General features: G+C 32.7%; 128 protein-coding genes and 1 tRNA gene (1 of these 129 only partly in view). 79 read left to right on the top strand and 50 right to left on the bottom strand.

The features are described from left to right. From FUA26_RS05390 to FUA26_RS05380, 3 genes are all read left to right on the top strand, one after another. Window positions 1–663, top strand: a 663-nt coding sequence (locus tag FUA26_RS05390) for a gliding motility-associated C-terminal domain-containing protein (protein WP_147132597.1), incomplete at its 5' end; no start/stop codon positions are given. A gap of 3 nt (window positions 664–666) precedes the next feature. Next, window positions 667–1,590 carry a PorP/SprF family type IX secretion system membrane protein gene (locus tag FUA26_RS05385; protein ID WP_147132594.1) on the top strand — a complete coding sequence of 308 codons (924 nt, stop codon included), beginning with the start codon at window positions 667–669 and terminating at the stop codon, window positions 1,588–1,590. 82 nt (window positions 1,591–1,672) lie between these two features. Then, the gene (locus FUA26_RS05380) at window positions 1,673–3,928 is read left to right on the top strand and encodes a response regulator (RefSeq protein ID WP_147132591.1); all 2,256 of its coding nucleotides are present in this window, start codon (window positions 1,673–1,675) and stop codon (window positions 3,926–3,928) included. A gap of 48 nt (window positions 3,929–3,976) precedes the next feature. On the opposite strand, the gene FUA26_RS05375 is transcribed toward FUA26_RS05380, so the two are convergent. The 3 genes from FUA26_RS05375 to FUA26_RS05365 all read right to left on the bottom strand — a co-directional run bounded on the left by FUA26_RS05375 (window position 3,977) and on the right by FUA26_RS05365 (window position 6,970). Further along, on the bottom strand, window positions 3,977–5,014 hold the full coding sequence (locus FUA26_RS05375) for an aldo/keto reductase (protein WP_147132588.1): 1,038 nt from the start codon (window positions 5,012–5,014) through the stop codon (window positions 3,977–3,979). Between the two features lie 198 nt (window positions 5,015–5,212). After that, window positions 5,213–6,172 (bottom strand): OmpA family protein, encoded by a 960-nt coding sequence (locus FUA26_RS05370; RefSeq protein ID WP_147132586.1) that lies wholly within the window; start codon window positions 6,170–6,172, stop codon window positions 5,213–5,215. Window positions 6,173–6,205: 33 nt separating this feature from the next. Next, window positions 6,206–6,970: an exodeoxyribonuclease III gene (locus tag FUA26_RS05365; RefSeq protein WP_147132583.1), complete on the bottom strand. Its 765-nt coding sequence runs from the start codon at window positions 6,968–6,970 to the stop codon at window positions 6,206–6,208. A gap of 193 nt (window positions 6,971–7,163) precedes the next feature. Between FUA26_RS05365 and FUA26_RS05360 the strand changes: the two genes are divergently transcribed. The 4 genes from FUA26_RS05360 (at window position 7,164) to FUA26_RS05345 (ending at window position 16,570) form a co-directional block, all read left to right on the top strand. Then, window positions 7,164–10,577 (top strand): hypothetical protein, encoded by a 3,414-nt coding sequence (locus FUA26_RS05360; RefSeq protein WP_147132580.1) that lies wholly within the window; start codon window positions 7,164–7,166, stop codon window positions 10,575–10,577. 49 nt (window positions 10,578–10,626) lie between these two features. Continuing rightward, window positions 10,627–11,019, top strand: coding sequence for a hypothetical protein (locus FUA26_RS05355; RefSeq protein WP_147132578.1), 393 nt, complete (start codon window positions 10,627–10,629; stop codon window positions 11,017–11,019). A gap of 83 nt (window positions 11,020–11,102) precedes the next feature. After that, window positions 11,103–15,419, top strand: coding sequence for a CusA/CzcA family heavy metal efflux RND transporter (locus tag FUA26_RS05350; protein WP_147132575.1), 4,317 nt, complete (start codon window positions 11,103–11,105; stop codon window positions 15,417–15,419). Then, window positions 15,419–16,570, top strand: coding sequence for an efflux RND transporter periplasmic adaptor subunit (locus FUA26_RS05345; protein WP_147132572.1), 1,152 nt, complete (start codon window positions 15,419–15,421; stop codon window positions 16,568–16,570). Before FUA26_RS05350 ends, FUA26_RS05345 begins: the two co-directional genes overlap by 1 nt. Before the next feature lie 2 nt (window positions 16,571–16,572). Here FUA26_RS05345 and FUA26_RS05340 read toward each other — a convergent pair whose 3' ends face one another. The 6 genes from FUA26_RS05340 to FUA26_RS05315 all read right to left on the bottom strand — a co-directional run bounded on the left by FUA26_RS05340 (window position 16,573) and on the right by FUA26_RS05315 (window position 24,153). Continuing rightward, the gene (locus FUA26_RS05340; RefSeq protein ID WP_147132569.1) at window positions 16,573–17,475 is read right to left on the bottom strand and encodes a M28 family peptidase; all 903 of its coding nucleotides are present in this window, start codon (window positions 17,473–17,475) and stop codon (window positions 16,573–16,575) included. A gap of 27 nt (window positions 17,476–17,502) precedes the next feature. Beyond that, window positions 17,503–18,678, bottom strand: coding sequence for a carboxypeptidase-like regulatory domain-containing protein (locus FUA26_RS05335; RefSeq protein ID WP_147132567.1), 1,176 nt, complete (start codon window positions 18,676–18,678; stop codon window positions 17,503–17,505). Between the two features lie 93 nt (window positions 18,679–18,771). After that, window positions 18,772–19,512: a succinate dehydrogenase/fumarate reductase iron-sulfur subunit gene (locus FUA26_RS05330; RefSeq protein WP_147132672.1), complete on the bottom strand. Its 741-nt coding sequence runs from the start codon at window positions 19,510–19,512 to the stop codon at window positions 18,772–18,774. A gap of 22 nt (window positions 19,513–19,534) precedes the next feature. After that, window positions 19,535–21,550, bottom strand: a complete 2,016-nt coding sequence (locus FUA26_RS05325; RefSeq protein ID WP_147132563.1) for a fumarate reductase/succinate dehydrogenase flavoprotein subunit — start codon at window positions 21,548–21,550, stop codon at window positions 19,535–19,537. 12 nt (window positions 21,551–21,562) lie between these two features. Beyond that, window positions 21,563–22,222, bottom strand: coding sequence for a succinate dehydrogenase cytochrome b subunit (locus FUA26_RS05320; RefSeq protein ID WP_147132560.1), 660 nt, complete (start codon window positions 22,220–22,222; stop codon window positions 21,563–21,565). Window positions 22,223–22,416: 194 nt separating this feature from the next. Then, window positions 22,417–24,153 carry a T9SS type A sorting domain-containing protein gene (locus tag FUA26_RS05315; RefSeq protein ID WP_186826860.1) on the bottom strand — a complete coding sequence of 579 codons (1,737 nt, stop codon included), beginning with the start codon at window positions 24,151–24,153 and terminating at the stop codon, window positions 22,417–22,419. 197 nt (window positions 24,154–24,350) lie between these two features. Here FUA26_RS05315 and FUA26_RS05310 point away from each other — a divergent pair, with 197 nt between their 5' ends. Next, a complete protein-coding gene (locus FUA26_RS05310) occupies window positions 24,351–25,640 on the top strand; it encodes an aminopeptidase P family protein (protein WP_147132554.1) in 1,290 nt (429 codons plus the stop codon). A gap of 78 nt (window positions 25,641–25,718) precedes the next feature. Here the strand turns inward: FUA26_RS05310 and FUA26_RS05305 are convergent, their stop codons facing one another. Then, the gene (locus tag FUA26_RS05305; RefSeq protein WP_147132551.1) at window positions 25,719–27,041 is read right to left on the bottom strand and encodes an aspartate kinase; all 1,323 of its coding nucleotides are present in this window, start codon (window positions 27,039–27,041) and stop codon (window positions 25,719–25,721) included. Between the two features lie 143 nt (window positions 27,042–27,184). Between FUA26_RS05305 and FUA26_RS05300 the strand changes: the two genes are divergently transcribed. From FUA26_RS05300 to FUA26_RS05285, 4 genes are all read left to right on the top strand, one after another. Then, on the top strand, window positions 27,185–27,841 hold the full coding sequence (locus FUA26_RS05300) for a hypothetical protein (RefSeq protein ID WP_147132548.1): 657 nt from the start codon (window positions 27,185–27,187) through the stop codon (window positions 27,839–27,841). Window positions 27,842–27,888: 47 nt separating this feature from the next. After that, window positions 27,889–28,668, top strand: a complete 780-nt coding sequence (locus tag FUA26_RS05295) for an alpha/beta hydrolase (RefSeq protein ID WP_147132545.1) — start codon at window positions 27,889–27,891, stop codon at window positions 28,666–28,668. Window positions 28,669–28,725: 57 nt separating this feature from the next. Beyond that, entirely contained in the window at window positions 28,726–28,992 is a 267-nt protein-coding gene (locus FUA26_RS05290; RefSeq protein WP_147132542.1) for a hypothetical protein, read from the top strand. Between the two features lie 82 nt (window positions 28,993–29,074). After that, a complete protein-coding gene (locus FUA26_RS05285; RefSeq protein WP_147132539.1) occupies window positions 29,075–29,317 on the top strand; it encodes a hypothetical protein in 243 nt (80 codons plus the stop codon). Here FUA26_RS05285 and thiL read toward each other — a convergent pair. After that, on the bottom strand, window positions 29,307–30,353 hold the full coding sequence (gene thiL, locus FUA26_RS05280) for a thiamine-phosphate kinase (RefSeq protein ID WP_147132536.1): 1,047 nt from the start codon (window positions 30,351–30,353) through the stop codon (window positions 29,307–29,309). The two genes, FUA26_RS05285 and thiL, sit on opposite strands and share 11 nt — an antisense overlap. 111 nt (window positions 30,354–30,464) lie before the next feature. Between thiL and FUA26_RS05275 the strand changes: the two genes are divergently transcribed. The 15 genes from FUA26_RS05275 to FUA26_RS05205 all read left to right on the top strand — a co-directional run bounded on the left by FUA26_RS05275 (window position 30,465) and on the right by FUA26_RS05205 (window position 44,815). Then, complete coding sequence (locus tag FUA26_RS05275; protein ID WP_147132533.1) at window positions 30,465–31,730, top strand: choice-of-anchor B family protein; 1,266 nt, start codon at window positions 30,465–30,467, stop codon at window positions 31,728–31,730. A 5-nt stretch (window positions 31,731–31,735) separates the two neighbouring features. After that, entirely contained in the window at window positions 31,736–33,073 is a 1,338-nt protein-coding gene (locus FUA26_RS05270; RefSeq protein ID WP_147132530.1) for a hypothetical protein, read from the top strand. An 11-nt stretch (window positions 33,074–33,084) separates the two neighbouring features. After that, window positions 33,085–33,849 carry an MbnP family protein gene (locus FUA26_RS05265; protein WP_147132527.1) on the top strand — a complete coding sequence of 255 codons (765 nt, stop codon included), beginning with the start codon at window positions 33,085–33,087 and terminating at the stop codon, window positions 33,847–33,849. Between the two features lie 7 nt (window positions 33,850–33,856). Then, entirely contained in the window at window positions 33,857–34,906 is a 1,050-nt protein-coding gene (locus tag FUA26_RS05260; protein WP_246109077.1) for a cytochrome-c peroxidase, read from the top strand. Window positions 34,907–35,298: 392 nt separating this feature from the next. Continuing rightward, complete coding sequence (locus FUA26_RS05255) at window positions 35,299–35,628, top strand: HesB/IscA family protein (RefSeq protein WP_147132524.1); 330 nt, start codon at window positions 35,299–35,301, stop codon at window positions 35,626–35,628. 52 nt (window positions 35,629–35,680) lie between these two features. Further along, entirely contained in the window at window positions 35,681–37,129 is a 1,449-nt protein-coding gene (gene sufB / locus FUA26_RS05250) for a Fe-S cluster assembly protein SufB (RefSeq protein ID WP_147132521.1), read from the top strand. A gap of 48 nt (window positions 37,130–37,177) precedes the next feature. Beyond that, window positions 37,178–37,927, top strand: coding sequence for a Fe-S cluster assembly ATPase SufC (sufC, locus tag FUA26_RS05245; protein WP_147132518.1), 750 nt, complete (start codon window positions 37,178–37,180; stop codon window positions 37,925–37,927). Window positions 37,928–38,018: 91 nt separating this feature from the next. Next, the gene (gene sufD, locus FUA26_RS05240) at window positions 38,019–39,332 is read left to right on the top strand and encodes a Fe-S cluster assembly protein SufD (protein WP_147132515.1); all 1,314 of its coding nucleotides are present in this window, start codon (window positions 38,019–38,021) and stop codon (window positions 39,330–39,332) included. Between the two features lie 151 nt (window positions 39,333–39,483). Beyond that, the gene (locus FUA26_RS05235; RefSeq protein WP_147132512.1) at window positions 39,484–40,698 is read left to right on the top strand and encodes an aminotransferase class V-fold PLP-dependent enzyme; all 1,215 of its coding nucleotides are present in this window, start codon (window positions 39,484–39,486) and stop codon (window positions 40,696–40,698) included. Window positions 40,699–40,816: 118 nt separating this feature from the next. Further along, complete coding sequence (locus FUA26_RS05230; protein WP_147132509.1) at window positions 40,817–41,608, top strand: META domain-containing protein; 792 nt, start codon at window positions 40,817–40,819, stop codon at window positions 41,606–41,608. A gap of 39 nt (window positions 41,609–41,647) precedes the next feature. Then, on the top strand, window positions 41,648–42,070 hold the full coding sequence (locus FUA26_RS05225) for a SufE family protein (RefSeq protein ID WP_147132506.1): 423 nt from the start codon (window positions 41,648–41,650) through the stop codon (window positions 42,068–42,070). 86 nt (window positions 42,071–42,156) lie between these two features. Beyond that, window positions 42,157–42,483: an SUF system Fe-S cluster assembly protein gene (locus FUA26_RS05220; RefSeq protein WP_147132503.1), complete on the top strand. Its 327-nt coding sequence runs from the start codon at window positions 42,157–42,159 to the stop codon at window positions 42,481–42,483. 35 nt (window positions 42,484–42,518) lie between these two features. Further along, the gene (locus FUA26_RS05215) at window positions 42,519–43,025 is read left to right on the top strand and encodes a DUF2480 family protein (RefSeq protein ID WP_147132500.1); all 507 of its coding nucleotides are present in this window, start codon (window positions 42,519–42,521) and stop codon (window positions 43,023–43,025) included. 73 nt (window positions 43,026–43,098) lie between these two features. After that, on the top strand, window positions 43,099–44,028 hold the full coding sequence (locus FUA26_RS05210) for a DUF3078 domain-containing protein (protein ID WP_147132497.1): 930 nt from the start codon (window positions 43,099–43,101) through the stop codon (window positions 44,026–44,028). Window positions 44,029–44,116: 88 nt separating this feature from the next. Next, window positions 44,117–44,815, top strand: coding sequence for a hypothetical protein (locus FUA26_RS05205; RefSeq protein ID WP_147132494.1), 699 nt, complete (start codon window positions 44,117–44,119; stop codon window positions 44,813–44,815). Between the two features lie 14 nt (window positions 44,816–44,829). Here the strand turns inward: FUA26_RS05205 and FUA26_RS05200 are convergent, their stop codons facing one another. After that, window positions 44,830–47,109 carry a penicillin-binding protein 1A gene (locus tag FUA26_RS05200; RefSeq protein WP_246109076.1) on the bottom strand — a complete coding sequence of 760 codons (2,280 nt, stop codon included), beginning with the start codon at window positions 47,107–47,109 and terminating at the stop codon, window positions 44,830–44,832. Then, the gene (gene hflX / locus FUA26_RS05195; RefSeq protein WP_147132492.1) at window positions 47,099–48,322 is read right to left on the bottom strand and encodes a GTPase HflX; all 1,224 of its coding nucleotides are present in this window, start codon (window positions 48,320–48,322) and stop codon (window positions 47,099–47,101) included. Before hflX ends, FUA26_RS05200 begins: the two co-directional genes overlap by 11 nt. A gap of 75 nt (window positions 48,323–48,397) precedes the next feature. Between hflX and FUA26_RS05190 the strand changes: the two genes are divergently transcribed. Next, the gene (locus FUA26_RS05190; RefSeq protein ID WP_147132489.1) at window positions 48,398–49,366 is read left to right on the top strand and encodes an endonuclease/exonuclease/phosphatase family protein; all 969 of its coding nucleotides are present in this window, start codon (window positions 48,398–48,400) and stop codon (window positions 49,364–49,366) included. 9 nt (window positions 49,367–49,375) lie between these two features. Here the strand turns inward: FUA26_RS05190 and FUA26_RS05185 are convergent, their stop codons facing one another. Beyond that, window positions 49,376–50,794: a DUF5689 domain-containing protein gene (locus FUA26_RS05185; RefSeq protein WP_147132486.1), complete on the bottom strand. Its 1,419-nt coding sequence runs from the start codon at window positions 50,792–50,794 to the stop codon at window positions 49,376–49,378. A gap of 3 nt (window positions 50,795–50,797) precedes the next feature. Further along, entirely contained in the window at window positions 50,798–53,596 is a 2,799-nt protein-coding gene (locus FUA26_RS05180; RefSeq protein ID WP_147132483.1) for a TonB-dependent receptor, read from the bottom strand. Window positions 53,597–53,726: 130 nt separating this feature from the next. Between FUA26_RS05180 and FUA26_RS05175 the strand changes: the two genes are divergently transcribed. After that, window positions 53,727–54,779, top strand: coding sequence for an endonuclease/exonuclease/phosphatase family protein (locus tag FUA26_RS05175; protein ID WP_147132480.1), 1,053 nt, complete (start codon window positions 53,727–53,729; stop codon window positions 54,777–54,779). 2 nt (window positions 54,780–54,781) lie between these two features. Here FUA26_RS05175 and FUA26_RS05170 read toward each other — a convergent pair whose 3' ends face one another. The 12 genes from FUA26_RS05170 to uvrC all read right to left on the bottom strand — a co-directional run bounded on the left by FUA26_RS05170 (window position 54,782) and on the right by uvrC (window position 72,106). After that, window positions 54,782–55,216 (bottom strand): hypothetical protein, encoded by a 435-nt coding sequence (locus FUA26_RS05170; protein WP_147132477.1) that lies wholly within the window; start codon window positions 55,214–55,216, stop codon window positions 54,782–54,784. Window positions 55,217–55,312: 96 nt separating this feature from the next. Further along, window positions 55,313–56,665: an endonuclease gene (locus FUA26_RS05165; RefSeq protein WP_147132474.1), complete on the bottom strand. Its 1,353-nt coding sequence runs from the start codon at window positions 56,663–56,665 to the stop codon at window positions 55,313–55,315. Window positions 56,666–56,732: 67 nt separating this feature from the next. Next, the gene (locus FUA26_RS05160) at window positions 56,733–57,848 is read right to left on the bottom strand and encodes a hypothetical protein (RefSeq protein ID WP_147132472.1); all 1,116 of its coding nucleotides are present in this window, start codon (window positions 57,846–57,848) and stop codon (window positions 56,733–56,735) included. A 12-nt stretch (window positions 57,849–57,860) separates the two neighbouring features. Continuing rightward, window positions 57,861–60,395: a TonB-dependent receptor gene (locus FUA26_RS05155; protein WP_147132469.1), complete on the bottom strand. Its 2,535-nt coding sequence runs from the start codon at window positions 60,393–60,395 to the stop codon at window positions 57,861–57,863. Window positions 60,396–60,566: 171 nt separating this feature from the next. Beyond that, window positions 60,567–62,186 carry a glucose-6-phosphate isomerase gene (pgi, locus tag FUA26_RS05150; RefSeq protein ID WP_147132466.1) on the bottom strand — a complete coding sequence of 540 codons (1,620 nt, stop codon included), beginning with the start codon at window positions 62,184–62,186 and terminating at the stop codon, window positions 60,567–60,569. Between the two features lie 3 nt (window positions 62,187–62,189). Then, window positions 62,190–63,509, bottom strand: coding sequence for a peptidoglycan DD-metalloendopeptidase family protein (locus FUA26_RS05145; protein ID WP_147132464.1), 1,320 nt, complete (start codon window positions 63,507–63,509; stop codon window positions 62,190–62,192). After that, window positions 63,467–64,390: a tryptophan 2,3-dioxygenase family protein gene (locus FUA26_RS05140; protein ID WP_147132461.1), complete on the bottom strand. Its 924-nt coding sequence runs from the start codon at window positions 64,388–64,390 to the stop codon at window positions 63,467–63,469. The genes FUA26_RS05145 and FUA26_RS05140 overlap by 43 nt, the downstream gene beginning before the upstream one ends. Next, window positions 64,390–65,169 carry a DUF3108 domain-containing protein gene (locus FUA26_RS05135; RefSeq protein WP_147132458.1) on the bottom strand — a complete coding sequence of 260 codons (780 nt, stop codon included), beginning with the start codon at window positions 65,167–65,169 and terminating at the stop codon, window positions 64,390–64,392. Before FUA26_RS05135 ends, FUA26_RS05140 begins: the two co-directional genes overlap by 1 nt. Before the next feature lie 203 nt (window positions 65,170–65,372). Next, window positions 65,373–66,533, bottom strand: coding sequence for a 4-hydroxyphenylpyruvate dioxygenase (gene hppD / locus FUA26_RS05130; RefSeq protein ID WP_147132455.1), 1,161 nt, complete (start codon window positions 66,531–66,533; stop codon window positions 65,373–65,375). 113 nt (window positions 66,534–66,646) lie between these two features. After that, a complete protein-coding gene (locus FUA26_RS15915; RefSeq protein ID WP_147132453.1) occupies window positions 66,647–67,804 on the bottom strand; it encodes a homogentisate 1,2-dioxygenase in 1,158 nt (385 codons plus the stop codon). A 212-nt stretch (window positions 67,805–68,016) separates the two neighbouring features. Then, window positions 68,017–70,260, bottom strand: coding sequence for a patatin-like phospholipase family protein (locus FUA26_RS05120; protein WP_246109075.1), 2,244 nt, complete (start codon window positions 70,258–70,260; stop codon window positions 68,017–68,019). A gap of 46 nt (window positions 70,261–70,306) precedes the next feature. Continuing rightward, window positions 70,307–72,106 (bottom strand): excinuclease ABC subunit UvrC, encoded by a 1,800-nt coding sequence (gene uvrC, locus FUA26_RS05115; RefSeq protein ID WP_147132660.1) that lies wholly within the window; start codon window positions 72,104–72,106, stop codon window positions 70,307–70,309. A gap of 101 nt (window positions 72,107–72,207) precedes the next feature. Here uvrC and FUA26_RS05110 point away from each other — a divergent pair, with 101 nt between their 5' ends. The 5 genes from FUA26_RS05110 (at window position 72,208) to FUA26_RS05090 (ending at window position 76,148) form a co-directional block, all read left to right on the top strand. After that, window positions 72,208–72,633 (top strand): ATP-dependent zinc protease family protein, encoded by a 426-nt coding sequence (locus FUA26_RS05110; protein WP_147132450.1) that lies wholly within the window; start codon window positions 72,208–72,210, stop codon window positions 72,631–72,633. After that, entirely contained in the window at window positions 72,630–73,505 is an 876-nt protein-coding gene (gene rimK, locus FUA26_RS05105) for a 30S ribosomal protein S6--L-glutamate ligase (RefSeq protein WP_147132448.1), read from the top strand. The genes FUA26_RS05110 and rimK overlap by 4 nt, the downstream gene beginning before the upstream one ends. A 24-nt stretch (window positions 73,506–73,529) precedes the next feature. Further along, complete coding sequence (locus FUA26_RS05100) at window positions 73,530–74,507, top strand: succinylglutamate desuccinylase/aspartoacylase family protein (RefSeq protein WP_147132445.1); 978 nt, start codon at window positions 73,530–73,532, stop codon at window positions 74,505–74,507. Then, complete coding sequence (locus FUA26_RS05095) at window positions 74,494–75,060, top strand: 5-formyltetrahydrofolate cyclo-ligase (protein WP_147132442.1); 567 nt, start codon at window positions 74,494–74,496, stop codon at window positions 75,058–75,060. The genes FUA26_RS05100 and FUA26_RS05095 overlap by 14 nt, the downstream gene beginning before the upstream one ends. Window positions 75,061–75,161: 101 nt before the next feature. Then, window positions 75,162–76,148: a phytochrome family protein gene (locus FUA26_RS05090; protein WP_147132439.1), complete on the top strand. Its 987-nt coding sequence runs from the start codon at window positions 75,162–75,164 to the stop codon at window positions 76,146–76,148. Here the strand turns inward: FUA26_RS05090 and FUA26_RS05085 are convergent, their stop codons facing one another. From FUA26_RS05085 to panC, 10 genes are all read right to left on the bottom strand, one after another. Next, a complete protein-coding gene (locus FUA26_RS05085) occupies window positions 76,149–76,769 on the bottom strand; it encodes a lipoprotein signal peptidase (protein ID WP_147132437.1) in 621 nt (206 codons plus the stop codon). A 103-nt stretch (window positions 76,770–76,872) separates the two neighbouring features. Beyond that, the gene (locus FUA26_RS05080; protein ID WP_147132434.1) at window positions 76,873–77,253 is read right to left on the bottom strand and encodes a TraR/DksA family transcriptional regulator; all 381 of its coding nucleotides are present in this window, start codon (window positions 77,251–77,253) and stop codon (window positions 76,873–76,875) included. A 4-nt stretch (window positions 77,254–77,257) separates the two neighbouring features. Continuing rightward, window positions 77,258–80,662, bottom strand: coding sequence for an isoleucine--tRNA ligase (gene ileS, locus FUA26_RS05075; protein WP_147132431.1), 3,405 nt, complete (start codon window positions 80,660–80,662; stop codon window positions 77,258–77,260). A gap of 132 nt (window positions 80,663–80,794) precedes the next feature. Then, the gene (locus tag FUA26_RS05070; protein WP_147132429.1) at window positions 80,795–84,583 is read right to left on the bottom strand and encodes a LamG domain-containing protein; all 3,789 of its coding nucleotides are present in this window, start codon (window positions 84,581–84,583) and stop codon (window positions 80,795–80,797) included. Window positions 84,584–85,001: 418 nt separating this feature from the next. Further along, a complete protein-coding gene (locus FUA26_RS05065) occupies window positions 85,002–89,384 on the bottom strand; it encodes a lectin-like domain-containing protein (protein ID WP_147132426.1) in 4,383 nt (1,460 codons plus the stop codon). A 233-nt stretch (window positions 89,385–89,617) separates the two neighbouring features. Beyond that, entirely contained in the window at window positions 89,618–90,979 is a 1,362-nt protein-coding gene (gene radA, locus FUA26_RS05060) for a DNA repair protein RadA (RefSeq protein ID WP_147132423.1), read from the bottom strand. A gap of 44 nt (window positions 90,980–91,023) precedes the next feature. After that, the gene (locus FUA26_RS05055; RefSeq protein ID WP_147132420.1) at window positions 91,024–92,172 is read right to left on the bottom strand and encodes an alpha/beta hydrolase; all 1,149 of its coding nucleotides are present in this window, start codon (window positions 92,170–92,172) and stop codon (window positions 91,024–91,026) included. A gap of 52 nt (window positions 92,173–92,224) precedes the next feature. Then, the gene (locus FUA26_RS05050; protein WP_147132417.1) at window positions 92,225–93,202 is read right to left on the bottom strand and encodes a lysylphosphatidylglycerol synthase transmembrane domain-containing protein; all 978 of its coding nucleotides are present in this window, start codon (window positions 93,200–93,202) and stop codon (window positions 92,225–92,227) included. A 4-nt stretch (window positions 93,203–93,206) separates the two neighbouring features. Then, window positions 93,207–93,557, bottom strand: coding sequence for an aspartate 1-decarboxylase (gene panD / locus FUA26_RS05045; protein WP_147132414.1), 351 nt, complete (start codon window positions 93,555–93,557; stop codon window positions 93,207–93,209). A gap of 13 nt (window positions 93,558–93,570) precedes the next feature. Beyond that, a complete protein-coding gene (panC, locus tag FUA26_RS05040; RefSeq protein ID WP_147132411.1) occupies window positions 93,571–94,422 on the bottom strand; it encodes a pantoate--beta-alanine ligase in 852 nt (283 codons plus the stop codon). 189 nt (window positions 94,423–94,611) lie between these two features. On the opposite strand from panC, the gene FUA26_RS05035 reads away from it, so the two are divergent. From FUA26_RS05035 to FUA26_RS05005, 7 genes are all read left to right on the top strand, one after another. Beyond that, a complete protein-coding gene (locus FUA26_RS05035) occupies window positions 94,612–95,421 on the top strand; it encodes a glycogen/starch synthase (RefSeq protein ID WP_147132408.1) in 810 nt (269 codons plus the stop codon). A gap of 23 nt (window positions 95,422–95,444) precedes the next feature. Further along, on the top strand, window positions 95,445–97,115 hold the full coding sequence (locus tag FUA26_RS05030; protein ID WP_147132405.1) for a DUF4270 domain-containing protein: 1,671 nt from the start codon (window positions 95,445–95,447) through the stop codon (window positions 97,113–97,115). A gap of 131 nt (window positions 97,116–97,246) precedes the next feature. Continuing rightward, window positions 97,247–99,094: a glutamine--fructose-6-phosphate transaminase (isomerizing) gene (gene glmS / locus FUA26_RS05025; RefSeq protein ID WP_147132403.1), complete on the top strand. Its 1,848-nt coding sequence runs from the start codon at window positions 97,247–97,249 to the stop codon at window positions 99,092–99,094. A gap of 200 nt (window positions 99,095–99,294) precedes the next feature. After that, window positions 99,295–102,138: a TonB-dependent receptor gene (locus FUA26_RS05020; protein WP_147132400.1), complete on the top strand. Its 2,844-nt coding sequence runs from the start codon at window positions 99,295–99,297 to the stop codon at window positions 102,136–102,138. 10 nt (window positions 102,139–102,148) lie between these two features. Further along, the gene (locus FUA26_RS05015; protein ID WP_147132399.1) at window positions 102,149–103,624 is read left to right on the top strand and encodes an SGNH/GDSL hydrolase family protein; all 1,476 of its coding nucleotides are present in this window, start codon (window positions 102,149–102,151) and stop codon (window positions 103,622–103,624) included. A 169-nt stretch (window positions 103,625–103,793) separates the two neighbouring features. Beyond that, complete coding sequence (atpD, locus tag FUA26_RS05010) at window positions 103,794–105,302, top strand: F0F1 ATP synthase subunit beta (RefSeq protein WP_147132396.1); 1,509 nt, start codon at window positions 103,794–103,796, stop codon at window positions 105,300–105,302. Between the two features lie 77 nt (window positions 105,303–105,379). Continuing rightward, a complete protein-coding gene (locus FUA26_RS05005) occupies window positions 105,380–105,673 on the top strand; it encodes a F0F1 ATP synthase subunit epsilon (protein ID WP_147132393.1) in 294 nt (97 codons plus the stop codon). A gap of 69 nt (window positions 105,674–105,742) precedes the next feature. Here the strand turns inward: FUA26_RS05005 and FUA26_RS05000 are convergent, their stop codons facing one another. After that, window positions 105,743–107,380, bottom strand: coding sequence for a hypothetical protein (locus FUA26_RS05000; protein WP_147132390.1), 1,638 nt, complete (start codon window positions 107,378–107,380; stop codon window positions 105,743–105,745). A 599-nt stretch (window positions 107,381–107,979) separates the two neighbouring features. Here FUA26_RS05000 and FUA26_RS04995 point away from each other — a divergent pair. The 3 genes from FUA26_RS04995 to FUA26_RS04985 are packed head-to-tail and all read left to right on the top strand — an operon-like array spanning window position 107,980 to window position 114,419. Beyond that, entirely contained in the window at window positions 107,980–111,072 is a 3,093-nt protein-coding gene (locus tag FUA26_RS04995; protein ID WP_246109073.1) for a SusC/RagA family TonB-linked outer membrane protein, read from the top strand. 17 nt (window positions 111,073–111,089) lie between these two features. Further along, window positions 111,090–112,820 (top strand): RagB/SusD family nutrient uptake outer membrane protein, encoded by a 1,731-nt coding sequence (locus FUA26_RS04990; protein ID WP_147132387.1) that lies wholly within the window; start codon window positions 111,090–111,092, stop codon window positions 112,818–112,820. Between the two features lie 15 nt (window positions 112,821–112,835). After that, window positions 112,836–114,419 carry a hypothetical protein gene (locus FUA26_RS04985; protein ID WP_186826859.1) on the top strand — a complete coding sequence of 528 codons (1,584 nt, stop codon included), beginning with the start codon at window positions 112,836–112,838 and terminating at the stop codon, window positions 114,417–114,419. Window positions 114,420–114,494: 75 nt separating this feature from the next. On the opposite strand, the gene FUA26_RS04980 is transcribed toward FUA26_RS04985, so the two are convergent. Further along, complete coding sequence (locus FUA26_RS04980; protein WP_147132382.1) at window positions 114,495–115,331, bottom strand: AraC family transcriptional regulator; 837 nt, start codon at window positions 115,329–115,331, stop codon at window positions 114,495–114,497. A 249-nt stretch (window positions 115,332–115,580) separates the two neighbouring features. Here FUA26_RS04980 and FUA26_RS04975 point away from each other — a divergent pair, with 249 nt between their 5' ends. The 6 genes from FUA26_RS04975 to FUA26_RS04950 are packed head-to-tail and all read left to right on the top strand — an operon-like array spanning window position 115,581 to window position 122,783. Continuing rightward, on the top strand, window positions 115,581–116,741 hold the full coding sequence (locus tag FUA26_RS04975) for a cytochrome P450 (RefSeq protein WP_147132379.1): 1,161 nt from the start codon (window positions 115,581–115,583) through the stop codon (window positions 116,739–116,741). A gap of 17 nt (window positions 116,742–116,758) precedes the next feature. Next, complete coding sequence (locus FUA26_RS04970) at window positions 116,759–117,067, top strand: 2Fe-2S iron-sulfur cluster-binding protein (RefSeq protein WP_147132376.1); 309 nt, start codon at window positions 116,759–116,761, stop codon at window positions 117,065–117,067. A gap of 5 nt (window positions 117,068–117,072) precedes the next feature. Continuing rightward, entirely contained in the window at window positions 117,073–118,317 is a 1,245-nt protein-coding gene (locus FUA26_RS04965; protein ID WP_147132374.1) for an NAD(P)/FAD-dependent oxidoreductase, read from the top strand. A gap of 7 nt (window positions 118,318–118,324) precedes the next feature. Continuing rightward, complete coding sequence (locus FUA26_RS04960) at window positions 118,325–119,446, top strand: zinc-binding dehydrogenase (protein WP_147132371.1); 1,122 nt, start codon at window positions 118,325–118,327, stop codon at window positions 119,444–119,446. Window positions 119,447–119,469: 23 nt separating this feature from the next. Then, window positions 119,470–121,980, top strand: coding sequence for a glycoside hydrolase family 2 TIM barrel-domain containing protein (locus FUA26_RS04955; RefSeq protein WP_147132368.1), 2,511 nt, complete (start codon window positions 119,470–119,472; stop codon window positions 121,978–121,980). 2 nt (window positions 121,981–121,982) lie between these two features. Further along, window positions 121,983–122,783: an alpha/beta hydrolase gene (locus FUA26_RS04950; protein ID WP_147132366.1), complete on the top strand. Its 801-nt coding sequence runs from the start codon at window positions 121,983–121,985 to the stop codon at window positions 122,781–122,783. Here FUA26_RS04950 and FUA26_RS04945 read toward each other — a convergent pair whose 3' ends face one another. Next, window positions 122,784–123,134 carry an arsenate reductase family protein gene (locus FUA26_RS04945; RefSeq protein ID WP_147132363.1) on the bottom strand — a complete coding sequence of 117 codons (351 nt, stop codon included), beginning with the start codon at window positions 123,132–123,134 and terminating at the stop codon, window positions 122,784–122,786. A 72-nt stretch (window positions 123,135–123,206) separates the two neighbouring features. Here FUA26_RS04945 and FUA26_RS04940 point away from each other — a divergent pair, with 72 nt between their 5' ends. Continuing rightward, a complete protein-coding gene (locus FUA26_RS04940) occupies window positions 123,207–123,668 on the top strand; it encodes a DinB family protein (RefSeq protein ID WP_147132360.1) in 462 nt (153 codons plus the stop codon). Between the two features lie 6 nt (window positions 123,669–123,674). Here the strand turns inward: FUA26_RS04940 and FUA26_RS04935 are convergent, their stop codons facing one another. Continuing rightward, window positions 123,675–124,478 (bottom strand): THC0290_0291 family protein, encoded by an 804-nt coding sequence (locus FUA26_RS04935; protein ID WP_147132358.1) that lies wholly within the window; start codon window positions 124,476–124,478, stop codon window positions 123,675–123,677. Between the two features lie 198 nt (window positions 124,479–124,676). On the opposite strand from FUA26_RS04935, the gene gdhA reads away from it, so the two are divergent. The 5 genes from gdhA (at window position 124,677) to FUA26_RS04910 (ending at window position 132,743) form a co-directional block, all read left to right on the top strand. Continuing rightward, on the top strand, window positions 124,677–126,020 hold the full coding sequence (gdhA, locus tag FUA26_RS04930) for an NADP-specific glutamate dehydrogenase (RefSeq protein WP_147132355.1): 1,344 nt from the start codon (window positions 124,677–124,679) through the stop codon (window positions 126,018–126,020). A 135-nt stretch (window positions 126,021–126,155) separates the two neighbouring features. Then, window positions 126,156–127,196 (top strand): acyltransferase family protein, encoded by a 1,041-nt coding sequence (locus tag FUA26_RS04925; RefSeq protein ID WP_186826858.1) that lies wholly within the window; start codon window positions 126,156–126,158, stop codon window positions 127,194–127,196. Window positions 127,197–127,275: 79 nt separating this feature from the next. Then, window positions 127,276–129,609 carry a type IX secretion system anionic LPS delivery protein PorZ gene (porZ, locus tag FUA26_RS04920; protein WP_147132350.1) on the top strand — a complete coding sequence of 778 codons (2,334 nt, stop codon included), beginning with the start codon at window positions 127,276–127,278 and terminating at the stop codon, window positions 129,607–129,609. Beyond that, window positions 129,609–130,328: a DNA repair protein RecO gene (recO, locus tag FUA26_RS04915; protein WP_147132347.1), complete on the top strand. Its 720-nt coding sequence runs from the start codon at window positions 129,609–129,611 to the stop codon at window positions 130,326–130,328. Before porZ ends, recO begins: the two co-directional genes overlap by 1 nt. Before the next feature lie 3 nt (window positions 130,329–130,331). Beyond that, a complete protein-coding gene (locus tag FUA26_RS04910; RefSeq protein ID WP_147132344.1) occupies window positions 130,332–132,743 on the top strand; it encodes a TonB-dependent receptor plug domain-containing protein in 2,412 nt (803 codons plus the stop codon). 31 nt (window positions 132,744–132,774) lie between these two features. Here the strand turns inward: FUA26_RS04910 and FUA26_RS04905 are convergent, their stop codons facing one another. Continuing rightward, window positions 132,775–135,138, bottom strand: a complete 2,364-nt coding sequence (locus tag FUA26_RS04905; protein ID WP_147132341.1) for a T9SS type A sorting domain-containing protein — start codon at window positions 135,136–135,138, stop codon at window positions 132,775–132,777. 82 nt (window positions 135,139–135,220) lie between these two features. Here FUA26_RS04905 and FUA26_RS04900 point away from each other — a divergent pair, with 82 nt between their 5' ends. Next, complete coding sequence (locus tag FUA26_RS04900) at window positions 135,221–135,697, top strand: regulatory protein RecX (RefSeq protein ID WP_147132339.1); 477 nt, start codon at window positions 135,221–135,223, stop codon at window positions 135,695–135,697. A 160-nt stretch (window positions 135,698–135,857) separates the two neighbouring features. On the opposite strand, the gene FUA26_RS04895 is transcribed toward FUA26_RS04900, so the two are convergent. From FUA26_RS04895 to FUA26_RS04885, 3 genes are all read right to left on the bottom strand, one after another. Further along, entirely contained in the window at window positions 135,858–136,352 is a 495-nt protein-coding gene (locus FUA26_RS04895; protein ID WP_147132337.1) for a DUF6646 family protein, read from the bottom strand. A gap of 57 nt (window positions 136,353–136,409) precedes the next feature. Then, a complete protein-coding gene (locus FUA26_RS04890) occupies window positions 136,410–137,276 on the bottom strand; it encodes a cupin-like domain-containing protein (RefSeq protein ID WP_147132335.1) in 867 nt (288 codons plus the stop codon). A 166-nt stretch (window positions 137,277–137,442) separates the two neighbouring features. Further along, a complete protein-coding gene (locus tag FUA26_RS04885; protein ID WP_147132332.1) occupies window positions 137,443–139,263 on the bottom strand; it encodes a TonB-dependent receptor plug domain-containing protein in 1,821 nt (606 codons plus the stop codon). Between the two features lie 78 nt (window positions 139,264–139,341). Between FUA26_RS04885 and FUA26_RS04880 the strand changes: the two genes are divergently transcribed. The 3 genes from FUA26_RS04880 to FUA26_RS04870 all read left to right on the top strand — a co-directional run bounded on the left by FUA26_RS04880 (window position 139,342) and on the right by FUA26_RS04870 (window position 142,383). Continuing rightward, the gene (locus FUA26_RS04880; protein ID WP_147132329.1) at window positions 139,342–140,835 is read left to right on the top strand and encodes an aminotransferase-like domain-containing protein; all 1,494 of its coding nucleotides are present in this window, start codon (window positions 139,342–139,344) and stop codon (window positions 140,833–140,835) included. 65 nt (window positions 140,836–140,900) lie between these two features. Further along, window positions 140,901–141,341, top strand: a complete 441-nt coding sequence (locus FUA26_RS04875; protein ID WP_147132326.1) for a DUF3157 family protein — start codon at window positions 140,901–140,903, stop codon at window positions 141,339–141,341. Between the two features lie 10 nt (window positions 141,342–141,351). Next, window positions 141,352–142,383, top strand: a complete 1,032-nt coding sequence (locus FUA26_RS04870; protein ID WP_147132324.1) for a sugar-transfer associated ATP-grasp domain-containing protein — start codon at window positions 141,352–141,354, stop codon at window positions 142,381–142,383. Between the two features lie 9 nt (window positions 142,384–142,392). Here FUA26_RS04870 and FUA26_RS04865 read toward each other — a convergent pair whose 3' ends face one another. Further along, complete coding sequence (locus tag FUA26_RS04865) at window positions 142,393–142,938, bottom strand: hypothetical protein (protein ID WP_147132321.1); 546 nt, start codon at window positions 142,936–142,938, stop codon at window positions 142,393–142,395. Window positions 142,939–142,992: 54 nt separating this feature from the next. Between FUA26_RS04865 and FUA26_RS04860 the strand changes: the two genes are divergently transcribed. The 3 genes from FUA26_RS04860 to FUA26_RS04850 all read left to right on the top strand — a co-directional run bounded on the left by FUA26_RS04860 (window position 142,993) and on the right by FUA26_RS04850 (window position 145,357). Then, entirely contained in the window at window positions 142,993–143,535 is a 543-nt protein-coding gene (locus FUA26_RS04860; protein WP_246109072.1) for a GNAT family N-acetyltransferase, read from the top strand. A gap of 42 nt (window positions 143,536–143,577) precedes the next feature. Then, entirely contained in the window at window positions 143,578–144,834 is a 1,257-nt protein-coding gene (locus FUA26_RS04855) for a Y-family DNA polymerase (RefSeq protein WP_147132318.1), read from the top strand. Between the two features lie 76 nt (window positions 144,835–144,910). Beyond that, window positions 144,911–145,357, top strand: a complete 447-nt coding sequence (locus FUA26_RS04850; RefSeq protein ID WP_147132315.1) for a LexA family protein — start codon at window positions 144,911–144,913, stop codon at window positions 145,355–145,357. A gap of 3 nt (window positions 145,358–145,360) precedes the next feature. Here FUA26_RS04850 and FUA26_RS04845 read toward each other — a convergent pair whose 3' ends face one another. Then, window positions 145,361–145,867 carry an RNA polymerase sigma factor gene (locus FUA26_RS04845; protein WP_147132312.1) on the bottom strand — a complete coding sequence of 169 codons (507 nt, stop codon included), beginning with the start codon at window positions 145,865–145,867 and terminating at the stop codon, window positions 145,361–145,363. Between the two features lie 137 nt (window positions 145,868–146,004). On the opposite strand from FUA26_RS04845, the gene FUA26_RS04840 reads away from it, so the two are divergent. The 8 genes from FUA26_RS04840 to FUA26_RS04805 all read left to right on the top strand — a co-directional run bounded on the left by FUA26_RS04840 (window position 146,005) and on the right by FUA26_RS04805 (window position 160,796). Beyond that, complete coding sequence (locus FUA26_RS04840) at window positions 146,005–147,141, top strand: FecR family protein (RefSeq protein ID WP_147132309.1); 1,137 nt, start codon at window positions 146,005–146,007, stop codon at window positions 147,139–147,141. A 170-nt stretch (window positions 147,142–147,311) separates the two neighbouring features. Beyond that, window positions 147,312–150,761, top strand: coding sequence for a SusC/RagA family TonB-linked outer membrane protein (locus FUA26_RS04835; RefSeq protein WP_186826857.1), 3,450 nt, complete (start codon window positions 147,312–147,314; stop codon window positions 150,759–150,761). A gap of 11 nt (window positions 150,762–150,772) precedes the next feature. Beyond that, window positions 150,773–152,185, top strand: coding sequence for a RagB/SusD family nutrient uptake outer membrane protein (locus FUA26_RS04830; RefSeq protein WP_147132303.1), 1,413 nt, complete (start codon window positions 150,773–150,775; stop codon window positions 152,183–152,185). A gap of 132 nt (window positions 152,186–152,317) precedes the next feature. Next, window positions 152,318–153,391 (top strand): TlpA family protein disulfide reductase, encoded by a 1,074-nt coding sequence (locus tag FUA26_RS04825; RefSeq protein WP_147132300.1) that lies wholly within the window; start codon window positions 152,318–152,320, stop codon window positions 153,389–153,391. A 7-nt stretch (window positions 153,392–153,398) separates the two neighbouring features. Continuing rightward, a complete protein-coding gene (locus FUA26_RS04820) occupies window positions 153,399–154,802 on the top strand; it encodes a TlpA family protein disulfide reductase (protein ID WP_147132298.1) in 1,404 nt (467 codons plus the stop codon). A 106-nt stretch (window positions 154,803–154,908) separates the two neighbouring features. Then, on the top strand, window positions 154,909–156,117 hold the full coding sequence (locus FUA26_RS04815; protein ID WP_147132295.1) for a thioredoxin family protein: 1,209 nt from the start codon (window positions 154,909–154,911) through the stop codon (window positions 156,115–156,117). 399 nt (window positions 156,118–156,516) lie between these two features. After that, window positions 156,517–159,651, top strand: coding sequence for a TonB-dependent receptor (locus FUA26_RS04810; RefSeq protein WP_246109070.1), 3,135 nt, complete (start codon window positions 156,517–156,519; stop codon window positions 159,649–159,651). A 122-nt stretch (window positions 159,652–159,773) separates the two neighbouring features. Further along, complete coding sequence (locus tag FUA26_RS04805; RefSeq protein WP_147132289.1) at window positions 159,774–160,796, top strand: alkaline phosphatase D family protein; 1,023 nt, start codon at window positions 159,774–159,776, stop codon at window positions 160,794–160,796. A 90-nt stretch (window positions 160,797–160,886) separates the two neighbouring features. Here FUA26_RS04805 and FUA26_RS04800 read toward each other — a convergent pair whose 3' ends face one another. The 3 genes from FUA26_RS04800 to rseP all read right to left on the bottom strand — a co-directional run bounded on the left by FUA26_RS04800 (window position 160,887) and on the right by rseP (window position 163,264). Beyond that, window positions 160,887–161,501 (bottom strand): Crp/Fnr family transcriptional regulator, encoded by a 615-nt coding sequence (locus FUA26_RS04800; protein ID WP_147132287.1) that lies wholly within the window; start codon window positions 161,499–161,501, stop codon window positions 160,887–160,889. A 269-nt stretch (window positions 161,502–161,770) separates the two neighbouring features. Beyond that, window positions 161,771–161,844 (bottom strand) — tRNA-Asn (locus tag FUA26_RS04795). A gap of 73 nt (window positions 161,845–161,917) precedes the next feature. Continuing rightward, the gene (gene rseP / locus FUA26_RS04790) at window positions 161,918–163,264 is read right to left on the bottom strand and encodes an RIP metalloprotease RseP (protein ID WP_147132284.1); all 1,347 of its coding nucleotides are present in this window, start codon (window positions 163,262–163,264) and stop codon (window positions 161,918–161,920) included. Window positions 163,265–163,434: 170 nt separating this feature from the next. Between rseP and FUA26_RS04785 the strand changes: the two genes are divergently transcribed. The 8 genes from FUA26_RS04785 to FUA26_RS04745 form a co-directional block, all read left to right on the top strand. Continuing rightward, a complete protein-coding gene (locus tag FUA26_RS04785) occupies window positions 163,435–164,109 on the top strand; it encodes an SCO family protein (protein ID WP_147132282.1) in 675 nt (224 codons plus the stop codon). 96 nt (window positions 164,110–164,205) lie between these two features. Beyond that, window positions 164,206–164,439 carry a FeoA family protein gene (locus FUA26_RS04780; protein ID WP_147132279.1) on the top strand — a complete coding sequence of 78 codons (234 nt, stop codon included), beginning with the start codon at window positions 164,206–164,208 and terminating at the stop codon, window positions 164,437–164,439. Then, window positions 164,436–166,538 carry a ferrous iron transport protein B gene (feoB, locus tag FUA26_RS04775; protein ID WP_147132276.1) on the top strand — a complete coding sequence of 701 codons (2,103 nt, stop codon included), beginning with the start codon at window positions 164,436–164,438 and terminating at the stop codon, window positions 166,536–166,538. Before FUA26_RS04780 ends, feoB begins: the two co-directional genes overlap by 4 nt. A gap of 250 nt (window positions 166,539–166,788) precedes the next feature. Further along, window positions 166,789–167,661 carry a 3-keto-disaccharide hydrolase gene (locus tag FUA26_RS04765; RefSeq protein ID WP_147132271.1) on the top strand — a complete coding sequence of 291 codons (873 nt, stop codon included), beginning with the start codon at window positions 166,789–166,791 and terminating at the stop codon, window positions 167,659–167,661. 135 nt (window positions 167,662–167,796) lie between these two features. After that, window positions 167,797–168,456 (top strand): metal-dependent transcriptional regulator, encoded by a 660-nt coding sequence (locus FUA26_RS04760; protein ID WP_147132268.1) that lies wholly within the window; start codon window positions 167,797–167,799, stop codon window positions 168,454–168,456. Next, window positions 168,443–170,698 (top strand): TonB-dependent receptor, encoded by a 2,256-nt coding sequence (locus FUA26_RS04755; RefSeq protein ID WP_147132266.1) that lies wholly within the window; start codon window positions 168,443–168,445, stop codon window positions 170,696–170,698. Before FUA26_RS04760 ends, FUA26_RS04755 begins: the two co-directional genes overlap by 14 nt. Before the next feature lie 19 nt (window positions 170,699–170,717). Continuing rightward, the gene (locus tag FUA26_RS04750; RefSeq protein WP_147132263.1) at window positions 170,718–171,635 is read left to right on the top strand and encodes a metal ABC transporter solute-binding protein, Zn/Mn family; all 918 of its coding nucleotides are present in this window, start codon (window positions 170,718–170,720) and stop codon (window positions 171,633–171,635) included. Window positions 171,636–171,919: 284 nt separating this feature from the next. After that, a protein-coding gene (locus FUA26_RS04745) for a metal ABC transporter ATP-binding protein (RefSeq protein WP_147132260.1) crosses the window boundary here: on the top strand, window positions 171,920–172,477 show its 5' portion. Its footprint extends 198 nt past the window's final position; the window shows 558 of its 756 coding nt (coding positions 1–558); its start codon is at window positions 171,920–171,922; its stop codon lies beyond the right edge, outside the window.

Raw genomic sequence — 172,477 nt, 5'->3', positions numbered from 1 at the left:
TATAACGCGGTGGGTGATGCTACGGGGTGTACCGAAGAAGCTTTCACTACCGAAACACTTCCAACAGTACCAACCTGCACAAGTTTAACAAGTCCGCTTAACGGGGCTACCAATGTTTCAATTGCCACAGATTTAACATGGAATGCCATTACTGATGCCACAGGCTACAGACTAACAGTAGGCACAACTTCTGGAGGAACTGATATTATAAACAACCAAGATGTTGGTAATGTATCTACGTTTGATGTACCTGCTGATTTACCTGAGAATACTCAAATTTTCGTCACTATTGTTCCGTATAACGCGGTGGGTGATGCTACGGGGTGTTCTGAAGAATCTTTTACAACTGAAACCATCACTATTCCTTTAGTGGAGTCTAAATACGGGTTTTCACCAAACGATGATGGCATAAATGATTTTTGGGAAATTGTTGGTATTGAAAATAGCCCAAATAATACGGTTAACATTTACAACCGTTGGGGCGATTTAGTGTTTAGTATTGCTAATTACAATAACACCTCAAACGTTTTTAGAGGTATAGCCAACCGTATGAGTAAATCTGGCGCTGGCAAGTTGCCCGATGGCACGTACTTTTTTGATATAAAAATATCAGGAACACATAATTTAAAAAAGCTAAAAGGATTTGTAGTTATAAAACGCTAAAAAATGATGAAATTAAATACTTTAAAACCCCTTTTTACAGCAGTAATTCTTTTAGTTATTATGCACGTAAACGCCCAACAAAGTCCGTTGTTTGCAGAGTATAATTACAATCCGTTTATTATAAATAGCGCATATGCTGGACTTAGTGGAAATACCGAATTTACACTAAGTAACAATGGCTATTTTAACGATTTTGATGGTAGCCCGCGTACACTTTCGTTTAGTGGTCATGGAAATTTAAACAATGAAAAAATAGCATTAGGTGGTGGTATTATTAGAGACGAAATTGGCGTAACTAATTCTACCAGTGTGTTTGCTGCATTTTCATATAAAATATTTTTTGATTTTAATGGAAATCGTCCATATTGGCAACACTATTCACCAAACGTTTTATCATTTGGTTTAACAGCTGGTTTGCAGCAATTTCAAGATAATTTAACCAAATTAAACATACCTAACGACCCCACGTTTGCACAAGATGTTAATGCAAGTATACCATCTATAGGTTTGAGTTTTTTGTATAACCATGCCTTGTTTTATGTGGGGGTTTCGGCACCAAATATTGCTGGCGACAAACTAGCTACCGAGCAAAATATTAAACTTTCTAGTCCTGTATACGCCTATTTAGGCTATCGTTTTTTTAGTAATAAGTTTGATAATATTATGATTAAACCTAATATGCTAATTAAACATGAAAAAGGCGCACCAATGCAAGCCGATTTTAATATTGCTGTTAGTTTTAAAAATAAATTTGAAGTAGGTACTGGGTACAGAACAACCTCTAGTTTTAACTTATTAGCAGGAATATATCTAATAAAAAATCTTAGAGTTATTTACAACTACAATATGGCCACCAATAATTCGCCTTTAGGTAACAGCCACGGTTTAGCGTTAAGTATTAAATTTAATGAAGGGTACGCACTGTAATAAGCTTCACAATATTTAACATACGCGTAACTTAATAGCGTTAAATATTAAATATTTTTGTTGCCTATTTCCTAAGTCCCTAATGAAACTTAATTTTTACAATTCTTACAGATTCAGGATTGTCCTGTCTTTTTTATTCATAATAGCGCCAACTATTTTAATATTTATTGGCTATAATTATTTTAAATCTAAAAGTCAGAACCTTCAAAATATAATTACTAGAATTTATAATTTAGAATCTAATTTTTCTAACAACGAAAAACATTTACAATCATTTTTATTGTATGGTTATAAATCAGATAGTTTTTATCTAAATAAAAAAGAAGAAACTATAGATAATTTTATAAGTAACACAACACTACTTAAAAATGAATTTAATGCTATTGTTAATGAACTTCAGGCAAATAACATTAGTACACATAGCCTTTTTTATAATGATATAATTACACGCTTTAATGCTTTAGATTCTATTTCAAAAACCTTAAAAGAACAGCGCTATTTATTGGGTTATAAAGATTTTGGCGGCATTGGAGACATGCGAAATATTGCCCATAAAATTGAAGACAATAATATTATTAAAAACGAAAGCATACTACAATTAAGGCGCCACGAAAAAGATTTTTTTATACGTACCGAAGCTCATTATATTAACGCTTTTAATACGCTTGCCAATAAAATTATTGAAGACAAACAAAACAGTGGCACTACAAAAAATGCACTAAAAAATTACCAAAAAACTTTTAATAATGTAGCCCGTTTAACTTTAAATATTGGCAACAGTACCAACAGTGGTTTATATGGTGAAATTTTTGAATTAAATAGCAATATTAAAACACAAATTAAAGCGCTTGAGGCGATTGCCCAAAATGGTATTTTAATAAAAAATAGAGGTATAGATCAGTACGTAAAAATATCATTTACATTAATGGTACTATTTATAATTTTGGTAATTCTATACCTATCAAGAATTTTAACTAGAGATATTTTGAAGTTGCAACTATCAATGCATCAGTTTATAAAATCTGGTTTTAAAGAAAATATAGATCCTAACGCCGAAAAGTCTAAAATTCTTGAAATTAATTTTTTGTACAAAGCTTATGATTTACTTAAAAAAAATCTGCTAAAAAATATTGATGGTTTAAAATTAACTATTGGAGAACTAGAACGTACAACCGCCTACAAGTCTAGTTTTTTAGCCAATATGAGCCATGAAATTAGAACGCCGTTAAATGGTATTATTGGCGTATTAAACCTTTTAAACCAATCTAACTTAAACAAAGAACAAGTAAAACTTTTAGAAATAGCCAACTACTCCTCTAGCCATTTATTAGGATTAATAAACTTAATATTAGACTATTCTAAAATTACCGCAGGTAAAATGGAGCTTGAAATTAGACCTGTAAATCTTAAAAAAGATTTAAGCAACCTTATTAAAATATTTCAGTTTCAAGCCAATGAAAAAGGTATTGATTTATTGTACACATTTAATAAAACGCCTGAGGCTTCAGAACTTGTTTATGGAGATTCAATAAGAATAAATCAAATAATTATAAACCTACTAAACAACGCTATTAAATTTACAGATTCTGGTTGGGTGAAGCTTAGCATTAATCAAAAAAAACATAACCAAACAGAAGATGAGTTTACTTTTACAGTTGAAGACACTGGAGTTGGTATTGAAAAAAGCAAAGCATCTAAAATATTTGTAGCTTTTGAACAAGAAGATATCTCTACTACCAGAAAATATGGTGGTACTGGTTTAGGCTTAACCATATCAAATGATTTGGCTAAACTAATGAATACCGAATTAAAATATAAACCATCAGACACTGATGGCTCTTGCTTCTATTTCACAGTAAAACTTAAAAGAGCTAATACTGAAATTTATAATGATAATACTGCTAGTTTATTTACCAACCTTCCTAAAATTGGAAACGAAATACGCGTATTAATTGTTGATGATAATGTAATGAACCAAAAAGTTTTAGGCTTAATGCTTAAAAAATTCAATTTAAACATAGACTATGCTAACAATGGTTTAGAAGCCGTTGAAAGGGCAAAAAACGAAGCATATGATATTATTTTTATGGATATTCAAATGCCCATAATGGATGGTTTAGAAGCTACTAAAAAAATAAAGGCTTCAAATAAGTTTAAAGAAAACCCGTATCCAATAATTGCCGTATCTGCTAGTGCTTACACAGACGATAGAAAAAAAGCGAGCCAATGTGGTATAGATGATTTTATATCAAAACCTATTGAAGTAAAAAAACTACACGATTTACTTATTAAGTATTCATTAAATCCTGAAACACGAGAAAAGCCAGCAATGGCCTAAAAAAAATTCCTGCTAAAAAACAGGAATTTATTCTAATTATTACATATGCTAAGGTGCCGGATTTGGCATAGCATTATGCACACTGTTTATAGCCTCTATAACATCACTGCTAAGGGTAACGTTTATACTTTCTATGTTTTCTTTTAACTGTTGCATAGTTGTTGCACCAATTATAGTGCTTGTAACAAACGGTTGTTGGTTTATAAACGCTAAACTCATTTGCGCTAAAGTTAATCCGTTATCTTCGGCTATTTTTAAATAACGCTTTGTAGCTTCGGTACTTTGCTCGCTACTGTAACGTGCAAAACGCGGGTGCAATGTTAAGCGTGAATTTTTGGCTGCTGTACCTTTAATATATTTTCCAGAAAGTACGCCAAATGCCATAGGCGAATACGCCAACAAACCAACCTTTTCGCGCATAGCAACCTCAACCAACTCATATTCAAACAATCTATTAAGTAATGAATACGCATTTTGAATTGTTACTGGCCCTTGCAAACCTTTATTTTTAGCCTCCTGTAAATAACGCATGGTGCCCCAAGAGTTTTCATTTGATAAACCAAACTGCCTAATTTTACCTGCTTTTACCTGATTGTTAAGTGCTTCAATAACTTCAGCAAAATTTTCTTGCCATTGTAAACTAGTTTCATGCGGAAAATTTCTTAATCCAAATTTATTAGTATCGCGTTCTGGCCAATGTAATTGGTATAAATCAATATAATCTGTTTGTAGTCTTTTAAGTTCTAAATCTATAGCTTCTTGAATAGATTTTGGACTAAAACCTGTTGTTCTAATATGCGCCGTATAATCGCCCGGACCAGCTATTTTTGATGCTATTATTACATCATTTCTTTTTCCTGATTTTTTAACCCAAGATCCTATAATTTCACTGGTTCTGCCACTGGTTTCAGCTGTTGCTGGTACTGGGTATAATTCGGCTGTATCAATAAAATTAACACCTTGTTCTAGGGCGTAATCTATTTGTTCATGTCCTTCAGCTTCAGTGTTTTGGTTTCCCCAAGTCATTGAACCTAAACATATTTTACTAACTTTTATATTGGTATTGGGTAGTGTTATGTATTTCATTATTTCTTTTTTTATTCCATTTAAGACAGAAATATTTTTTTAAAGTAGTTTTATTATAAATTTCTGCTTTAGCATACATTGCATGCTTATTCGTTTGTGTAAAAATAAAAACCTTTCAGAATTTTTAAGTTTCTAAAAGGTTTTTATTGTGCTAACGTTTCTTGTTAAATTACAACTTACAGAAACGTTAATTGTTTTTTAGTTATCATTTAAAAGCTTTGAAAGCTCATCTAGCTTAGGTGTTAAAATAACTTCAATACGTCTGTTTTTTGCTTTTCCTTCTGCAGTATCGTTAGTTGCAACTGGTGCATACTCACCTCTACCAGCAGCGGTTAAGTTTTCAGGATTTATTTTTGCATTTTCTCTTAAAATATTAACTATTGAAGTGGCGCGTTTTGTAGATAAATCCCAGTTGTTTGTTAATACGCTGTTTCCGCCATATGGCACATTATCAGTATGGCCTTCAATTAAAACGGCAATATCAGGATTTTCGGCTAATACGCTACCTAATTGTTGAACTGCTCTACGACCTTCAGACCCTACAGCCCAACTACCCGAACTGAAAAGCAGTTTGTTTTCCATAGAAACGTAAACCTTTCCGTCTCTTTGTTCAACAGTTAAACCTTTGCCTTCAAAATCTGTTAGCGCTCTAGAAATAGCATCTTTTAAAGCACCCATAGCAGCATCTTTATCTGCAATAACTTTTTCTAATTCAGCCACCCTGTTTGAGCGGTCTTCAAGTTCTTTTTTAAGTTTTTCTAAACGTGCATTTTCAGCAGCTAAGGCTTGTTCTTTAGCTTCTAATTCAGCTAACAATTCTCGGTTTTTTTGTGAATTTTTTGCAATAGCAGCCGAACTATTTTTCTCTAAGGCATCATATGAAGCTTTTAACGCATCATAATTTGCTTTGGTTGCTGTATAATCTGCTTGAAGTTTATCGCGTTCAGCAACAGCTTCATCATAAGCTGTTTTAAGTTGTTTTAACTCGTTTTTTGCTTGATTTTTTTCATATAAAAGCTCTTCATTTTCATCGTAAAGCTTTCTGTTTTCTTTTTTCAAGTTATTGTATTTAGCCTCTAACTCCTTGTAAACTTTAGGAGACACGCACGATGCTAAAACGGATACTGTTACAACTGATAATACGACTTTTTTAATCATTAGGCTAGGTTTTGTTTTTGATTTGTTTATAGGTTATTTATCTATTTCTACTAATATTGGGCAGTGATCGCTGTGTACTGCTTCACTGAGTATAACGGCTCTTTTTATGTTTTCTTGTAATGGTTTTGCTACCATGGCATAATCTAAACGCCAACCTTTATTATTGGCTCGCGCATTGGCCCTGTAACTCCACCAACTGTATTGTTGTGTTTCAGGGTTTATATACCTAAAGGAATCAATAAAACCACTGTTTATAAAACCACCTATCCACGCTCGTTCAACAGGTAAGAATCCTGAAACGTTTTTTAATCCTTTTGGATTGTGAATATCAATTTCCTCATGGCAAATATTATAATCGCCACAAATAATTAAATTTGGCAGGTATTTTTTTAAGTTATCAATATAGTTTTGAAACATATCCATGTATTCTAACTTATGCTCCAACCTATCAATATTTGTGCCAGAAGGCAAATATAAACTCATAATTGACACACCATCAAAATCTGCTCTAATATTTCTACCTTCAAAATCCATAGATTCAATACCTGTGCCGTATTCAACATGGTTAGGCTCTGTTTTACTTAAAATAGCAACACCGCTATAGCCTTTTTTTTGTGCACTAAACCAGTATTGATATTTGTATCCGGCTTGTTCAAAAACACTTAGGTCTAATTGTTCTTTTAATGCTTTTATTTCTTGTAAACAAATAACATCAGGATTTGCAGCTTTTAACCAATCTATAAACCCTTTATTTAATGCTGCCCTTATGCCGTTTACATTGTATGATATAATTTTCATGTTTGTCTTTTGTTGATATAAGTTTGAGTAGCCAATACCTTTTGATATTTCAAAATTAGGTAATACTACTAAAATAGCTTTATCATTTTCAGCTAAAATAAATAATACATTACTTTTACGCTATTGCTTTGGTAAGCATTTTACATAAATCTATTAACAAAATATTTTAAGCGTATTGTAGTTTAAGTATCAAATGAAATATTTTTTACTAACACTTTTATTATTCATGACTTTGTTTGGGGTTGCACAACAACCCAAATCAAACTATAAGCGTATAAAAGTAGCGGTATCAAATAGCATTAAAATAGATAGTGTTAGTATTAATTCTAATTGGTTTAAACTACAAACCAAACAAGGCGTTTTAATTGATAGTTCATTTTACAATATAAATTTTTCTAAAGCTTTAATTACATTTAAAAAGCCTATTGAAACTGATACTTTAATTATAAACTACTTGAAATTCCCAGAGTTTTTAACTAAAACCTATCAGCAACTCAATGAATCTGTTATTGTGAATAATAGCAATACCCAAACACTTTACAAACTTACCCAACCCAATACACAAAATACATTTACGCCTTTTGATGGTTTAACAACATCGGGCAGTATTTCTAGAGGTGTAACCATTGGAAACAACCAAAATGCTGTAGTTAATAGTGAATTAGATTTACAAATTACAGGGAAATTAAACGAAAAAGTGTCACTTAGAGCCTCAATACAAGATGCTAACATACCTTTACAAGAAAGTGGCTATAGCCAACGTTTAGATGAGTTTGACCAAGTTTTTATTGAGTTATTTAGTGATACTTGGAATATACGAGCGGGCGATATTGATTTACAAAATAGCAATTCTACTTTTGCAAATTTTTCAAAACGCGTACAAGGCCTATCAATTAATGCCAATATAGAAGGCCAAAACACCAAAACTAACCTATTTGCTGCTGGTGCTATAGTACGTGGTCAATTTACCCGTAGCCAGTTTACAGCACAAGAGGGCAACCAAGGCCCCTACAAGTTACAAGGGCCAAACGGTGAGCTTTTTGTACTTATTGTTTCGGGTAGTGAAACCGTTTACGTTAATGGCGTAGCTGTAAAACGTGGTGAAGACCAAGATTATATTATTGATTATAATGCTGGCGAAATTATTTTTAATGCTACATTTCCTATTACTTCTGAAATGCGTATTACTGTTGATTATCAGTTTAGCGAACGTAATTACTCGCGCTTTGTTGGCTTTGGTGGTGGCCGTATTGAAAATGAAAAATTGAAAATTGGCGTTTCAGTATATTCTGAAAACGATGCAAAAAACCAACCATTACAACAAAATCTATCAGAAGAACAAGTACAAATTTTATCAGCAGCAGGTGATGATAGAACGCAAATGGTTGCACCTTCAGAAATTGAAGAATCGGCTAACGAAAACCGTATTCTATATAAAAAAGAACTTATTAACGGTATTGAGGCTTTTGTTTTTTCAAATAACCCCAATGATGTACTTTACCGCGTTACATTTACCCAAGTTGGCACCAACTTAGGCAGCTATGTTATTAGTAACAGCAACGCTATTAATAATATTTATGAGTATGTGGGCATTGGCCAAGGTAATTATGAACCTATTGTGCAACTTGTAGCACCAACTAAACTACAATTGGCTGTTATAAACGGAAGCTATAAACCAAGCAACAACACACAAATGGCATTTGAATTAGCGGGAAGCAAAAACGATTTAAATCTGTTTTCAAATATTGATGATGACAATAATAACGGGTTTGCCGGTAAATTTAACATAAACCATAAATTAACAAAAAATGATAGTGTTTGGAATGTGCATGTTTTTGCAAATACTGATTACATTCAAGAAAACTTTAAAACCATTGAACGCTTGTATAACCCAGAGTTTTCGCGCGATTGGAATTTATCATCTACCAATAACACAACAGTAAATGTTACAGGCAACCAAAGTCTTTTATTTTCGGGTGTGCAATTTAACCATCATAAAAAAGGCATTATAAACTACCAATTTGAGCATTTAAATTTTTCTGATGGTTTTAAAGGCAATAGGCATGTTGCCAATGCTAATGTTATTTTAAATAACTTTACAATTGCTTCAAACAGCAGCTACTTAAATGCCGCTTCAAACATAAATACATCTACTTTTTTTCGCTCATACAATACTATAACCTACAGCTTAAAAAAAGCTTGGATTGGTACTAAATTAGCTATTGAAAACAATAAACAACAAGACAGTACCAACACATTAACACCTTTAAGCCAAAAATTTACATCATACCAAACGTATGTTGGCGTTGGAGATAGCAGTAAGGTTTTTGTTGAAGTTGGCTATAAAAACAGAGTTAATGATAGTATTAGAAACAACCAATTGCAAAAGGTAAACACATCGCATACGTATTATTTAAATTCTAAACTTATTCAAAACAAAAACACCAACTTATTATTATATGCTAATTACCGCCATTTAAAAAGTGAAGAAGCAGGTGTTGATAATGAGCAATCTGTAAATTCAAGACTACAATTCAATCAAAAATTATTTAAAAATATTGTGCAATGGCATACTGTTTTTGAAACCAACTCGGGCACCTTACCACAACAAGATTTTACATATGTTGAAGTTGAAGCTGGCCAAGGCAACTACACATGGATAGACTATAATGAAAACGGAATACAAGAATTAGAAGAGTTTGAAACAGCGCAGTTTCAAGATCAAGGCAAGTATATAAGAGTGCTTTTACCAAACCGTATATTTATAAAAACTCACCAAAACCGTTTAAGCCAAACTTTAACCATTAACCCGCAACAATGGCGTGTTAGTAAAAATAAATCACAGCAATTTTGGTCGCATTTTTACAATCAAACCAGTTATTTAATTGATAGAAAAATGAAACGCGAAGGCAATGCTTTTAATGTAAATCCGTTTGAAAATAATACTGATGATCAACTAGGTTTACAATTAAACTTTAGAAATGTACTATTTTTTAACCGTGGGCAACAACACTACACAACATCATACACCTATTTAAATAACCAAACACGAAACATACTATCGGTTGGTTTTATTAAAAATAATTTAAAAAGCCATCAAATAAACTTCAACCATAAAATAACTAACAATTGGTTATTTAACACACTAACCACATTAGCAAATAATGAAAGTGTTAGCGAAAACTTTTCAAGCAAAAATTATAATTTTAAAGAAGAAAGCCTAAACCCCAAATTATCATATTTATTTAATGATAATTCTAGTTTTGATGTGTTTTATGAATACGCAAAAAAAGAAAACACCATTGGTAGTTTTGAAACACTTAAGCAACACAAATACGGTGTTTCTTTTATGTTTTCTAAAAACGTTAAAAGCGCTATAAATGGTGAGTTTAATTATTTTTCAAACACATACAATGGCAATGCAAATACACCCGTAGCTTACCAAATGTTAGAAGGTTTACAACCTGGTAAAAATTTTACATGGACACTGCTTGCACAAAAAAAAATAACTAAGTTTTTAGATTTAAATTTAAGCTATTTTGGCCGAAAAACCCCCACAAGCAGTACCATACACACAGGTGCAGTGCAGCTTAAAGCTTATTTTTAAGTTTTCTTTAAATATTTTCAGTATTTATTTTTTGTAATTTTGCAAAAGTATGAGCAAAACGGCAGCCATAGTATATTCTATTTTAATGCTTTTTCAAAGTTTAAATATAAACATTGAAGAGCTATCTAAACTAGGTGTTTTAATAGAGCATGCCCAGTATCATCAAGAAATGTATGGCGATACGTTTTTAGAGTTTTTGTATGAACATTACGGTGAGCAAGCCGTTTCTACACAAAATGATCATGAAGAGCATGACGACTTACCCTTTAAAAGTCATCAACATATTTTTTGCCAAGTTAATTTTGCATGTATTTTAGTTACAAGTTTAGAGTTTCCGCTTCAAAACCAAATGCATCAAAACACGCAATTAAACTTTTTTTACAAAGAGCCTATTTCTTCTTTTGAGAAACCCACAGTTTTTCAACCACCTAAATTAGCATAATTCACCGTCTAAATACATTTACAAACAATTCAAATTTAACAATTTGAACATGTTACTTTTTTAATTATTCAGCAAAATGAATTATGCTAGAAAACATTATAAAATTTAGCTTAAAAAATAAGCTATTCATATTCCTTTTTATAGGTTCAGTTATAGGTTTTGGTTTATACTCACTAACCCAAATTTCAATTGGCGCCGTACCAGATATAACCAATAATCAAGTACAAATAATTACAACATCAAAAAATTTATCTACCCAAGATGTTGAACAATTTATAACATATCCGGTAGAGTTAGAAATGGCCAACTTACCGGGTGTAAAAGAAATACGTTCTGTTTCAAAATTTGGGCTATCAGTAGTTACTATTGTTTTTGAAGACAACCTTGGCACCTATTTACCAAGACAGTTAATTTCAGAAAAAATAAAATCGGCTAGCGAAAAAATACCCGAAGGTTTTGGCACACCTGAAATGGGCCCAATTACAACAGGCTTAGGCGAAATTTACCAATACATTTTAGATGTAAAACCAGCATATAAAAACCAATATTCTGCTACCCAAATACGCACTATTCAAGACTGGATTGTAAAACGCCAACTTTCTGGCATTCCGGGTGTAGTAGAAGTAAACACGTGGGGCGGTTATTTAAAACAATATGAAGTTTCCTTAAATCCGCAAAAATTAAACGCCATGAATATTAGTTACATTGATATTTTTAATGCTTTAGAAAAAAATAATAGTGTTGCAGGTGGTGGTTATATTGAAAAAAATAACAAAGCTTTTTTTATTCGTGGTGAAGGTTTAGTAAACTCAAAAGCCGATATTGAAAATATTGTTGTTAAAAATAATGGCATTCCTATTTTTATAAAAGACGTAGCCAAAGTACACTTTGGAAGCGCCACACGCTTTGGCGCTATTACAGGCAATGGCGAAGGCGAAAAAGTACTTGGGCAAGTAATGATGTTAAAAGATGGCAACTCTAAAAAAGTAATTAATGCTGTAAAAAAACGCGTAGCATCTGTGCAAAAATCATTACCCCAAGGCATCTACATTAACGGTTTTTTAGAGCGTAGTGAGTTAATAAATAAAACAACCTTTACCGTTGCCGAAAACCTAATTTTAGGCTCACTTATTGTTATTTTTGTTGTTGTACTACTATTAGGAAACATAAGGTCTGGGCTTGTTGTAGCATCTGTAATTCCGTTAAGTTTATTATTTGCCATTTCGTTAATGAATATTTTTGGTATTGATGCTAACCTTATGAGCATGGGTGCTATTGATTTTGGAATTATTATAGATGGCGCAGTAATTATTGTAGAATTCATTGCTTTTAAAATAACAACACAAAGCACCACTGCAAATGCGCTTTCTAAAAACGAACAGCAACAAGCCATTGACTCTATTACTTTAAAAAGTGCTTCAAAAATGATGAATTCGGCAATTTTTGGTCAAATCATTATTCTTATAGTGTTTATACCCATTCTCTCATTAAGTGGTGTTGAAGGTAAAATGTTTAAGCCTATGGCACTAACCTTTAGTTTTGCGCTTATGGGTGCCATAATTTTCTGTTTAACATATGTTCCGGTAGTTTCTTCAATATTTTTAAAACCTAGCAAACAAACTAAAAAGAACATAGCTAATAGGCTCATGAATTTTTTAAATAAACTTTATAAGCCTACCATCAATTGGTCTTTAAAAAACAAAAAAATAGTACTATCATTTGCAGGCACATTATTAGCAATAAGCATATGGGTTTTTACAACTATGGGCGGTGAGTTTGTACCAACTTTAGATGAAGGTGACTTTGTAATTCAGCCAGTACTAAAAACAGGCACTTCATTAGGAAAAACTATTGAAATTACAACAAAAATAGAACAGGTATTATTAGAAAACTTCCCTGAAGTTGTACAGGTAGTAAGCCGTATTGGTGCAGCCGAAGTACCAACAGACCCAATGAGTATGGAAGAAAGTGATGTAATTATAAAACTAAAACCTAAAAACGAATGGGTTTCTGCTGATAGTAAAGATGAACTAGCCGATAAATTTAAAGAAGCACTTACCATAATTCCTGGAATGGAAGTAGAATTTACACAACCTATTGAAATGCGCTTTAATGAACTAATTACTGGTGTACGTGCCGATGTGGCCGTTAAAATTTTTGGAGAAGATTTATCAATTTTAGCTAGTAAAGCCGATGAAATTAAAACACGCATTCAGCATATTGAAGGTGCTTCAGATATTATAATTGAAAAGGTTGAAGGCTTACCTCAAATGAGTGTAAATTATAACAGAAATAAAATTGCTCGTTATGGTTTAAACATTGCAGATGTAAACCAACTTATTTCAATGGGGTTTGCAGGTAAAATAGTAGGTAATGTATTTGAAGGCGAAAAACGTTTTGATATGGTGGTTAGATTAGATGCCAACCACAGAACAACTATTGAAAACCTTCAAAATTTATATGTAGACACGCCTAGTGGTACAAAAATTCCATTAAGTGAGTTAGCCGAAATAAAATACACCACAGGTCCTGCTAAAATTTCTAGAGATGATACACGCAGACGGATTGTAGTTGGAATTAATGTACGAAACAGAGATTTACAATCGGTTGTTAATGATGTTAAAGCAATTGTTGATGAACAGGTAAAACTACCTGCAGGTTATAATATTACCTATGGCGGCCAATTTGAAAATCTTGAAAGCGCTAAAAACAGATTAATGGTAGCTGTACCTATTGTACTTGTACTCATATTCATTTTACTATATTTTGCTTTTGGCTCTGTAAAAGAAGCCGCCATGGTATACACCGCTATTCCACTTTCGGCTGTTGGAGGTGTGCTCCTTTTATGGTTTAGAGGTATGCCCTTTAGTATTTCGGCAGGTGTTGGTTTTATAGCGCTTTTTGGTATAGCTGTACTTAATGGCATTGTACTTATTGAGCATTTTAAAGAACTTAAAAAAATAGGCATTTCAAATATTGATGAACGCATAAAACGTGGAACAACTGAACGCCTACGCCCTGTTTTATTAACAGCATCGGCAGCTACACTTGGGTTTCTTCCTATGGCAATTTCAACCAACGCCGGTGCCGAAGTTCAGCGGCCATTAGCAACCGTAGTTATTGGCGGATTGGTTACAGCAACTATTTTAACATTAATAGTTTTACCCGTTTTATACGCATGGTTTGAGAAAAAAATCGAATTAAAAATGAACAAAAAAATAAGTACCTTAGTAATTGTAACATTACTTTCTTTACAAATACACGCACAACAAAAAAATTTAACTGTTGATGAAGCCATACATTTAGCTATTAAAAACAACGCTGCATTAAAAGCTTCTGCATTAAAAAGTAAAGAATCAAAATCATTAATTGGTAGCGCTTTTAACTTTGACAAGACATCAATTTATTACAGTTATGATGAAAATAATTTAGCCATAAATAATGAACCTTTAAATGTTTTTGGCATTTCACAAACGTTTAAGTTTCCAACAATTTATTTTGCTGATAAAAAAGTAAAACAAGCCGAATTTAATCTTCAACAAACAGAATATAACATAGCTTTAAAAAACCTTAAACGTAATGTTCTCACTGCATATTCCAATCTTGTTTATGCTAAAAACAAAGCTAAAACCTACAAGTTTTTAGATAGCCTTTACAATCAGTTTGAAAAAGCTTCACACAGACGTTTTGAATTAGGAGAAACTAACTATTTAGAAATGATTAGCGCTAAATCAAAACAAAAACAACTAGAAATGCTTTACAAACAAGCACAACAAGACATTGTGCTGGCTAACGAAGATTTAAAAAAACTAGTTCAATTAGATTCTATTACAATTATTGACAATACACTACAAAAAGTAGAGTTACAATCTATTTCAATTGAAAACAATATCGGCCTATCCTTGTATAATACCACTACTTCTTATTACAAAGCTTTAAATAATAAAGAAAAACAAAATTTACTACCAGATATAACTGCCGAATATTTTCAGGGTACCAACAATACTTTAAACACAAATATTAAAGGCTATCAATTGGGATTAAAAATTCCTATTTTCTTTAGCGGAAATGCTTCAAAAATTAAAGCAAGCAAACTAGCTATAGAAGCTGCAGAGGCTGAAAAAAAAGAGTATAAAATAAAGTTAAACGCAGCATATAAATCATTATCAGCAAAACTAAAACAACATGAAGCTGCTGTAAATTATTATAATGCCCAAGGAAAAAAGCTTTCTAAAGAAATTATAAAAACAGCACAACGCTCATTTAAAGAAGGTGAAATTGACTTTTTTCAATACATACAAAGCCTTGAAACCGCTACGGAAATTGAACTCACTTACCTTGAAAACCTAAATAAATACAACCTAACAATAATAGCTATAAACCACTTAATTTTACAATAATGAAACCTATATACACCTTTTTATTCGCGCTTATTATAATGGCTTGCGAAAACACTGAAAAAAACAATAGCAATGCTTCAAATGAAGACACCCAAAATAACAATTTAGTTATAACACAACATCAATTTAACAGTAACAATATGCAATTGGGTAAATTAACTAATTATACATTTACCAAAGGCATTAAAGTAAATGGTACTATTGATGTACCTCCAAAAAACAAAGCTGTTATAAGCACTTATATGGGTGGTTATATAACAAAAACACCACTTTTAGTAGGCGATAAAGTAAAAAAAGGACAAGTTTTAGCTACCATTGAAAATCCTGATTTTATAGAATTACAGCAAGATTATTTAGAAATTTCAGAACAACTCAATTATTTAAAAGCTGAATTTAATAGACAAAAAACACTTTTTGATGAAAATATTACATCGCAAAAAAATTACTTAAAAGCTGAAAGCACATATAAAAGTAACTTAGCCCATTATAACGGTTTACGTAAAAAACTATTAATGCTTCATATAAATCCTTTACGTGTTGAAAAAGGACATATATCTTCAAAAATCAATATATATTCTCCTATTGAAGGCTATATAACAAAAGTTAATATTAGTAACGGTATGCATGTAGCAGCTGATGATGTAATAATGGAAATTATTGATACAGATCATATTCATTTAGAACTTTCAGTGTTTGAAAAAGATATTTTACGCATTAAAAAAGGGCAAAATATACGCTTTAAAATTCCTGAGGCTTCTAATGAAACTTTTAATGCCAATGTACACCTTGTAGGTACAACTATTAATGACAAAACTAGGGTTGTAAAGGTTCATGCACACATTTTAAATGAAGCCAATACCAATTTTATTGTAGGTATGTTTGTAGAAGCTTTAATTTTAACCACTACCACTACAAATTTAGCTTTAGCAAATAACGCTGTTAATGAAGATGAAGAAGGTGCTTTTGCTTTAGTTTTAAAAGAAAAGAAAAACAACCAATATTATTTTGAAAAAATAGCTTTAAAACTTGGCTCACAAACCGAAACTCACACAGAAATAATTAACGCAAATGAATTTGCTGATAAAGATATTTTAATAGCTGGTGGCTTTATGCTTGGTGATAATTTTGAAGGCAGTGGTCATGCACACTAATACTAACTTTTATCAATTTTATTAAACACTGAAATGATTGTTTTTACAGCTTCAATGTAAAACGTTGGGTGAATGTTTTCAAAATCATCAGTAGGTTCATGGTAATCATCATGATCATCTACTCCAAAATATAAAAACGGAATATCTTTTTTATGAAAATTAGCATGATCTGAGGCATATACCCAACTATCATTTTCATCAAAACCATCGTGCCCGCTTTTTAAAGTAAAGTTTTCATGCGCCACGCAACAAACTGCTTGTATAAATTGCTTATAAATATTTGAACCGGCCACGTGCAAAGTATTGGTATTACTTCTACTAATCATATCCATATTAATATTTAGTAGAATTTTATGGTATGGAACATTTAAATTATTTACAAAGTAACTAGACCCTTTAAGTCCTAATTCCTCAGCATCAAAAGCCGCTAAAATAACGGAGTGTTTTGGCGGATGCGTTTTAAAATATTCGGCAAAACTGAATAATGCACTCAAACCAGAAGCGTTATCATCTGCACCATTGTAAATTTTTCCGTTCTTAATACCTTCATGATCATAGTGTGCACTAATTACAATATACTTATTAGGTACGCATGTTCCTTTAATATAGCCAATAACATTTACGCCTTTGTACTGTTTTTTTCCTTTGTTAAATAAAAATGTTTGCTGATATCCTTGCTTAAAAGGCTTAACTTGTAATGTATGATACTGATTAATTATATACTTTTTAGCTTTATTGGCACCTTGTGTTCCTGTACGCCTTCCTTCAAAAGCATCAGAAGATAATGTTTTTATATGCCTTAATAAATTTTCGTGACTAAAACATATATTCTTTTCATTTTGAGAGTAACCAAACGCTGTTTTAAACAGCACGAAAAATACTAATAAAAGCTTAATTTTAAACATTTAGGTAGCTTGGGTTTATACTCTTTATTAGTTTACGGCTTTGAATTGCTGCTCAAGAGGCACACCATAAATAGACTCTAACTGCTTGACGCTTTTTTTATAAAAGGCTGTTTCTGGAGGTAAGCTAAAGTTGTTCCAAAAATTAGGATTATATTTTACATCAATATCACCCATATCTTTTTTATAACCTTCATAATTTCCAACTTTAATTTTCTTTTTGTTGGTTTCAACTCCTAACACAAAAACCTCATGCCTGTAAGACACTGGAACCTTATTACTAGTTGTTTGTAAGAGCTTTTTTTGCATAGCATTAATAGACATATCTTTTGCCCAAACTCTATTATGGTAGCTTAAAATTAATTTTCCATTAGGGCCTTTTTTATATATCCATATAGAATTTAAATTTGATGATTCTATTTTATAAATACCTTTAGTATCAACACCAATATATAGTTTTAACCATTGCCATTTATTTTTTTTGCCTTTACCCTCAATAATTACAATATCTTCACCGTCATAAGAAGTATCTCCTATTTTAGTCCAATTATAATTATTTTTGTTTATACCTTTTCTAACAGGATTTGTATTAGCTACATTAAGTACTTGATGCCCAGGATATTTATCTTTAACAAACCTGTAGTCTGCAGATTTTCTCCCTTCAATAACTTCAACTCTTGTGTATTGTGGTGAATTTAAACCTCTATCTAGCACTTTTATATAATGCTCAACTAGAAAGCATGCTTTTTCAGCTTCTGTTGAAAATCTTCTGTATAGCATATTGAGCTGATGATTGCTACTTAAAGATGTATTTTTTATGTTTTTAAAAGCTGTTTTAACATAATCTGATGCTGCTAAAATGTTTACCTCATCTAACGATACAATATCCTCTTTTAAAACAATAACTTTTTCACTTAAGTTTAAAAAATCTTCAACTTTGATTTTATAAGTTAAATATCCAATACTAGATACTTCTAGACTATCAGCTAGATTACTTTTACTAAGTTGTAAATAAAAACTACCGTCTTCGGTAGTGGCTGTACCTAAATATTTTTTTGGAATACCTACGGCAGCATAAGGCACTTCATAGTTATTTTCATCTTTTACCAAACCTTCTAAAACTACTTTTTCCTGCTGTGAGAAACCGGATAAAAAGCACATAAAAAAGAAAGCAAACACATATTTAACTATTGTAGTTTTTTTCATATTCAGCAATTTTCAGTTAACGTTTTGTATTAAAAACAAAAACCATACCTAATACAAGGTATGGTTTTTTTCGAAATAATTTATATTTTTTGCTTAAATAGACGCCTTAATTAGCTCTCTATTCATTCTTGCAATATTATCTAATGAAATTCCTTTAGGGCATTCAACCTCACAAGCACCTGTATTTGTACAGTTACCAAAACCTTCTAAATCCATTTGCGCTACCATATTTTTAACACGGTCTGCAGCTTCAACTTGTCCTTGCGGCAATAAAGCATATTGTGAAACTTTAGCACCAACAAATAACATGGCAGATGAGTTTTTACATGTTGCCACACATGCCCCACAACCAATACATGTTGCTGCATCCATAGCCTCGTCTGCTGCATGTTTTGAAATTGGAATAGCGTTGGCATCTTGTGTATTACCAGATGTATTTACTGAAATGTAACCACCAGCTTGTTGTATACGCTCAAATGAAGTTCTATCTACTACCAAATCTTTAATTACAGGGAAAGCTGCAGCTCTAAAAGGCTCTATGGTTATAGTGTCACCATCTTTAAACATACGCATATGTAATTGGCAAGTTGTTACGCCCCTATCTGGCCCATGAGCTTCACCATTTATATACATTGAGCACATACCGCAAATGCCTTCACGACAATCATGATCAAAGGCAACAGGCTCTTGGCCTTCAGCAATTAATTGTTCATTCAAAACATCCATCATTTCAAGGAAAGACATATGTTCTGAAATATCATTTACCTTGTAAGTTTCCATCTTACCTTTTGATTTAGCATCTTTTTGACGCCAAATCTTTAATGTTAAATTCATTCCTTTTCCTGACATATCTTTCTTATTTATATGAACGTTGTTTTAATTCAATATCCTTAAATTCTAATTCTTCTTTATGAAGTACCGCATCAGCTGGTTCTCCTTTATATTCCCAAGCAGATACAAATGCAAAATCTTTATCATTACGCTTTGCCTCGCCTTTTTGAGGTCCTGATTCTTCAGCAGATTCTTCTCTAAAATGTCCACCACAAGATTCTTCTCTTGTTAAAGCATCTTTAGCAAATAATTCACCTAACTCTAAAAAGTCTGCAACGCGTCCTGCTTTTTCTAATTCAGGATTCATTTCATTTGCGCCACCAGGCACTGATACTTCTTTCCAAAATTCTTCACGGATGGCTTTAATTTCAACCATAGCTTCTTTTAAGCCTTGTTCATTTCTAGACATACCGCATTTATCCCACATTACTTTTCCTAGTTTCTTGTGGAAATAGTCAACAGATTTTGTTCCTTTATTATTTATAAAGAAATCAATTCTATCTTTAACTTCTTTTTCAGCAGCATCAAATTCTGGTGTATCTGTTGGTATTTTACCTGTTCTAATATCATCAGATAAATAATCTCCAATGGTGTAAGGCAATACAAAATACCCATCGGCTAAACCTTGCATTAGTGCTGAAGCCCCTAGCCTGTTAGCTCCATGATCAGAGAAGTTTGCCTCACCAATACAATATAAACCAGGTACAGTTGTCATTAGGTTATAATCTACCCAAACACCTCCCATGGTGTAGTGAACTGCTGGATAAATCATCATTGGTGTTTCGTATGGATTTTCATCTACGATTTTCTCATACATTTGGAACAAGTTTCCGTACTTAGCTTCAACAATTTTTTGCCCAAGCTCATATATTTTAGCTTCTGAAGGATTTGCAATACCATGTATTTTGGCTTGCTCTTTACCATAGCGTTGTATTGCCGAAGCAAAATCTAAATACACAGCTTCTCCAGTAGCATTTACACCGTAACCAGCATCGCAACGTTCTTTAGCTGCACGCGAAGCAACATCACGTGGTACTAAATTACCAAAGGCTGGGTAACGACGCTCTAAATAATAATCTCTTTCTTCTTCAGATAAATCTGTAGGTTTTTTTCGTCCTTCTCTAATGGCAATAACGTCTTCCATGTTTTTGGGCACCCAAATACGACCATCATTACGTAAAGACTCAGACATTAATGTTAATTTAGACTGATAATCTCCTGAACGCGGAATACATGTTGGGTGAATTTGTGTGTAACATGGGTTTGCGAAAAACGCACCTTTTTTATGAATTTTCCAACCTGCAGACACATTTGACCCCATAGCATTTGTTGACAAGAAAAATACGTTACCATAACCACCTGATGCAACCACAACAGCATGAGCTGAATGGCGTTCAATTTCACCAGTTATTAAGTTTCTTGCAATAATACCTCTTGCTTTACCATCAACAATTACAACATCTAACATTTCATGACGGTTGTACATTTGAATTTTACCACGTGCTATTTGGCGGTTCATTGCCGAATATGCACCTAGTAATAATTGCTGGCCCGTTTGTCCTTTGGCATAAAATGTTCTTGATACTAATACACCACCAAATGAACGGTTATCTAATAATCCGCCATAATCACGAGCAAAAGGCACGCCTTGGGCCACACATTGGTCTATAATATTTGCAGAAACCTCAGCTAAACGGTATACGTTAGCCTCACGTGAGCGGTAATCGCCACCTTTTACGGTATCATAAAATAATCTGTATGTTGAATCGCCATCACCTTGATAGTTTTTAGCGGCGTTTATACCTCCTTGCGCAGCAATTGAATGCGCACGACGCGGAGAATCTTGATAAGCAAATGCTTTTACGTTGTAGCCCAACTCTGCAAGTGTAGCAGCTGCTGAACCACCAGCTAATCCTGTACCAACAACAATAACATCAATTAATCGTTTATTAGCAGGATTTACTAAGTTAATTTTATCTTTATAAGACGTCCATTTATCTTTAAGAGGACCTTCTGGTACTTTTGAATCTAAAACACTCATATTTGTATGTTATTAGTGATTAAAATGGTGATATATAGCTATAATTACAAACCCTAAAGGAATAATTATAGAATATGCTTTACCAATGTTTTGTAATGTTTTTTTACGACCTGCAGTTCCGCCAACAGACTGAAATGCCGATGTAAACCCATGCATTAAATGCAACGCTAAAAAAACAAAAGCTAAAACATACACACCAACGCGTATTGGATTTTCAAACATGTGTACTACATGCGCATGAAAATCTTTTCCAACTTGACTTTTTCCTTCTACATATTTTTCAACAATTTCAGGAACCCAAAAATCATTAAAATGAAAAATCATAAACAATAGAATTGCCACACCAGTGTAAATCATGTTTCTACTTACCCATGATGAGTTAGCTGCGCCATTATTTTTTGCATAGGCAACACCTTGGGCTTTTTTGTTTTTCAATTCTAAAATAAATCCCATAACAAAATGAAAAACAACACCAAAAAGTAAAACTGGCTGTAAACCATATTGAACTAAAGGATTATTTCCCATAAAATAAGATACTTCATTGAACGTTTCTGGGCTAAAAACCGATAACATATTTATTGCAAAATGTTGAAGTAAAAAAAACATTAAGAAGAATGCAGATAGCGCCATGGCTACTTTCCTCCCAATCGAAGATTTTAAAAATCCGCTCATTATTTATATAATTTAGTAGTATGTTACAAAGGTAAATTACTAATAGTTGATAGACAATAAGTAACTTGCTTATTTTCTAATTTAGAATTATTTTAAGTAATAATACTTAGTTTTTAAACTATGATATTTATCATAAACTCAAAAAGAGACACATAACGCATCTCTTTTAGTATTTTTATTAATGAAAATGCTCGTTATTCTACTATTAACTTTTTAGTTATTGTTGCAAAATCAGAATGTATATTAACAAAATAAACACCCGAAGATGTGTTTAACATATTAATTTCAATTATGTGATTATTGTTTAATTTATGAGTAGATATTTTACGTCCACTTAAATCATAAATTACGGCCTTAGTTAAGCCTACATGAGATGCATTGTGTATTTGAAACTTACCTGTTGATGGGTTAGGATACAGTGTTATTGCTTCTTGCAACCGGTTTTCTTCAGTACTTAAAGGACATGAAGCATTATTAACCAAAGCAACTCTGCCGCAAACACTAGACAAACTCCTATCTTGTATAACATTAGCTGCAGTACTATTGGTTGGCCCTATAACACGTTGATCTTCTGAAATAGATATTGCATAATTCATTAAATCATTAGTATCATTAACGTGGCCTAATTGGTGTCCATGGCCTAATTCATGCAATGCTACACTTTGAAAATCAAACTCTCCTAAATCTGGCAAATCTAAACCTGTGTGCCAAGGCTCATCTGCATCAAACTCAATGTCATGACCCCTCACATACCAATTTAAAACACCACCATTAACACAACCTGAATAATATGTGTAACAAATACCCAATGTAGGATCATCTAACTCACCATTATCAAAACGTATAATATTTATACCATCATCGGCAATAACATCAGTGTTTGTTGGTGTACCTATAGACCAGTTTAACTGTGTATCACAAATCCAGGTATCAAAAGCCCTTTGAAAAGCAGCTTTAGCACCAGCAACTTGTGCATCATTATTAAAACCGGTTTCCATATGCCAAGTTACATTATCATCTGTTCCAGAAAAAGAAGAATGTTGTACCTGATAAGCTATTAATGGTTGAGGCCCATTTGAACCAGGTGGATTATTTTGGGTTTGGTCATCAATATCATATTCTACATTATACTCTGCATAACTTACAGTAATTGGTGTTTGGGGCGAAGGATCTCCAACAGCATCTTCAACATACATATTTCCTGTTCCAGCAAATGATGGCACTTCAACAGTAATTTGCGTATCATTCCAACTTAAAACCTGAGAATCTAAAGCCCTGATAAAAGTAGCGCCTCCATCATTAGCATTACTAAACCACACTATACCCTGGGTATTTCCAAAATCTGACCCCGAGATTGTTAAAACATCTTTATTACCAGCACTCACTACTGTTTTATTTAAAACTAAGCTGCTTGGTGCTAACAAACTAGCTTTAGCAGTCTTGTTCTTAGCTATTATGGTTTCAACATTAAAATACGTAACCTCTTTATAGGGCTTTTTGGTATATTTGGTAATTTCACTGTATAAACTTTTTGTTATACCCTTTTTTTTAGTTAATGCATTTGCCGCCACATTATCTATTAAATTGTATTTATAAAAACCTTGATTTAATGCATATGGCTTAAACCTTGAGTTATTGGCTTTTTTTGAAAACTTAATAGTGTTTGAATTTAAAGTAAACACCCCAACATCGCCTGTTTGCAAATTTAAACTGGGGTTAACTACTACAGCATTTAGGCCAACTACCCCGCCAACTGTTACAACATCAATATACTTGGCAATATTGCCTTTAAATACTTTAAATACTTCAATTGTATTTATGGTGTATATTAAACTGTAGTTTGCATCCCAAGTAGCGTATTTATTAACTACTTTACCTTCAATTACCATATCACTTTTTTGTACTTGATTTTCTAAAGAGACTTTTTTCATATGAATTTGCGCCTCTGATTTCTTACCTATAACGAGTGTAAAAAACAAAATCCCCAAAAGAAGTTTCTTACCTATTTCTTTCATAACAACTTAATTAATTAAAAATCAAACACTTAAAATAGCCACAAATATAACCAATAATTAATCTACTTTTTCTTTTTATTTTTACATAATTAAAAACTTAATATGTACTTAACATGAAATATTCACCTATAGATAGTAGCCTTTTTATAAAAAACCGTAAAAACTTTGGTTCAAAAATGAAACCCAATAGTTTAGCTGTTTTTAATTCTAATGATATATACCCGATAAGTGCAGACAGTACGCTGCCATTTCAGCAACACAGAGATATTTTTTATTTAAGTGGTGTTGATCAAGAAGAAAGCATTTTAGTAATTTTTCCTGATTGCCCTAAAGAAAAACACAGAGAAATTTTATTTCTAAAAGAAACTAATGAGCATATTGCTGTTTGGGAAGGCGAAAAACTAACCAAAGAAAAGGCCTTTGAAGTTAGCGGTATTAAAACAGTTTATTGGTTACAAGACATGGAACGCATTATGTTTGAATTAATGACGCAATGTGACACTGTATACATTAACACAAATGAACATTACCGTGCCAATGTTGAAGTTGAAACCCGCGAAGACCGATACACTAAATGGCTAAAGCAAAAATACCCAGCACATAATGTTGCTAAAAGCGCACCAATATTACAACATTTACGCTCTGTTAAAGACACCATTGAAATAGACTTAATTCAAAAAGCATGTAATATTACCGAAAAAGGTTTTAAACGTATTTTAAACTTTGTAAAACCTGGTGTTTGGGAATATGAAATTGAAGCAGAATACATACACGAATTTATTAAAAACAAATCAAAAGGGTTTGCTTACACACCAATAGTTGCCAGTGGCAACAATGCCAATGTACTGCACTACATTGAAAACAACAAACAATGTAAAGCAGGCGATTTACTTTTAATGGATGTTGGTGCTGAGTACGCTAATTACTCTAGTGATATGACCAGAACTATTCCAGTTTCTGGTAAGTTTTCTGAAAGACAAAAAGCAGTATACAATGCCGTTTTAAGAGTTAAAAATGAAGCTACAAAAATGTTAGTTCCAGGAACGCTTTGGGAAGCCTACCATATTGAAGTTGGTAAAATTATGACTTCTGAATTATTAGGCCTAGGGCTGCTAGACAAAGCCGATGTACAGAACGAAAATCCTGACTGGCCTGCCTACAAAAAATATTTAATGCACGGTACTAGCCACCACATGGGATTAGACACACACGACTATGGTATTTTAACCGAGCCCATGCAAGAAAACATGGTATTTACCGTGGAGCCTGCAATTTATATTCCTGCAGAAGGTTTTGGTATTAGAATTGAAGATGACGTTGTAATTCAAAAAAGTGGCGCCCCAATAAACCTTATGAAAAATATACCCATTGAAGTTGATGAAATTGAAGACTTAATGAATTAACGGAAAAAAACAAAAGAGGGATTTTTTAAAAATCCCTCTTTCTATGTTGCAAAAACCGTGTTTAAAATTTTACGTTGTTTAAATGGCGACTAACTCAAATAAATATGCATTTAGTTTTTGCAAAGTTTCTACTTTATTTTTAGTATCAATTAACAACGAAATATTATTTCGGCTACCACCATAAGAAATCATCCTTATTTTTACATCTTGTAAAATTTGAAATAACTTAAAAGTATCTTGGTGGTCTGCAATTGAATGCCCTACTAAACACACAATACTTTGGTTTTTATCAATTTCAATAGATGAAAACGTTTCTAACTCAGCTACAATTTTATCAAGGTTTCTATCATCATCAATAGTTAAAGACACCGCAACTTCCGATGTTGTAATCATATCAATTGATGTTTCATAAGTTTCAAATATTTCAAATACTTTTCTTAAAAAACCGTGTGCTAAAAGCATTCTTCCAGATTTAATTCTTATGGCAGTAATATTATCTTTTGCCGCCACAGCTTTAATACCGTTTTCAACATGGTTTCCACTAATTAAAGTACCAAAAGCAGCAGGATCCATAGTATTTTTTAATCGCACCGGAATACCATCTTCTCTAACAGGCAATACCGTTTGTGGGTGTAATATTTTAGCACCAAAATAAGCCAACTCCGCAGCTTCATCAAAAGACAAATTAGATATTGGTTTTGTGCCTTCAACAAACCTAGGATCATTGTTATGCATGCCATCAATATCTGTCCAAATTTGCACTTCTTCAGCATTTATAACTGCTCCAATTATAGTGGCTGTATAATCACTACCTCCACGTTGTAGGTTAGATACATTTCCTTCAGCATTTAAACAAATAAAGCCTTGGGTAATATAAATATCAGCGGCAGGTGTGTTATCTATAACATGCTGTAAATCTTTTTTAATAGCAGCAATAGCTGGTTCTTTAACAGCGTTAGTTTTCATAAAACTTAAAGCCGGTAACAATTGCGCGTTAATACCTTCTTGTTGTAAAAATTTAGTAAACATAAAGGTAGAAAGTAATTCACCTTGTGCTAAAATTTCGTTTTCAACAGTTTTTGTAAATGAATTTTCAGCACATGATTTTAAGAAATCAAAACGCTCAACTACATAAGCTTCAACATTTGCTTTAATTGTATTATCTGTAATTAATTCATTTACAACATCAATATATTTGGCGTGTAAATTATTAATTTCTGTAATAGCATCCACCTTATTTAAGGTAGCTATTTTATTAGCTATACTTACTAACGCATTGGTAGTACCAGACATAGCAGATAATACCACTATTTTTTTATCACCATCAGTAATTATAGATTTTACGTTATTCATGTTTTTAACTGAACCTACCGATGTACCACCAAATTTTAAAACCTTCATATTTATAGTATTATATGTAATAGATGCAACATCTATTTATTTCATTTTCATTATTTTGAAGTACAAAACTAAAATACAAAGTGACTAAAAACTTATTTTTATAAAAAAATGTTTACTTTTACACAAATTGTTAAATAGTTAACATGAAGACCGTATCAAACTGTGTTGAAGATATTTTAATTACACAACCTTACTTAGAAGAAGCTTTATCTAGAAACATAATTAACTATAGCGCCCTAGCTGTAGAATTAACAGAACCTATAAGCAAAATGCTTAAAAAAGATGTAAAACCAGGGGCTATTATGATGGCTTTAAGGCGTTACAGTCCGCCACCAGCATTAAGTAATTCGGTTAAAATGAAACGTGTTATTAAAAACTTAGGAGATATAACGGTGCGCTCAAACTTAACAGATTTTACAGTAAAAAACTCTGATACTCTAATTGATAATCACTCAAAAATTTTAGAACGTATAAACGAAGAAAACAAGCTTTTTTATACGTTTACAAGAGGTATTCATGAAAGCAACATTATAATTTCAAGTAGTTTAAAAGATTTTGTTGAAACCAATCTTAACAATGAAACATTTTTAGCCGTACAAAGCGGCTTGTCTGCTATTAGCATTAACCTGCCGCAAGACAACTCTAAAATTGCCGGACTATATTATCATTTCTTCAAACGATTAGCCTGGGAAGGCATTGTACTTTACGAAGTACTTTCAACAACAAACGAGTTTACAATTTTGGTAGAAGATGAATATGTAGACAAAGCCTTTGCTGCCATAAAAAGGGTAAAAACTTAAGGCATTTAAAACAATGTATTTTACCTTTGCCGCTAATTTATTGAGAGATGATTTTAAAGCACAAAGGCATAAACATTTTTTATACCGAAACAGGCAAAGGTAGCGCCATTGTTTTACTTCATGGGTTTTTAGAAAGTTCAAAAATTTGGGACACATTTGTACCAAAACTAGCTAAAAAAAACAGAGTTGTTTGTATAGATTTATTAGGCCATGGCAACACCGAATGTTTAGGCTATATTCACACCATGGAACTCATGGCTGAAGCTGTTGAAGCCGTACTAAAACATTTAAGAATTAGAAAATCTACATTTATTGGCCATTCAATGGGTGGTTATGTGGCTTTGGCTTTTGCCGAAAAAAACCCAGATAATGTAAAAGGTTTATGTTTACTTAACTCTACAGCAAGTGCAGATACTCCCGAAAAAAAACAAAACAGAGCGCGCGGTATTATTGCCGTTAAACAAAATCACAAAACATTTATAAGGCATGCTGTTTCAAATTTATTTATACCAGAAAATCATAAAAAATTTGCAACTCAAATAAAACAACTTATAAAAGACTGCCAAAAAACACCTTTACAAGGTATTGTTGCTGCTTTAGAAGGCATGAAAATACGTGAAGACCGCGAAGTTTTACTTCATTTTTCGCCTTATAAAAAGATGATGATTATTGGAAAAAACGATCCTATTTTGAATTACAATAACCTAATTTCTCAAACTAAAGACACTAATGTAAATGTTGTAGTTTTAGATGGCGGACACATGAGTTTTATTGAAAATGAAAGTGCTTGTTTAGCGAATATAATGCATTTCATCGAAAATAATTAACTATTTGTCGATATTTAATATTTTTTTTGTAGGTTTATATTCATAACCCCAATTACCATGAATGAAAATATTAAAAAAACAGCTTTACTACCCAAAGTGTACTGCTCTATTTTTGGTCATGATTACCAAATAACAAAACACGTAACTTACCACGTTAAAGAGTACACCTGTTCACATTGTAAAAAACAGCTAACCACCAATAGCAACGGCAACTTAATTGAACTAACACCTAAGTTTAAAGAAATTAACTCTATTTTAGAAAAGATTCATTTATCAAAAACTCAACGTTTAAAGAGAAAAAATACACTTTCATCGATTTATTAACATTTCATTAATATTTTTTATCGTGATTTTTTACTTTTAAGAAGTCTTCCCCAAGCACAGATTTTTTAATAGCTAAAATTTTATGAAACACCTTCATTGCAAAGTATTTGGACACGATTTAAGAGTTAGTAAAAATATAACATTTCACGTAAAAGAATACACCTGTAAAAACTGCGGAAAAGAATATACAACAAGCGGCAGTGGTAATTTAACAGAGCTAACACCTAAGTATAAAGATATAAATAGGGTTTTAGAAAATATTCATTATCGCCGTCAATTAAAATACCAAAAACTTCACCCAGAGTTACTTGTGTTTAGGCATTAAAATTTTTCCAACCTTGGGCTTTAATTTCAACTTTTGTTTCCGCTCTGGTAACAAGGTGTACGCCTGCCTCTTTTTCTCTCATAAAACCAATAACCGTTAAACTAGGATTTGCCTTTATTTTCGGGTAATCTTCTTGCGAAATAGTAAATAGCAACTCATAATCTTCACCACCATTTAAAGCAACAGTAGTGCTATCAATATTAAATTCTTCGCAAGTAGAAATAACTTGCGGATCTAGAGGAATTTTATTTTCATACAAATCGCAACCAACATTACTTTGTTTACATAAATGTAAAATTTCTGATGATAAACCATCACTAACATCAATCATTGCAGTTGGTTTTACTTTTAAATCGCTTAAAAGTTTTACAACATCCTTTCGTGCTTCAGGCTTTAATTGGCGCTCAACAATATAAGTATAAGGTTCTAAATCTGGCTGATTATTAGGGTTCACTTTATAAACTTCTTTTTCTCTTTCAAGTACCTGTAAACCCATGTAAGCACCACCTAAATCACCCGAAACAACTAACAAATCATTAGGCTTTGCACCGTTTCTGTAAACTTCATTACTTGGTTCAACTTCACCAATGGCAGTTACTGATATTAGCAAACCTGTTTTGCTTGAAGTAGTATCGCCACCAACAACATCAACATTATAAATTTTAGCAGCAGTTTCAATACCTGCATAAACAGCTTCTAAAGCCTCCAACGGAAACCTGTTTGATACCGCAATTGAAACTGTTACTTGAGTAGCCGTTGCATTCATTGCATAAATATCTGACAAGTTTACTATTACAGCTTTATAACCTAAATGCTTAAGCGGCATGTAGCTTAAATCAAAATGCACACCTTCAACTAGCAAATCTGTTGAAACAACAACATTATTATTTTTAAAATTTAACACTGCTGCATCATCACCAATACTTTTAATAGTAGATGTTTGCTTTACCTTAAAATTTTTAGTTAAATGATCAATAAGTCCAAACTCACCTAAATCACTTAACTGTGTTCTTTGTTGATTTTTATCCTCTATCATAATGCAAAAATAATAGTTTTATTAGGTTAAATTTGTTACTTTACAAATAGTTTTAATTATGTTGAAAATAATAACAGCAATTAAAACGTTTTTAAAATAAAATGCAGCAGCATGATTTACTATAAAAAGAAGATAACTTTCAAATATTTTGCAATTATAGCAGGTATTTTTTCGTTTTTATTTGCTTGTGAAAGAGATAATAATTTACCCATAAATAATGATACTAACACAAACACTGAAGTTTTAGCGGCATGCACTAATGGTTTTGCGGATATTTACCCATGTAATGATTATGATTTAATGGCCAATTTACCGCTAAGTGTTTTTAATGCTAACGCAGGTAATGACTCTTGGGGTTGGGTTGATACTGAAACCAACAAAGAATATGCACTTATGTGTACCGATAACGGCGTAGCCTTTGTAGACATTACCGATGCATTAAACCCTTTATATTTAGGCAAATTACCAACTGCAACCATTGCAAGCCCTTGGCGTGATGTTAAAGTGTACAACAACCACGCTTTTATTGTAGCTGATAATAATGTGGGTGAAGATAGCCACGGTATGCAAGTTTTTGATTTAACCAGACTACGAAACGTAAGCAATCCGCCTGAAACTTTTACTGCCGACACACATTTTACAGGTTTTGGTAGAGCTCACAATATAGTTATTAATGAAACTAGCGGTTACGCTTACATTGTTGGAGGCAACAGAAGCAACGCATTTGCTGGCGGCCCTATTTTTATAAATATTCAAGACCCTAAAAACCCCGTTATGGAAGGCGGTTTTGGCGCTGGAGGCTACTCACACGACGCCCAAGTTGTAACTTACAACGGGCCAGATGCCGATTATTTTGGTGATGAAATTTTAATTGGCAGTAACGAAAACGAAGTGGTTATTGCTAATGTAACCGATAAAAACAACCCCACCATTATTTCTAAAATAACTTACAATAATGTTAGATATGCACACCAAGGTTGGTTTACTTCAGATATGACCTATTTTATTTTAGGTGACGAACTTGATGAACTAAGACTTGGAATTAATACCAAAACTATTATTTTTGATTTTACAGATTTAGATAACCCACTAGTACACTTTGATTACTTTGGCCCCACAACTGCTATAGACCACAACGGGTATACTTTAAACAACAATTTCTTTCTTGCCAACTACAATGCTGGCATGCGTGTTTTAGATATTTCAGCAATAAACAATAAATCATTTACAGAAATTGGTTTTTTTGACACCTACCCTGATGATGACAACACAGGTTTTGATGGCGCTTGGACAGTTTACCCATATTTACCAAGCGGTAACATAATTATTAGCGATGGCACTAACGGCCTTTTTATAGTTAGAAAATCTGGAACCTAATCAAAATGTTTCAAGCCTCAAAAACATACTACACTTACATTTTTTTTCTAATTTTTGTTTTTAACTGTTCAGAAGAAAACAATTCAGAAAATAGTATAAGCACCCCAACTGAAAGCGTGATAATTACAACTTTAGGTGGCTCTAAAAACGAAAGCGCTCGCTCAGTTACTCAAACCCAAGATGGTGGTTATGCAGTTTTAGGCTACACGCAAAGTACCGATGGTAATGTTACCTCAAAAACAAACAACTCATTTGATTATTGGCTACTAAAATTTAACAATCAACACAAGTTACAATGGCAAAAAAACTATGGAGGCACCAATGATGATCGTGGAAATTGCATCATTGAAACCCATGATGGTGGTTTTGCTATTTTAGGCGCTAGTAAAAGCAATGATTTAGATGTTTCAAACAACAACGGCTTTGATGATTTTTGGATGATAAAAACCAACAGCTCTGGTGATATTATTTGGGAGAAATCGTTTGGGTTTTCTGGTGCCGATACTGGCACATCTTTAATTCAAACCAATGATAATGGCTTTTTAATTACAGGAGTTTTAGATGTTTCTGCCTCAAACGGACAGGGTAATACAAAACTTTCTGCAAAAAGACATGCCGGTGGCGATTATTGGGCTATAAAACTTGATGCTAACGGCAACCTACAATGGAGCAAATATTTTGGCGGCACATTTACCGATACACCTTACGACATTACACAAACCAACACCAATGACTTTATACTTGTTGGCTCTTCTGATAGTTTTGATTTTGATGTGAAAAACAATAAAGGCACCTATGATTTTTGGGTAGTTAAAATATCTGAAAATGGTGATTTTATATGGGAAAAATCGTTTGGAGGTTCGCAAATTGATGAGGCCAGAGCCATTACCCAAATATCCGACGGCAATTTTATTATTGTTGGTGATACACGAAGTAATGATATTGATATTACAAAAAACAACGGTGCTGCAGATTTATGGATTATAAAAATTAATACAAACGGGCAATTACTTTGGGAAAAAACTATTGGCGGCAACAACTTTGATGCTGCACGCGCTATTTCAAAAACTGCAGATAATGGTTTTTTAATTGCAGGAAATACCAGAAGCAGCAATAATGATGTTTTAAAAAACAACGGACAAAATGATGCTTGGATTGTAAAACTCAATAGTAACGGCAATTTAGTATGGCAACAAACCGTTGGTGGCAGCAATGTAGATTTAGCTTACAGCGCCATTGAATTAACCAATGGCGAGGTAATTGCCGTTGGCGAATCTAGCAGTTCAAATTTCAACATAACAAACCAAGGCTTTACAGACCTTTTAATTTTCAGACTGAAATAATTTCAAAAAAAATGAAAAAAATAATTTTCACATTACTCATTATATTAACAGTACTATCATGTACTGATTCTGAAGAAACAATAGAAAGCAAAAATATAACCTTGAATTTTTCGCACACTTGGGATGGTGTTCCTGTAACAAATGCAGATTTTAACACCTTTAAATTCACCACCAAAAACGGTGAACAATTAAAGATTGAACGCTTGCGCTATGTAATATCTGATGTGACTTTAGAAACATCAAACGGCGAGCTTATTGTAATAAACGCTCATAATTTAGTTGATGTAACTAATAATAAAAATTTAACTTTTGCACCAACAGCACCCATATTAACTGGCAATTATAATAATATGTCTTTTATATTTGGTTTCAAAAATGAAAAAAATATAAGCGCTGCTTATGAAGATTTAAACACCGCAATTTTTGGTGTCCCAGAAATGCTTGGTGGCGGCTACCATTACATGCAACTAGACGGAAAATTTAAAAATGAAAGTGATGAAACTATTGGTTATAACTTTCATGCCATTAGAGCTGTTGATGCCTCTGGCGATACACCAACATTTCCTAAAGACACTTTTATAAAAGTAAATTTAGGACCTGTTTCAATTTCAGATAATACTACTTTTAATATTGAAATGAATATTGCCGAATGGTTTAAAAACCCACACACATGGAATTTAAACCAACTACACCAAACGTTAATGCCCAATACTAATGCACAAATTATGATGTTTGATAACGGACAAAGTGTATTCAACTTAAAATCAATAAACTAATTTTTTTTTGAATGCAAAGTTTCCACATATTGCTACTTTACTGTTTTTGGTTTTATTAGCGTGCAACACCGAAACCGTTGATAGCTATACACCTACACCAAGCCCTTTGGAAATACCCCAATTGTTTGAGGCCAGAATACTAAACCCTGTAATACCAATTGATAACCAACAAACCAAAGAAGGCATTGCTTTGGGTAAAAAACTATTTTTTGATCCTATTTTATCAATAAACAACACTATTGCTTGTGCCAATTGCCACTTACCACAAAATGCTTTTACCGATAGTAACCGCTTTAGCAATGGCGTTAACCAAACTTTAAGCAAACGTAATGCCATGCCTCTTTTTAACCTTGCGTGGAATTATGATGAAAAATTCTTTTGGGACGGCAGTGTTTTTAGTTTAGAACACCAAGCAATTCAGCCAGTTATTGATGTTAACGAAATGGGAAACACTTGGCAAAACGTTGAACAAAGCTTAAACAGTCACCCTGAATATCCAGAATTATTCAAACAAGCCTTCGGAACCTCAAAAATAGATTCTACTTTAGTTACAAAAGCCATTGCCCAATTTGAGCGTACTTTAATTTCAGCCACTTCAAAATTTGATAAATTTCTTTTGGGTTTAACTACTTTAACGCCTCAAGAACAAAACGGATTTAACGTTTTTATGGATGAAAACAGAGGCGATTGTTTTCATTGTCATGGCACTGAAAACAATCCGTTATGGACAGATAATCTTTTTCACAATAATGGCTTAGATAGTGAATTTACAGATTTAGGTTTGGGAGCCATAACGGGTGATCCTGCTGATAACGGAAAATTCAAAACACCATCCATTAGAAATTTAGCTTTCACAGCACCATATATGCATGATGGCAGATTTTCAACATTAGAAGAAGTAATAAACCACTACAGCGAAGGTTTAAAAAACTCATCAACCATTGATCCATTAATGAAAAAAATTGCCCAAGGAGGCGTACAACTTACCAATGAAGACAAAGCCAATTTAAAAGCTTTTTTACTAACGTTAACTGATTTTGACTTTATAAAAAACTAATTTTTCTAATAAAAATTACATTTTTTAGTAAAGTACGGTTTTTACGCAGCAAAAATTTTAATCATTTTTTTATTTTGGAGGTTTAATCCCTCAGAATGAAGCACAAATCTACAGCAAACTTATATTGTTATGCCTATGGGCATAATTTTTTCCGTGTAGATGATTCGCCTCACCTTATATGTAAAAATTGTAAACAGCACTTTACATACAACACACATGGCGATATTGTTCCTGTTGCGAAAACTTCAGAAAAAGTCATAAAAAAACATCATTTTACCTATATAAGAAAAACTTATTAGAACATTTATTAATATAATGTTAGGTAACATGGTTATCGCTGACTTATATTGTATATTTGCAGTCAATTTAGAGCAAATCTAAACACAAAAGGTATGATTAAAGTTTCAGAAACAGCAAAGAAAAAAGTGATAGAGCTTATGACTGAAGACGGTTATAACGCTACTACAGATTTTGTTCGCGTTGGAGTTAAAAGTGGTGGTTGCTCAGGGTTATCATACGATTTAAAGTTTGATAAACAGCAACAAGAAGATGATAAAGTTTTTGAAGACAACGGTGTAAAAATTATTGTAGACAAAAAAAGCTTTTTGTACTTAATTGGTACAACACTAGAATACTCGGGCGGTTTAAATGGTACAGGTTTTGTTTTTAATAACCCCAATGCCAACAGAACTTGCGGTTGTGGTGAATCATTTTCACTGTAAGCCTATATAAATCTTCACAAAAGAAGACTTTTAAAAAAATTAAACTCGAACAATGAGCAAATATACAGAGGACGATTTAAGAGAAGAATTAAAAACCAAAGAATACGAATATGGTTTCTATACAGACATAGAATCTGAAACGTTTCCTAATGGTTTAAACGAAGACATTGTACGCGCTATTTCAAAAAAGAAAGAAGAACCAGAATGGATGACTGAATGGCGCTTAGAAGCATTTCGTGTTTGGGAAAGCATGACTGAACCTGAATGGGCAAATGTAAACTATGAAAAACCAGATTTTCAAGCCATTTCATATTATTCTGCACCAAACAGTAAACCAAAATATGATAGTTTAGATGAAGTTGACCCTGAATTACTGGCAACTTTTGATAAACTTGGTATTTCATTAGACGAGCAAAAAAAATTAGCAGGTGTGGCTATGGATGTAGTTGTTGATTCTGTTTCAGTAGCAACAACCTTTAAAGAAACACTTGCAGAACAAGGTATTATTTTTATGAGTATTTCTGAAGCCATAAAAAAACATCCAGACCTTGTAAAAAAATATATTGGCACTGTAGTGCCACAAAAAGATAATTTTTATGCCGCATTAAACAGTGCTGTTTTTAGTGATGGTAGTTTTTGCTACATACCAAAAGGCGTAAGATGCCCTATGGAACTATCAACATATTTCCGTATAAACCAAGCAGGAACAGGCCAATTTGAGCGCACATTAGTAATTGCTGATCAAGGCAGCTACGTAAGTTATCTTGAGGGTTGTACAGCACCAAGCAGAGACGAAAACCAATTACACGCAGCTGTTGTTGAGCTAATTGCACTTGATGATGCCGAAATAAAATACTCTACAGTACAAAACTGGTTTCCTGGAAATGCCGAAGGTAAAGGTGGTGTTTACAATTTTGTAACCAAAAGAGGCCTGTGCGAAACCAATGCAAAAATTTCATGGACACAAGTAGAAACTGGTTCTGCAGTAACTTGGAAATACCCATCGTGTGTATTAAAAGGTGATAATTCTGTGGGCGAATTTTATTCTATAGCTGTAACCAATAATTACCAACAAGCTGATACCGGAACAAAAATGATTCACCTTGGAAAAAACACCAAGTCAACCATTATATCAAAAGGTATTTCAGCAGGAAAATCGCAAAACTCATACCGCGGATTGGTGCAAATTCACTCCAGAGCTGAAAACGCACGTAACTTTTCTCAATGTGATAGTTTATTAATGGGCAACGAGTGTGGTGCACACACCTTCCCTTACATTGAAGCAAAAAACAAAACAGCACAAATAGAGCACGAAGCTACTACAAGTAAAATTGGTGAAGACCAAATATTTTATTGTAACCAACGTGGTATAGATACTGAAAAAGCCATTGCACTAATAGTAAACGGTTTTAGTAAAGAAGTATTAAATAAATTACCAATGGAGTTTGCTGTTGAAGCACAAAAATTATTAGAAATAAGTTTAGAAGGAAGCGTTGGTTAAACCAATAATTTCAAATTAAAATATTACAAAAAAACGAAGCCAATACATATGTTAAAGATAGAAAACCTACACGCAAGTGTTGAAGATAAAAGCATTTTAAAAGGTATAAATCTAGAAGTAAAACCAGGCGAAGTACATGCTATTATGGGACCTAATGGTTCTGGTAAAAGTACGCTTTCATCAGTAATTGCAGGAAAAGAAGAATACGAAGTATCTGAAGGAAGCATAATTTTTGATGGTGAAGATATTGAAGAATTAGCAGCCGAAGAACGCGCTCATAAAGGTATATTTCTATCATTTCAGTATCCTGTAGAAATCCCAGGTGTATCGGTAACAAACTTTATAAAAACAGCAATTAACGAAACACGTAAAGCTAAAGGTTTAGAAGACATGCCTGCAAAAGACATGCTAAAACTAATCCGCGAAAAATCTGATTTATTAGAAATAGACCGTAAATTTTTATCGCGCTCTTTAAACGAAGGCTTCTCGGGTGGTGAAAAAAAGCGTAATGAAATTTTTCAAATGGCTATGTTAGAACCTAAACTAGCTATTCTTGATGAAACAGACTCTGGTTTAGATATTGATGCGCTTCGTATTGTTGCAAACGGCGTAAACAAACTAAAAAGCAAAGACAATGCTGTAATTGTAATTACGCACTACCAGCGCTTGTTAGATTATATTGTACCAGATTTTGTACACGTTTTACATAACGGTAAAATAGTAAAATCGGGCACTAAAGAACTGGCTCACGAACTTGAAGAAAAAGGATACGATTGGATTAAACAAGAGATGGCATAACCAACTCTAAGTTAAAAGTAAAAAGTTTGCAAGGTTTAAAGTTAACATCACCTTTTTGCTTTTAAACGTTTAAACATTTCAACTTAAAAGAATGGATTTAAAAGACAAATTATTATCATCTTTCATAGTTTTTGAAAACCAAACCGAAGGTAACGCCTACGTTAACGATGTTCGTAACGAAGCTATAAAAACCTTTGAAACCAAAGGCTTTCCAACAAAAAAAGATGAAGCTTGGAAATACACATCTTTAAACAAAATTTTAAAAGAAGACTACAGCGTTTTTCCAAAAAAAGAAGACGCTTTAGATTATAAGGATGTAAAAAAGTATTTCATTCATGATATAGACACTTATAAAATTGTATTTGTAGATGGCAAATACTCATCGCACCTATCTGCAACCACGCATGATGGTATTGATGTTTGCCTTATGTCTGCCGCATTAACAAAACCAAAATACAGGTTAGTAATTGAAAATTACTTTAATAAAGCAGCCACTACAGATGGCTTATCATCATTAAACACAGCATTTTCTAAAGAAGGCGCCTACATACACATACCAAAAAACAAAATAGCCGATAAGCCTATTCAAATTATACATTTTTCAACAGGTTTAGAGTGCGCAAGCATGCTACAACCACGTAACTTAATTGTTGTTGAAGAAAATGCACACGTGCAAATTATTGAGCGCCATCAAAGCCTAACAAGCAACCCGGTTTTAACCAACAGTGTTACCGAAATTTTTGCCAAAAAACGCGCTATTGTAGATTATTATAAAATACAAAACGATGTGCAAAACGCATCATTAATTGATAACACCTTCATAAAACAAAAACAAGAAAGTTTTGCCTCTGTACACACCTTCTCTTTTGGTGGTAAATTAACACGTAATAACCTTAATTTCTATCAAGAAGGCGAACGTATAGACTCAACACTAAAAGGCGTTACCATTATTGGCAACAAACAACACGTAGACCACAATACCCTTGTACACCACATTGAGCCAAACTGCGAAAGTCATCAAGATTATAAAGGTATATTTTCAGATAGTGCCACAGGCGTATTCAACGGCAAAGTAGTTGTTGAAAAAGAAGCCCAAAAAACAAACGCTTTTCAAGCCAATAATAATATTTTAGTAAGCGATAAAGCAACAATAAATACCAAACCACAACTAGAAATTTTTGCAGATGATGTAAAATGCTCACACGGTTGTACCATTGGCCAGTTAGATGAAAGTGCATTGTTTTACATGCGTTCTCGCGGTATACCAGAAAAAGAAGCCAAAGCATTACTAATGTATGCATTTAGTAATAACGTTTTAAGCTCAGTTAAAATACCAGAACTAAAACAACGCATTACTAAAATTATAGCAAACCAATTGGGTGTTAATATTGGTTTCGATTTGTAATACTGAGTAATTTCAGTATAAAATTTTTATTAGTAGCTAATTCCCGCTATCCACTGTATCTTTTTTGTTTTGTGCTATCTAAAAGCCAATTTATAAGGTTTTTACCCAAAACAAAAAAGGATGCCGTTTCTATCGGGGCTAAAAAACAACCATGTTAAACGTTGAAAACATAAGAAAAGATTTTCCAATACTTTCACGTAAAGTAAACGGAAAACCTTTAGTATATTTTGATAATGCTGCTACCTCGCAAACACCACAACAAGTAATAAATGCTATTGTAAATTATTATTCAAACTACAACGCAAATATTCATCGTGGTGTTCACACTCTAAGTCAGGAAGCTACAGATTTGTATGAGGAATCCCGAAAAAAAATACAAGCACATTTTAATGCTAAATTTTCTCATGAAATCATATTTACATCAGGCACAACACATAGTATTAACTTAGTAGCCAATGGTTTTTCTTCGTCATTAAAAAAAGGCGATAACATTATTGTTTCAGCTTTAGAGCATCACAGTAATATTGTACCTTGGCAAATGTTGTGCGAGCGTACCGGTGCCACACTAAACGTTATTCCAATGAATAATGAAGGTGAATTGGTAATGACCGCGTATGACAAACTACTATCAAAAAATACAAAATTGGTTTTTTGTAACCATATTTCAAACGCTTTGGGTACTATAAACCCCATTGAAACAATTATAGAAAAAGCACACGCTGTTGGTGCCGCCGTTTTAATTGATGGCGCTCAAGCATGCCCACATTTAAAACCAGATGTTCAAGCTTTAAATGTAGATTTTTATGTAACATCTGCTCATAAAATGTGTGGTCCAACCGGGGTTGGTATGCTTTATGGTAAAGAAGCTTGGTTAAAAAAACTGCCGCCATACCAAGGTGGTGGCGAAATGATTGCCGAAGTTACTTTTGAAAAAACCACATACGCCGATTTACCACATAAATTTGAAGCCGGCACACCAAACATTGCTGGTGGTATTGTTTTTGGTACTGCCATTGATTACATGAACAGTATTGGTTTTGAAGCTATTGCAAATTATGAAAATGACTTATTGCAGTACGCTACTAAAAAACTTTTAGATATTGAAGGCTTGAAAATTTATGGTACTTCAAAACAAAAAACATCTGTATTATCGTTTAATTTAGAAGGTATTCACCCGTATGATGTGGGCTCCATTTTAGACAAATTAGGAATTGCTGTACGAACAGGCCACCATTGCGCGCAACCCATCATGGATTTTTATAAAATACCAGGCACAGTGCGTGCTTCGTTTGCATTTTATAATACCAAAGCTGAAATTGATATTTTGGCAGAAGGGATAAAAAAAGCTAAAATGATGTTGTCTTAACATCTTAAAACAGCCAAAAAGATTTTTTAATTCTGAAGTATTTTAATTAATGAAAATCAACCTCATAAATTTGCGGTATGTTTTTTGTAAATTAGTTAGTAAATTCAAAGTAATATAAATGAAATATACGCTAATAATTTTCAGCATTTTTGTGTTAAAATGCGGAACACCAAAAACAGAAACGGTTTTAAATATTTCAGAAAAAAACACCTATCAAAACATCACACTTCAAAATAAATACACTATAAAAACTGTAAATGGCAACAATGTAACTACGCATTGTTTATTTATAGAATTTAATACTAAAACCAAACAAGTATCTGGTTTTGCAGGCTGTAATAATTTTTTTGGCAACTATAAAACAGATAATGAAACCATAAAATTAGGCCCATTAGCAACCACACGAAAAATGTGTGCACCCCACAAAAACACCTTAGAAAAAAACATTTTAAGGGCATTGCAAGGTGCCAACAAAATAACTGTAAAAAACGATAGTTTAATACTTTTTAATAATACTGAAACAATACTTGAAGCTGTAGTAAATAACGTTAAACCTAGTATTAATTTTGAATACACGCAAACATCAAGAGGTTACTTTAAACAAATTAAAATTGATAATAATTTTGCCAAAATTAGCACTACGCGTGAAGCAGAAGGTGAAAAAAAGCGTTATACTAAATCTAAATGGGAAACCCTTAAAAATTTAATTGATAGCATAGATTTAAAAACACTAGATACATTACAGCCACCAAGTAAAAAACATCAATTTGATGGTGCAGCGCTTGCTAAACTAACCATTACTTTAAATGGTGAAACGTATGAAACACAACCGTTTGACCATGAAAATCCGCATCCAAAAATTGCAAAAGTTGTTAAAGAAATCTTATCAATAGCACAAAACATTGAATAGCAATTTTTCTTGTTGTATTTTTGTTTAAAATTTGACACCGTGACGATTGAAGATATTCAAAATGAAATAATAGACGAATTCTCAATGTTTGAAGATTGGGAAGAACGTTACCAATATATGATTGATTTAGGGAAAGAATTACCCTTAATTAACCACCAATATAAAACCGATAATAATATTATTAAAGGTTGCCAAAGTAAAGTTTGGGTACATGCCGAAATGGATGATGATAAACTAGTTTTCACAGCCGATAGTGATGCCATAATTACAAAAGGTATAATTGCTATTTTAATTAGAGCATTTTCAAATCAGCATCCAAAAGATATTATTGATGCAGACACCAGTTTTATTGATAAAATTGGACTAAAAGAACACCTATCGCCTACCCGAGCAAACGGTTTGGTTAGTATGGTAAAACAACTAAAAATGTACGCCATTGCGTACCAAACACAATTAAAATAATTGTATTTTGAATTTCCTGCCAAAGTAGGATTTATATTAACAATAAGGTTTTCCGCTTTCGTGGAAACGGTAAAAGAATATGCTTTATGAGTGACTCAACAATAGATACAAATGCTTTAGGCGAAAAAATAGTTAATGTTTTAAAAACTATTTATGACCCTGAAATTCCGGTAGATATTTACGAATTAGGATTAATTTATGACGTTTTTGTAAACGAAGATTACGACGTTAAAATTTTAATGACCCTTACCACACCAAACTGCCCTGTTGCCGAAACATTGCCACTAGAGGTTGAAGAAAAGGTAAAGTCTTTAAACGATGTTAATAATTGTGAAGTTGAAATAACTTTTGATCCACCTTGGAGCCAAGACCTAATGAGCGAAGAAGCCAAATTAGAGTTAGGAATGTTATAATTTACGTTAAAACACTAAACTTTTAAATATTTACAATGGCCAACGAAATAGTAAATCGTGTTGCTAATAGCAAATTAATAACTTTTGATCTTGAGGATTTTTATCCTAAAGGAGCACGCATTGTTTTTGATATTAAAGATTGGCTTTTTGAAGGTTTCGTTCTACGCGAAAAAGACTTTAGAGAACAGGTTAAAAACCACAATTGGGAGCAATACCAAAACACCTATGTAGCCTTAACCTGTAGTACTGATGCCATAATACCTGGTTGGGCATACATGCTTTTAACTGTAAACTTAGAACCCTATGCTAAAAAAATAGTAGTAGGAAATTTAAACACCTTAGAAACAGTTATTTATCAAGATATTATTAATAATCTTGACACTTCAAAATACAAAAATGCACCCGTTATTATAAAAGGCTGCACCAATAAACCAGTACCACAAAACGCTTATTTAATGGCTATTAGCAAACTAAAACCTGTAGCTAAATCTATTATGTATGGTGAGGCATGTTCTGCTGTACCACTTTACAAAAAAAAGTAATATTTTTCTGTGACCTAAACCAAAACTTGGGTCTAACACGTATATTTGCATAAACAAAACAAAATTACGTTACATGAAAAAAGTACTAGTATTAGGTATGTTGTTTTTAGGAGTTATTTCCATTAACGCACAAACCAAGGAAGAATTAAAAGCACAAAAAGCTGAAAAACAAGCTATAGCTGACAAAGCACAAGCCGAAGCAAATGCTATTCAAGCTAAAATTGATGCCCTTCCAGGGTGGAGAACAGGAGCATTTGGTACCATTGGCGGAAGTTTATCTGGTTTTAACAATTGGTACGCACAAGATAAACCCAACAACAACTCTGGTAATATTGGTTTTACTTTTAACGCATTTGCTAACTTAATTGAAGAGAAATTTTTCTGGAGAAACGCTTTAAACACCAATTTAGCTTGGGTAAAGTTAGATGACAAAGACAACGGTACTGATGCCGATGATAGTTTTGAACCAACTACTGATGTTTTTAACCTTTCATCGCTTTACGGTAGAAATCTTACTAAAACTTTAGCAGTTTCAGGTTTACTTGAATACAGAACAACACTTTTAAACAATTTTAATGACCCTGGTTATTTAGATGTTGGTGTTGGTGCTACTTGGACGCCTATTGAAAACTTAATAGTAGTAATTCATCCATTAAACTACAACTTTGTATTTGCTGATAATGATGCTGTTTTTGATTCATCTATGGGTGCTAAAATAGTAGCAGACTACACAAGGCAACTTGGTGCTATAAACTTTAAAACAAACCTATCGGCTTTCCAAAGTTACAAATCTAGCGATTTATCAAACTGGACGTGGACAAACTCATTTAGCTACACACTTTGGAAAATGATTGGTGTTGGTTTTGATTTTGGTTTACGTAACAACAAACAAGAGGCATTAAACTATGCTTTAGCACAAGACCCTGCAACAGCAACTGGTTTTGATGATGTTGATAACGATTTACAAACTTACTGGACACTTGGTTTAAGCTACAAGTTTTAAAACATTTTAAATAAATTAACCAAAAACCTCTTAATTAGTTAAGAGGTTTTTTTAATTTTAAACTATTCATTTGATAAAGTACTAAACATTGAAACCCCAAAACGAAGACCTAAAAATTGCTGATTACAGAATTAGAAAACTTATTGGTTTTTTAGGTTTATTTCTTCCTTTTTTACTTTATTTTACTGAAGGTGAACTATTAGCTTCAATAAGTCATTATTACTACAAACCATTGCCATCGCTTATTTTTATTATAATTCTATCAGCTTTTGGCTTGTTTTTACTATCATATAAAGGCTATACTTTTGATACAAATTCTGAAAAAATTAGTGACGATGTGCTTACCAATATTGGTGGTATTGCTGCTTTAGTAGTTGTATTTATTCCAACATGTTGTAAGGGTAGTTTAAGCGCTTCAGTTGATATTATTTGCAGAGATGAAAATTTCCCTTTGCTAGGGCATAATAACGACTTTAAAAACACCATTCATTTAGTAGCTGCTGGCATTTTTATGTTTACAATGGGGTGGATGTCTAAATACAAATTTACCCGAAGCACTAATGACATTAACAACAAAATTTATAAAATATGTGGTAACTTAGTGTGGTTATCTATTACACTAATTATTGTTTTAATAATTTTTGAAAAACTGAATATACATATTGGCTTTACAGATTATTATGTGTTTGTTTTTGAAACCACAGCCATCATTCCTTTTGGCATTTCTTGGTTAGTAAAAGGTGATGTTTTAAATAATGTAAGTAATATGTTTAAAAAAGAAAACTGATTATTTTAATTAGCTTAATTAACATCAAACTTCTTTTTCTTTTGTTTTTTTCCTTTAAATAATCGCTTTAAAAAACCATCTCTTTTCTCGGGTTCACAATCTAAATCCTGTAAAACCTGTGCTTTTGGTTTTTCAAACATACTTTTAGTTATAGTATTAAATTTAGAATTGGCATTCAATTGTTTATAAAAGTTAGCAAAAATAGGCAGTGCTGAATTGGCGCCTTGACCAATACTGGTAGTTTTAAAACCTATAGCATGATTATCATTTCCTACCCAAGTAACAGTAACTAATTTTGGTGTTAAAGCAACAAACCATCCATCTTTATTATTTTGTGTAGTACCTGTTTTTCCGGCAATGGCATTTTGCAAACCGTAAACATTACGCAACCTAGAGGCAGTACCATAATTTACGGTAGTTTTCATAATTTCTAGCATGATTTGCCTTGTGTAATCACTATAAGCTTTTTCACTTGAAACTTCGGGTTTAAAATCAATTATAACACGTCCGTTTTTATCGGTAATTTTAGTAATAGCATAGGGTTTTACAGGTAGGCTATTATTAACATAACTAGCGTAAACACCAGTTAGCTCTTTTAAATTAATTTCGGCAACGCCTAATGCTAATGAAGGTTCTTCTGGTAAATCTTTTGTAATTCCAAGCTTTTTGGCTTGGGTAATAACCTTTGGTATACCAACCTCATTAAATACTTTAACCGCTATGGTGTTTACAGAATTACTTAATGCCTTTTCAAGATTGTAATTTATGTAAGGATCTTCATTTTTATTACCTGAATTTGTAGGTGTCCAGTCATCAAAATTAGTATATGTTACAGCTGATAATGGAAAATAAGTGCATGGTTTCATACCGTTTTCAATAGCAGCCGTATAAACAAAAGGTTTAAATGTTGAACCTATTTGGCGTTCGCTTTGCGATACATGGTCGTACTTAAAAAACCTATAATCTATACCACCAACATATGTTTTTATAGCACCTGTTGAAGGTTCTATGGATAACATACCCGTATTTAAAAATTTCAAATAATGTTTTAAACTATCAATAATTGATACATTTCTAACAGTATCACCTTCCCAACTAAACAGCTCAATGGGTTGTTTTACAGCTAAAGAATCTGAAATTTGTTGTGTTGTTAAACCTGCTTCTTTTAAAGTTTTATAACGTGCTAGTTTTTTTATTTCAGATTGAATTAATTTTGAATTTGATAGCCATGGGGCCAGTTTACCAAAAGCACTTTCATGTGTTTTTTGAAGTTTTTTAAGATGCATTTTCATAGCAGATTCTGCCATAGCTTGCATAGTAGAATCTAACGTGGTATGCACTATTAAACCATCTTTATACAAATTATAATGTTCGCCATCTTTATTCTTTAAAGTATCTAAAATTGTTAAAACTTCTTTTTTAATTGCCGCTCTAAAATAAGGCGCTAAACCAACATCATGATTAAATGATTTATAATGTAATGTTAGAGGTAAATTACTTAAAGAGTCGGTTGCTACTTCAGTTAAGTAACTATACTTTTCCATTTGCTGCAAAACTATATTCCGGCGGCTTTTACTTTGCTCTAAATGTTTGCGTGGGTTGTAGTAGCTGGTAGCTTTTAATGTACCAACTAATGTGGCTGCCTCTTCAACTGTTAAATGTTTAGCCGCTTTATTAAAAAACTTTTGCGCTGCACTTTCAACACCATAGGTATTATCTGGAAATGGCACCGTATTTAAATACATGGTAAGTATATCTTCTTTTGAATATACACGTTCAATGCGTTTGGCTACAATAGATTCTTTAAACTTATTTATAAGCATACTAAACATAGCATACTGTTTTCTTCCATAAAGATTTTTTGCCAATTGCAACGTTATGGTGCTACCACCACCTGCCGATTTATTACCCAATAAAATATTTTTAAAAAACACCCTTAATAGGCTCACATTATCTACACCATTGTGTTCATAAAAACGCACATCTTCGGTAGCAATTAAAGCATTAATAAGGTGTTTTGGAAAGGCATTAAACGGTAATGGTTGCCTATCATAAATATAATATTTACCTATAAGTTTACCATTACAATCTAGTAATTGTGTAGCCTGTGCTTGCTCAATAGTTTTTAAATCTTGGGTGGTAGGAAGTTTACCAAAAACACCCCAAAGTGTACATAAATAAATGCTTAAAAAGAATACAAAAATGCTAGCCCCAAAAACTAACAGCCATTTTACCCATTTTTGTTTTAATAATTTTAGGTTTATATGGTGTTTTAAGGGTTTTTTATGCATCATCTACATCAAATTCGTTATAATCTGGATACAAAAAGTTGTTATACGGAAAGCGTGTTACGTGAATTTCTCTAACCTCATCATACACACGCTTTTTAAAATCATCTAAATTCTTTTTATTTAACGCCGAAATAAACAAAGCATTATTACCTATTTTGTTCATCCACGTTTTTTTCCACTCTTCTAGTGTGTAATTAGCTTTGGTACGTTCAGTTTCTAAGTCGTCTTCATCAATAGGCTCAGGCTTGTAAGCATCAATTTTATTAAATACCATAATAGTAGGTTTATCACTACTATCAATTTCGCCTAAAATTTTATTAACCGAAGCAATGTGTTCTTCAAAATTAGGGTGCGAAATGTCAACTACATGTAATAACAAATCGGCTTCTCTCACTTCATCTAAAGTACTTTTAAAACTCTCAACCAATTGCGTTGGTAATTTTCTAATAAAACCAACCGTATCACTTAATAAAAAAGGTAAGTTTTGTATAACCACTTTACGTACCGTAGTATCAAGGGTAGCAAATAATTTATTTTCGGCAAAAACTTCGCTTTTGCTTACTACATTCATAAGTGTAGATTTGCCAACGTTTGTATAACCAACCAATGCCACACGCACCATTTTTCCACGGTTACCACGCTGTACAGCCATTTGTTTATCAATGGTTTTTATGCGTTGTTTAAGCAGTGCTATTTTATCGCGTACAATACGCCTATCGGTTTCAATTTCGGTTTCACCGGGTCCGCGCATTCCAATACCTCCTTTTTGGCGTTCAAGGTGCGTCCACATACCACGTAATCTTGGTAATAAATATTCGCATTGCGCCAATTCTACTTGGGTACGTGCATAACTTGTTTGGGCACGTTGTGCAAAAATATCTAATATTAAATTGGTTCTATCTAATACTTTTACGTTAAGTATTTTGCTTATGTTGCGCTCTTGTGCGGCAGATAGTTCATCATCAAAAATAGCCGTTCCTACGTGGTGTTCATCAATAAATTGGCGTACATCTTCCATTTTACCAGAACCAATAAAAGTTCTAGAGTCTGGTTTTTCCATTTTTTGTGTGAAGCGTTTTACAACCTCTCCGCCTGCTGTGTAGGTTAAAAACTCTAACTCATCTAAATATTCTTTAGATTGAACTTCGTCTTGATCTTTAGTAATAATTCCTATTAAAACAGCTTTTTCTAAAGCTACATCTTTCTTTTCTATCATATAAATTAATATTGTACAAAGTTACACAATTGTTATCACATTAATTTTTATATTTTTAGACTCAATTTTTAATTTATGAGTGATTTATTTGATGATATTCCTGTGCAAGATAACATGCAAACATTGGCATTTTATAATCTTGAAAATTTGTTTGATTTAGATGATGATGCCCACACAAACGACAATGATTTTTTGCCATATTCAGCTAAAAAATGGACACCAAAACGTTATAAAAATAAATTACGAAAATTAGGTTTTGCAATTTCTAATATTGGAAGACACGAAACAGGAAAACACCCTGCTATTGTTGGGTTAGCCGAAGTTGAAAACGCCAAGGTTATTGAAGATTTACTAGCATCAAAACATTTAGAATTTTATAATTATAGCTATGTACATTACGAATCGCCAGATGAACGTGGCATTGACGTAGCGTTTATTTATGATAAAGATGCTTTTGAAGTAACACACTCTGATAATTTTGTAGTGCCTTTAATGGATGATGATGGTATGCCCGATTATACACGCGACGTACTACTAGTAAGCGGTTTTTTAGATAATGAGCCTGTGCATATTATTGTAAACCATTGGTCATCTAGACGCGAGGGTACTTTAGAAAGTGAACATAAACGTATGGCTTCATCAAAAAAAGTAGGTATCATTATTTCAAATTTAAAAGAAGAAGATGCTAATGCTAAAATTATTATTATGGGCGATTTTAATGATGAACCCCAAAACAATAGCATTATTAATTTAGTACAAAACTATAATTTATACAACCCATTTGAAACACTACGTTCATACAACCGCGGTACGGTTAGCCGTTTTAAACAATGGAGCTTATTTGATCAAATATTTTTTACCACTAATTTTTTTGAAAACTCACAAGATGCCTTTGAGTTTTATAAAGCTAATATTTTTGACGAAGATTTTTTAAAAACCTTTAAAGGACGCTACAAAGGCGTACCATTTAGAACCTATGTTGGCAAAAAATACAATGGTGGTTATAGTGATCACTTTCCTGTGTATGCGGTTTTTAAGAGGTAAGTTTTAAGGTTAAAAATCAATACTAATATCATCTAATTCATAAACACCATCAAAACTTTCTTGTCCGCCTCCAGTATATTTAAAAGCAATATAAACAGTACCCGATAAACATGACAAATCTACATTGCCCGATGGGAACCACTCAACAAAACCATCAGTATCTTTAACCACATAAGCACTGGTTAAAACATGCCAAGTGGCGGTTGTTATATTAGTTGTTGTACCATCCCAATTATTTGAAATTAAAACTTCCATAAAGCTGCTATCGGCTCTACTGTTTGATGTTTTAAAACGAAGTGTTTCACCATCTTGAACATCTAAATTAATTGCTGGTGTTATAAGCCAACCAATATTTTTAATATTACCCGAACTAGCTGACTGAAATCTTGCAGAACGCCCTAATGAAGCATTGGTTGATGTTGATGACCATGCTTCCCACCCTTCAGAACCTGCTTCTATAAAATTGGTCCAGCCGTTGCCCTCAATAAGTCGGTTATTACGTTGAGATTCAAAGTCTTCAAAAAACAAATTACTAGCTCCAAAAGCATCAGCAATTCCGCAGGTTTGTTCACTTGGGTCACACCGTTCTGTACTATCAAAGCTTACACTTTTTGATGTTATTGGTAAAATTACATTAAAATCATCACCAAAATCTCTACTAAAAACACCTGTGATACTGCCACTTCCTTGAGGTACTAATAGCGATTTAAAATCAGCAAACGTACTTGTTTGCATTAGCATTTGTATACCAGAATTGCAATTTTCTAGCAAGCGCAAGCCATCAAACTCATCAAAAGATTCACTAGCAAACGTAGCACCTAATTCAAATCTATTAAGCTGCATATTATTTAATTTTATTAATGTGTTTTCATCAGCTTCGGTTAAGTTTTCTAAAGCAACTTCTTTAGGTTCAATATTGGCTATAGTGTTACTTCTAAGTACAATATTTTTGTATTCTGAAGCTTGAATTTGTTTAACGTTTACACCATCGCCTTTTCCAATAGTAATAACGCCATTGTTATTACCAATTGTTAAGTTTTGAAGTTTTACATATACTTTTTGACCGAATTGGTAGGTGTCTGACAAGTTACTTTTATTAATATCTATTTTAAAACCCAACCTTGGGTTATCATCTGGGTTACTAGCATTGGTTTTGTTTTGAATTATGAGTTCTTCAAAAAAATTACCCGCCTTATCTGATGATACTACATAACCTTGAATATACACATCATCTCTAATTAATACAGTTGTATTCCCTCCATTTACAGCCTGTTCATATAAACTTTTTATGGCTTTAAATGTGGTTATTTTGCTTTGAGATATTTCGGGTTCGGTTATTGAAACATCGGGTACTCCATAATCTTCGTCTTTAATACAAGCACAAAATAAAATACTTAATACAAGTAAAAACGTTGCTATTTTTTTCATGTTTTAAAATCTTAAGTTTAAGTTTAAAAAATATGTTGTGCCCCTTCCGTACCAATATTTGGGTCCAAAAACGGGAGTAGTTAGTGCTTTATCATCTCTTAACTCTCTATAATTGGCGCTTCTTCCTTGTTCAAAACCGCCAGTTTTATATACGGCGTCTAAAAGGTTATTTACACTGGCAAAAAAGCCTACATAATACTTGCCTATTTTCCATGATTTTCCTCCTACCAAGTTTACTACCAAATAATCATCAAAACGTTCTTGTTTTAACAAATCTTTGGCCAAATCTTCGTTGTAATCATTAAACACATTACCATCAAAATCTGTATTAAAATTTGAAGACCGTGTTAACGGACTTACATCTAGATAAGTATTAGCAAAAAAGTTTGCCGTTGCACCAAACCACCAAAATTCAGGATCTCTGTACTCAAAACCAATTGAATACGCTGTTTGCGGACCAGTTGCTAGTTTATAATTTTTAAGTTTTGATTGCCCAAAACTTTTAAAACCATTTATAAAACCTGCATTTTCTGCATCGGCATCAGGCTCAGTAGATAAAAATAAATTGGGATTATTAGCATACGTAAATTGCCCTACTGCTGCCACCCCTTTTAGTTTTATACTAGATGTAATTTGAGCATCAATACCAAACTCTACACCTATATGTTGTTTTTCTATACCTTGTAAAATTTCTTGAACAAATACCGCATTATCACCACCAATACCATCGGCAAAAAAGAATGAAATTTCACTAGCATTAGCCATTTTGGTATAATATGCTGTTGTTTTTGCATTAATTACTGGCGACCTGTAAATATAACTTACATCGGCCAATGTTATATTTTCTTCAGAAATATTAGGAACTACATTATGGTTCTCACGAGCATTTGAAAATGTGTTTTGCACCGTTGGTGCCCTAGAAATGTACCCTGCATTTGCATTGAATAAATGCCTGCCTGATATTTTATAAGTGCCACCAAATTTTGCCCCTAAACCTGTGAAAGATAAACTTTGACCTTTTCCTAATGAATTATTTGGAAAGCCACCATTTTGATAAATTCCTTCTCTTTGATATTGGGTTTGTTTAAAGTGGGTTGCCACATAAAAATCGAGTTTATTGTAACTAAATTGTGCCTGGGCAAAACCACTAATTGTTTGTGCTAAAATATTGTAATGGTATTTAAAAATATCACCTTTACCAACCAATCTATTTGGGTTTAACAAATTATTTTGTGCTTCATTAATTTCGGTAGCAAACCCATCAACATCTAAATAGGTTTTGGCACCTAAAAGATCTAGAACTTCGGCAAAATTTTCAGACTTTAAATGTTGATATCCTACAGATGCGTTTAAAACTATATTGTCATTTAATGTTTTATTTAAAATTGAATTTATTGAAAACTGGGTATCATCAACTCTATCTTCATACAATGCATAAATAGCATTACCTCCATTGTTTGTATTATTAATGTTGGCTTGGTACATGGCATTCCAATCTATCTGACCATCATTTTGAAATGCTTGTAAAGCAGTATAAGCAAATTGTAAATTATTAGGAAAATTACGTTCAAAATAACTAGGTAATTTTTGGTAGTACGTTGGGCTTGGGTTAGCCCCACCACCCACAGGGAAATTATCAATTAAATCGGTACCATTATAATCTAATCGGCTATTACCAAGTTTACCAAATTGGTAACCAATATTAGTATTTATAGTAGTTTTATTATTTAAACTCCAGTAATGATTAAGCATTATAATAGGCTCATTAACTTCTTTAATTCTAGAATTACGTTTTTCGCCATCTTGCCAACCCCAATATTCATTGTATTTTATGTCTTTTAAATTGTAAACTTCCTGTGTGTTTGGTGAAGATTTTCCGCGCCTGTTTGGTGTATAAATAGCTGCAAAATTTAAACTGTGTTTGTTATTAAATTTCTTTTCAACTGCGGTAAATAATGAATTTGCATTGTAGCTTGTTGCATCTTGATAACCTTCATTGCCCCAACGTCTTCCAACAGAAATTGTGTATGCCCAATTGTTTTTAAGTAAGCCTGTAGCATACGTTGCCATGAGCCTGTTGGTGTAACTTCGGTTTGAAGAGGAGTATGTTATTCTTCCGCCAGGTCTAGCTTCAGTAGGCCTAATATTAATATTTGTACTACCCATAGCACCACCAAATGTGTAATTTGAAGGCGCTAAACCTAACGCTAATTCTTGGTTGCGTAATACATCATTAATGCCTCCCCAATTACTCCATTGTGGCCTGCCGTTAAAGGCTTTGTTCATTTCAATACCATTAATTAATACTGTACCGTTATTAGAATCTAATCCGCGAACGCGAAAAAAAGAAGCACTAAATTCAAACGCAGCTGTACGTTGAAAAACATCTAATGATGACGCTAAAAGTCCTGAAATATTATCGGCACCACTAGTATCATCATTCAGCTCATCATCAGAAAGTGTTATGGTAAATAAATCTTCAATTTCCGAAGTATCTCTATCTAAAGTCATATCAAAAATACTTACTTCTTCACCTTCATTAATAACAATTGGAAACCGTTTAGGTAAGTACCCTGTTTTTGAAATGGTAAGTACTTGCTCACCTAAAGGTAAGTTTTCATTAAACTGAAAAGAACCTAAATTGTTGGTTAAGGTTTTAAGGTTTGTGTGTTCAATGGCCACTAAAACACCATCAATGGGCTGAAAAGTAAAAGTTTCTTTTACACTGCCTTTAACAACGGTATTTTGTGATATACAAACGGCGTGTATAAAAAAGCAGCAAAGCAGTAAAACTTTATTCATTTAAAGTAAATAATTTACGTACGTTAAAGTAAACTATTTCTTATTAAAAACAAAATTCAAAGCTTTTAGTTTAAACTCTTAACTTTGGCTTAGCTTTTGTTTACTACTTTTATATTCTTATTTAATACAAATGAAATTTATAAAAATTTACGCTTTACTTACAGTTTTTACATTACTTAACACAGTTGAAGCACAAGAAAAAAACTATAAAATTCACACCATTGCATTTTATAATCTTGAAAATTTATTTGATACTATTAATGACCCAACTAAGCTTGATGAGTACAGCCCAATAATGGAAATTAAGGGTAATAGAGATGCCATTTACAAACAAAAAGTAAAAAATATGGCAAAAGTTTTAGCAGATATTGGCAGTGAAAAAACCCAAAATACCCCAAGTATTATTGGCATTTGTGAAGTTGAAAACAGGAAAGTGGTTGAAGATTTAGTTAATGACACTGCTTTAATTAAAAAAGATTATGGTATTATACACTATGATGCGCCTGATGCTCGTGGTATTGATGTTGGTTTATTATACCAAAAAAGTGTTTTTAAACCTTTAAATTCAAAAACATTTGAACTCAAAATTTATGATGATAAAACACGTGAACGTGTGCAAACAAGAGACCAACTTTTAGTTAGTGGCTTATTAGAAAATGAATTAATTCATGTTATTGTTAACCATTGGCCGTCTAGACGTGGTGGTGAAGCCCGCAGTAACCCTAAACGTGTTGCTGCTGCCAAATTAAACAAGCGTATTATTGATTCTTTGCAAACCGAAGACCCTTATGCTAAAATTTTTATTATGGGCGATTTAAATGATAACCCTACTAATAACAGTGTTAAAAAGGTATTGAATGCTAAAGAAAACAAAAGTAATGTTGGTTTAAAAGGTATTTATAATCCGTTTACAACAATTTATAAAAATGGCTTAGGCACCGTAGCATACCGCGATGTTTGGAGTTTATTTGACCAAATAATGGTTACAAAACCACTAATAGACACAAAAACTCAAGGTTTAAAACTATATAAAGCCAGCATTTTTAATGCACAGTACTTAATAAATAGTACGGGCGCTTATAAAGGTTACCCTTACAGAAGCTTTACAAAAGCAGGTTTCACCAATGGGTATAGTGACCACTTTCCGGTATATATTTATTTAATTAAAGAAATAAAAGAGTAGTATTAAAACCAAGTACTCCAAGGAATTCTAGATAACAACAACACTAATGCTATAGTATAAAAAATTGCTATAGTTTTTAATTTTCCTTTAGAAGTTAATTTCTTTTTGTGTTTTGAATAACCAATGGTTATTAATGCTATGGCAATAATATTTACAAAAGGATGTTCTACTAAATATAATCTGGCTAAGCTATTACCCATAACGCCACCACCTAATTCACCCCAAAGCTGAAATCTTGGAGACACAAAGTATAAAACAATACCTATTAATAATTGGATATGAGATATAATTAAAGTGAATAAAGAAATTCTAAAATCTTTTGCACTATACTCTTTAGCACCAGCCGATTTTATTAAAGCATTAACAACGGCAATTACTAAAACAACTATTACCAAAAAGGCCCAATATGAATGTAAATTAAGTACAGTATTATACATGATTATTAGAATTAAATTTAAAATCAAAAATAGTGATTTTAATCTATAAAAAAACCGCTTCTTTAAAAGAAGCGGTTTAATTACAAAAAATAATTTTTATTGCCATTTATTTTCAGCATCATTACCACCCCAAATAAGGGTTGCCAAGTATGGGTTATCAATAAATGGATTACGGTTACCTTGCGCTGCATAAATAACCTCATTGCGTTGCATTTCAAAAGCAGAAACAGGATCTTCTATATTCCATTTTAAAAACAACTCTAATGAACCTACTTTATTAAACGTTTCACCATAACGTACATTTAAATAAAGTATCATACGTGCTACATCGCCTTTCCATTCATCTCCTGGAAACCATTCTTGATTTGTTAATAAATAACCACCACTACCATCTCTATATGGGTAGTTACTTCTTTCACTATTTACATTTTCATCACAAGCTCTTAAATGGTGTAAGTCTGTAACAGCATCTTCAGCCGTTAGAAGTGATTGCGGGTAAATATGCTCTGTATTAAATGTTTGCGGAGAATGTGAATTGGTTGGTGAGGCATATTCTTCCCAATACCTACTTTCACCTGAGTATACTAAAACTACATTATCTACATTAGATAAATCTTCATCAGCGTTATATAAATAATTATGACGCTGACCATATGATAAAATAGTAGTGTGTTTTGATACCGTTAAACTCTGGGTTTCAGAATATGTTAAATCTTTGTCTTGAGAAAAAATAACACCTTCATAATAATTTTCAATTTCAGTAGGAATATTAAAACTAATTGCCTCAATTACGGTTACAGTAACTGTTCCTGTTGAGCATTGAGCTGTTGGCGTATCATCATCACAAATAGTATATGTAAAAGTATCTTCACCTTTAAAATTGTTTTGAGGTGTATAACTAACCGAACCATCTTCATTTAAAACCACTGTACCTGTTGAGGCTGTATCATCAACACTGTTTATAATAGCATCGTCAATTAATTGGTCATTATCTAAAAGTGTTGTTATTGTTTTTGTACTATTATACAAAGCAAAAATAGCATCATTTACCGCAACAGGTTCACCTTCATCACTAATAGTTATGGTGACCGTTGCTGTTGAACAATCTGGTGTTTCATCTCTATCGCAAAGGGTATATGTAAATGTATCTTCACCTATGTAGCCTGTAGGAGGTGTGTATTCATAGGTTCCATCTCTATTATCTACAATGGTACCTCCTTTTTCACTTGTAGCATCAAAAGATGTAATTCTTGCTTTATCAACTACTGTATCATTATCTAATAAACCTGCAATATCTATTTTTTGATCTTCAGTTGTTGATGCAACATCATTTACAGCAATTGGTACTTGGTTTGGCTCTGGTTCTGGTGTTGGTGTATCATCAGAGCTAGAACTACTACATGTAAAAAAAGTTACTGCTATTAGAAAAAATAATATTAGTTTTTTCATTTAATTTTTTTGTTAAAAAAACCTCTTACCCAATTGGGAAGAGGTTTTATTTTGTAAAAGTAGGTTTTTATTGTAAAACCCAAACACCATCTGTTTTTATAACAGCTATATCTTCAGTTCCGCTAGAACCGTTGTAAATATCATATGTTACAACATATTTTTGACCTTCTTCAGCATCTGGATTTAATTTGCTTAATACAACATCCATGGCTTCTGCAATCATTGCAGGTGTCCACTCTGCAGCATTACCAGGTCTTCTTTCAAAGTTACCATAGTTATCCATACTTCCAGTTGCTGCTGGGTATTTATCGCTTAAAGCTTCAACTATTAAAGGATAATCACTAGCTTCTAATGTATATTTAATTGTGTTATCTGGTACCCATGTAGTTCCGTCATGGCCAAATTGCAATGTAACATCTAATTCATTTTCGTAAGGTAAAAACTCTGAGCCGTTATATACATAAGCAGCTGTAAAGCTTCTTGTTACACCACCACCTTGGTATAATTCATACATTGCTAATACAATATCACCAGCGCTTTTAGGATCAAATTTATAAACGTCAACTAAAGCAATTGGTATTTTTACGTTAGCTTCGTCTTCACTTGAGAAGTTTGGAAAACCTTCACCCATAGCTTGGTATTGGTCTTCAGTAAAGCCAGTAAACTTAATCCATTCTCCATTTTCAAATGCAAAACCATCAGTTAATGTACTTTCAGAACCATTATAAAAACGGTATCTTAATGAAACAAAATCACCGTCTTCAGCATCAGGGTATGTAGCTTCTAAGTAATCATAAATATGGTTTGATCTATCAAAATTACCAAATGTTTTTCCTGTAATTGCGTTATGTTCTTCATCAGACAATTCATAAACATCAGCTTCATAAGTATCTACACGATTGTATAACTTATAAGTTATTAAAGCAGATGATCCTTTACCTAAAGCCGGGTATTTATCACTTAAAAAATCTGGTAATAAATCTTTAGCATCATCATTAGAACTGAAGTTACCAAAATTTAAATCTAAATCTTCATAATCATCGTCTTCTAATGTATAAACTACATCTCCTGATATTTCTAAAGAACTATTTTTGTTGACATCTTCATGGATATCTTCAAGTGGGTTACACCCAACAATTATTGCACTTAGAGCTATAGCGCAAACGTAAATTAATTTTTTCATTTTCTATTTTTTTTAAAATTCTAGTCTTAATCCTACACTGTAGGTTCTACCTGCTCCGTAATATACTTGTGCAGTTGCCGAAGTTCCATCAATATCGTTAGCATCAGAAATATATTCAGTATTGAATACGTTGTTGATTTTACCGTTTAATGTAGCTTCAAAAGATCCCATTTGGAACGTATGACGTAAACCTAAATCAAATAAACCAAAATCTGGTAATTGCCAAACATCTGGTAAATCTTCACTACCTCTGTTTGTTACATCATATGATGCATAGTTGTTTCCTGCAAAGTTATAATCTGCATATATGTTAGATTTAGCTGCTAATTTATAATCTAAACCTAAAGCAAAGGTTGTTTGTGCTGCATCACCAACTTTTAAACCATCTGCATAAACTTCAATGGTATCTAACTCATCACCTGCTTGGTCTCTTACAATTGCAGAAACATTACTTTTCCATTCCCAGTTACCTATAGAAGCCATACCTGTTACTGTTAATTCTTGTGTAGCTTTATATTTAAAATCTACCTCAAGACCTTGATGTAAAGCATCAATACCTAATAAGTTGTAGAAGAAAATCTCATCACCAGCTGGAATTGATCCGGCATAAGATTTATCTAACCAATTAGTATGGTATAAGTTTACGTTTGCACTTAATTTTTCACTTCTAAAGCCATAGCCTAATTCAAAACTAAATACTTTTTCGTTTACGGCATCTTCGTTTAACTCTAAAGTATCTTCATTTAAGAATACGTTTACTAAGAAAGGTGCTTTAGAAAAATAACCAACATTTAAAAATACGTTATTTTGGTTATCAATATTGTAGTTACCACCACCTTTAACACTGTATCCTAAGAAATCTACATCATCAGAAGTTCTACTTCCAGTTATTTCACTGTTCATAAACTCTTCTTTTTTGTAATTAGTGTTAGATATATCGGCAGCAAAGAATAAGTTTAAAACATCATTAACTTGATATTCTGCTTGACCAAAAACACCGTATCTATTTACAATACCGTCATAATCTTTATTATATCTATCACCCACAGTTAATGGCTTTCCAAAAGCAAAAGTATCACTTTCGTTATCTAAAAAGAATTGACCTCCTAATAAGTCATCAACTTCATACCAGTGAGAACCAACATAATAACGAGCATCTAAACCTCCAGAAACCACTAATTTATCATTAATAGTATTTTTATAAGAAGATAAGATACCGTACCACTCATGCGAGTTTCTAGATGATGAAATGATATCTGTTGAACCATTTACACCATTTTCCATGTTTTCAGCTACTATTTTATCAAAATCAATTGGCTGTAAACCTGTTGGCCCTATTCTATAGTCGTTTGAGCCTATTTTATTACCTTCATCTCTACGTCCACCACCTGAACCAAAAGAAGCATATAATGCTGTTGATAATGCAGAATGATCATTAATATTCCATAAATGGTTTAATGACATTTGCGGTTTATGGTAAAAGTTATATGATTGGTGATAAACTTCTCCGTTTTTATAACCCCAGTCTTTGTTAGCTTTTTGTGGACCAGAATCTGTTGCCTGTAATTCAGCTATAGTTGAACGATTAAAACGCTGTCCGTGAGTTTGTTGTGCACCAAAAGCAGAGAATGTTAAGCGGTGTGCATCATTTATTTGCTGTGTTAAACTTAAAAAGTAGTTATACCCTGAAAATTCACCTCCATCAATATAACCATCACCTGTTATTTTTGAAGCACTTACAGTAGCTGCAAAACCTTTTTCAGATAAACCTGTTGAGTATGTCATACCATATTTTAAATACCCATCATTACCTATTGATGAAAATATGTTACCACCTTGTTCTGCATCAGTACTTTTAGTAATAATATTAATTGTACCACCAACAGAAGGCACAGCCACTTTAGAAGCACCTAAACCTCTTTGTACTTGCATTGATGATGTAACATCACCTAAACCTGCCCAGTTTGACCAGTAAACACGACCATTTTCCATATCGTTAACTGGAACACCGTTAATCATTACTGCTACGTTTTCAGAATCAAAACCTCTTAGGTTAATTCTACCGTCACCGTAACCACCACCAGCTCTAGTTGCATAAACACCAGGAGTAGATTTTAAAATTTCAGGAAATTCTTGTGTACTTAATTTTAAAGCAATGTCAGCAGCTTTTACCGTAGATACAGCTACAGGTGTTTTTCTATCTACTGCCACAGATGCAATAATTTGTACTTCTTCTAAACCTACTTGGCTAGACTCTAAAGTAATGGTACCTAACTTAGTGCCTGCAGAAAAAGGAACAGTTTTAGAGGTATACCCTATAAAAGATATTACCAATTCACCTGAGTTAGATTTTGTGTTGATAGTAAAATTTCCATCAAAATCTGTTACTACACCGTTTGTAGTACCTTTTTCAACAACATTTGCTCCTGGTAACGGAATGTTACTTCCCGCTTCCAAAATAGTACCACTAATGGTACTTTGTGCCATAGCTACGGCAGACACTAAAAGTGCTACAGCAACTATTAAATTTTGAGTAATTCTTCTCATAATTTTTAAAAAGATTAATTTTTTTAATTAGTCTTGCAAAATTACTTCTTGAGTAAGGTTTTAATATTAAGAAAATATTAAGAAAACTATAACAGTTTTAAAGCAAAAAAGACACTAACCTATTAAAATTAGCACCTTTTTTTAAGTAAATATTATGAGAATGTATTTTTTTTACTTCATATTTTTGTAATATGTCAGTAAATTAACAGTTGAAGAATCATGATTGTTTGTTACCAAATTGTTAAATTCATGTAAAATTTTTGTTGCCAACTGTTTTCCTAGTTCAACTCCAAACTGATCGTAACTAAAAATATTCCAAATAATACCTTGTACAAAAATCTTGTGTTCGTACATGGCTATTAGCTTTCCAAGACTTTTAGGTGTTAATTTTTCTACAAAAATTGTGTTTGTTGGTTTATTTCCTTCAAATATTTTAAAAGGCAAAATAGTTTCTGAAGTTCCTTCGTCTTCTACTTGTTCTTTTGTTTTACCGTTAAGTAAGGCTTCAGTTTGTGCTAAAAAGTTTGATATTAATTTATCTTGGTGGTCTTGATTACCGTGTAATGATTTTGCAAACCCAATAAAATCAGCTGGTATTAGTTTGGTTCCTTGGTGAATTAGCTGAAAAAATGCATGTTGCGAGTTTGTACCGGGTTCTCCCCAAATTAATGTACCTGTTTGGTAATCTATAAAATTACCATTTCTATCAACACTTTTTCCATTACTTTCCATAATGCCTTGTTGCAAATAGGTAGCAAATTGATTTAAATACTGCGAATATGCAATTACAGCTTCACTTTCAGCTTTAAAAAAGTTATTATACCAAATACTTATTAAACCTAAAACCACCGGAATGTTTGATGCAAAATCTTCATTTTTAAAATGCTCATCCATTTCATGAGCACCTTCTAATAAACTAGCATAATTATTATAACCAACTGCCAAACTTATTGAAAGCCCAACGGCGCTCCATAATGAAAAACGACCACCAACCCAATCCCACATTGGGAAAATATTTTCTGAAGCTATACCAAAATTTTTAACCGCTTCTAAATTAGTTGATACTGCTACAAAGTGTTTTGCTATATCATCTTGTGATGCCGATTGTAAAAACCATTCTTTTATGGTGTTGGCATTTGATAAGGTTTCTTGTGTGGTAAACGTTTTAGAAACTACCACAAATAAAGTAGTTTCAGGGTTTAATTTTTTAATTACTTCATTTACATGATCACCATCAACATTACTTACAAAATAAGTTGTTAAATGGTTTTTGTAATACTGAAGCGAATCTACAACCATGGCTGGCCCTAAATCTGATCCGCCAATACCAATGTTTACAACATGCGTAAACGCTTTACCTGTATACCCTTTTTTTGAACCACTTACCACTTTATTGGTAAAAGCCTCTATTTTTTCTCTAACGCTATAAACTTCAGGTATTACATTAACACCATCAACATTTACAACGGCAGTTTTTAGAGCTCTTAAAGCGGTGTGTAATACGGCTCTACCTTCGGTTTTATTAATTTTTTCTCCTGAGAACTGACTTTGTATTGCTTCTTTAAGCTTAACATCATCAGCTAATTCTAATAAATATTTAAATGTTTCTTCAGTAATTCTGTTTTTAGAAACATCTACATAAAAATCTTGCCATTTAATGGTAAATTTATCTGCCCTGTTTGCATCTTGAGCAAATAAATCTTTCATGTGTAAATTTTCTACTTTATTAAAATGGTCTTGAAGCTTTTTCCAGGCTTGAGTTTGAGTTGGGTTAACTGTTGGTAATGCCATGTGTTAATAATTCTGGGTAATTAAATTTTGGTTTTGATTTAAATTTTCTTGAGACGCTTGGTTTTCAAAGTGTATACTATCTAACTGCGCCTTTATGGGTTTAATAAACTCTAAATATTTAGTTTTCAAAGAATCTGATATTGGTTTAGCTTCAGGCAATTTTTGTTTAAACGGATCAACTTGTCTGCCATTTACCCAAAAACGATAACATACGTGCGGGCCACCAGTATTACCCGTCATACCAACCCAACCAATAACATCGCCTTGTTTTACAAACTGCCCCACTTTTACATTGCGTTTTTTCATGTGTAAATATTGGGTTTCGTAGGTGGCGTTGTGGCGTATTTTAACGTAATTTCCGTTACCACCACGACGCTCTGACTTTGTAACCGTACCATTTGCAGTTGCCATAATGGGCGTACCTATTGGCGCAGCAAAATCTGTACCTTTATGTGGCCGTACTTTAAAACCATATACAGCAATTCTTCGTCTTAAATTATAACGTGATGATATTCTACTAAACTTAACCGGTGCTTTTAAAAAGGCACGACGCAAGTTTTTGGCTTCTTCATTGAAGTAATCTATAATACCTTTAACAGAATCGGTTTCAAATTGAAAGGCATAAAAGGGTTCTTTGTTATGTTCAAAAAAAGCGGCCTTCACATCATGAATTCCACCATAAATAGTATCATCAATATACTTATCAGTATAAATAACTTTAAACCTATCACCTTTTTGCAGGCGCCTAAAATCTATTGTCCAAGCATAAATATTATCTGCCAATTTATTGGTTAGTACTGCGCTAACACCTTTTTCATCTAAAGTTTCAGAAATACTACTGTTAATAACACCCGTAACTGTTTTTTCAACGTATTTTATGGGTTTTCTACTTTTAAAAGCATGAATAGAATCTTTAAAATTTATAACAACGTACTCTTCTTTATTAGGCTGATATATGAATGATTGTGGCAGTTCTAAAGAATCTTTTGAGCATAGAATTGTATAGGGTTTTCCTACTTGTAGTTTTCTTATATCAAAAGTATCTTTTGCTTTTTCAGCAATATGAAAAATTTTAGGGTAGCCTATGTTGTTCCTTTCTAAAATAACCCCAAACGTGTCTCCACTTTTTATGGTATCTCTTTTTACTATGTAATCATCAAGCTTAAAGCCAAATTCATATACATATTGTACTTCTTCAACCTCAGCAATGTCTTCTTTTATAATTTGTTTAGGCTCATTTTTACAGGCATTTAAAATGAGTATTAAAAAACATGTTAATGCTAAATATTTGTTCCCCACGCCTCTATTTCTTTTGTTGTCCATAATTCTGGAAAAAATATTCTTTTTTGATATTTTGGATGCATATATTTTACCCACTCACTACCACCAGTAGCTTCAGCTGTTTTTCCGCCTATATTTAAATAATGGTTAGCGGTGTTGTAATGCGCCATAACCCATTTTACATTAACGGTAAAATCATAATGGCGCATAGCTTCTACTAGCGCTTTATTTTGTTGTGATTTTTTTGGTAAACTTTTAAATTTAGACCAAAGATTATTTGTTTTATAAAATTTGCTAAATCTAAGAAACTCTTCTTTATATTGTGCTTCAAAAACTGTTAAAGTATAGGTTTTTTTACCTGTTTTGAAATCTTTACCGGCGGCTTGCCAATACAAGTATTCAAAAGCATTTTCATACGATGTTTCTGTATTAAAATCTGCCCTAAATCGTTTATCAATTAGATTGATTAATTCAGTTGAAGCAAATTCAATTTTACGGTACTGGGCACTTTGAAAACCACTTGCAGGTATTAAGGTTTGCCTAAATTGATTGTACTGTTCTATACTCATGCCATCTTTCATAATACTGAATGATGATGTAAGCACATCAAAATAACGGCTTATGCGCATTATTTTATCAGTAAAAACCGCTTCGGTTATTTGGTTACTTTTTGCTACTTGCTCAATTTCAGTAAGTATCATTTTAAAGAGCAACTCTGTAATTTGATGGTACATTATAAATACCATTTCATCAGGAAAATTAGTACGCGGTAATTGCAGGTTTAAAAGTGCATCTGTATGAATATAATCCCAGTAAGTAATAGGTTTGCTATGTAAAAGACCTTCTAAATGATCATTTAAATCTTGGTCTATAGCCTTATATTTTTCATTAAGTTGGTTGGTTATATTTACTTTTGAACCCATTAATTTTTCACTACTATTTTGAAGGGATGCTTTAAACCTTTAAAGGCATCTAAATCTGCTCTTAACGATCCTACAGCCAAATCTGCTTTTATACGCAAAGGTACTTTATTTTTGTCTTTTGAAACCCAAAGTGTTAAACTTTCTTCCTCTTTAAACACACGACCTGCCATAACATAAGGCCTGAATTTTAGAGATTCAACCTCGCCAAAATCTGTATCAATAATTTCTTCGCCTAAATATCTTAATTTAAAGCCATAGTTTTCTTTATCAAAAAACATATCAACTCTAACCTCATCTCCAATTTTTAAATTATCAGTTTTTAAGTTATTTCTTAAATAATAAAATGTTGATACCATATCTTGTATGTTGGGTCTGGTATCTAAAACATACTTTTTTTTATGTTTTTTGTCGTTTACGTGGGCTTTATGATTTACTTGATCAAAGTCTATTTCAATATCTTTGGTATATCCACCTTCATCAATATTTCTTACAAATTTATAAGGCAACAGTGTTTTTTTATCAAAATAGCTTTCATATCTATCTTTTACTTTAAAAAACCATTTTATCATACCGGTTGTCCAGCCTTTACCAACAACATGGTAAACATCTTTGTTATCTAGCTTAGTATCAATTACAGTAAGTGTGGCATTACCTGCTTTTAAAAAATTACTGTAACTCATTCTAAATTTAAACCACTCGCCATCTCCAAATGACGACTCTTGTGAAGTTACCATTTGCATACAGCACATTGTAATTATAATAAGTAGTGTTTTTTTCATGATGACTGTGGGGTTATGTTATTAACTTTTTAAAGCATTTTTTATTGTTATATCTACTGAATTTACAATTACTATTCCAAAAATATAAAAAAAACAATATAGCTTGTTTTATGTAAGAAGTTCTTAACGATAATTTGTTACATAAAAAACGCCTTCAAAACCACATTGAAGGCGTTTTTTAACTTTTTTATTTACAAGCGTTTTTACAAAGTACCGCGTTTTGCTTGTTCTCTTTCAATAGACTCAAAAAGTGCTTTAAAGTTACCTGCACCAAAACCACGTGCGCCCATGCGTTGTATAATTTCAAAAAATAAGGTTGGCCTATCTTGTACTGGTTTTGTAAAAATTTGAAGTAAGTAACCTTCCTCATCAGCATCAATCATTATACCCAAACTTTTTAGGGTTTCAATATCTTCACGTAATTCATGGTTGTGCGTTAGTAAACGCTCAGGCACCGCCTCATAATAAGCATCGGGTGGTGTTGATAAAAACTCTACACCTCTTGCACGCATACCTTTTATGGTTTTAATAATATCATCTGTAGCTACGGCTATATGCTGCACGCCTGCACTTTCATAAAAATCTAAATATTCTTCAATTTGCGAACGTTTTTTACCTTCGGCAGGTTCATTTATTGGAAATTTTATGCGCCCATTACCATTACTCATTACTTTACTCATTAGTGCCGAATACTCTGTGTGTATTTGCTTATCATCAAATGATAAAAAGTTTTCAAAGCCCATAACGTCTTCATACCATTTAACCCAGGTATTCATTTGGCCCCAACCAACGTTACCAACCATATGATCTACGTATTTTAAACCCAAAGGTTCTGGTTTATAATCAGACTCCCAAGTTACAAACCCTGGCATAAATACACCGTTGTAATTTTTACGTTCTACAAACATATGCACGGTTTCTCCGTAGGTGTAAATACCTGCTTTTACAACCTGACCATGTTCATCTGTTTCCTCGTAAGGCTCAATGTATGATTTTGCGCCTCGGCTAGTTGTTTCGTTATAAGCTTTTCTGGCATCTTCTACCCAAAGTGCTATTACTTTTACACCATCGCCATGTTTTACTATATGCTCATTTATTGTATTTTTAGAATTTAGCGGTGTGGTTAAAACTAAACGAATTTTATCTTGTTTTAATACGTATGAAACAGTGTCTTTACTACCAGTTTCTAAACCTTTATAGGCAAATGATTGAAACCCAAAAGCTGTTTTATAATAATGTGCTGCTTGTTTTGCGTTACCTACGTAAAGCTCTACATAATCTGTACCAAGAAGTGGTAAAAAATCTTGTGCGCCTTCAAATATTTTTTCTAAACCGTAGTTTACTGATTCTATATGTTTACTCATAATTATTTATCTGTTTTTTGTTGATTTGTTTTTAGCCCCGATAGCAGCGGCATCCTTTTTTGAGGTACGAGAAAAAGATATAGCGGATAGCGGGAAATAGCTTCTTAAAAAAATTACTCTAACCATGATTTATGATAGCTTTCATCGGCAATTTTCATGGCTTCTTCTGTTACCATTAAAGGCTTGAAGGTATCAACCATAACGGCTAATTCTTCGGTTTTTTGTTTACCAATACTGCGCTCTGTAGCGCCTGGGTGTGGCCCATGCGGAATACCTGCTGGATGTAGTGAAATATGGCCAGCTTCTACATCATTTCTACTCATAAAATCGCCATCAACATAATATAAAACCTCATCAGAATCTATATTGCTATGGTTGTATGGTGCCGGAATGGATAGCGGATGATAGTCATACAAACGCGGTACAAAACTACACACCACAAAGGCATCTGTTTCAAAGGTTTGGTGTACTGGTGGTGGTTGATGGATGCGGCCTGTTATAGGCTCAAAATCATGAATTGAAAAGGCATACGGATAGTTGTAACCATCGTACCCAACAACATCAAATGGGTGCGATGCGTAAACCATTTCTATAATATCGCCTTGTTTTTTTACTTTTATGGTAAAGTCTCCGTTTTCATTGTAGGTTTCAAGCTCTTGTGGCCTGCGTATATCGCGCTCACAAAATGGGGCATGTTCTAGTAATTGCCCAAACCAGTTACGATAGCGTTTTGGTGTATAAATGGGGCGGTGTGATTCTACAATGAAAAGCCTGTTATCTTCTGTATCAAAATCTATTTTATAGATTACGCCGCGTGGTATTAGTAAATAATCGCCGTACTTAAAATTTAAATTACCCAACATAGTGCGTAATTTACCAGTGCCTTTGTGAACAAAAATAAGCTCATCTGCATCTGTATTTTTATAAAAATAATTTTTGGTTGATTGTTTAGGTGCTGCTAATACAATAGCACAATCTGAATTTACTAAAACGGTTTTTCGGCTTTCTAAAAAATCGTTTTCGGGTGTTACTTTAAAGCCTTTAAAACGGTATGATTTTATGTTGTTTTTTAAGGCTATTTTGGGTGCAACACTGTATTGTTTTTTTATTTCTTTTACTTGTGTTGGGCGTTGCTCATGGTAGCTGTTGGTTGACATACCATCAAAACCAATAGTACCAAAAAGCTGCTCATAATATAAACTGCCGTCTGGTTTTTTAAATTGTATATGGCGTTTATGCGGAATGCTTCCTAATTTATGATAAAAAGGCATACTTTAATTTTTTAAATGTGAAAAAATTAGCGCTGGTTGATAAACATGTAAATATTAACTTTACATGTTACCTATTAAATATACAAAAAAAGCGGGCTTATTCAGGATTTCTCTTGATAAGGTAGTGTAGAAATTGTAATAAATCTTTAAAATAAAGTATCATAACATTACAAATATCGTAAAAAAACTAATATTTTTTTCATAATAATTGGTTAAAACCAAAAACCTAAAGTAAAATACCAAAATCCTTTAGTTTGCTCTGGTGAGTAACTATACTTTACTTGAATTGGGCCAACAAACGTATCAACAGCGTAACCTAAGGCGTAACCACGGTAATCTGGCAGCGTAAACCACTCGCCTGTATCAAAAATATCATCATCAATATTTGCCCAATTAGCTTCTAAAGTTATGTGGTGTTTTTTAAGCCAATTATAATCTAAACCCGCATAAGCTTTAACGTAACTATTTCCTGTTAATGAAATAAAATCATACCCTAAAAACGGCACAAAATTGTTAATTAAATTATTACCGTAACCACCCAAAGCAAAATCTAGAGTTTGGGTAGTTTTATCGCCTAATTTAAAGCCTCCTCCAGATTTTAAATTTACTGCCAATTTATCGGTTATACTAAAAGCATACCCTATATCTGCTTTAGCAATGCTGAAAGCGTCAAACGTTTTATTAAAATGCGATGCGTATAAGTACCAATGCAAATCGCCATTAAAATACACACCATTTTTAGGAAAATACTTATCATCATAGGTGTCTAGTTTTAAATTACTATAAAAACTAAAATAATCAGTGTTTTCAAAAACAAACTCTTCATCAACATTGTTGGTTGCCAATGTTTCAGATGTTATTTCTAAACGTTTATGTTCTGCTCCAATACTTAGGGCAAAGTCTTTTCTAAAAAGTGTTTGTAAGTAAAACTGATTGGTTTGGTCTTGTAACTCAACACCTATTTTATTTAAGCCCATGGCATCAATTTCAGTATCATTTAATAACAATGAGGCTGTTATATTTTTATTAAAATGACTGAAACTAGAGCGTAAACCTATACTCCAATAAAAACCTTTGTCTATTAAATAATCAAATTTATAGCGAATATTATCACCCAAAACCACATCAAACGAAGCAATATCATTTTTAAACAGAAAGCGTTTTTTTGTAACATTTAAAAGTGCTCCACTTTTGTACAAATCATCATAATGCAAACCAAATTTTAAAAATGTTGTGTTTTGAGTTTCTTTTACATTTGCAAAAAAATCATACCCATTTTTATTTTTTGATGTTTTTAATTGATATTCAAAAGCATCAAAATTATTTGTGGCTACTATGTTATTAATACCATTTGTTAATCTTTCATAACTAATTTTTTCATTGCTTTTAATTTTTAATTTACCTAAAACATATGAACGCGTGTAGTTATTTAAACCATTAATTTTTATATTATTAATTAAAACACTGTCCTGTAAGTGTGGTTTTATTTTTTCTTTTGAATGTTGCTTATCACTTAAATTACTCAATGCTTTTAATTGGTTTAATTGTGCATTACAAGCCTCTTCTCCTAGGGCAATAATTTCTTTTCCTGCATCAAAAGAAACCACGCTATAACCTTTTATATCTGGTTTTATATAAATGTCTGTTTTTTTACTTTTAACTTCCATATCTTTAATAGTGCGAAAGTTATTTATTTGCAATAACACATCGGGTGCCGATGTTAATTGTGTTCTATCCATTAAACCATCTTGCACATCAACACCAATAATTACATCCATTCCTTTAGCTCGTAGCTCATCAACTGGATAATTATTAACCACACCGCCATCAATTAAAAGGTTATCATTTAAAGCTACCGGCTGAAACAAGGTAGGCAAGGCACCACTTGCCATAACACTTTGGGTTAAATTACCAGACTCTAACTGAATTTGCTTACCTGTTTCCATATTGGTTGCTATACAAAAAAATGGCACTGGCAGTTTGGTGAAATCTTCAATTTCGTTAGTGTGCAAATGTAATTTTAGCAACAAATTATAGGCGTTTTGCCCTCTTGAAAGCGCCGATGGTAATTTTAATTTAAAATCGTTAAAAGGTAGTTTTATTGCGTACCGCTCATCATTATTACGTTCAAAAAAATCTTTTGAAGCTCTTGGTAAATCATCAGTAATAATTTTATCAAAATCGGCTTCAACAAAAATAGAATCAAGCTGTTTACCCGAATAACCTGCCGCGTACAAAGAGCCAACAATGGCCCCCATACTTGAACCAGACACATAATCAATATGTATACCAAGGCTATCAATAACTTTTAAAACACCAATGTGCGCCAGCCCTTTTGCACCGCCACCACTTAACACCAAACCTATTTTAGGTTTTTTATGTTTTAATGTATCTGTTTGCGCTTTCGCGGAAACAAAAACAAACAACACTAATAATATTGACAGTGCTTTTTTCAAACTTTATATTTTATATGGTTTAAATTTTATGATTACGTGTAAGTTATCAACGTTTTTGCTCATGATAATAATTATATACTTTTTCGGCTCTTGAATTACCTACAACACCCTCAAGCTCATCTAATTTAGCATTGGCAACTCGTTTAGCCGATTTAAAATGCCTTAATAGCTCAACAACTGTTTTTTCGCCAATACCAGGAATAGTTTCCAACTCTGTATTTAGCGCATTTTTACTTCGCCTATTTCTATGATGCTCTATACCAAAACGGTGTGCTTCATTACGTAATTGCTGAATTATTTTTAACGTTTCGCTTTTTTTATCTAAATATAATGGAATTGGGTCATTTGGATAAAACAATTCCTCTAAACGTTTTGCTATACCAATAATTGCTATTTTACCACGTAACCCCAAAACATCTAAACTTTTTAATGCAGAAGATAGTTGCCCTTTTCCACCATCAATAATTATAAGTTGAGGCAATGGTTTATCTTCATCTAACAAACGTTTGTAACGCCTATAAACCACTTCTTCCATTGAAGCAAAATCATCAGGACCTTCTACTGTTTTTATATTAAAATGCCTGTAATCTTTTTTACTAGGTTTACCGTTTTTAAATACTACACAAGCTGCTACAGGATTGGTTCCTTGTATGTTTGAATTATCAAAACACTCAATATGGCGCGGTTCTTCATGCAAACGTAAATCGGCTTTCATTTGCGCCATAATACGGTTAGCATGCCTATCAGGATCAACAATTTTATCTTGTTTAAAACGCTCCATACGGTAATATTTTGCGTTGCGTAGAGATAAATCTAAAATATGCTTTTTATCACCAAGTTTTGGCACTGTAACCTTTATGTTTTCACCTAATTGTACTTTAAAAGGTACGTAAATTTCTTTTGATTTTGAATGAAAACGTTGCCTAATTTCGGTAATTGCTAATGTTAGCAATTCTTCATCAGTTTCATCAAGCTTCTTTTTAATTTCTAAGGTATGCGACCTAATTATTGAACCGTAAGATAACTGCAAGAAATTAATATAACCATAGGTTTCATCACTCATAATTGAAAACACATCAACATTGCTAATTTTAGGGTTTACAATGGTTGAACGTGCTTGATAGTTTTCTAAAACCTCAATTTTTTCTTTTATTTTTTGAGCTTCTTCAAACAACATTTTTTCAGCAAGTTGTTTCATTTGCTGTTTAAATTGTTGTAATGAATCTTTAAAATTCCCTTTTAAAATTTGCCTAATGGCTTTTATATTTTCATTGTAAGCTTCTTCAGTTTCGTAACCTTCGCAAGCACCTTTACAATTTTTTAGATGATACTCTAAGCACACTTTGTATTTTCCTGCCTCAATTTTTGTTTCGGCCAAATCATAATTACATGTACGTAACGGATACAATCCTTTTATTAAATCTAGCAACGTGTGCACAGTTTTACCACTGGTGTAGGGCCCATAATATTCACCACCACCTTTAAAAACACGCCTTGTTGAAAACACACGCGGAAATCGTTCATTTTTTATACAAATCCACGGGTAAGATTTATCATCTTTAAGCAGTACATTATAGCGTGGTTTATGCTTTTTAATTAGGTTATTTTCTAGCAACAACGCATCGGTTTCGGTTTCAACAACTATGTGTTTTATACGTGCTATTTTTTTTACTAGCACACGGGTTTTACCACTATCATGAGTTTTGGTAAAGTATGAGCTTACGCGCTTTTTTAAATTTTTGGCTTTCCCTACGTAAATAATAGTATCATCTTTATCAAAGTATTGATATACACCCGGTTGATTGGGTAATGTTTGTAATTGTATTTCTAAAGCAGGTACATCCATCATCTCAAAGGTAATTATTAAATATTTTATGGTTAAATTTTAATAAACTAAAAATTTGAATTAACTTATTTACTACATTGCGCCTCTTTTTAAAAAAGCAAATGAGTAAAAAAACAATTGGAAGAATAGATAAAATAGATTTCCCAAAACTGGAACTCTACAACATTGATGTTAAGATAGATACAGGCGCATATACTTCTGCAATTCACTGCTCTGAAATTATAGAAATAGACAACGCATTGCTGTGCATTTTTAATAGTGATGTGCACCAAAATTTTGGTAAAACCGAAATTATTTTCGATTCGTTTTCACTAACAAACGTAAAAAGTAGTAACGGCTATAAAGAAAACAGATACAAAGTAAAATCTGAAGCCATATTTTTTGGTAAAACTTATAAGATTAACTTAACTTTAAGCACCAGAGACGATATGAAATTCCCTGTTTTAATTGGCAGGCAATTTTTAAGCCACAAATTTATAGTTGATGTAGATTTAGAAAACGTTTCCTTTAACTCAAAAACACCATGAATATAGTAATACTGTCTAGAAACACCAACCTTTATTCTACAGAAAGACTCATTGAAGAAGGCGAAAAACGCGGACACCAAATTGAAGTTATTGATCCGCTTAAATGCGATTTAATAATTGAAAAAGAAAAACCTACCATTTTTTACAAAGACAGGTATTTAGATTATGTTGATGCTATTATACCTAGAATTGGCGCATCAGTTACATTTTTTGGTTGCGCTGTTGTACGCCAATTTGAAATGATGAATGTATTTACCTCTGTAACATCAGATGCTATTATTAGATCTAGAGACAAACTGCGTAGTTTCCAAAGGCTATCAAAAGCCGGAATTGGCATGCCTAAAACCGTATTTACAAATTACTCACGCGATATTGAAAAGGTATTATCGCACGTTGGCGGCACACCCGTAATTATAAAATTATTAGAAGGCACCCAAGGTTTAGGTGTTGTTTTAGCCGAAACAAAAAACGCCGCAGAGTCCGTTTTAGAAGCCTTTAATGGCTTACAAGCACGTGCACTAGTACAAGAATTTATTGCCGAAGCAAAAGGCGCCGATATTAGAGCGCTGGTTGTTGATGGCCATGTGGTTGGCGCCATGAAACGCCAAGGAAAAGAAGGCGAATTCAGATCTAACCTTCACAGAGGCGGTAGTGCCGAAATTATAAAACTTAACGAAGCTGAAATAAAAGTTGCCATGAATGCTGCCAGAGCTTTAAAACTTCCTGTTTGCGGTGTAGATATTTTACAATCGGCACGCGGGCCATTGCTATTAGAAGTAAACTCAACACCCGGTTTAGAAGGTATTGAAAAAGCTACTGGTAAAAATATAGCTAAAAGCATTATTACATACATTGAACGCAACAAACATTAAATTTTTTTTAAATGATGAAGATTTATGACTTTAGAAAAGAAAACGCTTACTATTTTAAATGAAACCATAGCTCCTGGCGAAAGTAAAGAAGTAAATTTTGATGTTGCCAACTTACACACCAGTACACCTGTAAATGTTCCTATTATTATTGAACGCTCAAAACGTGTTGGCCCAACAGTATTATTTACCGCAGGCATACACGGTGATGAAGTAAATGGTATTGAAATTGTGCGCCAAATTATTGCCAAAGGCATTAACAAACCCAAAATTGGCACCATTATTTGCATACCAGTAATTAACATTTTTGGTTTTTTAAACTTAACCCGTGAATTTCCTGATGGTAGAGATTTAAACCGTATGTTTCCCGGTAGCCCAAAAGGCTCATTAGCTAGCAGAGTTGCACATAAATTAGTTACTGAAATTATACCGCATGTAGATTATGTTATGGATTTTCACACGGGTGGCTCGGGTAGGTTTAATGCGCCTCAAATTAGAATTATTGAAGGCGAAATTGAATTAAAACAACTTGCAAAAATATTTGGCGCACCCTTTGTTTTGTATTCAAAAAACTTAAACAAATCATTTAGAAACACCTGTTTTAAATTAAACAAACCCTTATTACTTTTTGAAGGTGGCAAATCTGTTCATATTGATGATGTTGTAACAAATTCAGGCGTTAATGGTGCAAAACGCGTATTAAAACATTTAGGCATGTTAAACGTAGCTTTTAAAGCTTCAATACCTAAAAAAGACTGTGTTTTTATTAAAGATAGCAAATGGGTTAGAGCCAAGTTTTCAGGCATGTTTAAAGCCAGTGCTAAAATAAACTCAAAAGTTGCTAAAGGCGATTTATTAGGCAATATAACAGACCCTTATGGCAAGCTTAACTTTTTTGTGAAAGCACCAAATTCTGGTTACATAATTAATGTAAACGAATCGCCAATTGTATATCAAGGTGATGCGCTTTTTCATATAAGCACTAAGTTAAATGACAAAAACTGAACTTCGCAAAAAATATAAAACGCTTCGCAACAACCTATCTCAAAATGATATTGAAACATTTAGCATTGCCATTGCCAATAATGCCATAAAAATGCCCATTTGGCAACATAAATTTTATCATATTTTTTTACCAATTGAAGAACAAAAAGAAATAAACACTGAGTTTATTTTAAGTATTTTAGCGGGCAAAGATAAAAACATTGTAGTACCTAAAAGTCATTTTGATACAGGTGAAATGACGCATTTTTTATTAACCGATGGCACTACTATTAAAAAAAACCATTACAATATACCCGAACCTGTTGACGGTATTGAAATTGATGATAACAAAATTGATGTCGTTTTTATTCCACTATTATCTTTTGATAAAAAAGGCAATAGAGTTGGATACGGAAAAGGGTTTTATGATAGATTTCTTGCCAAATGTAAACCCGAAACAATAAAAATTGGATTATCATTTTTTGATGCTGAAACACAAATTGAAGACACCTACTCAACAGATATTAAATTAGATTTTTGTGTTACAAAATCGCACGTTTACACGTTTAAGTGATGCTTTTAACCGATTAAATGCAATTTTATTTGTTTTAAAACATTTTTTTTTAGTAAGTTTACATCAAGTTACTCTCATTACTCTCAATAACTTAAAGTAAAATGCTATTAAATAACAGTATCAATAAAACAGTAAGTGATATTGCATTTTGGGAACTTAAAGATAATGACACCATGCTTTGGTCTGAAGCTTTTTTGTCAAATCTTGATGCTTCATTAAAAGCAAATCAAACATTAAAAAGTTTCTTAAACAATACTATTCACACTAAAGACAGTCTAGAGTTTGAAGCTAATTTTTTAAACTACATTAAAAACGGTATTCATTTTAAACAGCGCATACAATTAAAAGGTAATGCTGGTATTTATAATAGTTTTATATGTTCAACAAAGCACAACTTTTTTATAAAACCCAACAAAACTTCACAATATTTATTTTTTCATAAACAAGCTGAAAACACATCAGATTATATTGATAGTTTAATTTCTGATAGTACACCAAATGTTTTTAAACATCAGTCTACAAAATCTGCGGGTTACAACAAAATAGCTTTACAAAACGTAAAATCTCATGCTAGTAATTTAACATTGGTTTCTGAACTGGTTAATACCTTTACTATTTCACAACCTAAAAACAGCTTAAATAATACTAGAGAAAATACCAGCAAGGTTATTGACGATGTTGTTAGTATTTTAAGTGATATAAAGCAAAACCCAACAGATAAAACGGTTAGTTTTAATAATATTTTGTGCCAGGTTTTAATATCAATTAGCCCTGTAATTATTGATGCTAATGCCAAAATTGATTCAGATTTTTCTAAACTTAAATCTATAAATACCAAAGCTGAATATATTGAGCGCATATTGTTAAACCTAATTACATATGCTATACACAACAGACACTCTCATAAACACCCTAAAGTTTATATACATAGTTATTTAGAAAATAATAAACCTGTATTGGAAATTACAGATAATGGTATTGATATAAATGCGAATGAATTATGCGCTAAAACAACACATAAAATGGAAGGTATTTTGGTTATTGAAAACCAAAAAAACACATCAACTACATTTAAAATATTTTTGTAATTATTTTTTAGGAAACGCCTTTTTGTTAAATACAATTAGCATTACAAAACCAGTGCTAATGGCAACATCGGCTATATTAAACACAGGTTCAAAAAACGTAAAATATTTACCACCAATAACAGGTAACCACTTTGGCAAAAAGCCTTTCCATAACGGAAAGTAAAGCATATCTACAACTTTACCATGTAGCAAGCTATCATATCCGCCCTCATGAGGCATAAACGTTGCAACATCAATAAGGCTATCACTAAATAAAACACCATAAAAAACAGAGTCTATTATATTACCCAAAGCGCCTGCAAATATAAAAGCTAAGGCCAAAATTAACACCTTAGGTTTTTGTTGTTTAGTAACGTTATACAACCAATAGCCAATACCACAAATAGCTACAACCCTAAACAATGTTAAAGCTACTTTAGCTGTACGGTCATTAATTAAGGGTATAAAATCACTAATTTTTGTGCCCCAAGCCATCCCATCGTTTTCAATAAAATATATTTGAAACCAATTAAAAATTTTTATACTTTCTTGTAGCTGAAAATTAGTTTTTATATAAACCTTGCTCACTTGGTCTGCAAGCAAAATTAAAACGATAATTATAACCGATTTTTTTAATGACATTAGAAAAAATGTATTATGCAAAGGTGTTAAAAATAAAAAAACGCCACTCATTAAAAATCTATGATTGGCGTTTTTTTTAAACTCCTTTACGTGAAGAGCGTATTTATTTTTGCATATTTTTAGCTTCAATACTTAATGTTGCATGAGGTACAAGCTCTAAACGTTTTTTGTTTATTAACTTACCTGTAACGCGACATATACCATAGGTTTTATTTTCAATTCTAATAATTGCATTTTTTAAATCACGAATAAACTTTTCTTGACGAATAGCTAATTGCGAATTAGATTCTTTACTCATAACTTCGCTACCCTCATCAAAAGCCTTAAAAGTAGGCGATGTATCATCTGTACCGTTATTATGGTCGTTCATATACGCACTTTTAATAAGCTCTAAATCATGCTGCGCTTTATCTATTTTTTCTTGTATTAAAGCTCTAAATTCTTCTAATTCTGCATCAGAATATCTTGCATTTGTAGCTGCCATAATTTTAATGTTTTTGTATAAACAATTTGGTATTTATATCATCAAAAGCAATTTCTATACCATGTTCTAAATTATCAATAATATCAAGCTGTTCTGCCAACGTTTCCGTTTTTATATAAGCTCTATTTGTATTTACTGCACTAATTATATGTTCGTCTTTTTGAAGTTTTACATCAATTCTATCAGTAACTTCAAAACCTGAATCTTTACGTAAATTTTGAATACGATTAATAAGCTCTCTGGCTATACCTTCGCTTCGTAATTCATCAGTTATAGTAACATCTAAAGCTACTGTTAATGCGCCTTCATTGGCCACTAACCAGCCTTCAATGTCTTGCGATGTAATTTCTACATCTTCAAGCCCTAAAGTAACATTTTTTCCATTAATGTCAAGTGATAAATTACCTGTTTGTTCAATTTTTTTAATATTACTTGCATCAAAAGCATTTATAGCGCTAGCAATGGCTTTCATGTCTTTACCAAAACGTGGTCCTAAAGCTTTAAAATTAGGCTTTATTTGTTTTACTAAAATATCTGAAGCGTCTTCTAAAAGTTCAACTTCTTTAACATTAACTTCATGTTTTATTAAATCTGAAACTGCTAATATTTCTTCCTTTTGTTGTTCATTATCAATAGGAATCATTATTTTTTGAAGTGGTTGACGCACTTTTATCTTTTCTTTAGCACGTAACGACAAAACTAATGATGATATTGTTTGGGCATTTTCCATTTTACGCTCTAAACTTTTGTCAACAAAGCTTTCATCGTACACAGGAAAATCTGCTAAATGTACACTTTCAAAGGTTTCTTTTTTGGTTACACTATTTAAATCTTGGTATAATTTATCCATAAAGAACGGGGCAATTGGCGCACCCAATTTAGCTATGGTTACCATACAAGTGTATAGCGTTTGATATGCCGATATTTTATCGGTTTGGTAATCGCCTTTCCAAAAACGTCTTCTACTTAAACGTACAAACCAGTTACTTAAGTAATCTTGTGTAAAATCTGAAATAGCTCTGGCTGCCTTGGTTGGTTCATAATCAGCATAAAATGCATCAACCTTTTTAATTAAGGTGTGTAATTCTGATAAAATCCACCTATCTAATTCTGGTCTTTCAGCTAACGGAATATCAGCTTCGGCGTAGTTAAATTTATCAAGATTTGTATATAAACTAAAAAATGAATAGGTATTATAAAGTGTTCCGAAGAATTTACGCTTTACTTCTTCTATGCCCTCTAAATCAAATTTCAGGTTATCCCATGGGTTGGCATTACTAATCATGTACCAACGTGTAGCATCTGGCCCGTATTTTGATAGTGTTGTAAACGGATCTACAGCATTACCTAAACGCTTTGACATTTTTTGTCCGTTTTTATCTAACACCAATCCATTTGAAACTACATTCTTGTAAGCTACAGAATTAAATACCATAGTACCAATAGCATGTAATGTATAGAACCAACCTCGTGTTTGGTCTACCCCTTCTGCAATAAAGTTTGCTGGATAGGTTGTGCCTTTATCAATCAAATCTACATTTTCAAAAGGATAATGCCATTGAGCATAAGGCATTGAACCAGAATCAAACCACACATCAATTAAATCGCTTTCGCGTTTCATGGGCTTACCCGATGCTGATACTAATGTGATTTGATCTACAATATTTTTATGCAAATCTAACTTTGCATAGTTTTCATTGCTCATATTGCCCACTTCAAAATCGGCAAAAATATCTTCAGCTAAAACTCCTGCTTTAACAGCTTTTTGCATTTCGGCTTTTAACTCTTCAACTGAGCCAATGCAAAGCGCTTCTTTTCCGTCTTCGGTTCTCCAAATTGGTAGCGGAATGCCCCAGTAGCGTGAGCGTGATAAGTTCCAATCGTTTGCGTTTGCCAACCAATTACCAAAACGGCCTTCTCCAGTGCTTTTTGGTTTCCAGTTTATGGTTTGGTTAAGTTCAAACATTTTGTCTTTAACATCGGTTACCTTAATAAACCAAGAATCTAACGGATAGTATAAAATTGGTTTATCTGTACGCCAACAATTTGGGTAACTGTGCTTATATTTTTCAACCTTAAAGGCTTTGTTTTCTTCTTTTAATTTAATGGCAATTTCAACATCAACAGAACGTTCTGGTGCTTCGCCATCATCATAATATTCATTTTTTACATATTTACCAGCAAGCTCTTTTAGCTCAGGGCGGAAACGCCCCTGTAAATCTACTAATGGCACCAAATTATCATTGTCATCTTTCACTAACATTGGCGGCACTTCTGGTGTGGCTTGTTTTGCTACCAAGGCATCATCTGCACCAAACGTTGGGGCTGTGTGTACTATACCTGTACCATCTTCGGTAGTTACAAAATCTCCAGAAATAACTCTAAATGCATTTTCAGGGTTATCATTAGGCAACACATATGGCAATAATTGTTCATAGGTTATTCCTACTAAATCGGCGCCTTTAAATTCTTTTACAACGAAATAAGGAATCTTTTTATCTCCTTGTTTAAAGTTACTTAATTCTGAAACATCTTCAGCTTTTATAAACTTACCTGCAAATTGTTTTGCTACTAGTGGTTTCCCTAATACAACATTTATGGGTTCAAAGGTATATTGATTAAATGTTTTTACTAACACATAATCAATTTTTGGCCCTACAGTTAAGGCGGTGTTACTTGGCAGTGTCCAAGGTGTGGTTGTCCATGCTAAAAAATGAATATCGCCCTCATTTTGTAAAAACGTTGGTAACGATGCTTTATTAGCTTTAAACTGCGCTACAACTGTAGTATCGGTTACATCTTGATAGGTTCCGGGTTGGTTTAGCTCATGCGAACTTAAACCTGTACCTGCTTTTGGTGAATAGGGCTGAATAGTGTAACCTTTATACAGTAAATTTTTGCTATAAATCTGTTTTAGTAACCACCAAACAGACTCCATATATTTAGGCTCATAAGTAATGTATGGATCATTCATATCTACCCAATAGCCCATTTTTTCAGTAAGGTCATTCCAAACATCAGTATAACGCATTACGGCTTTTTTACAAGCTGCGTTATATTCTTCTACAGAAATGGTTTTGCCAATATCTTCTTTAGTAATGCCTAATTCTTTTTCAACACCAAGCTCAATTGGCAACCCGTGGGTATCCCAACCTGCTTTACGCTTAACTTGATAGCCTTTTTGGGTTTTGTATCTACAAAAAATATCTTTTATAGCACGTGCCATTACATGATGAATACCAGGTAAACCATTTGCTGAAGGCGGCCCTTCAAAAAAAACGAAAGTTTCTTTGCCTTCTTTAGAGGTTATACTTTTATCAAAAATGTTATTTTCTTGCCAATATTGCAGTATTTGGTCTGCTACATTTGGCAAGTCAAGTCCTTTATATTCAGGAAATTTAGCGCTCATTTACTCAAAATTCATATAAGGATGCGAATTTAAGAATTTATCCTGAAAAGGTTGGTTTTAAAACATAAAAAAAGCCAAAACCTTATGTTTTGACTTTTTATTGTTTTGTGTAGTTATTTTAAGTGCTTTTACTTAATTAACAACTATTTTTTTGGTTATCACTTGATTATCGTCTGTTCTTAAAAAAACAACATATCCACCTGATGCTACCTTTGGGATAGTAATACCATTTTGTAAAACTTGCGGTGATACATTGTTTTTTTCTAAAACTATTTGCCCTGTTATACTTACTAAAGCTAAACGTTTTACAGTACCATTTAATTTTTTTGCATACAACTTATGGTCTGTGTTGGTGTAATAAACAAAATTAGCGTCTACTTCTGCCTGCTCAGTACTTAACGCGGCTTGCTCAGATTGGAACACTATTTCAAACCTATCATTAAATTTACCTTTTTCTGATGTAAAACTATATGCTTCTCCTTCTGATAAATTGAAATAAGTACCTAACATATTATCGCGAAGGTAAATAGATTGCTCTTCTGAAAAATGCACTTTATCAGTAATTTTTATTTCGAAACTATTGCTTCCTGATGATTTAAAATTTAATGGTACTATTTTATCATTTGATACGGGACCATAGGCTTGAATATTCATATTCTCACCTTCTAACGATAAATTCAAATCGTTGTTATTACTTTCTGATGATTTGGCCTCATAACCATAATCATAACCATCAGTAGTAAAATCACTAAACCCTAGTAACAATTCACGATGCGTTGATGGCCCTGATAACGCACTAAACTCTAAACGTATTTTTTGCATAACAGGTGTTTCTGTTTGAGTTTGTGCAACAGATTTTGATGTTTTTGACTTTGAATTACCGCCTTTAAAAAACACCGATCCGTTATCATATGTTCCATCTGCATCAGCTTCTTTAACAAACACACGCTGTGCATTATTGAATTTCACCTCTCCGTTAGCAACTACTTCTACAACAAAACCTTGACTTACTGGCAAGTATCTTGACGGCACCAAAGTACCATCTTGCGATCCATTGTGCGCACCACTAATACCCACAAACTGAAATGCCCTTACACCTCCTGTTTTGTTTACTTGTGCATAACCACCGTTATACTCATTTAAATTGTGAGAGTTTCCACTCCATTGTTGCCATAACTGAAGTGTTCCATCTATAACACCTTGGTTATCATCAATAAATTTATGAATATCTATGGCAGAAGCATAGGGGTTTCCTAATAAGAAATTAGTTCGTGTAACATCTTGCTCTGAACCTGCACCTCCTTTATCTTCAACCTCAACTATTATTGTACCATTATTAGGTTTGCCTTCAAAAATATATTGCTGTTCTGAAGCCGCTATACCTGTACCTTTTTGTGTATAACCTAAGCCAGGAGCTAAATCTCTAGAAGTACTTACACGCTCCCAATCCCAATAGGTTACACCATTTTTATAAGTGTATATCCAGTAGGTACTAATATTACCGTTTGCTGTATAATTTGATGTAAATAAACAATTTGTACCAGCATCATCTTTTATCATATTTAACCTATATGGCGTATTATTGGTGTTATTTGTTGATGCATTATTGTTTGTTAAACCAGTGGTGCTTTGAGCCCCAATTGGTGACGACCAATAATTATAACGATACGGGTTTGATTCTCCTTGTTGACGCCTTAAAATCCTACCATCGGCAGAGGTAACTAAATCACTTTGTTCAGTTTGTATTAATTGAGAATCGTTTAACAAATCTATGACACCATTTAGCTCTAAATACCAAGTGTTTTTTATTAAATTATCACCAGAAACCGTTAAACGTTTTCCTGCATCTATTACTAAACCATAGGTAGTATGCGAATTGCTTGTTACAACATCTTCTTCTATTTTTACTATACTCCATGCTTTATTTGTTGAAACATCTTCAATATCCCAAACACTACCGTGCGCCCATGTTGAAACAGAATTCCAATTTCCGTAAGACACAGCTCTGTAAGGCATTGGTGCCGTTTGCTCTTGTACGGTTGTTATGTTATTTAAATACAATAATCTGTTATGCCCTGAATAGTCCGTTGTTCTATCAGTTTTTATATTTGTCATTGGGTAATATGCAATAAGGCTAGCCCAAGCTACAGTAGCATTAGTTTGGGTATCTTGAATGTTTTTTGGAACAACAGAACCCGACACACTACCTGCGCTTTCATTTATTTCTTGATAAACCATGCCTTGAATTTGGCTTGTTGTTAAAGCTGCATTAAAAACCCTAACCTCATCAATATCACCTTTAAAGTATTTTTTATCAGTTAAGGTTGTAGACAAGCGTCCTACTTCAAAATTACCATTACTGTTTACTGAGTTTTCTATTGCTGAACCAACAACACTTAAATTTGTTGATGCCACTAGTGCGCCATCAACATATAATGATACTAAGCCAGTTAAACTATTATAAGAAGCCGCTACATGGTGCCATTCATTACAATTAACAGAAGATGAGGCACTAAGCGTTACTGCTGAATTGGCTACAGTTTTTATAGTAAACATAGGAATATCACCATCTTTAAGCCAAATACTACAACTAACATCTTCACCTGCAATAATCATATCTCTGGTGTTACCAATATCAGATTTCATCCAAGCCATAATTGTGATGTTATTTTGCCCACCAACAAAGGCTGTTGTAGACAAATAATCATCAACACCATCAAAATCAATGGTTGCGTATACTGGTGGATTAGGCGTAAAAACGTCACGGTAATCTAAATCGCCACCAGAGTTTAAATCACCATCTGTATCAGGAAGAATTGATAAATCTGATGGGTTTTCAATATCTTCATTAGCATCAATAACAGCATCATTTGTATTAGTTGTTTCAAAAGCATCATCTAAACCATCGGTATCAGCATCAGTTCCTAAAAGTGTATTTGGCATACCGTTTTCTTCAACATCAGGTGTTCCGTCGTTATCAGCATCAACATCAATGTAATCAGGAGTACCATCTCTATCTGTATCTTCAAGGGTTAATAAACCCGCTCCGTAGTTATCGTCAATACCATCATTATTAGCATCTGTCATAGCTGTTCCGTTTCCACTAGGAGCCACATAGCCTATGGTTGGTTGAGCTTCTACATTATCAGGAATACCATCGTTATCAGCATCAATATCTAAATGGTCAGGAATACCATCATTATCAGAATGTATAGCTGCACAGTACTGCCATTCATACATTTGAATGGTTGCATTGGCAGATTCGCCATCATCTTTTGCTATTTCAATAATCAGTTCATTTAGCGGCCCATAAATATTTACTTGTACACTATTTAACGGCGCATTACCATTAACACCATTAACATCATACGCAGAATTTCCTGAAATAGCACCACCACTTAAATTTATATCGGTTATTGAAACCGTTTTACTAACGCCGCTATTGTTTGCATAAATATCGGCTCTATCTTGGTTATCAAAACCACCCATTTTGAAAGACAAGTTATAAACGGGCTCTGAAAAACTAAACCTATACACTGCTACATCTCCATTTGGAAAATCTGAATTTCTTACCTGTGTTTGGATATATTCACCCGTAATACCTGCGCCTGTAATACTTCTAACACCCGAAGCCCATGTTGCCGTACCTACTAATGAGTAGGTAAAATCTACGGTAACACCCCCATAAGGATATGCATTATTAACAACACCTGGGTTTGATCTTCTGTCATTAAACGTTTGAGCTAAATCTATATATGAAGCTGCACAATTAATTTCTTGTGAATCTGGAATACCATCATTATCATCATCTAAATCTGCTGAATCAGCAATAGAATCGCCATCAGTATCTTGAGCAAATACATTAGTATTGAAACCGATACAAAGAAATAATACAGTAATAATCCAAAATTTTTTTTTCATGGTCTTTCATTTGTTTGCTGTACTAATTACGACACGAAAACAGTGTTACTGTCACTAACACTTAACGATAAAAGTTAGTGTTTAAGCGAAAAAACAAGCTTAAATTTTAGTAAAATGGATTATTTATTTTAAGAGGGATTAAAATACTTGTTAAAAAACGTTTTGTTTGTAAATCAAATATTTGATTCAAAAATAACCTTAAAAACCATACATCAAAAAGAACTATTATTCATTTCGATAAAGCAGTGTAAAAAACCGTTATTACGTGTATTTTAAAATATGAAATACTCAAAAAATCAGATGAATAACATACAGGGTTTAACTCATACACTTGGTATTTTTTTTTAAATAAAGCCCAATACTAGGATGTTTGGGCTTTATGGTTTTTGGTTGATATATTTAAGGGTACTTTGGTTTATTAATTTATTATAATTTTTTTGGTAAGCACTTGGTTATCATCAGTTCTTAAATAAGCTACATAGGCTCCCGTTGCTACATTTGGCACTTCAATACCGTTTAACAGGGTTTCATTTGAAACATCATGCATTTCTAAAATAGTTTGCCCCGTCATGCTTACTATGGCCATTCTTTTTACTGATGCGGTTGATTTTTTAACATACAACCTACGTGCTGAATTTAAATAATATATAAAGTTTTCTTCTATTTGTACTTCTTCTGCACTAAGTGATTGTTGTTCTGATTGAAATACTATTTGAAACCTGTCATTAAATTTTCCTTGCTCTGAAGTAAAATTAAACGCATCGTTATGTTTTAAATCAAAGTACTCGCCTGTAAAATTATCTTTTATGTAAATTTCATCGGTTTCTTCAAAATTTATCAATTCAGTTATTTTAATTTTAAATGCGTTTTGACCTGATGATTTAAAGTTTAGCGGCACTACTTTATCTGGTGTTACATTAGCATAGGCTTGCATATTCATGTTTTCACCTTCAAAAGCAAGGTTTAAGTCGTTGTTATTTATTTCTTCACATTTAGTGTCATATCCGTAATCATAACCATCAGTAGTTTCATCACTAAAACCTAATAATAATTCGCGGTTTGTATCAGGCCCTGTAACGGTTGTAAACGCTAATCGTATTTTTTTAAACGGACTATCTTCTTCTATTACATTTTCAACTATTGCATTTTGTGATGATTTATTTGATTTTGAATTGTTTTTGAAAAACACTGAGCCACTGTAAAAACTTCCTCTAGCATCTTCTTCTAAAACAAAGGCTCTTTGTGCATTATTAAACTCTACTTTACCATCTGAAACAATTTCAGTAACAAAACCCTGACCCACTGGCAGATATTTAGTTGCTAATAAATTCCCACCTGGTAAAAGCAAATTAATTAAACCGCTTATACCTGAAAACTGATAAGCTCTTGTGGCTCCTAACAAACTAACCTGAGCATAACCTCCGTTGTACTCACTTAAATTATGCGAACTACCACTCCATTGTTGCCATAATTGAATGTTTCCATTTATAACACCTCTGTTATCTTGTATAAATTTATGAATATCAAGCGCAGATGGGTACGGGTTACCCAACAAATAATTTGTTCTTGATACTTCTGGCACAGACCCTGGTCCGCCAACATCTTTAACATCAATTAATATGGTGCCGTTATTGGGTTTACCTTCAAAAATATATTGTTGAGATTCAAAAGGCACACCGGTTCCTTTTTGGGTGTAACCTACACCTGGCTCTATATTTGTAGTGGTTGTAACTCGTGCCCAATCCCAATATGTTTTACCATTTTTGTAGGTATACATCCAATAGGAACTAATATTACCACTAGCTGTATAACTTGATGTAAACTGCATATTAAAGCCAGCATCATCCTTCAACATTCCCACCTGAAACGGCGTGTTATTTGGGTTATTTGTTAAAGCATTATTATCTGTTAATGTAGTTGCACTTGCTACACCCACAGGTGATGCCCAGTAATTGTACCAAAAAGCACTTGGGGTTCCTTCTTGCCTTCTTAACACCTTACCATCAGCCGATGTAACTAAATCACTTGTTTTGGTTTGAATTAATTGCGAATCGTTCATTAAATCTAAAGCACCGTTAAGCTCAAAATACCCCGTATTTTTTATTACATTATTACCGTTTACTGTTAATGTTTTTCCTGTATTAATTATTAAACCGTAAGAAGATAATGACGATGCTAATTCAATATCATTTTCAATTGCAACTATACTCCATTCCCTGTCTTCTGGCATAGATTCAACATCCCAAACATTACCATGTAGCCAAGAGTTTTGTGAGTTCCAAGCGCCATCAGCAATTGTTTTATATGGCATTGGTGCTGTTTGCTCTTGCACCGTTGATATATTAAACATTGTTAGGTTATTGTTATTACTTGAAAAATCTAGCACTTTGTTTGAAGCAATATTTGTCATTGGGTAATAAGCTACCAAACTAGCCCATGGCACTGTGGTTTTACTATCAAAATCAATAATATCTTTTGGTACTACAATACCTCTAACATTGCCATTGTTATTTTGAATTTCTTGATATACCATGGTTTGAATTTGTGTATCAGTTAGAGCTTGGTTAAATACTCTAACCTCATCTATTTCACCCTTAAAATATTGTTTGTTTGAAATATCTCTTGAAATACGACCAATTTCAAAATTACCAGTCCATTTTGATGTTGTTTGAATTTTAGATCCTGATAAAAATAAACTATATGAGGTTTTTACCTTTTTACCATCTAAATATATATTTACAGTACCTGAAGAACTTGAAAATGTACCAACAACATGGTGCCACTCATTTTTATTTATAGCACCTGCATTAAGCGTTCTTGAAACACCTTTTGATGTTTTTACACCAAACATTATGTTGTTATTATTTTTAACAAAAAGCCTACACCCATTATCTTCACCAAGTATGTTTAATTTTGTATTACCCGTAACGTTTTCTTCTAACTTTATCCATGCCATAATGGTTAACTCATTTAAACCGTTTAAAACACTGTTTCCTTGAAGATAATCGTCAACACCATCAAAATCAACTGATGCTATTGATGGGTATACAACAGCTACAGGAACATCACGATAATCTAAATCGCCTCCTGAGTTAACATCAGCATCTGAATCAGGTAAAACAGATGCATCTGAAGGGTTTTCAATGGCTTCATTTACATCCCAAATTGTATCACTAACACCATTAGTTTCAAAGGCATCATCTAGACCATCGTGGTCAGAATCAGTCCCCAAAACGGCGTTTTTCATGCCATTTTCTTCAATATCATCTAAATCATCATTATCACTATTTAAATCTTTATAGTCTGGTGTAGTATCTGCATCAGTATCAATAGGTATTATACCTGTTGCGTAATTACTCCAAAGCCCTTTATAAGCACCTGAGACATTTACTGTACCGCTAGGTAGCAGGTAACCCAAAGTAGTTTGCGCTTCAACGTTATCTGGTATACCATCGTTATCGCTATCAATATCTAAACTGTTCGGAAACCCATCATTATCAGTATCTACAAATAAAGGAATATCGCATACGCTATTAAACCTAACTTTATGCTCATTGTTTAATCCTCCTGTTGATGCTGAAAAACCAAAATATACTAAGCTACTACCGCCAAAATAATTGTTTATTAAGTCGCCTGTATAAATGCCTGCTAATGTACTATCTACATAATAACTTATAGTTTTGGTATTTTTATTCCATGTAATGGTTACTGTATGCCACAAGTTATTTTCTAACTGGCCTAAACTAGTTGCTGGTGTTAAAAATCCAGAGCTTGTTTGATTATCAGAATCCCAAATCATACCGTGATCTTGAGAAAGATCACCTAAAAAACTCCCATTGTAATACGTATCTAACTCTAAAACAATACCATTTTTTATACCTTTTGCCCCAATTCCGTTACCTGCAGCACCTACAGCCGATGCTCCTGCTGGGTCATTGTGAAAAATAATAGCCATACCATCTGCCCCATGATCATAGGCTCCTAAAAAAGCATCAAAAGAAAAAGAAAAACTTGTATCAAAATTAATACGTTCTTTAATTGTAGCAGCACCTGCTTGGTTATTAGTTGCTGTTGTTAATTGAAACTCATTATTTGAGACTTCAACTGCGGTTCCGCTTAATGAAAAAACTTCAGATATTGTACCATAAGTAATTCCTTTTTCAACACAATCTAAAATACCATCATTATCATCATCTACATCAACAACATCGGCAATACCATCACTATCTGTATCAATAAGTGGTACTGAATTTGAAATAAATTTTATGTTATAATCTTCAATTTCACCGGCTTCCCAATTAAAATTACATGATGTAAAATTAGTATTCTGACCAGTTCTGAAACCAACACGCATTACAGAATTACCAACATCTGCACCTTGAGGAATTGCTATTGAAAACGGAACATCTAAAGTTTTTGTTCCACGCCATCTATTGCCATTATCTTTTATATTGAACAAAAAGCGCTCACCATTATCTTCAAAATCGTCATCAGAGTTTTCATTAAAATTCAACCATATTACAACAGTATTGCTTGCATTGTTCCAACTATTAATAGTAACACTAACGGTTCCTGTTAAAGTTTCTCCTATTTCAATATGCTCAGTTGGAAGACTTGAAAAGTGCGTATAACCACCTGTTGTACCTGAAGAAGCGTTATTTATATTTCCAAAAGTTACATTAGAAATATAATTTGTATTATACGTATTAATATTGTTTGGTGTACAATATTGCGCATACGCGCTTACCGTTGTTAAGAATACTGCCAAAAACACGACTCTTAAAAAAGATATTGTTTTCATAGATTAATTGTTAATTGTATTAGAACCTAGTTTTCTAATACTAAACAACCACTACGTTTTTACTTCAAATGGACCTAAATACTTGAGAGAAAAAGCATTTAATAAGGCAATATTACACTAAACGTAGAAGAAAACCTAATAAAAAATGTGTTTTTTATCGATTAAAGTACTTAAAAATTCGCTGAAATGCATTTTTAAACAATTACTAAACACATAAAATTTTAATTCTCAACTCAATAAAGCAAAGCAACTAAGTCTTCAATTTTTGATAAATACTGAATTTTTATAACCGTATTTTTTAATGAAATTTTACTGTATTTTGATACAAATATGGTTGAAAACCCTAGTTTTTCAGCTTCTAAAATACGTTGCTCAACACGTTGTACAGGCCTTATTTCACCCGATAAACCAACCTCGGCAGCAAAACAGAAATTATTTTGTAACGCTTCATCTTCATTTGATGATAATATAGCTGCAATAACAGCTAAATCTATAGCAGGATCATCTACTGTTATTCCTCCTGTAATATTTAAAAACACATCTTTTGCCCCCAACCTGAAGCCAGCACGCTTTTCTAAAACAGCCAAAAGCATATTTAATCTTTTAGCATTAAAACCTGTAGCAGAACGCTGTGGTGTACCATAAACAGCCGTACTAACAAGAGCCTGCACCTCTATCATTAACGGGCGCATGCCTTCTAAAGTTGCAGCAATGGCATTACCCGACAAGTCTTCATCTTTTTTTGAAATTAATATTTCAGAAGGATTAGAAACTTCACGCAAACCAGCACCTTGCATTTCATAAATTCCTAACTCATTGGTAGAGCCAAAACGGTTTTTATTAGCTCTTAAAATTCTAAAAACATGGTTTCTATCGCCTTCAAACTGCAACACAGTATCAACCATATGTTCTAAAATTTTTGGACCCGCAATGTGGCCATCTTTAGTAATATGACCTATTAAAATAACAGGGGTAGCCGTTTCTTTTGCAAATTTTATAAGCTCTGTTGTACATTCTTTTATTTGAGAAATACTGCCTGCAGATGATTCTATATAATCACTGTGTAATGTTTGAATAGAATCTATTATTACTACATCGGGCTGTAAAGCTTCAATTTGTTTGAATATATTTTGTGTTTTGGTTTCAGTTAAAATGTAACAATTGCTATTATTAGGATTTATACGTTCTGCACGCATTTTTATTTGTTTTTGGCTTTCCTCACCAGAAACATACAATGTTTTATAAGGTAGTTTTAATGAAATTTGAAGTAATAAAGTACTTTTACCTATACCTGGTTCGCCACCTAATAGTGTTAATGAACCCAGAACAACACCACCACCCAAAACACGGTTAAACTCGGCATCTAAACTGTTTAATCTAGCATCTTCAGTAGTGTCAATTTCATTAATTTTTAATGGTTTTGAAACACGTTTGCTTGTAGTGTTTGTTGTAGCTTTCCAACCTACTTTTTCTGGTTTTTCAATAAGCTCTTCAGCAATAGTATTCCACGCTTTACAAGCATTACATTGCCCTTGCCATTTAGCATATTGTGCACCACAATTTTGACAAAAAAATGCTGTTTTTACTTTTGCCATCTATATATTTTAACCTTTTTAAATTATTGATTTTTTCAAACGAGTTAGTAACCAAAATCACTTTTTATAGCTTCGGCTTTTTCAAGTACTAAATCTTTAGTTATACCTGCAGCTTCATCTAGCATGTAAGCAGATTGATAGGTGCGCATTGCCTTTTTAGGCTCACCACCTTCTTCATAAAACCTAGCTATGTAGTAACTTCCTAATAGTGTTTCGGGGTATTGTTTTCTGGCAATTTTACCTAATTCTTCATAATATTGAAACTGCTCAGTTTTTTCAATTGCTGCAGAAATGGCTTTAAAATCATTTATTAAAATCTTTTTATTTAAACCAAAAAGTGCTTTTATGCTTTCATATTTATCAACTAAATAATCAACAGGAGAACCTTCTAACTCTAAAATAGTGTCTTTATATTCTTGTTTTGAAATAGGCTGAAATACTTTAAATATTTTTTCAATAGCTTTTGGTATGGTGTGTGTTGGCACTGAATAATGTGAGGTACCTTGAAATGATGTATAACCGTAGGTGAAATTTTTATTTTCAATTGCTGAAAGATCTTTATGTAACGCTTCCGTCATTTGAATAGTAGATTTTTTATCATTTTCAGTATTAGCTAAATAATAAAATATTTTAGATTCTACATTTTTTAAACGCTCAGGAATATAGTCTAACATATTTGGGGCTAACTCAGGACTAATAACAATGTATGCTTGAAATAATGGCGCACCTTTTAGCAGATAATAATTTATAAAATTAGCAGTTTCTCCATGACCTACAGCCACTTTAAAGTTTGAGGCTCGGTAATTTTTTTGAATATACGGTATAAGCTCTGTGCCAATAAACTCAAAAAAAGCGGCACCAGTTTCAATTGGCAACGAATTTTGTTCAGAGTACAAACAATCGTCAAAACGTTTACCCAGTTGGTTTACACCAACCACAATAGCATCTGGCATATCTTCCCAGTAAGCGTAATAATCAGTGTTGCCTGCCACAGCTTCAAACAAATAATCGCCATCTAAAACAATAAAAATTGGAAATACTTTATCTTCATTTGAATTGTAACCTCTTGGTAATTGTATTTTTATTTGGCGTTCTTCACCTAAACTAGCAGACTGAAAATTTTCATATTTAACTTGAGCTTCCGCAGAAAAAAATATGAGCAAAAACAAACAAATTGAACTAAATGTTTTCATAGGTTAAGGGGTTTTTGTTTTAAAGCGTAAGGTAAGAAATTATGCAACAGCTTTAAAAATTATTATTTGCTTTACGGTTTTTCTTTTGGTTGTATATTGGTAAATATATTAACGAAATACCACCACAAATAATTACTAATAAGGTTTGGGCTCCCCACATAATCCAGCCAAAGGCAATGCTTGGTTCTTCGGCAATTCCAAAAATTGAAAACGCACCATAAATAGCTAACGGATATGAGCCAATACCACCATTTGTTGCTGCAATACTAAAACTTGCTGCTATAAAACCTATTAAAATAGCCCCCATTGAAATACCTTGTAAAGGCTGAATAGCAAATGATGTTACGTAAAACATAAGCACATACATACCCCAAATAAATAGTGTATGAAAAATATATGCCCATTTATTTTTCATTTTAAATATGCTAAAAACACCTTCTATTAATCCATTAACAAACGCTTTTATTTTTAAGGCTATTTTTAACTTACTTTTTTTAATAAAAACAATTAAAAGGCCTCCTAAAACTATTAGTATTACTATAGCTACAATGATTTTGGTTGGATTAAATTTTTCGGCAAAAAAACTGTAAATAAAATCAAATTGAAGAAACAGTGTAATACCCACAATACATAACATAACAACCATATCTGCAATACGCTCAGCTACAATAGTGCCAAAACCTTTTTCAAACGGCACATCTTCATAATTTGTTAAAATGGAAGCTCTGGCAACTTCGCCAGCTCTTGGAATGGTGTAGTTTATTAAATACGTGGCAAAAACCGCCATAATACTATTTGCCAAACTAATATTACAACCCATTGGTGCTAATTGAAAACGCCAACGGTAAGCACGCGACAAATGACTTAATAAGCCTAAAAAAACACCTAAAATTATCCATGAATAATTTGATGTTTTTAAATACCCATAAATTTGTGCTAAAGATACTTTTGATAACGAATACCAAACTAAAAAAACTCCCAATAAAAGTGGGAGTACTATTTTAAGTGTGCTTTTTAGTTTTAATGGCAACGGTTTATTTTAATAAGTTGGTAGCCTCGTCTGGAAATACCAAAGAGGGTTTAAACTCCTTAGCTTCCTCAATACCCATAAAGGCATATGTTATTAAAATAAGCGTATCTCCTATTGATACTTTACGTGCAGCAGCACCGTTAAGTGTAATTTCGCCACTTTTTCTTGGTCCGGGTATACAATAGGTTTCTAAGCGCTCGCCATTATCATTATTAACAATTTGTACTTTTTCACCTTGTATAATATTGGCAGCGTCCATTAAATCTTCATCAATGGTAATACTACCTATGTAATTTAGTTCAGCGCCTGTGCACTTAACTCTGTGAATTTTAGATTTTACTACTTGAATTTGCATGGGGCAAAGATAATTAATTTAAAGCTATATTATCAATAAGTCTAATATCATCTGCATATACAGCTATAAACGCTCTATATGCTTTATTTTTATACTTACGGTTTACAGGTTTTAGGGTTTTTGCATCAGCAATAATAAAATATTCTAACTTTAAAATAGTATGATTAGAAAACTCATTTTCAACCCATTCCGTTACTTTACTAGCACTTTTTGTGCCAAAATGTTTTTTGGCATCTTTTAAGGTTTTATAAATAAAAGGCGCTGCTTTTAAATACGCTGGTTTTAAACGCGTATTGCGAGAACTCATGGCCAAACCTGAAGATTCTCTGTAAATAGGACAGCCTGTTATTTTTACAGGAATATTATGCTTTTCAACTAATTTTTTTATGATTTGTAATTGCTGAAAATCTTTTTCGCCAAAATATGCATTATGGGGCGTAGTTATTTCAAAAAGGCGTTTAACAATTGTACCAACGCCGTTAAAATGACCATGACGAAATTTACCTTCCATTTCATGCTCTAAACCATCAAAATCATAGGCTTCAGCTACTGTATTTCCTTCATAAACATCATCAACAGTTGGTGCATAAACCAAGATGTTATTTTCTGAAAGTGTTTTAAGTAACTTAACGTCTTCAGGCAATGTTCTTGGGTATTTTTCTAAATCGGTACTATTATCAAACTGTGTTGGGTTTACAAAAATACTAACAACTACTTTATCATTTTCTTTTAAAGCCCTTTCAACCAAAGCCAAATGCCCGTTGTGTAAAGCACCCATGGTTGGCACCAAACCAATGTTTAAGTTTTCAGCCTTAAAAAGGTTTATTTTAGCTGATATTTCTTGTTTTTTATTGTAAACTTCCACTATTTAATAAAAAATTAACGGCTGCAAACTTAAGATTTTACAGCCAATTTGCATAAATTTTTGTACTTTTGCGTGTTTTTTATTTTGAAAGTACTTGTAAAAACCTGTGCTAACAAAATGTTCCCTAATAAAAAAATCGTTAACCCGATTATTAAAATGGCTTAATAGAAGCCAAATAAAAGTAAACATATGAAAGATAAGAGGATATTGTATGTATCATCTGAAGTAGTGCCTTATTTACCTGAAACCGAAATTTCTTCAATGTCGTTTGAAGCCCCTAGATTAGTAAATCAACAAGGTGGGCAAATTAGAATTTTTATGCCACGATATGGAAACATAAATGAGCGTAGACATCAATTACACGAAGTTATACGTTTATCTGGTATAAATCTGGTAATTAATGATTTAGATATGCCTCTTATTATAAAAGTAGCATCAATACCTAAAGAGCGTATTCAAGTTTACTTTATTGATAATGATGAGTATTTTAAAAGAAAAGCAACATTAACTGATGAAGATGGCGCATTGTTTTCTGACAATGATGAACGTGCTATTTTCTTTGCAAAAGGCGTTATTGAAACAGTAAAAAAACTAAATTGGTCTCCTGATGTTATTCATGTTCATGGTTGGTTAGCATCACTACTTCCTGTATATTTAAAAGAATATTATAAAGACGAACCTTTATTTAGTGAAAGTAAAATTGTTACTTCGGTGTATAACCAAAGTTTTAACAATACTTTAAATAAAGACATGCTTAATAAAATTAAATTTGACAACATAAATGAAGATGCTGTTAAAGTGTTAGATGAACCATCATACAACAACTTAATGAAAGTTGCCATTGATTATTCTGATGCACTAATAATAGGTTCAGAAAACATACCTGAAGAATTACAAAACTATTTAGAAACAGCAAACAAACCTATTTTAGAATATAAAAACAAAGATGAATTTGGCGAAGCTTATACAACATTTTTTAATAATACCGTTTTAAGTTAACCATATATTCATTTAGTGTATACATGAAAAAGATTTTAAAAGCCCTTACTACGCCTACACTTTTATTATTACTTGTAATCTCTTTTATTGCATGCGATAAAGATTTTTACACCATTGAAAGTGATGTTTTAGGTGAAAACAACGCTAATTTTGACACGAATTTAGATATTTACCCCATAATAAGTTACAACAAAAAGTTAGACTCATTACAGGTAAACAACCTAACGTCAAACCTACTAGGCTTTTATAATGACCCTGAATACGGATCGACCACGGCAAGTGTCATTACGCAAATAAATGCCACTGCTTACAATCCAGATTTTGGGAACAATCCTGAATTAGACTCTGTGATTTTAAGCATTCCTTACTTCAACAGAAGTACTGGATTTGATGATGATGGCTTCCCAACATACACTATTAGCGATTCTTTATTTGGTGATGAAGTATCTCCTATAAAACTTTCAATTTTTGAAAGCACTTATTTTTTAAGAGATTTTAACCCTGATAATTTAGGTGAAACTCAAAAATATTACTCGCATGCAAGTAATGCATCATCAGATAATTTTGCAAGAACTGATAATACGCTAATAAATTTTGATGATTTCAAAAGTACTCAACTTATTGATACTACATTTACACCAAGTAGCAATACTATAATTACCACAACTGAAACTGACACTTTAAGATTCATTCCTGCTTTAAGAGCTAAATTAGACTCTCTGTTTTGGCAAAATAAAATACTAAACAAACAAGGCACACCAGAATTGGTTAATGCAAACAACTTTAAAAACTACTTTAGAGGGCTATATTTTAAAGCAGAACCTGTTAACAATAACGGAAATATGGTACTTTTAAATTTTGCTTCAACTGATGCTTCTATAACTATTTACTATAAAAAAGATAATGAAAGTGATAGTGAAGGTGAAAAAGAACAAGCAACATATACCTTTAACTTTTCAGGCAACAGATTAAACACGTTCACAAATAATTACACCAAAACGTTAACAAACGGTAATAAGAATGTTGGTGATGATAAATTATATATTAAAGGTACTGAAGGCTCAATGGCTATAGTAAATTTATTTGATGGTTTAGTTGATTGTGACGGTGATGGAAATGTAGATGATGATGCACTAGAATGTTTTAAAAATAGATTTAGAGCCAAAAACGATCAAGGTGAATACATAATTGAAAGTACAACTGGCGAGTATGTTTTAAAACAACTAATTAACGAAGCACATTTAGAAGTTTATGAAGATGATGCCTTAAACACGGGTGGCAACACAAATTTACATAAGTACGACAGAATTTATGCTTACGATGTAAAAAACAACATCCCACTAATTGATTATTCTTTAGATCCAACAGGCAATACAACGTCACCAGTTAGCTCAATTATATTTCACCTTACACAACGTGATACTATCAATAAAAAATACAAAATACGCCTAACTGAACATTTAAACAATATTTTATTAAGAGACTCTACAAACACACAATTAGGCTTGGTTTTATCAACCAATGTTAATATAACAGGAAGCTCTGATATTTTAAAAAGTGATGATGCTGTAACAGCTGTACCTACAGCCTCAATTATTACAACCAGAGGTACTATTTTATACGGAAGTACTGAAAATGTTCCCGAAGAAAAACGCCTTAAACTTAAAATATTTGCTACAAAACCAAACCAATAGTAGCCAGTAGTTTAAACCTTTGTGTTATTTCATCGTATAAAACGCCTACTTTATATAATTTACTAGGCCGTTTTAGTATTTATTTTACATATTTGTGCAGCTATTAATCAATAACCCAAATTTAAAAACTTATGTGCGGAATAGTTGGATACTTAGGTCACAGAGAAGCTTATCCTATTATAATTGAAGGACTTAAACGCTTAGAATATAGAGGCTATGACAGTGCCGGTGTAGCTTTATTTGACGGAACAGATTTAAAAATATCTAAAACCAAAGGTAAAGTTGCAGATCTTGAAGAACTTTCAAACAAAACAATAACTAAAACAGGTAATGTTGGTATTGGCCATACACGTTGGGCAACACATGGTGTGCCTAATGATGTTAACTCGCACCCACATGTTTCAAACTCTGGAGATTTAGTATTAATTCACAATGGTATTATTGAGAATTATGAATCTTTAAAAAAGGAGTTAACAACCAGAGGCTACACCTTCAAATCTGATACAGATACCGAAGTTTTAGTAAACCTTATTGAAGATGTTAAAAAGGAAGAAGGCGTAAAATTAGGTAAAGCAGTTCAAATTGCCTTAAACCAAGTAATTGGTGCTTATGCCATTACAGTTTTTGATAAAAACAAACCTGAAGAGGTTGTAGTTGCAAAATTAGGTAGCCCATTAGCCGTTGGTATTGGTGAAGATGAATTTTTCATAGCCAGTGATGCTTCCCCTTTTATTGAATACACAAAAGATGCTATTTATTTAGAAGATGAAGAAATGGCTATTTTAAGATTTCATAAAGGCATTAAAATAAGAAAAATAAAAGATGATTCTTTAGTAGATCCTTATATTCAAAAACTTCAATTAAACCTAGAAGAAATTGAAAAGGGTGGTTATGAACACTTCATGCTAAAAGAAATCCATGAACAACCTAAAGCTATACAAGACACTTACAGAGGTAGACTTTTAAGAGATCAAGCTATTATAAAAATGGCTGGTGTTGAAGATAATATGAAAAAATTCTTGAACGCTAACAGAATTATAATAGTAGCCTGTGGTACGTCATGGCATGCTGGTTTAGTTGCCGAATATATTTTTGAAGACTTAGCAAGAATACCTGTTGAAGTTGAATACGCTTCAGAATTTAGATACAGAAACCCGGTTATTACTGAAAATGATGTTTTAATAGCTATTTCGCAATCTGGTGAAACTGCCGATACACTTGCTGCCATTAAGTTAGCAAAATCTAAAGGCGCCTTTGTTTTTGGTGTTTGTAATGTTGTAGGTTCATCTATAGCTAGAGAAACTCATGCCGGAGCATATACGCATGCCGGACCTGAAATTGGTGTTGCATCAACTAAAGCCTTCACAACACAAATAACAGTTCTTACTTTAATGGCTTTAAGATTAGCCAGAGCAAAAGGCACTATTAGCAGCTCTGATTACCGTCATCATTTACTGGAACTAGAAATGATACCAAGCAAAGTTGAAGAAGCTTTAAAATCTGACGCGCATATAAAATACATTGCTGATATTTATAAAGAAGCTACTAACTGTTTATACTTAGGCCGTGGTTATAACTTTCCAGTTGCTTTAGAAGGCGCTTTAAAACTTAAAGAAATATCATACATTCACGCCGAAGGTTATCCTGCCGCCGAAATGAAACATGGCCCAATTGCTTTAATTGATGAAAACATGCCTGTTATTGTAATTGCCACTAAAAAAGGCCATTATGAAAAAGTAGTTAGTAACATTCAAGAAATAAAATCTAGAAAAGGAAAAATTATAGGTATTGTTACTGAAGGCGATGAGCAAGTTAAAGCACTAGCAGACCATGTTATTGAAGTTCCTGAAACATTAGAACCTTTAACACCTCTATTAACAACTATACCATTACAACTGTTATCATACCATATTGCGGTTTTACTTGATAAAAATGTAGATCAACCAAGAAATTTAGCAAAATCTGTAACAGTAGAGTAATCAAAAAAAAAACATATCATTAAAAGTAAAGCCTAGAAATTTCTAGGCTTTTTTTATGCTTTACAAACCAGTTTTGCACCTACATTTTAAGAAAAATGTATTTTTTTTATATTTTTTTTGTTAATTTATATTATGCGCGCATAGTTTTTTAAGATTTTATTTATATATTGGCTTATTAACTAAAACTAATTATTGCTTAGATGAAGACAATTCTACCCTTCCTACTGTTGTTTTTGTGCAGTTTAACTTACGCCCAAACAACAGTAACTGGCTCAGTTACTGATGATAATGGCCAACCCATTCCAGGAGCAAATGTAATTATAGTAGGTACCACCGTTGGTATTGTAACAGATTTTGATGGTAACTTCACGTTAACCTACAATGAAAACCCACCGTTTACTATCCAGGCTAGTAGTGTTGGTTTTGAATCTGCTACGGCTGAAATTACAAAATACAAACAAAACGTTTCTTTAATTTTAAAAGAAGGTAACGCTTTAGATGAAGTAGTTATATCTGCTTCTAGAACACCTGAACGTATTTTTGAATCGCCTGTAACAGTTGAACGCTTTGGGCTAAAAGAAATTAAAAACACAGCCTCTTCTGAATTTTATGATGGCTTAGAAAACTTAAAAGGTGTTGATATAAACACAAATAGTTTAACGTTTAAATCTATAAACACCAGAGGTTTTGCCACATTTGCTAACACACGTTTTATGCAACGTGTTGATGGTATGGATAATGCTGCACCCGCATTAAACTTTCCGTTAGGAAATTTATTAGGTATGGTAGAAACTGATGTACAAAGTGTAGAGCTTCTACCCGGAGCAGCATCAGCGCTATACGGTGCCAACGCATTCAATGGTATTTTATTCATGACAAGTAAAAATCCTTTTGATCATGCTGGTATAAGTGCCTATTTTAAAATGGGAATAACTTCGCAAGAAGCCGCTGGTGACAATGAATATAAAGATTATGGTATTAGAGTAGCGCACAAATTCAGTAACAAATTTGCAGCCAAAGTAAATTTTAGCTACTTACAAGGAACAGATTGGGTAGCAAATGACACAAGAGGCAAAGACAGAAATACAACATTTATAAAAAACAACAGCACAAGAGAAAACGACCCAGATTATGATGGTGTTAATGTTTATGGTGATTTAGCTACAACTAACCTTAGAAACGTAAAAGAAAATCCCGATTTTTTAAGTCGATTACCAAACCCTGCCTTAGCTAATTTAATTCCTGAGGTTAATGTTAGTAGAACAGGGTATCATGAAGCAGATTTAACAGATTATGATGCTAAAAGTATCAAAACCGATTGGGGATTATACTACCGCCCATGGGAAAATGATTTTGAAATTCAGTATGTTGGTAAAATAGGTTCAGGTTCTACCATTTATCAAGGTTCAAATAGATATTCTATTAAAAACTTCTTCTTACAACAACATAAATTAGAAATTAAAAACGATAACTTTTTTATAAGAGGTTATGTAACTGCAGATAATGCAGGAGACTCTTATGACATGGTTTTTACAGGGGTTAACGTAAACAGAAAATGGAAGTCTGATGAAGATTGGTTCGGAGAGTACGCTGGTGCCTTTTTACAAGCTACACTTGCTGGTTTAAACGGAGATCAAGCCCATGCTGCAGCAAGACAAGCTGCTGACACAGGACGCCTTGAACCAGGAACACCAGAATTTCAGCAAGCTTTTAACGCTGTAACTAACGACCCTGATATTTTAACAGGAAGTCAGTTAAAAGACGAATCTAAAATTTACCACTCTGATGCCAATTACAATTTTAGTCACCTAATTGATTGGGCCGAAATTCAAGTTGGTGGTTCTTACAGAAAATATGTATTAAATTCTTTCGGTTCTATTTACACTGACAGAAATGAGGAGATCCCTTATTCAGAAGTAGGCTTATATACACAAATTCAGAAAAAGTTTTTAGAAGATGATCGTTTGAAATTAACTGCATCATTAAGGTATGATAAATCTGAATTATTTGACGCTTTCTTTTCTCCAAGATTATCTGTAGGCTATAACTTAGGCGAAAATAACAACCATAATTTAAGAGCATCATTCCAAACAGGTTTCAGAAACCCTGATACGCAAGCATTATATATTGGTTTTAATGTAGGCCCAATTACACTTATTGGTAGTGCTTTTGATAATCCTGAAAGATTTACCAGAACAGTTAGTGGTACCGAAATTTCACCAACAGGTCAAGCTATTTTAGGTACAAATTCATACACATACAATGCTACTGGCGCATATGATAATTCATTTACACGAAGCTCTGTTACGGCTTTTGCAGCATCACAAAACCCAACAGATTTAGAAGTAGCAAACCCAGGTTTAGTAAAACCAGAACAAGTAAGCTCATTTGAAGTTGGCTATAGAGGTAAAATAGATAAAATAAGTTTAGATTTTAGCGCCTATTATAACCAATACAAAGATTTCATTACTACTGTAGATGTTATAAACCCATACTACGGCGATGTGCAATTATCACAAACTTTTCCTGTAAATGGTACACCAACTCCATTATCTGTTATTGCTTTAGCAAATGAAGATTTTCAAGCCTATAGAGCTTATACTAACACATCTGAAGATGTAAGCTCATACGGTGCTTCATTAGGTGTTTCAACAAAAATATTTGGTGATTTTGATTTAGGTGCTAATTACACATACGCAAAATTAGATTTTGACAGACAAGCAAACTCTGATTTTCAAACAAATTTTAATACACCAGAACACAAATTTAAAGCCACATTTGGAAACAATGATTTATTTGAAAACTTTGGCTTTAATGTAGCTTGGAGATGGAGTGACAACTACGTTTGGGAAGCATCTTTTTTAACTGCCGATGTTCCTGCGTATCATGTGCTAGATGCACAAATAAACTTAAGGGTACCTAGTTTAAAATCATCTTTCAAAGTTGGAGCAACCAATCTTTTAGGTGATGAATACTTCACAGCAGCAGGAACAGGATATATAGGATCTCAATACTATGTATCATGGATAATTAATAACCTATAAAATTAAAATTATGAAAATTAAATATATATGGCTTTTAGTAATTTTAGTAGGATTTTTTTCCTGTGATGATTTAGAAAGCCCCATACCAGAACAAGAAGTTATACCAGAATTAACCTCAGGTACTGCAGATTTTTCAAATTATGTGGCATTAGGCGCTTCATTTACCGCAGGCTTTACTGACAATGCATTATTTAAAGCATCTCAACAAAACTCATTTCCTAACATGCTAGCCAGCAAATTTGCTTTAGCTGGAGGAGGCGATTTTACGCAACCTTTAATGAATGACAATTTTGGAGGTTTAGCTGCTAATGGTAACAGAATTACTGACCCCAGATTAGTTTTTAACGGTTCTGCCCCAGCAGGTTTAGAAACCGTTATTGGCCCTGTAACCGTATCAACAGATATTGTATTAAACAACCCAACAGGTCCTTTTAACAATTTAGGCGTACCAGGAGCAAAAAGCTTTCATTTAGTTGCTGAAGGTTTTGGTAACTTACAAAACTTTCCAACAGCAGCAAATCCTTATGCTATTCGTATAACTGGTGGTGCTTCAAATGCTTCTATTTTAGACTTAGCTTTAGAACAAAACCCTACCTTTTTTACACTATCTGAAATTGGAGGTAATGATGTTTTAGGTTATGCTATTTCAGGTGGAGACGGCACCAACACAATTACAGATGCTACTACGTTTAACAATGCATTTGGTTTCCTTGTTTCAGAACTTACTAAAAATGGTGCAAAAGGGGTTGTTACAACAGTACCTTACATTACAGATTTAGCACATTTCACTACAGTACCCCATAATCCTGTTCCATTAAATGAAGCTTCTGCTAATCAAATAAACAATGGCTACGCACAATATAACGGTGGTTTAGCCACTATGGTTACATTAGGACAAATAACCCAAGAAGAAGCAGATAAACGCACCATTCAATTCATGGCATCAGCTACTAATGCAGTTGTAATTGAAGATGAAAATTTAACAGATCTTTCAACTTTTGGCATACCAAGCTACAGGCATGCAACAGCCGAAGACCTACTTGTTTTGCCTGCACTAAATTTTATAGGCACTGCAGTAAACAATGACCCAACCAAACTTAACGGAATAACCGTTCCTTTAAAAGACAAATGGGTTTTAACTCCTGAAGAACAAATGGAAATAAGTACAGCAACCGATACTTTTAACGCCACTATAACTTCAGTAGCTAATGCCAATGAAAACGTAGCATTATTAGATTTAAATGCTATTTTAACAGAATTAGCTTCTACAGGTATTATGTTTGATGGTTATTCATTAAAATCAAGTTTAGTTACAGGAGGCGCTATTAGTTTAGATGGTATTCACCTAACAGCAAGAGGGTATGCACTTATGGCCAATAAATTTTTAGAAATTATTGACAGCGAATTTGGGAGCAATTTTAAAGTTTCTGGCAACCTTTTAAAAGCTAGTAATTATCAAACAAATTACACTCCTGCCCTACAATAAACCACATATACATACAAATATTTAAAACACCTTCATTACGAAGGTGTTTTTTCTTACTAAAAAAGAGTAAAAAAGAAGTTTATCTTTTAATTAAAACCTCTATCTTTGCAGCCGAAAACAAAACCATGTTTTCACACAATTAAATCGCATAATATTAAACAGATAAGTAATGTCAAAAGTTACAGGTAAAGTTGCACAAATAGTAGGACCAGTTATTGATGTAGAATTCGGAGCAGGGTCTGAACTTCCAAAGATTTATGATTCATTAGAAATTAACAAACCAGACGGCTCTACATTAGTATTAGAAGTACAATCTCATATTGGTGAAGATACGGTTCGTACTATTGCAATGGATTCTTCTGATGGTTTAAGCAGAGGTACTGAAGTTGTTGCTACAGGTGCCCCAATTCAAATGCCAATTGGTGAAGACGTTTACGGACGTTTATTTAACGTTATTGGAGATGCCATTGATGGTTTAGGTAATTTACCAAAAGCTAACGATGCTGGATTGCCAATTCACCGTCAAGCGCCTAAATTTGAAGATTTATCTACCTCTACAGAAGTATTATTTACTGGTATTAAAGTAATTGATTTAATTGAGCCTTACGCCAAAGGTGGTAAAATTGGATTATTTGGTGGTGCTGGTGTAGGTAAAACAGTATTAATACAAGAGTTAATTAACAATATTGCAAAAGGTCACGGTGGTTTATCAGTATTTGCTGGTGTAGGTGAAAGAACGCGTGAAGGAAATGACCTTTTAAGAGAAATGCTAGAATCTGGTATCATTAAATATGGTGACGATTTTATGCATTCTATGGAAGAAGGCGGATGGGATTTATCAAAAGTTGATAAAAACACCATGAAAGAATCTAAAGCCACTTTCGTATTCGGTCAAATGAATGAGCCACCAGGAGCACGTGCTCGTGTTGCCTTATCTGGTTTAACAATTGCTGAGTATTTCCGTGATGGTGCTGGTGATGGACAAGGAAAAGATGTACTTTTCTTTGTTGATAACATTTTCCGTTTTACACAAGCAGGTTCAGAGGTATCGGCTCTTTTAGGTCGTATGCCATCTGCAGTGGGTTATCAACCTACATTAGCCACAGAAATGGGTGCAATGCAAGAGCGTATTACATCAACTAAAAAAGGTTCTATTACATCTGTACAAGCGGTTTACGTACCTGCAGATGATTTAACAGATCCAGCTCCTGCAACAACGTTTGCTCACTTAGATGCTACTACAGTATTATCTCGTAAAATTGCTGAGTTAGGTATTTACCCAGCGGTAGATCCATTAGATTCTACTTCTAGAATTTTAACACCTGAAATTTTAGGTAATGAGCATTATGCGTGTGCACAACGTGTAAAAGAGCTTTTACAACGTTATAAAGAGTTACAAGACATTATTGCTATTCTTGGTATGGAAGAGCTTTCCGAAGAAGATAAATTAGCTGTATCTCGAGCGCGTAGAGTTCAACGTTTCTTATCTCAACCTTTCCACGTAGCTGAACAATTTACTGGTATACCTGGTGTATTAGTAGATATTAAAGATACTATTAAAGGTTTTAATATGATTATGGATGGTGAACTAGATAACTTACCAGAAGCTGCTTTCAACCTTAAAGGTACCATTGAAGAAGCTATTGAAGCTGGTGAGAAAATGTTAGCTGAATCCTAAAATTAGTTGGCAGTAATCAGTCTACAGTCTTTAATGACTGCAAACTGGAAACACTGCAGACTGGAAACTAAAAAAATATGTATTTAGAAATTGTATCACCAGAAGCCACTTTATTTAGTGGAGAAGTTGATTCTGTAGCTGTTCCAGGCGTGAATGGTGAGTTTCAAATGTTAAATAATCACGCACCAATAATTTCTTTATTAAAAGAAGGTGTTGTTAAAATTCATACACATACACAAACCCACCTAGAATTTAATGATTTAGATGGTAAAATTGTTCCGCATGCTGATGATGATAAAATTTTAACAGTTCAAATAAACTCTGGAACAATTGAAATGAAAGATAACAAAGTAATTGTTTTAGCAGACTAAAATAAATACAGTTGTTTAATAATATTAAAAGCGAATCATAATTGATTCGCTTTTTTATTTTTACTAAAATTATAGGGAATTGATGTAATCTTCTAAATTTACACTTCTTGAAAGGTTCATCTTTTTTCTAATTCTATGCCGTGATGTATGGACAGATTCTACTGAAATTCCTAACAAACGTGCCATATCTTTGCTTGAAAAATTTAATTTTATAAGTGCACATATTTTTTGATCACCTTGGCTTAAGTTTGGAAATTTGTCAAACATTTTTTTATAAAACTCTTTATTAACATCAATAAAACGAAGCTTAAACTCTTCCCAATTCTGATTATTACTTACTGATATTGAACGTAATACTTTATTAACTTCATGTACTTTAATTTTTTCATCTTTTACTCTAACCTTAGATTTTAATGTTTTTAAAAACTCTTCTTTTTCTATAAGTTGTAAGGCAGATGCTGCTAATTCTTTATTTTTAAGTTCTAATAATTCTTGTGTTTTTTTGTTTTCTAACTCTTGATTCTTTTTTATTAGCGCTTTTTCGGCGTTATGTTTTGTTCTTAAATGTTTTACGTATATGAAAGCTAAAACTGCTATAAAAACAACAGAAACTAATAATATTATACGTTGTAAATTACCAATTTCTTCCTCTTGCTCAAGTTGCTTTAAGTATTGCTCTTTTATGTGCGCTTCTTGTTTGAGTTTTTCTATTCTGTAATTGTCTTTAATTTCTAATAAAGACTGATTGTTTTTACTTCTACTATCAAAAAAACGTTCATTTAACTCTTTAGCTAATTTTAAATGTTTAAATGCATTATTATAGTCATTCTTTTTTAAATACATTTCAGTTAACTTTTCGTGTACTAATGGAGTAAAATCTTTATGTGAATTAAATGCTTTAGAAATTGATAACGACTTCATGTAAAAATCTTCACTAATAGAAAGTTTATTTAAACCTAAATACATATCGCCCCATTGTTTATAAAAAAGAACTAAATAGGATGGCAAATTACTTTTAAACCAAGGATATATATGTTCCATGAGTTGTATTGCCTCCACTTCTTTTTCTGTTTGAGATAAAACATAAGCATGCTCAAAATCTACAAGTTCTTTTGAAAAATCTTTAAGTTTAACTGGCATAATTTGATAACAACTATCTACATATTTTTTTGCTAAACTAGGTTTATTCAATTCTCTATAAGTACTTGCTAAAAAGTAATAATAGGGTATTAATTCACTTTTATCTAATCCATCAATTTTTATACTTGCTTTTCTTAGTGTTAACGCCTTAATTAAATACTTTAAGGCTTCATCTTCACGTTTATAATAACTATATATTCTGCCTAATCTATGGTAAATTAAAGATCTAATATTATGATTTTTGAAATTATCAGTAAGCATCATGGCGCTCCAATAAGCATCATATGATTTTGAATAATTAGCATTATTTTCAAAAACATGTGCTTTTGCTAGTAAACTATTAGCAGCTTGAATAGTATCTTTTTCTTCAATAAAAATTTTAAAACTCTGTTCTAAAAGTGTTATAGAACTGTCTGGAAACTTGTAGCGTAACTCATTAGCCTTTTGCCTTAATGATAATCCTTCAACGTTAGTAGAATCGTTATAAGTGTAATTGGCTCCAAAACAAGCCGCATTTTCAACAAAAAAAGCTATAACTAGTATAGCAATTCTAGGTAGTGTATTCATTACAATTTATAGTATAATTTAGTTTAGTAATAATAAATATAGATAAATGATGTGCAATAAATAGGGTATGTCAAGTTTTTGTACAGTTACTAAAACTAAACAAATAAAGCATAAATATTTTATAATACATTGATATTAAGAATAATAAAACCAAACAATCTATACAAAACAAACAAATAACAAAACAATATGTTTAGTTCAATAAAACAAGATAGTTAGTTTTTAATTAAAGAAAACTGAATCCTCATTTAGTTTTCAGAAACCCCAAAAAGCATTAATTTATTTAAAAATGACTAGTTACCAACATAATCTGAAAAAATAAAAAAACTTACTAATATTAACAGTAAACTAATATATACAACTAGCATAAACTGAAACGCATTCACGGTTTAGTTTAATTATCATAAAAAAACGTTAAAAAAACATAACTAAAATATATTAATACACTGATATACAAAACTTTAATCTAATTAAAATCAAGTTTTAATCAAGTTTTTTCAGGCTTAAAAACTAATTATGTCTAGTTATGATGCAGTAGTAAAAGCTAAACAAAAGTTACTATCATATTAATTTTAAGCTCTTTAAACTAAACTAAATATATGATGAAATTAAACTTTTGTTTTAAACAAAGTTTTAAGTACACCCTCTACTTTGCTTTGTTTACTCTCGTTTGCGGAAGCATTAATGCCCAAAGTAAAACTATAAAAGGAGTAGTTAGTGCTAATGGCGGACTTCCATTACCAGGCGTAACCATTTTAGTTAAAGGTTCTACTAAAGGAACCGCCACAGATTTTGATGGAAACTATGAGCTTACCGCCAATACTAATGATGTTTTAGTATTCAGCTTTATTGGCTACACAACCAAAGAGGTTACCATTGGTAGTAAAACAACACTTAATGTTACTTTAGAAGAAAACCTATCTAAACTAGAAGAAGTAATAGTTGTAGGATATGGTACCCAGAAAAAGAAAGAAGTTACTGGTGCAGTTGCTAAAGTAAGCGCCGATGAAATTGTAAAAGCACCTGTTGCAGATTTAGGCGCTGCCATACAAGGTAAAGTTGCAGGTGTTAATATACAAGCTGCCAGCGGTAGACCCGGAGAGTCGTCAAACGTACAAATTCGTGGTTTAGCCTCAATTAATGGTGGCGAGCCTTTGTATATTGTTGATAATATTCCGCAAGAAGGCAACCCAAACATTCCGCCAGAACAAATTGAGTCTATAGATATATTAAAAGATGGTGCTTCGGCAGCTATTTATGGTATTAGAGCTACTGGTGGTGTAATACTTATTACCACTAAAAAAGGAAAATCTGGTAATATGAAAGTAGATATATCTACATATACAGGTATTCAAAACATTACTTCAGGCACACCTTTAATGAATACCACACAACAATTATACAACCTAGAAGTTACTACACAACAATTAGGTACAGAACCTTTAACATTCTTCTTTCAACCTGATGCCTTAGATTATGACTCAGATTTTGTTGCCGATGTTCAAAATGACAATGCCATAATACAAAATGCAAACCTTAACATTTCGGGTGGCATGCAAGATTTAACCTTTAACTTTTCAACCAACTATTTTAAACAAGATGGTGTGTTAATTAACTCTGGTTTTGATCGTTTATCAAGCAGAATTACGGGACAGTTTTCAAAAGGAAAATTTAAAGCATTTGCTACCATAGGAATGACCACTGAAAACAGAACTCAAGAACCATGGGCATTGTATGAATATGCTATTGGGCAATCGCCTTGGGCAAGACCGCTTAACTCTATTCCAAATGTGGGTCAAAATAGCGTTGAACTTGATGTTGGTAATGAAATATTTTATAGTTTTTTATCAAGACAATTAGATAATGTTGATGAACGCGAAGTAAAATCAAACAACATTGCTTTAAACTTAGAATATGAAGTTTTAAAAGGTTTAAAATACAAACTAAACCTTGGTAGAAATGAATGGAATTATTTTAGAAGATTCTTCCAACCGCAATATTTAGCCTTTTCTAGAGAAGGCGTATACAATGCTACTGCCTCTAGGCCGCAAGCAACTTTAGATGAAGACTATATTTTCACAAAAAGAGAAACTATAGAACATATACTTAATTATTCAACAAGTTTTGGTTTACATAATTTAAATGTATTAGGTGTAATGTCATATGAAAGATTTAAATCTAGGACTGTAGGCGTTGGTGTTATTTATGATGAAAACGCAAGTAATGATATACAAACACTTGGTGCTGGTGCCGAAGGTATTAAACCTAACTCATATAATATTAACAGAACACTAGCAGGTAAACTTGCTAGAGTACAGTATAATTATAACCAAAAATACTTACTATCGGCTAGTTACAGGCGCGATGGCTCTTCAAAATTCTCTAGTGACAATAAATATGGTAATTTCTATGGGTTTTCAGCTGGTTGGAATGTACACGAAGAAAACTGGTTTAACCTGCCTTTTATAAACGCATTAAAAATTAGAGGTAGTTGGGCAGAATTAGGTTATGAAGGCGTTTCTGATTATTCATACCAACCCGTTATTGAAACCGGCATTAACTATCCTTTTGGTTTTGATGAAGATTTGCAGTTTGGCTCGGTTCAAAGACGTTATGCATCTGATATTTTTTGGGAAACAACAGTTTCAAAAAACATTGGTATTGAACTTTCTATGTTTAAAAACAGACTTAATATTACTGCCGATGTATACCAAAATGATAAGCAAGATATGCTATTACAACAACGCATTGCCCCTTCATCTGGTACACATCAGCCAAGAGCTGCTTCACAATTTAACTTTATAAATATTAATGCAGGTAATATGTTTAACCGTGGTGTTGAATTAGCTGCCAGCTACAAAAACAGTATTGGCGATTTAAAATTTAGCCTTACAGGAACATTTACAACAAATACTAACGAAGTAACAGATTTAAATGGTATTGAAAGAGGCTATGCTAACGGTAGGCCACTTGCCTCTAGAGGTGAAAATGTTGAATACACTACCTTTTTAGCTAAGGGTTATGAAGCTGGTGCTTTCTTTTTATTTCAAAATGATGGTGTTATTAAAACCCAAGAACAACTTGATGAATATAATCAACTTGATTTAAGCAGCGTAAGTACACCTCAATTAGGAGATTTAATGTATAAAGACGCTAATAACGATGGTAAAATTGATGATAAAGACAGAGTTTATTCTGGATCTGGGCAACCAGAATTTGAAGCCGGTTTAAACCTAAACCTAAAGTATAAAAATTTTGATTTTGATATACAAGGATACTACGTTGGCGGCACAGAAATTTACAACGGCGCCAAACTATATGCCTATACAGCAGGCAGGCACATAGATTTAGTAAACATGTGGAGCCCACAAAACCCAACATCAAACGTTCCTACATTTAGGCAAAACGCATTTCATAGTAATGTTAGAGCTGCCTCTGATTATTTCTTAGAAGATGGTTCATATTTAAGAATTAGAACACTAACCTTAGGTTACTCAATTCCCGGCATTAAAGACGCTACAGGCATTGATAAAGCTAGAGTATTTTTAACATCAACCAACCCATTTACATTTACTAGCTACACTGGTTACGACCCTGAAGTTGGTGGCGATGGTTTATTTACACGAGGTATAGATAGTGGTAGTTACCCTGTTACCCGCCAATTCATGCTAGGTGTACAGTTAAGTTTCTAAAAAATAAAAAAAATATTATGAAAATATATAATAAAATTTTAAGCTTAATTTTCTTAAGTATGCTTGCATTTGTAAGCTGCGATGAAAGTAATTTTCTTGAGGAAATTAACCCTAATGCCATTACAACAGAAACCTTTTGGCAATCTGAAAAACAATTTAACAGTGCCCTAACAACAGTTTACGGCGCGCTGCAATTTCCAAGTGTAAGCGGTGGCGAACTTCAATATGAGTTTGTTTTAGGTGATATTGCCGGAACAGAATCTTGGTATCGTCCAAATGCATTCAGAAATTTAACTTATAATGATGGAATTTATCACATTACCGATAAATGGGACCAATTATACGTAGGTATTTTTAGGGCTAACCAAGTTATTCAGTTTATACAACAAGCAGACCCAACAGTTTTTAATGGTAACGCTAAAGCCGAAATTGAAGGGCAAGCGCGTTTTTTAAGAGCGTTTTTCTACTTTCAATTAGCACACACATATGGTGGTGCTGTAATACATAATGAAGTTGCTGAAGGGCTTGAAGACTTCAACAAACCTTTTTCTTCTATTGATGATGTAAATACAACTATAATAATTCCAGATTTACAATTTGCTATTGAAAACCTTCCACAAACCTGGGATAACAAAAATGTTGGGCGTGCAACTTGGGGAGCCGCTACGTCATTATTAGGTAAAGTGCATTTATATGATGAAAACTGGCCAACAGCAGCAACTCTTTTCAAACAAGTAATAGATTCTGATGTATATGCGCTTACAAGAGACATTACTGATAATTTTTGGCATGAAAATGAATTTAATGAAGAATCTATTTTTGAAGTAAATTATTCTTTTGATATAGCACCTGGTGTACCTGGATCTGTTGTTGATGATAATGCTTTTGAATCAGGTGCAGAATCTACCGCCATGGCAACCGCCGTTGGACAATTAAACTTTGGTGCTTTTAATACTGTGCTGCCATCATATAACTTACATGAAATGTTGGTAAATGATGAAGTAGATCCAAACAATCCTATTAATGATGGCAACCTAGAATCTAGAAGAATGAATGCCACCATAGCGCCAAGTAATTTTGAAGGCTTATACTATCAACTTCCCCAAGGCGAACCACGTGGTTGGGGCTTTGGGCAAAGTGCTTATGTAAAAAAACACTCTAACTGGTATCATTTACCTGCAGAACCAGCACTGTCAAGATCTGGTATTAACTTTAGGCATATTAGATATGCCGATGTATTATTAATGTATGCTGAAGCTATTATTAATGCTAGTGGAGATTACGCAACAGCCATTGAATATATTGATATGGTTAGAAAACGCGCTGGTGTTTACACACTTCAACAATACATGGATATGAATGGCGGTATGTTTCCTCAATTACATATTAGCAAACAAGTACACGGCACACAACCATTAGTACCAGCTAACGCTCAAACTGTTTTAACCCATATACAACGTGTTGAAAGAACCGTAGAACTTTGTTTTGAAGGGCACCGTTGGAAAGATTTAGTACGCTGGGGTATAGTAAAAGAAGTTTTTGATGAGTTACGTGCCGATGAAATTTGGAGAGAAAACAACAAAGACACAGTATTACAAGTTGGTAATGGTGGCGTTGAACCTCTATTTATAAATGAAAGAATAAGACCAGATTTTTTCTTGGCATCTCAAAATTACAACCCATTGCAACATAACTACTTCCCTATTCCAAATGGCGAAGTACAAACCAATGACGGTTTGAATAACTAAAAAATTGTTTGAATTATGAAAAATATAAAATTATTAATCATGTTAATCTTAACAACTACCATTGCTGTAAGTTGTTTTGAAGACGATTCCATTAGCACAACAGAGCCCAACCACAGAGTTATTGTAACTTCTGAAATGAATTTTGATAACACCATAAACCCAGGAGGTCATATTGATTTTGGCGATTTATCTCAAGGCGTTCAAAGTAGAACTTGGACATTTCCTGAAAATGTATCTCGTATTTCTGGTGAAGATGGTAATACTTCAACTAAAAATGTTGTTAAAGGTATTTTTAACACACCCGGTGTTTATAATGTAACTTTAAATCAAACCTTTAAAGGCGATGTGTACCCAAATGAAAACAGCACAGTACCAAACACAACCCGAGAGTTAGATACAACAATTGTTGTAACCGTACTAGATTGGGTAGAATCTAACATTAAAGCTTACTATATAAATGACGATGGCTCTACAGGCAATGAATTAACAATGACTGACAATGCCGAAAATGAAATTACAGCTAGTGAATTTATAAGATTAACATACACTGCTGTTGGTGCTCCCGATGAAATTGTATGGTCATCGGCAGGAGGAAAACCAACATCAATTACAACTAGTGAAGAAACCGAAGTTGATATGAGATTTAGCAAATTAGGCTCATGGGATTTGCAATACATAGCCTCTAGAAGCAGACCCGGTGATGCTGATACCATATCACTTAAAAACTTTATTAAAGTAATTCCTTCAACAGAACCCGTAACATTAGATCGTGTTTTTGAAAAAGAATACCAAACAACCATAGGTTTAGAGTTTAGTAGAGAAATGAACCCAGAAACCGTTAATAAAAACAACTTCTCGGTAGCTATTGAAACGGCTGGTGGCGCTGTGATAAATCCTGAAATAGCTAGCGTAACTGTTGATGCTAACGAGGGTAATATTTTACAAGTAGAACTTGCAAATGAAATTATGTATAATGATGATGTTGTAAAAATATCATACACTCCAGGAACACTAGCTACCATGGATGCTGTTGCGGCAACAACCATTACAGGTGCTGTTTTAACAGATTTTATTAAAACTAACGTACTTGAAGAAACTGATATTGATTATTCATTTGAAACAACTGAAGATAGCAATTGGCCATACCTTTGGTGGGGCGGCAGATGGGGCGAATATGATTATAACCTCTCTTTTGATAGAGCACACACTGGTAGTAAAAGCATGTATATTGAGTTTAGACCAAATGGAGGGATGATTATGGGCCATAGAAATAATGATAATGAAGACATTACATTTCTTGTAGAATCTGGTGTAAATTATGAAATGGGTGTATGGGTGTATATTGAAGATTTAGGTAATATAACTGGTGAAGCAAATATTAGAATGTACTGGAATCCTGGAACAAATTGGGGTATTGGTGATAACGTTACATTTACTACTACCACACCTGTTGGGCAGTGGTTCTACTCATCTGCAGTTGTGCAATTTGCCGCTTCTGGTGATGTTAGTTACATGATAAGAGGTGTTAATGATAATACAGATAGACTTAAATTTTATATTGATGACTTAACACTGTTTAAATTAACAAGCAGACCATAAGTTTACAATTTACAAGCTGTAAATTGCGATTTGATTTTCAAAAAAAAGGAAGCCTTTATCAGCTTCCTTTTTTAATTATGCTTTGTGCTTACTCCTATACTTTTTGGGGGTAACATGTTTAACTTTTTTAAATTGTTTATGAAAAAAGGTTAAAGACTCATAACCACATGCATACCCTATTTGCGCCACAGACCAATCGGTATCAATTAACATTCTGCTTGCTATATTTATACGGTATTCATTTAAAAACGTAAAAAATGGACGGCCCATCATTTTACTAAAAAAACGTGAAAACGAATATTCAGACATACTTACCAACTCAGCTAATTCTTTTAAGAATATTTTACGTTGATAATTGGCTTCAATAAAATCATGAATTTTACTCATTCTACTACCATACTCTGTAGGAATATCATCTTCAAAACTAGCATTTGATAAATATGTAAAATCACATGCAGCAAGCGCCAATAACAACTCAAGCAAATTTAAATAAAGTGCCTGCCCTTCTAAATGTAATAATGCTTCAATTTTTGGCTTTAATGCTTTTACTGTGTCTTTAGAAAATAAAATACCTCTAGATGCTGCTCTTAACATATTAAATAAAGCCTCTAATTCAGGCACTCTATTATAAATACCTTTGTTCCATTGTATTACAATAGACTCTGGCATTTCGTTTTGTTCCTGTAAATTTTTCCAACAATGTGGCAAATATGATCTTAAAAGCACCAATTCTCCAGGTTGATATGAGCCCACATAATCGCCAATAAACTTCGTGCCAGTACTTTTTGTAATAAACGTTAGTTCATGCTGCGGATGAAAATGCCAAGGCGCATCAAAATCTTCACCACTATATTTATACGCTAATATAGAGCGTTTTTCACCTAATTTAATATGTTCTAAAACTGGTTTCATAACTTAAAAATAGCCGATCAAAATACATCAATTCTAAACAAACAGTGTACAATTATACACTTTAAATGATTTATTATGTTAATAATACGCATAAAAACAATAAAACACCGCAAAATAGTTTACTTATTAAACAAAATAAGATAATTATCATATGTTTTTAATAATAATATTTGTAAACTATAAAATGTGTTTTGCTTTAATTTTTAAGCACAAAACACTTTTAAAACAAACCAAATAAAATTAAGACTAATGAAAAAAAGCACACTTTCAGATCCGTTTAAAGAAGCCAGAGAAAGCAAAGGTTTTGGCGAAATGGATGACCAAAATGATCCTGTAGTTATGGTTTTAGGCCATAAAGATGTTAGAAAATGTGCACATAACTGGAAAACCTTCCAGTCTGGTGGCGATGAAGTAGGCAGAATTGTAGTGCCTTCTGAAGTTCATATTAGAAACACACGCCAAATTCCATTTGAAGTAGATCCGCCAGAACATAAAAGCTATAGAGATTTAGTTGAACCTTGGTTTAAGCGCCCTTTAGAGGCCAATTACCAAGCCAAACTTACCCAAATTATAAATAATGTAGTTGATGAAGCTTTAAACAAAGGCACCTTAGAAGTGGTTGAAGAATTTGCTTTAAAATTACAATCTAGAGCCTTAACACTACTTTTAAATATTCCTTTTGAAGAATCAGACCTTTGGATTTCATGGGGAACACACGTATTTAGAAGTGAAGATACTGCTTTAGATGGCGACAAAGCCAACATACTTTATGATTATATTGATGCGCAAATTGATAAAGCCATTGAAAACCCTGGCAACGACTTATACTCAGTGCTACTAGCATCAGAAATTAATGGTAAAAAACTTACCAAAGAAGAAGTTAAAGGTGTTTTAATTTTAACATTTGCTGGCGGAAGAGATACGGTAATTAATGCTGTAACCAACGCTATTGCTTATTTTGCAGATCATCCAAAATCATTACAACGCTTACGCGATGAACCCGAAATTTTAAACACAGCCATTGAAGAGTTAATACGTTACTTTTCGCCATTAACTCAAATGGGGCGTGTAGTTACCGAAAATACACACGTTTGCGAACATGCCATAAAAGCACAAAGCAGAATATCTATGTGTTGGGCATCGGCTAACAGAGATGAACGTGTATTTGAAAATGCTAATGATGTGGTTTTAGACCGAAAAGTAAATCCGCACGTAGCATTTGGTTTTGGCACACACAATTGTTTAGGCGCTACTCATGCCCGCCAAATAATGAAAATTCTATTAACTACACTTGCCGAAAAAGTAGGCACCATGGAAATTATAAAATGTAAAGAAAACATTGAAGATTTAGATGAATTTAAACGTAAAGTAGGCTTTGATAGTATTCACGTTACATTCAACAAACTATAAAAATAAAAAAAGAGAAAATGGCAAAAATAACATTTATAACAAGTGATAACGAAACTATAGTTGCAGAAGGCACTACAGGCAACGTTATGGAATTAGCTGTAAAAAACAAAGTAAAAGGTATTGATGGTGATTGCGGAGGTGTTTGCTCTTGCGCTACATGCCACGTACATGTAAACGAAGCATTTTGGGGTGCCGTTGGCGCACCAAGCGAACTTGAAAGTGACATGCTTGAATTTGATGATAACGTAAGTGATTATAGCAGATTAGCATGCCAACTTCAAGTAAATGAAGTACCAGACGGCCTCATTTTAAAAGTTGCTAAATAAAACATATGTCTTTAACCAAAGAACAGGTTTGTGTAGTTATTGGTGCTAGTCATGCTGGTGTAAATTTGGCATTTGCATTAAGAAAAGAAGGTTGGGTAGGCGCTATAATTTTATATGATATTGATACAGAATTTCCGTATCATCGCCCGCCATTATCAAAAGCTTATTTAACAAGTGAAGATAGTACATCGCAAAGTTTATTATTTCCAAAAGAAAATTATAAAGATGACAACATTACTTTAAAACTTGGTGTTGCTGTAAAAAGCATTAACAGAAACAAAAAATTAGTTAACCTAAGTGATAACACGGTTCAAAAGTATGACAAGCTTGTTATTGCAACTGGCGCACGCCCTTTTATTCCGCCAATAAAAGGTATTGATACAGCCAAAAATCTGTTCCCAATGCGAACTGCTGCAGATGCTGTTAATATTAGAAATGCTTTTAACACTTCACAACAAAAACGTGTAGTTGTTATTGGTGGTGGTTATATAGGTTTAGAAACGGCTGCTTCACTAAAAAAATTAGGAGCTAATGTTACTGTTTTAGAACGTGAAGAGCGCATTTTAGCTAGAGTTACAGCACCGGTAATGTCTAAATTTTTCACACAACTACACAAAAGCAAAGGTGTTGATATTTTAACAGGTAAAAATGTTGTTTCAATTGAAAACAATGGTGCATATAATACTGTTGTTTGTAATGATAACTCAACATATCAGGCCGACCTAATTGTAGTTGGTGTAGGCATAAAAGTAAATACTGAATTGGCTAAAGAAGCAGGTTTAACCATTGAAAATGGTATTAAAGTTGATAAAACTGCAAGAACCAATGATGCACATATTTACGCCATTGGAGATTGTACGTATCATTACAATCCACATTATAAAACTAATGTAAGATTAGAATCTGTACAAAACGCAGTTGATCAAGCTAAAACAGCCGCAAAAGCAATATGTGGAGAGGCACATACTGTATATAACACTATACCCTGGTTTTGGTCTGACCAATTTGATGTGAAATTACAAATGGTAGGCCTTTCAAATGGTTATAATCAAATAGTTATACGAAAAGAAGAAACTCAAAATAGTTTTTCAGCTTGGTATTTTAAAGATGATAAATTACTTGCAGTTGACGCTGTAAATTACCCTAAAGCCTATATGTTAGGTACAAAATTCATTAAGTCTGGTCAAAAAATAAATAAAAGCAAGTTAGAGGATATAACAATTCCCTTTAAACCAAATAATTTTATATAAAATATTTATGAGTACAATAAAATGTAAAGCAGCAGTTGCACCTGGTGATGGAACTTTCTCCATTGTAGAAACTGAAATTCATCCACCACACAAAGATGAAGTATTAGTAAAAATAAAAGCTGCAGCTATATGCCATACAGATCATGACTCATTAACATGGGGAATGCCAATTGTAATGGGGCATGAAGGCGCAGGAATTGTTGAGGCTATTGGGCCAGATGTAACAAAAGTTGCAGTTGGTGATGAAGTAATTTTAAACTGGGCAACACCAAAATATGATAGCTTTCAATCTCAAATAGGAAACCAAAATATTTGTGAGTGTAACTCTCCAGTTATGGCAAGTCATGCAGGAAAAATTTCTGGAGGACACCCAACTTTTGAATCAACAACACTAAACCAAAAACCTATTGAGCGCTCATTTAATTTAGGTACATTCTCTGAATATGCTTTAGTAAGATCTTCGGGAGTTGTGAAGAAAAACTCTAAGAAATTATCTTTTGAAGCCGCCTCAACCATAAGTTGTGGTGTAATGACGGGGTGTGGTTCAGTATTTAATACTGCAAAGCCCGAATGGGGAAGTACAGTAGTAGTTTTAGGTACCGGCGGTGTTGGCTTAAATGTAGTACAAGCTGCCAGAATATCGGGAGCTGCAAAAATTATTGCTGTTGATATTAACGAGCAACGCCTTGAAATGGCAAAACAATTTGGCGCAACTGATGTTATTTTAGCAGATAAAAACGATAAAGGTTTATTAAATACAGCCCAAATTGTAAAAGGTATGACCAATGGCAGAGGCGCAGATTATGCCTTTGAGTGTACTGCAGTTCCTGCTTTAGGAGTAGCTCCTTTAGCCATGATACGTAATGCAGGTACTGCAGTACAAGTAAGTGGTATTGAAGAAGAAATTACTGTTGATATGCGTTTATTTGAATGGGACAAAATATATATTAATCCACTATATGGCGGAGCAAAACCAGATATTGACTTCCCAAAATTTGAAGCCTTATATGAAAAAGGCGATTTAATATTAGAAGAAATGATTACGCGCACCTATAAACTTGAAGACCTCCAACAAGGATTTGATGATATGCTTGCAGGTAGAAACGCCAAAGGTGTTATCACATTTTAAAACTAAACTACAATAATAAAACCATGCTTAAACACACCCGAAATTTATTTTCGTTTATATTAATTTTTTATGTCTATCAAATTCAAAGTCAGTCTAGAACTGTTGAATTATTAAAAAATTGGAAATTTAGCAGCTATGATTATGGTGCTGCTTTTCAAGAAAATTTTAATGACACAGACTGGGAAACTGTAACTATTCCGCATGATTGGGCTGTGAAGGAAGATTTTGATTTCACTCATGACATACAATTAACTATGGTGGTTCAAGATGGAGAAACACAGCCTAGATATAGAACAGGAAGAACAGGCGCATTACCTTATGTTGGCATTGGATGGTATAGAACAAATTACAACATATCTGATAAAGCTATAAAACAAAAAGTACAATTACTGTTTGATGGTGCCATGAGCAACTCTAAAGTGTATGTAAACGGCAAGTATGTGGGCGAGCGTCCATTTGGGTATATTTCTTTTTATTTTGATATAACTAAGTTCTTAAAGCCCGGTGATAATTCAATAGCTGTAAGATTAGAGAATTTTGATAGTCAATCACGCTGGTACCCCGGAGCTGGCTTATACAGGAAAGTATCTATAATTAAAACCAATAATACACACATTAAAACATGGGGAACTTTTGTAACAACACCTGAAATTACAAAGAAAAAAGCTCTAATTAATGCAAAAGTAGAGTTGGTTGGCAACGGTAATTATACTGTAAAAAATGAAATTTTTGATACCGAAGGGAAGCTCATTGTTTCAGAAAACGAAATTGTTTCAATTAAAAATGAAAAAACAATAAGTCATTATTTCAACATTACAAAACCTCAACTTTGGAGTATTGAAAACCCCAATTTATATACCTTAAAAACCACAATTTTTGATGATGATAAAGAAATAGACACATATAATACACCATTTGGTATTAGAAGTATTCGTTTTGATCTAGATGGTTTTTACTTAAATGATAAAAAAGTTAAATTTAAAGGTGTAAACATGCACCATGATTTTGGGCCTGTAGGAGCCGCCTTTTATCCTGAGCTTTTTGTACGTCAAATGAAAAAAATGAAAGAAATGGGTGTAAATGCCATTCGCTTTTCTCACAATCCTCCTGCTCCAGAAGCTTTAGATATTTGTGATAAAATGGGAATTCTTGCAATTGACGAAGCTTTTGATGAATGGCAAATTGGTAAAACCTTAAACGGTTATGCAAAACATTTTGATAATTGGGCTAAAACCGATTTAACTGATATGATTTTAAGAGATCGAAATCACCCTTCTATAATTATGTGGAGTATTGGTAATGAAATCATGGAACAATATCAAAAAGACCCAAACAACATTACAAAGTTTTTAAATGATATTGTAAAATCTATTGATACAACACGTGCAACTACTGCTGGGTTTAACTCAGCTAACAATGCTTTAGAAAGCGGTATGGCTTCAACCGTGGATGTAGCTGGCTTTAACTATAAACCTGGTATATACCATAAAATTAGAGAACATTATCCTAATTTAAAATTCTATGCTAGTGAAACCGGTGGTGCTTTAAGCACCAGAAACTCTTATAAATTTCCTGTAGTTTTTGATACTGTTCAAAATAAAAGAGGCGCATCAGCAAATGTAAAACTTTATAAAGACGGTCATCCTGGAAATTATGAAAACACTAACGTTCCTTGGGGTTATGCTCCTTTTAAAGAGTTTGCTGCTCAAGAATATAGCGATTTTGTTTATGGTGAATTTGTTTGGACAGGTTATGATTATTTAGGAGAACCATCGCCTTATCATACAGCAAAATCAAGAAGCTCATACTTTGCACCTGTTGATATAGTTGGATTAGAAAAAGATAAGTTTTACTTATACCAAAGCCAATGGAATAATAATAAAGAGGTCTTACATGTTTTTCCTCACTGGACTTTACCTGAAATGGAAAACAAAACTCTACCTGTAGTATGTTATACAACTTATGATAAAGCTGAATTGTTTGTAAACGGTAAAAGCTATGGCATTAAAACTAAAGAACATAATGAAACACCCGAATTTTTAGCTAACAACATACATAAAGAAGCTTCTGGAGGCACCTCTATGGCGCAATTAAAAGCTTACGCTATTGTTTGGGAAAACGTTAATTATGAACCAGGAGAGCTAAAAATAGTTGCATATAATAAAAAAGGACAAAAAATAGATGAAACCATAAGAACTACATCAGGAGAAGCAAGCAGTATTAAAATTGAAAGCGAATTATCAACTATAAAAAATGGTGAAGTTGGAGTTTATGTTATTTCAGTACTAGATAAAAACGGCAACTTGTGTGTAAACTACAATGAAAATATGAGTATTTCTGTTAATGGCGCCGCTAATTTTTTAGCTTCTGGTAATGGAGACCCGACTAATGTTCAAAATTTATCAAAACCTGAACGTAAATTATTCAATGGGCAAGCTGTTATATTTGTAAAATCAACAACCCCCGGAAATATAACTATTGCAGTAAAATCAAAACATTTAACAGCATCAAATTCATCATTAAAAGTTAACTAAACATGGCTTCAAGTTTTAAAACTGTAGAACTTTCTGATGTACCTTTTGAATCTCAAGGACTTCGTTTTCTAACCATAAAAACACCAAGCTTACAGGGGCGTGGAGATATTTGTTTGTATGTACCTAAAGTTGAAAAAGGTATAAACAACCTTCCTATTTATATTTTATTACACGGTGTTTATGGTAGCGCATGGATTTGGGCTTTAAAAGGTGGCGCACATAAAGCCGCCGAAAAACTTATAACTAGTAAAACCATTGAACCAGCTATTATTGCAATGCCTTCTGACGGTTTGTGGGGCGATGGGTCTGCCTATTTTTCACACCACTCTAAAAACTTTGATAACTGGATTGTGAATGATGTAGTAACTGCTGTAAAAGAAAACATTCCTGAAGCAAAAAAATCAACCTCAACGTGTATTGGCGGGCTTTCAATGGGTGGTTATGGTGCGCTAAGTTTAGGTGCTAAATTTCCTGAAAAATTTAAAGCTGTTTCAGGGCATAGTTCTATTACTAAACTAGAACAAATGGCTTTATTTGTTGAAGAACCTTTAGAAGCTTACACCAATAATACCAGCTTACCCAATGTAATTGATTGTATTAAATTAAACAAAAGCAACTTACCTAAGTTAAGATTTGATTGCGGAGTTAAAGATGAACTCATTGAGCCAAATAGATTACTTAACAAACAACTTAACGACTTAAATATAGCGCATGAGTATGAAGAATTTGATGGCGGACATGAATGGCCTTATTGGATAACACATGTTGAAAAAACTTTAAAATTCTTCAACAAGTACAAATAATTACGTTAAAGCCGCTTTTACAGCTTCAACATTCTTTTTTGAATTACCAATAAAAATTTGGTCATTAATAATAAAAACGGGTCTGCTTAAAAAAGTGTAATGCTCTAAAATGTAGTTTTTAAAATCGCGCTCAGTTAATGTTTGATCTTTTAAACCCATTTCTTTGTATAGCTTTGAACGTTTACTAAATAAGGCTTCATAACTGCCTGATAGTTGTTCCATAGCCTCTAAGTGTGCTACAGTTATTGGTTCAGATTTAATATCTTGAAGTATAAACTCTGACGATAGATTTAATTCTTTTAAAATTCTAGTGCAAGTATTACACGTTTTTAAGTAGTATACTTTTTTCATGTATTAAGAAGTATTTACAACAAAAATACAGGCATTTATTTCATTTAAAACTATATTTACCAAAAAAATATCATGCAATTTCAATTTGACGTATTATTAAACGTAAGAAAAGCGCTAAAACAAATTTTAGATAACGCTTCTGAAACACAATTAAACACAATACCTAAAGGTTTTAATAATAATATTATTTGGAATATTGCTCACCTTGTAGTTTCTGAGCAGTTATTAATTAACAAGCTATCTGGCTTACCTGTAACTGTTTCTGATGATTTAATTAATGCCTTTAAAAAAGGCACAAAACCAACAGGTAATGTTTCACAACAAGAAATTGAAGTAATTAAAGATTTAGTTATTAGTTCTATAAAAAAATCTGAAGAAAACTATAAAACTGGATTATTTAAAAATTATACTGAATATACTGTTTCTACAACAGGAAATACTTTAAAAACTGTTGAAGATGCTTTAAATTTTGTGCTATTACATGAAGGTATTCACCTTGGTGTAGTTATGGCTTTACTAAAACTAGTTAAATAATAAAATTTAGTCTAGATAATAAATGTAACCAACGTTTAGCCACACAAGCCAATCATTGTACTTATTGTAACTTAATTGATGATTTAAACCATCAACCCAATCATCAAAATAGTATTGCCATCTTAAATCTAGCATTAAATCAGATAACTTACCCAATTTATATCTAAACCCAACACTGGTAACCATAGACCAAGCACTTCCTGGAGAAGCATCTACAGAACCAGGAGCCCAAGCAGAGTAAAAATTTGTAGGATCTGTTACATCACCTATAGCATCAGGGTTTGGGTTAGCATAGGTAGTTGTAACCTCAGGCGTGTAGTATGTATAATGCACACCTAAACTTGCAAAAGGAGCTACCCTATACCCAAAAGACTGAAAAGACCTTATACTTCTTGGAAAAAACTCTAACTGTGTACCAATATCTAAGTTTTTAGCGTAACCTGTATGACCACGTAATTGATTGGCTTCAGGTGAATTTTTACTTGGGTCTACCCATTCACCTAAATGTTCTAATTTCGTTTTATTCCACGAAATTTCGTTTCTTAATTTAAAATGATCATTAAAGTAAGTATCTGTGGTATAACAACTACAATCTGCGCTATAAGAAAAGTTTAAATAATGCACAACACCAATACCTATGCCACTATTACCAAAATTTGTTTCAGATTCGTTTCTATTTCCGTAATCAGATCTAAACTGCACAGGACCTGCAATAACCCCTAACTCATGTGAGAAACCTAGTTGACCACTTGCCGTTTCAAAAATAAAAAACAAGCAAAAAGCTGACGCTAAATGTTTAAAGTTAAGCATAATAAGGTTTCTTTTTTTGAGGGCATTTATTATAACAAATATATAAAAACTCAATTAACATTCAAATATTTACAAATTTTACCAGTTACACAAAAATATTTGTTACGAATTTCAAAAAAAATAAGCGTAATTTTTGCATAAAACGTATATTTGCAGCTATATATTATATTTTTTTTAAAATAGTTCAATTTTAAGCTTATGAAAAGTATTATTAATGAGTTTTTAGACCAAGTTAAGCAACGCAACCCACACGAGCCTGAATTTTTACAAGCCGTTGAAGAAGTTGCTGAAACGGTAATTCCTTATATAGTTGAACATGATATTTACTACGGTAAAAATATCTTGTTAAGAATGGTAGAGCCCGAGCGCGTTATCACTTTTAGAGTGTGCTGGGTTGATGATGCTGGAGAAATTAGAGTTAACAGAGGTTATAGAATACAAATGAATTCGGCCATTGGCCCATATAAAGGTGGCCTTAGGTTTCACCCTACCGTAAACCTAAGCATATTAAAGTTTTTGGCCTTTGAGCAAGTGTTTAAAAACAGCTTAACTACACTACCAATGGGTGGTGGTAAAGGTGGAAGCGATTTTGATCCTAAAGGAAAAAGCGATAATGAAATTATGCGTTTTTGCCACGCCTTTATGAATGAGTTATTTAGACACATTGGTCATAATACTGATGTTCCTGCGGGCGATATTGGTGTAGGCGCTAGAGAAATTGGTTTCTTGTTTGGTATGTATAAAAAAATTAGTAATGGTTTTACTGGTGTTTTAACAGGTAAAGGTATGTCTTGGGGCGGTTCATTAATTAGGCCTGAAGCTACAGGTTACGGTGCTGTTTATTTTGCTGAAAACATGCTAAAAACAAAAAATGATAGTTTTGAAGGTAAAAACGTAGTTATTTCTGGTTCTGGTAACGTAGCACAGTTTGCAGCCGAAAAAGTATTGCAACTTGGAGGAAAAGTTTTAACACTATCAGACTCTTCAGGCTACATTTATGATGAAGAAGGAATTGATGCTGATAAACTAAAATTTGTTATGCATTTAAAAAATGAAAAACGCGGTAGAATTCATGAATATCTAGAAAAATATCCTAACGCTAAATTTGTAAAAGGCAAAACACCTTGGGAAGTTACATGCCACATAGCCTTACCATGCGCTACACAAAATGAGTTAAATGAAAAAGACGCTAAATTGCTACTACAAAACGGTTGCATTTGTGTAAGCGAAGGTGCTAATATGCCCTCTACAAAGGGAGCAATTGCTGCTTTTCATAAAGCTAAAATATTATTTGCACCCGGTAAAGCATCAAATGCAGGAGGTGTTGCAACTTCAGGTTTAGAAATGACACAAAACTCTTTACGATATAAATGGACACGCGAAGAGGTTGATAATAAATTAAAAGATATCATGTCTAACATTCATGATGCTTGTATTGAGTATGGTAAAGATGAGAACGGCTATATAGATTACGTAAAAGGCGCTAATATTGCTGGTTTTGTTAAAGTTGCAGATGCTATGCTTGCACAAGGTATAGTTTAATATACAAATAGATTATTTTAAGTTTTAAAAAAACGCTTCTTAAAAAAGAAGCGTTTTTTTATTTAATTTATATCACTTTAAAGTTCAAAATCGTTTGTTAAATAAATATCTTTGATTTCTATAAAAAGTATTTTTTTGAATAAAATTAACGTTAATAATTTTGATTTTTTAAGAGTTGTTTTTGCCACAACTGTGGCTTTATCACATTTAATTGAATTAAGTAATGTTAATGAATTAAAGATTTTCTCATCAATATTTAACACACGTTTAGCTATTGATGGTTTTTTTATAATTAGTGGGTTTTTAATTGCTAAAAGTTATCAAAACACAACTTCAACAAAACAGTATATATTACGAAGAATTAAAAGAATTGTGCCCGCTTATGCTGTTGTTATCATTTTAAGTGCACTTTGCTTTAGTTTAATCTCTTCAATGAGCACTTCTTCATATTTTACAAACCCACAATTTTACACGTATTTATTAGCAAATTTAAGTTTTCAAAATTACATTGAACCTTGCTTACCTGGGGTGTTTCAAAATAATATTATATGCGCTGTTAATGGTGCTCTTTGGACTATTAAAATAGAAGAAGCTTTCTACCTGTTAATCCCTCTATTTTATTGGTTGATAAATAAAAAAAGAATTAATATTTACGTTTTATCTAGTATCATATTTATAGTATCAGTAGTATATTTTAGTTATTTTGTTAACATTAACATGTATAGAATAGCTAAACAGTTACCAGGAGCTTTAGCATTTTTTGTAACAGGCATAATGTTATATCACAAATTTTCATTTTTTAACAAATGGAAACACCATATTATTGTACCCTGTTTGTTTTTATTTATTTTAGAATATGTTTACTTTGAAACATACCTCTTAAAGCCTGCTACTTTCGGCTTTATGATATTTTATATAGCCTATAACTTTAAATTCTTAAACAATTTTGGAAAGTACGGTGATTTTACATATGGTATTTATATATATCATTTTCCTTTAATACAAACATTTGTTTATTTAGGTTTGTTCAATAATCTAAACCCATATGTGGCAAGTTTCATTACGTTAACTATAACTTTAATACTATCAGTAATATCATGGTATTTTATTGAACTACCTAACTTATCTGATAGCCGAAAATCTAGACACAAAAACCTTTTTAACACTTCCAAATAACACTTTACTTTTCAGTTTAATATTATTTGTTTATTTATTTCGTTTATAAATTAATAGTTTTGAAGTTAAATTAAACAGCATGCTTAAAAAGCTAATTATTATACTAGTTATAGTGTTTCCTGTGAGACTTATTGCTCAGGATTATTCTAGTGAATGGACTGGACACTTTTCTTATTTTAACATTAAAGACATTATTGAAGCTGAAAACAAAATATTTGCTGTGTCAGATAACGCAATTTTTAGTTTAGATGTTCAAACCAACGTTATAGAGGAATATACAACTATTAATGGCTTATCAGGCGAACCCATTTCTACCATTCATTACAGTGACGTTTATGACTTGCTTATAATTGGATATGAAAATGGTTTAATTGAAATTGTTTTTTTTAATGGAAGTGATGTACTTTCTGTTGTTGATATTTTAGAAAAAACAACCATTCCGCCTACACAAAAAAAAATAAATCACTTCAATGAATACAATAATTTACTTTATATAGCCACAAATTATGGTATTTCAGTTTTTAACCTAGAACGGTTAGAGTTTGGAGACACCTATTTTATTGGTGCAAACGGAAGCCAAATTGCCGTTAATGGTACTTCTGTTTACAATAATTCTATTTATGCGGCTTGCGCTGGTAATAATGGTATAAAAAAGGCCAATGTAACTAGCCCAAACCTCATAAACTTTCAAAATTGGCAAACAATTATATCGGGTTCTTATTTATTTATTGAAAACACAAACTCCAAGCTTTATACTATTGGATCTAACAGAAAAATCTATGAAATAATTAATGATGGGCTAATTGAACGCGCTACGTATAATAACACGCCTACAGATTTAAAATTCAGTTCTAGCCTAGTTGTAACAACACCAAACAATGTGTTTGTTTATGATGAAAATTTTAATGCTTTATCACAAGTAAACATTGAAACAGCTTTTAACACAACATACACTTCGGCTACTGTAACAAATAATGACATTTACATAGGTTCTTCTAATTTTGGTGTTTTAAAAACCTCTTTTGCAACCTCAAATACATTTGAAGAAATTCATCCAGATGGGCCATTACTTAACAGTCCTTTCTCAATTAAATTTTCAAACAATGATCTTTGGGTAGTTTTTGGTGGTTATGGAACAAGTTATGACTGGAATGGAGGGAGAAGATTTTCTGGGGTTAGCAAATACTCTAATGGAAAATGGCAAAACACTGTATACGACTCTATAAATACTACAATTAAGGAGCCTCAATTTTTATCTCATATTACTATAAACCCAAATAACAAAAATCAGGTCTATATAAGCTCTTATTGGGCTGGACTCATTGAAATTGAGGAAAATAAAATCAATAAAATTTATAACCAAAATAATAGTACTATTGTACCTTTCCTTAATGATTGGCATTTAACATTAACATCAAACTTTGATTCTGAAGGCAACCTATGGCTAACAAATGGAAGAGTTGATAACCCGTTAAATAAATTTTCTAATGGCAATTGGCAATCATTTAATTTCAATTCTCTTATAGGTGATAAATTTTCTAATATAGGCTTTTCTAATATAGAATTTGATCTCAATAATAACTTATTTTTTGGTAGCTACAACTACGGTATTATTGGTTTTAAAGAAAACAATGGCAACCATGTTATAAAAAGTATAATGGGAGAAAACAAAAATATGCCTTCCAACAATGTTACCGCTTCTGCTCTAGACAAAAGAAACCAACTTTGGATTGGTACAGATAGAGGCCTACGCGTGCTATACAACACTGCTGGTTTTTTTGATGATGACAACATACAAGTTGAAGAAATTATCATTGAAGAAGATGGCATTACTAAAGAGCTTCTGTTTCAGCAATTGATAACGGATATAAAAGTTGATGGATCTAACAATAAATGGATTGGTACTGCAGATTCTGGCTTGTTTTACTTTTCGCAAGATGGCCAAAACACCATTTATCATTTCACAAAAACCAACTCGCCATTACCATCAAACACCATTAATGATATTTCATTAGATAGTGCCAATGGCATTGTTTACATAGCTACAAGCCGTGGCTTAGTGTCATTTAAATCAGGTGGTTCTAGCCCGTTTGAAGATTTAAACAACGCTTACGCATACCCAAACCCTGTACGCCCAGGATTTAATATCACTTCAGATAAGGTAAAAATTAAAGACATATCAGAAAACGTAAACATTAAAATAACCGATATTGAAGGTAATTTAGTTGCCGAAGCCCAATCTAACATCAACCAAAGGCATCGTGGTTATAACTTAGAAATAGATGGTGGCACCGCCTATTGGAATGGTAAAAACCTTGCTAATAACCTTGTAGCATCGGGCGTGTATTTAATTATGCTATCAGATTTAGATACCTTTGAAACTAAAGTTATAAAACTAATGCTGGTTAGATAATGCTAATTACCACAAACGCTATTGTTTTATCAAAAATAAAGTATAAAGATTATGATCTTATTGTAAAGTGTTACACTGCACAATTAGGCATTGTTAGCTTTATTCTAAAAAGCGTTTTAAAAAGCAAAAAAGGCAACAATAAAGTAGCTTATTTTCAACTATTATCGCAACTACAGCTCACTTTTCAGCATAAAAACAATCGTACTTTACACACCATAAAAGATGTAAAACCACAAGTTTTGTACAGTAGTTTACACACCAATGTAGTAAAAGGCGCAATAGTAATGTTTTTAGCTGAAGTACTTTCAAATGTTTTACAAGAAGAAGAAGAAAACCAAACCCTTTACAGCTACATTGAAACAGCTTTATTATGGCTAGATGAGCAATCACAATTTTCAAACTTTCATTTACTATTTTTATTAAAACTAACCAAGTATTTGGGCTTTTACCCAGATACTGTTAACATACAGCTACCCTATTTTAATTTGTATGAAGGAAGCTTTAGTGCTAAAAAAATTAACAATTATTGCATTTCGGGTAATAATTTAACACTTTTAAAACAGCTGTTAGGCACAACATTTGATGCGCTTTCTTCAATTAAAATTAATGCCAACCAAAGACAATTGTTTTTAAATATGATTTTGCTTTATTTTGAACTACATTTGGGCAATTTTAAACAACCAAAATCCTTACAAATATTTAATCAAGTTTTTAAATAAAACATGAAGTTTTACTTACCATTTTTTCTATTTTTTTTAGCTTTTTTAAATATTCAAGCTCAAAACATTAAGGTTTTAAATAGCGTTACTAAAGAGCCTATTATTGGTGTAGCTATTTATAACATTGATAAATCAAAAAGTATTATTACTAATTTTAGAGGAGAAGCTGATATTTCTGAGTTTTCAAACACCGAAGATATTTACCTAAAACACCTATCGCATTTACTTAAAACAATTACTAAACAAAGCTTAGGAAGCACTAATACTGTTTTTTTAGAAGCTAATACACAAGGGCTAGAAGAAATTGTTATTTCAGCATCTAAATTCATACAAAACAAAAAAGATATTCCGCAAAAAATAGTAAGTGTAAATGCTCAAAATATTCAATTTACAAATCCGCAAACCAGTGCCGATGTATTAGAAACCACTGGGCAGGTGTACATTCAAAAAAGTCAGTTAGGTGGTGGTAGCCCCATGATAAGAGGTTTTTCAACAAACCGCCTTTTAATTACTGTAGATGGTATTAGAATGAACAATGCTATTTTTAGAGGTGGCAACCTACAAAATGTTATTTCTATTGATCCGTTTTCAATTGAAAACACCGAGGTAACTTTAGGCGCAGGCTCTGTAATTTATGGTAGTGATGCCGTTGGTGGCGTTATGAGTTTTTACACCCAAAAACCTAAACTATCATATACAGACTCGTTACTTTTTAAAGCCAATATAATTTTAAGATACGCCTCAGCAAATAATGAAAACACAGGCCATTTCAATATTAATTTAGGTTACAAAAAATGGGCCTTTTTAACCAGTGCCAGCTATACAGATTTTGATGATTTACGTATGGGTGCTCATGGCCCTTCAGATTATTTGCGTCCAGAATTTGTTTTAACTACCAATAACACAGACCAAGTTATTGCCAACACAAACCCTAAAGAACAAAAATATACTGGATACAATCAACTTAACTTAATGCAAAAAGTGCGCTATCAGCCCTATAAAAACATAAGTTTTGATTTAGGTTTGTATTACACCACAACATCAGATATCCCAAGATACGATAGGTTAATACGTTACCGAGACAACACGCTACGTTCGGCAGAATGGTATTACGGGCCTCAAAACTGGTTTATGTCTAATTTAAACATTACCAAACTTAGTAGCAGCTCAAATTTATACGATAAAATTATAGCATCAGTAGCCTATCAAAATTTTGAAGAAAGCCGCATTGACCGCAACTACCAATCATTAACCCGAAACATTAGAGAAGAGCGTTTAAACGCCTACTCTTTAAACATAGATTTTGAAAAAACCTTTAGCCCAAAAACGCAGTTTTTTTACGGTGTAGAGTACATTTATAACCAAGTAAACTCAAAAGGTTTAGAAGAAAACATAAACACCACCACAACAACACCAACAGTATCTAGATATCCTGATGGTGCCAGTTGGCAATCGGCAGCAGTGTATAGTAGCATTAAATACAAACCCAACACTAAATTTGTATTTCAATCTGGTTTACGGTATAACCATATAGTTTCAAAAGCCAATTTTGAAGCCAACAACACTTACTTAAATTTACCTTTCAACAGGGCTAAAAACAACGCTAGCGCCTTAACAGGTACCGCTGGTGTAAGTTGGTCTCCTAATGATATTATTCAATGGAAATTAAACGCCTCTTCGGCATTTAGAGCACCTAATATTGATGATATTGGAAAAGTTTTTGACTCTGAACCTGGCTCTGTTGTAGTACCTAATGAAAACCTTAAGCCTGAATATGCTTACGGAGCAGATCTTGGCTTAAAACTAGATTTTAACAACAAAGTTGTTTTAGATTTGAATGCTTATTACACCTATTTAGATAATGCTTTAGTACGAAGAGATTTTTCGCTAAATGGCCAAACAACCATTATGTATGACGGCCAATTAAGCAACGTACAAGCCATACAAAATGCCTCAAAAGCATGGATTTATGGTTTTGAAGCTGGCTTGCTTGTAAACCTAACTAAAAACCTAAATTTAAACACACAATACAATATTATAGGTGGTACTGAAGAAGATAATGCTATTGAAGTACCCATACGTCATGTGTCTCCTAATTTTGGTAATGCGCACTTAATTTACACAAACAATAATTTTAAAGTTGATGCGTTCGTTAACTTTAATGATGAAATAGCTTTTGCCGATTTAGCACCTTCGGAAGTTGAAAAAGATTACATATATGCTGCCGATGCTAACGGTAACCCTTACAGCCCATCATGGTACACACTCAATTTACGCACACAATACCACATAGGGCAATCTACATTATTAACAGCTAGTTTAGAAAACATTACAGACCAACGCTATAAAACCTACTCATCGGGTATTGCAGCTGCTGGCCGTAATTTTATTCTATCATTAAAATATAGTTTGTAATAAAAACGCACTTAAATTTAACTTATTAATGCTACCTCTTTACAGCTTTACGGCTAATTTCAACACCATTTGATAAGGTTACTTTAGCCACAAATACGCTATTTTGTAATTTTGATACATTGTACGTTTCTGTGCTGCTATTACCGTTAAAGTTATACAAGGTTCTACCTAAAACATCGTAAATTTTTACGGTTTTAATTGTTATATTATTGCTAGTGCTAAACTGTACAAAATCATCTTGTAAGGCCGTAATTTTTAAACTATTATTATTGGCAAGTGCTGTATTTGTACGCAATGCAGCATTGCTAAATACTATTTGAAAACGCTCATTAAACGTACCCGTTTCTGAAGTAAATGTATAATCAGACTCCGATAAATTATGCGTTTTCCCTAATAAATTATCTTTTAAATACACAGGGTTATTGGTTAAAAAATCGCCCTGTATTTTTGCTAAAGACAAGGTATAAAGCGTTGCAACATCAATACTAGTTTTAAAACCTAAAGCTATTTGCTCCTGTTCATTTAAACTGTTTGGTGCCTTACCTTGAATAACAAATGTTTTGTTTGAATTTTCTATTTGTGAATATAATGCAGCATATGTATTTGGGGCAATAATTTTTTTAGCATCATAAAAAGCACCATCGTCATTATTAGTTGCTCCTGAAACGTAAGCAACTAAAATTTGATTAAACACACCGTTATCTGATGTTAAGTTAATCCAAAACTTATTGTCTACTGAAACAGTTTTATTTTTTGCATTACCATTTTTAAAAAACGCACTGTTATCTGGCGAAAAACTTAAACGCCTCATGGCGTTATTGAATACAACATTACCAGAATTTGAAGGTGCACTATCAGAGAAAGACACAAAGAAACCCTGACCAGATGGTATAAAACCTGTTGTTGTTGTACCATCACCTCCTGTTGTTCCACCAGAGCCATTTTCAACAGCATAATCTGATATTGAGAAATTTAAGGCACTATTTCCATTTTCTGTTCCATTATAATCTGTGTTTTGAGACCAGAAATAAACAGCTCCGTCTAATGGACCAGCCGGATATAAATTTTGTGCCATAAACTCGTTAACACTTATTGCTGAAGGATACGGGTTTCCAATAAAATTCCAGTTAGAATCTAAATTACTAGTGTCATTTCTATCAACAGGTACTGTTACTACACCGTTATTAAAAGTACCATTAAACGAGTACCTATAGTTTACACCCGGAAAAGGTAACATAGCTGCTTCAGAGTGTGTTGCAGCGTAACCAACACCTGGTATCATAATATTAGTGCCACTTACCCATTGCCAATCATCACCTTCATCATCAATACCATCCTGCCCTGTAACAAATACATTACTATTGTTTGTTTCAGCTAATAAATCGTTAAAAAGTGCACCATTGTATGTAAATATTCTATCACTATCGGCATAACTTAACGCTGTACCAACTGTAACATTTGTAACTGGCGAACTCCAATACGTATACTCATACCAATTGTCTATTTCAGCCGTTAATTTATCAACTTGCATAATGCCATTATTTGTAACAATACCAGTATCATTATTTTGAATAAACGCACCATATGGTTGCACAACTATAGATGCACTAGCATCTACAATTACATCATTTTGTACCTCAACATAATCACCATCATCAATATTTAAATCACCAGAACTAACTGTAATTGAACACGCACTAAAACTACCATAAAGAGCTGTATCATAATTTGAAGCAATAATAACTTCGGTTGATAAATCTGGTGTCCCGTTACTCCAACCTGCATTCCAAGTTGTAGACGAGGTACAACATCCTATTGGGGCATCACCAAAACCAATCATATTTGTTCCGACAGCAATTGCATCAAAACGAATACTTGGGTCTGACCACCCTATTAAATCACCTGAACAAACACCATATTTAACTTGCAAATTATCATTTTCTGTACTAACTCCACTACCAGACCAAGATGCACCTGGATCTATTCCACATGTTCCAAAAGTATCTTGTAAAACTCCTCCTAAATATAATTGTAATGCATCATCACCATTAAAATCAAAACCATAATCTGTCACTCCTGATAAATTAACTCCATTTGTAATTGCATAAGCTGTTAAATCAGAGGTTCCTATAATCCAAACTTCATTAGCTCTTAAGGTTCCTGTTGTTATATTGGTTCCAGGCAAAGGTGTACATGTGGCTCCATTTCTTCCTAGATAAACCTGTAAATTATTTGCAGCAGAAAAAGTAATATCAACACCCGATGCATTAAATATTTCTAATCCTTTTGGAGTTGATCCAGAAGAAGTTTCAATATATTGGCTAATAAAAACTTCTTGCCCAAAACTAAAATTTAAAGCCAAAAGCAAGGTTATAATGGTGGTTAGTTGTTTCATGGTGTTAATTAGTTGTTTGTTGTTGTTAGGGTTTTATGTTTATACTTTTAAAACTGCTAATGCTTTTATATTTTTGGTGCTTATGCGGCAACAAAAAAATACATATACGGTACAAGAGGCTACAAAAAAACTAGAGCACTATTGCGCGTACCAAGAACGCTGCCATAAAGAGGTTAGGCAAAAGCTACAAGGTATGCACATGATACCCGAAGCTATAGATGTTATTATTGTACACCTATTAGAGCATAACTACCTTAATGAGGAACGTTTTGCCAAAACATTTGTTAGCGGTAAGTTTAGAATTAAGAAATGGGGGCGGCGCCGTTTAACTCAAGAACTTAAATTAAAGGACATTAGCAAAGTTAATATAAACCGTGCACTTGCCGAAATTACAGAAACGGATTACAACGAAGTTTTTAATACTTTAGCCGAAAAAAAAGCGGATAGTATTACCGAAACTAATATTATGAAAAAGCGAAAAAAACTTATTGATTTTTTGCTATACCGCGGCTGGGAACCGCATTTGGTGTACGAAAAAGCTAATGAACTGGTGCATTAATTTTTTTTTGAAATACATATCATTGCTGGCTTACGTTAACTACGCTTTTTTATTGCTTAAAGCTACGCTGTAAACTTGCGTGTTGTAACAACACAAACTATATTAAACAAAAAAAGATAGCTTTTGAAGCTATCTTTTTAATTATTGTTTTTACTTTATTTTAAATATTGAAACTTGCACCAAAACTCACAGTAAATTGGTTGTGAAGTTTTTCGGCAGGTGTTAAAGTATCACTATTATACTTTGCAAATGGTGCATTAAGCTCAGAATAAATACCAAAACCACTAGAAAAGAAATAACGTAAACCTAAATGCCCACCAAAGTTTTTTAAGCCAAGACTTAAACCTGGATACACATCAAAATTTTCATCTACATTAATAACGTTTCCTAAGTTGGCACTAAAACGCGCTCTTACATCAATTCTATCACCAAAATCGGCATCAATGGCTTCTTCAACACTTAAAAGGTATGTTGACGCTAAACCTATTGATATGTTTTCACCTATACCATAATCATAGGTTACATTAATACCTGTACCGTTGTCTTGAAAATTAGCGCCTACTTGAAATTTATTGTCTGTGTTACCAATAAAAGCCTGTGCATTAACAAATACAACGCTTAATAAAGCTACTACTAAAACTATGTTCTTTTTCATTATTTGGGATAATTAATTTTAAGCAGCAAATATACTACAACTTTTGTAAACCAAACCTTAAATATTTAAATGTTTATGTGTACGTGTAATGGCTTTTTGGTTTTTCCAATCTATCCATTTTTGGCCTTTTATTTTTCGCATAGCGTTATCAAAATGGCGCATTATAAGTATGTTGTAAAGTGCTTTACTAAAGTTTTTAGGGTTACGGGCTATGGCACGCAAACTCATTGAAAAGCCTGGTGTTATATATTTCATGTAATGCCAATAACCTTCTGGCATATATAAAATTTCGCCATGTTTTAGTTCGGTTTTATAGCCTTGTGCATGTTTTAATGCGGGCCATTTTTCAAAATCGGGATTACTAAAATCTATATCTTCGCGGGTTATTAGCGCGTGTGGTATTTTATACAGAAACTTATTTTGCTGTTGGTTAAATAAAATACACTGTTTTTTTCCTTCAAAATGAAAATGAAAAATGTTTGCCAAATCTATATCATAATGCATGAATGTATGCGAATTGGTACCACCAAAAAACAGCATTGGAATACCTTTCATGAGTTTTAGCCCAAAATCTGGAAACTTAAAATCTTTTTGTAACTGCGGAATTTCTTTTAAAATATTCCACAAAAAAATACGATATTTTGTGGGCTCGGTTTTTAGTAAATCTACATAATCGGCCATTTTCATTTTAGCATGTGGCTCATTAAAACCTTCTTTATAATCAACCGGTCTGTCATCATAAAGCGGCACCATAGTATTGCCAGCAATGGCTTTAATATAATTTAAATTCCATTTTTTGTATGCAGGCCAATCATCAATAAAACGCTCAATAACCACTGGTTTTTGTGGCTTAAAGTAGTTTTTTAAAAACTCTTGTTTGGTTATGGTTTTTACTCTTGGAACTTCTTGTAGGTTCAATTTCAATTTACTTAAAATTAATTGGCAAAGTTAAGTAAACGTTAAGTAACTACATTACTATTTTTTGTTTTGCCTGTATTTTAACGTACTAGTTACATTAATATTGGGTTAAAAAAACTAAAGCTGCTTAAAAAAGCAGCTTCGGTTAACAAATATATTTGTTGTTTTGGTTTTAGTTAAAATTATAGCGCAACCCAAATAACACATTGCTTGGTGGCATTGGCACTACACCAGACTCTATATAATCTGCATCAAAAATATTAGCTGCAGTTACAGTAAATTCTAACTGGTTTAGGTTTATAATTGCCGAGGCATCCCAAACATTATAGCTTAAGCCTTGGGTACGTTCGGCATGTTTATATACTATATTTAGGTTAATGTTGTTTGATACTTTTGCATTTAAACGCCCTGTAAAATGATGTTTTAATGAGTTTATTGAATACCTTGAAAACGGTATATTTAACGTGCCAACTTCATCTTCAATAAACGTATAACCAAAAGCTATATTTTGTGGTTTATTTGCTATTGTAAAGTTGTAACCTGCATTAAGCTCAAAACCTTTTGTGTACAAATCTCTTAGGTTTGTTGCGGTAAAAGGGTCATCTTCTAAAACCTTAACATAGTCTATTAATTTACTGGCATCTCTGTAAAAAAGAGCGAACGATGCGGTTAATTTTGGTGAAAAATATTTACCACCAAACTCTGCTGATAACGCCTCTTCTGGCTCTAAATTTTCATTTCCAACGGTGGCAGGATCTGCATAATACAAATCTGTATACGTTGGTATTCTGTACGTATAACCTGTGTTTGCATAAAGTTTAAAATTATTGGTTAGTTTGTAACCAACATCTAAACCAGGAAAGGCATGAAATTTAAAATCTGAAAAATAGGTTACAGCTACACCTGGTGTAATATCTAGTTTATTATTGAATATTTTAAACTGATGCTCTAAAAACATATTAGCCATAAACCTATTACGGTTTCCTAGGTTGTTACTTCTTATGTAAATTTTTGATACATCAACACCAAAACCTGTAACGCCTATTTTAGAGTTGTATGATGTATTAACCTCTGCCCCTATTTTGTTAGTTATATGAAGATTTCTATAAAAATTAGGCTCGTTTCGTCTTAACAAAAACATATCTTGATTACGTTTCCAGTAAACACGCGGTTTAATTTTTAATCGGTTTGATTTGAATGCTGTTGTAAAACCTAACAAACTGTTTTGTGTTTCTTCGTATTCGTTAAAAGTAGGATTGGTGGTATAAAAATTTTCGGCACCAAACTTTCTATCAAAAAACGTAGCAATCATTTCAATAGGTTGTTCGTTTTTATTGAACACACTCTTTAAAAAGTAGTTAGCGTTTTCATAATCTGAATTTACTCTATAACCTTCAGAAGTTAATTTACCAGCATGTATAATATGCGATGAATTTTCTAATGATGATCCCACAGTTACCGAACCATTTAACTGCCCAAAAGAGCCCGTTTCAAAATTTGCAGATACCGTGTTTTTTAACTGTTTTTTAGTTACAATATTTATGGCTCCTGTAAATGCATTTTGCCCAAATACACGGGCTGCTGGCCCTTTTATAATTTCAATACGCTCAATAACTTCTATGGGTAATGCAGCATTCATGGTGTGGTGCCCTGTTTGAGCATCGTCCATTTTTATGCCGTCTATTAACAACAAGGTTTGATCAAAACTACCGCCGCGAATGTATAAATCTGCTTGACTACCAGCGGTACCTCTTCGGCGAATATCAACCCCTGCTACTTGCTGTAATAATTCTGCTACTGTTGTTGCGGCACTGTTTTTTATATGCGTTGCTGTAATAACTTCTATGGTTCTAGAATTTTCTTTAAAAGGTAAATCTATTCTGGTTGAAGCAATTAAAACGGTATCAAGTTTTTGATCTTGCGGTGTTTGTTGTGCAAAACCAGTTACCGTTAATAATGCTAAAAATGCTGTAAAAACTACTGTTGTTTTCATGTATTAAAATTGATAATTAAAAAAGCGGTGCAAAATTCGTAACTTTCCGGACGATTATTATAGTCCAGTTTTAAAACAATGAATAGTCCGGTTGTAAATATTTTAGAACAGTTAATAACAATTGAAAAAACAAGCACTAACCCTGTTTACATTCAAATTGCACAACAAATTATAAATGCCATTCAGCGCGGGTATTTATTAAAAGGCACCGTATTACCCGGAACACGTACCTTTAGTAATTTATTAAAAATACACCGCAATACCGCCGTGGCTGTTTATGATGAGTTGGCATCACAAGGTTGGGTAGAAATTATACCAAACAAAGGTACGTTTGTATTAGTGCCTAAACAAAACAACACGCCTATTAAGGCTGCTGCCCAACGTAATATTGATAATGCCTATGAATACTCTAAAACTACCGGATTTCCGTTTCAGCAATCATTACATTTGGCTTCAACTACCGAAAAAACCAATGCAAAATTTATAATTAATGACGGCAAGCCCGATTTACGGTTACATCCTGTACATCAATTTTCACGATGGTATAGTGCCGTAATGAAACGTAAATTGGTTGTTAATAAATGGAATAACGCCAATGCTTCAGCTTCAATTTTTGAAACACATATTTGCAATTACTTAAACGCCACACGAGGGTTTCACATAAAACCAAACAACTTTATGAGTACCCGAAGTACTGAAATGAGTTTGTACATTGTATCTCAAATTCTTATAAAACCAAATGATATTGTTTTAGTTGGTAATTTAAGTAATTATGCAGCAAATATGATTTTTCAGCAAGCCGGTGCAATAATAAAAACAATTCCTGTTGATACTGATGGTTTAAACATTGAATACATTAAAACGCATTTTATAAAACACAGTATAAGGTGCGTTTATATTTGCGCCAATAGGCACTACCCAACCACACAAACCCTAAGTGCTAAAAGGCGTTTAGAGCTTTTAAACTTAGCAAAAACCTACAAATTTGCTATTATTGAAGATGATTTTGATTATGATTTTCAGTTTGAAGGTTCTGCCATGTTACCTATGGCTAGTGCCGATGTTAATGGTATGGTAATTTACTTGGGTAAATTAGGGCAGTCATTATTTCCTAGTTTTCAAACAGGATTTGTAGTAGCACCTGAAAATTTAATTGCTGAAGCCAAAAACTATTTACAGCTACTTGATGAACAAGGTGATATTATACAAAAACAAATGCTAGCCGAATTAATTGATGAAGGTGAAATTTACAGGCTCACTAAAAAAAACGTAATTGTATACAAACAGCGCCGTGATTGGTTGTGCCAATACCTTTATGCTTATTTCAAGAATAAGATATCATGGGAAATTCCAAACGGTGGTTTAGCTATTTGGTTGCAATTTAAACCTAAAATTTCATTGATAAAACTGGCTGAAGCTAGCCAAAAACAAAATGTATTTTTACCAAAAACCATTTTATACCAAGATAAAAATACTTGTGCCATCCGTTTTGGTTTTGGGCACCTAAATGAAAAAGAAATTAAAACGGTGGCTGAAAAACTGTGGCTTTCCTACTGCAATGTGGTAAATTAACAACATTATTTAAATGTTACTATTATATAAATTGTACTTTTGAATTTAACCTAAGCATTTATATTATGAAACATTTTTTTATTGTTATTGTATTTTTAATATCATATTCTGCCCTATCTCAAAACAACCATATTGTTAAAACTGAAGATGGCCGTCGTGTTTTACTTAAAGCCGATTTTACTTGGGAATACATTGATTTAGAAGCCCCAAAAAACACACAAACCAGCATTATTGCTAAAAACAGTAATACTTGTAATTTACCAGCAGATTTTAACGAGCCAAAACTTGATAAAAAAATACAAACACAATTAAAAAAGGGGCGCGCAACCATAAACCACATAAAAAAACGTGTTGCTAAAGATTACAAATGCACTGTTAATGATGTTATACTCATATCAGTTAAAGAAAGTAAAGCCACCGCTATATATAATTTTTGTGCTAACGGCACCAAAACAACATATAAACGCACGGGGCACAGTTTTGCAAAAAAGTTAGATATTTTTTAGAAATTACACTATGCAAAACAGGTTAAAAGTTTTTATAAAATACCCAAATAAAAAAAGTGTTTTCACAATACTTAAAGAGGTTATAATTCTAGCAATTAAAAAAAGAGAAATACCGTATTACTATTTTAAATTTTTATACAGAAAAGATGCCAAAAATTTTCTTGAACACCTTAGCTTAAAAGAACAACAAAAACTACAAACCCACAAAAAACTGCATAATCCGGCACTTACAAATGCCGTAAACAACAAACTGTTTTTTGCTTTAATGAGTAGGTTAAACAACATTAAAACACCAAAACTTATTGGCCACAACTTTTATAACAGCTTTTTTTACAATGGTCAATTACACAATTTAAGCACGCTAACATCTGCTATTAAAACATTTGAACTTATTTTTAATACAGAAAACATTGAAGCTATTTTTGTAAGACCTCCGGCAGATTATGGTGGCAGAGGCTGCTTTAAAATAACAGCTAAAAATTACAAAGAAGAATTAAAAGAAAAATATCATAACACTATAGTTAATGGCAATTTTGTATTTACTGAAATTATTAAACAACATGAATTAATTAATAAAATACACAGTAACTCATTAAACACCCTAAGAATTATAACTGTTATAACACAAGAAGGTACTACCAAAATTGTTGCTGCTATTATTAGGTTTGGTGTTGGAAATAGTATTGTAGATAACTCTGCATCGGGTGGTTTTTTTGTTGGCATTAATATTAATGATGGCACATTACAAAAACACGGCTATTATTTTCCAGAATATGGCGGACACCTAATAACAAAACACCCCGATAGTAATATTACATTTGAAGGTTTTAAAATACCTTATTTTAAAGAAGCCTGCAACACTGTTATTAATGCGGTTAATTATTTTCCTGATAGGTTAATTGGTTGGGATATTGCAATTACACCAAACGGCCCTGTAATTATTGAAGCAAACACATCGCCACACTTACAATCAATGAACATGATTACTAACGGTTTTTTACAAAACAAACACATAAAAAGTTTACTACATGAGGTAGACTAACCACTACTTTTAAAAATAAACTATTTTACCTTGTTGCTTGGTTGCAGCTTTGTTTATCCATTTATTATAGCCTTTTTCTCTAGCATCTAGTAAATCTGTATTCAACTTTTCTGCAATAAAAAGGCCTTTTTCAATAGATAATTCATAATCTTTTAAAGCCATTAAATTTAATATCCCATTTTTTTCATACCATAAGTTTACTAAATAATAGCCACTGTTTTTATATACTGAAACATACTCAATATCTTTTAAAACTTGCCAAACCTCTTTGTATCTGAACCTTCCTATTCTATACTGATGCTGTATTTTATTTTCTTGTAAGCTTATATGAATACTATGAGATGCTATAGCCATAAAACTTGAAAAAAATATAATTAACAGTAGTAAAACTAGCAACACCAATATTGTATGTTTTTCAGGATGCTCTAATATGTTTTTATACTTAAGTAGGTAAAATGTATATGTAAAAAATAAAGCATATATAAACGAAACTACAACCCTATTAATTAAAGGTTTACTAGGTTCTTCAATAATCAAATCTGTTTTTATAGCCATCAAAACAAATATATAAAAAAGCATATCTTTATCCTGTAAATTTAAACCACACTTTTGCAAACAAACATAACATATACACGCGCTTCAACTAAAAATGAATTACTTCAAATTTTAGAACTTCAAAAAGCCAATTTAATAACAAACGTTTCTGAAACCGTAAAACAAAAAGAAGGCTTTGTAACCGTGCATCATTCTTTTGAAATTTTACAAACCATGAACACCGTTTGCCCACATATAATTGCAAAGCACAAAAACAACGTGGTTGGGTATGCGCTTACAATGGTTAAAGATTTTAAAAATGATATTGATATTTTAAAACCTATGTTTAACCACATTGAAACCACTGTAAACGCCAACCTAAACTACATAGTTATGGGGCAAATTTGTATTGATAAAAATTTTAGAGGCCAAGGTGTTTTTAAAGGACTTTACAACCACATGACACATACCCTTAAAAACCAATTTAGTTGTATTATTACACTTATTGATAGTAAAAACATACGCTCAATAAATGCCCACAAAGCAGTTGGATTTAAAACTTTAAAAACATTTTCGCAAGACGAAAAAAATTTAAATCTGGTTATTTTAAATTTTTAAAAACACCACAAACAATATCATTTTCTTGTATCTTTACGGCCTATGTTTGCACTAATAGATTGTAATAATTTCTATGCTTCATGCGAACGTGTTTTTAACCCTAATTTACAAGGAAAACCCATTGCTATACTTAGTAATAATGATGGTTGCGTAATTTCACGTAGTGATGAAGCCAAAGCTTTAAATTTGCCTATGGGAGCTCCTATTTTTAAATGGAATAGTTTCTGTAAAGCAAATAACATTACCGTGTTATCATCTAACTATCCGCTTTATGGTGATATGAGCAGCAGGGTTATGAATATACTAAAACAATTTACACCCGATGTTGAAGTATATAGCATAGATGAAGCCTTTGTAGAATTTAAAGGTTTTGAAAACTACAACCTTAACAATTACGGACATCAAATGCGAACACGCATTTTAAAATGGACAGGTATACCAACCTGCGTAGGCATTGCGCCCACCAAATCGCTTAGTAAAATTGCCAATAAAATAGCCCGAAAATTCCCAAAAGAAACCGGTGGTATTTATGTAATTGATTCTGAAGAAAAACGCCTAAAAGCCTTAAACTGGATTAACATAGAAGATGTTTGGGGTATTGGCCGGGGTTTTCACAAAAGCCTTAGCGCTAAAGGCTGCAAAAAAGCCATACACTTTGTAAATTTACCCGATACTTGGGTACGCAACAACTTTGGCACCACAGGCTTCAAACTAAAAAAAGATTTAGAGGGTATACCCCAAATAGCACTTGATGAGCCTACAAACAAAAAAGCCATTGCAACAACACGTAGTTTTGATTTTTCATACAACAACATAAACTACATAAAAGAACGCATTGCAACATTTGCAGCTACCTGTGCCGAAAAACTACGCAAACAACACTCTAGTTGTTACGTAATTTATGTAACCCTTAGTAGTGATAGGCACAAAAAAAACACAGAACAACACCGTGGTAGTGCTGTTATAAACCTACCTTACCCAACAAACTCATCGTTAGTAATTAGTACAGAGGCTGTAAAAGCAGTAACCTCAATTTTTAAAAAAAACATTAAATACAAAAAAGCAGGCGTAGTAGTATCAGGCTTAGTGCCAACCAATAATTTTCAGCTTAATATGTTTAAAAAAGAAAACCCCAAGCACCAACCTCTCATGCAATCAATAGATAAGCTAAACAACAAATACGGACACTATAAAATAAAATTAGCTAGCCAAGATTTAAAACGCACCTGGAAAATGCGGCAAGAACACCTTTCACCCAAATACACAACCAATATAAAAGATATTATTGTGGTAAAATAATTAGTATCTTTATGGCATTACCGCAAGGGTTTACTTTAGGTTTGAATACCTAACGCAAAATAACACGAGAGAATAAATGATATTACATAAATCTGCAAATTTAACCTTCTTCACACCCGAAGACGCTCATGATGATGCCTTAGGTGCCTTATTTATTGATGCTGGAATTTCAGCAGGGTTTCCATCACCTGCCGAAGATTTTAAAGAGCAACGCCTATCATTAGACAAAGAACTTATTAAAAACAAAGAAGCCACATTTTTTGCACGTGTTAGCGGACAATCTATGATTGGCGCAGGTTTAGATGACAACGATTTACTAGTAATAGACCGCAGTATTGAACCTGCAAACAACAAAATAGCTGTTTGCTTTTTAGATGGTGAGTTTACCGTAAAACGCCTAAAAGTAGAAAATAACGAGGTATGGTTACAACCAGAAAACCCTAATTATCCAATAATTAAAATAACTCCAGAAAATGAATTTGTTATTTGGGGCATTGTAACTAATGTTATTAAAAAGGTGTAAAGGCTAAGTTGTTGTTTCTAAACACATTTTTAATAATGCATATGCTTTTGTAATATGCCCTTCAACCGTTTTAATAGTAATGTTTAAATTTTCGGCAACTTGGGCACGCTTTAAACCCGAAATTTTACTTTCTACAAAAACCTGTTTACACTTACCTGGTAACAATTCTATACAAGATTTCATTTTAGTAATCTTATCTGTTTTAATTGTAGTATCTGTTTCAATAGCTCTCATTACTGCAGTGTGGTAATATGAAGATAGCATTTCATCATTTCGCTGTTGCTTTCTATAACTATCCATAAGCGTATTATAAGCAGCTCTATAAAGATAACTTTTTAATGATTTTTTAACAGATAAGCGTTTTCTTTTATGCCATAATTTAATAAAAACATCTTGAACCGTATCTTCAATCTTTGCGTGGTCTGAGGTATAACTTTTTAAGTACACACAAAGGTTCTCGTAGTATGTTTTATACAACTGTTCAAAAGCACTTTGATCGCCTTTTTTAATACGTTCTAATATGATATTTTTATCTTTCAGCTTAACTAAAATATTATGTTTTTGTAATACAAATGTTAAAAAAATAAATTAAAACCAAGGGGGTTTTAAAAAATTTACGTCATTACCATAAATAAGCTTACAAAAAAATGAACCAAAAAAAAATAGATAGAATTATTGTTAAATTAATAGATAATACTATCTCTGAAAAAGAGTCTGAAATACTTAAAGCTTGGTTACAAAACAAAGCCAACCTTGAATATTTCAACGCATTTGTAGAAGTTAACCATTTAACCAATGCGCTTCACAAATTTCCTTATACCAATGCGCTAAATAAAAGCTTACAGCAAATTAACAAAAAACGTTTACATGTTAAAAGGTTATTTAGGTACGGCATTGCAGCATCTGTAATTGCACTACTTGGTTTTGGTTATTTTATGCTAAACAATAATACAAACAGTGTTAAAGTTGCTACACAAAACAACATACATGCTGGTACAAATAAAGCTACTCTAACTCTTGAAGACGGCAGTAAAATAGCCCTAGAAAAAGGGCAAAATTATATTAACAACAATATTAAAAGTAATGGTAAAGAATTAATTTACAGTACACCCGCTACCACAAAACAAAGTATATCTTACAATTATTTAACCATTCCAAGAGGCGGACAATTTTTGGTAAACCTATCAGACGGTACTAAAGTTTGGTTAAATTCAGATTCGCAATTAAAATACCCAACAAATTTTATTGAAGGAGAAACCAGAACTGTAGAGCTTGTATATGGCGAAGCTTATTTTGATGTATCACCAAGTACTATTAACAATGGCACTAAATTTAAAGTATTAAACAACCACCAAACTATTGAAGTTTTAGGAACAGAATTTAATATAAAAGCCTATAAAGAAGACACACATATTTTAACCACTTTGGTTGAAGGAAAAGTAATGGTTACTAACCATACAAATAGTACCGTTTTAAAACCCAATCAGCAATCAATAATTACCCCTAACAACAACAAAATTATAGTAAACACCATTAATGTTTACAATGAAATTTCGTGGAAAGACGGCGTATTTAGCTTTAAAAACAAGCCTTTAAAAGAAATAATGATGGTTTTATCTAGATGGTATAATGTTGATGTAAACTTTAAAAACAAAAATATTGAGCATGAGCTTTTTGGAGGCTCTTTTGATAAAACACAAAATATAGAAGAAATTTTAACAATGATACAAAACGCAACAAATATGTCTTTTATTATTCAAAATGGACAAGTAATTATAGAATAATAAAAAGGGAAAAGGAACAGAGTTTAGACATCCTACCGTACCATTCTCAGTTCCTTTTTAAGGCGTATTTAATTAATTAAATGTTTAACTAACTAAAAACACTCAAATTTATGAAAATTAAATTTATTCGAGTTCCTATAAAATATAGGAAACAACTCTCTTTGATGCTTATGAAAACTCTCATTTTTTTATTTTGCGCCTTATCCTTTGGGTTTAATTCTAACAACAGTTTTTCACAAAATATCAAAATAAACATTGATAAAGAACAAGAAATATCTGTTATAGAAGTTTTTGAACTTATAAAAGAAAAAACAAATTATAGGTTCATTTACAAAACCGAAGATTTTAAAAATGCCCCAGAAATTCACTTAAAAAAAGGCACTATAACAGTTCATAACTTACTATCAAAAAGCCTATCGTTTAGTAATTACGTGTATGAATTAACACCTAATAAAACAATTGTTTTAAAACAAAAAGAGTTTATTAGGCAAGATGTTTACCAGCAACAAATAAAAGGTACTGTAACCGATAAAAACGGAGCACCACTACCAGGTGCAAACATAACTATTACAACTGCCAGTGGTGATTTTATTAAAGGTGTGGCTTCAGATTTTGATGGCGGCTTCACCGTTACAGCCTTAAAAGGCCATATTATTAAAGTATCTTTTATTGGTTTTTTAACTCAAGAGTTTGTGGTAAACAACCAAACCGAACTTAATGTAGTACTCCAAGAAAATGCCAACAAACTAGACGAAGTTGTACTTAGTACGGGTTACCAAAAAATTTCAAAAGAACGCACTACTGGCTCGTTTGAAAAAATTAACCAAAAAACACTTGGCATAAAAACCACTCAAAATGTATTTGATAAAATTGAAGGTGAAGTTGCTGGGGTTTTATTTGATACTAATGGAGGTAGCTCTGCAATTATTAGAGGTATTAGTACTATAAATTCTGTAAGCCAGCCTTTAGTGGTTGTAGATGGGTTTCCTATAGAGCAAGGTTTAGAGACTATAAACCCCAACGATGTAGAAAGTATAACCATTTTAAAAGATGCAGCTGCGGCATCTATTTGGGGTATTAGAGCGGCTAACGGTGTTATAGTTGTTGTTACCAGAAAAGGTGAAAGAAACAGCAAAACCATGGTTAATTATTCATCAAACTTTTCAATAACTCCACAAACTGATTTACACGAACTTCCCTATGCATCAACAGCTAGTTTTTTAGAGTTTGAAAAACACATGGCTGATAATGCTTGGAGAAACCTACCTAATGCCTTTAATCCTTCTAACATAAGCGAAGGGCTAAACACATACCTTCTTTTAAATAACGGTAACATTACCCAGGCTGAAGCTGATGAAACAATAAACAGACTTCAAAATATTGACAGCAGGCAACAGTTTGAAGACTTGTTTCTTTCTAACCAAACTTGGATACAACATAATTTAAGTGTTGGCGGTGGCGGCGCTAATAGTAGTTATCAAGCATCCATAGTATACAATCAAAATAAGAACGATAATTCTCTTTTAAATAATAATAGTGATCAAATTATTGCTAACATAAGTAATCAAATAGACATTTCACCAAAACTTACTTTTACTGGTAGAATAAACTATTCGCATACAAGAAATAAGTTTAACGGTATGTCTATAGGAGATGCACAAGGTTTAGATCAATATCAAAATATAATTGATGAAAACGGTAATTACTTAACACAATCGCAAGGGTTTTATCAAGAATTTAAAGATGCTCGTAGCGTAGAAAATGGATACCCTTATAACTGGGATTATAATTTACTACAAGAGTTTGAGAATAAAAACAACAAATCAACCTTTTCTCAAATACGTTTACAGGCTGCTTTAAAATATAACATAACAAATTATTTATCTGTTGAGGGACGTTATCAGTATGAAGAAGGCGCTTCAAAAACCAGAAATTTGTATAACGAAAACACTTTTTTTGTTAGAAATTTAATAAATACCTATACAACAACTGCCACAGGTAGTGCCGTTAGTGCTATACCTGAAGGTAGTATTTTAGATAGATCAAACTTCAATCAAAACGCTCAATCTGGTAGGTTACAATTAAACTACAACCAATCATTCAACAACAACTTACATAACATTACAGCCATTGGTGGTTACGAGGTTAGAAAAGTTATGTCTAACAGCAACAGCAATAGGCTATACGCGTATGATGATCAATCGTTAGATTTTGCAAAAAACATAAATTATGCTGATTTGTTCCCTACGGTGTACTTTTTTGGAGAAAGACAAATACCATTTATTGACCGAATTACAGAAGCAGAAAACAGATACATATCTTATTACGGTAATGCTGCATATGCTTTTGACAGAAGATATAGTTTAACCGGCAGTGTACGTTTAGATGATGCTAACCTTTTTGGTGCCAGTAAAAAATACAAAAACATTCCGTTATACTCTATTGGTGGTAAATGGGCCATACATAATGAAAACTTTTTTAATAGTAAAACCATTAATAACCTATCACTTAGAGCCACTTACGGTAGCAACGGTAATGTAAATAACAGTACAAGCCCATTTGTACAAGTTGGTATTTCTAGTGATCCGTTTACGGGCAACCAATACGGTTTTATTTCTAACGTAAAAAACCCAGAATTAAGGTTAGAAAAAGTATATGTAACTAACCTTGGTTTAGATTTTGGTTTGTTTAACAACCGAATTAACGGTAGTATAGAGTATTATAATAGAAAAAGTGAAGACCTGTTATCTAACGTTATTTTCCCATCAATACTTGGGTTTAACTCTGCTCTAATTAATGCCGGTGAAATGGAAAACAAAGGTCTAGATATTTCTTTACGAGGCTTAGTAGTTGATGCAAAAGATTTTAAATACAACACAACGTTAAATTTTAGCTACAACAAGAATACGGTAACTAAAGTTGATGTTCCTAATGACACACCATTTGCCTACACTATTACTCAAACACCCCTAGTAAACACACCATTACGCTATTTATACAGCTACCAATATGAAGGGTTAAATGACGAAGGTGATCCTTTATTTTTAAATGAAAATGGTGATTTAGTTAATGAAGACATTAACGTTGTTGAAGCTTTAAAATATGAAGGTACCACACTGCCTAAATATTATGGCAGCTGGATAAACCAATTCACCTACAAAGGGTTTACTTTAAGAGCCTTAACAACCTTTAAATTGGGCCATGTATTTAGAAACACTAATTTCTTAGACTACGCAGAACTTCCTAATAGGTTTGGTGGTAACCACTACATACATGAAGACTTTGAAAGCAGGTGGCAAAACCCAGGTGATGAGTTAACAACCACAATTCCTAGAATACCTACTACAAGAGCAGATGCTAGACTAGATGCATATTTAACATATTACAGGTACGGTAGTCAAAACATAGATGATGCTTCACACATACGCTTAAAAGAAGTTGTTTTATCATACAATTTAAACCCTAAAACAACCAGCGCTATTGGCTTTAACAACCTAAGCTTCAATGTGCAAGCCAGAAATTTAGCATTAATAAATTTCAATAAATGGAATGTAGACCCTGAAAGCTTCATTTTTTCACAAAGACCAACTTTTACGGTTGGTATAAATGCTAACTTTTAAATAATAAACTCATGAAACATACTATATACATACTTTGTCTTGCGCTTTTAGTGTTTTCTTGTGATAGAGAAGAATATTTAGACATTCAACCAAAAGGTCAAGTAATTCCCACTAAAATTAATGATTATAGGCTACTTTTAGACCAAACCGACGTATTTGGTGTTGATGGCCTACAAGTAATATCCCCTGGTTTTGTTAATACAGCTGCTAATACAGAATTAGCAAGTGATGATGTTATGATTACCGATAACCTTCTTAGTTTTTATCCTGAAGGAGATGTTGGTACAAATACCTTCACTTGGAATGATAACATTTACACACCAGCACAAGAAGATCCAGATTGGTCTGCACTTTATGGCCAAATATATGTTACCAATATTGTGTTAGAAGAAATTTTAAACACAACCGACGGTACTTTAGATGAACAAATGGCGCTAAAAGCCGAAGCATTAGCACATAGGGCTTTTGCATATTTTTACCTTGTAAATTTATATGGTAAGCATTACAACCCAACCACAGCCGATACTGATTTAGGCGTACCTTTAAGACTCACAAGTCAATTAACAGGCCTTCAGTTTCCACGTGCTACAGTAAAAGAGGTATATGAACTTATTTTGAACGATTTAAACGAGGCTGTTTTATATTTACCCGATACCCCAGAGCTAGTACATCGTCCATCTAAAGCGGGTGTTTATAGTTTATTAGCAAGAGTTTATTTATACATGGGCGATTATGAGAATGCTCTTAACGCTTCAAATGATGCATTAGCTTTATCAAACACGGTAGTGGATTTTAACACCTATCCAGATTGGTTTTTCCCTGGCATTGCAAGACAAAGTGATAAACCACAAGAAGATCCAGAAATTATTTGGCACAAAGCATCAAATGCAACGTATAGTTTTACAATAGCTTCTGATGATTATTTAAGCCTTTTAGAAGACAATGACCAACGTAGACGAACATTTGCAGGCCCTGAACTTTACGGACTTACTGGACCTGAGAAAATTTATGCCGTTGGTTTTATAAGAAACTTTAAACCTATTGGGCCTTCTACGCCAGAAATGTATGTTACCAGGGCAGAATGTTATGCAAGATTAAACAATTTAGATGCCGCCTTGGCAGATTTGAATACACTACGCGAAAAACGCATGGATACAGGTAAATTTACACCTCTATCTAGCACAGATCAAGCTGAAGTACTGGCTTGGGCAAAAAGAGAAAGACGTTTAGAGCTTATAATGAAAGGGCATCGCTTCTTCGATTTAAAACGTTATAATGTATTTGATACACCTACTATAGATATTACACACACGTACAATGGCACTACATATACATTGCCTGCAAACAGCAATAATTGGGCTTTACCAATAGCTCAAAAATATATTTCGCAAAACCCTGAAATTGGCGAAAATATAAGAGATTAAAAAGTTTTCTAATTCCTTTTAAGCTTAAGAAGCTAAATAGCAATTACGCTATTTGGCTTCTTTCATCAAAAAAAACGAAGCTTTATAAAGGTTTAAATTTTATTTAAAACCGCTTCAATAATTCCATTATTTATGAAAAAAATAACAATAAAACTATTGTTTCTTTTTTTGATAATTACAGCTTGTAACACAAAAAAAGAAACACCATTAAGCACCTGTAAAATAGAAGTACATACTAGTGGTGTTGGCACAGGTGAAATATCTATTGCTCCCTACCAACGCGTTCAAAGTATGGAAGAATACAATAAATTTACCATAAAAGATTCTTTAAAAAACAACGTATCAATTATTGAAATAGATACAACCCAAGCTTTAAGACGTGTAACCCTAAGGCATAACAACAAAACTTACAGCACCCAACTTTTTACTGGTGTAGGAACATATAAATTAATTATTGAAAACGATAGTCTTATTGTTGAAGGCACACCAAAACACAATGAGTTTTTAAAAATTAGTAACGCTTTAGGAATAGCTAAAATGGAACGCTTAAAATACAAAAAAGACCCAACCGAAGCCGAAACTAATTTTATAAACAATTACGCCAATAAACTTATTGAAACCATTAAAAAGCACCCAGAAAATGTGGCACTAGCGCAAACGGCTTATGCGCAATTTTGGAGTGCAGATGCAACAACATTAGATAAAGTTATAAATAGTTTTGATGTTAGTTTACTCAACAATTACTTTTTAGAACCCTTGGTGGAACGTCGTAAAAATTTAGACTTAGTAAAAGTAGGGCAACCAGCACCAAATTTCACATTAAAAAGTATAGAAAATAAAGACATTTCATTATCAGATTATAAAGGTAAACATCTTTTAATAGATTTTTGGGCCTATTGGTGTGGGCCATGTATTAAAGGTTTTCCTGAATTAAAAGAAATAAGAAAATCATATTCTGAAGAAAAGCTAGCCATTTTAAGTATTAGTACAGATAAAAATTACGACAAGTGGGTTGAAGCTGTAAAACAACACAAATTACCATGGCCACAAGTTATAGATGATGCTAATTTACCTGTTGATGTTGGCTCTAAATATGCTGTAGTTGCTATTCCGCATTTAATATTAGTATCACCCGAAGGAAAAATAATTTACAAGCACCAATACACCGATAATTTAACAGATGAATTAGCAAAAATTTTAAACTAAAATAAAAATGAAAAAACTTCTTTTAGCATTTAGTATAGCATTTAGTGTAGTTGCATGTAAACAAACCCAAACTAAACCAGTAGATTATATTGTGATTTCTGGAAAAATTGATAATTCAAATCAAAAAAATATCACCTTAACTAGTGATTTAATGTTTGATGTAAACCCGAACCCAAAACACAGTATTAAAATTTCTGAAGATGGTACATTTAGAGATACATTAAACATATTAAACGGTATCTATTGGTATGCCCAAGGCAACAATAAAATGACTCTGCATCTTTACAATGGCGCAAACCTTAGCATTAACTATAACGCAAATAATTTCAAAAATTCATTAAAACTAAATGGCGAAGGTTCAGGAGTTGCTAAATACCATGTAAAAAAAGATAGCATTGTAAACAATGCTTATAAAAACCCAACTGGAAACGCAAGTATTTTTTCATTACAAGAAGCTAATTTTATTTCTAAAATAAACAGTATAAAGGCCAGTTTAGAAACAGCATTATCAAACACAGATAGTATACCAAACAGTATAAAAAACAAGGAAAAAAGAGCTATAAATTATCAATACATAGATTTTATTGCTAGGTACAAAAATGTATACCCATACTTAAGTAAAGATTCTACATACACACCTTCAAAAACTTTAACAAAGACTTTAGATACTTTAACTTATGATAGAGATGAAGATTTTATGTTTTCAAGATTGTATCAATACCAATTGTTTAATTTTTATAAGGATATTACGGTAAAAAATACTAAAAAAAACAATCCTCCTATATTAGAGCGCTTAAAAGTTTATAATACCATCCCTAGTGAATTCATTAAAAATAAAATGTTGTTTTATGAAACTAACACAGGTTTACCTAGAGAAGATGTATTAGAACCGATTTATAATTATTATGCAACAAATGCTACTAATGAAACTGATAAAGCAACTATAACAAAACTTTATAATGAACTAAAAGTTTTAAGTAAAGGACAGCCATCACCAACGTTTGAAAACTACGAAAATCATGCTGGTGGATCCACATCTTTAAAAGATTTTAAAGGTAAATATGTTTACATTGATGTTTGGGCAACTTGGTGTGGCCCATGTAAATACGAAATTCCTTTTTTGGAAAAAGTAGAAAAAGAATTTCACAATAAAAACATTGCCTTTGTAAGCATATCTGTAGATACTAAAAAAGCTTACAACACATGGAAAAACATGGTAACTAATAATAATATGGGAGGTGTGCAGCTTTTAGCAGATAAAGCTTTCAACTCAAAATTCATTAAAGATTATAAAGTAAATGGTATTCCTAAATTTATTTTAATAGATCCAAACGGTAACATAGTTAGCGCAAATGCACCAAGGCCATCAAGCAAAGAAATTAGGCCGTTATTAAACACACTACTAAACTAAATAGGTGCAGTTTTATAACCGTAATCTAAAATAAACTTTAACATTTTTATAACGAGAGGGTTTTAAAAATATAGCGTCATAGTTACGTAAAAATAAAAACAAAATAATGAAAAAAATTTTAACACTACTAGCAGTTGTACTAGTTTGCAACGTGTCATTTGCTCAAGGGGTTTCGTTTGAACATTCATCATTTAACGAAGCACTAGCAAAGGCAAAAAAAGAAAATAAATTGTTGTTTATGGATTGCTTCACTACGTGGTGCGGCCCTTGTAAATGGATGACAAAAGAAATATTTCCGCAAGAAGAAGTAGGCAACTTTTTTAATGAAAACTTTATAAGTATTAAAGTAGATATGGAAAAAGGTGAAGGTATAGATTTAAACAAAAAATATGGTGTACAAGCCTACCCAACTTTATTATTTATTGATGGTAACGGAAATGCCGTACACAAATTAGTAGGCGGTAAACAAGCTGAAGATTTAATTGAGGGCGCAAAATCTGCCTTAAACCCCAACTTACGAATTGATGTTTTAAAAGAAAAATACATAGCTGGCAATAGAGATTACAACTTTTTAACAACCTATTTAAAAGCTTTAAATGATCAATATGATAAAGAGAATGCTTCTATTGTAGCTAAAGATATTATTGCACTATCATCTTTAGATAAGTTTATAACAAAAGATTTGTTTTACATAATAGCATCAGCTCAATACCCATACAACTCAAAAGCTTACAATTATTTGCTTGAAAACAAATTACAAATAAAAGAAATAGCTGAAGATTATACTTACAACAGTGTTTTAGGAAGCCCCATAATGGCACACTTAAAAGCTTATGTAAAGAACTGTAAAAGTTTAAAAAAACTATATACCGAAATTGAAAGATGTAATAAACAGTTTGATATAAGTGGTTTCGGAGATATCTCAAAAAATTTAACTTACACTTTTTATATAGAGAATAATCAACTAAAAAAATGGTACAACGGTAAAATTGAAGATGTAGAAGCACTAAAAGGAGACCAAAAATACATATACGTTTATAACAGTATTTGCGATGAAATTTTAAGAACCCCAAAACTAGCTGCAGAAACATCAATTTTTAATGACTTTTTAAAGAAAGCTCAAGATTTTTCATCAGATAAAGAAACAGGAATTATAATGGGTAATTTAATGTTAGCAAAGCTATATTTACATAAAAAAGAAAAAGAAAACGCCTTAAATGCATTTAATGTTTTCTTTGAAGAAAATAAAAAAGCTGGCGGTAATAACACGCACCCATCAGTTACTAACTTAAAAAGGGCTATAGAAACTATTTAGAAAATTAGTTCACTTTCTTACTATAAAAAAACCATGCTATAGCGTGGTTTTTTTTGTAACTACTTAGTAATAATTACATAAATAAAACTAGGGTTTACTTCCATTATAACATGTACAACCAAATTAATTTTTAAAAAAACAACTACAAATAAGCAACTTCAAAAGTATTAAAAATATCAAATTATACTCAAGCTTAACACGTAACTAAAGCTTTAAAATAAAACACATAAACATTTGAAAACCAAAAATTAACACAAGATACAAACTATAAAATGTTATGAAAACCTTAAGTGAATGTTAACTTTTGCGGCGTGTTAAAAATTAACATTAGTTAGCTAAACCTGTTGTATAGTTTTGCCTGCTGAAAAAAACAAAATTTAAACAACAGAAATGAAAACAATGAACAAAATTTTAGTTTTAATAACTATAGTTTTATGCTCAGTATCAACCTTTTCCCAATCAACCAATGCATCAATTAAAGGAAAAATAACTGATACTAATAACGCGCCTTTATTAGGAGTAAACATCTTAATACAAAACACAGCTACAGGTTTTAAAACGGGTACCAACTCTAACATGGAAGGTGATTTTATTTTAAAACAATTACCTCTTGGCCCTTACACCATTACAGTTTCATACATAGGTTATAAAACCGTTACTCAAAATGATTTAGAATTAAATTTAAGTGATGAAATTGTATTAAATATTAATTTAGAAGAAAGCGCATATGATTTAGAAGCTGTTGTACTAAAAACCAGCGGCATGACAAAACGTATAAAACAACTAGGTGCTTCTACAAAAATTAGCAGTCAGCAAATTAAAAGCTTACCTGCAGAAGGTAGAAACTTTACACGTTTAACTAGCTTATCTCCACTACAAGGAGGCGGATCTTTAAACTTAGGAGGACAAAGAAGAACATCTACCAATATTACTATTGATGGAGCTAACGCGCGTAATACACTAACTGCTGGCGAAGTAGGCCGTGGCCCTTTTACCATTTCACAAGAAGCTATTAGAGAATTTGAAGTTTCCACTAATGATTATACAGTAACTCAAGGGCGTCAAAGTGGCGGTTCTTTAAATGCAGTAACAAAATCTGGAACAAATGAATTTCACGGTAGTGCTTTTGGCTTTTACAGAGCCGATGCTTTACAAAGCAAATATGATATTAGGGGGCAAGAAAGAGATGCTGATTTTTATACCCTACAAACAGGTATTAGCTTAGGTGGTCCAATTATTAAAGACAAGTTACACTTTTTTACAACTTATGAAAGACAAGATGCAGGGAGCCCAGTAACCATTGCAGATATTCAATCTGAAGATGATGAAAACCGTTACGGTGTAACACAAGAAAATTTAGATAGATTTTTAGACATTGCAGGAAACCAATACGGCGTTAGTGATGCAAAACAAGTAGGGCAATTTGACAGAGAAACACAAGCACACAACTTATTTGTGCGTTTAGATTGGCAAATTAACAATAAGCATACGCTTACTTTAAGAAATTTATACAATCAGTACAAAAGCCCTATGAGCACAAGTGACAATTCTAACTTTGAAATTGCAGAATCTTGGTCAGACTTTGAGTCTCATGAAAACAGTACATTGTTATCCTTACGCTCTGTATTTTCAGAAAAAGTAACCAATGAATTTAAACTACAATACCAACACGCAGAACGTGCTTATTTACCAAGTTCGCAATTACCTAGTTCTAACATTCCTAGAGCCATAGTTGATGTAACATCTCAATTGCCAAACGGTAATACTAGATCTAGAACCTTTCAGTTAGGTGGCCAACGTTATTCTCCTGAAACCAATTTAGAACAACAAGTACATATTGCAAATACTACTTACTTAAGTACAGATAATGTAAACTATACTTTTGGTACAGACAACACCATTACATATTTAGAAACATTATTATCAAATGAGCAAAACGGACGCTTCTTTTTTGATTCTTTAGATGATTTTGAAAATGAAACCGCAAGCAGATATGCAAGAGAAGTACCTTTAACAGGTGTACCTCCTGTAGTAGAACAAACCGTTTATGATTTATCTTTATTTGCTGAAGCCGATTTTAACATTCATAAAAACATTAATATAATTGCAGGTTTACGTTGGGATGCTACTATTTTTTCAAAAGCAGGAGCATTCAACCCTGTTGTGTATGACGAATTAGGTATAAAAACAAGCAATCAACCTACAGATTTTGATAATATTCAACCAAGATTACAAATGACTTGGAATATAAATGGTAATGACAAAGATATTTTAAAACTTGGTGGTGGTGTATTTTCATCGCAACCACATTACTATGCCCAAGTAAACAACATTCAAAATAGTGGCGTATTATTAGGTGCCATTGATGTATCTGGAGATAATGTACCTCCTCCAAATTTTGAAGCATATAGGCAAGACCCATCTACTGTACCAGGTGTGCCAGATGGCGAAACACCTTTTTCTACAATTAACGCTGTAAGTGATGATTTTGAAGTTCCAACAACCTTTAAGGCTAATTTAAACTACACACACTTTTTTGATAACGGTATTTATTTAGGCATTAATGCTTTATTAAGCCATACAAAAAATAACTACACCTATCAAGAAGCTAATTTAGTAGACGATCCTTTTTTTACAACTCCTAACGGAAGAGATGTTTTTGTACCAGCAAACACCATTGGTAGTAATGGAAGGGTAGATTGGAAAGCCTCAAGAAAAACTGATAAAGTAGGACGCGCTTTATTATTAACATCAGATGGCATATTAGACCAAGCTGCATTGATTATTAATGGCGGATCTAAAATTGGAAAAGATGGATACTTAAATGCAAGTATAACATTTAACAAAACAAAAGACAACTCTTCATATAACTGCTGCGTTGCAAACACCTCTACATTTTTACCTGTTGAAGGAGACCCAAGAACCTTAAATTACGGATATTCAGATAATCACTTTGGAAGTAAAGTTATTTTAAACGGTGCAACTCCAACCTGGAGAGGCTTTAAATTAGGCCTTACTGCAATAGGTACAGGTGGTTCTAGGTATTCATTTAAAGTAGATAATACCACAAGTGTTAATGGAGACTTTAATTTAAGTAATGATATAGCTTATGTTTATGACCCTAACAACCCAAATACCCCAACTGAAATAGCCGAAGCTTACAACCAAATATTAAACGATCCTGAAACTACAAAAGGCTATAAAGATTATTTAAGAGAAAGCTTTGGTGGTTTTGCAAAACGAAATGGTGGTAAAAACCCTTTTTATTACACTGTAGATATGCGCTTAACTAAAGACATTAAGTTTTACGGTAAACAAAACTTACAACTATCTGCCGATGTATTTAACTTAGCTAACTTATTAAACAAAGAATGGGGAACAAGCCACAACTACGGAAACAGAGAACTAATGAAAGTAAATGGATTTGACCAAGCAACAAATTCTTACTCATACAACGTACAAACTGGTGCAGGTACAGAGCCTATTGGTGGTACACCATGGAGGCTACAACTTGGCGCAAAATACTCTTTTTAAACAACATTGTTAGTTGCCTTTGCTTAATGAGAAATTATTAAACTAAAAAGGCTGGTTTACAGAAGATTTATTTCTTCTGTAAACCTTTTAAACAGAAATTAATTATAATAAAACAAATAATAATGAAATATATAAGTATACTTTTTTTTACAGTACTTTTTTTTGCTTGCAAAAGCACTAAACTAAATAATGAAAATGAAGTACTTTCAGAAAAAAACACTACAGACTTTACACTTACATTTGGTTCATGCAACAAACCAAATAAAAACAACTTACTATGGGATGATGTTTTAAACTTAAAACCTGATGTATGGATTTGGGGAGGCGATAATATTTATGGAGATTCTGAAGACATGAATAAAATAAAGGCCGATTATGAAATGCAACAAAAACAAAATGGTTATGCTGAATTAGTAAAAAACACTAAAATTATTGGTATTTGGGATGACCATGATTTTGGTAAAAATGATGCAGGTACAGAATACCCTAAAAAGAAAGAAAGCCAACAATTAATGTTAGATTTCTTTAATGTATCAAAAAACGATCCTAGAAGAAACCAAGAAGGCATATATTCTTCTGAAATTTTTAAAACTAACAAAGGGAGTATTAAAGTTATTTTACTTGATACACGCTACTTTAGAACTGGCATTTCAAAAGCTGAAATTAATGGCTCACAAGAAAACAGAACTTTGTTAGGCACAAAACAATGGGAATGGTTAAATAATGAATTACATAACTCTACAGCTGATTTTAATGTTATTGTTAGTAGTATACAAACCATAGCCCAAGAACATCCTTATGAAAAATGGGCAAACTTTCCTAATGAACGAGAAAAGCTTCTAAATTTAATTGCCTCATCTAACGCTAAAAGAGTTATACTTTTATCTGGTGACAGGCATATTTCAGAATTTTCAAAATTAAAACACAAAGCAATACCTTATCCATTAATAGATTTTACCTCTAGCGGTTTAACACATGCTAGTTTTAACTTTAAAGGAGAAGCTAATTCTTTAAGACATGGTGATGTAATACACACTTATAGCTTTGGCGCTTTATATTTTGATTTTAAACAGAAAAAAGTAACTATGCAAATGCGTGGAGATAATAACACTATACAACAGGAATTGGTGCAAGTTTACAACTAAACCAATTGCTTAAATGTAGAAAGTTTGAGTTTTTAAATTTTTTTAAAGATTGGGAATTTGCTTTTAAAAAGGTAAGTTCCCTTTTTTTATTTACAGTTTTTCTAATGCCGCAGCAATCGATTGTCTAGTAGTACCAATTAAATCTCCTAAATCTTTTTGAGTTAATAAATTAAATAGCACATATTCATTACCAGAATAATCATGCACTTTATTATCAAAATAAGTACTTAAATATCTTAACTTTTCTGTAGTGCCTTTTTCATTAGACATTTTTACTTTTTTTTCTGCATTACACCAGCGCTTTACCAAATAGCGAATAAACCAATCTGTTAATATAGGATCGTCCATTACCACGCGTTTAATAAAGTCTAAATTATAAACACGCAGCTTACAATCTATCATTGTTTTAGAGTATTCATAAAACTGTTTATTTTCTAAATATTCAAAATTTCCAAAAAAGTCTCCATCACCTAAAACTTCATAAATAAAGGGTTTTCCTTCTTGGTTATATGTACCCAACTTTACAGCGCCCCGCACTATTTGGTAAATGTTTTTTGATCTAAAAATAGCCTTATAAACATTATTTCCCTTTAATTTGATGGTTTCAGTAACATAATTGTCTAAATCAGGATAATGCTCTTTTAAGTGTTGGTGAACATCAAAATTTTGAAATTTTTTTATTGTTGCAGAATGTAAATTAATCATTTTTAAAGAGAGAATATTAATGATACAAATTGCAGTTTTTAAAGAGAATGAATGTTACGCTAGTATTATTAGTAGTTTTCTGTAACATTAAATAAAGAATTTTGGTTAAAAACACTACTAACCTAACCTCTCCCCTTTTTAGCCCCTTTTTCAATAAGAAACTTGTCATCTTAACATTTTCAAAAAAACAATTATAACAGATAACTAGTAACAATAACGTATAAAACTAAAAAAGCCTTTACATTTCTGTAAAGGCTTCTTTTTAAACGCTCCTCAGGTTGGGCTCGAACCAACGACCCTCTGATTAACAGTCAGATGCTCTAACCAACTGAGCTACTGAGGAAGGTTTTGTTTCGCTTTTGCGAGCGCAAATATATATATTATTTTAGTTCCCACAATACTTTTTTAAAAAAATTTTAATCAAATATTGCTTTGTAGATATCATTGCCGTTTGCAAACAGTACTAAAGCTATTAAAATAAAGAAACCAACCATTTGTGCATACTCCATAAATTTATCACCAGGTTTTCTTCCTGAAACCATTTCATACAATAAAAACATAACATGGCCACCATCTAGAGCAGGAATTGGTAATAAGTTTAAAACCCCAAGCATAATAGATAAAAAGGCAGTTATACTCCAAAATGATTGCCAGCTCCAAGTTTTAGGAAAAATATCATAAATGGCTTTAAAACCACCTACACCTTTATAAGCACCAGTACTTGGTGTAAATATAGCCCCTAATTGATCCCAATAAGACACTACTCTATCTTTTGCCTTTTTTAAGCCAACTGGGAAAGACTCAAAAAAACTATAGTTTATTTTTTCAAAATTATAATATCCTAATGCTTCAAGGGTTTCAGGTGTAGACCCTGCTGCGTAAACTAAGCCTAGTTTAGCGCTATCACTCACTTTTAAGGTTAGATTAATTTCAGATTTATCTCTTAAAACCTTAGCTGTAACGTTTTGTCCTTTAAATTTTGATAGGTTTGCAACAACCTCATCCCCATACTTAGTATTTACATCATTTAAACCAATAATGATATCGCCTTTTTTAAGTCCGCTACCTTTATTAAATGAGGTGTCTGGCACTTCAACAATGGCAAAAGGTGTTCTTAAGTCTATAAATTTTCGTTCTTTAGAATCTATTAATTGTGCTAAAAAATCTTCAGGTAATGTAATAGTAGTTTGCTGGCCATTTCGCTCTATAGTAACATTTTTTCCAAACAATACTTTTTCAGATATTTCAGAATATTTTTCAATAGTTTCACCATCAACCGTTAGTATTTTATCTCCTGTTAATAACCCCGCATCATTAGCTACTTTATTATCTATTAAAAGGCCATCTTTTATGTTTTCATTTGGCAAAAAGGTATCACCATAAAAATAGCTCATACCTACATAAATAAGTATTGCTAAAATAAAGTTAACGGTTACACCACCAAGCATAATTATTAAACGTTGCCATGCAGGTTTAGAGCGAAACTCCCAAGGTTGTGGCTCTTGTGCCATTTGCTCGGTATCCATGCTTTCATCAATCATCCCAGATATTTTTACATAGCCGCCAAGTGGCAACCAACCAATACCATAAACGGTTTCTCCTATTTTCTTTTTAAATAGTGAAAACTTAACATCAAAAAACAGGTAAAACTTTTCTACTCTAGTTTTAAAAGCTTTGGCAGGAATAAAATGCCCTAATTCGTGTAAAACTATTAATAATGATAAACTCAGTAAAAACTGAGATATTTTTATAACAAACTCCATATATTTTTAATCAAAATTTTTTTGATAACCGCACAAAAGTAATCTTTTAAACCAAGTATAAAAAGACATTTATGTATTGCACACCTATTTAACACGAATTTAAGTAACATACATTACCTAAGTTGTCTCTATTTCGTTGTATTTTTGTAACAATTATTTTACCAATTACCATGCTTAATTTTTTTAAAGGTTATAAAGTATTTGCTATTGTTTTTGGTGTTATTTCAGTAATAATAATAGCCCTAATTTATAATACACTTAATGTTTACCAACCACTACCAATTTATCAACCAGCTATGGTTAGCACTGAGCTTGTTGATAGTACTATTCAATACAAAAAAAAATATCATAAAATAGCCGATTTTTCTTTTACCAACCAAAACGGAAAAACTGTTACACAAAAAGATTATGAAGGTAAAATTTATGTGGCCGATTTCTTTTTTACAACTTGCCAAACTATTTGCCCTATAATGACAAAAAATATGGAGCAAATACAAAGCGAAATTTTAAACGATGATGATGTTATGCTGCTATCGCACTCGGTAACACCCGAAATTGATACCGTTGCGCAACTAAAACGCTACGCCATAAAAAAAGGTGTTAATGATGCTAAATGGAATTTAGTTACAGGTAATAAAAAAGATATTTACGCTATGGCCCGAAAAAGCTATTTAGCAGTAAAAGATAATGGTGATGGCGGCCCTTTTGATATGGTACACACTGAAAACTTTATGTTAATTGATAAAAAACGTCAAATTCGTGGGTTTTATGACGGCACTAATAAAGCTGATATTGAAAAACTTTTAAACGACATAAGACACTTACAAAAGGAAACCAGTAAATAAACACACCATAAATTTTAAGTAAACTTTAAACCCTTAAACTTTTAAAAGTTTAAACTTTTAGTTTACTTTGCTTCTTTAAAATCAATCTAAATAAGTTTGCAATATACCTTAGCTCATCTTAAAAAAGGTGAAACTGCTGTTATTACTGATGTTTCATCAACCGAAATTCCATTAAAATTACTAGAAATGGGTTGCTTACCTGGTAATACAGTACAATTATTACAAGTAGCGCCATTTACAGACCCTATTTACTTAAACATAAACGGATCGCATGTAGCTATTAGAAAAGAAACAGCACAACTTATTTTAATTGAAAAAAGCACGCTATGAGTAAACAAATAAACGTTGCTTTAATTGGAAACCCCAATACTGGAAAAACATCGGTTTTTAACGCTTTAACTGGTTTAAACCAAAAAGTTGGTAATTACCCTGGTATTACTGTTGATAAAAAAGAAGGTATTTGCAAACTACCACGTGGTTTAAAAGCCCACGTTTTAGATTTACCCGGAACCTACAGCTTAAACGCCTCATCACTTGATGAAAACGTTGTTATTGAACTTCTTTTAAATAAAAATGATAAAGACTTTCCTGATGTAGCAGTAGTAGTTACAGATGTTGAAAACCTTAAACGAAACCTACTACTTTTTACACAAATTAAAGATTTAGAAATACCAACATTGCTGGTTATTAATATGGCCGATAGAATGCAAAAAAAAGGCATTTCATTAGATATTAATTATTTAGAAACACAATTACACACTAAAATTGCTGTAGTTAGCACCCGAAAAAATCAAGGTATTGATACCTTAAAAGAACTTATTACAAATTATGGTATGCTAAACACCAAACCCTGTTTAGATATTAGCACCATTGATACCACCTACTTTCAAAACTTAAAAAAAACATTTTCTAACCAACTACTTTATAAATTATGGTTGGTAATTACCCAAGATGTTAACTTTGGAAAAATCCAGCGAAATGATTTTGATGCTCTAAACGATTTTAAAACGAAAAGTAATGCAGATTTAAAACGTTTACAACAAAAAGAAACCATTAAACGCTATCAATTTATAAACAATGTCCTTAAAAAAGGATTGATAGTAAATTTGGCAAACGCTACAGATTTACGCATAAAACTAGACCGTATATTAACACACAAAATATGGGGTTACCTCATCTTTTTTGTTATTTTATTTTTAATGTTTCAAGCGGTTTATGATTGGGCAACCTACCCCACAGATTTAATTGATGAAGCCTTTGCATCATTAGCTAATTGGGTGAAAAACACAATGCCAGCAGGTGCATTTACTAATTTACTTTCCGAAGGTATAATTGCAGGTATTGGCGGTGTTATGGTATTTATCCCTCCTATTGCTTTCCTGTTTTTGTTTATTTCATTGTTAGAAGAAAGCGGTTATATGAGCCGTGTAGTATTCCTAATGGATAATATAATGAAACGCTTTGGCCTAAGTGGTAAAAGTGTTGTGCCTTTAATTTCAGGAAATGCCTGTGCAATTCCTGCTGTAATGGCCGCCCGTAATATTGAAAACTGGAAAGAACGCCTTATTACCATTTTAGTAACACCTTTCACCACCTGTTCAGCACGTTTACCCGTGTATGTTATAATAATTGCTTTAGTAATTCCGCAAGGTACATTTTTAGGCATGAGCTATAAAGCGCTCACCCTAATGGGCTTATATATTATAGGCTTTTTAACCGCCATAATATCGGCTTACATTTTAAACAAAGTTTTAAAAATAAAAAGTAAAACCTACTTTGTAATTGAAATGCCAAGTTATAAAATACCGCTATTTAAAAACGTTGTATTTACAGTTGTAGAAAAAACAAAAACTTTTGTTTTAGAAGCCGGTAAAATAATTTTAGCCATTTCTATTATTCTTTGGGTATTAGCCTCAAACGGCCCTGGAGATAATTTTAATAATGCTGAAAGTATTATAAAAACTGAAAACCCATCAATTTCTGAACCTGAGTTAGATGATAAAATAGCAGCCCACAAGCTACAATACAGCTATATTGGTATTATTGGTAGAGCTATTGAACCAGCTATTAGACCTTTAGGTTACGACTGGAAAATTGGTATTGGCCTTGTAACATCATTTGCTGCACGCGAAGTTTTTGTAGGCACTCTAGCAACCATTTACAGTGTTGGAAGCGCTAGTGATAATGAAGATGAAGATACCATTAAAAGCAAAATGGCTGCCGAAGTACATAGCAATGGCACCAAAGTATTCACCTTAGCATCAGGTATTTCACTGTTACTATTTTATGCCTTTGCTATGCAGTGTATGAGTACTTTAGCCATAGTAAAACGTGAAACAAACAGCTGGAAATGGCCCATACTACAATTAGTTGTAATGAGCAGTTTTGCATACATAACAGCTTTAATAGCATTTCAGTTTTTAAAATAAAATGTTTGTAATTTAACCTATTTATACCGACCAAAGTAGCATGAACACCTTAATACAAAACATACTTGTTTTTTCAACCGTAGCAATAGCTTTTGTATTTTTGGTTAAAAAATTTATGCCAAAAAAAACCAAAACCAATAAAGGTTGTGGCACAAATTCTAATTGCGGTTGCCATTAAACCTTTTTTATTTTGATTTATTAGTTTTAGCGTGTTACTTTTATAACATCTAAACAAAAAACCCAACAACTAATGAATCAAAAGCTATTAATATATTCTGCTTTAATTTTAAGTTTGAATAGCTTCGCACAAAAAAAAGCCATTAAATTATTTGATACTAACTTAAGTCATTTTGAAAAATGGAACGGTGTTCCGCATGAAACAGTAAAAAACTTACCCGAAGGCACTTACCAATCTACCAACGTACACAACGGCACACCACTAGGTTTAAATAACGATATTAAGAATGTTTTTACAATAATTACTGAAAACAACCAACCTGTTTTAAAAATTACCGGCGAAATTTACGGTGGCTTAACTACTAAAGCTTCTTTTGAAAATTATCACCTAAGTGTTATGTTTAAGTGGGGCGATAAAAAATGGGAACCAAGATTAAATGCTAAACGCGATAGCGGAATTTTATACCATTGCTACGGAGAACACGGGCGTTTTTGGAAAACTTGGAAAACATCACTTGAATACCAAGTTCAAGAAAGTGATATTGGCGATTTTATTCCAATTTCTGGCAATACTGCAACACCCAATGTAGGCGGACCAAAAGTTGAAATTAGAGGCGATTTTTCTAAAATAAAAAAGTTTGATCCAAAATCTAATATCTATTCAGATGGTAGTGGTTACATTCAAGCCTCAATGGAACCCGATGCTCCTCATGGTCAATGGAATCATTTAGAAATTTACGTAATAGGTAATGATGCTGTACATATTGTTAATGGTCATATTGTAATGGTTGTTGAAAACGCCATAAACCCAGAAACAGGCAAACCTTTAACTAGTGGCCAAATACAAATACAATCGGAAGCTGCCGAGTGTTATTATAAAGACTTAACCATTACACCAATAAAAAAATTCCCTAAAAACATTAGAAAAAACGTTAAGTTTAAATAAGTTTTAAAAAACTATAATAGTTTAAAAACCTTTGTATAAAATAAATACAAAGGTTTTTTTTATTGCTTTATCATATTTTTAACTACATTTGAATAAATTTTTAAGTAAGCTTAAAAATAATTTAAAGCAAATTAAATGTCTGTAGCTATTGAAAACTTTGTAAAAGCCATTTACAAAAACGGAAAAAGTAATACAAACAATACTAAGCCTGGTAATATTGCCAAAGCATTAAATATTTCTAGCGCCGCAGCCACCGATATGGCTCAAAAACTTGCCGCTAAAGATATTATAGTCTATCAAAAATATCAGCCTTTAAAACTTACAGAAAAGGGCAATAAAATGGCCTTGACAATTGTGCGTAAACATAGGTTATGGGAAAGTTTATTGTTTAAATTGTTCGATTTATCATTACATGATATTCATAGAGAAGCCGAATTATTAGAGCACCAAACCTCTGATTTGTTAGCTGAAAAAATAAGTGAATATTTAGGCAATCCTAAATTTGATCCGCATGGAGACCCTATACCAAATGCCAATGGCGACATTACTACAGTAGATACATCTATGCCGCTTTCAAAAGCTTCAGAAGGTAAAAGTTATATTATTTCTAGGCTATTAAGTACAGATAAGGAATTTTTCGATTTCTGTTCGGCAAATGCTTTAAAATATGGTAACACCATTCAAGTGTCAAAACAATTTACAAGTAGTAAAATGACACAAATTTCAATAAATAATAATACTATCGTACTTAACAGCGATTTCACAAATATCATATACGTTAATGAAAACAATTAAAATGTTTTTCATATTAAATAGTATTTTACTAACTACTATAAATGCTCAAAATATTAAGGGTAAGGTTACCCATAAAAATGAAGCACTTCCTTTTGTAAACGTATATTTAAAAGGCACTAGCAAAGGAAATGCTTCAAATGAAGAGGGTGCTTTTAAAATACAAAACGTTTCCGCAGGAAATTATACACTTGTGGCATCGTTTACAGGTTTTAAAACGGTTGAAAAACAAATTACCATAAAAAATGATGAAACGCTTACCGTAAATTTTAATTTAGAAGAAGCGCAACTTTTAAACGAAGTTATTGTTACAGGAACTCTAAAAGCAGTGTCACGATTAGAAAGTCCTGTACCTGTTGAAGTGTACGCCCCTACATTCTTTAAAAAAAACCCAACAGCAAATGTTTTTGAAGCTTTGCAAAACGTAAATGGTGTACGCCCGCAACTTAATTGTAATGTTTGTAACACAGGCGACATACACATTAATGGTCTTGAAGGCCCTTACACTCTGGTTTTAATAGATGGTATGCCTATTGTAAGTGGCTTATCTACTGTTTATGGTTTATCGGGAATTCCTAATTCATTAATTGAGCAAGTTGAAGTGGTAAAAGGTCCTGCATCATCGCTATACGGTAGCGAAGCAGTTGGTGGTTTAATTAATATTATCACCAAATTACCCGAACATGCTCCCACGTTTTTTTATGATAGTTTTGTAACAGGTTGGGGCGAAGCTAATTTTGATGTTGGTTTTAAATCGAAAGTCGGAAAAAAAGCTACAGTTTTAGTTGGTGCCAATTATTTTAAATACGCTAACCCAATTGATAATAATAATGATAATTTTACCGATGTAACCTTACAAGATCGCATTTCGGTATTTCAAAAATGGAATTTTAAACGAAAAAACAATCGTTTATTTTCACTTGCAGGTCGTTATTTTTATGAAGACCGCTGGGGTGGCGAAATGCAATGGAACCCAACATTTCGTGGTGGTAATGAGGTTTACGGCGAAAGCATTTACACTTCGCGTTTCGAGCTGTTAGGAAACTACCAATTACCAACTCATGAAAAAATTAATGTTCAGTTTTCATATTCCGATCACGACCAAAATTCAGTTTACGGTAATACACCATATTTAGCCAAACAACGCATTGGTTTTGGTCAACTTATTTGGGATAAACCTTTAAAAAATCACGATTTACTTTTTGGACTCGCAGCACGCTATAATTATTATAACGATAATACGCCTGCAACCACAACATCAGATGAAATAGTAATTCCTTCAATTTTTATTCAAGATGAAATTGCTATAGCAAAAAAACACCATTTGCTTTTAGGTGCCCGTTATGATTATGATGATAGGCATGGCGCTATTTTTACACCACGAATAGCATACCGCTTTAAACCTACTGATGATGATATTTTAAGACTAAATGCCGGTACCGGTTTTAGGGTTGTAAATTTATTTACAGAAGACCACGCAGCATTAACGGGCTCTCGCGATGTTGTTATTGAAGAAGCCCTAAACCCAGAACAATCATACAACATTAACCTAAATTATTTAAAGAAAATTTACACTAAAACAGGACAAATAATCACTGTTGATGCATCGGCTTGGTACACACATTTTACAAATGCTATAATACCAGATTATGATACGAACCCAAACCAAATTATTTACGATAATTTAAATGGACATTCAACCTCAAAAGGTATGAGTTTAAATATTGATGCCGTTTTAGGCAGCGGTATTAAAGCATCTATTGGCGGCACACTTCAAGATGTATCGCAAACCGAAAATAACATTACTACCCAACAAATTTTAACCGAGCGTTATACAGGTGTTTGGTCTCTGTCATACAAACATTATCCAAGCAATATTACTATAGATTATACCGGTAATATTTACGGCCCTATGCGCTTACCAACACTAGGCGATTTAGATCCGCGTAGCGATTATTCACCAACTTGGAGCATTCAAAACATTCAATTAACCTACACCAGTAAAGCTAATTTAGAATTCTATTTAGGTGTAAAAAACCTATTAAATTGGACACCCAATGAAGGCAACCCGTTTATAATAGCCAGAAGTCAAGATCCTTTTGATAAAAATGTACAATTTAATGCCCAAGGCAATGTAATACCAACAAGTAATAACCCGTATGCATTAACTTTTGACCCGTCGTATGTATATGCTCCAAACCAAGGGCGACGCTTATTTTTAGGATTACGATACACCATAAATTAATATTAAAATGAATACCAATATGAAAAAAGTAGTTTTAATCTTATGTGTTTTAAGTATGGTTTTTAGCTGTAAAAGCAACAAAAAATCATCAGGAAAACTACAAATAGTAACCACAACCACCATGATTACCGATTTGGTTAAAAATATTGGTGGCGATGTTGTAGACATAAAAGGTTTAATGGGAAGCGGTGTAGATCCGCACCTATACAAAGCCAGCGAAGGCGATGTTACCAAGTTAGCCAATGCCGATATAATCTTTTATAACGGTTTACATTTAGAAGGTAAGTTGGTTGAAGTTTTTGAAAAAATGAAAAACAAAAAAACCATTGCTATTGCCAATGCTTTAGATAAAAACACATTAATTGGCTCTGAGTATTTTGCATCAAACTATGATCCGCACATTTGGTTTAACATCGATTATTGGTTACAAGCAGGAGCTTTTGTAACGAAAACCCTTGAAGTTGAATTACCCGAACAAGCAGAAACTTTCAGAAAAAATTGGGAAAGTTATCATGCGCAATTAGTAACTTTAAAACAGGAAATTTCAGGAATAATTGAAACGCTTCCGCAGGAAAAACGCATATTGGTAACAGCACATGATGCGTTTAACTATTTCGGAAAATCGTTTCATTTTGAAGTTGTAGGCTTACAAGGTTTATCAACAGCAACCGAAGCTGGTGTGCAAGACGTACAAAAGCTCGCAGCCTTTATTATTGAGAATAAGGTGAATGCTATTTTTGTAGAAAGCTCGGTACCCAAACGCACCATTGAAGCTTTGCAAGCCGCAGTAAAATCGAAAAATCACGAGGTTGCTATTGGCGGAACTTTATATTCTGATGCATTAGGAACAACAGCAACAGTAGAAGGCACGTATATTGGCATGTACAAGTATAATGTAAAAACTATTATTGAAGCACTAAAAGCCTCGAACGAGTAGAGTAATCTACAACTGTTCCTTGTGTTTAAACTAAAAAAAGCAAAAAGTAAAGTCCCAAATCAATTCTTTTGAATTGAAAGTCAAGGCGCAGAATAGATGAAGAAAAGCTCCGAAATCGGGAGAACGGCGTTCGACGCGGAGTTTTCAAATCGGTTTTTATTTCGATTTTTTTATCGAAATAAAAAATTCCTCGACTTGAATGTCCTTTTTTGATTCGTTTTTTGGACAAGCAAAAAATGAATGAAACAAAATAAAAAAACAAACAGTCAACAGAACAATAGGTTATGATTGATAATAAAAATAAAGCAACACCAATAGCTGTAAAAGTAGACGACCTTACTGTAGCCTACAATTACAAACCGGTGCTTTGGGATATCGATTTAGAAATTCCCGAAGGCGTTCTTATGGCTATTGTTGGGCCCAACGGTGCCGGAAAATCAACCCTAATAAAATCTATTTTAGGTATTTTAAAACCTATTGCTGGAAGTGTTTCCATTTACGGCAAGCCATACGATAAGCAACGAAAATTAGTAGCCTACGTTCCTCAAAAAGGCAGTGTAGATTGGGATTTTCCTACCACAGCACTCGATGTTGTTATGATGGGAACTTACGGCAATTTGGGTTGGATAAAACGCCCAGGGCAAAAACAAAAAAAAGAAGCGCTTGAAGCTTTAGAAAAAGTTGGTATGCTTCCTTTTAAAAACCGACAAATAAGTCAGTTATCTGGCGGCCAGCAACAACGTATATTTTTAGCCAGAGCCTTGGTGCAAAATGCCTCAATTTATTTTATGGATGAACCGTTTCAAGGTGTAGATGCCACCACCGAAATAGCCATTATAAAC

The organism is Seonamhaeicola algicola (assembly GCF_007997385.1).
Classification (GTDB): Bacteria; Bacteroidota; Bacteroidia; order Flavobacteriales; family Flavobacteriaceae; genus Seonamhaeicola; species Seonamhaeicola algicola.
This window is presented reverse-complemented; position numbering and strand designations above follow the sequence as displayed.

Coding starts and splice junctions, on each gene's coding strand:
- FUA26_RS05165 (WP_147132474.1), bottom strand. CDS start 56,665: ATGAAAAAACTAATATTATTTTTTCTAATAGCAGTAACTTTTTTTACA.
- FUA26_RS04905 (WP_147132341.1), bottom strand. CDS start 135,138: ATGAAACAACTAACCACCATTATAACCTTGCTTTTGGCTTTAAATTTT.
- FUA26_RS04900 (WP_147132339.1), top strand. CDS start 135,221: ATGCGGCAACAAAAAAATACATATACGGTACAAGAGGCTACAAAAAAA.
- sufC (WP_147132518.1), top strand. CDS start 37,178: ATGTTAAAGATAGAAAACCTACACGCAAGTGTTGAAGATAAAAGCATT.
- sufD (WP_147132515.1), top strand. CDS start 38,019: ATGGATTTAAAAGACAAATTATTATCATCTTTCATAGTTTTTGAAAAC.
- FUA26_RS05030 (WP_147132405.1), top strand. CDS start 95,445: ATGAAAAAGATTTTAAAAGCCCTTACTACGCCTACACTTTTATTATTA.
- FUA26_RS05315 (WP_186826860.1), bottom strand. CDS start 24,153: ATGAAAAAAGTCTCTTTAGAAAATCAAGTACAAAAAAGTGATATGGTA.
- FUA26_RS04990 (WP_147132387.1), top strand. CDS start 111,090: ATGAAAATATATAATAAAATTTTAAGCTTAATTTTCTTAAGTATGCTT.
- FUA26_RS04820 (WP_147132298.1), top strand. CDS start 153,399: ATGAAAAAACTTCTTTTAGCATTTAGTATAGCATTTAGTGTAGTTGCA.
- FUA26_RS05070 (WP_147132429.1), bottom strand. CDS start 84,583: ATGAAAAAAAAATTTTGGATTATTACTGTATTATTTCTTTGTATCGGT.
- FUA26_RS05140 (WP_147132461.1), bottom strand. CDS start 64,390: ATGGGTTCAAAAGTAAATATAACCAACCAACTTAATGAAAAATATAAG.
- FUA26_RS04985 (WP_186826859.1), top strand. CDS start 112,836: ATGAAAAATATAAAATTATTAATCATGTTAATCTTAACAACTACCATT.
- FUA26_RS05005 (WP_147132393.1), top strand. CDS start 105,380: ATGTATTTAGAAATTGTATCACCAGAAGCCACTTTATTTAGTGGAGAA.
- FUA26_RS05355 (WP_147132578.1), top strand. CDS start 10,627: ATGAGCAAAACGGCAGCCATAGTATATTCTATTTTAATGCTTTTTCAA.
- sufB (WP_147132521.1), top strand. CDS start 35,681: ATGAGCAAATATACAGAGGACGATTTAAGAGAAGAATTAAAAACCAAA.
- FUA26_RS04835 (WP_186826857.1), top strand. CDS start 147,312: ATGAAAACTCTCATTTTTTTATTTTGCGCCTTATCCTTTGGGTTTAAT.
- FUA26_RS04815 (WP_147132295.1), top strand. CDS start 154,909: ATGAAAAAAATTTTAACACTACTAGCAGTTGTACTAGTTTGCAACGTG.
- FUA26_RS05065 (WP_147132426.1), bottom strand. CDS start 89,384: ATGAAAACAATATCTTTTTTAAGAGTCGTGTTTTTGGCAGTATTCTTA.
- FUA26_RS05185 (WP_147132486.1), bottom strand. CDS start 50,794: ATGAAAAAAATAGCAACGTTTTTACTTGTATTAAGTATTTTATTTTGT.
- FUA26_RS04895 (WP_147132337.1), bottom strand. CDS start 136,352: ATGAAAAAGAACATAGTTTTAGTAGTAGCTTTATTAAGCGTTGTATTT.
- FUA26_RS05190 (WP_147132489.1), top strand. CDS start 48,398: ATGAGTGATTTATTTGATGATATTCCTGTGCAAGATAACATGCAAACA.
- FUA26_RS04840 (WP_147132309.1), top strand. CDS start 146,005: ATGAACCAAAAAAAAATAGATAGAATTATTGTTAAATTAATAGATAAT.
- FUA26_RS05180 (WP_147132483.1), bottom strand. CDS start 53,596: ATGAATAAAGTTTTACTGCTTTGCTGCTTTTTTATACACGCCGTTTGT.
- FUA26_RS05155 (WP_147132469.1), bottom strand. CDS start 60,395: ATGAGAAGAATTACTCAAAATTTAATAGTTGCTGTAGCACTTTTAGTG.
- FUA26_RS05265 (WP_147132527.1), top strand. CDS start 33,085: ATGAAAAAAATAATTTTCACATTACTCATTATATTAACAGTACTATCA.
- FUA26_RS05090 (WP_147132439.1), top strand. CDS start 75,162: ATGCTATTAAATAACAGTATCAATAAAACAGTAAGTGATATTGCATTT.
- FUA26_RS05335 (WP_147132567.1), bottom strand. CDS start 18,678: ATGAAAAAAACTACAATAGTTAAATATGTGTTTGCTTTCTTTTTTATG.
- FUA26_RS05340 (WP_147132569.1), bottom strand. CDS start 17,475: ATGTTTAAAATTAAGCTTTTATTAGTATTTTTCGTGCTGTTTAAAACA.
- FUA26_RS04970 (WP_147132376.1), top strand. CDS start 116,759: ATGGCAAAAATAACATTTATAACAAGTGATAACGAAACTATAGTTGCA.
- FUA26_RS04825 (WP_147132300.1), top strand. CDS start 152,318: ATGAAAAAAATAACAATAAAACTATTGTTTCTTTTTTTGATAATTACA.
- FUA26_RS04960 (WP_147132371.1), top strand. CDS start 118,325: ATGAGTACAATAAAATGTAAAGCAGCAGTTGCACCTGGTGATGGAACT.
- panD (WP_147132414.1), bottom strand. CDS start 93,557: ATGCAAATTCAAGTAGTAAAATCTAAAATTCACAGAGTTAAGTGCACA.
- FUA26_RS05300 (WP_147132548.1), top strand. CDS start 27,185: ATGAAGACCGTATCAAACTGTGTTGAAGATATTTTAATTACACAACCT.
- FUA26_RS05085 (WP_147132437.1), bottom strand. CDS start 76,769: ATGTCATTAAAAAAATCGGTTATAATTATCGTTTTAATTTTGCTTGCA.
- FUA26_RS05325 (WP_147132563.1), bottom strand. CDS start 21,550: ATGAGTGTTTTAGATTCAAAAGTACCAGAAGGTCCTCTTAAAGATAAA.
- FUA26_RS05375 (WP_147132588.1), bottom strand. CDS start 5,014: ATGAAATACATAACACTACCCAATACCAATATAAAAGTTAGTAAAATA.
- FUA26_RS04975 (WP_147132379.1), top strand. CDS start 115,581: ATGAAAAAAAGCACACTTTCAGATCCGTTTAAAGAAGCCAGAGAAAGC.
- FUA26_RS05020 (WP_147132400.1), top strand. CDS start 99,295: ATGAAGACAATTCTACCCTTCCTACTGTTGTTTTTGTGCAGTTTAACT.
- FUA26_RS05295 (WP_147132545.1), top strand. CDS start 27,889: ATGATTTTAAAGCACAAAGGCATAAACATTTTTTATACCGAAACAGGC.
- FUA26_RS04805 (WP_147132289.1), top strand. CDS start 159,774: ATGAAATATATAAGTATACTTTTTTTTACAGTACTTTTTTTTGCTTGC.
- FUA26_RS05310 (WP_147132554.1), top strand. CDS start 24,351: ATGAAATATTCACCTATAGATAGTAGCCTTTTTATAAAAAACCGTAAA.
- FUA26_RS04955 (WP_147132368.1), top strand. CDS start 119,470: ATGCTTAAACACACCCGAAATTTATTTTCGTTTATATTAATTTTTTAT.
- feoB (WP_147132276.1), top strand. CDS start 164,436: ATGAGTAAACAAATAAACGTTGCTTTAATTGGAAACCCCAATACTGGA.
- FUA26_RS05035 (WP_147132408.1), top strand. CDS start 94,612: ATGAAAGATAAGAGGATATTGTATGTATCATCTGAAGTAGTGCCTTAT.
- FUA26_RS05080 (WP_147132434.1), bottom strand. CDS start 77,253: ATGGCAGCTACAAATGCAAGATATTCTGATGCAGAATTAGAAGAATTT.
- FUA26_RS05230 (WP_147132509.1), top strand. CDS start 40,817: ATGAAATATACGCTAATAATTTTCAGCATTTTTGTGTTAAAATGCGGA.
- FUA26_RS05345 (WP_147132572.1), top strand. CDS start 15,419: ATGAAACCTATATACACCTTTTTATTCGCGCTTATTATAATGGCTTGC.
- FUA26_RS04935 (WP_147132358.1), bottom strand. CDS start 124,478: ATGCTTAACTTTAAACATTTAGCGTCAGCTTTTTGCTTGTTTTTTATT.
- FUA26_RS04880 (WP_147132329.1), top strand. CDS start 139,342: ATGAATAGTCCGGTTGTAAATATTTTAGAACAGTTAATAACAATTGAA.
- FUA26_RS05360 (WP_147132580.1), top strand. CDS start 7,164: ATGAAATATTTTTTACTAACACTTTTATTATTCATGACTTTGTTTGGG.
- FUA26_RS04800 (WP_147132287.1), bottom strand. CDS start 161,501: ATGATTAATTTACATTCTGCAACAATAAAAAAATTTCAAAATTTTGAT.
- FUA26_RS05000 (WP_147132390.1), bottom strand. CDS start 107,380: ATGAATACACTACCTAGAATTGCTATACTAGTTATAGCTTTTTTTGTT.
- pgi (WP_147132466.1), bottom strand. CDS start 62,186: ATGGCATTACCAACAGTTAACCCAACTCAAACTCAAGCCTGGAAAAAG.
- FUA26_RS05350 (WP_147132575.1), top strand. CDS start 11,103: ATGCTAGAAAACATTATAAAATTTAGCTTAAAAAATAAGCTATTCATA.
- FUA26_RS04875 (WP_147132326.1), top strand. CDS start 140,901: ATGAAACATTTTTTTATTGTTATTGTATTTTTAATATCATATTCTGCC.
- FUA26_RS04830 (WP_147132303.1), top strand. CDS start 150,773: ATGAAACATACTATATACATACTTTGTCTTGCGCTTTTAGTGTTTTCT.
- FUA26_RS05290 (WP_147132542.1), top strand. CDS start 28,726: ATGAATGAAAATATTAAAAAAACAGCTTTACTACCCAAAGTGTACTGC.
- FUA26_RS04755 (WP_147132266.1), top strand. CDS start 168,443: ATGAAAACAATTAAAATGTTTTTCATATTAAATAGTATTTTACTAACT.
- porZ (WP_147132350.1), top strand. CDS start 127,276: ATGCTTAAAAAGCTAATTATTATACTAGTTATAGTGTTTCCTGTGAGA.
- uvrC (WP_147132660.1), bottom strand. CDS start 72,106: ATGGATGTACCTGCTTTAGAAATACAATTACAAACATTACCCAATCAA.
- FUA26_RS05235 (WP_147132512.1), top strand. CDS start 39,484: ATGTTAAACGTTGAAAACATAAGAAAAGATTTTCCAATACTTTCACGT.
- FUA26_RS05175 (WP_147132480.1), top strand. CDS start 53,727: ATGAAATTTATAAAAATTTACGCTTTACTTACAGTTTTTACATTACTT.
- radA (WP_147132423.1), bottom strand. CDS start 90,979: ATGGCAAAAGTAAAAACAGCATTTTTTTGTCAAAATTGTGGTGCACAA.
- FUA26_RS05305 (WP_147132551.1), bottom strand. CDS start 27,041: ATGAAGGTTTTAAAATTTGGTGGTACATCGGTAGGTTCAGTTAAAAAC.
- gdhA (WP_147132355.1), top strand. CDS start 124,677: ATGAAAAGTATTATTAATGAGTTTTTAGACCAAGTTAAGCAACGCAAC.
- FUA26_RS04950 (WP_147132366.1), top strand. CDS start 121,983: ATGGCTTCAAGTTTTAAAACTGTAGAACTTTCTGATGTACCTTTTGAA.
- FUA26_RS05330 (WP_147132672.1), bottom strand. CDS start 19,512: ATGAATTTAACATTAAAGATTTGGCGTCAAAAAGATGCTAAATCAAAA.
- rseP (WP_147132284.1), bottom strand. CDS start 163,264: ATGGAGTTTGTTATAAAAATATCTCAGTTTTTACTGAGTTTATCATTA.
- FUA26_RS15915 (WP_147132453.1), bottom strand. CDS start 67,804: ATGCCTTTTTATCATAAATTAGGAAGCATTCCGCATAAACGCCATATA.
- FUA26_RS04855 (WP_147132318.1), top strand. CDS start 143,578: ATGTTTGCACTAATAGATTGTAATAATTTCTATGCTTCATGCGAACGT.
- ileS (WP_147132431.1), bottom strand. CDS start 80,662: ATGAGCGCTAAATTTCCTGAATATAAAGGACTTGACTTGCCAAATGTA.
- FUA26_RS05220 (WP_147132503.1), top strand. CDS start 42,157: ATGAGTGACTCAACAATAGATACAAATGCTTTAGGCGAAAAAATAGTT.
- FUA26_RS05200 (WP_246109076.1), bottom strand. CDS start 47,109: ATGATGCATAAAAAACCCTTAAAACACCATATAAACCTAAAATTATTA.
- hflX (WP_147132492.1), bottom strand. CDS start 48,322: ATGATAGAAAAGAAAGATGTAGCTTTAGAAAAAGCTGTTTTAATAGGA.
- FUA26_RS04980 (WP_147132382.1), bottom strand. CDS start 115,331: ATGAAACCAGTTTTAGAACATATTAAATTAGGTGAAAAACGCTCTATA.
- FUA26_RS04965 (WP_147132374.1), top strand. CDS start 117,073: ATGTCTTTAACCAAAGAACAGGTTTGTGTAGTTATTGGTGCTAGTCAT.
- FUA26_RS04850 (WP_147132315.1), top strand. CDS start 144,911: ATGATATTACATAAATCTGCAAATTTAACCTTCTTCACACCCGAAGAC.
- FUA26_RS04760 (WP_147132268.1), top strand. CDS start 167,797: ATGTCTGTAGCTATTGAAAACTTTGTAAAAGCCATTTACAAAAACGGA.
- recO (WP_147132347.1), top strand. CDS start 129,609: ATGCTAATTACCACAAACGCTATTGTTTTATCAAAAATAAAGTATAAA.
- FUA26_RS05170 (WP_147132477.1), bottom strand. CDS start 55,216: ATGTATAATACTGTACTTAATTTACATTCATATTGGGCCTTTTTGGTA.
- FUA26_RS05385 (WP_147132594.1), top strand. CDS start 667: ATGATGAAATTAAATACTTTAAAACCCCTTTTTACAGCAGTAATTCTT.
- FUA26_RS05380 (WP_147132591.1), top strand. CDS start 1,673: ATGAAACTTAATTTTTACAATTCTTACAGATTCAGGATTGTCCTGTCT.
- FUA26_RS05095 (WP_147132442.1), top strand. CDS start 74,494: ATGACAAAAACTGAACTTCGCAAAAAATATAAAACGCTTCGCAACAAC.
- FUA26_RS05275 (WP_147132533.1), top strand. CDS start 30,465: ATGATTTACTATAAAAAGAAGATAACTTTCAAATATTTTGCAATTATA.
- FUA26_RS04810 (WP_246109070.1), top strand. CDS start 156,517: ATGAACAAAATTTTAGTTTTAATAACTATAGTTTTATGCTCAGTATCA.
- FUA26_RS05210 (WP_147132497.1), top strand. CDS start 43,099: ATGAAAAAAGTACTAGTATTAGGTATGTTGTTTTTAGGAGTTATTTCC.
- FUA26_RS04865 (WP_147132321.1), bottom strand. CDS start 142,938: ATGGCTATAAAAACAGATTTGATTATTGAAGAACCTAGTAAACCTTTA.
- FUA26_RS05270 (WP_147132530.1), top strand. CDS start 31,736: ATGTTTCAAGCCTCAAAAACATACTACACTTACATTTTTTTTCTAATT.
- FUA26_RS05215 (WP_147132500.1), top strand. CDS start 42,519: ATGGCCAACGAAATAGTAAATCGTGTTGCTAATAGCAAATTAATAACT.
- FUA26_RS05370 (WP_147132586.1), bottom strand. CDS start 6,172: ATGATTAAAAAAGTCGTATTATCAGTTGTAACAGTATCCGTTTTAGCA.
- FUA26_RS04885 (WP_147132332.1), bottom strand. CDS start 139,263: ATGAAAACAACAGTAGTTTTTACAGCATTTTTAGCATTATTAACGGTA.
- FUA26_RS05285 (WP_147132539.1), top strand. CDS start 29,075: ATGAAACACCTTCATTGCAAAGTATTTGGACACGATTTAAGAGTTAGT.
- FUA26_RS04995 (WP_246109073.1), top strand. CDS start 107,980: ATGATGAAATTAAACTTTTGTTTTAAACAAAGTTTTAAGTACACCCTC.
- FUA26_RS04750 (WP_147132263.1), top strand. CDS start 170,718: ATGAAAAAAGTAGTTTTAATCTTATGTGTTTTAAGTATGGTTTTTAGC.
- FUA26_RS04785 (WP_147132282.1), top strand. CDS start 163,435: ATGCTTAATTTTTTTAAAGGTTATAAAGTATTTGCTATTGTTTTTGGT.
- FUA26_RS05365 (WP_147132583.1), bottom strand. CDS start 6,970: ATGAAAATTATATCATACAATGTAAACGGCATAAGGGCAGCATTAAAT.
- hppD (WP_147132455.1), bottom strand. CDS start 66,533: ATGAGTAAACATATAGAATCAGTAAACTACGGTTTAGAAAAAATATTT.
- FUA26_RS05135 (WP_147132458.1), bottom strand. CDS start 65,169: ATGAAAAAAACACTACTTATTATAATTACAATGTGCTGTATGCAAATG.
- glmS (WP_147132403.1), top strand. CDS start 97,247: ATGTGCGGAATAGTTGGATACTTAGGTCACAGAGAAGCTTATCCTATT.
- FUA26_RS04940 (WP_147132360.1), top strand. CDS start 123,207: ATGCAATTTCAATTTGACGTATTATTAAACGTAAGAAAAGCGCTAAAA.
- atpD (WP_147132396.1), top strand. CDS start 103,794: ATGTCAAAAGTTACAGGTAAAGTTGCACAAATAGTAGGACCAGTTATT.
- rimK (WP_147132448.1), top strand. CDS start 72,630: ATGAATATAGTAATACTGTCTAGAAACACCAACCTTTATTCTACAGAA.
- FUA26_RS05110 (WP_147132450.1), top strand. CDS start 72,208: ATGAGTAAAAAAACAATTGGAAGAATAGATAAAATAGATTTCCCAAAA.
- FUA26_RS05160 (WP_147132472.1), bottom strand. CDS start 57,848: ATGAAAAAATTAATTTACGTTTGCGCTATAGCTCTAAGTGCAATAATT.
- FUA26_RS04910 (WP_147132344.1), top strand. CDS start 130,332: ATGAAGTTTTACTTACCATTTTTTCTATTTTTTTTAGCTTTTTTAAAT.
- thiL (WP_147132536.1), bottom strand. CDS start 30,353: ATGATAGAGGATAAAAATCAACAAAGAACACAGTTAAGTGATTTAGGT.
- FUA26_RS04870 (WP_147132324.1), top strand. CDS start 141,352: ATGCAAAACAGGTTAAAAGTTTTTATAAAATACCCAAATAAAAAAAGT.
- FUA26_RS05320 (WP_147132560.1), bottom strand. CDS start 22,222: ATGAGCGGATTTTTAAAATCTTCGATTGGGAGGAAAGTAGCCATGGCG.
- FUA26_RS04945 (WP_147132363.1), bottom strand. CDS start 123,134: ATGAAAAAAGTATACTACTTAAAAACGTGTAATACTTGCACTAGAATT.
- FUA26_RS05145 (WP_147132464.1), bottom strand. CDS start 63,509: ATGGACAACAAAAGAAATAGAGGCGTGGGGAACAAATATTTAGCATTA.
- FUA26_RS04765 (WP_147132271.1), top strand. CDS start 166,789: ATGAATCAAAAGCTATTAATATATTCTGCTTTAATTTTAAGTTTGAAT.
- FUA26_RS05055 (WP_147132420.1), bottom strand. CDS start 92,172: ATGAAAACATTTAGTTCAATTTGTTTGTTTTTGCTCATATTTTTTTCT.
- FUA26_RS05015 (WP_147132399.1), top strand. CDS start 102,149: ATGAAAATTAAATATATATGGCTTTTAGTAATTTTAGTAGGATTTTTT.
- FUA26_RS05100 (WP_147132445.1), top strand. CDS start 73,530: ATGACTTTAGAAAAGAAAACGCTTACTATTTTAAATGAAACCATAGCT.
- FUA26_RS05255 (WP_147132524.1), top strand. CDS start 35,299: ATGATTAAAGTTTCAGAAACAGCAAAGAAAAAAGTGATAGAGCTTATG.